The organism is Pseudescherichia sp. AS216 (assembly GCF_037152055.1).
In the GTDB taxonomy this organism is placed as follows: Bacteria; Pseudomonadota; Gammaproteobacteria; order Enterobacterales; family Enterobacteriaceae; genus Pseudescherichia.
Genome location: NZ_JBBCMV010000004.1, coordinates 56,980 through 284,865 on the forward strand (window position 1 = coordinate 56,980; position 227,886 = coordinate 284,865).

Sequence of the window (227,886 nt, forward strand, 5' to 3'; positions counted from 1 at the left end):
TGCTGTTACGGATCGACTGAAAGACCCCCATTTTATCCTGCACCATCATTACGGGCGCAAAGGCCAGCAGGATCGCAAGGATAACCCCTGGGACCACGATAAACATGATGCCGATCTGCACCATAAAGGTGGTCAGAAAGATTAGGATAAACAGCTTTGGCAGCACCGGAGCGCTGGCCCCAATGGCCCGCAGCGCGCTTACGCGCTGGCCCGCAGAAATCAGCTGGAGCAGCAGCAGCATCCCGCCCGCCAGGATGGCGTTGCCAAACAGCCCGGAGAAGGTGGAGGCGGCAGAGGCACGCAGCAGCACCTGCTGCTGTCCAGGCGTCATGTTTTGCACCAGCTCAAACAGCCCGGCGCTGCCGGACAGGTTGTCACTCTCGCGCAGGATGGCGAGCTGCTCATCAGTGGGTGAAAAAACGTGGCCAAGCATGACCGTGATAAACGCACACAATAGGGCGATCAGCAAAATAGTGACGAACTGATTGCGAACAAAATTTCCCGTGTCACGGTAAACGGACTTCGCCGTGATAGACATGCACTCTCCTTGAGTAAACCGGTATTAATTTGCTGACGATTGTAACCTGGTTAGCGTCGCAGTGGCAGCACTCTCCCGTGTATGGAAAAGCATAGCTTTGTAAAACAGTCTCACCCTGAAAATTGAGCTACACCCAAACATATAGTTTCCTGATGATTAAGGAAAATTAATCCAGATCAATGAATGTTACTTTATAGGGTTAAATGTGATCTGCGCTAGATCACTTTGTACTTCAATGTAGGTATATTCACCGCGCCAGAAAAATAACCCTATCGATGGAGCGGAAAAGAATGAAAAAATTAGCGGTGGTAGCGTTGGTGTTAAGTGCATTTTCAGCTGGGACATATGCTCATGACGCGGGCGAGTTTTTTGTGCGTGCCGGTTCGGCGACGGTAAGACCTACCGAAGGGTCTGATAATGTGTTAGGCAGTCTGGGCGGGTTTAACGTCAGCAACAACACCCAGCTGGGTTTGACCTTCACCTATATGGCAACGGAGAACGTCGGCATTGAGCTGTTGGCCGCTACGCCGTTCCGCCATCATGTTGGCACCGGCCCAACGGGCAACATTGCCACCGTTGAGCATCTGCCGCCAACCCTGGTTGCCGAGTGGTATTTCGGTGACAGCAGCAGCAAAGTCCGCCCCTATATTGGCGCAGGCGTGAACTACACCACGTTCTTTGATGAGAAGTTTAACGATACCGGTAAAGCGGCGGGCCTCTCCGACCTGAGCCTGAGCGACTCCTGGGGCGCAGCGGGCGTGGTGGGGCTGGACTACCTGATCAACCGCGACTGGCTGATTAACGCCTCGGTGTGGTACATGGATATCGATACCGACGTGAAATTTAAGGCGGGTGGGGTGCAGCAGACCGTTGATACGCGTCTGGATCCGTGGGTGTTTATGTTCTCTGCGGGCTACCGCTTCTGATCCATAAGTTAAGGTGAGAAACTGACCAATGAAGCCTGTTTCTCACCTTAACGAATCAGCTTACTCGCGTCGCCGCTTTTAGACCCTGAACAAACTCCCTCAGCTCGGTCAGCATCTTAACGGGCTTATCAAGGTTATTCTCAATAATCTTAACGATGGCGGAGCCGGAAATTGCCCCTGCTGCGCCTGCCTCCAGCGAGGTCTTCACCTGCTCCGGCGTCGAGATACCAAAGCCCTGCAGCGGCGGGGCAGCATTGTACTCAGCCAGCTTCGCAACCAGATGCTGTAGCGGCAGGGCCACGCTGTTCTCTGCGCCAGTTACCCCGGCGCGTGAGAGCAGGTAGGTGTAGCCGCGTCCATAGGATGCAATCTGACGCAGCAGATCGTCATCGGCGTTCGGCGGGCAGATAAAGATCGGCGCAACGTTATGGCGCATCGCCGCCTGACGGAACGGGGCTGACTCTTCCACCGGCACGTCCGCCACCAGCACCGAATCAACGCCCGCTTTTTCGCACTTAGCGTAGAACTCATCAATACCCTGGCTGAATACCAGGTTGGCGTACATCAGCAGGCCGATAGGGATAGTCGGGTGCTTCTGGCGCACGGCAGCCAGCATCTCAAAGCACTGGGCGGGGGTAGTACCTGCGGCAAAAGCACGCAGAGTGGCATTCTGGATAGTAGGGCCGTCGGCCAGCGGATCGGAGAAGGGGATCCCTAACTCCAGCGCATCGGCACCGCCCTCAATCAGCGCATCGATAATCTTTAGCGACTGTTCGGGAGAGGGATCGCCCAGGGTAACAAAGGGAACAAACGCTCCCTCCTTGCGCTCCTGCAGGCGCGTAAACAGCTGCTCATAACGTTCCATCACATCTCCCCTCGTGCTTTTAAAATATCGTGAACCGTAAAGATGTCTTTATCGCCGCGGCCAGAGAGGTTAACCACCAGCAGCTGCTCTTTTTCCGGGTTTTCGCGCATCATCTTCAGCGCATGGGCCAGCGCATGCGAGGACTCCAGCGCCGGAATGATCCCTTCGCTACGGCACAGCAGTTTGAACGCCGCCAGGGCTTCATCATCGGTAATCGAGACGTAATCTGCACGTCCGATGCTGTTCAGATGCGCGTGCTGCGGCCCCACGGACGGGAAATCGAGCCCGGCAGAGATTGAGTAGGACTCCTCAATCTGACCGTCATCGGTTTGCATCATCGGCGACTTCATGCCGAAGTAGATACCTACCCGACCATGCTTCAGCGGCGCGCCATGCTCGCCGGTCTCAATCCCGTGGCCCGCCGGCTCGACGCCGATCAGCCCCACGCTGCTCTCTTCGATAAAATCAGCAAACATGCCGATGGCGTTAGAGCCGCCGCCGACGCAGGCGATCACCGCATCCGGTAGACGACCCTCTTTTTCGAGGATCTGCGCTTTCGTCTCTTCGCCAATCATGCGCTGGAACTCACGCACAATAGTCGGGAACGGATGCGGGCCTGCCGCCGTACCGAGCATATAGTGGGCAGTATCGTAGCTGCCAGACCAGTCACGCAGCGCTTCGTTGCAGGCATCCTTCAGGGTAGCCGAGCCGCTATAGACCGGGATCACCTCTGCACCCATCAGGCGCATGCGGAACACGTTCGGCGACTGACGCTCCACGTCCTTGGCACCCATGTAGATACGGCATTTCAGGCCGAGCAGGGCGCTGGCGAGCGCGGAGGCGACGCCGTGCTGACCCGCGCCGGTCTCGGCAATGATCTCGGTTTTACCCATGCGCTTGGCAAGCAGCGCCTGGCCCAGCACCTGGTTAGTTTTGTGCGCGCCGCCGTGAAGCAGATCTTCACGCTTAAGATAGAGCGTGGTTTTGGTTCCGGCGGTCAGGTTCTGGCATTTCGTGAGCGCGGTCGGACGCCCGGCATAGTTTTTCAGCAGATCGCTAAACTGGGCCTGAAACGCCGGATCCTTCTGAGCGCTGACAAAGGCCTCTTCCAGCTGGCGCAGGGCGGGCATTAAAATTTGCGGAACGTACATGCCGCCGAATTCACCGAAGTAGGGATTGAGCAAAGTTGTCATTACAGATTCCTTAATAGGCACGCAGGGTACGGAAAACCGAGGCCAGCTTGCTGGCATCTTTAATACCCGGTTCAGATTCCACACCTGAATTAAAATCGAGTCCGGCACAGCCCGCCTGCGCCGCCGTAACGCAGTTATCTGCGCCGAGGCCTCCGGCCAGCATCACGTTGTCCAGCGTCTCTCCGGCCAGCAGGGACCAGTCAAAATGCTGGCCGGTGCCGCCCTGGCCGTTATCAAACAGATAGCGGTCAACGTGGTTGAGATTACGGGCCGGGAGCGTATCGCTGACGCTCAGCGCTTTCCAGATGGCGACGCTGGCCGGCAGCGCGGTGCGTAACGCATCAATATAGGCCTGATCCTCTGCTCCGTGCAGCTGGACGGCAGCAAGCTGAAACCGTTCTGCCTTCTCTACCACCGTCTCGACGGTTGCGTTACGGAAGACACCCACGTAGCGCAGGGGCGCTGCGGCAATCACCGCATCGGCCTGGGCATCACTCACGCAGCGCGGAGATTCAGGAACGAAGATCAGGCCGCCGAAGAGCGCTCCGGCTTCAAACGCGGCCTGCGCATCCTCGGGACGCGTCAGCCCGCAGACTTTATTCTCGCCCAGCAGCACGCGCTTGATGGCGGCGGCAAGATCGTCCTGCTCCATTAGCGCCGATCCGATTAAAAAGCCGTTGGCGAAACGGCTCAGATCGCGCACTTGGGCATAGGTGTTAATCCCCGACTCGCTGATCACCGTAACGCCCGCGCCAAGGCGAGGTGCCAGCTGGCGGGTGCGGTTGAGATCGATAGAGAGATCGCGCAGGTCGCGGTTGTTGATACCCACCACCTTAGCCCCGAGGGCGATAGCGCGCTCCAGCTCCTCTTCATTACTCACTTCGGTCAGCACGCCCATCTTCAGGCTGTGGGCCACGGCGGCGAGCTGGCGGTACTGCTCGTCATCGAGCACCGAGAGCATCAGCAGGCAGGCGTCCGCCTGGTAGTAGCGCGCCAGGTAAATCTGGTAGGCCTCGATAATAAAATCCTTACACAGGATCGGCTGCGGCGCGGCAGCGCTCACCAGCGGTAGAAAATCGAAGCTGCCCTGGAAATATTTCTCATCCGTCAGCACAGAGATGGCCGATGCATGGTGCTTATAGATGTTGGCAATCCGCACCGGATCGAAATCGTCGCGGATCACGCCTTTTGACGGCGAAGCCTTTTTACATTCGAGAATAAATGCCGTGCGCGCGCCCTGCAAAGCGTCGTAAAAGCTGCGCGTGGCGGGCACAATATCGCCTTGAAAACTGGCCAGCGGCTGCTGCTGTTTTCGGGCGGCGACCCAAATCGCCTTATCCGCGACGATTTTCGCTAAAACGGTTTCCATTACTTATCCTCTTGCCGCAAGCGCGGTGACTTTGTCATAGGCAGCACCGCTGCGTAGTACGTCCAGAACCTTTTGCGCGTTGGCCTGCAAATTCTCTTCTCCATGCAGGCGCATCAGCATCGCCACGTTTGCCGCGACGGCGGCCTCGTGGGCGGCCTCACCTTTACCTTGTAGTAAGCGCGTCAGAATGTCACGGTTTTCTTCCGGGGTGCCGCCCGCCAGCGCCTCCTGGCGATACGGCGTGAGGCCAAAGTCAGCGGCCTCCAGCTGATAGCTGCTGATATCACCGTTGTTCAGCTCGGCAACCAGCGTCGGGGCGTGCAGAGAGACTTCGTCCATGCCGCCGCTGTGCACCACCGCCGCCCGCCGGTAGCCCAGTACGCGCAGCGTTTCGGCAATCGGCAGCACCAGCTCCGGGCTGTAGACGCCAATCAGCGCCAGCGGTGGGTGGGCCGGGTTAATCAGCGGCCCGAGCACGTTGAACAGGGTGCGAGTCTTGAGCTGCTGGCGTACGGGCATCGCATGGCGGAACCCGGTGTGGTATTTCGGCGCAAAGAGGAAGCAGACCCCCAGCTCGTCCAGCGCGGTACGGGATTTATCCGCGTTCATATCGAGGTTGATGCCAAACGCCGCCAGCAGATCCGACGAGCCGGAGCGGCTTGAAACGCTGCGGTTGCCGTGCTTCGCCACCTTCAGGCCGCAGGCTGCGGCGACAAAGGCGCTGGCGGTGGAGATATTGATGCTGTTGCTGCCGTCGCCGCCGGTGCCAACGATATCGGCAAAGGCATAGTCCGGGCGCGGGAAGGGCGCTGCGTTCTCCAGCAGCGCGGTGGCCGCCCCGGCGATCTCATTCGGATGTTCGCCGCGGATCTTCATACTTACCAGCGCCGCCGCCAGCTGCTCTGGCTTCAGCTCGCCGCGCACCACCGCCGAGAAGAGCTGGTGGCTCTCCTGCTGGCTCAGGGTCTGAGCCTGATAGAGTTTCTCCAGGATCGGTTGCAGGGTATTGCTCTGCTCCAGCTTCTGCTGTGCCCAGGCCAGGGTCTGCTCCAGCAGGCGAGCGCCCTGGGTGGTCAGAATGGACTCCGGGTGAAACTGAAAGCCGCAGACGCGATCGACATCGTGGCGCACCGCCATCACCATACCGTTGAAGTGCGCATTGATGGTCAGCCCGGCGGGCACGTTGCTGCCCACCAGCGAATGATAGCGCGCCACCGGCAGCGGGTTGCTCAGCCCGGCGAACATCCCCTGGCCGTCGTGTTCAATGTTTGAGGCTTTACCATGCAGGATCTCTCCGGCCTGGCCAACGTACCCGCCGTAGGCTTCAACAATCGCCTGATGGCCGAGACAGATACCAACGATCGGCAGCTTGCCGCGCATACGGGTTAACAGCTCAGGCATACAGCCCGCCTCGGAGGGGGCGCCAGGGCCTGGAGAGAGCATCAGAACCGGGTTCTCCATGGTCGCCAGGCGGTCAATCAGCGTCTGGGCAGGAACATGGTTGCGGTAGATCACCACGTTGTGACCGCTGGCGCGCAGCTGATCGGCAAGGTTATAGGTAAACGAGTCGATATTATCGAGCAGCAGAATGTCAGCCATCAGAACGTCTCCTGAGCGTGGTGTGCGGTGGCAATGGCGCGCAGGACCGCGCGAGCTTTGTTGCGGGTTTCATCGGCTTCAGACTGCGGAACAGAGTCCAGCACCACCCCCGCACCAGCCTGAACGGTGGCGACACCGTTTTCAACGTAGGCGGAGCGGATCACAATGCAGGTATCCAGATCGCCGTGGGCAGTGAAGTAGCCCACTGCGCCGCCGTAGCTGCCGCGACGGGTGCCTTCCGCCTGAGCGATAAGCTGCATGGCGCGGACCTTTGGCGCACCGCTCAGCGTGCCCATATTCATGCACGCCCGGTAGGCGTGGAGGACATCGAGATCGTTGCGCAGCTCACCCACCACGCGGGAGACCAGATGCATCACAAATGAGTAGCGATCGACCTTGGTCAGGTCGGCAACGTAGCGGCTGCCCGGCGTGCAGATGCGGGCCAGATCGTTGCGGGCGAGGTCAACCAGCATCAGGTGTTCGGAGAGCTCTTTATGGTCGGTACGCATCTCCAGCTCGATGCGGCTGTCGAGATCGCGATCCAGCGAACCGTCGGCCCGGCGGCCGCGCGGACGCGTTCCGGCAATCGGGTAGATCTCAATCTGGCGAGACTGCGCATCATACTTCAGCGAACTCTCAGGCGACGCGCCAAACAGGGTAAAGTCGTTATCCTGCATAAAGAACATGTAGGGGCTGGGGTTGCTCTTCTTCAGCACGTCGTAGGCTGCCAGCGGTGACGGGCAGGGCAGTGAGAAGCGGCGTGACGGCACAACCTGGAAGATCTCTCCGGCGCGGATGGCTTTTTGCATCTCACGTACTACCGCCCCAAACTCCTCGTCGCTCTGGTTGCATTCGCAGCGCATCGACGCCACCGTCTCTACCGGCAGCGGCGCGGGGGGCAGGCTGAGCTGCTGACGCAGTTCGGCAATGCGCTGGGTCAGGCGCTGCTGTTCGGCGTCGGAAGGGGTGAAAAGGCTTGCCTGGATGCGGGTTTGCTGCTGCTGGTGATCGATAACCAGCAGCGTTTCGGCCAGGTAGAAGCAGAAGTCCGGGCAGCCATTCTCCTGTGCAAGCGCAGGGAGATCCTCAAAACCGGCTACCAGGTCATAGGCGAAGAGGCCGCCAAAGAACATCGCCTCGCGCTCTTCGGCCGGAACGGTAACCAGCTCCTGGAGCAGGCGAAAGGCATCAAAAACGGACAGAGAGCAGAGGCGGGCGTCTTCGTCCAGCAGGTTGCTTACCGGCGGAAAGTGCAGAACGCGACCATCCGGACGGGCAATGTTCTCTACGCCAGCGGGCAGGGCGGCATCCAGCAGCGGCAGGAGCGATGCGCCGTTAGTCGTCAATGCCTGAATAGTGACAGTGTCACCTAACGCGATAATGCGTAGCGCGCTGTCGACCAGCAGCAGGCTCTTGAGATCGTCCTTGCTGTCGATATCGGCGGATTCCAGCAGCAGCGTTGCCGGACGATCCGCGCACAGCTGATGAAACAGCGCGGTCGGGTTCTCCCGGTACGCGGCGTGGTCTGTGAGAAGCTGTAGTGCAGGTTTTGGCATTGGCATAGTCATTCTCATCCGATCGTTATTCTGTTCAAAAAAAAGCCCGCTCAGTTGGCGGGCCGGGGTATCTGTCTGCTTGAGGCAAACGCTCGCTCACCGCCCGTTTTCAGGAGGAGTGCCACCAGCGGATAAGCGTAGAATGTTTGAACATTTTCAGATACCTCGTTGTGTGAACTTGCGTACTAGTTAACTGGTTCAGGAGAATAAAGTCAACCCCTGATTTCAGAATTCGCGCCTTAACCGTTATGATAGAGTCCTAAATGAGATATACCCTACTGGAGCCGCTTTGAGCGACACGAATTACGCCATTATTTACGACCTTCACTCTCACACTCAGGCCTCAGACGGTTTGCTCTCCCCGGAAGAATTAGTTCATCGCGCAGTTGAGATGCGTGTGGGTACGCTGGCTATCACCGATCATGATACGACCTCGGCTATTCCCGCAGCCCGGGCGGAGATTGCGCGCGCAGGGCTGAACCTGAGCCTGATTAACGGCGTGGAGATCTCTACCCTCTGGGAAAACCACGAGATCCATATTGTCGGTCTTAACATCGACATTGAGCATCCGGCAATGGTGACGCTGCTTGAAGAGCAGAAAGCTCGTCGTCAGGCACGCGCCATGCAGATTGGTGAGCGCCTCGAAAAAGCGCATATTCCCGGTGCGTGGGAGGGGGCGCTGCGCCTGGCTAACGGCGGGGCGGTGACCCGTGGCCACTTTGCTCGTTTCCTCATTGAGAGCGGCAAAGCCAGTGACGTGGCGGGCGTGTTTAAAAAGTATCTTGCGCGTGGTAAAACCGGATACGTTCCGCCCCAGTGGTGTACAATAAAACAAGCTATTGATGTGATTCATCATTCTGGCGGCAAAGCGGTAGTGGCCCATCCTGGGCGCTACGATCTTAGCGCTAAATGGCTGAAAAGACTGCTGGCACACTTTGCCGAACAGGGCGGTGATGCGATGGAAGTCGCGCAATGCCAGCAGGCGCCCAACGAGCGCACCCAGCTTGCTGCGTATGCGCAACAGTTTGGTCTTATGGCGTCGCAGGGATCGGATTTTCACCAGCCCTGCCCGTGGATCGAACTGGGTCGCAAACTGTGGCTGCCCGCAGGCGTAGAAGCGGTATGGCAGCTCTGGGAACAGCCTCAACATAATAATGAGAGGGAAGTATGAGTCAGTTTTTTTATATTCATCCGGATAATCCCCAGCCGCGCCTGATTAACCAGGCAGTGGAGATTGTGCGTAAGGGCGGGGTGATCGTCTATCCCACCGACTCCGGCTACGCGCTGGGCTGTAAAATCGAAGATAAAGGGGCGATGGAGCGTATATCGCGCATTCGCCAGCTGCCGGATGGCCACAACTTTACGCTGATGTGCCGGGATCTCTCCGAGCTGTCGACCTATGCTTTTGTGGATAACGTGGCATTCCGCCTGATCAAGAACAATACGCCGGGCAACTACACCTTTATTCTCAAAGGCACGAAAGAGGTCCCGCGCCGTCTGCTGCAGGAAAAACGCAAAACCATCGGCCTGCGCGTGCCGTCTAACCCTATTGCACTGGCGCTGCTGGAAACGCTCGGCGAGCCGATGCTCTCTACCTCGCTGATGCTCCCCGGCAGCGAATTCACCGAGTCCGATCCCGAAGAGATCAAAGATCGCCTTGAGAAACATGTAGAGCTTGTCATTCATGGCGGCTATCTCGGACAGCAGCCTACCACGGTGGTCGATCTCACCGATGACGCGCCGGAAGTGATCCGCGAAGGCGTCGGCGATGTGAAGCCATTCCTGTAGGAGCCAGCACGATGTTAAAAGGGACCGGCAGGCTTGTCCTGCCCGCAGGAGTGTTGCTTGCACTGTTTATGCTGATCGGCTGTAGCGTGAGCTCGCCGCAGCTGCCGGAAACAGAGAAAATCGTCTACTTCAAGGCCGGGGATAACTTTCTGCTGGCCCGAGGAGATGAGCACACCTACGACTTCAGCGGGGCTGAAACTCGCCGCCTCTATGATCGCTGGTTAGTGCTAAAGCGTGACTATGGTGATGCGGTGCGCGGCATGACGGTGAATTTTGACGTCAATAATCGTGATGTACAGGCCCAGTACAACACCTTTATTCGTACCGATCGGTTACAGCCTGGACAAAAAGAGGCGCTGGTGCGCGACTACGGCGCGAAAGCTACCTCAGATCCGCAGACGATGGTGGTCTCGTTCCGTGCCAGCGGGAGCTATGGCCTGTCACGTAACTACGTCATGGATGATAAGTTTATCAAGCTTGACCCGCCGGTCACGGTGAGCATTAACGACAAAACCCGGGGCGTAAACCCGCTCTGGATCCCGCTGATGATCCCCGCCTTTCCCTTTATCATGGCCTACGGCTGCGCCACCGGGCGCTGCATCTGACAACCACACCCCAGTGATTAAAAATTAACCTGGGGTGCTACAGTATTTCATTTGATTTTCGTGTAGTATGTGCGCCCAAGAAATAGAGTGTGCTTTGCACCTATCCAGACGCCTGTGAAGGCGACACCTGAAGGAACCGCCATGAGCGAGAAATTACAAAAAGTGCTGGCCCGCGCTGGCCACGGCTCCCGCCGTGAAATCGAAGCGATCATTGCCGCCGGGCGCGTCAGCGTTGACGGAAAAATCGCTACGCTGGGCGACCGCGTTGAGGTTATCCCCGGCCTGAAAATCCGTATTGACGGCCATCTTATCTCAGTTAAAGAGTCCGTTGAGCAGATCTGCCGCGTGCTGGCCTACTATAAACCAGAAGGTGAACTCTGCACCCGTAACGATCCGGAAGGGCGTCCGACGGTGTTTGACCGCCTGCCGAAACTGCGCGGCGCACGTTGGATCGCCGTTGGCCGTCTGGACGTGAACACCTGCGGCCTGCTGCTGTTTACTACCGACGGTGAGCTGGCTAACCGCCTGATGCATCCAAGCCGTGAAGTCGAGCGCGAATACGCCGTGCGCGTGTTTGGTCAGGTCGAAGAGAACAAGATCCGCGATCTCTCCCGTGGCGTGCAGCTGGAAGATGGTCCGGCAGCGTTTAAAACCATTAAGTTCAGCGGCGGCGAGGGCATCAACCAGTGGTATAACGTCACCCTGACCGAAGGGCGTAACCGCGAGGTTCGTCGCCTGTGGGAAGCCGTTGGCGTGCAGGTGAGCCGTCTTATCCGCGTCCGCTACGGTGATATTCTGCTGCCGAAAGGGCTGCCGCGCGGAGGCTATACCGAACTGGATCTGGCTCAGACTAACTATCTGCGCGAGCTGGTAGAGCTAACGCCGGAAACCGAATCTAAGGTGGCGGTAGAGAAAGATCGTCGTCGCCTGAAAGCGAATCAGATCCGCCGGGCGGTCAAGCGTCACAACCAGACCGGCAGCGCGCGTCCGGCCAGCGGACGCCCTGCAAGTAGCAATCGCCGTTCCAGCACGCGTAACAGCAAAGCATAAAGAAAGGGGCCTCGGCCCCTTTCTTATTTAATAGTCAATGCCGATCTGCGCCTTCACGCCCGCGTCGAAGGCGTGCTTCACCGGACGCAGCTCGCTCACCGTATCCGCCAGCTCCAGAATATCCCGATGGCAGCCGCGGCCGGTGATAATCACCGTCTGCTGGGCAGGGCGCGCTTGCAGGGCGCTCAGCACCGCCTCCAGCGGCAGATAGTCATAGGCCACCATATAGGTCAGTTCGTCCAGAAGCACCATATCCAGCGTCTCGTCGGCCAGCATCCGCTGGGCATGCTCCCACACCGCCAGACATGCGGCGGTATCGGCCTCGCGGTTCTGCGTGTCCCAGGTAAAGCCCGTCGCCATCACCTGAAACTCCACGCCGTGCGGCTCCAGCAGGTTGCGCTCGCCGTTAGGCCAGGTGCCCTTAATAAACTGGATCACGCCCACTTTTTTGCCATGGCCCACCGCGCGGGTTACGGTGCCAAAGGCGGCGGTGGTTTTGCCTTTGCCGTTGCCGGTAAAGACGATAATAATCCCGCGCTCGTCCTGGGCGACGGCCACGCGTGCATCCACGTGATCCTTCACCCGCTGCTGTCGTTGTTGGTAACGCTCTTCATTCATAGTGCTATCCCCGGTTTGCGTCCAGGCTGAGCATCAAAGCTCATGCCGGTTTTGCGACGGCTGTCATCACCCATCAGCCATAGGTAGAGCGGCATGATATCAGCAGGGGTCTTTAATTTTTGTGGATCTTCCGACGGAAACGCGCTGGCACGCATTTTTGTTCGCGTGCCGCCGGGGTTGATACAGTTAACCCGCAGGTGCCTGCTCTGATACTCCTCCGCCAGCACCTGCATCATGCCTTCGGTGGCAAATTTGGACACCGCGTAGGCCCCCCAGCTGGCGCGGCCCTGGCGGCCTACGCTTGAGGAGGTGAACACCAGTGAGCCAGCCTCTGACTTGAGTAATAAAGGAAGAAGCGCCTGGGTCAAATAGAAGGTCGCGTTGACGTTAATCTGCATCACCTGTTCCCAAACTTCAGGTTTCTGCTCATCCATAGGGCAGATATCCCCCAGCATGCCCGCGTTATGCAGGACGCCATCGAGGCGGGGAACGGCGGCCTCAATCTGTGCCGCCAGCTGCTGGCACTGCTCCGGCGTGCAGGTGGCGAGATCAAGGGTATACCAGCGGGCGGTTTTGCCGCCCAGCTGCTCAATGCGCTGGGCCACGTGGCGCAGCTTCTCTTCATTTCTGCCGAGCAGGATCACTTTTGCGCCGTAGCGGGCATAGGTCAGGGCGGCCTCCTGGCCAATCCCGTCGCTGGCACCGGTCACCAGAATAATGCGGTTCTCTAATAAATCTCGTTTTGGCTGGTAGTGCACGGTTTCTCCTTTGCGCTCTCGTTCATCCAGGCGTCGTTTCACAGGATCGGGTCTTGTGGGCTTTATGCCTTAATCCGCCGCGTAATTCAATCGTCAAGCTCCTGCATTGATGCTTTGAACCTTTTCAACTTCTTACAGAGCAAAAAAATCAGCAAGATGGCGTCTAACTTAGCACGACGGCAGAAGACGATGCGGGCGGGGTCATGTACACTGGCCTTTACGTTGAGTGATGTAACCAAGGTGGGACGCGTGGAATTACTATCTGAATACGGGTTGTTTTTAGCCAAGATTGTGACGGTGGTGATTGCCATCGCCGTCGTGGCGATGCTTATCGTTAACCTGACGCAGCGCAAACGCCAGCGCGGGGAGCTTCGCGTCACAAACCTGAGCGAGCAGTATAAAGAGATGCAGGAGGAGCTCTCGGTCTCCTTGCTCGATACGCACCGGCAGAAGCTGTGGCACAAGGCGCAGAAGAAGCGTCTGAAGCAGGAGGCCAAAGAGGCAAAGTCTACTGCGAAGCTGGGCGTACCCGCTGCCGCCACTAAAGCGCGTGCCTGGGTGCTGGATTTCAAAGGCAGTATGGATGCGCATGAGGTCAGCAGCCTGCGGGAAGAGATCACCGCCGTGCTCACCGTGGCTAAGCCTGAGGATCGGGTCGTGCTGCGTCTTGAAAGCCCCGGTGGCGTGGTTCACGGCTATGGTCTCGCATCGTCCCAGCTACAGCGTCTGCGCGATAAAAACATTCCGCTCACCGTTGCCGTGGACAAAGTGGCTGCCAGCGGCGGGTATATGATGGCCTGCGTGGCGGACAAGATCGTTGCCGCACCCTTTGCCATTGTCGGGTCGATTGGCGTCGTGGCGCAGATCCCTAACCTTAACCGTTTCCTGAAAAGCAAAGATATCGATATTGAATTGCATACAGCTGGTCAATATAAACGGACGCTGACCCTGCTTGGGGAGAATACCGAAGAGGGGCGGCAGAAGTTCCGCGAAAGCCTGAACGAGACCCACGATCTCTTCAAATCCTTTGTTAAGCAGATGCGTCCTTCATTAGATATTGAGTCCGTGGCCACCGGTGAACACTGGTATGGCGTGCAGGCCCAGGAGAAGGGGCTGGTTGATGAGGTGGGCACCAGCGACGAGCTGCTGCTTGGCCTGCTCAACGAGTTCGAGGTGATCGGGATTCGCTACACCCGCCGCAAGAAATTAATGGATCGCTTTACCAGCAGCGCGGCGGAGAGTGCCGACCGGCTGCTGCTGCGCTGGTGGCAGCGCGGTGAAAAGCCGCTGCTGTAAACGGTGATAATAGAGAAGCGAGGCGCAATGCCTCGCTCTGTTTACTCCGCCAGGGTGTATTTCTCTGACAGTACGTGGGCAAGATGTTTAAACATGTTAAACACCGCCGTACTCTTCGCCGTAGGCAGGCCCTGCTCATCAAGAAAATAGTCGCCGCTGAAAATCAAAATGCCGTTACGTTCGGTGACGTTGGTGGCTTCGATGCCCTGCACATAATCCTCGTGCTCGCGGATGATCTCATTCGCTTTCGCCAGCAGTGACTGACGATCGATCGGTAGAACTGACTCTTGCATAGTTACCTCCTTAAACGTTGCCGATATTCTACGTCCAGGGGGACAAATGGGGCAAATTTTCCCTGTTATCAAGAGGGCTTTTACCCCATTCCGCCGTTGGCGCGATCCGTTTTTGCATGCTAATAAAGTTGCGTAACAAATTTTATCAGGTAGAGTGTGCGCTTTCGTCAATCTGGCAACAGATTTGCTTGACATTCGACCTTAAGTTCGTCGTTCTCATCCCACCAGACGCGGAAAAACCTGTTAACTCAGTCACCTGGAAGTCTTAATTTCAGCGTCTGGTTATGAAAAAGGGTTGATATCCCGTGACGTCGCCGCTATATCTGAGGCACGTCGCCAGGGGATGGTGAGTCAACGTGCGGCGTATTCCTGGAAGAATCAAATTAGGTAAAGGTGAATATGGGTAAAGCTCTCGTTATCGTTGAGTCCCCGGCAAAAGCCAAAACGATCAATAAGTATCTGGGTAGTGACTACGTGGTGAAATCCAGCGTCGGTCATATCCGCGATTTGCCGACCAGTGGCTCAGCCGCCAAAAAGAGCGCTGACTCTGCCTCCACCAAAACGGCTAAAAAGCCCAAAAAGGATGAACGTGGCGCGCTGGTCAATCGTATGGGCGTCGACCCATGGCACGACTGGGATGCGCGCTATGAAGTGCTCCCCGGCAAAGAGAAAGTGGTCTCTGAGCTAAAGTCGCTGGCCGAAAAAGCCGATCATATCTATCTCGCAACCGACCTTGACCGCGAAGGGGAAGCCATTGCCTGGCACCTGCGGGAAGTGATCGGGGGCGATGAGACGCGCTACAGCCGCGTCGTGTTTAACGAAATTACCAAAAATGCGATCCGCCAGGCGTTCGAAAAGCCGGGCGAGCTGAATATTGACCGTGTCAATGCCCAGCAGGCGCGTCGCTTTATGGACCGCGTCGTAGGCTACATGGTCTCGCCGCTGCTGTGGAAAAAGATCGCCCGTGGTCTCTCTGCGGGTCGCGTTCAGTCCGTTGCCGTGCGGCTGGTGGTCGAGCGCGAGCGTGAAATCAAAGCCTTCGTGCCGGAAGAGTACTGGGAAGTGGATGCCAACGTGGCGACGCCAGCCGGTGACTCGCTGGCGCTGCAGGTTACGCACCAGCAGGACAAGCCGTTCCGTCCGGTTAACCGCGAGCAGACCATGTCGGCAGTTAGCCTGCTGGAGAAAGCCCGCTATACCGTAACCGATCGGGAAGATAAGCCGACCAGCAGCAAGCCGGGTGCGCCGTTCATCACCTCGACGCTGCAGCAGGCAGCCAGCACCCGTCTCGGCTTCGGCGTGAAGAAAACCATGATGATGGCCCAGCGTCTGTACGAAGCGGGACACATTACCTATATGCGTACTGACTCAACCAACCTGAGCCAGGACGCGGTGAGCATGGCTCGCAGCTATATCACTGACAACTTCGGCAAAAAATACCTGCCGGAGAGCCCGATTCAGTACTCCAACAAAGAGAACTCGCAGGAAGCGCACGAAGCGATTCGTCCTTCTGACGTGGCGGTTGTAGCTGAGTCGCTGAAGGATATGGAAAACGACGCGCAGAAGCTCTATCAGCTGATCTGGCGTCAGTTCGTTGCCTGCCAGATGACGCCAGCCCAGTATGACTCCACGACGCTGACCGTAGAAGCGAGCGAGTTCCGCCTGAAGGCGCGCGGTCGCACGCTGCGTTTTGACGGCTGGACCAAAGTGATGCCCGCGCTGCGTAAAAACGATGAAGATCGTACCCTGCCGCCGGTGAACAAAGGCGACGTGGTGTCGCTGATCGAGCTGACTCCGGCCCAGCACTTTACCAAGCCGCCTGCGCGCTTCAGCGAAGCCTCGCTGGTCAAGGAGCTGGAAAAACGCGGCATTGGTCGCCCCTCTACCTATGCGTCGATCATTTCGACCATTCAGGATCGCGGCTACGTGCGGGTGGAAAACCGTCGCTTCTATGCTGAGAAGATGGGGGAGATCGTCACCGATCGTCTGGAAGAGAACTTCCGCGAGCTGATGAACTACGACTTCACTGCCCAGATGGAGAACAGCCTTGACCAGGTGGCGAACCACGAGACCGAATGGAAAGGCGTGCTGGATAACTTCTTCAGCGACTTTACCAAGCAGCTAGAGAAGGCCGAGCAGGATCCAGAGGAGGGCGGCATGCGCCCGAATCAGATGGTGCTGACCAGCATTGACTGCCCGACCTGCGGACGGAAAATGGGTATCCGCACGGCGAGCACTGGGGTTTTCCTCGGCTGCTCTGGCTACGCCCTGCCGCCGAAAGAGCGCTGCAAAACCACTATCAACCTGGTACCGGAGAACGAAGTTCTCAACGTGCTGGAGGGTGACGATGCTGAAACCAACGCTCTGCGTGCGAAACGCCGCTGCGTGAAGTGCGGTACGGCGATGGACAGCTACCTGATCGATCCGAAACGCAAGCTGCACGTGTGCGGTAACAACCCCACCTGCGACGGCTACGAGATCGAAGAGGGCGAGTTCCGCATTAAAGGTTACGATGGCCCAATCGTAGAGTGCGAGAAGTGTGGTTCTGAAATGCACCTGAAAATGGGGCGCTTCGGTAAATACATGGCCTGCACCAACGACGACTGTAAAAACACGCGTAAGATCCTGCGTAGTGGGGAAGTTGCACCGCCGAAGGAAGATCCGGTTCCGCTGCCTGAGCTGCAGTGTGAGAAGTCGGATGCCTACTTCGTGCTGCGCGATGGGGCAGCGGGCGTCTTCCTGGCGGCCAATACCTTCCCGAAATCGCGCGAAACCCGTGCGCCGCTGGTGGAAGAGCTGTACCGCTTCCGCGATCGCCTGCCGGAGAAGCTGCGCTATCTGGCCGATGCGCCGCAGCAGGATCCTGCAGGCAACAAGACCATGGTCCGTTTTAGCCGTAAGACCAAGCAGCAGTACGTTGCCTCAGAGAAAGAGGGGAAAGCCACCGGCTGGTCCGCCTTCTTTATTGATGGCAAGTGGGTAGAAGCGAAGAAATAAGCCTGCTGTTGTCTCCTGAAGGGCCGGTTATCCGGCCCTTTCTTATAACGACATTATTATTTTTTTTTCATATCTATACACTGTAGATATAAATGATATAGTGGTTATAGCTACTTCCTCTCTTATTATTAAATCGTCTTAGACGATGCCGTGTGCGCAAAATCGGATGGTCCGTCATGAAACTACAGCAGCTTCGCTATATTGTTGAGGTGGTCAACCATAACCTTAACGTCTCATCTACTGCCGAAGGGCTTTATACCTCGCAGCCCGGGATCAGTAAGCAGGTTCGTATGCTGGAGGACGAACTGGGGATCCAGATTTTTGCCCGCAGCGGTAAGCATCTTACTCAGGTCACGCCGGCTGGTCAGGAGATCATCCGCATCGCCCGCGAGGTGCTCTCCAAGGTAGAGGCGATAAAATCGGTTGCCGGCGAGCACACCTGGCCGGATAAGGGATCGCTGTACGTGGCGACCACCCATACCCAGGCCCGCTATGCGCTGCCTAACGTGATCAAAGGCTTTATTGAGCGCTACCCGCGCGTATCCCTGCATATGCATCAGGGATCGCCCACACAGATTGCTGAAGCGGTATCTAAGGGCAACGCGGACTTTGCCATTGCTACCGAAGCGCTGCATCTCTACGACGATCTGGTGATGCTCCCGTGCTACCACTGGAACCGCTCTATCGTGGTGACGCCAGATCACCCGCTGGCAGGCAAGCAGTCGGTGAGCATTGAAGAGCTGGCCCAGTATCCGCTGGTCACCTACACCTTTGGCTTTACCGGCCGCTCCGAACTGGACACCGCGTTTAACCGTGCTGGCCTGACGCCGCGCATTGTCTTTACCGCTACCGACGCTGACGTGATCAAAACCTACGTCCGTCTCGGACTGGGGGTGGGGGTGATTGCCAGCATGGCTGTCGATCCTATTTCCGACCCTGATCTGGTCAAGCTGGATGCGCAGGGCGTGTTCAGCCACAGCACCACCAAAATCGGTTTCCGTCGCAGTACCTTCTTACGCAGCTACATGTATGACTTTATCCAGCGCTTCGCTCCGCATCTTACCCGTGACGTTGTCGATACCGCCGTCGCCTTACGTTCGAACGAGGATATTGAAGCCATGTTCCACGATATAAAGCTGCCGGAAAAATAACAGAAGGGCGACAAAAGTAGACGCTAACGCGGCGCAGCGCAAATTACCTTCTACAATATTCTCTTCGCGATCATAACATCGAATATTTCACTCGAAATGATTCGTAAATTCGCTGGATTTTAGGCTAAAGTTTCTTTAGGATTTGTCCTATGTGATGATTACTTAAACCTATTGTTCGGTGTCAATATGATAAGCGATGTCGATTGTGTGAGGTTAGCAATGCCAGCAGGAAGTGAAGAACCGCAAAGGGATCTCGCGCTTAAGCGTAAAGCGTGGCTCGCGGTATTTCTCGGTTCGGCTTTCTTCTGGGCGGTTGTGGCGCTGGTTATCTGGAAATTTTGGGGTTAGGCCTATGGCAATTACCGAGCGGTTAAATCCGGTTCAGGACCGCTGCCGGTCCCCTAAACATCCTCACGTAAGCGAGAGCCAGACGACGGTGCAGATCCCGGCGGGCTGGCAGCTTACGGCGGCGCAGAAAGCGTTTATTGACTCTTTTGCTGACGATAAACCCAAAAAATAGCGGTCATCTTCTCTACCCGAAACCTCGCCCCGGCGAGGTTTTTTACGTTCAGACCCCCGGAAAAGCACCCAATTTAGCGATTTGGGTTGTTATCAAAACGTTACGGCATGTTTGTGTTATCTTTAATACAGACCCTGATACCAGTCAGGGTATCGATACTCTGTATTAGGAGGAGCTTATGTCGTCTACCCTACGCGAAGCCAGTAAGGATACATTGCAGGCAGAGAACAAAACCTGGCACTATTACAGCCTGCCGCTGGCCGCAAAGGCACTTGGGGATATTTCCCGCTTACCCAAGTCACTAAAAGTACTGCTGGAAAACCTCCTGCGCTGGCAGGATGAGGATTCCGTCACCGAAGAGGATATTCGTGCGTTAGCCGGGTGGCTCCAGTCTGCCCACGCTGACCGGGAGATCGCCTATCGCCCGGCAAGGGTGCTGATGCAGGACTTCACCGGCGTGCCTGCCGTGGTTGACCTGGCCGCCATGCGCGAAGCGGTTAAACGTCTCGGCGGCGATACCGCAAAAGTCAATCCGCTCTCTCCGGTCGATCTGGTGATCGACCACTCTGTTACCGTGGACCACTTCGGCGACGATGACGCCTTTGAAGAGAACGTCCGTCTGGAGATGGAGCGCAACCATGAGCGCTACCAGTTTCTGCGCTGGGGCCAGCAGGCCTTTAGCCGCTTCAGCGTCGTGCCGCCGGGAACCGGGATCTGCCATCAGGTAAACCTCGAATACCTCGGCAAAGCGGTCTGGAGCGAACTGCAGGATAAAGAGTGGGTCGCCTATCCGGACACGCTGGTGGGCACCGACTCGCACACCACCATGATCAACGGCCTGGGGGTGCTGGGCTGGGGCGTCGGCGGTATCGAGGCCGAGGCCGCGATGCTGGGGCAGCCGGTATCCATGCTGATCCCCGATGTGGTTGGCTTCAAGCTGACCGGCAAGCTTAACGAAGGCATTACCGCTACCGACCTGGTACTGACCGTGACCCAGATGCTGCGTAAACACGGTGTGGTAGGTAAATTCGTCGAATTTTACGGCGACGGTCTCGATCATCTCCCGCTGGCGGATCGTGCGACTATCGCTAACATGGCCCCGGAATATGGCGCAACCTGCGGCTTTTTCCCTATCGACGACGTTACGCTCAACTATATGCGCCTCAGCGGCCGCAGCGAAGAGCAGGTGGCGCTGGTGGAGGCCTACACGAAAGCGCAGGGGATGTGGCGTAATACTGGCGATGAGCCGGTCTTTACCAGCACTCTCGAACTCAATATGGCTGAGGTAGAGGCCAGCGTTGCCGGGCCAAAGCGTCCTCAGGACCGCGTTGTGCTTAGCGAAGTACCCCAGGCATTTGCCGCCAGTTCAGAGCTTGAGCTGAACCACTCTCAGAAAGATCGCCAGGCGGTGGAGTATACGCTGAACGGGCATCAATATCAGCTGCCGGACGGAGCGGTAGTTATCGCGGCAATCACCTCCTGCACCAACACCTCAAACCCGAGCGTGCTGATGGCGGCGGGGCTGCTGGCGAAAAAAGCCGTAGAGCTAGGGCTGAAGCGCCAGCCGTGGGTGAAAGCGTCGCTGGCACCTGGCTCGAAGGTGGTCTCTGACTATCTCGCTCAGGCCAGACTGACTCCCTGGCTGGATGAGCTAGGCTTCAACCTGGTGGGTTATGGCTGCACCACCTGTATCGGTAACTCCGGGCCGCTACCCGATCCTATCGAGCAGGCAATCAAAAAAGGCGATTTGACCGTTGGGGCGGTGCTCTCGGGTAACCGCAACTTTGAGGGTCGAATTCATCCCCTGGTGAAGACCAACTGGCTGGCGTCGCCGCCGCTGGTAGTGGCCTATGCCCTGGCGGGGAATATGAATATCAACCTGGCCACCGATCCGCTTGGCCACGACAGAAAAGGCGATCCGGTCTACCTGAAGGATATCTGGCCGTCGGGCGATGAAATTGCCCGCGCCGTTGAGCATGTTTCAACCGACATGTTCCGCAAAGAGTATGCCGAAGTGTTTGAGGGTACCGACGAGTGGAAGTCGATTGAGGTAGAGCACTCCGACACCTATAGCTGGCAGAATGACTCGACCTACATCCGCCTGTCACCGTTCTTTGATGAGATGCTGGCGACACCGAAGCAGGTGGAAGATATTCATGGGGCACGGATCCTGGCGATGCTGGGCGACTCTGTGACGACCGACCATATCTCGCCAGCAGGCAGCATCAAACCGGACAGCCCGGCTGGGCGCTACCTGCAAAGCCACGGGGTGGAACGCGGGGATTTCAACTCCTACGGTTCACGTCGGGGTAACCATGAAGTGATGATGCGCGGCACCTTTGCCAACATCCGTATTCGTAACGAAATGGTTCCTGGCATCGAGGGCGGGATGACCCGGCATCTGCCGGGCAGCGAAGTCATCTCTATCTATGACGCGGCCATGCGTTACCAGAAAGAGGGGACGCCGCTGGCGGTCGTTGCCGGTAAAGAGTACGGGTCAGGATCCAGCCGTGACTGGGCCGCTAAGGGGCCACGTCTGCTGGGTATTCGCGTCGTTATTGCCGAGTCGTTCGAGCGTATTCACCGTTCGAACTTGATTGGTATGGGGATCCTGCCGCTGGAGTTTCCGCAGGGCGTGACGCGTAAAACGCTGGGGCTGACGGGGGAAGAGAAGATTGACGTCGATAATCTGACCCAGCTCAAGCCGGGCGCGACTATTCCAGTGCGGCTGACGCGGGTGGATGGCAGTCAGGAGACTATTGACTGCCGCTGTCGTATCGATACCGCTACTGAGCTAACCTATTACCAGAACGATGGGATCTTGCACTACGTGATCCGTAATATGCTGTAAGTCAGCAATGCCCGGCCTACAGAACCATGTAGGCCGGGTAAGGCGGATACCGCCACCCGGCGTTGTCTCGCCTCAATCAACCCAGCAGATGGCCCATCTTAGCTGCCTTGGTATCAAGGTAGTGCTCATTATTAGGGTTACGCCCAACGATCAGCGCCACGCGCTCAACGATGTTAATCCCGGCCTCGGTAAGGATCTCTACCTTGCGCGGGTTATTGGTTAGCAGCCGTACCTCATCCACGCCCAGCAGCTTGAACATGTCCGCGCACAGCGTAAAATCACGCTCGTCGGCGGCAAAGCCCAGCTGATGGTTAGCTTCTACGGTATCATAGCCCTGGTCCTGTAGTGCGTAAGCGCGGATTTTATTCAGCAGGCCAATGTTGCGACCCTCCTGACGATGATACAGCAGGATCCCGCGTCCCTCTTCAGCGATGTGGGAGAGGGCGGCTTCCAGTTGAAAACCGCAGTCGCAGCGCAGGCTGAACAGGGCGTCGCCGGTCAAACACTCTGAGTGGACGCGGGCGAGCACCGGCGTCTGACCGGAAATATCGCCATAGACCAGAGCAACGTGATCCTGTCCGGTTGCCAGTTCTTCAAATCCCACCATCAGGAAGTCGCCCCAGGGGGTTGGCAGTTTGGCTTCTGCCACACGTTTAAGCTGCATGTGATTCTCCAGATTAAGCTGGCACTTTCTGTGCCCGTAGCCTTGAGGCTTTCTGTCTGTCCCTATTTTGCCACAAGGCGCGCCACTTCACTAATCGCCACCGTGGCTTACAAAGATTAAACGCACAAATCCGTCAAATCCGCCGAACTTGTTATTTTTCAGTTATTATTGTGTCACTTAATTGAAAGGGAAAGAAAATGCTCTCAATCGCAAGACGGATTGCCGCCGGAACGGGACTTCTACTGATCATGCCACTGTTGGTATTGCTCTTCGGCTGGCATTGGCAGCCTGGGGGCCACAGCGGCTGGCTTAAAATGCTCTACTGGATCACGGAAACGGTCACCCAGCCCTGGGGCATCATTACCCACGTCGTCTTATGCGGCTGGTTTTTGTGGTGCTTACGCTTTCGCCTGAAGGCGGCGCTGATGCTGTTTGCCATTCTTGGGGCAGCAATCGTGATTGGCCAGGGGGTGAAATCCTGGGTTAAAACCCAGGCTCAGGAGCCGCGGCCGTTTGTCGTGTGGCTCGAAAAAACTCACCAAATTCCGGTAGATGAGTTCTACACTTTAAAACGTAAGGAGCGCGGTGCCCTGGTGCAGGCGCAGCTTACCGAGCAGGACAACGTGCCTGAGTTTTTGCGCAAGCACTGGCAGAAAGAGACCGGCTTTGCCTTCCCCTCCGGTCACACGATGTTTGCCGCCAGCTGGGCGCTGCTGGCCGTGGGCTTGCTGTGGCCTCGCCGCCGCACGGTTACTATCGTTGTGCTGATGGTTTGGGCGGTGCTGGTGATGGGCAGCCGACTGCTGTTGGGCATGCACTGGCCGCAGGATCTGGCGGTGGCGACGCTCATCTCCGGTATTCTGGTCACCCTGGCCACCTGGCTTGCGCAGCGTCTCTGTGGACCACTGACGCCGCCGGTGAAAGAAGACATCGAGATAGCCCAGCGTGAAGAGAAAAATGAGTAAGGCCGCTTAGCGTTGAATTTCTGCTTTTTGGCCTTACATCATCTGGATGTCACGGTTTTCCATTTCGTCCGCTGCGCGAAAATGGTAGTTTATAAGGCTGGATGCAGCAGGTTGAACAGAATTTATTCGCCCTAAGCCACATAACGGGAAGTAATGTGAAATATCTACTCATTTTCTTACTGGTGTTAGCAATCTTTGTCGTTTCCGTCACTCTGGGTGCGCAAAACGATCAGCAGGTGACCTTCAATTACCTGTTGGCGCAGGGGGAGTATCGTATCTCTACGCTGCTGGCGATTCTGTTCGCCGCTGGCTTTGCTATCGGCTGGCTGATCTGTGGTCTCTTCTGGCTGTGCGTGCGGGTCTCTCTGGCGCGGGCAGAGCGGAAGATTAAGCGTCTCGAACAGCAAATCGCCCCTGCAACGACTGCTCCTGCAACGGCTGTCCCTGCTGCGCCTGCAACAACTGCGCCTGCCACCCATAGCGTTCCGGTAACGACCGCAACGACGCCGGTCGTCAAGGAATAACAGGCTATGCTGGAGCTGTTGTTTCTGCTGTTACCCGTGGCAGCCGCCTACGGCTGGTACATGGGACGCAGAAGTGCGCAACAAACAAAGCAGGATGAGGCCAACCGGCTGTCGCGTGACTACGTGGCTGGCGTCAACTTCCTGCTGAGTAACCAACAGGATAAGGCGGTAGATCTGTTCCTCGACATGCTCAAAGAGGATACCGGCACCGTTGAGGCGCATCTCACCCTGGGGAACCTGTTTCGCTCCCGGGGCGAGGTGGATCGCGCTATCCGCATCCATCAGACCCTGATGGAGAGCGCCTCTCTCTCCTATGACCAGCGCCTTCTGGCGGTTCAGCAGCTGGGCCGCGACTATATGGCTGCGGGCATGTACGATCGCGCCGAAGATATGTTTAATCAGCTGGTGGACGAAACCGATTTTCGCATCGGGGCGCTACAGCAGCTTCTGCAGATCTATCAGGCCACCAGCGAGTGGCAGAAGGCGATCGACGTGGCCGAGCGTCTGGTTAAGCTGGGTAAAGATAAACAGCGCGGCGAAATTGCCCATTTTTACTGTGAGCTTGCATTGCAGCAGATGGGTAACGATGACATGGACCGCGCGATGGTGCTGCTGAAAAAAGGCGCTGCCGCCGATCGCACCAGCCCCCGGGTCTCTATCATGATTGGCCGCGTGCTGATTGCCAAAGGCGATTACGCCAAAGCGATGGAGAGCCTGCTGCGGGTAATCGATCAGGATAAAGAGCTGGTCAGCGAAACCCTGGAGATGTTGCAGACCTGCTACCTCCAGCTCGGGAAAAACGACGAGTGGGCAGAATTTCTTACCCGCTGCGTTGAGGAGAACGTGGGTGCGACCGCCGATCTGATGCTGGCTGAAATTATCGACCAGCGTGAAGGGCAGGATCAGGCGCAGGTCACCGTCACGCGTCAGCTCCAGCGTCACCCCACGATGCGCGTTTTCCATAAGCTGATGGATTACCACCTGCACGATGCCGAAGAGGGACGGGCGAAAGAGAGCCTGATGGCGCTGCGTGACATGGTCGGGGAGCAGATCCGCAGCAAGCCGCGCTACCGCTGTCAGAAGTGCGGTTTTACGGCCTACACTATGTACTGGCACTGTCCTTCCTGTCGGGCATGGTCAACGGTGAAGCCAATTCGCGGTCTCGACGGCCAGTAATTTAAAAAAAAGCCCACTTTAGTTACAACATCCTTTAATGGATTCATATTCCAGCTCGCACCGTGCCGAATCAGTCAGGCAGCAGAAAATACACCCTGTCAATTTCCTCCGCACGCAGTTAGAATGCTGCCCGTTTATCCTTTTGCGCCCGCGCGTGCTCATCAACAAGAAGGTCTGGTCATGACGTCTACTGCTTCATCTTCTTCCACATCTCTGTGCCACTCTCCCGTTGTGGTTGCTCTCGATTACGCCAGTCGCGATCGCGCTCTTGAGTTTGTCGATCGCATCGCTCCCAGCGACTGCCGCCTGAAGGTAGGCAAAGAGATGTTTACCCGTTTTGGGCCGCAGTTCGTGCGCGAGCTTCACCAGCGCGGCTTCGATGTGTTTCTCGATCTGAAGTTTCATGATATTCCCAATACCGCAGCCCATGCGGTGGCCGCGGCGGCCGATCTTGGTGTCTGGATGGTCAACGTTCACGCCTCCGGTGGTGCACGTATGATGAACGCCGCCCGCGAGGCGCTGGTGCCGTTTGGCAAGGACGCACCGCTGCTCATTGCCGTAACGGTTTTGACTAGCATGGAGGCCAGCGATCTGCTCGATCTGGGCATCAGCAGCACGCCTGCTGAGCACGCCGAGCGCCTGGCGCGCCTGACGAGGGAGTGCGGCCTGGATGGTGTTGTCTGCTCTGCGCAGGAGGCGGTGCGCTTCAAGAGCGAGCTGGGGCAGGCGTTTAAGCTGGTGACGCCAGGGATCCGTCCTCAAGGCAGCGAAGTGGGCGATCAGCGGCGGATTATGACGCCGCAGCAGGCGCTGGCGGCAGGCGTTGATTATATGGTAATTGGTCGTCCGGTTACCCAGTCTGCCGATCCAGCCCAGACCCTCAGCGAAATTAATGCCTCCCTGAAGCTGGAGGCATAATGAAGGACAGTAACAGCCGTTTAGTCTACTCCACCGAAACCGGGCGTATCGATGAACCTAAAGCTGCACCTGAGCGGCCAAAAGGCGATGGCATCGTGCGCATTCAAAAGCAAACCAGCGGGCGTAAAGGTAAGGGTGTCTGCCTGATTACCGGCGTAGAGGGCGACGATGAGGCGCTAAATAAGCTTGCTGCGGAGCTGAAGAAGAAGTGTGGCTGTGGCGGATCGGTGAAAGAGGGCGTCATTGAAATTCAGGGTGACAAGCGCGATCTGCTTAAAACGCTGCTGGAAGCCAAAGGCATGAAGGTCAAGCTGGCGGGCGGCTAACAGATAAATAAAAAGCCACGGCGATTGCTGTGGCTTTTTATTACGTTATTCAGATCTGCAAGAAAGTATTACGGCGTTATCAGAACGCGTTTTCAATCCTTGAAAGACCTGCTACGTCATATTATTAGTCCACCTGGTGACCAATAATACCACCCACCGCCGCGCCACCCAGGGTACCCAAGGTGCTGCCGTCGGTCAGGACAGAGCCACCGATCGCACCTGCGCCGGCACCGATAGCGGTGTTACGGTCGCGTTTAGACCAGTTGGAACAGGCGCTCAGAGACATTGCCAGTGTAACAGCCAGTACGACAGTTGCTGCTTTTTTGCTTGATAACATCATAATACTTTCTCCTGAAATTTCGATTCACGGAAAGAAATCTCTTTAAGTATAGTGTGGTTATGACACTCTAAAGTCTTTTTCCGTAAATTATGTTACACAGTTGTTACTGATAACCACGCTCAACTGAAGCGAGGCGGTAGTTACATCCTGTTATATCGCTGAACATAATTTTACTTCTTGCCTGTTGAACAGACAGGTAAAAAGTCTTAATTGAATCGTCAGAAAAGTCTCATAGATGAGGGAGATAGCCCACTTTCATGGGCTAAAAGCGTTAGCGCGTGCGGGGAGATTTAACAATATCGACATGCACGCCAGCCTGCTCCAGCTCGCGCTGCGTGGCTGCGTTAAGCTTGTCATCGGTGATCACCCTGTTAAAAGGGTGGTGCTGTCCAAGCGGGTAGGGATGAACTACACCAAATTTTGAGCTGTCGGTGAGAATAATGGCCTCACAGCCCTTTTCCAGCACGGCGTTCACGACGTCAGCGCGCATCATATCCCGGCCGGTAAAGCCGGTATCAGGCTGCCAGCCATCAATACCAATAAACGCCTTGCTGAAGTGTACCTGAGCAATATACTGGCGCGTCAGCGGCCCCACCATACTCTCGCTTTTCTTCTGATAGATGCCGCCGAGCAGGATCACTTCGCAGGAGGTCTCTTTAAGCAGATGAGCAATATAGCTGCTCACCGTGATTATAGTGATATCTTTCTGCTCAGCGAGGGTGCGTGCCAGTAGCGCATTGCTGCTGCCATTTTCAATAAATATCGTTTCACCGGGCTCCACCGTGGAGGCGGCAAATTCTGCCAGTTCGCGCTTCAGGGCAAAATTATTGAGCATGCGGGTTTCAACATCGTCGCTTTCCAGCGGGACCGCATAGCCATGGGTGCGGCGCAAATAGCTCTGCTTTTCCAGCGTATTCAAATCCTGACGGATGGTCACTTCCGATACGCCGGTTGTTTTAGCCAGATCGGTCACGCTGACCCGGCCTTTATCAATTACCATCTGCAAAATAATTTGTTGTCGGGAATTCATTGCGATTAAATTTCCCACGGCGTTTTAGGCAAATTTTGTCCTTGAGCCTGCTCGGCATCATTCTGCGCCAGCAGCTCTGCCTTAAGGATTTCAAGATTATGAATGGCAGAGTGGTAATCACCTGCAACCAGAATATCGAGCACGGTATCAATCCGTCCTGCCAGTTGCTTTGCGTCGATGTCAGCCATCATGTCACTCCTGATCAAAAAGGTAATAAATTTAATGATGCTAAAAATAGTGTAAAAAGAGAAGGAGAAAAAAATAAATCTCAAAAATGCATAAGCAAAGGATATTCGTCAATGGCTAACGCATTTTTCGCGTCTGGTAACGCTTGTACCAACGCTCAAAGGCGGCGGCAGGCATGGGCTTAGCAAACAGAAATCCCTGTCGTTCGTTGACGCCGTTTTTCGTCAGAAACGCATCCTCTTTGGCGCTCTCTACGCCCTCGGCAATGACCTGTAAATTTAGCGCCTGCGCCACGGCGACGATCGCCCGTACCAGCGACTGCGAAACCGGCTGCTTGTGCACGTCGCGCACAAACGACTGGTCAAGCTTGATGGCATCTATAGGGAAGCGTGCCAGCTGCGACAGCGACGAGTAGCCGGTACCAAAGTCGTCGAGATGCACCTGCGCGCCGAGGGCGCTAAACTGCTCAATCACCGACAGGGCTACCTCTTCGTTTTCAATCAGGCAGCTTTCGGTTAGCTCAACGTCAATCGGGCTATATTCAAAATGGAGATCGCTAAGCGCCTGTCTGAGATCGCTGAACAGGGTCTGGTCAGCTAACTGGCGTGCGGAGAGGTTCACCGCAACGCGTATGTTTAGCCCCTTGTCGCGCCATTTGGCAATCTGCTGCAGCACGTCCAGCATCACCCATCGCCCCAGCGGGACAATCAGGCCCGACTCCTCGGCATAGGAGATAAACTCCGTCGGGGCGATAAGGCCGCGCTCCGGCGATTGCCAGCGTACCAGCGCCTCCAGGCTGCGGATCTCGCCGCGCCAGGTTACCTTGGGCTGGTAGTAGATCACCAGCTGATTATCATCCAGCGCCTTGCGCAGGTTAGTATCGAGCCACAGATACTCAAAGACGCGCTGGTTCATCTCTGGTGTAAAGACACAAAACTTACCCCGGCCGTTCTCTTTGGCGGTATACATGGCGGTATCGGCGTTGCGGATGACAGTCTCCCGATCCTTGCCGTGCTGGGGGGCCAGCGAAATGCCCAGCGAGCAACCCGAGTAGACCTCGATAAGCCCGATGCGGAAGGGCTGGCGCAGCCGGTTTAAGATGCGGGATGCCATCGCCTCCAGTGCGCTCTGCGAGGTTTTAGTCGCCAGCACGATAAACTCGTCGCCGCCCAGCCTTGCCAGCACCTGGCCTTCGTCCAGGCAGCTTAAAATAGCCAGCGCCACCGCCTGCAACAGCTGGTCGCCAAACATATGGCCGTAGGCGTCGTTGACCTTTTTAAAATTATCGAGATCGAGATAGACGATACCCACCTGGCTATCGCCCCGTTTCGCAATGGCGTCGCTCGTCAGCTCGTTGATGGCATTGCGGTTAGGCAGGCCGGTGACAATGTCGGTATTGGCCAGCACGCGCAGACGCTCCTGGGCGCGGCGCTCTTCGGTAATATCGGTGCCGGAGCAGATAAGATATATTTCGTTTTTACCGCTGCCGCTGTGGACAAATTTATTGCGGAAGAGAAACAGCCGCTGTCCTTTACGGGTTTTAATCCAGCGTTCAACTTCGTACGAACTACCGCTCTGAAAAAAATTAGCGATGTTACGCCGCGCCGCGACGGCTTCTCTGGCGCTCATAAATAATTTAAAAACGTTCTGGCCAATAACCTCTGTTTCGCGCAGCCCGGTATATTCCTCACATAGCCGATTAAAGCGCTGAATATTGCCGTGGCGATCGAGAATAACAATTGCCGAGTGGGCTTCCGACACCACCTGTTCAGCAAAGGAGAGGCCCTGGACTAAATCCTGCGCTATGGGAGAGGTATCACTCCAGGAGGAGGCGGTACCTGTCCACTCAGTTTTACCGGTTTTTCTGCCAACCAGATGCAGGGTCACCTCGCGGTCTAACAGCGGCAAGGTGGTCGTTACGCTGGAGGTAATTACCGTCATCGCCCGGATCTGCTCGGCTTGCTCATCGTTAAGCGTTATTGTCTGGCTGGCTTCGGCATTTTCACTGGTGGCAAGATGTAGCGTATTGCTGTCAGCAGAGAGTCGCCAAAAGGGGCTATTTAAGCCCAGATAGCGGAACAGCCCCTTTTGATCCAAATCCTCTTTCATGTTTCCTCCTGTCCCACCCGACGCGCTACGTTCACCCATTTTAAAATCGACAACGTTAAGATCGACAAAGCCGCAAGCTTAATAACGGAACACACTGTTTTTACAGGCGATATTATAATATTTCTTCGTCAGCTAAAAAGCAGAATTAGTGAATATTTATTACAGGCAGGGAAGGGTAAAATGCTGTCGGCCGCGTATATTACGAGGCCGACAGGGCAGGGAGATAATTAGGCCAGCGGGCGGGCAATAACGCTGCGCGTCTCCATGCGTACTTCAGCGATAGTGACATCAATCACATCGCTAACTTTATACACGGTTTCGCCTTTAATCGTTACCGTGCCGCTCTCCTGACTACACACCATCTCATCGCGCACGGCATGCAGGAACGGAGCTGGAATAAACGCGACCGCGCCGTTATCCACCAGACGCACGCGCATACCGCCGCGGCTGATATCGATAATTTCTGCGGCAAAGCGGGTATCGGTGCCGGCTTTGTCTTTCAGGAAGCGCGCATACAGCCAGTCGCCAACGTCACGCTCCGCCATACGGTTGAGACGGCGACGTTCAGCCATTTGCACCGTGGCGTCATCCTGCGGACGAGCAATGGTTTCGTTCTTGATAATCGCCTTCAGCAGGCGATGGTTGATCATATCGCCATACTTACGGATAGGTGAGGTCCAGGTCGCGTAGGCATCCAGACCCAGACCGAAGTGAGGACCCGGCTCGGTGCTGATTTCAGCAAAGGACTGGAAGCGGCGGATACGGCTATCAAGGAAACCTGACGGCTGAGCGTCAAGCTCCCGGCGAAGCTTGCAGAAGCCTTCGAGGGTCAGCACCTCTTCGGCGTCGACGTGCATGCCGTGCGTTTTCAGCAGCGCGGCCAGCGCTTCGCCATTCGCCGGATCGATCCCGAGGTGAATGTTGTAGATCCCGAAGCCCAGCTTAGCGCGCAGCACGCGTGCCGCACAGATGTTGGCGGAGATCATTGACTCCTCCACAATGCGGTTAGCAATGCGGCGCGGCTCGGCCACGATATTCAGCACCTCGCCTTTTTCACCCAGCACAAAGCGGTAGTCCGGACGATCCTTAAACACCAGCGCGTGCTGGGTACGCCACTCGCTGCGGCTCAGGCAGACGCGGTGCAGGAGGCGGATCTGGTTGGCAATCGCCTCTGACGGCGGCTGCCAGCCCGCGTTGCCTTCCAGCCAGTCTGAGACCTCGTCATAGACCAGCTTAGCTTTGGATTCGATAGTTGCCGCGAAGAAGGTAATATCCTCTTCAATGGTGCCGTCGGCGGCAATGATCATGCGGCAGGCCAGCACGGGACGGACCTCCTGCGGACGCAGAGAGCAGAGGTCGTCTGACAGCTCGCGCGGCAGCATCGGGATGTTGAAGCCCGGCAGGTAGTTGGTGAAGGCGCGTACTTTGGCGATATCGTCCAGCTTGCTGCCCTCAGCGATCCACGCGGTGGGATCGGCAATGGCGACGGTCAGCTGCAGCTTATCGTCAGCCAGCGTTTCAACAAACAGGGCATCGTCCATATCTTCGGTGCTGGCGCTGTCGATGGTGACAAAGTCCAGGGCTGTCAGATCGACACGCTCCAGGCCTTCATCCAGCATATCGGTCGCCACACCGTTCGGTGCCTCTTTCTCCAGATTATGGCGGGCAAGGGTCACCCACCACGGAACGAAGTGGTCATCACCGAAGGTAATAAACTGCGTCAGCTCGGCGTAAAAGCCGCGATCGCCCTTCAGCGGATGGCGACGCATCTCGGCTACCGCCCAGTCGCCCTCTTTAAAATCATGCTCCACGCCGCGCATGGCCCGGCAGGGAATCGCCTCTTTCAGCAACGGATGATCCGGCACGATAGACAGACGATCGTCTTTTCTATGTACTTTACCGACAAAGCGCGACAGGAACTGCTCGACAAGCTCTTCCGGCTCGGCGGATTCACGATCTTTGTCACTGTGGATCACAGCGATCACGCGGTCACCATGCATTACCTTTTTCATTTGCGGCGGCGGAATGAAATAGCTTTTCTGGCCGTCAACTTCAAGGAAGCCAAAACCTTTTTCGGTGCCTTTAACGACGCCTTCCGCACGCGGCGTTTGGGAATGCAGTTGCTGTTTAAGCTGCGCTAGCAGCGGGTTGTCCTGGAACATAATTTTATATTTTCGTGGCCATAAGAGCGGCTGACAGTTTTACGCGATTCTGGGTGGCGCTTCAAGCGCTGTTTCGCGCTAATGCGTGTCGCCCAGCGCGATTTTAAGACGATTCAACCAGCCGCACAGGCCGCTCCACGCCAGCAGATTCACCGCCTGCTGCGGGGAAAGCCCCTGTTCAACGAGGGGAGTAAACTGGGCAGCGCTAAATCGGTCTGCCGCCCGGGTCAAAAGTTGTACCGACTGGATAACGGCCCGCGCCTGGGGATCGGCCTTGCTCCAGCTGTTTAACGCCCGTTCGCCGCTGCGCAACGCCGCGAGCGGCGCGTCGGGTAGGGCAGACGTCGCCAGAGTGTTAAAGCAGTCCAGGCTACCGTTAATCCGTGCCGTCAGCAGGGCCACCAGATCCACCAGTGCGGCATCGAGCGTGGCGCACAGCTCGCTCTGTACGATCTCCCCCAGCGCATTGAGCAAAGGGGGCTCGTGGGCCAGCACCGGAGCCAGCACCCTCAGGGCCGGCAGCGGCTGCCACTGGGCCAGCGCTTTCAGCTGGGCGGGGCTGGCAAAGTGTGGCTCGACGCTCGCAAGGCCTGGCGTCCAGCGGCTCTCAGAACGACTAAAAGGCTCTGCGGCAGCGTCCTGCTGCACATCCATGCCAGGCAGCCAGCGTACGGGCTGGCAGAGCAGGGCCTGAAACGCCGCAATGACCCGCGCCTGGAAACCAATGAAGCCGATAATCTGATCCATCAGCACGATATCCCATGTCGTTAACCCGACCTCTTCAAGCTGCTCCCGCGCCCGGGCGTCGATCACCTCGGGGGAGCTGGCGAGCTGTCTGGCGTACTGGGTGATCTGCGCCAGGCGATAGTTACTTTCCCGGGATGAGTCGGGGCCGGGCAGCGGCGCGAGGCGGGCGGCGTAGTGATTGCACAGACGCTGAACGCCGTAAACCTGGGCTACCGTGAGGGCCGTGCTCAGGCGATCGTAGGCGCTGAAGGTGCGTTGGCGGCTAACGGTGACGCTGCGGGGAAAAAGCCGGTCGTAGAGGGCGCGGGCAGGCTCCAGCCAGCCTTGACAGGGGGCGATGACATCGTCAGGCAGCACCAGATCCAGCAGAAAACGATCGGTGACGGTGGCGGCTTCGGGAACTAACGGTAGCGCTTGTGCCTGGCCGGTACTCGACTGGGTCTCATGATACCAGTGGCCTTTACCGGAAAAACGGCGTTGTTCCATGGGCTTTCCTTGATCTCAAAATGGCGATCAATATCCTGGCGTAACGCTAACGAGGGGAAAAATATTGTTAGGTGATAATAAATAGCGGAAAAGCATAAACAGCGGGGGAGACCCCTCCCAAACGGGAGGGGAAGGGAACGCTTACTTGAGTTCCAGTTCGTTCATTGCAGCGATGCTGAAACCGCCGTCAACGTGAACGACTTCACCGGAGATACCGCCGGAGAGGTTAGAGCAGAGGAAGGCCGCGGTGTTACCCACGTCTTCAATGGTAACGGTGCGACGGATCGGGGTGACCGCTTCGCAGTGCGCCAGCATTTTACGGAAGTCTTTGATCCCGGACGCGGCCAGAGTACGGATCGGACCAGCGGAGATGCCGTTCACGCGCACGCCTTCCGGACCCATCGCGTTCGCCATATAGCGCACGTTGGCTTCCAGAGAGGCTTTCGCCAGGCCCATCACGTTGTAGTTCGGAATAGCGCGCTCGGCACCCAGGTAGGAGAGGGTCAGCAGAGCAGAGTCCGGGTTCAGCATAGAGCGGCACGCTTTGGCCAGCGCAACGAAGCTGTAGGAGCTGATGTCGTGGGCAATTTTAAAGCCTTCACGGGTTACGGCGTTTACATAGTCGCCGTCCAGCTGGTCGCCCGGTGCAAAACCGATAGAGTGCACGAAGCCGTCAAACTTCGGCCAGCTTTTTGCCAGCTCAGCGAACAGGCCATCAATGCTTTCGTCTTTAGCAACGTCACATTCCAGAACGATGCTTGAACCCAGCTGCGCGGCAAACTCTTCAACACGGCCTTTCAGCTTGTCGTTCTGGTAGGTGAATGCCAGCTCAGCGCCTTCGCGATGCATAGCCTGTGCGATGCCGTATGCGATGGAGAGTTTGCTGGCAACGCCAGTCACCAGAATGCGCTTACCGGAAAGAAAACCCATAGCTCTAATCCTTATATTCATTGCTTGTTTTTTGCCTTGCAAATCATAGCTTTGCAGAAGGCATTTCAAAATCATTCGAAATTAGCTCGAAATTATATCCCACTCACTGCCCTTTGTGTCACGATATTTCTCAGACGTCTCCCTGGACTCACTTCCCAGAAGGTGTTGAGCAGACTCATTATTGCGCAATCGGGCGTGCAAACGTGCCGATAAAGTGCGCAACGCGTGAAAGGGCGGTGGGTCATTTTCCCTGATCAGTCCAGAAGGAATCCTGCCTTCGTCAAGTATATCACCCTGCACCATGTTCGCCTCATCCAACCAGAGACATAACGGCATCGCCATCATGGCACCCGTCTGAGTTTGTTCTACAAAAAGATGTGCTCTGTCTGTGCAATAATGGACATAAATCATTAGATGGAATGAAAGGTGATGGGCTTCCAATTTTGGTTCGTAGTATGTTCAATTTTCCTGACGGGCCCGCTTGCGTTTGTTCAATCGATCATCTTTTTGCGTCGAGGAATCTATACCAAAAGATTCAAGGGGAGCGATCGCAAGGAGTATATTCACAAGGAAACTAAACCTATTGAGTACTGGTTCAGCGTGATTGCTCAAATGATGGCAAGCCTTATGATGATCGGATTAGGTTTTTGCTTCCTGGATGAAATTCCCATCGTTAACCATTGGTACACTGAAATCCGCGCATCTGTTGCGGCGCTGGCTCTGTAGAAGCAGAGCCAACGGCAGCTATGAGCGAAAAGCGGATAAACTTATCAAAGCCAGCCTGTTTCATCGCATCATCACCCGTATCCTGAAGCATTAACTGTGCCCCCTCCAGGACCGTTGACTTTTCTCCTCTGCACCAGATAAACCCGAATCCAGCTTGATACTGATCAAAAAATACAGTTTTAAGCCAATGAAAAAAATAGTAATTCTTGAATGCTGACAAAACATTGGGAGAGTAGTGTTGATTATTAGACGATCGGTCAATATTATTTATTAACGACTTAATGACTGAACGGTAAATGACCAGACAGATGAGGTGAAAGTGTTTAAATCTTTACTAATCAACAAAACAGATGAACGCTACAGTGCGCAACTTGCTGAAATCGCTGAAAGTGAGCTGCCGCAGGGGGATGTGGAGGTCAATGTTGACTATTCATCCGTCAATTACAAAGACGCACTGGCTATTACCGGCCGGGGGCCTATTGTCCGTCACTTTCCAATGGTGCCTGGAATTGATTTTGCCGGTACGGTGACCGCCAGTTCTCATCCAGAATATCAGGTCGGAGATAAGGTTCTCCTGACCGGCTGGGGTGTAGGGGAAAAACACTGGGGTGGGCTGTCCGAAAAAGCACGGGTAAAAGGAGACTGGCTGACGCCGCTCCCGACTGGCGCAAACAGCAAACACGTGATGGCAATCGGAACAGCTGGCTTTACCGCGATGCTGTGTGTCGACGCGCTCCTGAATCATGGCGTTAAGCCTGAAGATGGACCGGTACTTGTTACCGGTGCCAGCGGAGGTGTCGGGAGTATTGCGGCCATGATCCTTGCGTCGATGGGTTACCGCGTAACCGCCTCTACTGGTCGCCCGGATGAAGCCGCCTGGCTCTATAAAACAGTCGGTGTAGACGAAATTATTAATCGTTCCGAGCTTTCCTGCCCCGGAAAACCGTTACAGAAAGAACGCTGGGCTGCCGCCATTGATACAGTCGGTAGCCACACGCTCTGCAATGCCTGTGCCGGGGTGCGGTACGGCAGTATTGTTGCAGCCTGCGGCATGGCACAGGGTATGGAGCTGATGGGTAATGTGGCTCCGTTTATCCTGCGTGGCATCACGCTTAAAGGGATTGACAGTGTCATGTTTGCGAAAGAAAAAAGAGCAGCGATCTGGCAGCAGGCGGTTCAGTATTTACCAGAGTCCAGACTGGATAGTCTGACCACCGTTTACCCGCTCAGTGATGCCATTAATGTGGCCGAAAAACTTCTGAGTGGCGGAATTCGCGGCCGGGCAGTAATCCAGTGTAGCTAATGAGATGGAAGCCAGGCTCAGTCTGGGTTTGATACTTGTTATTAAGGGGCCGCGGCCCCTCTTTTTACTTTTCAGCCGTCACTTCCTGCGACGGCTGATAGCGTACTGAAGTTTTGAAGTAGCTCCAGAAGTCGTACACAGGCTGGGTTGAACAATAAAGTTTGGCGCGCATTACGGCGCCTTCCCAGCCACTCCAGAAAATGGACGCCAGTTGTGTATTATTCATATCTGAGCAGATTTCGCCCGAAGATAACGCGTCGGACAGACAGGTCGCCACAAGTGCCTGCCAGCGCTCAAGTATATCCTGTAGCTGTTTAATAAAGGATAGTGGAAGCCCCGGACTCTCCTGCATCATATTGCCAACCAGACAGCCCCGGGTGAAATTGTACTTTTTAATGCCGTAGCAGGCATCGTCGATAAAATTTTCCAGGCGCATCAGTGGTGTACAGGATGAATCATGCAGATGTTTTTTGAGTTTATGCACAAAGAAACTGTCATAAGCATTCAGAACGGTCTGAGCATACTCTTCTTTGCTTTTGAAATAGTAATAAAATGAGCCTTTAGGGACACTGGCATTTTTGACAATGGCATCAACTCCCGTCGAAAGAAAACCATTCTGCGTAAGCAGTTCAAGTCCGCTACGGATCAGGTCTTTACGGGTATCTGCGTAGGTACTCTCTGTCTTTCGTGGCCTTCCCCGCCCGCGACTTTCGCCAGTCATGACTCATCTCCTGCATTTTATTAACGGAAAAGAATAAGTGATTTTGTGCGGGAGCTTCAATCAGTTTATCCATGCGGTGACGAGGTGGTCGCATATGCCGACTGGACAGTGGCATTGCCTGTTGCCAAAACGCCATCGCAGGCCGTTCAAGTAAACCTACTAATCCAGTGCAATGGCGAATTCGCTATATCTGCTTCTGGAACAAAGCGGAAATACTAACTGCGTTTAAGGTCCGCTGTGAGCGAAGAGCGGACATAAGTCACTCAACAGAAGGAATGGGATTTATCAGGATATGAGGTTTCATTGCGGTCATGAGCTCTGAGAATATCTTCTCTGAGGCTTTCTCTGAAGCGCCGCTTTGGGAGGACTGCAGGCAGGCGAAACCCGAGCGGATAATTGCGTTAACAGTCTGTCTGTTGAATGTCGTGTCAACGTTGCACTCTTCCAGATATAACTCAGTGGTTTCTTCAAGCAGTATCTCAATGATTTCAAGCTGTCGCGCCAGTAACGCGGGGGTTTTACGAATAAAGGCCTGTACCTCTCCGCCTCCGGGTTCAGCACAGTTCACCGCAAATTCATTAAGCGCGTATTTGAGGGCTTCCCAGATGTCCTCTGAAGCCAAAAGCTCTCTGAACCGGTTCAAAAAGCGGCTTTTAAAAAGATGAACAGAATCCAAAAGAACATCTTCTTTAGTAGGGAAGTATCTAAAGTAGGAACGCTTTGACATCCCCACGGCATGAGCAATCATTTCTACCGTGGTTTTTTCGTAGCCGTATTGCTGAAAAAGCTCAAATGCAGAAGCAGCAATCTGTTCTTTTATGGCCTTTCGGGCCAAAGCGCGTGTATTCATATTTTTAAATTATCTGGATTAAGGTTAGCTCAGTTCGGTACAGGTTAAGGAAAGAGTCCACCTGAACTGTCCGGTGGACTTCAGGATATCACAGGGTAAGAAGGCTCAGGTAAATTACAGCCGTTTAACCCAGATTCTGGCGAACCCATTCATCCATTTTTGTGCCCGGCCGCCCCAGTACTTTCTGAACATCATCTTTGACCACAGCCTGATAGGCCAGTCGTCCTTCGGCGGCCAGTTCCATCGTAATGGCAGCACTCTGCATGTAGTAACGGGACCCTGTATCCTCAATTGAAGAAAGATAAGACCGCTGGCCTGCCGGCTCAATTGGCTCGTATTTTATTGCCTTTCCAAGATGTCTGGACAAAATATCTGCCACTTCTGTTCCACGGAGAACTTCAACGCTCAGGTGGTAATCCTGCCCGCCATGCTTTTGCGGTCCTTCACGCAAGACCGCCGCGGCTACGGCGGCAATATCGGCAGTACAAACCCAGCCGACAGGAACGTCACCAGGATAGCCCATAAACGACCCCGTTTCTTTAACTGATGGAGTTCGGGCCAGTATCGCATCTGTGATAATGTTCGGGTGAAGGTGAGTCCAGGCTATGCCGCTTGCCTGAATGTAGGTTTCGATTAAGTCATGCCATACGAAGTGTGGCTGAATATCCCGACGGGATGTGAAAACACCCAGATGGACGATGTGTTTTACGTCCGCATCAACTGCGGCATCAACAAGTTTTTTGCTCTGATAGAGCATATCCGCCGTATATCCTGTTAGCAGAAATACCCTGTCGACGTTCGCTAAAGCTGGAGCAAACGTCTCAGGATCGTTAAGGTCCAGTGTTATTGCATTCCGCCCTTCGTTCTGCCATTTCCTGGTTGTTTCCGGTCGACTGGATGACAGTATGACCTCAACGCCATCGCTGTTTTTGTCGAATTCTGCCACTACCTTTGAACCCACAGAGCCGGTAGCTCCTAAAACTAAAACCCTCTTACCCATATTCGTGTCTCCATTAGCGTAATGTAGTTCGGCACATACATTACAGCACGTATAGTCACCAAATGCACATTATGACACCAAGTGACATTTTTAGAGATTTTACACTTTTATTGCTTAGGGGGGCCTAATGCTGTACTCCGCTAAGCAACGTCCGCTTCTGGCACTAAGCGGACATTGACAAACTGATGGCCCTCACGAGCAAACTAAACAGACCTGGAAAGGAAGCGCTGTGTTTTACCGGGCAGGGGAGTCAGAAGGTCAGGCAAATGAAGCGCGAAATGTTTTCGCCGCAGTACACCATGCGGTGGGCAGTTCAGCCGAACGTGCGGGCCAAATAAAGCCTGTTCCGCCGTGATTGCCCATCTGAAATGGGCAAATAGCACGTGTCGCCATATGTGTTAATCCGACCACCCTAAAGCGTGGCGCTAGCGGTCTTTTCGCCAGGCATCCGCCGTCAGCGCCTCGCCAAAATGGCCGGCAATCAGGCGTCGGGTCAGCTCGTGCAGCGGGGCGGCCAGCACGTCAGCAGTACTGCCACGCTCAACCACTTCGCCCTGGTGCATCACGATGACCTGGTCGCTGATGTGTTTCATCATACCGATATGCTGAGTCACGTAGATATAAGAGATACCCTGTTTCTCCTGCAATTCCAGCATCAGGTTAATTAATTGCGAACGCATCGACATATCCAGCGACGCCAGGGCTTCATCCGCGACGATCACCTTCGGACGCAGGATCAGGGCGCGGGCCAGCCCCAAACGCTGTTTCTGGCCGGGGGCAAGCATATGGGGGTAGTAGCTGACGTGATCCGGCAGCAGCCCGACCATGCGCAGGGTCTCAATCACCCGCTGACGTCGTGCCTCAGGCGGCAGATCGGTATTCAGGCGCAGCGGGAAGTCGAGGATCTGCGAGATGCGCTGGCGCGGGTTCAGCGAGGTCGAGGGATCCTGAAAAATCATGCGGATGCGCTGGCTGCGAAACGAGTAGTCGCCATAGTGCAGGGGGCTATCGTCAATCAGCAGCTCGCCGGTGGTCGGCTCGATCATGCCCGCCAGCATCTTCGCCAGCGTCGATTTACCAGAGCCATTCTCACCAATGATCGCCAGAGTCTGCTTCTCTCGCAGGGTAAAGCTCAGCGGCTTAACCGCCTCTACCGTCTGGCGGTGGAACCAGCCGGTGCGGTAGCGGAAGGTTTTACTCAGGTTGCGTACTTCCAGCAGGGTGTCGACCATCTCACTCCTTCTCCATATTCAGCGGGAAATGACAGGCAAAGAGGTGATTTTTGGGTCCGGCCAGCAGGGGACGCTCAATGCATTTACGCTGGGCGTAGGGGCAGCGCGGCCCAAGACGGCAGCCAATCGGCAGATGCTCCAGCAGCGGGATCGCTCCCGGCAGCGTGTTCAGGCGGCTTTTATGCGGCATGGCGCTGCCAAAGTCAGGAATAGCGCGGATCAGCGCCTGAGTATAGGGGTGATGCGGCGTGGCGATCAGCTCCTCGCTCGGCGCGGTCTCTACGGTCTGGCCGCAATACATCACGTTGACCTTGTCTGCCCACTGGCTCAGCATCTGCAGATCGTGGCTGATCAGGATAATGGTGGTGTTGTTGTTTTGGTTGAGCCGGGTCAGCAGACGGAAAATCTGCGCCTGGGTGGTGGGCTCCATGGCGTTGGTCGGCTCATCGGCGATCAGCAGGCGCGGCTGGTTCGCCAGCGCAATGGCGATCATCACCTTCTGACACTCGCCGTCCGTCAGCTCGTAAGGGAAGCTGCGCATTGCATCTTTATGATCGCGAATGCCGACGCGGTGCAGGAGCTCAATGGCGCGCCGTTTCCGCCAGCCCATGCGTTGCCACCAGCGGCCTTTATAGGTCCAGGCCGGAATGTTCTGCATCAGCTGTTTACCGATGCGCTCCGACGGATCGAGACAGGACTGCGGCTCCTGAAAAATCATCGATACGTTATGACCGAGGATTTTCCGCCGCTCGCGCGCCGAGAGGCGCATCAGATCGACGTCGTCAAAGCGCATTCGGTCTGCGGTGACCCGCCAGTTATCTTTGGTCACGCCGCAGATCGCTTTGGCTATCAGGCTTTTGCCCGAGCCGGATTCGCCCACCAGACCGCGGATTTCGCCTTCGGCAAGGGTCAGCGTGACGCGATCGACGGCCCTGACCCAGCCTTCGCTGGTCTTGACCTCAATGGTCAGATTACGAATATCAAGTAGCGGCACTATTCCACCCCCGCATTGACCGCACGGCGGATCCCGTCGCCCAGCAGGTTAACCAGTAACACGCTTACCATGATCGACACCCCCGGCAGCATCACTGTCCAGGGCGCGACGTAGATCAGCTCCAGCGCGTCGCCCAGCATCGCTCCCCACTCCGGAGAGGGCAGCTGCGCGCCGAGATCGAGAAAGCCCAGCGCGGCAATGTCGAGGATCGCCATCGAGAGCGCGCGGGTGATCTCGGTCACCAGGCCTGCGGTCATGTTCGGCAGTACCGCAAACCACAAAATATTGAGCGTCGTCGCGCCGTCCAGCCGCGCGGCAACCACGTACTCTTTCTCCAGCTCGTCGTGCACCATGCTATAGACCGAGCGTACCATCCTCGGCAGCAGCGCCAGCCAGACGGCGAACATAGCATGAGAGAGGTGTGGCCCGGCAAAGGCCACCACGATAATGGCCAGCAGCAGAGAGGGAATGGAGAGCAGCGTATCGAGCACATGGTTCAGCACCGCTGAACGCAGGCCGTGCGTTGCCCCGGCCACGACGCCCAGCACCAGGCCGCAGATCGTTGCCGCCAGGGTAACGACAAACGCACCGCCTACCGTTGGCGCCGCGCCGCTGAGCAGGCGGCTAAGCACGTCCCGGCCAAGGTCATCCGTGCCGAGGAAGAAAGAGACATCCCCATAGCGCGACCACGAGGGCGGCAGCAGCTGGTAGCCGAGGAACTGCTGATCGATGCCGTAGGGCGCAAACCAGCGGCCAAAAATACAGAGCAGCACCAGCCCGGCGCAGCCGTACAGACCAATCATGGCAGTGGTATCGCCATAGAACTTGCGCCAGACCGTGCGCAGCGCGCCGGGGGTCTGCTTCTCGTTATAGACGTTATCGGAGGGCATACCACTCCTTATGTTTCAAAGGGTTCGCCAGCGCGCCCAGGATGTCAGAGAGAACGTTAACAATAATCACCAGTGCGCCAATCACCATCACCCCGGCAGAGATAGCCGCATAGTCCTGCTGGCGGATGGCATTGATCACCCAGCGCCCCAGCCCAGGCCAGCTAAACACCATCTCGGTGATCATCGCCAGTGTTAGCATCGTGGAAAACTGTAGCCCCAGACGGGGGATCACCGGCGGCAAGGCGTTGTGCAGCACGTGGCGGCGCAGAATGCTCAGACGCGATAGCCCACGCGTAGCGGCGGCCTTGATGTAGTTCTGCTCAAACACCTCGATGGTGCTGAGGCGCATCAGGCGGATCACCTCGGTGGTCGGCGCGACCGCCAGGGTCAGCACCGGCAGCACCATATGCCGCAGCGCGCTGATGATCATCTCCTCGCGCCATATCGACTCTGACAGCCAGGCGTCAATCAACGCAAAGCCGGTGACCGTTTTGACCTCATACAGCAGATCGAAGCGGCCCGATACCGGCAGCCAGCCCAGCGTCAATGAGAAAAAGAGGGTCAGCAGCAGCGCCAGCCAGAATATAGGGATCGAGAAACCAATCAGGGCCAGGGCGCTGATGAACTTGTCCTGCCATTTGCCGCGCATAATACCGGCCATCATGCCCACAGGAATACCCACGACCAGCGCGAAGCCAAAGGCGAGAATACAGAGCTCCATGGTGGCCGGGAAGACCTCCTTAAGCTGCTCAGAGATCAGCTGGCCGTTAATGCTGGAGACACCGAAATCCCAGTGCAGTACCCCTTTGAACCAGAAGAACCAGGCGTTCCACAGGGATGCTCCCTGCAGTGGCGCGTGAGGGGTAAAGTAGCTCAGGCTAAAGCCTACAAAGGTCAGCAGAAAGAGCGTGACCAGCAGCAGCAGCAGGCGGCGCAGGGTAAAGATGATCATGGTTGCTTCACCTCTTCTTTTTGCGGTTCGCGCGAGACGCCGGCAAACGAGGCGTTGCCAAACGGGCTCAGAACAAGACCTTTAATATCGTAGCGGTAGGCCTGCAGGCGCAGGGAAGAGGCCAGCGGCAGCACCGGCAACTCGCGAGCGAGGATCGTCTGCGCCTCATCGTAGGCTTCAATGCGCGATGCCAACTGCTGGGAGGTCAGCGCTTTCTGCAATATGGTATCAAACTCCCGGTGGCACCAGTGGGCAAAGTTCGTTTGCGACTCAATGGCGGCGCAGCTAAGCAGCGGACGGAAGAAGCTGTCCGGATCGTTGCTGTCCGTCGACCAGCCGGAGAGGGTCAGGTCATGATTCATATCCATCAGCCTCGCTTCCTGGAAACGCCCCTCGACGGGAACGATCATCACCTTAACGCCGACCTGAGCCATATCGGCCTGGATAAGTTCGGCGGTTTTCAGCGGGCTGGGGTTCCACGCCTGGGAGCTGGTCGGCACCCATAGCTGCAGGGTCATGTTCTCCAGCCCCAGCGCGGCCAGCTGCTGTTTGGCTTTTTCCGGGTTGTATTCAGTGATCTTCGCCTCGCTGTCATAGGCCCAGGAGGCTCGAGGCAGGATCGAGGCGGCGGTCTCTGCCGTGCCGTAATAGATCGACTGCATCAGACGCTGGTTGTTGATCGCCAGCGCCAGCGCGTGACGGACGGCTGGGTTATTCAGCGGCGCTTTGTCGGTATTAAACGCCAGATAAGCGATGTTCATCCCCGGGCGCAGGGTCAGACGCAGGCGCGGATCGTCGCGTAAAATCGTCAGCTGGCTGGCGGCAGGCCACGCCAGCACATCACACTCGCCGGTCAGCAGCTTTGATAGCCGCCCGGTTCCCCCGGAGCCGAGATCGACCACCACCTGCGGCATCAGCGGCTGGCCGCGCCAGAACTGCGGGTGGCGCTGGAGACGGATATACTGGCCGGTGCGGTACTCGGCAAGCTGGAACGGACCGGTGCCTACCGGCTGGCGATCCAGTAGCTCCTGACGATCGCGCTTAGCCAACTGGTCTGCGTACTCAGCCGACATCACTGAGGCGTAGTGCGTTGCCAGATGCCACAGGAACGAGGCGTCCGGCTTTTTCAGGCGAAACTCCACCGTGCGACTGTCCAGCTTGCGTACGCTTTCTACCGAGTCAGCAAACTGTAAGCTATCAAAATAGGGGAAGCTGCTGCCGTTGACGTTATGCCAGGGGTGGCGGCGATCGAAAATGCGCTGGAAGCTAAAAACGACGTCGTCGGCGTTGAGCGCCCGGCCCGGGGTAAACCACGGCGTTTTTTGAAAAGCAACGTTGCTCCGCAGGCGGAAACGGTAGGTCGCGCCGTTATCCAGCACCTCCCAGCTCTCTGCCAGCTCGGGTACCAGACGATAGGTGTAAGGATCCACATCCAGCAGGCGATCGTAAAGCTGGGCTGCCAGGGTATCCACAATCAGACCGCTGCTCGCTTTTTGCGGATTGAAGGTATTAACCTGGCCATTGACACAGTAGACAAAACCGCTTTCACGAATATCCGCCGCAGCGGGATCCACAGGCGCAGCCTGGACGTGTCCGCTTAATAGGCCGACTGCCATGAGCAGGGAAGATATAATCAGGCGCATAATTTCTTTAACTGTAAGACCGATTTACAAAGTGTATCGCACTTAACAGGCTCACGTAAAAATGTCTGCGGGTAAGCGGCGTAAAAGTCGTCAATCAGGCTGTTTTCGTATGCGGCTTAGGCTAAACAGGAGGGCCAGCACGGTCGCCAGCACCGCAATCCACAGGCTCAGGCGAACCGCGCCTGCCGCCTGAGCGCCAGCGGGTGCCAAGACCGCCAGGATGACGCCCACCAACGCCCCGCCCAGACACTGCCCGAAAGTACGCATAATGGCCAGTACGCCTGAGGCATAGCCGCTGTTCTCCCGCGAGGCGTTTGCCAGCATCTCACGATTGTTGGGACTTTGAAAAAAGCCGAAGCCGAGTCCGCAAACCAGGCTGCGGATGCCAATATCCCATGCCTGGGCCTGGTCAGGAAGCAGCGCCAGCAGCGTTAACCCCAGCGTAAAAATCCCTAAACCAAGCGTAGAGATCAGCGCGGCGGGGTAGCGATCGGCAAGACGTCCTGCATGGGGCGCGGCCAGCATAATACCCAGCGGCCAGGGGGTGAACAGCAGCGCCGAGGTAAAGACGCTGTAGCCGTACACGCTTTGAAACAGGAAGGGCAGAGCAATAAACGTCATCCCCTGGCTCACGAATGAGGCCAGCGAGGTGAGCGCCGCCAGTGAAAAGCGCGCCGAGGCAAAGAGTTCCAGCGGCATGAGCGGCTGTGGCGCACGACGCTGACGCCCGATAAACAGCAGCCCGGCGGCCATCGCCACGCCACCATAGCCTGCTGCGATCCACAGCTGTGTTTGCGGCGAGCCGGGCCGGGAGAAGGCGTTTGCCGCCATAATGAATCCGCCCAGCATCAGCGCTGACAGCGCCGCCCCGGCGATATCAAAGGGGCCGCGTCCGGGCGTGCTGTTATTGGGGATCGCCTGCAGCGTCAGCGTTAGCGCGATTGCTCCCAGCGGGATATTAATGGCAAACAGCCACTGCCAGCTCAGCGCTTCCAACAGCGTACCGCCCAGCACCGGCGCGATAGCCGTGCTGGTGGCGATGAGCAGGGCGTGCAGACCCAGAATACGCCCCAGCAGGCGAGTAGGGAAAACAGAACGCAGGATCGCTGGAGCAATACTTAAGGTCGCTGCGCCGCCAATCCCCTGCACGATGCGCCAGCCTGTCAGCGTCGAGAGCGAAGAGGAGAGGGCGCAGCCCAGCGAGGCCAGCGTAAACAGGCTCAGTCCAAAGGCAAACAGGGTGCGAAAGCCAACGCGGCGGGCAAGCGCGGCAAAAATTGCCAGCGTCATCGCGGCCGATAGCAGATAGCCATTGGCGACCCACACAGCGGACTGAGCAGGTACCGCCAGCGCATGGGCGATGGGCGGCAGCGCAACGTTGACGATGGCCCCGTCAAACACGGCCATGGTGGTGCTGGTCATCACCGCAGCCATCGTCAGGGCCCGTTCGCGCCCGGCTAAACCTTCATCCCCGGGTCTTGTAGAGAAAAGCTCCACGCTGTTCACCTCTTTTATATTTCTGCCTTCGATCTGTAAAGCGTAATCAGAGTTGAGGTCTGGCGGAAGACGCAGCGTTTGCACTAATAACCTGCACCAGACGCCTTCCCTCAAACCAAATCAGCAGAGTAAGATACATGTATGAACGTACCCGATCTGAACCTGCTTATCGCTCTCGACGCGCTGCTGGCTGAAGCCAGCGTAGCGGGGGCTGCGCGTCGTTTAGGGCTGAGCGCATCGGCGATGAGCCGTACGCTCAGCCGCCTGCGCGCGACCACCGGCGATCCGTTGCTGGTGCGCGCTGGCCGCCACATGGTGTTAACGCCGCATGCAGAAGCCATTCGCGAACGCACGCAGCACACGCTGTTTGACACCCTGACGCTGCTGAGACCCTCTCCGGCCGAACTGGCGTTGTCGACGCTGGAGCGCACGTTCGTGCTGCGCACTAACGAGGGTTTCATTGAGGCCTTTGGTCCAACGCTGATTGTGGCGGCGGCGACGTGCGCACCGCACGTGCGTCTGCGCTTTGTTGCCCGCGCCGAAAAGAGCGCAAAGGCGCTGCGTGAAGGGCTGGTCGATCTCGAGGTAGGCGTGCTCGGTGAGATGGGCCCCGAGATCCGCATTCAGACGCTGTTTCGCGATCGTTTTGTCGGCGTGGTGCGCCCCGGACATCCGCTGGCGATGCTGCCGGAGGTGGGCATCAGTGACTATCTTGCACATGGCCACGTGGTCGCCTCCCGTAGGGGGCACACCGCTGGGCCGGTGGATATGGCGCTGGCTGAGCGGGGGCTTGAGCGGACTATCGCTGCTGTTGTACCCGGCTTTCCCGCTGCGCTGGCGGTGGTTCAGGCCTCCGAACTGGTGGGGCTGATCCCCGCCTCGTTTCTTATCCATCAGCCTGCCGCAGCGTATAGCATGTTTGAACTGCCGGTAAAGGTGCCTGGCATTACGCTCTCCCAGATGTGGCATCCGCGCGCTGAGGCCGATCCGGCGCACCGCTGGCTGCGGCAGTTTGTGCTGGAAGTCTGCCGTAAGCACGCCCCGGCTCCCCATCAGTGATTGGCGAGCGTCGTGCATTGGCATACTATAGTGGCATACTTTCGTTATCGTAAGGATTGCCCGTCATGGCTATCATTCCTAAAAACTACGCCCGTCTGGAGTCAGACTACCGGGAAAGGGCGCTGAAGATTTATCCGTGGGTATGCGGGCGCTGCTCGCGTGAATTCGTTTACTCGAACCTGCGCGAGCTAACGGTGCATCATATCGACCACGATCACACCAATAACCCACCGGACGGCAGTAACTGGGAGTTGCTGTGCCTCTACTGCCACGATCACGAGCACTCGAAATATACCGAGGCCGATCAGTACGGTACAACCGTGGTTGCGGGAGAAGACGCACAGAAGGATGTGGGCGCGGCAACCTATAATCCGTTCGCTGACTTGAAAGCGATGCTTAACAAGAAGTAATGCCATGAAGACAGATCGCCGTGGGGCGGCTGTCTTCAACTTCCCTATCTCCTGACCTCCTCCGATTAGGACTTTGGCTTAATCTGCTGCCTTATATCATTGTTCCACTATACTGAACTGACCATTGCAGTTGTAATTAAATAAGAAACTGCGCACGGTTAATTACCTCGTATAACCCTACCCATGGTCATCAGGAGAACAATATGCAGAAGAGCACAACCTTGAAAGGGCTACTCGCCGTATCAGCAGTCGTCGCTATGTTCAGCACTGCTGGCGTGCAAGCCCAGACGCAGCCCAGCGTGGCGCAGAAAGATGCCGCAGGCCAGACCGGCTCGAATGCTAAACTCAGCGCCGGTGATGAAAAAGCGGTGAAGGACATGGCGCAGGCCAATATCAATGAAATTGCCGCCGCCAAGATCGCACTAAACAAGGCCAAAAGTAGCGACGTCAAAGCCTTCGCTCAGAAGATGGTTGACGATCACGGTGCTGCCTTGACTAAGGTACAGACCGTGGCTGAGCAAAAAGGCGTGACGCTGCCGACTGAGCCGGACGCCATGCACAAGGCCATGGCCGCCAAGCTGGAAAAGCAGAGCGGCGACGCATTTGACAAAATGTATATGGAAAACGCCGGCACCAAAGATCACCAGATGGTGCTGTCGAAGCTGCAGAGTGATGCCAAAATGATCAAGGATCCGGATGTGAAGGCGCTGGCCGACGCGCATACGCCGGTGGTTGAGCAGCATCTAAAATCCGCCCAGCAGATGTCTGAAGATAAGTAACTGGGTAGTAGCCATCTACCAGTACGTTATGCGGCGTGCGCCGCAACAGGTTGAAAACAGATAGAGTAGAATAGCCGTGGCGCTTGAGGCTTTTTGCCTCATAACGTAGAAGCGGTAAAGATGTGCTGAGGCAGAAAGAAGAAAGCCCCGAAGGTCATTTTTCAATTAACCAACGAGGCCGACTCTATGTCTAGACAACATCAGAGTAGCCGTTTACCCGCCGCAAGGCAAGGAGAAGAAGGCTATGAAGCTGCCATGGAACGCTCTCATCTGGTGCGTATTAATAGTGTGCTTAACGCTGCTGGTATTCACCTGGCTGACGCGAAAATCACTGTGTGAAATTCGCTACAGAGATGGGAGCAGGGAGGTGGCTGCTTCGATGGCTTACGAATCCGGTAAGTAGCAACTTGGGGCGGGGGCAACCCCGCCTTTTCATCACTGATGGTGCCGGGCATTGCAAGCGCCTTTATAAGAGGCTGTCAGCTTAGGCTGGCAGTCTCTTTTTTGTTCTATCTATCCCGCGTGCTACAGCCCATGCTTTTTCAACAGCGCTCTCAGCTGGTGGTAGGTCAGACTAAGCAACTCTGCGGCGCGCTTCTGGTTAAATTTAGCCTGCTGTAGCGCTGCCTCCAGCAGGGTCTTCTCCTGCTCAGTCTGGAACTGGCGCAGATCAAGCGGCAGCCCTGGTGCGGGGGAGAGCGCTTCTGCAACCGGCTCGGGAGAGGCGGTGCGCTGGAAAGGATCGATAATAATCTCATCCAGCGCCACCTCGCTGGTGCCGTGGCGGTAGACCGAGCGCTCTACTACGTTCTTCAGCTCGCGAATATTACCCGGCCAGCGGTAGTCCAGCAGCGTCTCCCTGGCGCGTTCGGTAAAGCCGGGAAACAGCGACAGCCGCAGCTCGCGGCACATCTGGATCGCGAAGTGCTCTGCCATCAGCATAATATCGCTCTGGCGCTCGCGCAGGGGCGGGAGCTGCACCACGTCAAAGGCTAACCGATCAAGCAGATCGGCCCGGAACGTGCCGTCGCGTACCATTTCAGGCAGATCGGCATTGGTAGCGCATACCAGCCGAACGTTGACCTGCAGCGGCTGGCTGCCGCCGACGCGCTCCAGCTCGCCGTACTCAATCACCCGCAGCAGCTTCTCCTGGACCAGCATCGGGGCCGTAGCCAGCTCGTCGAGAAACAGTGTGCCACCGTCGGCGCGCTCGAATCGGCCAGGATGACGACGCTGCGCCCCGGTAAAGGCCCCGGCTTCATGACCAAACAGCTCGGTGTCCAGCAGGTTTTCATTAAGCGCAGCGCAGTTCAGCGAGATAAACGGCCCGTCCCAGCGTCCGGAGAGAAAGTGCAGACGGTTGGCGATCAGCTCCTTGCCCGTTCCGCGCTCGCCAATAATCAGCACCGGTTTATCCAGCGGGGCGAGGCGTGAAACCTGCTCCAGCACTTCCAGAAAGCTGTTGGCCTCGCCGAGAAGATTATCCTTGTATTCCGCCATGATGAAATTCGCTATTAGTTAGTGTTATTCACCACTGTAGTCCAAAATGCCGCAGCGGTAAAATTAATCAACTCTTTTACAATCAATAAGATGAAAAGTTGGCACGGGTCTTGTATTAACTAATCAGCAGGGCTTAGCCCGATTACATAAAATATGAGGATTACATTATGGGTATTTTTTCTCGTTTTGCCGACATCGTGAACGCCAACATCAACTCTCTGCTGGAGAAGGCGGAAGATCCACAGAAACTGGTGCGCCTGATGATTCAGGAGATGGAAGACACTCTGGTTGAAGTGCGCTCTACCTCTGCACGTGCGCTGGCTGAAAAGAAACAGCTGTCGCGTCGTATTGAGCAGGCCACCGCCCAGCAGGCGGAATGGCAGGAGAAAGCTGAACTGGCGCTGCGTAAAGAGAAAGAGGACCTGGCCCGCGCTGCTCTGATTGAAAAACAGAAGCTGACCGACATCATCACCACCCTTGAACAGGAAGTGATTCTGGTTGATGAAACGTTGGCCCGCATGAAAAAAGAGATTGGTGAGCTGGAGAACAAACTCAGCGAGACCCGTGCGCGTCAGCAGGCACTGACCCTGCGTCACCAGGCCGCCAGCTCTTCCCGCGACGTACGCCGTCAGCTGGACAGCGGTAAGCTGGACGAAGCCATGGCACGTTTTGAATCCTTCGAGCGTCGTATCGACCAGATGGAAGCCGAAGCGGAGAGCCACGGTTTTGGCAAGCAGAAGTCGTTGGACCAGGAGTTTGCCGAGCTGAAAGCGAGCGATGAAATCAGCGAGCAGCTGGCGCAGCTGAAAGCCAAAATGAAACAAGATATTCAATAATAACAAACGATGAACACTACCGGGCGGCGTCCATTTATGCCGCCCCTCATCTGTAAGGAGTACACATGAGCGCGCTATTTTTGGCTATTCCCCTGACCCTGTTTGTATTGTTTGTCCTGCCGGTCTGGCTCTGGCTGCACTACAACAACCGCAGCGGTCGCGATGCGCTCTCGCAAAGCGAGCAGCAGCGCCTGGCCCAGCTCAACGACGAAGCAAAACGGATGCGCGAGCGGATAGCCTCTCTGGAAGCTATTCTTGATGCAGAGCACCCGAACTGGAGGGATCGCTAATGAATGAATTTTTTAACAAAAAACTGTGGCGAATTCCCCAGCAGGGAATGGTGAAAGGCGTCTGCGCCGGCATTGCCCATTATCTTGACGTACCTGTGAAGCTGGTACGTTTGATTACGGTGCTGGCGATGCTTTTTGGCCTGTTCCTCTTTGTGGTGCTCGCCTACATCATTCTTACCTTTGTGCTCGATCCGATGCCGGAGGGGGGAATGGATGGCGAAGCGGCACCCACCAGCAGCGAACTGCTGAATGCGGTGGACGCGGAGCTGGCCTCGGGCGAGAAGCGTTTACGCGAGATGGAGCGCTACGTCACCTCCGACACCTTCTCGCTGCGCAGCCGCTTCCGTCAGCTCTGATTTAATGACCTAACGAGGTAAATGATGAATAGCAAATGGCAACAGACCGGCAAGAAAGCCAAACCGGCACTGAAAATTGCAGGCAAGCTGGTGCTGCTGACCGCGCTGCGCTACGGCCCGGCGGGCGTAGCGGGCTGGGCCATCAAATCCGTGGCGCGCCGTCCGGTGAAAATGCTGCTGGCGCTGGCGCTGGAGCCGATGCTTAAACGCCTCGCGACGCGCGTATCGCGCAACATGAAATAATTCCCTGGCGGCGCAACCTTTGCGCCGCTTGCTTTTGTTGGGCGTGGATCCACTGCACCTGCCGCTTTATACTCCTTCTCTTATTGATACATTCACTTCAGGGCAAAACAGGATGGCTATGAAGCGATTTAAATCTGAGCTTAACGCCCTCGTTAATCGCGGCGTCGACAGGCATCTGCGCCTGGCCGTCACCGGTCTGAGCCGCAGCGGCAAAACGGCGTTTATCACCGCGATGGTCCACCAGCTTTTGAATATTCATAACGGCGCGCGCCTGCCGCTTTTCAGCGCGGTTCGTGAGGAGCGCCTGCTGGGCGTAAAGCGGGTGCCGCAGCGCGATTTCGGTACTCCGCGCTTTACCTGGGATGAGGGCATTGCCCAGCTCTATGGTACGCCACCGACGTGGCCAACGCCGACGCGCGGCGTCAGCGAGATGCGTCTGGCTCTGCGCTACCGCTCAAACGACTCCCTGCTGCGCCATTTCACCGACAGCGCCACCCTTTACTTAGAGATTGTTGACTATCCCGGCGAGTGGCTGCTGGATCTGCCTATGCTGGCGCAGGACTACACCAGCTGGTCACGACAGATGACCGGTATGTTACAGGGTCACCGAAAGGAGTGGTCCGCTCGCTGGCGTCAGCTTTGTGCAGGGCTGGATCCGCTGGCTCCGGCCGATGAAAACCGACTGGCAGAGATTGCCGATGCCTGGACGGCGTACCTGCACCAGTGCAAGGCCGAGGGGCTGCACTTTATCCAGCCGGGGCGCTTTATATTGCCGGGCGAGATGGCCGGTGCGCCTGCGCTTCAGTTCTTCCCCTGGCCGGACGTTGACGATACGGGCGAGGCGAAGCTGGCCCAGGCGGATAAGAGCAGCAACGCCGGGATGCTGCGCGAGCGCTTCAACTACTACTGTGAAAACGTGGTTAAAGGGTTCTATAAAAACTACTTCCTGCGCTTCGATCGGCAGATTGTGCTGGTGGACTGTCTGCAACCGCTCAACAGCGGGCCGCAGGCGTTTAACGACATGCGTCTCGCGCTCACCCAGCTGATGCAGAGCTTTCACTACGGGCAGCGGACGCTGTTTCGTCGCCTGTTCTCACCGGTTATCGACAAACTGCTGTTTGCCGCCACCAAAGCCGATCACGTTACTGTCGATCAGCATGCCAATATGGTCTCTCTGCTCCAGCAGCTCGTCACCGACGCCTGGCAAAACGCCGCCTTTGAGGGGATCGATATCGACTGCCTGGGTCTGGCGGCGGTACAGGCCACGGAGAGCGGCCTGGTGGACGTCAACGGTGACAAAATCCCGGCGCTGCGTGGGGATCGCCTCAGCGATGGCAAACCGCTAACGGTCTATCCAGGCGATGTTCCCGCCCGGCTGCCGGGGCAGGCGTTCTGGGAGAAGCAGGGCTTTCAGTTTGAAGCCTTTCGTCCGCGGGTGATGGATGTGGATACCCCGATGCCGCACATTCGTCTTGATGCGGCGCTGGAATTTTTACTGGGAGATAAGCTGCGATGAACGAGCCCATCAAACCACGCGTCGATTTTACCGAACAGCCTGCAATGCCGGTGCGTGAAGAGTTCAAGGCCGCGCAGGCGTTTAGCGATGCCGAGGCGGGAGAGTTTACGCCGCTGCAGGCTGAAGAGATACTGACCGATACGCCACAGCCGGAAGCGAGCGTTGAGGCGGCGCTGCGGCCCCGGCGCAGCCTCTGGCGCACAATGGTGCTGGCCGGGCTGGCGCTGTTTGGCATCAGCGTGGTTGGGCAGGGAGTGCAGTGGGCGATGGACGCCTGGCAAACCCACGACTGGGTGGCGCTGGGTGGCTGTGCTGCGGGGGCGCTTATCGTCGGCGCGGGGGTAGGATCCGTGGCCGGTGAGTGGCGGCGGCTGTGGCGGCTGCGTCAGCGGGCAGAGGCTCGCGACGAGGCCAGCCTGCTGTTGCACAGCCATGGCACGGGCAAAGGACGCGATTTCTGCGAGAGGCTGGCCCGCCAGGCGGGTATCGACCAGGCGCATCCTGCTCTGCAACGCTGGTACGCCGCCATTCACGAGACGCAAAGCGACCGGGAGATCGTCACGCTCTATGCGCGGCTGGTGCAGCCGGTGGTGGATGCGCAAGCCCGGCGCGAAATCAGCCTTTCGGCAGCGGGTTCAACGCTGATGATTGCCGTCAGTCCGCTGGCGTTGGTTGACATGGCGTTTATTGCCTGGCGCAACCTGCGGCTGATTAACCGCATTGCCAGACTCTACGGCATCGAGCTGGGCTACTTCAGCCGATTGCGGCTGTTTCGCCTGGTGCTGCTCAACATTGCCTTTGCCGGAGCCAGCGAAGTGGTGCGCGAGGTGGGAATGGACTGGCTGTCGCAGGATCTCGCCGCCCGGCTTTCCGCTCGCGCCGCGCAGGGGATTGGTGCCGGGCTGCTCACCGCCCGTCTCGGTATCAAGGCGATGGAGCTATGCCGTCCGCTGCCCTGGCTGGAGGATGATAAACCCCGGCTGGCCGATTTCCGCCGTCAGCTTATCGGTGAGCTTAAGGCCAATATGCAGCGCAGCGGCGCGCAAAAGCGTGATTGAACGCTTATCTTTACGCCATGGCGGTGGGTTTTCCACCGCTCTGTCAATAATTGTTGACAGATAGCTTCCTGACTGCCGATAAGTGTCTTATCATTCTTAGATATATTGACTGTTTAAGGGTGGCAACTCCCATGCGTCTTGAAGTCTTTTGTGAAGACCGACTTGGTCTGACCCGCGAGCTGCTGGATCTGCTGGTGCTCAGGGGAATCGATTTACGCGGCATTGAGATCGACCCCATCGGCCGGATCTACCTCAATTTTGCTGAACTGGAATTTAATGACTTCAGCAGCCTGATGGCTGAAATTCGCCGCATCTCCGGCGTGACCGACGTGCGCACCGTCTTATGGATGCCCTCCGAGCGCGAGCATCGCGCTATGGGTGCTCTGCTGGAGGCGCTGCCCGAGCCGGTGCTCTCCGTGGATATGAAAAGCAAGGTTGAGCTGGCGAACCAGGCCAGCTGTCAGCTTTTTGGTCAGAGCCAGGCCCGGCTGCGCAACCACACCGCCCCTCAGCTGATTAACGGCTTTAACTTCCAGCGCTGGCTGGAGGGCAATCCGCAGGCGTCGCACCATGAGCACGTGGTCATCAACGGGCAGAACTTCTTAATGGAGATCACCCCGGTACATCTCGAAGGCGAGGCCGGCGATCTGCTGCTCACCGGCGCGGTGGTGATGCTGCGATCGACTATCCGCATGGGTCGCCAGCTACAGGATCTGGTCAGCCAGGATGCCAGCGCCTTCAATCAGATTGTGGCCGCCAGCCCGAAGATGCGTCACGTCATCGACCAGGCTCGCAAGCTGGCCATGCTCAGCGCGCCGCTGTTAATCGTTGGCGATACCGGCACCGGCAAAGATCTGCTGGCCCATGCCTGCCACCTTGCCAGCCCGCGCGCGGCGAAGCCCTACCTGGCCCTGAACTGCGCCTCTATCCCTGAGGATGCGGTAGAGAGTGAGCTGTTTGGCCATGCGCCGGAAGGCAAAAAAGGGTTCTTCGAGCAGGCCAACGGCGGCTCGGTGCTGCTGGATGAGATCGGCGAGATGTCGCCGCGCATGCAGGTGAAGCTGCTGCGCTTCCTGAATGATGGTACTTTCCGCCGCGTCGGAGAGGATCACGAGGTTCACGTTGACGTGCGGGTGATCTGCGCAACCCAGCGGAATCTGGTGGAGCTGGTGCAGAAGGGGATTTTCCGGGAAGATCTCTACTACCGTCTGAACGTGCTGACGCTGGATCTGCCTCCGCTGCGCGATCGTCCTCAGGACATCATGCCGTTGACCGAGCTGTTCGTGGCCCGCTTTGCCGACGAACAGGGCGTCCCACGTCCCAAGCTCGCTGCCGATCTCAGTAACGTCCTGACCCGCTACAGCTGGCCGGGCAACGTGCGTCAGTTGAAAAACGCGGTCTACCGTGCGCTGACGCAGCTGGAAGGGTACGAGCTGCGCCCGCAGGACATTCTGCTGCCGGACTACGATGCGGGAACCGTGGCGGTAGGGGAAGAGGCGATGGAGGGATCGCTGGACGATATTACCAGCCGCTTTGAACGGTCGGTCTTGATTCAGCTCTATCGCAGCTACCCCAGCACGCGCAAGCTGGCGAAACGGTTGGGGGTGTCACACACTGCTATCGCCAATAAGTTGCGGGAATATGGTTTAAGCCAGAAGAAGGGCGAGGAGTAAAACAAGAGAGCCTTCAGCGATGAAGGCTCTTTTTTAATGCGGCTACGCTTACTGGGCCAGCGCTTGCAGGGCAGCCTCGTAGTCCGGCTCGTTGGTGATCTCGTTCACCAGCTCGCTGAACACAACGGTGTCGTTTTCGTCGATAACCACGACCGCACGTGCGGCCAGGCCTTTCAGCGCGCCATCGGCAATGCCTACGCCGTAGTTTTCGAGGAAGTCGGCGTTACGCAGGGTCGACAGGGTGATCACGTTGCTCAGGCCTTCCGCGCCGCAGAAGCGGGACTGGGCGAACGGCAGATCGGCGGAGATGCACAGCACCACGGTGTCTTTCATTTCGGTGGCGAGCTGGTTGAATTTACGCACGGAGGCGGCGCAAACACCGGTGTCGATGCTCGGGAACACGTTGAGAACTTTACGCTTACCTGCGAACTGCGCCAGCGTAACGTCGGTCAGATCTTTCGCGACCAGAGTGAAAGGGTGTGCTTTGCTACCCACTGCCGGAATAGCACCAGCAACAGCAACCGGGTTGCCCTGGAAATGAACGGTTTGTGACATGAATATCTTCCTGTTTACATATAGTTAACGTCGCCGCTAGTGTACGTGATCGGCCTTAATCACGGCAAACCTATTTTTGTCCCGCTTTTCAACACTATACTTTTAACATTCCGTTAAAGGAGCAAGGAATGAGAACAGTTAAGGTCTATGAAGAGAGCTGGCCGCTGCATTCGCCGTTCGTGATCTCGCGGGGCAGCCGTAGCGAGGCTCGGGTTGTGGTCGTTGAGCTGGAAGAAGAGGGGATAAAGGCGAGCGGAGAGTGCACGCCTTATCCACGCTATGGTGAGAGCGATGCGTCGGTGATTGCCCAGATCATGACCATCGTGCCGCAGCTGGAGAATGGCCTTAGCCGCCAGCAGCTGCAGTCCCTGCTGCCGCCGGGAGCCGCGCGCAACGCCGTTGACAGCGCCCTGTGGGATCTTGAGTCTCGTCGGCTGGGCGTCAGCCTCAAGGAGCATCTGGGCGTAGCGCTGCCGCCGGATTTGACCACGGCGCAGACGGTTGTGATTGGCACGCCGGAGCAGATGGCGGCCAGCGCGGCCGCGCTGTGGGAGAAGGGGGCGCGGCTGCTGAAGATCAAGCTCGATGACCGTTTAATCAGCGAGCGGCTGGTGGCTATACGTACCGCCGTGCCGGAGGCAACGCTCATTGTGGATGCCAACGAATCCTGGCACAGCGAAGGGCTGGCGGCGCGCTGTCAGCTGCTGGCGGATCTCGGCGTGGCGATGCTCGAGCAGCCGCTTCCTGCAAACAATGACGCCGCGCTGGAGAACTTTATCCACCCGCTGCCGATCTGTGCCGATGAGAGCTGCCACGCTCGCAGCAGTCTGAAAACCCTTGCCGGACGCTATGAGATGATCAACATCAAGCTGGATAAAACCGGCGGGCTGACCGAGGCGCTGGCGCTGGCCAGCGAGGCGCAGGCCCAGGGGTTTACGCTGATGCTGGGCTGCATGCTCTGCACCTCCCGGGCGATTGCGGCGGCGTTGCCGCTGGCCTCCCTGGTGCGCTTTGCCGATCTTGACGGACCAACCTGGCTGGCGGTGGATGTTGAACCGGCGCTGCGCTTCAGCACCGGCCAGCTTCATCTCTGATCCGTCCAGCGCAGCAGGCGCGTCATCGCCTGCAAATAGCGCTCGCTGGCCTCATCGTTTGAGATCGGCGGCAACTCGGCGGTGATGCAGGGCAGGCCAATATCGGCGCACCAGCTGCCGAACGAGCCGGGCGTTTCGTAGCCGACGCTGCGCACCAGCGGCAAGGCAAACGCCGCGGCGAGCCAGTTTCCCAGCGGGCTTTGGGTGGGATCCTCAATGCAGGCCAGCGGATCGTGAAACGACACTACCCAGGCCGGGTGCAGGCGGTGAATAAGCTGGCACAGGCTTTGGGTTTCCGGTTCTGAGCCCGGCGCATCACCCGCCAACAGCACCACGTCCCGGGCGCTGGCGGCGCTGTTCCAGCGATAGACGGTCTCCCCGGCCCGCCAGTTGGCGGAGGGGAAGTTGCGGTTGAGATCGACCCCCTGGGCATTGGCCCGCAGGCCAAGCTGGCAGCCGTCGGGATTCACCGCCAGCACGACGTGATGATGGCGCAGGGCAGGTTCAAGCGTACGCAACGCACAGGAGAGGGTGACGACAGCCGCGCTCTCATCCCCGTGAGTGCCGGCGAGGATCAGCCCGCTCTCTCTGGAGGGAACGGGGGCGGGGAACCAGACAAGCGGCGCGCCGAGTCGCGAACGACCATAGTGCTCCATTACCGTAGCAAAAGCGCCCCGTTCGGCGCGTGGGCGTGAGGCGGTCATAGCAATCCTTTCAGACAGGGGATAAACAAAGTGTTAGGCAAAGCGCAGCGCTTTTCAAATTGTTTCATTCAGGATGCGAGCGAAGCAGTAAATATCACCTTATCTTGCTAAGCCGTTTGCATTTCTCCATGCGAAAACAAATAATTATCCCATCTTTTCTCTGGGCATTTGCTATAGGGCCATCTCATGAAATATCCCGTCTCCCTTCTTTGCGCTGCGCTGTGGCTATCCGGTCTCTCTTCAACCTCCTTTGCCGCTGACGTGCCTGCCGGAACCAGGCTGGCGTCGGAGCAGACGCTGGTGCGTCATATTAAAGATGAGCCTGCCACCCTCGATCCTGCTAAAGCCGTTGGGCTGCCGGAGATTCAGGTGATCCGCGATCTCTATGAGGGGCTGGTAAACCAGAATGAAAAGGGCGAGATTGTCCCCGGCGTGGCGACCAAATGGAGCACCAGCGATAACCGCAGCTGGACCTTTACCCTGCGCAAAGACGCCCGCTGGTCAGACGGCTCGCCGGTTACCGCCCAGGACTTTGTCTACAGCTGGCAGCGGCTGGTCGATCCTAAAACCACATCGCCTTTTGCCTGGTTTGCCGCGCTGGCAGGTATCGGCAATGCACAGAATATTATTGATGGCAAAGCTACGCCGGACACGCTGGCGGTGACGGCGGTTGACCCGCATACCCTGCGCGTACAGCTCGATAACCCGCTGCCATGGTTTGCTAACCTGGCCGCCAGCTTTGCCTTCTACCCGGTGCAAAAGGCCAATGTCGAGAGCGACAAAGCGTGGACCCAGCCGGGCAAGCTGGTGGGTAACGGGGCCTACGTACTCAAGGATCGGGTGGTCAACGAGAAGCTGGTGCTGGAGCCTAACGCTCACTACTGGGATAACGGCAAAACGGTGATCAAATCCGTCACCTTTATTCCCATTAACCAGGAGTCGGCGGCAACCAAGCGCTATCTGGCAGGGGATATCGATATCACCGAGTCCTTCCCGAAAAACCTCTATCAGAAGCTGCTCAAGGATATCCCCGGTCAGGTCTATACCCCGCCGCAGCTAGGCACCTACTACTATGCCTTTAACACCCAGAAGGGCCCGACGGCCGATGCCCGCGTGCGCCTGGCGCTGAGCATGACTATCGATCGCCGCCTGATGGCAGAGAAGGTGCTGGGAACGGGCGAGAAGCCCGCCTGGCGCTTTACCCCCGATGTGACCGCAGGCTTTACGCCCGATCCTTCAGAATTAGAGCAGCTGAGCCAGGCCGAGCTGAACGTGCAGGCTAAAACGCTGCTACAGGCGGCGGGCTATGGGCCGAGCCGTCCGCTGAAGCTGACCCTGCTGTATAACACCTCTGAGAACCATCAAAAGATCGCTATTGCCGTGGCCTCGATGTGGCGCAAAAACCTTGGAATAGACGTGAAGCTGCAAAACCAGGAGTGGAAGACCTATATCGACAGTCGCAACACCGGCAACTTCGATGTGATCCGCGCCTCGTGGGTAGGGGACTACAACGAGCCGTCCACCTTCCTGTCGCTGCTGACGTCCACCCACACCGGTAACATCTCCCGTTTCAACGATCCGGCCTATGACAAGGTGATGAAGCAGGCGGCGATGGAGCCGACCGCCAAAGCGCGCAACGTGGATTACAACGCGGCAGAGAAGATTCTGGCGCGGGAGGCACCTATTGCGCCAATCTACCAGTACACCAACGGGCGACTGATCAAGCCGTGGTTGAAGGGCTATCCAATCAATAACCCTGAGGACGTAGCCTACACCCGGACGATGTATATCGTGGCGCACTAGCCGTTGCTGACTCCTGTCTGTAGATAGAGTCGATTAAATACACTCCTCAAGCCAGGATGCAATATCCTGGGTTGGGAAGTTGTTGAGCGTTAGTCAAGAGGTACTCAACCGCATCGCCAGCGGGCTACGCTTGACGGGGCCTGAACGCGAACATCTGTTCATTCTGGCGTTTGGCCATCCGCCAGAGACCTATTTCACGCTCTCTACGGATATCACGCCGCGCCTGCAACGGGTGCTGGAGGCGTTTCGCTCTGACGTAGCGCGAGCGGGTGAATCGGCGGAAACGGCCAGCCTGATTGGCGAGCTTTCCCGTCAGAGCCATGAATTTGATGCGCTGTGGCGCAGCAACGATGTCGCCAGCCATGGGGAGGGTGTGAAGCGAATTAATCACCCGCAGGCGAGGACGATAGAGCTGGAGTTTTCAACGTTTATGGTAGAAGGGCGGCCCGATCTCGCGATGCTGGTTTTTAACCCGGCCAATGAAGAGAGCCGTAGTAAAGTTGACGAGCAGGTAAGACAATCCTTGTCTTACGGCGGCGCTTCAGACCGCCATTACGCCGCCATCCACGAATAGCTCATCCCCTGCAACGAATCGGCTCTCGTCAGAAGCCAGGAACAGTACGGCGCTGGCGACTTCATCTACCTCACCCAGCCGGCCGAACGGTGCCATATTTTGGAAAACCTCTTCCATGCCGTCATTGGCTTGCAAGTAGCTCTGCATCGCCGGAGTAAGGATCATTCCCGGCGAAACCACGTTCACCCGGATGCCCCGCGCTTTCAGATCGGTGGTCCAGGTGCGGGCAAATGAGCGGATGGCGGCTTTTGTCGCGCTGTATACCGACAGGCTGCCGATGCCCTTGCTGCCCGCCACCGAACCGGCAAGGATCACCGTACCGCCGGTAGTCATTAGCGGAAGCGCTTTCTGCACCGTATAGAGCGTACCTTTGACATTGACGCTGAACACCCGGTCAACGTGGGCGTCGTCTATCTCATCAAGCGCTGCAGATTCAGAGATACCGGCATTGGCGAAAACGACATCGATCCGGCCACGCTCGTGTGCAATGCGCTCATAAAGTCGATCGAGGCTGGCAGGATCGGCGACGTCTCCCTGTATGCCAACCGCCCCGTGACCAATCTCCTTCACTGCGATATCCAGCGGCTCCTGACGTCGCGCCGTCACGTACACCTGCGCACCCTCTGCGGCAAAGCGTTTTGCTGTCGCCAGACCGATCCCGTCGCTGCCCCCGGTAATTACCACGACTTTATTGGCAAATTTTTGGCTCATTTCATCACCTTTTCATTAAGTGGAGGATTGTTCCACTTAATAAAGGGTAGTAGCCTCCGCTTAGCGTACAACCACGAGGGCACAAAATGGATAACGAAACGGGATTACGTGCCGATGCACAGCGCAACCGCGAGCGCATTGTTGCTGCCGCCGAAACGGTATTTCTTGAGCAAGGCGCAGGCGCGTCGCTGGAAGAGGTGGCCCGGCGTGCAGGGGTTGGCATTGGTACGCTCTATCGGCGCTTTCCGTCCCGCGAGGTGCTGCTGGCGGCTGCCTGGAATGTACGTCTTCTTAATTTTGCACAAGTGAGCCGCGCAGGAGATGACGCGCGCGATCCGTTCAGCACGATGTGCGCTTTTTTGGAAGGACTGGTGCGGAACACGCAAATCTGGCGGGGGCTGGCGTCATCCCTTGGCACGGTTCTCCAGAGCGGTACGCCCGGCTGTATGGCGGTAACTGAGGAGGGGCGCAGACTGCTGATCCGCGGGCAAGAGGCCGGTTCCTTCCGGAGCGATATCACTTTTGACGATATTGTTTACATCGTCATCGCCGTTTCCCTGGCAGCTGAACAGGAGAATGCCTCAACAACGCGCATTGCCCATCTGGTCGATCTGTTCCTGAATGGGATCCAGGCGCAATAAATGCTTTGTCATGGAACGACCCTATACATAATCTGGCCCTAAAAGCGCCTGCCTGCAGGCAAAAAATCAGGCAGCGTTAACCATTTTAACTATTAAAATCAAATGTTTGTAACTCTTTGGCATCATGGCTGCAAAAGAAGGTGATCTCTTGCTTATAGCGACCAAACAGCTCCCGTAACTGCTGTTGCGTACGGTGTCTCGTGCCGTTATCCATCGCCATCATCCACTGATAAAAACGCAGGCCGGGCGTGCAGTGCGGTTTTTGCAGGTCCATTTCGCCGCGGTAGAACCAGGCGTCACCCCCATGCAGTAGCCACCCGTTTGGCTGGCTTACGGCAATGCCCGCATGCCCGGTGGTATGGCCTGCCAGGGGAACGAGCAGGATCTCCGGAGGCAACCCTTGCAGGGCCGTAACCGCCTCGAAGCCGTACCATGTTTCCCCCTGCGGTTTGTAGCCTGTCCAGCCAGATATCCCGCTCCACTGGCCGGGCCGATAGCGCTCGCGTGCCAGCCAGCTGTGCCGCTGCTGTGCGGTATCGATCTCTGTTTGCAGCAGGTGTATCCGTGCGTGAGGAAAATCCGTCAGCCCACCCGCATGGTCAAAATCAAGATGCGTAAGGATGATATGCCGGACATCGTCTGCTCTGAACCCCAGCGCTTCTATACGCGAGCGGGCCGTCAACATTTCCCGTCTTTGAATATTATTCATTACCCGGAAAAAGCCTGAGAGCCGTTTTTCCGGCTGACGGACATCGTCCCGGCCAAACCCTGTATCAACCAGCACTAATCCGTCCCGGTCAGTTTCAATAAGCAGACAGTGGCATACCAAATGGGCAAACACGCCTTTACTAAAACCATCAAATAGTGCGCCGCCTACCGGACACATACACCCGCAGTTAAGATGATGAACTTTCATATTTTCCTCTCGGTTATGTGTGATGGCCTACTTAATCATGTTAGGACATACCTCTCTTTCTGCGCGAAGTATCGGTAGGGGCGATATCTGTTTGCGCCCCAGATGACAATATTGTCATCCTCCTGTCAGGTAGTCAGGACAACCGGACGGGTATAACAGCAGGGTGATTAACTCAGGAGAATTAAAGATGAAAAAGCCTATCGCTGCCCTGTCCCTCGCCATGCTGCTTGCTGCTCCGGGCGTGGCGCTCTCAGCCCAGCCAGCGGCGGTCTATGACATGACGCAGGAGCTTGGCAGCAAGCTGGTTACAGAGGCACTGTCTGTCTGTCATGGTATGAACCGTCAGGGGGTAGCGGCCGTCGTGGATCGTGGCGGAAACCTGGTTGCGCTGATGAGGGATGATAACGTGGGGCCGCATAATACGCAGGCTGCGTGGCGAAAGGCTTTCACGGCATTGTCGACGAAAACACCGACTAAACAGCTCGCTGTTAAGGCGCAATCCTCCCCGGACTCCGTTAACCTTAATACCGTTAATGAATTACTGCTGCTGGGCGGCGGCGTACCGGTTAAGTATCGCGGTCAGGTCATTGGTGCCGTTGGCATGGCGGGAACCGGGGGCGCAGAGTCTGACGACCAGTGTGGTGCCGACGCCATTAAAAAGGTATTGGACGAAAACCACCAGGAGTAACACCAGCAGAAGAGGAGACCGGCGGGCGAAGGGTTAGCTCGCCGGTGGGTGTTCCAAACGGGATTTTTATGACGAAGGCAGTTCCAGAACTTCTCCGCCTTCCTGCGCCAGGCGTGCCAGATAGCGCGATGCATCCAGGATCTGCCACGGGAAATAGAGGCCAGACGCGACTGGCGGCATGCCATCCAGGCCGATAAGCCGCTCAAGGAGCAAGGCTATCCCCATTCCCGTCAGCGGTGCCGCGCCGCCCGGATGCACGACCGCGTGTCGGGTGTGAAGGGCCTGCCCAGCGTGATCCAAACCAGAAATATCCAGCAGGATCTCCGTTGATAATGCGCCGCCTTTACGTCGGCTTGAGCTGACCCCCTGACCCAAGTCGAACTGAACGCTGCGCGCGCCGGTCGCGGCGGCCAGACCCGTCACGTCGATTGAGGAGAAGCCGGCGGCATGAATTTCAGTGCCGTCCAGCGCGGAGAAAACGGTTTTGGCATCATCGCCCTCGCGCCAGAGCCAGATACCCTCCCGGAGCGTGAGTGCCGCAGGCAGAAGGTGATTCAGATGTTCGAAATCTGCGGCCACCGCCGGACCGCCGGTATCCTCTTCATCAACCAAAGCACCAATGCGGATCTCCTCTACCTGGCTGAATGATTTCGCCAGATGGAGCGCAGGCACCGTGGTTGCGCCTACCAGCCACTCGTAGCCAAGCACGATCGCCGAGGCCGTTGGGGCATGCATAAAGCTGGCGATTTCCGGGGCTATCTCGAATATTCCCGACGAGATACTCAGATGCGGTACGCCGCGTTTCTGGGCGAAGCGGAGGCTGGCAAGGGTGTGATCCTTATAGAGAACGACCACCGCGCTGACGTTTTGCTCACCCAGGCCCAGATCGTCAGAGGCCGTGTCGATTACAACACCTTGCGCATGACCCATTTCTGCCGCTGCGCGCTGAGCCTTGCTAAGATCGCGTCCCCCTATGAGCAGAGGAACATCAGGATAAATGGCCTGTATTGCCCGAGCGGTCTGGTGACCAATAGCGCCGGAACCGCCCATTAACAGGATAGGATCGAATGACATAAGCGTTTCTCCTCGTTTACGTGACAAGCTACGAACGGCCAGGGATGCGGGCAATTACCTTGATTTCGAAATCAAATCCTGCGAGCCAGGTAACGCCAACGGCTGTCCAGTTTGGATAGGGAGGTTGTGGGAAAATAGCCTGTTTGACCTGCATGATCGTGGGAAACTGATTTTGTGGGTCAGTATGGAAGGTGGTGACATCGATAAGATCGTCAAAGGTGCAGCCCGCAGCCGCCAGCGTGGCCTTCAGGTTATCAAATGCCAGCTGCACCTGAGCAGCAAAATCCGGCTCCGGCGTGCCATCGGCGCGGCTTCCCACCTGGCCAGAGACAAACAGCAAATCGCCGGAACGGATCGCGGCAGAGTAGCCGTGCTCTTCATAGAGCGCATGGCGGCTGGCGGGGAAAATCGGTTCGCGCTGAATCATAGGGTATCCTTTACTTTTGTTCAGGGTGAAAAAACGTAAAGCGCAGCACGGATATATGGTTTAATATACGCGGCGTATGTGAAATTAAGCACACATACGCCGCGTATGTCAAATAGATATGGAGAGGGTATGGTTGCCAAGCGACGCAGCGAAACGATGGAAGAGAACCGCGAAAAACTGATCGCGGCAGCGCGGAAAGCCTTTGCTGAAAAGGGGTTTGCCGCTGCTTCAATGGATGAGTTAACCGCCAGCGTTGGGCTAACACGTGGCGCGCTCTATCACAATTTTGGCGATAAAAAGGGGCTGCTTGCCGCCGTGGTAGCTCAGATTGATGGTGAGATGGCAGAACGTGCCAGGGCTGATGCCTCTCATGCCAGCGACGACTGGGAAAGGTTGTTGGCCGAGGGCGTTGCCTACATCAAGATGGCGCTGGATCCAGAGGTGCGGCGCATCGTGCTGCTTGATGGCCCGGCGTTTCTGGGCGATCCTGCCCAGTGGCCTGGGCAGATTAGCTGCCTTGACGCCACCCGCCAGACGGTTAAAAAAATGCTTGAGGACGGCGTGCTTAAGGCCGTAGATGCCGATGCCGCAGCGCATATGTTAAACAGTGCTGCGATGAACGCGGCGATCTGGATCGCGGCCAGCAACGAGCCGGAGAGGGCGCTGCCGAAAATTATTGACGTGTTTACGCAACTGGCAAGTGGCTTACGCAATGACGAGGGATCGGCGAAAATTTAAGTAGCGGCTAAGTCCTGATTTTGAGGAGTCTGGTCACGGCGGACTCCTTCGCTGGTGCATTAACGATTCAAAATGTGCTCAAAAATTGATTCATCTCATCGCGACTGGAGAGCCTGACGCGTTTTGCCGGACTGGCTTTTGCAAACTTCTCGGCAATCCAGCCATAGACGCCCTCTATAATCCAGCGCGATTCACGCGCGATCGCCAGCGCGTCCTGCAAAACAGCTTCTTTTGCTCGAGCCTTACCGTAGCCGCCTGGTTCCCAGTTAAGTGTGTCTAAATCCGTGACAGGCAGTGCGATCTTTTCTGCCAGTCGCATAGCCAACCAGCTTTTCCCCGATCCGCTATTGCCTATGATGAGCACACGTTGTATGTCACCAGGCATCGATCAGCCTTCAACCAGCGTAGTGTTAAATTCCAGGCCGGGCATCATCTGCGTAAGGCCGTCGGTGAGCATGTTGCCTGCAGCGTGCAGCGCATCAAGGGGCATCTCCGGCAGGCTTTCCAGAATAAACCACATCTCTCGATCGGCTGCGCTCAGACGGGTGCGAACGCCCTGACGCCAGTTCCAGCGGCGACAGGTTACGCCGATATCGTCACGCCAGATAACTTCCCCCGGCTCCGGCGACTCGGCGGCGGGCAAGCCCTCCTTGAAGGTATCGAACGTTTCTGTACCGTCGGCAATGACCAACCTCGGCAGGCCGCTGTAGGCAGCGAAATTTTCTCCGCCCACCGGCACAGCATAGCGCAGGCTAACTGCATTATAGAGATCGACAACCGGATCCAGCGCCGCCATGGTGCCGTCCCGCAGCACCCGCTTACGCAGCGCTTCAGCAGAGCAGGGTGTACGTTTGGGCTTGGCGCCAAAGGCTTTGAACACCTCACTCCAGGCGTTCAGATGACTTTCCGCCCACGCGGGTTGACCGTCAAGCACGGCCTGACAGGCCTCTTTCAACGCTCGCTCCCCAAGCTGAATATCACCCAGCGGCGCGGCTTTCACATAGATACTTAACGCACGAAAGCCGGGAGCGATACGTGCCAGCTCCGGGCTGATTGACGGTAACGGTATGGACATCGCATAATCCTTTAATGACTGATTTATTCCATGATATCGACCGATGACCAAAAAAGTCAATATAGCGACCACAAGCGGTGCCGACGTTAGCACCATCAATCAAGCGGTTTCCCAGCGCATCAAGCTCTACCGCAGCCAAAAAAAGCTGTCGCTCGACGAGCTTTCGCGCCTGGCTGGCGTCAGCAAGGGGATGCTGGTGGATATTGAAGGCTGTAAGGCTAATCCCAGCATTGCGTTGCTGTGCAAAATTGCAGCGGCAATGAACGTCTCCGTTGCCGACATTGTGAACGTTGCCAGTGAACCGACGGTACATCTTATCGACCGGAGTGATATTCCCGTGCTGTGGCAGGGAGATAAGGGCGGAAGCGCGAAGCTGCTGGCGGGTACACGCGGGCCGGATATGCTGGAGCTGTGGCAGTGGGTGATGCAACCCGGCGAAGCGTTTGCCTCATCGGGCCATCCTGCCGACACCTGCGAGCTGCTGTTTGTCAACCGGGGCCAGCTCACGCTTCAGGTTGATGGACGTGATTATGTTATTAACGAAGGGTGCTCGGCGGTGGCCAGCACCGACCGGCCCCATGCCTATAAAAATAACACCCGCGACGCGATTGAATTCACCATGACGGTGTATGAAAAAAGCCGCTGATAGTGGCCCGTCAATAACTTGCTCGTAGGCCAGGTAAGCGCAGCGCCACCGGGCATTTATCTGTTCATCCTGCCATGTTGCAGGCTACACCGTATAGATTTGGATATCGTGCCCGCGGAAAGCATCGGCGTAGGCTTTGCTGATATTCTCTTCAACGACCATGACGTCGATCTCGCTACAGGCGGCGACCACGTAGCGGGCTACGGCGGGGATCTTATTGGCGGTAAGCGCGACGATGGTCTCATTGCACTGGGCGATCACCGCTTTTTTGAACTCGCAGTCGGCGTAATCGAACCCTGTCAGGCCCGACTCCGGGGCCATTGCACAGCCGCCGATAAACCCCTGGTCAAAGAGCATGCCCTGGATCTGGGCAATGGCTGGCATCCCCACGCAGCCGCCGGAGGCGCGCTGAACCTGGCCACCAAGAACGATCACCTCATACAGTGGCTTTTTCAGCAGCGCCACCGCAATCTCCGGCGAGTTGGTGACAACGGTGAGCGCCAGCTCGGCGGGAAGCGCCTCAGCCATTGCCAGGTTGGTCGTTCCTGTATCCATAAAAATAGCGCTGCCGGACTTCACCAGCCGGGCGCAGCGCTGCGCGATTTTGCTCTTTTTGACCTGATTTTTCTCTTTTCGCACGGCGTAGTCCCCGGACTCCGGCAGCATCATGATGGCTCCGCCGTAAACCTTTTTACAGACACCCTCATTGCTAAGCTCATGTAAGTCACGGCGAACAGTATGTTCTGATACCCCCAGCCGCACGGCCAGTTCGCTACAGAGCACGCGACCATTCTCTTCAAGGATCTGCCTGATGAGCACTTGTCGCTGCTCGGGTAAAGCTGCATAATCGAGCATGTTAACTCCTAAAAATCCCGAATCGAGCAATACGGAGCATAATCGTGCATTACCATTGTCTCGTCAAACGAATTTGCCCTTAACCAAAAAGAGATCCTGCATGAATGAGAAGCTAGCGACTCGAATTATTTTCTTCGTTGCCGGACTGGCAACCGCAGCATGGGCGGTAATGGTCCCCTTCGCCAAACTCAATACAGGGGCCAATGATGCCCTGCTCGGCATTCTGCTGCTCTGTCTGGGGGGCGGGGCGATTATCTCGATGCCGCTGGCCGGGCCGCTGTCATCCCGCTTCGGCTGCCGCAAGATTATTGGCTGCGCCGTGCTGATTATCCTTCTGTCGATGCCTTTCCTGACGCTGGCCGAGAGCCCGCTAAGCCTGGGCCTGCTGCTGCTGATCTTTGGTACCGGGATAGGGATGACGGACTGTGCCATGAATATTCAGGCTATCCTCGTGGAGAAAAACCAGAACGTGCCGCTGATGTCCGGTTTTCACGGGATGTATAGCGTGGGCGGCATTGCCGGGGCAGGAGTAATGACCGGCCTGCTCAGCATAGGCCTGACCATTCTGAGCGCAACGCTGGTGATTGTGTTGCTGGTGGCTTTACTGGTAGCCGTCAGCTTCCGCCACTTTTTGCCCTATGCTAACCCGACCGAAGGTCCGGCTTTTGCCATCCCTAAAGGTGAGGTGCTACTGCTGGGGATCATCTGCTTTATTGTCTTTCTGGCTGAAGGAACCGTCCTCGACTGGAGCGCGGTCTACCTCGTCGAGGTGAGAAACGTGGCGGATTCGCTGGGCGGGCTGGGCTTTACCTGCTTTGCCGTGGCGATGACCATCGGACGTCTCAGCGGTGATGCGATCATTGCCCGCGTGGGCCAGCTGCGGGTAGTCGTGTGTGGGGCCATCATGGCCTTCGCGGGTTTCTGCCTGATTTTTACCGCCGGCTCGCTCATGCTGCTGCTGGTAGGCTACCTGCTTATCGGTGCCGGATGCGCTAACATCGTCCCGGTCATGTTTAGCCAGATTGGTAAACAAACGAGCATGCCGCAGATGGTCGCCGTTCCCGCCGTAACTACGCTGGGCTATATCGGTGTGCTGTCTGGCCCGGCGATGATCGGCTTTATTGCCCATCACAGTTCATTACCCCATGCCTTTATCGTTGTTGCCGCCCTCATGATCGTCGTCCTGTTGCTCAGCGCCGTGCTCAACAAAACTATGAAGCTGCGGGAAGAGATGTAATACGTAGCAGGGCGGCTATTGACGCCCTGCTTTTTTATTTTTTCTGCTGTGAATACAATTAACGCTATAAATAAAATATTAAAAAGTTATTTTTTCAAGGGGTTGTCATATTGAATCTGCCCTGGGTTGATTCTTTGTCGCTTACATGGTTGATATATCCCTCCGACTACTAATTTAAGCTTGGCTAAACTCTATTTTAGGCTTGTGACTGCTTTTTATTATTAAGAAATCTTAAGGTTGCTCTGTATGATATATTTTGCTGAAAAATGAAGCAGCTGGAACATCTAAATAACAGATGATCCTGATTTTATAGTATCGGACGGTGTAAAATGCTACCTTGGTACAAATTGATATCACTTAACGGCAAACACATTATCGGTTAAAAATAGAGATGAAAAAGCGTATTTCCGATGATATAAAGCTGTTATCTCCTGCTGATGTACTAGGGTGCTTTTTATGTTCCGAAATATGAGTGTGCGCACGTTCATAATGATATACTTGTTTGCTTCATTAGGGCTAATGAATATATTAGTGATAGCTCTCACAAAAAATAATACCCTGATGCTGCTAATTTGCGCGGTATCCGTTTTAACCCTTTCTTTTATGTGGCTATATCTTACAACCTATCTTGTCTCGCCTATTAATACGGTGAAAAAAAGTATCGATGAGGTCACGGCGGGAAACCTGTCTGTGACGATCCCTGAGTTTGGCAACAACTGTGCGGGGCGCCTCATCCCCGGTATTAACAGTCTTGCCAGCAACATCGCCACCCTGGTGCGTGAAATCCGTGCCTCCTCCCAATCTGCTATGGATCTCTCCGAACAGCTCGCTGCTCGCAGTACCGAACTGTCGGTGAAAACCGAGGAGCAGTCTGCGGCGCTTATCCAGACGGCGTCCAGCATGGAGCAGATGGCTGCCAGCACCAAAAATAACGCGGGTAATACCCAGCTTGCCAGCCAGCAGGCAGATGAGGCGACCCGCTGCGCACGTCAGGGGGGCGAGCTGATGACGCAGGTGGCGGCCAATATGCAATCCATTACCGACTGCGCGCGCCAGATGACGGAAATTATCTCTCTGATTGATGGCATAGCCTTCCAGACAAATATTCTGGCGCTCAATGCGGCGGTAGAGGCAGCGCGGGCAGGGGAGCACGGTAAAGGCTTCTCGGTGGTAGCCGGTGAGGTACGCCATCTTGCTCACCGCAGCGCTGAAGCGGCAAAAAGCATCAAATCACTGATTGACGTTACTGCGCAGAACGTCTCCCAGGGCGTCACCATCGTTGATGAGGCGGAGAAGAACATGCTTGAGATCGTCTCCGGCTCCGGACTATTGAGTAAGCTAATGGATGAGGTTTCCGTGGCGACGCTACAGCAGGAGAAGGGTATCGCACAGATCACCCAGGCACTCTCGGAGCTGGAACGCGTCACGCAAAGCAACGCCACGATGGTTGACGAGCTGGCTGGATCCTCCGACGTGCTTAAGCGTCAGGTTATTGAACTGCAAGGCAGAACGCGTAACTTCCGCCTGGCGGGTTCTGCGCCTGCGGGAAATTCACCTTTTCCCCTGCAAATTCAGTGTAATGGCTAATTTTCAGATTACTTACTGACGCCGCCCAGCTAGACTGTCACTATTAGCATGCTAAATGTGGAGGAGCCGTGGAGGCGATTAAGGGATCGGACGTTAACGTGCCGGATGCGGTTTATGCATGGCTGCTGGACGGCAAAGGGGGCGTAAAGCCGCTGGGCGATGATGACGTTATTGACGGTGACCATCCTTGCTGGTTGCATCTCAACTATACCCAGCCGGAGAGCGCCCAATGGCTGGCCTCTACGCCGCTGCTGCCTAATAACATCCGCGATGCACTGGCTGGCGAAAGCCTGCGCCCGCGCGTTACCCGTATGGGCGAGGGAACGCTAATCACGCTGCGCTGCATCAACGGCAGCACCGACGAGCGTCCCGATCAACTGGTCGCCATGCGTCTCTATATGGATGAGCGGCTGATTGTCTCTACCCGCCAGCGGAAAGTGCTGGCGCTGGACGACGTGGTCAAGGATCTGGAGGAGGGAACCGGGCCGGTGGACTGCGGTGGCTGGCTGGTGGACGTCTGCGATGCGCTAACCGATCACGCCAGCGAATTTATCGAAGAGCTGCACGATAAGATTATTGACCTGGAAGATAATCTACTCGACCAGCAGATCCCGCCCCGTGGTTTTCTTGCTCTGCTGCGCAAGCAGCTGATTGTGATGCGCCGCTATATGGCTCCCCAGCGTGACGTCTATGCCCGGCTGGCCAGCGAGCGTTTTCCGTGGATGAATGACGATCAGCGTCGTCGGATGCAGGATATCGCCGACAGGCTGGGTCGCGGCCTTGATGAAATTGATGCCTGTATTGCCCGTACCGCTGTTATGACCGATGAGATCACCCAGGTCATGCAGGAGTCGCTGACGCGCAGAAGCTATACCATGTCACTGATGGCGATGGTCTTTTTACCCAGTACGTTCTTAACTGGCCTGTTTGGCGTGAACCTGGGCGGGATCCCCGGCGGTGAGTGGCATATGGGCTTTCCGCTGTTCTGCCTGATGCTGGTGGTGCTGATCGGTGGAGTCACGTGGTGGCTGCATCGCAGTAAATGGCTGTAAAATTTCACATTTTTAACAAAATATGAACATGGAAACGCCGTTTTATTTGCGCGAAATCAATAAACAAAAAGGCCAATCAGGGCAATATCTATCTCGCAGGTGAATGCAACGTCAAGCGATGGGCGTTGCGCTCCATATTGTCTTACTTCCTTTTTTGAATTACTGCATAGCACAATTGATTCGTACGACGCCGACTTATAATAGTCGGCTTTTTTTTGCCTCTTGTGCATCAGCTTCTACCCTTAAAGAGAGCGATGCCATCACCCGGAGGTAAAACATGTCCAGCCTTACCTTATTGAATCCCACTGACTCTCTGCCCGCCGATCCCGTGCCGACCGATCCGGTCCCGGTTCCTGAGCCTATTCCCCGGCCACAGCCGTTGCCCGATCCGCCGCCGAACGAGGAGCCGATTAAAATGTCGCGTTAAAGAGGCAGATCTGAGAGGATACGCGCCTGCTGACGTAGCCTTTTACCGCGAGAAAATATTGTGACCGCTTTTTCAACACTGAACACCCTGCCCACAGCCCAGCTCGATAATCTTAACGAGCTGGGTTACCACACCATGACGCCCGTGCAGGCTGCGGCGCTGCCCGCGATCCTTGCCGGTCAGGATGTGCGCGTGCAGGCAAAAACCGGCAGCGGTAAAACGGCGGCGTTTGGCCTGGGCCTGCTGCAGCACATCGATGCCAGCCGCTTTCAGACTCAGTCTCTGATCCTTTGTCCTACCCGTGAGCTGGCCGATCAGGTAGCGAACGAGATGCGTCGACTGGCGCGCTATATGCCAAATATCAAAATTCTGACCCTCTGCGGCGGCCAACCCTTTGGCGCGCAGCGCGACTCGTTGCAGCACGCGCCGCATATTATCGTTGCCACGCCGGGTCGCCTGCTGGATCACCTGCAGAAGGGCACCGTCAACCTCGACGCTCTGCAAACGCTGGTGATGGATGAAGCGGACCGGATGCTGGATATGGGCTTCAGCGACGCCATTGACGAGGTGATCCGCTTCGCGCCTGCATCACGCCAGACGCTACTCTTCTCTGCTACCTGGCCTGAAGCCATCGCGGCGATCAGCGGCCGCGTACAGCGTTCGCCGCAGACTATTGAGATCGACACCGTTGATGCGCTGCCTGCCGTTGAGCAGCAGTTCTTTGAGGTTTCGCGCCAGGGCAAAATCGGCCTGCTGCAGAAGCTGCTCAGCCAGCACCTGCCTGCCTCCTGCGTGGTCTTCTGCAATACCAAAAAGGACTGTCAGGAAGTCTGTGACGCGCTGAACGACGCAGGCCAGGAGGCGCTGGCCCTGCATGGCGATCTTGAGCAGCGCGATCGCGACCGGACCCTGGTACGCTTTGCTAACGGTAGCGCCCGCGTGCTGGTTGCAACCGACGTCGCCGCCCGTGGCCTGGACATTAAAGCCCTTGAGCTGGTAGTGAACTACGAGCTGGCATGGGATCCGGAAGTGCACGTGCACCGCATTGGACGTACCGCCCGTGCTGGTAACAGCGGCCTGGCTATCAGCTTCTGTGCCCCGGAAGAGGCGCAGCGCGCCAACATTCTTGCTGAGATGCTCCAGATCAAGCTGAACTGGCTAAACGCGCCCGCCAACGTCAAGATCGTGCCGTTGGAAGCGGAGATGGCCACGCTGGTCATCGACGGCGGTAAAAAAGCCAAGATGCGTCCGGGTGACGTGCTGGGCGCGATGACCGGTGATATGGGATTAAACGGGGCGGATATCGGCAAGATCACCGTGCATCCGGCGCATGTCTACGTTGCGGTGCGGCAGAGCGTTGCTCGCCAGGCGTGGAAGCAGTTACAGAGCGGTAAGATCAAAGGCAAGAGCTGCCGGGTAATGCTGCTGAAGTAGGGCAGAGAAGGGCAGGAATAGGGCTCTCCGGCGTTTGTCCACCGGAGAGCCAGCGCGTTATTTCACTTCCACTACGTTGAGGCGCAGGGCATCCAGCGGCGTCTCGTCCTCTTCCGGCTGCCAGCCCGCAGGCTGCAACGGCATAGGTTCACGATCGAACGCCAGATCGCCGCCGTCTACCACTTCCGAACCGTGGGTAATGCCTTTAAAGTCAAACAGCGAGATATCGTTCAGGTGCGACGGCACCACGTTCTGCATGGCGCTGAACATGGTTTCGATGCGGCCCGGGTAGCGCTTGTCCCAGTCGCGGAGCATGTCGGCAATCACCTGGCGCTGAAGGTTTGGCTGGGAGCCGCACAGGTTGCAAGGGATGATCGGGTAGCCTTTAGCCTGGGCAAAACGCTCGATGTCTTTTTCCCGGCAGTAGGCCAGGGGACGGATGACAATATGCTTGCCGTCATCGCTCATCAGCTTCGGCGGCATGCCCTTCATTTTTCCGCCGTAGAACATATTCAGGAACAGCGTCTGCAAGATGTCGTCACGATGGTGGCCAAGGGCGATTTTGGTCGCGCCCAGCTCCGTTGCGGTGCGGTAGAGAATGCCGCGACGCAGGCGTGAGCAGAGTGAGCAGGTGGTTTTCCCCTCGGGGATCTTCTCTTTCACGATACCGTAGGTATTCTCTTCGACAATCTTATACTCAACGCCTAACTGCTCGAGATAGGCAGGCAGAATATGCTCCGGAAAGCCCGGCTGCTTCTGGTCAAGGTTTACCGCCACCAGCGAGAAGTTAACCGGCGCGCTCTGCTGCAGGTTACGCAGGATCTCCAGCATGGTGTAGCTGTCCTTACCGCCGGAGAGGCACACCATGATGCGATCGCCCTCCTCAATCATATTGAAGTCAGCAATGGCTTCGCCCACGTTACGACGCAGGCGTTTCTGCAATTTGTTTAAGTTGTACTGCTCTTTCTTGTTAACGTCTTGATGCTCTTGCATGGTGTGCTGTCTCGGTTGACCGGGTCGTCATTCATTCTATGTCGCGTATGGTACGGATTACGGCGACGAATGCCAGCATGTTTTACACTGGGGTCCCACTAAATCACGACGTTGCTCAGGCTCGCGGCTTTATGGCTCAAGGCGGTATTTAGCCTTGCGGAGCCTGTAACAGGGCAGGCTCATCCTTCGAGATTGAACCGTATTTGATCTCTCTGGCGATAAAAGGCTGAGGTTTACTAAACAGATATCCTTGTGCGAAATCGCAGCCCAGTGCCTTAAGGTGTTCCAGTTGTTCTTGTGTTTCAATACCCTCTGCGACAGTCTTCATATTGAGGGATTTCGCCATGCCGGTGATGAGTTTTATGATATTAAGAGCATCCTCCTTTTTAGCTATCGAATGCACAAAGGATTTGTCTATTTTAATTTTATCAAAGGCAAGCTGGCTTAGCCGGGAAAGAGAAGAGTATCCCGTACCAAAATCGTCGATGGAGATTTTTACGCCGAGAGCTCTAAGCTTATTAAGGGTATTCATCGGCATATTGCTCTCAGTAAAGAGAGACGATTCAGTAACCTCCAGTTCAAGTCGGTCAGCGGGCAGCCCTGTTTCTTTCAGTATAGACAGCACTATTCCTGCAAAGGCTTTGCTGCTTAGCTGAACAGGTGAGACATTTACTGAGATTTTAACCGGAACGGCCCAGCAAGCAGCTTCTCGACAGGCCATTTCAAGTATGGATTTCCCCATCTCGTTAATCATTCCTGTTTTTTCAGCAACCGGAATAAAACTATCTGGCGATAAAAGACCCTTTAGCGGATGTACCCAACGAATAAGGGCTTCATAGCTGTAAACTTCCCGACTGTACGAATCCACAATCGGTTGATAATACACTACGAATTCTTTATTGACTAACGCCAATGCCATATCATGCTCAAGGGTTCTCCTCTCCTGCAGCTTATCTAACATTCGCTGACGGAAAACTTTAATCTTGCCTTTGCCTTCATTTTTGGCTTCATAAAGGGCCAGGTCGGCAAATTTATAGAGATAGTCGGAACGGCGCTCAGTTTCTGAGTTAACAATGCCTACACAGGTGGTTATGTTGATAATTGTGCTATAAATAGTGTAGGGCTGGTTAATGCAATCACATATTCTTTGGGCGAGTGTAACAGCATGATTCTCTGTCAGATCGCTCGAGAGGATTGCAAACTCATCCCCACCTAAGCGATACAGCAACTCCGCTGGAAGACTCATCGAAAGCAGACGCTGAGATATTAGGCGTAATAACATATCACCAGCATCATGACCATACGTATCATTTACCTCTTTGAACCTGTCTAAATCAAACAACATCACGGTCACAGAGCTTTTATTTCTTTCAGCTATCTCGATGGTTTTATTTAAATTATCCCAGAAAAACAGTCTGTTACTCAGCTCTGTAAGAGGATCGTGGTAAGCGTCATACTCCAGCTTTGTATTCTGGATTTGCAGTTTTTCTTTAGATTCCTGCAGCTCTCCAGCAAGACTCTTGACCTGAAGATGTGCCTTTAGAATATTTCTGTTTTGATAAAAAATCAGCACGCCCAGTATCGCACTCAGTATTATTAACAGTACAGAAATTGCGGAATAAATAGAGTATAAGATTTGAATTTTACTGTTGGCGCTATTAATAAGGTTAATATCTTTGTTTAAAGCGTCGGATGAAAGGCGGCTCAAAGGGGCGTCAATCGAATACATTACCTTCAAATACCCCTGGATTTCTGCGCGAGTCATTTTCTCAATGTTCGCATCCAGATAATTAAGAATATTTTCGAGTTTTACAGCCAGGTCATTAAGTGCTTTATTGCTATGTATAAATTGCCCCAGATCTCCTTCCTTCAATAAATCACTTTGGCTGAGCATGATGTCAAGATGAAGGCGAACATCATCCACCGTCATCGTCTCATCGATAGTATAAAGCCCAAGCCATGATTCGAAACGGTAATACCCCGAGACAAGCTGTCCAGCAGACCATGAACTGGCGTAGTGCGTCAGTTTCTGCAACTCTTGCTGTCTTTCATGTACAAGGAAAGATATATACCCGGTAGATATAAAAAGGGCAAATATTATACCAGCCAATATTCTGTTCATGTTATTCGTCTGAGACCTTACTCAATGCTCATTTTGCTGACCTGCCATGCTGACCTTGAATAAAAGACCTGGTTATTCAGTTCAGGCTCACTGTCATAGGGGTACACGATGAATAGCGGACCTTTGTCGCGGACGCGCATGTATTGCCCATTGATTTTTAAAGCAAGGATCACATTATATTTTTGGAAATCACTAAGAGGGATAACGGTAGTGTAGTCATTGAGTGCAGAGACCTTAACGACAGAGCCTTTCGCCCCTACGTACGCCATAAGCGTTTTCATCGGAATACCCGTAAAGGTTGTGCGCCCATTGTACCAGGGGGAGGCAGTCTGGAAACTAACCATACCCAGCTTCTCAAGGCTGGCGATATCGAAAACGGCTTTACCCTCTTCGTTTGTATTTTCTATATTACCGGACAGTGTCAGAAGGGGTTTCCCGGCGGGTTTGGGGAGTTCCCCAGCTAAAGCCTGCATGGAGATCGCAAAGCTTAACAACATGACAATTAACTTCATTCTAACCTACCTATCAAACGAATATAAAACAATTATAATTGAGTTATTATGCTATTTATACATGCCGCCTGGCGAATAACAATCCGTTGAGGAGATTTATAAATTAACAAGTAAAAATCAATGGGTTAGGTTGCGTGCTGTACCAGGGTGTTGATCGTCTAAGGTCGGTGCTATTATCTTTTAGGTGCGTTAAAAACATCATGCCTGTACGAAGAATAATCTATGTGTTTGATTAGTGCAAATAAACTCACACGAATGTTAAGGTTTAAAGGTTTATCCAGGCTCAGAGCATGATTGTTTGCAAGGCCATCATTAACGGTAGTTTTGGTACTCGCTGGCTGAACGACAGGGCCATTCAGCCCCCCTTGGCACTAAGGTATATCATACACATAACGCCAGATGTTAGCAGGAGAGGGGAGAAAACTGGCACTTGCTGTCTACCACCAGACAATAGCGGAAATTCTACTAAAGGAGTAAAAATGAAACAGGTAACGCCAAGCTATACGGCTGTTGATTTATCTCGTTGGGCAAGAAAGGAGCATTTTGAGGTATTTCAAGGCTTTGCTCAATCTACAATTAACCAAACCGTTCTGTTAGACATTACCGCGCTGCTAAAAAATATCAAAGAGGTGGGTTGGAAATTTTACCCTACTATGATTTTTCTGGTTTCCAAGATTGTAAACCGGCATACGGAGTTCCGTATGGCCATAAAGAACAATGAGCTGGTTATATGGGATGAAATTCATCCAAGCTATACAATTTTCCATAAGGAAACGGAGACCTTCTCATCATTATGGAGCCACTACGATGGTAATATTCATCACTTCCAGAGCGTTTATGCAGAAGACGCTGCACGCTATGGTAATAACCTTGCTTATTGGCCGAAGGGGGAGTCACGGGAGAACGTCTTTTTCATATCAGCTATTCCGTGGGTAACTTTTACCAGTTTTAATGTTAATGTTGCTAACATGAAGAATTTTTTTGCCCCCATGTTCACTCTGGGAAAGTACTACAACCAGGATGGAAAAGTATTGTTGCCTTTCGCCGTTCAGGTACATCATTCCGTGTGCGATGGTTACCATGTGGCAAGACTGGCCAATGAGTTACAAGAAATGTGTAATGACGTAATGCGCCATTCTGCAGAGCACGCAGAGTAGACATTACGTCCAGGTAATTTATGCGACTGTTCTGCCGCGTGGATCCATACATCGTATGAGCCCCCTCTACGTAACAACATACCAGGAGCAATGCGAGTCACGGGGTTTGGGATTTATCATTTGTCACTATACGAATGGCTTCGGCATGGAGTTTTTTCATGCCATCTATAGATTCTCTCTCTCCCAGCCTGAGCTGGGCCAGGATGTTTTCAGTTTCTATTGGCTTTCCCAGTGCTATCAGACACGAAATGGCATAACCTATTACTGCATAGATATCATGCATTTTTTCTGATTTATCGATGTCCATATAAATATCCTGTTTAACGCTCATGCAAGATACCCCTCCTAAAATCATACTAAAAAAGAAAAGCATACACAGAATAACGCCATAACGTTAATGGTTTTTTCCATTGAGTTGGCGCCGCGTCAGCACGATATTGAATAATAAACATGAAGGTTTGTGCTTACCCCTTGCTGGCAGGTGACGCTTTATCGGTCATCTTCGTAGCGGCCGACAGATAACCACCATAGCGACGGCACTACACAGCGGGAAAATCGCCAGTTCCAGCCATGGAATAACGGCCTGTGGGCCGGGGGAGAGAGCGGCATCAAGACGGGTACCAAAAACCAGATTTCCCACCAGTACCGCGCATCCACCCGCTGAGGCTAGCGCCCCGTAATGCGCACCCAGCGTGGACTCATGCGAGAACCAGGGAATAAGATCCTTCACGGCAGGCACCAGTAGCATTTGGCCCAGCGTCAGCAACGTCACAAAACATATTGACGGCAGCAGACGCAGCCAACCGTCTGGCGGCGCTGACGCGGCAAACAGCGCTACGCTGGCAAACGCAGCGGCGAGGAGCAAAAACCCAATAGGCAAGATTAGCGCCGCGCCGGCCCGCCTCGCCACGCGTGCCAGTGGAAGCTGGCACAGAATAATCAGCAGTGAAGCCAGTATAAACAGCGGGCCAAGATCTTTCTCACTCCCCCCGGCGCGCTGGGGATCTCTACCGGCAAGGCAAGATAGAGCTGGTTATAGCTCAACAACCACGAGCTGTAGGCAATGATAAAGGCGACAAACCGCGGTTGCCGAAACGTCGTCCACCAGGGAACTATCTTCAGCGTTTGAGCGCTGGGTGGGGCAGAAGGCAGTGAGAAAAATAGCGTTATCAGCGCGATAACAAAAATCCCGGCCCCCGCAAGTGCGATTTGGCGAAAGCCGAACCCGGTCAGTAGCGCACCCGCAGCCGGACCGAGCACCGCCCCGAGCTCGCCGCATACGGCGAACAGGGCAAACCACTCTGCGCGGCTGCGCTTACCCTGGGCCTCGCTTTGCGTGCCTGCTTTTGCCAGCAGTGCTTCAATAGAGGGCGAGAAAAACGCGCCGCCGATGCCGGTCAGGCAGGCCCCCAGGATAACGGGCCACAGGGTGTGGCTGAAGGCCAGCATCAAATAGCCAGCAATCCGTAGAAGGCAGCCACACAGAATAACGATTTTTGCCCCAAAGCGGTCAGAGAGTGCGCCGCCAACGATGAACATCCCTTGCTGCGAGAAGGTTCGCAGTCCCAGAATCAATCCAATCAGGCCGCCGGAGAGCATCATGTCATCGCGCAGAAAAATCGCCAAAAACGGGACAACGGCGTAGAAGCCAATATTAAAAACAAACTGGCTACCCAACAAAATGGGCGGCCAAAGTGTGCCTGCTGGGCGAAGAGGGTTTTGTGACATTTACACGCGCTTATATTATGAAATGAATATGCTTTTTGCCATGGAAGGGGGAAATTTCAATACGGGTTTTGACGTTGAACACCTCCCGAAGCAGATCCTCACTGAGGATCGCTTCCGGCGTACCGGTGGCGACAATTTGCCCCTGTCGCATGACAATAAGACTATCGCAAAACATTGCGGCATGATTGAGATCGTGAATGGCCACTATGCTGGTTACCGGCAGCGTGCTGATGAGATGCATCAGCTGCATTTGATGGTGGATATCGAGATGGTTGGTCGGCTCATCCAGCAGGATTTCAGTCGGCGACTGTGCAAGCGCCCGGGCAATATGCACCCGCTGGCGTTCACCGCCGGAGAGGCTCAACCATCCCTGATCGTTGCGATCCAGCATATCGACCCGCTGTAAGGCGGCATCGACGATCTCGTCATCTTTGGCGCTCCAGCTGGAGAAGGGCGAGTGGTGCGGAATGCGTCCCAGCTTGACCACATCGCGTACGCGCATATTGGCCTCGGTCATGCCATGCTGCTCAACAAATGCAACCCGGCGGGCAAGCGTCTTTCTGGCGATGCGGGTGATATCCTGCTCGTCGAGCAGTACGCGACCTGCATCCGGACGGCGTAATCCGGCAAGAATGCGTAGCAGTGAGGATTTACCGCAGCCGTTGGATCCTAACAGGCCAACGGTTGCCCCCCGATCAATGCGCAGCGAGACGTTGTTGACGATGATCTTTTTACCCGCCTTCCAGGTAATATTTTCAGCGGTAATACTCATCAGGTACTCCTTGAGCGGAAGATAATCACGGCGAAGAAAGGCACGCCTACCATGGCGGTGACGACGCCGACCGGTAAGCTTTGCGGCGCGATAAGCACCCGTGAGGCGATATCAGCCAGCACCATCAGGATCGCACCCGCCAGCGCGCTGGCGACCAGTAGCGTTCGATGCAGTGGGCCAAACATAAACCGCATAATATGAGGAACCACGAGGCCCACAAAGCCGATGGAGCCAGCCATGCTGACGATAGTAGCGGTCATGAGCGCGGTGAGGGTAAAGAGAATCAGCCGCACCACAGGAACGGCGATACCCAGCGAGGCGGCAGCATCGTCACCGAAGGTAAAGGCATCCAGCGCCCTGGCGTAGAAAAGACAGACCGCAAGCCCGATCAGCACCACCACCAGCGCAAGCTGAAACTCCGGCCAGCGTACGCCGCTAAAGCTACCCAGCAACCAGAACAGCACGTCACGCGCCTGCTGGGCACTGGCCGATGTGCTAATGGTATAGGCCGTAATGGCATTAAACAGCTGCGAAGCGGCAACCCCAGCCAGAATGGTCTGCTGATTGCCGCCGCGTGCACCGTTGGTCAGAAAAGCGACGAATGTAAAGGCTGCAAACGCACCGATAAAAGCCCCGGCGGAGAGCGACAAAGCCCCCGTGCCGATGCCGAGCACCACCACCATGACCGCGCCTGTAGATGCGCCAGCAGAAACGCCGAGCACGTAAGGCTCGGCTAGCGCGTTTTTCAGCAGGCTTTGTAGCACTGCACCACAGATGGCGAGTCCTGCCCCGCAGCAAGCCGCGACCAGCGCACGGCTCAAGCGAAAATCCCAGATGACGCTTTCATAGATGCGGTTAAGCGGAACGGCGGTCAGCCCCATCTTATTGCTGATGGCGTAAAAAACGTCCCGCAGCGGGATTGACAGCTCTCCCACGCTGACGCCCAGGGCAATCGCCATACATAACAGAATGACAGACAGCAAGCATGAGACGGTTAAAAACGTGCCCTGTTGCGCGTGCACCATCGGTAAGGCCATCAGTTCAGCCCCAGCTTTCTGAGTTGTTCGCCGACTTGCTCAGCCCCATAGAGGGTACGAACCGTGGGATTCATGGCCTGGCCATCCATCACCACGATATGACCCTTTTTCACCGCATCCAGCTGGCTGATCGCTGGATCGCTTTGCAAAAATTTAATCTTCTCCTGCGCGTTGTCCAGCGTCCAGCGGTTACGATCCAGGCTGGAGACCACAATGACATCCGGGTTGGCAGCAATGATGCTTTCCCAGCCTACCGTCGGCCACTCAGCCTCGGAGGTGATTGCGTTATGACCGCCCAGCACGTCAGCGATAAATCCGGACGCGCTGTTTTTACCTCCAACGTAGGCATCAGCCGACGGAGACGCGCTGGAAAACCAGAAGACAAAGGAGAGATCTCTCTTATTCTTACTGAACTCGTTGCGTAGATCGCTTTCGCGTTTTTTAAAGTCGGCAACCAGCGCGTCGCCACGCGGCTGTACGTCAAAAATCATGGCAAAATCTTCAATCTCTTTATACAGATAGGCCATGTTCCACAGCGTATGGCGACTGCCATACATATCTCCCGCCGCTTTTTTTGTCGCGCACATACCAGGAGAGAGGTAGCTGTTAACGCCAACGGTGGCGAGATCCTCGCGCTTCGCAACCTTACTCTCAGGCCCCAGCAGCAGAGGCAGCTGCGCGGGCACAAAATCAGGGTTTTGTGAAAGCACGGACTCCAGCGTCGGGATCTCCACGGTCAGCAGCTTGATCTGCGCATTCTGTTCGGCCAGCTGCGGCATCACTTTCGTTGGCCAGAAGGCACTGGCAGTGATTTTATCCTGCAATCCCAACAGCAGCAGGATCTCCACGGTATTTTGTCCAAGGGCGACCACGTGCTCGGGGCTTTTGTTGAACGTCTCTTTATAGCCACAGTTGTCAATGGTGAGTGGGTAGGTAGTTGCCGATGCGGCGCTAAGCGTGGAAAACAGTATGGCTGCTGCGCAGATAACCTTTTTCATTAAATCCTGATCCTGAGGGGATATATCTTGATATTTAAACAGGAATGATAATGAAAATTATTTTTAATGCGATAAAAAATTGGTGGTGTGGGTCACATCAGTTGCTTTCGTAACATAAAAACAAACCTGCCATTGAGCAGGTTTTTTCTGTTTGTAAGAGGCGTACCAGCACGTTTTAACGTAACAGTACTTTACCAATCAGATAGGTTATTGCCTGACCACCAATGTGGATCCGGTCGCCCACGCGCTGGCAGCGCAAATCTCCTCCACGCTCTGAGCACTGGTGCGCCAGCATTTCTGTCTTATCTAATTTTTCAGCCCAGTAAGGGATGAGCATGCTGTGCGCAGAGCCTGTGACCGGGTCTTCCGCGACGGCTTCTCCCGGACAGAAGAAACGGCTGACAAAGTCGACCTCTCCTTCGCCCGGCGCGGTGATGCAGACCATTTTCCCGAGAGGAAGCATGGCGTTGATGTCTGGACGTACCGCTTCCACCTGACGCTGATTTTCCAGGACAACAAGGTAATCACGCGCCACGCGTACCTCTTTGCACTCGGCGATGCCCAACGTTTCCAGAAGTAGAGGCAGCGGCATCACGGGCTCTGTTTCCCAGGCAGGAAAATCCAGCGTCAGCCAGTCGTCACTCCGCGTTACCGTCAGAGGACCCACAAAGCGGGTATCGAAACGGATAGTCGTATCAAGGTAATCAAGATGTTCGAAAATGACGTGTGCCGCAGCAAGGGTGGCATGCCCACAGAGATTAATCTCTCCCTGAGTGGTAAACCAGCGTAGCTCAAAGCCATTATCATTTGCGATAAAAAATGCCGTTTCTGACTGGTTGTGCTGCTTAGACATTTTCAATAATGTCTCATCGGGCAACCATTCCGTGAGCGGGCATACTGCGGCGGCGTTACCGGTAAATGTGGTGGCCGCGAAGGCGTCTACCATATAAAAATCAATTTCTTGCATCACGAAAATCTCTCGTCGATCCCAGGGTAAATTCTACTCTATCAGAAACGATTGCATGAAATCACTTAGTGACCGTGAACCGTTAAGCCTACCAGCCGGATAACAATCGGACGCACAACGAGGATGCAAACCTGGAAATTTAGCGTCAAGGGGCAATCTATAAGCGCGAAACTCAACCCAGGTTCATTAGCGACGATATCGATATCATAACTAACATCGCTGTAAACGGAGGGAGGGGAACGACTTTATATCGTCACCTATGAATATTTATGCCTGCGTTAATGAGCGTCAGCGCTTAATTCAAAGGTCACGGCATTTATTACATTTTTAGAAACGGCGTTGGCCAGCAAAGGGGATGCACATCTCAAAATGTCTGCTTTGACTTCACAGGCTAACTGAGATTCTGCGCATAAAACGTCAACGCTTTGGCATAACGCTGAATGCTCAACGTTGGCGGATAGTTTGACACCAGTTCAAGCATCACCGTCATCGCGCGATCGTGTTCACCGAGGTTATGCAGACAGAGGGCATAGAAGGGGATAGCTTCGCTGGCGTCGGGATAGTCGCGGATAATCTCCTCGAGAATCTGTTTCGCGAGCGCGTACTTCCCCAGACAGCGCCAGGTGCAGGCGAGGCCGAGCCGGGCTTCAAACAGATTATCGCCTTCCAGTCCTTCGTTCAGTGCCGCAAGATAATATTCAGCGGCAGTCTCTTCCAGCCCCTGATTGTCGTATGACCATGCGATATTAAGCAGCGCTTCCGCTTTCAGCGTGGGAAGTATTGTCAGCGTCCTCAGCAGGTCGCGGCTCTGTTCATACTCGCCTGCGGCGCGCAGGGAAATTGCCTGTTCAATTCTTGGATCCACAGTCATAAACCTTGTTGCGTCAATAGGTTGATTATTGACCCAATATATCTCATTTGAGAGGCAGCGTGCGGTTTTTATGGTGGGGGTGAAAAGATATCGGTGCCGGGTGGTATCACCCACCCGGCAGGGGACTACGCTATCGCTACGTCTTCCTTAATTTGCTCAAGATAACGATCGTAACGTTGCAGGAACAACACTTTACAATCGTTATCCATATTTCCTGTTATTGCCTCCGTGCAGAGATGTCGCCCTTGCGAACGCATCTGGGCAAAACTGAAGGCCAGGAAATCAAAATCCCCAGAAGACACTGCATACTTTTGACTCACTACCTGCATGAATTCCTCCTCTATTGTGGGTAAAGCAAAAAGGAAATATGCATATTTAACTTAAGTATGGTTCAAAAATCGCGGTTCGGTGAGAAGTGTGGAACGATTGCTGTAACCTATCAATATGGGAGCGCCAGTGCGCTCCCATTGATTCACTACTTATAACGACTGCAGGAACGCCAGCAGGTCGTTGTTCAGCTGATCCTGATGCGTGACGGCAAAGCCGTGCGGTGCGTTATCGTACACCTTCAACTGCGCGCCGGGGATGCTTTCCGCTGCAACTTTACCGGTGGTTTCAAACGGCACCACCTGATCGTTGCTGCCGTGGATCACCAGCGTCGGCACATCTACTTTCGCCACGTCAGGACGGAAATCCGTTTCGGCAAAGGCGGTCACGCAGTCGATAGTCCCTTTCAGCGAGGCGAGCAGGGCAATGTTCAGCGTCTGGGTCAGCACACCCTCAGAGACATTCTGCCCGGCGTTAGTGCCGTAGAACGGGGTAGAGAAGTCGCTGATAAACTGCGCCCGGTCTTTACGTAGCCCGTCGCGGATACCTTCAAATACGCTCTGATCGACGCCCTGCGGGTAGTCGGCGGCTTTGCCGAAAATAGGCGTCACCGCGCCCAACAGCACCAGCGCTTTCACACGTTCACTACCGTAACGGCCGATATAGCGGGTCACGTCGCCGCCGCCCATTGAGAAACCGACCAGCGTAACGTCACGCAGATCGAGGCTGGTAATCAGGTCGTTGATGTCAGAGGCGAAGGTATCGTAGTTGTAGCCTTCCCACGGCTGATCCGAGCGGCCAAAGCCACGGCGATCGAAGGCGATGACACGATAGCCACGCTCGGCCAGGAAGTTCAGCTGGCTGTCCCACATGTCGGCATCCAGCGGCCAACCGTGGCTGAACAGAACCGGCTTACCTGAACCCCAGTCTTTGTAATAAATCTGCGTGCCATCCTGCGTCTTGATTGTGCTCATGTCAGATCCTCAGTAGTAATAACGGGTTTTGGGTTGTGCTGCTTACGTAACGGGTGCTATCAGGTAGCGAGCCGCTGGGCGTTCGCTCCCCCGATGAAAAGCATAGACTTTGCTTTGGATCAGCAGATCGTTGGCCGTGTGGCGCTCCTGCTGACGCAGGTGCTCGATCCAGGTGCCGATAACAAAGGTTTCAAGAAAAATCCCTGGCCGTTGAATATCTTCATACACCGACCAGCTTAGCGCGCCGCCGCGCTGGCGCACCCGGCGCATCTCCTGAATGCTCACAACAAAGTCATACACGTCATCGGCGTCAATTTGATACTCATAACTCACCATGATCGGGCCGCGCTCGTGAGAGACATCCAGCGTCCGGGCGAGGTTGTCCACTTCACGCAGATCCAGGTTGAGATCGGGATTCTCATCCAGCCGCCAGCGGAGTACGGTCAGGCTGGCCAGCATCATGCCCACCGTTGCCACGCAGAGCGAGACGGGGAGGGTGAAATGCGATGCCAGCTGGCCCCAGATGGCGCTGCCTACGGTCATTGAACCGAAAAATACCGTGAGATAGACCGCCAGCGCCCGCGCTTTAACCCATTTTGCCGCGCTGCGCTGCGCGCCCATGTTGAGCGTCGAGAGCACCGCTATCCAGGCGAAACCGGTGATGAACAGAAACGCGTTCAGCAGCCAGAAGTGGCGAACAAAGGCCAGGGCCAGCATTGCGGCGGCATAAAACAGGCTGGTCATCACCATCAGGCGGTCCGGGTTGAGCCGCTTGCGCAGGCCAGGCAGCAGCACCGCGCCAAAAATCGCCCCGATACCAATACAGGCCAGCATAATGCCGTAGCCACCGGGGCCGAGCCCCAGCTCGCGTCGCGCGACCAGCGGCAGTAGAGCCCAGGCGGCGCTGCCGAAGAGGAAAAACGCCACCGTGCGCACCAGCACGTTGCGCAAGACTGGAGCGGCATGCACATAGCGTAATCCTGCCCGAACGGCGGGGAAGAAGTGCTCCGGCGGCAGGCGCTGAATAGAGGGCTCCGCTTTCCAGCGATAGAGCACCCATGCCACGCCCAGCACCGACAGCGCATTCAGCATGAACACCACCCACGGACCGGCAAACGACAGCACCAGCCCGCCCAGCGCCGGGCCAATCGCGCGGCTGATGTTGATCCCCAGCGAGTTCAGGGCGATAGCCGGGGCCAGCTCATTTTTCTCTACCAGATCCGGCACGATAGCCTGAAAAGGCGGCGAGCTCATTGCCGCGCCTGTGCTCAACAGGAAAGCAGCGATAAGCAGCACCGTCGGCGTTACGTAACCGGCCAGCGACAGCAGGGTCAGGCCCGCCGCAGCGATAAAGACCCACACCTGGGAGAAGAGCAGGTACTTCCGCCGGTCGACGATATCCGCCATCACCCCGGAGGGCAGGGCGAAGAGAAACATCGGCAGGCTGCTTGCCGCCTGCACCATCGCGACGGAGAGCGGATCCGCGCTCAGCGTCAGCATGGTCCAGTTGACCCCGACATCGTTCATCCATGAACCAATGTTGGACACCACCGTCGCTATCCACAGCATGCGAAAAATGGGGTTACGCAGCGGCTGCCAGGAGGATACGGCGGCGGGCTGCGTCGTCACCGCATGGATATCATTTACCTGCGCCATAGCGAAACTCCTGTACCCGACTCGTGAAGGGCCGCCAGCTGCCGGGCCCGGTGATAGCCAGCGTGGTGAAGATAATCAGCAGCAGCCAGCCAAACTGGCCCTCCGCTACGCTCCAGCCAGGGTGCACCACCAGCATCGCCACCAGCAGCACGCCGATAATCGGCAGGCAGGCCAGCCGTGTACCGACGCCGACGATGATGAAGAGCGGGCAAACTACCTCGGCGAAGATAGCCGGTAAAAGGCTGGCCCACGGCCCCAGTCCAAACGGATCTTCGATCCGCGTCAGCTCTTCACTAAAGTGCATCATCTTCGGCAAACCGTGCACATAGAGCAGCAGCAGAGAGCCGGTGAGGCGCAGGAAGAACAGCCCCGCATCAATACGGGGCGCAAAAGCGAATGTGCTTTTCATTGTTATCAGAAGGCGAAGCAGCTGCAGCCGAGCGCGCCCCAGAAGGCGCTGTCGTCTGAAACTGGAACCGAGGAGTGGCGCGCCACGTCGTGCTGGTGGCTGTGTACGCCGCACGGACCGCTGCAGTGGTGCACGGCAGGCATCAGCCCGACGCGGTTTTGCTGCGGTGGGGCGCTGCGGTAGTGGCCCGGCACGTTGACCACCGGCGACCACTCTGGCAGCACAGGAATCGACGGCGGAGCTTCCGAGGTAAAGGCCCCTGCGGCGTAGACGATGTTGCCATCCACCACGGTCAGCACGGATTCGATACCTTTGATCTCCTCTTCCGGCACGCGGAAATAGTCTTTGCTCAGCACGGCGAGATCCGCCAGCTGGCCAACTTTGATCTGGCCCTTTTTGCCCTGCTCGCTGGAGAACCAGGCGCTGCCCTGGGTCCAGAGCATCAGGGCGGTGTCGCGGTCGAGGCGCGCGTTGACGTCATACATCTGCATGCCGCCCACGGTGCGGCCAGAGACCAGCCAGTAGAGCGCAGTCCACGGGTTGTAGCTGGCGACGCGGGTAGCGTCGGTACCCAATCCCACCGGGACGCCGGTCTCCAGCATCTTCGCTACCGGCGGGGTGTGGCGCACCGCCTCCATGCCATAGCGCTCGGCGAAATATTCGCCCTGGAAGGCCATCCGGTGCTGTACCGCAATGCCGCCGCCCAGCGCTTTGATGCGGTCGATGTTGTGTTGGGTGACCGTTTCGGCATGGTCAAAGAACCAGTGCAGGCCGTTGAAGGGAATGTCGCGGTTCACTCTCTCGAACACATCCAGCATACGGCTGATGGATTCGTTATAGGTGGCGTGCAGGCGGAACGGCCAGCGGTGCTCTACCAGATGACGGACGACGCGCTCCAGCTCGTCTTCCATACCCGGCGCGAGATCCGGGCGCGGTTCAAGGAAATCTTCGAAGTCCGCGGCGGAGAAGACCAGCATCTCGCCTGCACCGTTGTGGCGGAAGAAGTCGCTGCCCTGGCCCGGCGTCAGCATATCGGTCCACTTCTCAAAATCTTCCAGCTCATGGCCGGGACGCTGGGTAAACAGGTTATAGGCGATGCGGATGGTCATCTGCTCTTTGGCATGCAGCTCGGCGATCACCTCATAATCTTCCGGGTAGTTCTGGAAGCCGCCGCCGGCGTCGATGGCGCTGGTCAGGCCCAGGCGGTTCAGCTCGCGCATAAACTGGCGGGTAGAGTTGACCTGCTGCTCCAGCGGCAGCTTCGGCCCTTTTGCCAGGGTAGCGTAGAGGATCATGGCGTTCGGGCGGGCAATTAGCATCCCGGTGGGGTTGCCGTTGCCGTCGCGCTGGATCTCGCCGCCGGGCGGGTTCGGGGTATCTTTGGTGTAGCCCACCACCTTCAGCGCGGCGCGGTTGAGCAGGGCGCGATCGTAGAGATGCAGAATAAACACCGGCGTATCCGGCGCGGCCTCGTTGATCTCATCCAGGGTGGGCATCCGGCGCTCGGCAAACTGAAACTCTGACCAGCCGCCGACCACGCGCACCCACTGCGGAGAAGGGGTGCGCAGCGCCTGCTCTTTCAGCATACGCAGCGCGTCTGCCAGCGACGGCACGCCTTCCCAGCGCAGTTCAAGATTGTAGTTCAGACCGCCGCGGATCAGGTGCAGGTGGGAGTCGTTGAGGCCTGGGATCGCGGTGCTGCCTTTGAGATCGATGACGCGCGTGCCTTCCGCCTGGTGCTGCATCACCTCTGCCGCCGTGCCAACCTCCAGAAACTTGCCGTCGCGAATAGCCACCGCATCGGCGACCGGGTTTTCCCTGTCTACCGTATGAAATTTACCGTTGAGTAAAATGAGTTCTGCCTTGCCGAGCGAGACCATTGGGTTCTCCTGCTGAAGCGTCCGAAGCCTGATGCGCCGGACTATAAAGTGATGGGATTATCTTCAGCAGGGGGATCGGGCGTCTAGTTATACGAAGGTATACCTATACGAAGGTATAGTTATACACAGAGATAATAGTTATGCCGGTTCAGGGGTTTTACTATCCGTGTCGATAACAATCTGTTTTAACTTACACGACAATGGAAACTCACATGACCAACTCTAAGCTTGAAGTACTGACCCCAGAAAATTGCCAGATGATCTTTATCGATCAGCAGCCGCAGATGGCCTTCGGCGTGCAATCTATCGACCGTCAGGTACTGAAGAACAACGTGGTTGGCCTGGCAAAAGCGGCTAAGGTCTTCAACATTCCCACCACTATCACCACCGTTGAAACCGAAAGCTTCTCGGGTAACACCTTCCCGGAGCTGCTGGACGTCTTCCCTGAGCACGACATTCTTGAGCGTACCTCCATGAACTCCTGGGATGACCAGAAAGTGCGTGACGCGCTGGCGAAGAACGGCAAGAAGAAGGTAGTGGTGTCGGGTCTGTGGACCGAAGTGTGTAACAACACCTTCGCCCTCTGCGCCATGCTGGAAGGGGGATACGAAATTTATATGGTGGCTGACGCCTCCGGCGGCACCTCTAAAGAGGCGCATGACTTCGCGATGCAGCGCATGATTCAGGCGGGCGTGATCCCGGTGACCTGGCAGCAGGTTCTGCTGGAGTGGCAGCGCGACTGGGCGCACAAAGAGACCTACAACGCCGTGATGGATATCGTGAAAGAGCACTCCGGTGCTTACGGTATGGGCGTTGATTATGCTTACACCATGGTCCACAAAGCACCGTCGCGTGCCAAGGGCGCACATCGTACCCTGGCTCCGGTTCCGGCCAACAAATAACGTCGATGCGGGCCGGACCTCTGTCCCGGCCCGTTTTTTTACTGAGTGACGATTGAATAACGGGAGACTGCCATGAGCGCAGAGCTTATTTCCCTTGGCGCTGGGGTCTTGATTGGTCTGGTTTACGCCCTGCTGAAGGTGCGCTCGCCCGCGCCGCCTGCCATCGCGCTGGTGGGTTTGCTGGGGATGCTGGCAGGCGAGCAGCTTGTCAATCTCTTTACCTGGGCAGGCTAAATATGTTGAAATCATACGTTGTTTCGCTGGCGACCGGCCTTTTGGCAGGGGCTATCTATGGCGCATTACAGGTTCATTCGCCTGCACCACCGGTCATTGCCCTGCTGGGGCTGTTCGGTATGCTGGTGGGGGAACAGCTTATTCCGGTATGTCGGCGTCTTCTACGCCGTCAGCCGGTCACCCTGGCATGGTTTCGTCATGAATGCGTGCCCAAAATCAGCGGCACTCCTCCCCCCGAAGGCAAAAACCTACCGTAGGGAGCGCCACTCACGTTCGCGTGAGCTCAGTCAGAGGATCACGGCATGGCGTTCTCTCCGCGCATTGTCATTGTTGACGATGAACGTTCCGTTCGCAGCGGGCTAAGCAATTTACTGCTGTCGGAGGGCTACGATACCTGCACCTTCGAATCCGCAGAAGCGTTTCTCAGTGACGACTCGGCGTTGGCCAGCGCCGATCTGTTGATCCTCGACGTCAAGCTAAAGGGGATGAGCGGCCTGGAACTCTATACTTCAGTGGTATCGCAACCCAATCCGCCGCCGGTTATTTTTATCTCCGGACACGAAGAGAAAAACAGCCAGTGGACGATCACGGGCGCGGAGGCCGTTTCGCTTTTACGCAAGCCGATCAATATTGATACGCTGCTGGAACATATCCGCCGTGAACTCTCTTTACGCGAGGAGCGCTGATGAGCGAAAAACTCTCTGCCGCCGGCAACCTGATGAATGGCGACGTATTTACCTTAACCGACGACATTATCTTCACGCCGCTGGCTCAGGAAGGCTGCATCGCCTGGACCCTGTGTCATCCGCTCCATTCGGGCGAGAGCTTTATTCTGGCCAGCGCCGCCAGCGATGAGGCAGAGTTTCAGGCAACCCGGCTGCTCAAAAACGAATTTGCCCTGCGTAGGCAGCTTTCTGGCGTCTGGGCAGTACGCCCCATCAGCTCCACCAGCCATCACGGCCGCTATGCCCTGGTCTATGCCCCGTTTCCCTTCCGCACCCTGGCGCAATCCACCCGCCTGCGGGTAGGCAATATCGCCGACTTTCTGGCGATGGCGCTAGGGCTTTGCACGCCGCTGCGGCAGATGCATGCTCAGGGGCTGGTACACAGCGATATCAAACCCGGCAACTTTTTTATCGATCCCGGCGGCGCGTACCGGCTGGCCGGATTCGGCTTGACCACCGGTTCGCCAGAGATCGCCAGCCAGACAAGCCTGACGGTGCCCGGCGGGACCCTGGCCTATATGTCGCCGGAGCACACCGCGCGCACCCGCGACAGCGTCGACAGCCGCAGCGATCTCTACAGCCTGGGCATCGTGCTGTATGAACTCCTGACCGGCACGCTGCCCTTTGAGCCCAGCGAGGGCGGGCAGGCGGAGTGGGCGCATCACCATATTGCCTCTGTTCCCCGGCCGCTGCACGAGGTGCGGCCCTCGGTGCCCGGCATGCTCTCAGCGATCGTTCTGCGCCTGCTGGAAAAATCCCCGGCGAACCGATACCAGACGGTGGAGGGGCTGATCGCCGACCTGCGCCGCTGTCAGGCGAACCTGGCAGAAAACGGGGATATCACGCCGTTTACGCCAGGCTTGCAGGATCGTCTGCCCGCCCGCTTTTTGCCGGACAATCTCTATCTGGCTCACCCTCAGCAGCAGCAGCTGCTGGCGGCGTTTGACCGGGTCATGGAGAGCGGCACGCATTCGCTGGTGGTGATTAGCGGCCCGCTCGGCAGCGGCAAGTCGTCGCTCATCGCGTCGGCGCTGAAAACGCTTCAGCATCGGCGTGTGCTGCTGGCGGTCAGCAAGGCCGACCAGTATTCGGGCGTGGTGCCCTATACCGTTATCGCCTCGGCCTTTCGCTCGTTAACGCTCTATCTGCTGGGGCTGGGGGCAGAGGACGTCGCGCGCTGGAAGCGGCGGCTTACCCGGGCGCTCGGCAGCTATGCCGTCCTGGCTGTCAAGCTGGTGCCGGAGCTGGGCCTGCTGCTGGACAATTGCTCTCTCACCGCGGGCGATCCCGACTCCACCGACGCCCGGGCGCGTTTCAACCAGATGGCATCCCGGCTGGTGGAGGCCTTCGCCACGCCGGACTGCCCGCTGGTATTATTAATTGATGATATTCACTGGATAGATCAGGCCAGCCTGCAGCTTCTGGAATACCTGACCCACGCCAGCGGCGCGCTGCCGCTGCTGATGGTGGTTGCCCACTCTGATACCGACGCGTTTCCCGACGGTAGCGCGCAAACGCTGCTGAAAAACCTGCGCGCCGACGCCCATCATCTTGTCGATATCCGACCAGAGCCGCTTAGCGTCAAAGCCGTGTCGCGCTGGCTGGCGGACATTTTTCAGGCCCGGGCGTCTGGCTTACACGAGTTGGCGACGCTTATTCATGAAAAAACCGGCGGCAATCCGCTGTTTACCCATGAGTTTTTTCAGCGCATCGTCAAAGACGGGCTGATCACCCATAACAAAAAACAGGGCAAATGGTATTACGATCTGCCCGCTATCCGCGCGCGAAACTACACCGAAAACGTGGCAAGCCTGGTGCTGCTGCAGCTGGCGGATATGCCTCTGCAAGTGCGCAGGCTGCTTGGCTGCCTCGCCTGCGTTGGCGGAACAGGCAAACCCGCGCTGCTGAGCCAGATGCAGGCGATCGCGCCCGAGCAGCTTCACGAGCAGCTGCTACCGGCGGTTTCCGCCCGGCTGATTAGCCTTGCCGGGGATGAATATACCTTTACGCACGATCGCGTACACAGGGCGGCGCGGGCGCTGCTTAACGCTGACGAGATCGGCCAGCTTAATCTCTCTGCCGCACGCCTGTTCACCGAGGCGGCGCGGCAGAGCGACGACAGCGATCGGCTGTTTTTGGCGGTTCACCATATCACTTCAGCGCTTAACGACATTCGCTTTTCGCCGGAGCGCGACAGCTACCGTGCAGTCTGTCATCTTGCCGCCCAGCGGGCGAAAAGTACCGGTGATTACGCCTCTGCCGTGCGCTATCTGCGTACCGCAAAGCTGCTGCATGAGGATGCGCTCCACGCCGAGCCGGATGAAGCTTTCCAGCTTGATTTTGACGAGGCGGAGTGTGAGTTTCTGCAAGGTAATCTCCCCTCTGCGTTGGCGCTGTGCCAGCGGCTGATGCATGCGCCGCGCCCGCATCAAAAAGCGGTAGCCGCCTGCATGATGGCGGAAATTTATATGCGCCAGTCCAATATGCCGCTGGCGCTGGAGACGGCCCTGTCCGGCCTGGTCGCCTTTGGTGTTGACCTTAGCCGCCACCCCACTGCGCACGACTGCGACGAGGCGTGGCGATCGGTAGAGTCCCGAATTAGCGGCGATCCGGTTGCGGCTTTCCAGACCCTGGCCGTAACGCAAGACGGGGAGGCGGAAGCGATCATGAGCCTGATGCTCAGCGCCAGCATGTTCGCTGCCTTTGCCTGTCCGCGCCTGCACTTTTTGCTGCTCTGCAAAATCATTCATATGACGCTGGACCGGGGATTATGCGGCGCTTCAACGGCGGCGTTTGCCTGGTATGGCGTGCTGATTGGCCGCCGCTACAACGAATATCAGGCCGGATTTATCTGGAGCCAGCTCGCGCATGAGCTGGTGATGCAGCACGCTTTTAACAATTTCAAAGGGCGAACGTTGCTGGCGGTAGATCTGGCTACCTCGTGGGTGAAGCCGATCGGATCGGCCATCGAGAGCGCGAAAGTCTGCTTTACGGCCTCGGTTGACCACGGCGATCTCACCGCCGCCTGTTTTATCATTCGCCATCAGACCATGAATTTTCTTACCCGCGGCGATCACCTGGACGGCGTGCTGACCACTATCGAGCGCGGCCTGGGCTTTATTCGCAAACTGCGCTTCCCGGACGTGGAGATCCTGCTTCTGCTCCAGCGGCTGTATGTGAATCACCTGCGTAATGCCTCAGGGAATTTTACCGGCGCGGACGTTTTCCCCGCGTCGCTGATTGCCGATGAGGCAGCGCGCGGCCATCAGCACATCCCTCTGACGCTGTTCTGGTTCTGGCTCTATCGCGGTATGGCGCATTTTATGGCGGGGGAGTACGCCGAGGCATCCCATTGCCTGGAGAACGCCGCGCCGATGGTCGACAGCGTGCCGGGGTATATCCATCTGCTTGATTACCATTTTTACAGCGCGCTTTCCCTGACCCTTGCCCTGACGCCGGAGACCGCAACCGCCGCGCAGCGGGAGACGGTAAAAGGCCATCACGATCGGATCGCGCTGTGGGCGCGGCATAATCCGGCGACCTTTGCCGATAAAGAGGCGCTGGTCGGCGCAGAGCTGGCGCGCCTGGAGCAGAAGAGTGATATCGCCATCGCCCAGTATGAGAGGGCGATTAAGCTCTCGGGTGATGCGGAGTTTCATCACATCCACGGCCTGGCCTGTGAGCTGGCCGGAGGCTTTGCTAAAGCAGCGGGCTTCCAGGTGGCCTCCGAGGCCTATTTCCGCGGTGCGTTTTCTGCATGGCGGCGGTGGGGCGCGATGGCGAAACTGCGCCAGCTGGAGCGCCACTATCCGCATCTCTCGCCATCCGTACAGAGCACGCCCTACGACACCATTGCCTTTGCGCAGAATGAGGTTGTACACGATCTGGAGAGCATGCTCAGAGCGGTGCGCGCCATGACGGAGGAGATCGACCTCGACCGGCTGATGCAGACGCTGATGACCCTGCTGCTTGAGCGGGCAGGTGCTCAGCGCGGCCTGCTTATTCGCATTCTTGATAACAACGTGCTGGAAACCCAGGCCTGCGCGGAGACCTCCTCGGACGGCGTGAAGGTGCGGCGGGTTAAGGAGCGGCCTTCTGCGACCGATATGCCGCTGTCGATTCTCTCGGCGGTGATGCGCACCGGCCAGGAGATCCGCACCGGCAAGCCGGGAAGCTTTAGCCCCTTCAGCCAGGATGCCTATCTGGTGACCTCCGGCGCGGCGGTGATGTGCGTCCCGATGTACAAGCAAGCCAAAATGGTCGGCGTGCTCTATCTGGAAAACCGCGTCATGCCGGAGATCTTTACCGCCGAGCATTCACGCATCGTCAGGATGCTGGCGTCGCAGGCGGCGGTATCGCTGGAAACGGCGCGTCTGTACGCCGAGCTGCTGGAGGAGAACGTCCAGCGGCGGCGGGTTGAGAAAGAGCTGCGCGCCAGCCAGACCTCCCTGATGCTCGGGGAGCGCATCAGTAACACAGGCACCTGGCGCTGGGATATCGATCAGGATCTGATGTTTGTCTCCGATGAATACGCCCGCATCCTTGGCCTGCCGGACCGGCAGCGCACGATCTCGATGGCGGATTTCCTGATGCTGGTGCATCCGGAGGATTATCAGCGCATCAGCCGGCTGGTCACCGATAGCGTGCGCAACGGCGTCTCAATGCGCGCCGAGTTTCGGGTGTTTCGTCCGGACGGAGAGTGCCGCTACATTCTGGGGGTAGGTAATCCGGTGGGGGATGAACCCAGCGTCGCAGAGTATTTCGGCGTCATCACCGATATCACCGCCCGCCGCCAGTCGGAGGACGCCGTGCGCGTGGCGCAGGCCGATCTCGCCCGCGTCGCCCGCGCCACTACGGTCGGGCAGCTAACGGCCTCTATCGCCCATGAGATCAACCAGCCGCTGATGTCGATTGTGGCTAACGCGGGTGCGAGCCTGCGCTGGCTCAGCCGGGAGCCGGCCATGCTCAGCCATGCGCGCACCAGCCTGGAGGAGATCATCAGCGAAGGCGAACGCGCCGGGAATATCATTCGCGGATTACAGGCGCTGACGCGCAACCAGACGGCAAGCCGCTCGCGGGTGAACCTGCACCATCTGGTCTACCACATTGTGGCGCTCTCACGCAGCGAGCTGGAGCGGCAGCAGATTGCGCTCCAGTACCAGCTTAAGGCGCAGGATGCCTTTATCTACGGCGACAGCGTGCAAATTCAGCAGGTGCTGCTGAACCTTATCGTCAATGCAATTGATGCCATGGCGGGCATACATGACCGTCCGCTCACCCTCACCGTGAGCTCGCTGAACCCGGAGCCGGGCAGGATCCGTCTGGACATTACCGATACCGGGATTGGTCTGAGCCCCGAGGTGCAGGAGCGGCTGTTTGATTCGTTCTACACCACCAAAGAGCAGGGGATGGGGATGGGGCTGAGCATCAGCCACTCTATCATTGAACGTCATGCGGGTCGGTTGCAGGCTGCCCCAGGCGAGCGCCACGGCAGCCGATTCTGGTTTACCCTGCCGGTGCATGACGAGCAGGGTGAGCAGGGCGAGTAGCGCTTAGGACGCGGGCGCGATCTGCGTTAAACGGTTACGCAGTTCGCCATGCGCCATCGCCACCTCGGTGGACTCCTGCAGCGCATCGAGGTATTTCTGGCGAAACTCACCGCTGTTCTCCGCGCTCAGCAGGCTGGCGAGCGTTTTACGTACGCTCTCTACCGCCGCGCTATCTACCGGCTGCTCTTTGTCGTCCAGTCGCTCGTCAATGTCTACCAGCACCTCAGAGATCTGGCGCAGCCAGGCAAACTGCGGGTGGCTGGTCAGCAGCTGTAAATGCTCAAACGCGTTGCCGGGATCGCCAAAACGCGTGGTTTCGAGATCGACCAGCGTTTTATGCAGTTTTCTCAGCGTGGATGAAAGGGACTTAAGCTGCGAGCGGGGCTCAGTAGCGGGTTGGCTGGTCATCGGTTTCTCCGGGGGCTTCAACGTTAACAACAGGCCGCAGCATGAGCACTAACGGCTTTGTGATTTCACTATATTAAGACGCTCCGCACAGCGAACCAGATCCGCCAGCGAACGCACTTCCATCTTTTCCATGACCCGCTTCTTATGCACCTTGGCGGTAATTTCACTCACGCCCATGGCGGTGGCGATCTGCTTGTTCAGCAGGCCGCCGATGGCCAGTTGAAACACCTCTTTCTCGCGCGGGGTCAGCGACTCGTAGCGGCTGGTGAGCGTCTGTATCTCCTGCGACGCACCCATATTTTTCTCCGCCAGCGACAGCGCATCTGCCACAGCCTTGAGCAGCAGCCCCGGCACGGCGGGCTTGGTCATAAACTCATAGGCCCCGGCCTTCATCGCCTTAACCGACAGCGGGATGGTGCCAAAGCCGGTGAGAAAGATCACGGGAATGAGATAGCCGAGTTTGGTTAGCGATTCGGCTACGTCAAAACCATCGGCATCCGGCATGTTCATATCGAGGATAAGACAGCCGGGCTCTGGCCTGAACGCATGAGCGAGAAAGGCCTGCGCTGAAGGAAAGTCAGCAACCCGATAATCCTCTGCCATTAACAACCTGACCAGAGATTGCCTTACCGAATTATCATCATCTACTACATAAACAATAGGATCCATGAGTAGTCCTTGCCATCAACGGGTATGTATGCGTCTGAATCGGTTATTAAAAAAGCATATAACCATTTTGTTGTCTTATATAACAGAGACATACACCACGTGTTTACCAAATAATAACCGGATAGTAACACAATAATTCTCATTATCATCTTGAAAATACGAAGATCGGGTGGAGTTAGGTAAGATATTGACAAGTAAAGGATAATAATTGAGCACTGGTAAAAAAAGAGGCGTAATTATCAGGTTACAGTGGCTGACAGCGGCCAGGCAAATTATGATACAAAGTACCAACACTCTTCTGAACCCTGACGCTACGCATGGCTTATACGATTGATATTATCTCCTGCATTACCGATCGCTTTATGGAGCTGACCGCCACTGAAAAGCGCATTGCCCAGTTCATTCTTGATGATGTCGCTACGGCGGCGGACCTGCCGATTGCCGAGCTGGCGCGCCTGACCGAAACCAGCCAGGCCTCTGTTACCCGTTTTGCGCGCGCGTTGGGCTGTAAAGACGTACGCGAATTAAAAATGAAGCTGGCGCAGTCCCTGGCGGTAGGGCAGCGTTTTATCCTCGACGTGCCGGATCTCGAAGGGGTGCAGGGGATTTACGAGTCGATTATCAGCGTGCTGGAGACCAACCGCCGGGCGCTCAACGGTGAGGCGCTGAACAAGGCGGTTAGCTGGCTCAGCCAGGCGCGGCAAATTCTCGCCGTTGGCATGGGCGGCGGATCCACCATCTGCGCTCAGGAGCTGCAATACCGCTTTTTCCGCCTTGGCCTGCCGGTGGTCAGTCAGAGCGACGGCCTGCTGGTGCGGATGATGTGTTCCGCCGTGGCTCCGCAGGACGTGGTGCTGGTGCTGTCGCTGGGCGGCTATACCCCGGAGATGATTGAGAGTGCAGCGATTGCCAGGCAGTACGGGGCGAAAGTGATCGCCATTACGCCGCTGGAGACGCCGCTGGCGGAGCAGGCCGATCTGGTGCTGCCCCTGCTGGTGCGGGAAAACGACTACATCTTTAAGCCCAGCACCTCCCGCTACGCCATGCTGGCGATGGTGGACGTGCTGGCGACCGAACTGGCGATGGCGAACAAGGCGCAGACCAAAGATCGGCTGCGCCGTATCAAGCTGGCGCTGGACAGCCACCGCGGCGGCGTGGACCGTCAGCCGCTGGGAGACTGATCCACGCCAGCATGCTTCGCTAGCCCTCTGTCGGTTTACGTTTGCCGATCGGCAGCGGCGGCGCTTCCGGCTGGCTCTCGCGTTCACGGGTAATCAGCGCCAGCGCCTCTTCCCGGCTGAGTGCGCTGGCAGGCGTGACCAGCGTCACCACCACCGCACAACCCAGGCTGGTCAGCACCGACGGCACGCAGGGGTTGCCCCAGAAGGCGAGCCAGTCGCTGTCCATCAATACGGCGACTGAGGCACCTGCGCCACCCGCCAGCGCGGCCAGCGCTCCCTGCCAGTTAAAGCGGCTCCAGAAGCGGCCCAGAATCGAGCAGATAAACATGCCGGACATAATCATCGAGATCATTTTGGTGATATAGCTGATGATGTCGTTAGAGGTGAGGGCGAACAGTAGGGCAAGGGCGATCACCAGCACCAGGAAGATGCGCGACAGACGAATGGCTTTCTCCGGCGCAGGCATATGCCCGGTCACCAGGGTGTAGAGATCGCGCAGGATGATCGATACCCCGGCGATAGCATCCGAACTGCCGGAGGACATATTGGCAGACATGCCCGCAATCAGCACCGCCATCGCCAGCACCGGCGGCAGAACCTGGGTTGCGAACAGGAAGGCGAAGCCACTGTTGTCCAGCTGCGAGTTCATCGTCCAGACCGCCATGCCGATAATCGCCGGCAGGAAGGAGAAGAGCAGGTAAAGCAGGCCGGTGATGGTAAATGACTGGCGCACCGACGACACCGTTTTTGCCGAATAGATACGCTGACGGTAAGAGGGGGTCGCCAGTACGCCAACGCCGATCACCATCGCCAGCGAGAAGGCGGGCAGGACGCCAAGCTTATCCACCGCAAACAGGCTCTGGGCGGCTGGATCGACGGCATGCTTAATATTCTCCCAGCCGCCGACGTGATTCACCGCCAGCACGGCCATTAAAATAAAGCCGACAAACAGGATGATAGATTGAACGGTATCGATCCACACTACGGCGGAATAGCCCCCGATACCGACATATACTACAAACGCCAGAGCAATAATAATTTTGGCGACGTTAATATCTATTCCACTGGCCCAGGCGAGATACAAACCGCCACCCAAAATATGCGCGCCCAGCCAGCCAATAGAGGCAATAAATATCAGTACGGCAACCACGTTTTTAACAATCTTACTGCCGCCGGTGTAATAGGAGATCTCTTCGCTCATGGTCATAAAGCGTAATTTACGCACCGGGGCAAATAGCCAGGCGACCAGTAAGATCCCGACCGCGCCCCCGAGGCCATACAGCATCCCGGCCCAGCCGTTGGTATAGCCAAAGCCCACTGCGCCCACGCTTGAGCCGGTGCCAACCATGGTGCCCACCGTCGATCCCAGGGTTAATATCATCGGCAACGAGCGGCCGCCCAGCAGAAAATCATCGCCATTTTTTTGATGCCGCGAAACGTACCAGCCGAGCGTAATCATGGCGCAGGCATACAGGGTGAACCAGACCAGGAAAGAGATATTATTCATTGCTCACGTCCAGATATCGTTAATCTATTTCGTCTGCGCGAAACGGATGTGTTAACAGGACCGGTCACCTGAAAAAAGGCGCAGGGGATCCGAGAGTACAGGCAAAATAAGTGTTGCCGGGGTACCGCAATAGCTTTTTTATAAATGTGCGATCTCCCTTGCGCGCAAGGGAGAGGGGATTATTTGATGCGAGCAGCGTTGTAGCAGGTCACATCGACTTCAACTTTGCAATCCACGACCAGGTCTGCGACGCAGCAGATGCGGGCAGGGGGATGATCGCCAAAAAACTCCCGGAAAACCTTGTTGAACGACTGGAAGTAGCGGGCATCGGTCAGGATCACCTTCACGTGAACCACATCCGCCAGGGTATAGCCCGCCTCGGTCATGATATCCACGCAGTTCTGGATCGCCAGCCGGGACTGATCGACAATGCCGCCTTCCACCACTTCGCCATTTTTCATTGGGGTCTGGCCGGAGACATAGAGCCAGCCGCCTGCCTCCACCGCCCTGGCAAACGGCAGGTGCTGTCCGCCAGTGCCGGTTCCGCCTTCGGTGCCATAACGTTTAATGCTCATCGTTGCTCCTTATTCTGTGGTCTGCCGACGCAGGAAACGTCCTGCGCGTCCTGTAATGTGTTTATGGTGGTCGTAGCTCATCACGCCATTCACCATCACGGCGTCGATGCCGTCCGCGGGCCGTTTAGGATCCGAGAAACTGGCGACGTCGCGCACCGTATGCGGATCAAAAAGGACCAGGTCCGCATAGTAGCCGGTTTTGATCAGGCCCCTCTGCGGCAGCTGGAAGCGCGCCGCCGACATGCCCGTCATCTTATGCACCGCCATCGTCAGCGGGAAAAGCTTCTCGTCGCGGCAGTAATGGCCCAGCACGCGCGGGAAAGCGCCCCACAGGCGCGGGTGCGGCATCGGGTCGTTTGGCAGCCCGTCGGAACCGATCATCGTGACCGGATAGCGCAGCACCCGGCGCACGTCCTGCTCGTCCATGTTGTAGTAAATGGCCCCGGCGGGCATCAGCTGCTCCGCTGCGCTGTGCAGGCTCACCTGCCAGCCGTCCGCTATCTGCTGTAGCGTTTTACCCGCCTGCTCCGGGTGCGCCTCAGACCAGGTAATGACGATGTCGAACTCGTCGGTCACCTGCTTGAGATCCAGCGTCGAGGAGCTGGCGGAGTAGGGGTAGCAATCGCAGGCGATCTCCTGGTGTTGGCGCATCTTGTCGAAAAATGCCAGCGTCTCCCGCGTGCGTCCCCAGTTTTTTGCCCCGGCGCACTTATGGTGTGACACCACCACCGGCACCTTGCCGTGGCGGCCAATCCGGAACGCTTCGTCGAGCGCCTCCAGAATCGGTTCAAACTCAGAGCGCAGGTGCGTGGTGTAGATACTTTTTTCCGCCGCCAGCTCTTCCGCCAGGGCCATCACTTCGTCGGTGGATGACTGAAACGCCGTGGCGTAGGCCAGCCCGGAGCTCATGCCCAGCGCCCCCTGCTGTAGCGCCGCACGCAGCTGCTGGCGCATGGCGGCGATTTCGTCCGCGGTTGCCGCCCGGAACAGATCGTCCATGTGGTTATTGCGCAGGGTCGTATGACCAATCAGCGTCCCGACGTTGATGGCGGGCCGCGCGGCTTCCAGCGCGTGGGCGTAAGCGTCTACCGTCGGATAGATAAAGTGCTCTTTCTCGCCCAGCAGGTTCATCGGGTCTGGTACGTCGCTGCGGATCGTGGCGGTAGCGGCGCTGATGCCGCAGTTGCCGACAATCACAGTGGTGATCCCCTGGCTGATTTTCGGCAGGTAATCGGGCATGCGGATGACGTTGGTATCGTCATGGGTATGCACGTCGATAAAACCGGGCGACAGCACGTTGCCCTTGGCATCGATAACGTGCCCGGCCTGAGCGTGGATCGCAGGCGCGATCTCCACGATACGGTCGCCGCTGACCGCTACATCGGCGCGGTATTCAGGTCCGCCGCTGCCGTCGATAACGGTGGCGTTTTTGAAAAGCCAGTCATGCTTCATAACACCTCACTCTCTTTTTGTTCTGCAGCCAAGTTAATCATTTACAAGCTAAAAAAACAGTGGAAAACTACGCAAAATCCAGATCGTTTTGTGATACTTTTATTCAAAAACAATAACAATATTATATTTACTCTTTTATTTTCATATAGATAGATATGTTATTTTAATGTTAAAACACGATATCCCGATAAGGATTATGTTATGAAATATCATTCCGATACGTTAGTGACCCATAAGTCCGCGATAATGCATACCCCGGCAAACGTGCTGGCAGAAGAGGTTTGCCTGCCCGCGGCGGTGCTTAAAAAGTCGGCGCTGCGCAATAACATCGACTGGATGCAACGCTATGCTGACGCCCGCGGCGTCTCGCTGGCGCCGCACGGGAAAACCACCATGACGCCGTGGATCTTTCAGGCGCAGCAGCAGGCGGGCGCATGGGCGATTGGCGTTGGCAGCGCCTGGCAGGCCGGAGCGGCCATGGCGAGCGGTATCAAGCGCGTGCTGATGGTGAACCAGCTGGTGGGGAAGGCCAACATGCAGCTGATCGCTCAACTTAAGCAGCATTACCGTGAGGTGGATTTTGCCTGCTGTGTGGACAGCGTTGAAAATGCCGCTGCGCTTGCAGACTTCTTTGCCGGGCAAAACCAGACGCTGGATGTGCTGGTAGAGCTGGGCGTGCCCGGTGGGCGCTGCGGCTGTCGCAGCACCGACGCCGCGCTGGCGCTGGCACAGAAAATCCATGCGCTGCCTGGTCTGCGGCTGCGCGGGCTGGAGCTGTATGAGGGTGTGCTGCACGGCGACGATCCGCAGCCGCAGGTCGAAGCCCTGCTGCGTGATGCCGCCGAGCTGGCCTGTGGCATGGAGCATCTGGTGGACGGCGAGTTTATTCTCACCGGCGCCGGTACGGTCTGGTATGACGTGGTATGTGATATCTGGCTTGCCGCCCGCAAACCGGCGCAGTGTCGAATTGTGATCCGTCCGGGCTGTTATATCACCCACGACCGGGGGATTTATGCCGATGCGCAGCAGACGCTGATTGCGCGCGACCGCGTCGCCTGCGATCTGGGTGGCGATCTCGCCTCTGCCCTGGAGCTGGTAGCGATGGTGCAGTCGGTGCCGGAAGCCGACCGCGCGGTGGTGAACTTCGGCAAGCGCGACTGCGCCTTTGACGCCGGGCTGCCGCAGCCGATTGCCCACTATCGCCACGGCCAGGCCCTGCCGTTCCGGCCGCAGGCCATCGTCAGCGTTGGAATTATGGATCAGCACTGTATGGTGAAGCTGGCCCCGGAAAGCGACGTCCGCGTCGGTGACATTCTGGTGTTTGGCACCTCACATCCATGCCTGACCTTCGATAAATACAAAACGCTGCTGCTGATTGATGACGACTACCGCGTCGTCGACGAGCTCGACACGCTGTTCTAATCTACCGTCTGCGGCGATGCACGGCCTCGGCCTCCCAGAAGAGGAGTCGCCGCTGCAGCCAGCGCACCAGCTCTGCGCCGCACAGCCCAATCAGGGCCAGCAAAAACACGCCTGCGAACATGGTCGCCATACTCATGCTGACCGAGCTTGCCGCGATCAGATAGCCAAGCCCGCTCTGCGCCGAGAGAAACTCCGCTACCACCGCGCCAATCAGCGCCAGCGCAACGCCAATCTGCAATCCGGCGAAAATGTCGCTCGCCGCCGAGGGGAGTTTGACATGGAAGAGTAAATACCCGCGTGAGGCGGAAAAGGCGCGGCAGGCGTCCAGCAGCTCTGGATCGGCGCGGCGAATACCGTTGACGGTATTCACAAACAGCGGGAAAAAGCAGACCAGAGTGACCAGCACCACCTTTGACAGGGTGCCAAAACCAAACCACACCAGAATGATCGGCCCCAGCGCCACCTTAGGCGTGGCCTGCAGTGCCACCAGCAGCGGATAGACGAACCGCTCAAAGGTGCGTGACTCCGCCAGCGCCACACCCAGCGTAATCGCCAGCACGCTGCCGACGGCAAAGCCGCTGAGCGTCTCGCCCAGCGTAACCGCAATATGCGGCCACAGGCTGTTATCCTGAAAGCCGCTGGCCAGCGCGCCGAATACCGCGCCGGGCGAGGGCAGCAGATAGTCGGGAATAGCAAACAGACGCACGGCCATGTCCCAGATAAATACCAGCACCGCCAGGCTAATCAGCGGGTAGATCAGCGGTTGAAGTCTACGCATGAGTAAAATATCTCCGTAAATGCTGGCACAGGGCCATAAACCTCTCGTCCCCTAGCGTCTCCAGCGTGCGCGGGCGCGGCAGGGAAATCGCTAGCTCTTCGACAATTCGGCCCGGCCTCGGCGACATCACCAATACCCGGTCGGCCAGAAATACCGCTTCCTGAATCGAGTGGGTAATAAACAGCACCGACTTGCGCTGCTGCTCCCAGATGCGCTGTAGCTCCAGCATCAGCGTCTCCCGCGACAGCGCGTCCAGCGCCGCGAACGGCTCATCCATCAGCAGCAGCTGCGGATCGTGCAGCAGCATCCTGGCGATGCCGACGCGCTGCTGCATTCCACCGGAAAGCTCGAACGGATAGTCGTTGGCAAAGGGCGCAAGACCCACCAGCGCAAGCAGTTCGAGAGCGCGCTGCCGGGCCGGGCCTTTGGGCAACCCCAGCGTACGGGCCGGCAGCAGGACGTTATTGAGAACGCTTTTCCACGGCAGCAGGTTGGGTTTCTGAAACACCACGCCCGCATGGCGGCCCGGTCCGTTAACTGCTTCAGACGCCAGCAGAACCTGGCCCGATGAGGGCGGCATCAACCCGGCGGCGAGCTTAAGAATGGTCGATTTACCGCAGCCGGATGGCCCCAGCAGCGCCACAAACTCACCGTCTGCCACCCGCAGGTCAACGCTGCCCAGCGCCTGGATCTCTCCCCGGCGCGTGGTATAGGTCAGGCTCGCCCCGCGCAGCTCCAGCGCAGCGCTCATGTTTGTGCCTCGTGCTCTGCCCGCGCGGCGGCAAGAAACGCCAGCACCCGCTCCCAGCTTCTACGGTTGGCCCGGGCGTTTGCAACCGGCGTTCCACCGCCGTCGATGGCGACCCCCGCCACCGGATGCACTTTAGCGATGTCAGTGGTCGGGACAAACGGAAAGCCGATGGCATGCCCGGCCCCGGCGTTATGCACATGCTCAACCGGCCAGGGGTGTTCCCGTGCCACCAGATCGGCCTTAATGCGATCGCAATACGCTTCCGACGGCCAGAAGCCATCATCAGAGCCGGAGATCACCAGCACGGGCCCGGCAATGCGCTCCACCGGAATACGCGCCGCCGCGGTGAATTCCGCGTTGCGCTCTACCGTTAAAAATGCCGGGGCCTGACGGAGGGGGACGTCCGGGGCGGAAGGGTGGTCAAACGCATGCCAGTCCGCATCAGGATTATTGTGCCAGATATTGCGCAGCGGCTCGCCGCGCCATATCCAGGCGGTGGCGTCGCGCGGCTCGTCCGGACGGCCAGCGCGCAGCGTGCCGTGGATCACCGCGCTTGGCACATAGCCAATTACGGCGCTGATACGTTCGGGGAAGGTCGAGGCCAGCAGCAGGGCCAGTTCGCCGCCGCGAGAGTGTCCGGCGACCGCGATAAACCCGGCGCGCGGCTGAAGCTCACGGGCGGCCCACGCCAGCGCTTGCTCAAAATACTCCAGCGGGGTAGCGGAAATGTACTCCGGGCGGCCAGGCGCTTTGAAATAAGCCAGGGCAAACGCCGCGTAGCCGTGGGAGGCAAACAGGGCGGCACGCGACTCAGGCGTCCCACCGCCGGAGCCGTTCAGCAGCACAATCAGCGGATGCGGGCCCTCTCCCGGCGGGGTGAAGAGGGTGCCGGAAAGATCGCCCTCGCGTACCTCGCGGCGCGTAACGCCGGGGGCAACAAGATGCTGCACAATAGTGGTCTGCGCCTCTTTGCCTGCGGCATCCACAAGATGCAGTGCGATCCGTCGCGGTTCGGTGCTGTCGGACAGCTTAGGGTCAACAGGCGCGGAAACCTGGCGCAGCGCCCAGACAGGAGCCATAGGCTCTGTGTCCTGCCAGCTACCCTCCAGCGGTACAGCGGTGGCAACGTCCAGCGCACCGTCTTCAGCGATGGCAAACGCGGCACGGCTTTGCCAGATGCTGCCGTCCGGATGGGTAAACGACGCTGTGAGCCGGGCAACGCCACGCGCCAGTCCGCTGGCAGTGATGCTTCGCGGCCGATCGATCGGCCCGTCAGCCATATCAATATGCAGTGTCATACTCATTTTGCCGCCTCCGCCCGCTTGCGCAGGGCATCTTTATCAAAATCGTCAAACGCCGTAACGAACTCGTTAGAGAAGATCTTTGCCACCGGCACGTTTGCGCTGGGGAACTCCCCCTGTTTCGCCATCGCGCCAATGGCCTGCTGGATCACCGCGAGGTCATACTCGCCTGGCTGGCGGCGCGTGCCGTCCGGTCGGTAAAGCGTGCGCTGCAGGCGGCGGGTAAGCAGCGTCGTCGCCTCGGTCAGGACCTTGCCATCGGCGTTCGCGGGCTTGCTCTCCGGATGCTGTCGCCAGAAGGCCTGTACGCAGAAAGTCGGGTTGATTTCACAGACGTACTGCGCCTCGGTATAGGCGCGGCCAAAGCGGCGGATTAAATCTGGATCCTCTTTGAAGGTATCCTGATGAGCGATAAAACCGTTGCCGGGGTTCTCCTGAAATACCGCCGGGTAGGCGATACGGCGGATTTTGGTGCCGGTAAACTCAAAAATATCGCCCCAGCTGCTGTTGTAGTTGAGCGCATCCACCTTACCGCTGCGCAGCGCCTGGAAGCCGGAGCCCAGCGCGCCGACCGCCACGAACTCAACGTTCTTGCCCGGCTCCAGCCCGGCAACCCTAAGCGCGGCCCGGCTGTTTGGCAGGGTGCCCCATGTCAGCGCGCCGACGCCGATCTTTTTATCTTTGAGATCGGCGAGGGTTTTAATGGGTGAGTCCGCCAGCACCGTATACTCCAGCGTCTGGTTTGGCGTGCCGTTATAGAAGTAGCGCAGCGGCAGCGGATTTTTGCCGCTGAAATAGCTGGAAATTACCGGCTCCGAGACTGGATAGCCGAAGGTTACACGCTTGCTGGCGACCTGGGGCAGCAGCGCGCCCGCCCCCTGAAACACCAGCAGCTTAACGTCGAGATTTTGTTCTTTGAACAACCCCAGCTCTTGTGCGGCCGCATAGGGGGCCCCGTCGTGGACGGCGGGAGGAATGGCCAGAGCCACGGTCACTTCATCAAGGGCCTGCGCCTGAGCGACGCCGGCAAACGTGAGTGACAACAGCAGATACTTTACTCGCATAGGGCTTCCTGATGATGACGAAACAGAGGCGCTCAAGGTAGAGCAGGCCACCCTCATGCAAAACGAACATATTGCGCTAACGGTATGCAAGAGAGAGCTAATCTGGGCAGCCCAGCGGCAGCGGCGCTCGCCGTTCAGGTCACTGGCTGCTGATACGCCCTTATCCGCGCACTGAGCAGCTCAGTTGATGCTTTTTTCAGTTTTACATTGCTGTTTTAATTATTAGAACCCGACGCAAACCTGCCCCAGAATGGCCTCACTAAGAGCGTCAAGGCGACGCTGTGAGAAGCTCACTGTGGTGAGATAAGCGGCTAAGGGGAGTGCTGTGACGGAATCTTTATCTTTAGGCGAACGTGCTTACCATGCGATCCGCCGCGACATTCTGACCTGTCGCATGATGCCGGGATCGCTGGTGACTGAATCCGAGCTGATGGAGCGCTACCAGCTGGGTAAAAGCACCTGCCGACTGGCGCTGGCGCGGCTCAGCCATGAATACCTTATCGAATCCCGCCCGCGTAAAGGCTACCGCATCGCGCCCATCACCCTCCAGGATGTAGAGGAGATCTTCACCCTGCGCGTGCAGCTTGAGCCGCTGGCGGCGCGTCTTGCCGTCGGCAAAGTGGATATCGACCTGCTTAAGCGGCTAGAGGCGGACTGCCGGGTAGAGGTCGCCGCGCCGCTCCCTACGCGCATTGATGTGTTTATGAATGCCAACAAGCGTTTTCATCTGGCTATTGCCGAGGCGGCGGGCAATCAGCATCTGCTGCGCACGCTCTCTACCCTGATGGATGAGATGGCGCGGCTGGTGGCGCTGGGGTTCAACGTTCAGCGTACCAAGCCGGAAATTCGCCACGACCATAACGCCATGATCGACGCCTTTATCGAGGGCGACCGCAAACGGGTGGAGTTTATCGCCCGCCGGCATATTGAGACCTTCCAGGCGATGACGCTGGAAAAAATCTACGCCACGTTAACGTCGGACGGTACGCTGCTGCCCGTTCAGGAGAGGAGAGTTTTCTCATGAGCGCCCTTCTTGAAGAGCTGCCTGCCGCCGCTGCGCCAGCGATCGCGCTCCGGCAGGTCGGCAAACATTTCGGCACGCAAGAGGTGTTGAAAGCGATTTCACTTAGCGTTTATCCAGGGGAGATCGTCGCGCTGCTCGGCGCTTCCGGCTGCGGAAAAAGCACGTTGCTGAATATCATCTCCGGCCTGCTGCCGGCTGACAACGGCGACATCGTCCTGCAGGGTGAGGCGGTGGCGCAGTTCAGCCAGTGGCGGCAGGTGGCCTATCTCTTTCAGGAGGACCGACTGCTGCCGTGGCGCACGGTGCGCCAGAACGTCAACTTCGCGCTGGAGAACAGCGCCCTGTCGCGCGCAGAGCGTCAGCGTCGCGTGGAGGCCGCTCTGCAACTGGTGGGCATGGCGCAGGTAGGGGATAAGTGGCCGCACCAGCTCTCGGGCGGGATGCGCAGCCGCATCGCCCTGGCGCGCAGCCTGGTGGCAGAGCCGCAGATTTTGCTGATGGATGAGCCGTTCTCCAAACTTGATCCGCAGACCCGCAGCGCCATGCATGACGAGCTGCTGCGTATTCGCCAGCTTAAGAATATGACGGTGGTGATGGTCACCCATGACGTCGAAGAGGCGGTGATCCTCGCCGACCGCATTGTCATTCTGCAGCCCAATCCGGGACGCATTAAGCAGTTTGTGACCGTGACTCTCCCGCGTCCCCGTTTGCCCACCAGCCGCGACGTGGCCGAGAAGGTCCGTCTGCTGCGGATGGAGGTCTAGATGCATAAGTCCAGGAGAGTGCTCTCCCTTATTGTCCAGCGCCTGATCCTGCTGGCGGCCTTTTTCTTACTGTGGCTGCTGGCGGCACGCAATATGCCCGCTTTTGTCCTCCCAGGGCCGGAGAAGACCTTTAACGCGCTGCTGATGCTGTGGCGCAACGATACGCTGCTACACGACATTGGCGTGACCTTCTCACGGGTATTCAGCGGCTTTTTACTGGCTACGGTGGTAGGAACGCTGGCCGGGCTGGCGCTCGGGGCAAGCCGCAGGCTAGCGCAGTTTTTCGAGCCGCTGCTGGCGGTGTTTAACACCGTCTCGTCGGCCATCTGGGCAATATTCGCCATTATCTGGTTTGGCATCTCTAACGCGACCACCGTCTTCGTGGTGTTTATGACCTCAATGCCGCTGATCCTGACCAACGTCTGGCAGGGGGCGCAAACGGTCGAACGACAGTACGTGGAGCTGGCGCGCAGTTTCCGTATGAACCGCGTGCAGACGCTGCTCAAAATCTATTTACCCACCATTCTGCCTTACTTTTTTTCGGGCGCGCGGCTGGCGTTTGGTTTTGGCTGGCGCGTATCGCTGGTGGCGGAAACGCTGGGCGCATCGGACGGAATTGGCTACCGACTGCGCCAGGCGGGCGATCTGGTGCAGACAGATCAGGTCTTCGCCTGGACGCTGCTGCTGGTCTCGCTGATGCTGTTGCTGGAAGGCGGTTTGCTTAAGCCGCTGGAGCGCCACCTCTTTCGCTGGAAATCACACACACAGGAATAACAGATGAAAAACTGGTTAAAGGTGGCCACCCTGGCTGCCGGGGCTCTCTTCGCCCTGAATTCTGCGGCGGCTGAAAAGGTCCGCATTGGCTACTGGAGCAGCGGCGTCAGCCTGGGCTACGGCACCGTACTGGAAAATAAGGACTTTTTGGCTAAGCGCGGCATTGATGCTGAGTTCGTTCACTTCCCGGACGTCAATGCACCCATCAAAGCGCTGGCGTCAGGATCCATAGATTTAGCGTTCGGCGCGCCGCTGGCAGGGGTCTTCAGCAGCGCGGCCGAAGGGGTACCGATCAAAATCTTTGCCGCCACGCAACCTGCCGACGTGCAGTTTGTTGTGCCGCAGGGCTCACCTATTACCTCGCTGAACCAGCTCAAGGGTAAAAAAATCGGCATGTCGCCTGCCGGGTCGTCGGTGGCGGTGATCGCCGCCACGCTGTTACAGGGTAACAACCAGATCGCCCCCAATGATTTCCAGCTGATTGGCGGCAATGAATCGCGCCTTGCCCAGTATCTGGTGCAAAAGCAGGTCGATGCCGCCGCGCTACGTTCGCTGACTATTGAGCAACTGGACGAGCTGAAAGTGACGCCGCTTGGTAGCTTTGCCGATGAGTGGAAAAAGCTGACCCATAGCGACGCCGTACCCTATATCGGCGTCGGCGCGGTGCGCAGTGAGTTGATTGAACAGCACCCGGAAACGGTAGCGCGGGTTATCGCCGCGCTGCGTGACACCCTGGCGTGGGGTAAGGCTCATCAGCAGGAGGTGGTTTCGCTGCTGCAGAAAAACGCCAACCTGCCGCAGCGTGAGGCTGAAGTCTATTTCAGCCGCTGGGACAGCATGAACCGCGTCACCTTTGAACCGGCGGATATCGCGACCCTTAAGCGTCAACACCAGGTCTTTGTCGCCAGCGGCACCGTGAAAGGCGACGTGCCGGAGAGTCTCTACGACGACGCGGCGTACAAGGCATCGGCATCAATAAAATAACAGGAGATAACCGTGAGTCAGACCATGAAAGCGCTGGTGCTTAACCAGCACGGCAGCCTGGACAATCTGTCCGTTGTAGCCGACAAACCGCGCCCGACGTTGCAGCCAGGCCACGCCATCGTGCGGGTGAAAGCCTCCGCGTTTAACTATCACGACGTCTTTACCGTTAACGGCATGCCGGGCATTAAGGTGCCGCTGCCGGTGGTGCCGGGCCTCGATCTTGCTGGCGTCATCGATGAGATAGCTGACGACGTGACGGGCTGGAAGGTGGGCGACCGCGTGCTGATCAATCCGCTGAAGCCCGGCGTGGGGCTGATGGGCGAAATGACCGACGGCGGCATGGCGGAATATGCTCTGGTGGACGCCATGCAGCTTATCGCGCTGCCGGAAGCGGTCACCTTCGCCCAGGCGGCGGCGCTGCCGGTGGCCTACGGCACGGCGCACCGCATGCTGGTCACCCATGACACTATCAAACAGGGCGACCGGGTGTTGATCCTCGGTGCCAGCGGCGGTGTGGGCACCGCCTGCGTGGTGCTGGCGAAAAAGCTCGGCGCGGAAGTTATCGCCTGCGTCGGCAGCGCGGAGAAGGGCGAGGCGCTGCTCGCGCTGGGTGCCGATCACGTCGTTAACTATCGCGAAGAAGATTTCTCCCGCTGGGCAATTGGCCGCTACGGCAAACCCCAGCGCCGTAACTATGAGGGCGGCGTGGACGTGGTGATTAACTTCACCGGCGGCGATACCTGGCGTCCCTCGCTCAAATGCTTAAAACGCGGCGGCACGCTGCTGGTCTGCGGTGCGACGGCGGGCTACGACCCAGCGGAAGATCTGCGCTACGTCTGGAGCTTTGAGCTCAACATCAAAGGCTCCAACAGCTTCTACACCGAGGATCTGGAAGCGCTGCTGACGCTGGTGGCGCAGGGCGACATTAAACCGCTCATCGACCGTGAGCTGCCGCTGGAGCAGGCGGCGGAAGGGCTGCGGTTGATCCGCGACCGTGAAGTCTTAGGCAAAGTGATTGTGACACCATAAGGATAAGCAGATGAGCGAGATTGTTGCATTAAGCGCGCAGGACGTGCAGGAAAAACTGCTGAAGGGTCCCTATCACCAGTGGCTGGGGCTTGAGGTGCAGGCGGTGGCAAAAGGCGAAATCACCCTGACGGCGCGTTTTCGCGACGAGTGGGTGGTCAACCCTGCGGGAGGGTATATCCACGGCGGCATTCTGGCGGCGCTGGTCGATCTGACCGCCGACTGGGCGCTGGTAGCCTATACCGGGAAAGGCGTGCCAACGCTGGATATTCGAGTCGACTATCACCGTCCAGCGCGCGGCGACCTGCGAATAACAGGTAAGGTCATCAAAGTGGGCAAGCAGGTCTCCAGCGCGGAGGCATGGGTCTATGACAGCGAAGATCGGCTGGTGGCGAGCGGCCGTGGCCTGTACGCCATGCCTGCCGCCTGAGGAGCCGCCCATGCCACTGGTCTTCGATCACCTGGTGATTAATAACCATTTTGCGCTGGAAGCCACGCGGGATCTTTTTGCCGCGCTGGGCTTCACCCTGACGCCGGAGAGCCATCACTCGCTCGGATCGATGAACCAGCTGGTGATGTTCAACGGCCACTATTTAGAGCTTATCGGACTCCCGCGTCACGGGGAGCGGATCCGTCAGGAGCTGCTGGACAGCCCGCGCGGTATCGACGGCGTGGTGTTTCGCAGTACGGATGCCGCCGCAACCGCGCGGCAGCTGCGCGAGCAGGGATTCACGGTGCAGCCGGTCCAGCACTTTTCCCGCGAGGTGGCAGCCGACGACGAGCGGGGCGAGGCGCGTTTCAGCACGGTACGTCTCGCAGCCGGCAGCTTTGCGGCGGGAAGGGTCTATTTTTGCCAGCATCATACCCCGGAGTGGGTGTGGCGCGCCCCCTGGCTCTCCCACGCCAATGGCGTTGCGGGGATCGAGGCGTTAACCGTTGTGAGCCAGAACGTCGAGCAGGAGGCGCAGGCGTGGCAGCAGCTCGGCGCACCCGATCCGGCTTTTCAGCTGCAATTGCTGACGCCCTCCGCCTGGCGTGATGATTCCGCCGGTCTGGTCAGCGTGGACGAGAGCCGCCCCAGCCAGTTTACGGCTATCCACTTTCGCGGCGGCAATGCGTCGATGCTGATTCAGGCGGCGCGTAACGCCGGGCTGCCGCTGCATCAACGACCGGGACGGCTGCTGATCGCCATGCCCGCCATACACACCCTACTTGAGTTCAGGCTATGACTATCACTAATCTGGGGGCGCTGCCCCTGGCGGCTCGGCACAACCCGCTGCCCGCCTTTATCATGCCGCAGGGGGAAGGGGAGAACACCATCACCTTTGGTGAACTTGACGCTCAGGCCAACGCGGTAGGCGCGGCGCTGCGGGCCCGTGGCTATGTGCCGGGCGAACGTATCGCGCTGCTCGGGCGTAACTCCATTGCGTTTATTACCGCTTTTTTAGGCATCCTGCGAGCGGGGCTGGTCGCCGTGCCGATTAGCATCAAATTTCCGCCAGCGACGCTGGAGAGCATTCTCGACGACTGCGACGCGCGTCTGGTGATGGGCGATGATACGCTGCTGGCCAGCCTCGCCGCCACGCGCAGCCGGTGGGGCTTCAGCGAGCTGGTGACGCTTGCGTCGGTTACCGACTACGATGTTTTTACGCCGCAGGCAGACTCGCTGGCGATGCTGCTCTATACCTCCGGCTCCACCGGGATGCCGAAAGGGGTTCGTCTCACCCATGCCAGCCACCGCTGGGTGGTGGAGACGCGGCTGGCGGCCAACGAGTTGGTGGACCAGCGGGTGCTGATCGCCGCCCCCTTTTACCATATGAACGCCCTGGCGTTGGCGCTGCTGACGCTTGCCAGCGGTGTCACCACTATCCTGCTGCCGCAGTTCCGGGTGCGAGAGTACATTGCCGCTATTGCCCGCTACCGCTGCACCTGGATCACCGCCGTGCCGCCGATGATCGCGATGATGATGAAAGAGCAGGCGCTGCTTGCTGCGAGCGATCTCTCATCGGTGCGGGTTGTGCGTATGGGATCTGCGCCGGTTAACGAAGGGTTATTCAATCAAATTCGTCAGATCTGGCCCAATGCGCGGGTCATCAACGCCTACGGCACCACGGAAGGCGGCCCGATTGTCTTTGGTCCCCACCCGCAGGGACGCACCGCGCCATTGCAGTCCAACGGCTATGCCCATCCGGCGGTCTCGCTGCGGCTTCGCGACGAGCAGGGGCAGCTTAGCGACCACGGCGTACTGGAGATGAAAAGCCCGGCGCTGATGCAGGGGTATCATCAGCGCCCGGACGTCTCCGCGCCGTTCACCGACGATGGCTATTACATCTCTGGCGACGTATTCATGCGCGATGACCATGGCTTCTACACCTTTATCGGGCGACGCGACGACATGTTCGTCTGCGGCGGTGAGAATATCTATCCCGGCGAAGTGGAAAAGCTGCTGGAGCAGCATCCTGCCGTCCAGCAGGCGTGCGTCGTGGCGGTAAACGATGAGATTAAAGGCAGCAAGCCGGTAGCCTGGATTATTCCTCGGGAGGACAGCGTCGCCAGGCCGGAGGAGATCAAGGCCTGGACGCTAACCCACGGTCCTGCCTATTTGCATCCACGCCATATCTGGCTTACCGACAGCTTTCCGTTAGCGGGCACGAACAAAGTAGATAAACAGGCGCTGCGCGCAGAGGCGGAGCGCTATCTGGCGACGGCAAGCGACAAGGAGATGCGAGCATGAAATTTAACTGGCACAACCCCTACCTGACCACGCGCACGCCGCTGTTCGCGCGTAACGCGGTGGCGACATCGCACCCGTTGGCGGCTCACGCTGGCAATCAGGCTCTGTTAAGCGGCGGTAATGCGGTAGATGCGGCCATCGCGGCAGCGGCGACGCTGACCATCGTCGAGCCGGTCTCCAACGGGCTGGGCAGCGACGCGTTCGCCATGGTCTGGGACGGTGAGCAGCTACACGGCCTGAACGCCTCCGGCACCGCGCCCTCGCACTGGGATACCAACTGGTTTGCCCGGCGCTACGGCGTGGATGCGCAAGGCCATGCTAAACGACCCGTGCGCGGCTGGGACAGCGTGACTATTCCAGGGGCCGTCGCCGCATGGGAGGCGCTACATCAGCGCTTCGGCAAGCTGCCGTTTTCCCAGCTGTTGGAAACAGCTATCGATCTTGCCGAGCGAGGTGTGACCATTGCGCCGATGGTGGCGCGTAAGTGGCACGCCGCCGTGCCGCTGCTTCAGGATCAGCCGGGCTTTGCCGCCACCTTTATGCCCAACGGCCGCGCACCGGAGATTGGCGAGAAGTTTGTCATGCCCGCCGCCGCCCGCACGCTGCGTCTGCTCGCCGACCAGGGCGCGCGTGCATTCTATGAAGGTGAGGCGGCAGAGGCGATTGTCCGCTTTGCTGCCCAAAGCGACGTGCCGCTAACGCTTGCCGATCTTGCCGGATATCGCCCCGAATGGGTCACGCCGGTGAGCCGTCGCTATCGCGGTTACGACGTTCACGAGCTGCCGCCTAACGGTCAGGGCATTGCCGCCCTGATCGCGCTGGGGATCCTTGAGCATTTCGACCTTGCCAGCCTGCCGCTGGACAGCGTCGCGTCGCAGCATCTGCAGGTTGAGGCGATGAAGCTGGCCTTTGCCGATATCTATAAATACGTCGGCGATCCGCGCTCTATGGATATCACTCCTGAGCAGATGCTGGATGACAGCTATCTGGCCGAACGCGCCAGGCTGATCGACCCGGCGCGGGCCAGCCAGCCGCTATCGGGTATGCCCGCCAGCGGCGGCACCGTCTATCTCACCACTGCCGACGAAAGCGGCATGATGGTGTCATTTATTCAGTCGAACTATATGGGCTTTGGCTCGGGCGTGGTGGTGCCGGAGTACGGCATTAGTTTGCAAAATCGAGGGGCGGGGTTCTCCAGCGATCCACGCTCCGCCAACGTGGTCGCACCGGGCAGGCGGCCATTCCATACCATCATTCCTGGCTTTCTCACTAAAGACGGTCAGCCGCAGATGAGCTTTGGCGTCATGGGCGGGGATATGCAGCCGCAGGGGCACGTTCAGACGCTGGTACGGATGCTGGACTACCAGCAGCAGCCGCAGGCCGCCTGCGATGCGCCGCGCTGGAAGGTAAACCGCGATTTCTCGCTCGACCTGGAGGTCGGTTTTCATCAGGGCGTGGCGGAGCAGCTGGGTCAGCGCGGGCATCGTTTTACCTCGCTTAACGACCCGTATATGGACTTTGGTTCAGGCCAGTTTATCTGGAAACTGACGACGGAGGGCAGCGATGGCTATGTTATTGCCAGCGACAGCCGCCGCGACGGCCAGGCGGTAGGTTTTTAAATACGGTGCGCGACGCTCTCCAGGCGGCGCCAGGAGCGCCACCGTGAGTCAGATTACTGCGGACCACCAGACCTGGCATCGTCACTCTCTACTCGCGGCTGTGCCAGCCGGGCAAAGTCGGATCCTGCCGGGTGCTGGTAAATCTGCAGCTCAAAGTGGCGGGCCATCGCATAGATATATTCAAAAATCGCCGCCTGGGTATTTTCATAATCGCTCCAGAAAATAGATGAGGTGAAGCAGTAGATCTCCACCGGCAAGCCATCCGGTGACGGCTTCAGCGGACGCACCACGATATACATCTCTTTTTTAATATCCTCACGCTGGGCCAGCCAGGCGGTCAGAAACTTACGGAACACCATAAGGTTGGTAATGCCGTTCTCCATAAACCAGCGGTCGCCGACCGCGCTGATATCACGTCCATCCAGCAGCTCAGTGATAGATTCGCCTGCGATGCGGATCTGGCTTATCGCCTGCAACATCTCCTGATTCACAAAGGTGATAGACTTCTGATCAAGATAAAAGCTGCGCATGATACGACGCGCGCCCGAAGAGAACATCGCCTGCCAGTTGGTGTAGGTCTCGGTGAGGAAATTCTTGGTCGGGATACGTGAAATGGTGTTATCCCAGTTGCGGATAGTGATGGTATGCAACGCAATATCGATCACCTCGCCGCTGATATTTCTATCCGGCATCTCAATCCAGTCGCCCAGCTGCAGCACATCGTTGGACGAGAGCTGAATATTAGCCACCAGCGACAGCAGGGTATGCTGGAAGATCAGCATTAACACCGCAGCGACCGCACCCAGCGAAGAGATAATAATCGCCGGTGACTTGTTGGACATAATCGCCAGAATCATTATCGCGGCGATAATATGCACCAAAATTTTACCAATCTGGATATAGCCTTTTATCGAGTGATTCTTGCGCTTAGATTTGCGCGAATAGGAGTTGTTAACAATCTCCAGCACTTCATTGAAGAAGATCGACAGATAGACAAAAAACAGAATGCCGCAAATGGTCTGAATTGCAACTTTCAGATTTTCAGGCAGGCCTGGCATAAACTGCAGGAAATTGTAGACCACAATCACAGGCACAAAATTCGACAGCTTCTGAGAGAGGCGTACATCTTTATCCAGAGGAACGTCCTGTTTATGGCTGCTGAAAAAGACCTTTCTGATCACTTTGACGATGAAAAATTTGCAGATCAGGTGAGTGACCATCCCGGCCATAATCAGCAACAGCAGACTGACGCTGACCGACAGCACCCTGTTTCCCTCAATAAAACTCATCAAACTCTGAATAAAATGCATGATAACTACCGACCTGGCCCCATTGTTAATGACAACACTCAGTTTATAGAGTGATTACTGCTCCATGATAGTCTTTATCATGGGCGTGGTCAGTGTAGTGCCAAAAGCGGACATTTAATGCGCAAGCCGAATACGGGAGCCGCCTCGGTATGATGAGTAAGCTTTACCCGGAACTTAGCTATCAACAGTCATCGCCAGCACCCGCCGCCGTGACCGCCAGAGGGGAGGTTTTAAATGCAGTACGCATATAAAACAAGCGATTGAATACAAAAATCAAAAATTTACATATCTTTTAACCTTTTGATAAGTAATAATTTTTATTATTAATAATTAGACACGTGGCGACAGGCATTTACTTAAGCCACTTGATCACGGCATCATATAAAACTACTGTATAAATACACAGTAGATATTATAATAAGGTGACGTCCGTGAGTTTAACATTTTATAAGCCCGCTGAGCTGCGCGAAGTTCTCGCGTTTCCTCTCTTTGGCGATGTCGTGCCGTGCGGTTTTCCCTCGCCGGCGCAGGACTATGTGGAGCAGAGTCTCGACTTAAACGAACTGATGATCCACCACCCCAATGCGACCTATTTCGTCAAGGCGGCGGGGGACTCGATGATCGACGGCGGCATCAACGAGGGCGATCTGCTGGTCGTCGATAGCGCCCGAACCGCCGCACATGGCGATATTGTTATCGCCGCCGTCGACGGTGAATTTACCGTTAAAGAGCTTCAGCTTCGCCCCACCGTCCAGCTTAACCCCCGCAACCCCCGCTATATGCCCATCCGCATCGGCAGTGAAGAGGCGCTCGAAATCTTCGGCGTCGTGACGCACATAATCAAATTCACGTGCTGAATCATGTTCGCCCTGGTGGATGTGAACTCATTCTATGCCAGCTGTGAAACGGTCTTCCGGCCCGATCTGCAAGGCAAGCCGGTGGTGGTGCTCAGCAATAACGACGGCTGCGTGATCGCCCTCAGCGCGGAAGCGAAAAAGCTGGGCATCACCATGGGCGCGCCGTTCTTCAAGCAGCGGGATCTGTTTCGTGCCCACCGTGTCACCTGCTTTAGCAGCAACTATGAGCTTTACGCTGACATGAGCCGCCGGGTTATGGGCACGCTGGAGAGGCTCTGCCCGCGCGTGGACGTCTACTCCATTGACGAAGCGTTCTGCGATCTCTCCGGGGTGCGTAACTGCCGGGTGCTGGAGGAGTTTGGCCAGGAGATCCGCAACACGCTGTGGCGTGAGACCCACCTGAGAGTCGGAGTGGGGATTGCGCAGACCAAAACCCTGGCCAAGCTGGCTAACTATGCCGCCAAGCGCTGGCCGCAGCTGGGCGGCGTGGTGGATCTCTCTAACGTCGATCGCCAGCGGCGGCTGATGGAGCGGCTGCCGGTGGATGAGGTATGGGGCATTGGGCGACGCCTTGCGAAAGCGCTAAATGCGCACGGGATCAAAACCGTACTGCAGCTTGCCGACAGCGATATCCGTTTTATCCGCAAGCAGTTCAGTGTGGTGATGGAGCGTACGGTGCGCGAGCTGCGGGGCGAGTCCTGCCTGGCGTTCGATGAGTTTGTCCCTGCCAGGCAGGAGATTCTGTGCAGCCGCAGCTTTGGCGAGCGTACAGCGGACTATGAATCGGTCAGGCAGGCCATTTGCACCTACGCCTCGCGGGCAGCGGCCAGGCTGCGCGGCCAGCATCAATACTGCCGCGTCATCTCGGCCTTTGTGAAAACCTCTCCTTTTGCCGCTGGGGAGCCTTACTACGGCAACAGCGCGATGGTGAAGCTGCTGACGCCCACCCAGGACAGCCGGGATATTATCCACGCCGCGACATGCTGTCTGGACACCATCTGGCGCGAGGGCCACCGCTATCAGAAGGCGGGCGTCATGCTCGGGGATTTCTACAGCCAGGGCGTGGCGCAGCTCGATCTTTTTGACGCTAACGCGCCGCGTCCGGGCAGCGATGCGCTGATGGCGGTGCTGGACGAGCTGAACAAAAAACGCGGGCAGGGGACGCTCTATTTTGCCGGGCAGGGGATCCAGCAGGCGTGGCAGATGAAGCGCGAGATGCTCTCGCCGCGCTACACGACCCGATGGTCAGATCTGCCGATTATTAAAGGTAAGTGACCAGGCGTAAAGGTGGCCTGACATAGCCCCTGTTTCAGCAGGATCCGGATTAGCGATGAAACAGCGCGCATATGGGCACATTTTGCATATGGGCAAGCTTTAATACCGGGTAATGCGTTAAGATTGGCGAAAGATAGAAAAGCTAAGGTGTGGAGCAGGTATGGAAGGTAAGAAACTCACTCTGAATGATATTGCAAAACTGAGTGGCGTAAGTAAATCCACGGTTTCACTTGTCATCAATAACAGCCCTAAAGTCAAAAAATCCACGCTTGACCACGTCCAGTCCGTTATCCAACAGTATGGTTTCACGCCTTCAAAAGCCGCGCAGTCTCTCCGCGGTCAGCGTGAAAAAATCATCGGTATCATTGTGACACGCCTCGATTCGGCTTCAGAGAACCAGGCCGTCCAGACCATTTTGCCTCACGTTTATCAGCACGGATATGATGCGCTGATTATGGAAACGTTGCTACAACCGGAACGGCTTGAAGAACACCTGAAGGTACTGGAAAACCGGCAGGTTGAAGGCGTCATTGTTTTTGGTTTCACCGGGATCGCGAGCCCCATGCTCAGACAGTGGAAAGGCAGAGTGGTACTTATCGAAAGCGAACTCTCTGGATTTCCCCGAGTTCGTTATGATGGCGCTGGCGCGGTGCGAATGCTGATGCAGCGTATGGTGCACAACGGCGCTGAGAACATGAGTTTTATTGGCGTCGCGGAGAAAGATAAAACCACAGGTAGCGAACGTTACCAGGCGTATCTACAGGGATGTGAACAGTTCGGTTTTACCCCCCGCGCAGCCCTGGGAAATTTAACCTATCAGAGCGGCTATCAACTGGCGGCGGAGATCGTGAATGCAGACACTCGCGCACTGATCTGCGCGACGGATACCATCGCCCTCGGCGCGATCAAATTTATACGTGAAAAGCGTTTTAATCTTGAGATAGGCAGTATCGGGAGCATTCCGCTGCTGAGCTTTTTATTTCCAGAGGTCATGTCAGTCAGGCTGGGCTATCCGGATGCGGGTCGCGAGGCCATACAGCTGCTGATCGCTCTGTTAAACGGGAATGTCGAAAAGAAAAAAATTGTCATTCCCTGTCAGTTTGTTGTCTAGTGAACGTAGTGATTACCGACGTGTATCATTAAATAGACGTCGGCATTACTCTTTGTGAAAGCGGGTTATTTTATCCACCACATGCATTCATAAGGACGCAGTGAATCTACGCTATTCTGAGTGCTATCATAATTACCGTACAGCAGACGCCAGCGCTCTTCCTCGCCAAAATAGTCATCAATTGCGACTGTATCAGGTGTGAGATTAGCCAGCACCAATAAGCTATTATCTTTATCCTCTCGTTTATAGCACCAGATGCGCTCACTCAGCGGATCCATATCGGTATAATCGCCAAGCGTCAATACAGGCAGGCTTTTTCGCAGCGCAATTAAACGGCGATAGGTATTCAGAACGGATTGTTCATTCAACCGTTCCTGCTCAACGTTAATGACATCATAGTTGCCTGCTACGTCAATCCAGCTTTTACCGCTGGTGAAGCCTGCGTTAACGCTATTGTCCCATTGCACGGGCGTTCTGCTGTTATCACGTGACTTCTTCTCCAGGATTGCCAGAACGTGCTCCTCAGAGATACCCCCTGCAATAAGGGTTTGATAAATATTAAGGCTTTCTACATCGCGATAGTGATCGATATGCTTAAAATGCGGATCGGTCATCCCGATCTCTTCACCCTGAAAAATATAAGGCGTGCCCTGCATACCATGTAATACCATCGCCAGCATTTTTGCAGAAACCTCACGCAGGGGGCCGTCGTCACCCAGGCGGGAGACGATACGTGGCTGATCGTGATTACACCAGAAGAGCGCATTCCATGCCAGGCCATGCATGCCGCGCTGCCACTCTGCAAATATCTTTTTCAGATGAACGCGATCTGGCGTACCGCGGTTCCACTTTTTGCCCTCATCATAATCTATTTTAAGATGGTGAAAATTAAAGGTCATCGACAGCTCTTTGCCATCCAGCCGAGCGTAACGCTGGCAGTGAGCCAGCTGTGTGGATGACATTTCGCCGACCGTCATTAGCCCGCGGGGTTGAAAAACATCCCGGCTCATCTCTTCCAGAAAATCATGAATGGCGGGGCCGTCGGTGTAGAAGCGACGGCCGTCTCCTTCGTGATCGTCCGGAAGATCGGGATGCTTCGACACCAGGTTAATGACATCCAGCCGCAGTCCGTCGATCCCTTTATCCGCCCAGAAGTGACATACCGCTTTTAACGCGTTACGCACGTCCGGATTCTCCCAGTTGAGATCGGCCTGCTCAGGGGAAAAAGAGTGCAGATAGTATTGCTGGCTCTCTTCATGCCACTGCCACGCGCTTCCACCAAATTTTGAGTGCCAGTTATTAGGTGGCAGGGCTCCTTTTCCGTCGCGCCAGATATAAAAATCGCGCCATGGGCTCAGGCGATCGCCGGCGGCCGATTTGAACCAGGCATGCTGCGTGGAGGTATGGTTAAACACCATATCCATAACCACTTTTATCTGCCGTTCATGGGCGGCCGCAATCAGATTGTCGAAATCTTCCATGGTGCCGAACAGAGGATCGATATCGTAATAGTCCGCAACGTCATAGCCATTGTCTATCTGGGGCGAAGAGTAGATTGGCGTCAGCCAGATGGCGCTGACGCCCAGCCACTGCAGGTAATCCAGGCGACGGGTGATACCATTGATATCACCGATGCCGTTTCCTGTACTGTCCTGAAAACTGCGTGGGTAGATCTGGTAGATAACGCCGTTTTGCCACCAGTGGATATCATTTTTCATGTGTCCATTGTTCCTCTATTAAACAACCAGAAGCTTGCCTGAAGCCTGTTTTCTCTTATAGATAGCGATGGTCAGCACCAGTGGGATCACAATGGCAACCATCATTGCCGCGCCGAAGACAGACCAGTAACGCGTTTGTATTGAGAGGATCGCCGGTAAACCACCGACGCCGATGCCACTGGCGGTTACGCCGAAGAGACCACAGACCAGACCGGCGCAGCTGGAACCCACCATGCCGCACAGCATCGGAAAGCGATACTTCATGTTGATGCCATACATTGCGGGCTCGGTGACGCCGAGGTAAGCAGAGACGGCGGCGGGAACGGAAATTTCACGCTCGTTTGTTTTTTTACTGATTAATATGATGCCGAGGACGGCGGAGGCCTGCGCCATATTAGAGAGGGCAATGATCGGCCAGACCGGTGTGCCACCCATGTTCTGGATAAGCTGAAGGTCGATTGCCAGCGTGGTCTGATGTACACCGGTGATCACGAGCGGCGCATACAGGAAACCAAACAGCGCTGAACCGATAGGTGCGAAAGGACCCGTCATCAGATGGCTGACGCCCCACGCGATGCCATCACCGATGATTCGGCCAAAGGGACCGATAAGGGTATGGGCCAGAAAAACAGCAATAATCAGCGACACGACCGGCACAATCACCAGTGAAAGATAGTCGGGCACAATACGCTTAAGATTGATTTCCAACCACGCCAGGGCCATTGCTGCCAGTACAGAGGGGATCACCTGTGCCTGATAGCCTACTTTTTCAATGGTAAACAGGCCAAAATCCCATATTTCTGGCACCTGCTGTCCCAGCATGTAAGCATTCATCAACTGCGGCGATACCAGGGTGATGCCGAGTACAATACCCAGTATCGGTGTACCCCCCATTTTTCGCATCACCGACCAGCAAATACCTACCGGGATGTAAAAGAATATCGCCTCACCAATCAACCAGAGGAAATCGTAGATATTTTTCCACACCGCTGACGCGTTAATCAGGGGTTCATTGTTGTGTAATGGCAGATCGCCGATGACATTGCGAAAACCTAAAATCAAACCACCACTGATAAGGGCTGGCAGCAGAGGAAAGAATATTTCAGCCAGATGAGAGATCAGGCTTTCGTGCCATTTCATGTTTTGACGGGCAACGCGTTTAGCGCTTTCTTTATCCATGCCGGTCATTTGCGTTTGTTTCAGCAGGACCTGGTACCAGTCATCGACATCGGTACCAATGACAACCTGAAACTGCCCGGCATTAGTGAAGCAGCCCTTAACCATTGGCAGCTCTTCAATTTCTTTCGGCTGCGCTTTGGATGCATCGTTCAGAACGAAGCGAAGCCGGGTAATGCAGTGGGTTACCGCTGCAATATTGTCAACGCCGCCAACCAGAAGTATAAGCTTATCAATATCTTGAATATTTGCTTTCTTAGCCATAGTCAATGTCCAACACATTAGTAAGACGGTTTTAAGTGTTGGTCATCTTAGTGACGAGTCCTTTTTTACGTAAGTAGGAACGTTCCAATTGTCGAGCGAGATCACACTATATTTATTGTTCCTTAAAGTGCTCTTAGGCAAAAACCCCAGGCTAACGAACTGCACTATTTAATTGCTGTATCTCATTAAGAGCTGATAGGTAACGCCATTGGTCCATGCAAAACCATCCTGTAAAGGATATTCACCCCCTCCGCCGGGAAGGCTTTCTTTATTAGTTATGTCATATTTTTCAACCAGTTTATGGTGTTTTTGATAAAACTGGTCAACCGTGTGTATCCAGTTAGTCGCTATTTCCTGGGCCAGCTCTTTCTCGCCATAATTTTCAAAGCCAATCACTGCCATCCACTGTAGAGGAGCCCAGGCATTGGGTTTATCCCACTGCTCCCCGGTATCTAAAGCGGTGCTAAGAATGCCTCCAGGGGTGAGCAGCGTGTTTCTTACAGCCTGGGCTGAGGAGTGTGCTTTTTTATCCGAGCTCATTTTTACAAAAAAGGGCGTCAGAGACGCGGCCGAGAACGCGCCAAAACATTTATTCTCCCAGTCATAGTCGCGATATACCCCGGAAGCGCTATCCCACAGATGCTTATTGATAGCTTTTTTACGCCTGAGATAGATTGATCTAAACTCTTTGGACTGATTGGTTTTTCCCGTTCTCAATAAAATTTCAGAAATTTTTCTTTCAAGATTAAACAGAAATGCGTTTAAATCTATAGGTATAAAGGCGGTGGTTCTTATGCTACTGAGCAAGTTGGTTTCATCCAGCCAGCGTGATGAAAAATCCCAGCCTGAGGCTGCGGCCGAGCGCAGTTCGCGATAAACCTCCCTGTGTTCACGCCCGCTTAGGTTAGCCGTTTCAATATCTTCTGCCCATGATTCATCCCGTGGGCTATCCCTTTCATCCCAATAGCGATTAAGTATCGACCCATCGTCCAGGGCTACAACATGTCGCAAAGCCTGGCCGGGCTCTATTTTATTACTGCCTTCCATCCAAAAACTGTACTCTCTTAGCAACTGCTCAATATAATCATCCGCATTTGCGAGTCCCTTTTCCTCTATCAGCTCTAACATCAGCGAAAAGACAGGCGGGTGAGAGCGGCTAAGGAAATAGGTCCTGTTGCCGTTGGGGATATGACCGTACTGATCTATTAACCATGCAAAGTTATCGGTCATATCTTTCAATAGATCAGGGCGGCCACTGTCGACGAAGCCAAGCATGGCGAAGTATGAATCCCAGTAAAAAGTCTCACCAAAACGGCCCCCCGGCACGATATACGGGTAAGGGAGGTCCAGCAGCGAGGAGTACTCATTTTTTACCGAAACCTTGGTCAGTATGGGCCAGAGATCTTCAATATGTTTTTGTAAAGACTTCGGGCTATCGGAAACATAATTGCTTTCGTTCACATAGGGAGTGTAAAAGTGCTCATGAACGAACAGTGCCAGGTTGAAATCAGGAAGGGAAGACCTTGCCCGATATTGCTCTAAAATAAGCTCGGGTGCTATTTTAGCCGTGCAGTCAGCAAATGTTTTGCCATCAGGAAACACTCTGGCCAGTTGTACGGTATGGAATAACTCTTGGTAAAGATCCGCTGGGGTCAATACGGGGTTTTGATAGTCCAGGGCAGAGAAATGGTAATATAAATTCAACCAGTTCTCTCTGTGGTTGTCATTTAAAAACTTTTGGATGGTTTTACTGTATCTCTCTTTCGTATCCGTGTTTACAGTGATCATATGAGCCTTTTTTCAATAAATATCATGCGATAAGCATGATGGAATAAAAACCCTGACATCATTTTGTTTAAACTCTAGCACCTAAAATGCAAAATTGGAACGTTCTGATTGATGGCAGGGCGCGCTGACGATCGTTCTGGATACGTTGTAAAGAGCGGGAGTAGGGGGAGGCCGCAGGCATTGCAGCTAAGGTATGAGAGGCGCTCGCCACCCCCTATAAATAGGGGGTGGCTGCTTACGCCTGTTGCAGTCTGTTCAAGTCTCTGAGCATCCGCTTAAGACATTTGAGCTTGTTTTTATCGCGTATGACCCCTGAAAGCTTGCTGAGCTGAAAAAGCGTTTTGTCACCGAACCCATCAATAACCTTGAAACGATATTCCTGGCGCACGCTGTCCCAGGCGTAGACGATGTTTTTACAGTGCAGGGAGTTAATAATGACGCCGGTAGTGACAAACCATGCTAAAAACGCGTTCAGCTTTTGCAGCTTACCGGCATCAAGCTCTTTGTTCAGCGCAAGCTGATAAAGCGTTGGCGCGATATCGCTATGCTCATCGCACTCCTTCACAATGACTTGTCCTACGCCCCTGTTTGTTTCAACAAGGCCTTCAATCTTTTGGATATAAAGCGAGTCCGTTTGGTTATTCGGCTTGCACTCTTTGACATCCCGATAGACTTCACGCACTTTACTTTTGTATTTCACAATACCGGGAATAACCACTTTAATCAGCAGCTGACTATCGTGTGGATGCTGGAAGACGTAGCGATCGTTACCTTTTGCCAGTAAATCTTCATCGGTCAATACAAGCTTTTGCTTCATGATAGTTTTTGACTCTTACCCTAGGGGAAATGAAATGCCTAACGATCATGTGTTGACAATTTCTATACGTTTACAAAACTATAGATTCCCTAATATCAACAATTGATATACGAACTTCACTTTTGCTCAATAAGTAATCGCTTTAGCCAGGTTTGAACGAAGAGTGTAAACAGGAGAAGGACAATGATTTCAAAAGAGAACGCGGAGCATTATATCTGGGGTGAGAATTGCGACGGGTGGTATCTGTTAAACCGGCAGGATATGCTTATTATTCATGAAAAAATGCCTCCAGATACGCACGAAAAGCGGCACTTTCACTCGGTGTCCAGACAGTTTTTTTACGTTCTTGAGGGGAATCTGACCATGGAGCTGGAAGGGGTTAAACATGAAATCAAGGCCCGGCAGGGAGTTGAAATTCCGCCGGGAGCAAAACATCAGGCCAGGAACGACAGTGCATTACCGGTGGAGTTTATTGTCATCTCTCATCCGACAACGCGAGGCGATCGTTCCGATCTCCCTACAGCTTAAATTAACAAGGACTGATAATGGCAAAGCTCGAAGAATTAAAAAGCATTTATCCTGGTGCACTTGCATGGCACTTTGGCGACAGCCCGGAACTTGCTGATGAACTCGTTCAACTGGTTCTGAGTGGGGTTAAAACAGCAACATGCTGTTCGAGAGCGTCTTTTCAGCAAGAATATGAGCGAGGCGAAGCGCCCAGCGTTGGAAGCTACAATATCATTCTTGACGGTACCGGGCAGCCGATGTGTGTAATCCAAACTGTCAGGATGCAACTCATCCGCTTTTGCGACGTGCCGAGTGAACTCGCCAGCAAAGAAGGGGAAGGTGATTTAAGTTTGGCGTACTGGAGAGAGGGTCATAAACGTTATTTTGAACGCGAAGGCACCTATTCCGAAGAGATGGAACTTATCTTTGAAGAGTTTGATCTTATCGAGGTTTTGTAAACGTCCGCTTCTGGCACAAAGCGGACATTCAGCTATTGAATTTACTTACACCGCTTTTTTAACGCTGTGCTGACTCTTAACGGCACAGTTTAAGATCGCCATACGCTTATTCTGTCGGTGATTTTTTAACCGAGAAGAATATTATGGCACTTCCTGATCTGATCTTACCTCAGGCAACGGATAACGTGATTCAATCTGCAGATATTGCGCTAGTGGGCGGCGTAGCGGTATCTGTTCCTGGCTATATGGATGCGCAACTGGGCGATCTTATCTGTGCAGTCTGGGGAGATATACGTAGAGCGGCAAGCGTAATTACCGATGTTAATGAGGCTTTTCCTGTGGTGTTCCTCATTCCAGATGACCTGACAGCAATTGGTCAGCACACGGTATCGTACTACATGATTGATAATGCCTGGAACGTGGCATCAAGCGACATTGTTACGGTAACGATTGAGTAATAGTGACCAGGCCAGAAGGCTGGCCTGGCTTAACGGATCACTCTCCGCTCGGTAAATTTCCCCTTTACGACGCCATCATAAAAGCGGCCTTTCGACACTACGGTTAAAAACAGGGTGAATATGCGCAGCGGTACGCCGTGATACTGATAGCAGCTTCGGTCATGGAATAAAATCTCCAGCGTGCAGGAGGCTTCATCATAGCCTACGGAGGCGATGCGGGATGAGGCGACGGGGTGATGGCGCATGGCAGAACTCCTGGTCAGGCTGGCACAGGAGAGATTATTACACGTTTAGCCCGGCAATGCCGGGCTAAAACAGGGTGTTAATCCGCAGCGTTTTTCTCTGCTTTTCCTGCCAGCTGCGCCAGGAAGTCATAGCGTTTTTGCAGATCGGCAGTGGCGTCCTTCCATAGCTGCTCTACCACCTCCGGCTGCTGGGCATTGAGGCGACGGAAGCGCTGCTCTTTCAGCAGCGTATCAGCCAGCGCATCTGACGGCGGACGGGAGTCCAGCGCCAGCGGCAGCTTGCCTTCGTCGGCACGACGCGGATCGAAACGGTAGAGCGGCCAGAAGCCGGTCGCCGTTAGCTGGCGCATCTGATCGTGGCTAAGGGCCAGATCGTAGCCGTGCTCTTCGCAAGGGCTGTAGGCAATAATCAACGACGGCCCCGGATAGGCCTCCGCCTCCTGAATCGCCTTCACCGTCTGGTTAAGCTGCGCGCCAAGCGAAATCTGCGCCACGTAAACATGGCCGTACATCATCATGCTGACGCCCAGATCCTTACGCGCCTTGCGCTTGCCATGCTCGCCAAATTTGGTCACTGCCCCCAGCGGCGTTGCTTTTGAGGCCTGACCGCCAGTGTTGGAGTAACACTGGGTATCCAGCACCAGAATGTTGACGTTCTCCGTCAGGCTCAGGACGTGATCCAGGCCGCCAAAGCCAATGTCGTAGGCCCAGCCGTCGCCGCCAATCAGCCAGATGGATTTCTCCACCAGCGCGTCGGCATCCGTCAGCAGCTCTTCGGCTCCCGCCACGCCGCTCAGGTGCTGGCGCAGGGCGGCAACCTGCTCCCGACGGACTTCCGGCGTCGCCTCGGCGTGCAGCGCCGCGTTAAGCTCCGCCGGGATCGCCTCGGAGAAGCTCTCCAGCAGGCGCATCACCCGCTGACGGTGCTGATCAACGGTAAGGCGGAAGCCCAACCCGAACTCGGCGTTGTCTTCAAACAGCGAGTTAGCCCACGCTGGACCGCGCCCGTTGGCATCGGTGGTGTAGGGCGTAGAGGGCAGGTTGCCGCCGTAGATCGAGGAGCAGCCGGTGGCGTTGGCGATCAGCATCCGGTCACCGTAAAGCTGGGTCAGCAGCTTGATATATGGCGTTTCACCGCAGCCGGAGCAGGCCCCGGAGTACTCAAACAGTGGGGTAAGCAGCTGCGAAGTACGAATGTCGATACGCTCCAGCGTGCTGCGGTCCATCTCTGGCAGGTCAAGGAAGACGTCATAGTTAACTTTTTCCTCCTCCACGTGCTCAAGGCGCGACATCATATTGATGGCCTTGATCTCCGGGTTCTGGCGATCTTTGGCCGGGCACACTTCGACGCAGAGGTTACAGCCGGTGCAATCTTCCGGCGCGACCTGAAGAACATATTTCTGACCACGCATGTCGCGGGATTTGACGTCCAGCGACTGTAAAGAGGCAGGGGCATTTTCCAGCGCCTCTGGGGCGACCACTTTTGCGCGGATTGCCGAGTGCGGGCAGGCGGCCACGCAGTGGTTGCACTGGGTGCAGATCTCCGGCTTCCAGATAGGGATCGCTTCGGCAATATTGCGTTTTTCCCAGCGGGTGGTACCCAGCGGCCAGGTGCCGTCCGGCGGCAGGGCGGAGACCGGTAGCGCATCGCCCAGCCCGGCCAGCATTGCGGCGGTAACGGTTTTCACAAAGTCCGGCGCGGCGTCGCTGACCACCGGCGGGCGGTACGGGCTGGCAGCGTTAACCTGCTCCAGCGGAACCTCGAACAGCGATTCGCGGGCCAGCGCCAGCGCCTGCCAGTTGCGCTCAACCAGCTCCTGGCCTTTGCTGCTGTAGCTTTTGGCAATGGCCCCCTGCAGGGCGGCCAGCGCGCTGTCGCCAGGTAAAAGCTGCGTCAGATGGAAAAATGCCATCTGCATAACGGTGTTGATGCGCGCGGCCAGACCGCACTCGCGCGCAATCTTCGCCGCATTGATAATATAGAAGCGGGCCCGCTTCTGGTTCAGTACCGCCTGTACCTCCTGCGGCAGCCGCGCCCACACCTCGTCGGCGCTGTAGGGGGTATTGAGCAGGAATATCCCGCCAGGCTTCAGGCGCTCGGCCATCTGGTACTTATCGATAAACTGCAGCTGGTGGCAGCCAACAAAATCCGCCTGGGAGATCAGATAGGCAGAGCGAATCGGCTGCTCGCTGACGCGCAGATGGGACACCGTCAGGCCGCCTGCTTTTTTCGAGTCGTAGACGAAGTAGCCCTGGGCATACCACGGCGTGGCGTTGCCGATAATTTTGATGTTGTTTTTAGTGGCCGAGACGCTGCCGTCGCTGCCCAGGCCGTAGAAGAGCGCCTCCAGCTTCGCAGCTGAGGGCAGGGTGTTCTCCGGCAGCGGCAGAGAGAGGTTGGTCACGTCATCGTAGATGCCAACGGTAAAGCGCGGCATGGGCTTCTCTGCCTGCAGCGCGTTAAAGATAGCCAGCACGCACTCCGGGCCAAACTCTTTTGAAGAGAGGCCGTAGCGTCCGCCGATGACGCGCGGCAGGGTATCGCGCTCGCCCTGGTTAAAGGCTTCTGCCAGCGCGGTCATGATATCAAGATAGAGCGGCTCCGCCTGCGCGCCTGGCTCTTTAGTGCGATCCAGTACGGCAATGCGCTGAGCGCTCTGAGGCAGCACCGCCAGCAGATGCTGGGCCGAGAAGGGACGATAGAGGCGCACCTTCAGCACGCCGACCTTCTCATGGCGGGTTAGCAGCTCATCAACCACCTCTTCGCAGGTGCCGATCGCGGAACCCATAATCACAATGACCCGCTCCGCCTGCGGATGGCCGTAGTACTCAAACGGCTGATAGCGGCGGCCAGTGGCCTCGGCGAAGTCATCCATTGCCTGTTCAACGTGCGCATACACCGCGTTGTACCACGGGTTGGTCGCCTCGCGAGACTGGAAATAGGTATCCGGGTTCGCAGAAGTACCGCGGATCACCGGGTGGTCCGGGTTTAAGGCGCGAGCGCGATGGGCGGCGATCTCATCGACAGGCAGCAAGCTACGGATCGTCTCATCAGCCAGCGGGACGATTTTGTTGATCTCATGGGAGGTGCGAAAACCGTCAAAGAAATGAATAAAGGGCACCCGGCTTTTCAGGGTCGCAATGTGGGCGATCAGGGCAAAATCCTGCGCCTCCTGGACGCTGCCAGCGCAGAGCATGGCGCAGCCGGTCTGGCGCACGGCCATGACGTCGGAGTGATCGCCAAAGATTGAGAGCGCATGAGTGGCCACGGTGCGGGCCGCAACGTGCAACACAAACGGCGTCAGCTGACCCGCCAGCTTGTAGAGGGTGGGGATCATCAGCAGCAGACCCTGCGACGAGGTAAAGGAGGTCGAGAGCGCCCCCGTCTGTAACGCGCCGTGCACGGCGGCAATCGCCCCGGCTTCGGACTGCATCTCGACTACCCGAGGCGTATCGCCCCACACGTTTTTCAGCCCGTTGCCGGCCCAGGCATCTGCCTGCTCGGCCATCGTTGAGCTGGGGGTAATCGGGTATATGGCGATAACTTCGCTGGTTCGGAACGCCACCGAGGCGACCGCGCCATTACCATCAACTGTGATCATAGGTTTGCTCTCATTGCGTAAATGTTCACTTCTCACTCCAGTATAGACAGCCAGTCCGGAGCGGTTTTTGATCTAAAAGTGAAGATATCGCAAAATCTAGCCCGGCATTTTTCCGTACGTAGCACTGGGAAACTATTTTCATTTTCCCCTTGCACTGTGCGGTTAATCATGCGTTAATAGTCCAATAATGCAGCACTGAAATTATCTTGAAATCCGCGAAACTCTCCCACAGTTAGTATCTTCCGAAATTTCCCTGTAACTTCCCTGCAAATACCACAACGACCGCTATACTTCTTATTGGGAACAGCGGGTTAAGGCAGGCCTGAACGGCGGCCCTCGTTGAAAATAATTATTTAAAAAAGGATATTATTATTTCTAGTCACATTCATTTCCGATGCCCACACTGTCATGGGTCGCAATACAGAACTTCACATTTTGACGTGAGCGAAGCCAATCCCTTCGGCGCAAAGTGCATTTTTTGTAAGTCTTCCATGATTATGCTGAATAACGTTTCAGCCCCGCTCTCCGCTGCCCACGTAGCGCTGGATTTACGCACCTAGCGTAAACAAGGCCATCAGGCCTGTGGCATAGCGTAGAGTACAAAAAACGCTATGCCGGATAGAAAACCCGCATCCTCCTCTCGACGTCAGGCGCAACGCTGCCTATTATGCATAGGTTTTGCTAACTCAGAGGGGAGAAAAAATGCGTACAGCGTTATGGGTAGGGTGTGCTGTCTGGTTACTTTCGGCATGTAGCAGCGAGCCTGTACAGCAGGCCACGGCGGCGCACGTTGCGCCGGGTCTGAAGGCCGCCATGTCCAGTACGGGTGCAGCCAACTGCGCGATGATTGGCGGTTCGCTCTCAATTGCCCGCCAGCTAGATGGCTCTGCCACGGGCATGTGTGCACTGCCTAACGGTAAACGCTGTAGCGAACAATCTCTTGCCACAGGCACCTGCGGCAGCTACTGATCACTGTCCTGCGTCAGCCAGCTTATAGATCAGCGTCTTGTCCGCGGTGGTTAGCGTCAGCTGGCTGTCGGTAAGATCAACCTGCGCGCCGTCTTTAAGCACGGTGGCAATCACGCTATCCAGCTCGTTACGCTGCGGATCGGCACAGGCCATGCGGGTCATCACCAGCGCTTTCGCCGTCAGCTCGCCGCTGGAGAGTTTCCCCTGACCCGAGAAACGGTTACACATGCTGCCGGAGATCGCCAGCTTCTCACCGAAGCGTAGCTCGGGTGGATTCTCTCCAGGGGTTATGGCCTTGCCGTTAACGTTCTCCAGCACAAAGCGATGGCCGATTAGCTGCTCGCTGGTCACGGAGACCTTTCCATCCCGCACACAGCCGGCCAGCAGAACACACAGCCCAGTTAATACAATGACTCTTTTCATAACGACTCCCTGAAGATCCTCCGTGGTAAATTCTATTTTATCAGTACGGTAAGGGAAGTCTTGCGGGATAGTCTGAAACTCCCTCCGCTGAAGGGAGGGAGAGAGGCATGTTTTATTAACGCTTACACCAGCGCGTTAGGGCACGAATCGCCGTTTTCCAGCTGACGCAGGTTTTCCAGCGTGGTTTCCGAGATGCTGGTCAGTGCTTCGGCTGTCAAAAACGCCTGGTGGCCGGTAAACAGCACGTTATGACAGGCAGAGAGGCGACGGAAGACATCGTCCTGGATCACGTCGTTCGACTTATCTTCAAAGAAGAGATCGCGCTCGTTCTCATACACGTCCATGCCCAGCGCACCAATTTTCTGCGTCTTCAGCGCTTCAATGGCCGACTGGGAGTCAACCAGACCGCCACGGCTGGTGTTGATGATCATCACTCCATCCTTCATCTGTGCGAAAGAGTCGCGGTTGAGAAGATGGTAGTTTTCCGGTGTCAGCGGACAGTGCAGGGTGATAACGTCAGAATTGGCAAACAGCGTCGGTAGATCGACATACTCGACCCCTAACTCCAGCGCGGCCGCGCTCGGGTAGGGATCGGACGCCAGCAGGCGCATGCCAAAGCCTTTTAGAATACGCAGGGTGGCAATACCGATTTTACCCGTGCCGATCACCCCGGCGGTTTTACCGTGCATGGTAAAGCCGGTCAGCCCCTCCAGCGAGAAGTTAGCGTCGCGGGTACGCTGATAGGCGCGATGGATGCGACGGTTAAGGGTCATCATCATGCCAACGGTGTGCTCGGCCACCGCTTCAGGCGAGTAGGCCGGAACGCGAACCACGCGCAGCCCCAGCTCTTTTGCCGCATCGAGATCAACGTTATTAAAACCAGCGCAGCGCAGGGCGATAAATTTTACCCCGTGCTTCTTTAACTCTTCCAGTACCGGACGGCTACCGTCATCGTTAACAAAAATGCATACGCCGTCGCAGTCGTGGGCGGTTTTCGCCGTTTTTTCCGTTAACAGAAAGTCAAAGAATTCAAGATTGTATTGATAGCTCTCGTTAACCTGCTGCAGGTACTTTTTATCGTACTGCTTGGTGCTGTATACCGCGAGTTTCATAAGCTTTTCTCCAGTGATTTAGGAGTAATTATAGCCAGTTACGCGAGGTCTTAACATAAGAATTGATGCTGATTATGTTATAATATAACATTACTTATCTTAACATGGATTGAGGGTAACATTTTGGCTAACCATTTTGGTAAATTTGCAGTAGCTCTGGGAACGTTATTGCTGGCGGGGCAGGCGTTGGCGCACGGCCACCACTCGCACGGTAAACCGCTGACGGCAATGGAGCAAAAAGCCGCCGAGGGCGAGTTCAATGACAACGATGTCAAAGGGCGCAACCTGAGCGACTGGGACGGTATGTGGCAATCTATCTATCCCTATCTGCTCAGCGGCGATCTCGATCCGGTTTTCAAAAAGAAGGCTGAGAAAGAGAAGGGTAAAACCGCCGAGCAGATCAAAGAGTACTACCGCAAGGGATATCTTACGGACGTTGACACATTGGGCATCGAGAACGGCGTGATGGAATTTCATACCGGCGATAAGGTAAGCAGCTGTAAGTATGAGTCAGCGGGCTATAAGATCCTCACCTACGCCTCAGGTAAAAAAGGCGTGCGCTATCTTTTTGAGTGTAAGGATGCCACCAGCAACGCGCCGAAATTCGTCCAGTTCAGCGACCACACTATCGCCCCGCGCAAGTCAGCGCACTTCCATATCTTTATGGGTAACACCTCTCAGGAGGCGCTGCTGAAGGAGATGGATAACTGGCCGACCTATTATCCGTATCAGCTCAGCAAAGAGCAGGTGGTTGACGAGATGCTCCATCACTAAAAGTAAGAGGCGGCAGTAGTATGTAATCAACAGCTTAACGTGGCACAATGGCGTCAGTATGGATTACTTTCCGGGACGCTGACCTGCCCATGAGGGGTAAATACAAAGCTGCCATTGCGCTTCTCCTGCTGTTGATACTGCTGCCGCTGACGCTGCTGCTTACGCTCGCCCAGTGGCTGCCGGGGCTGGCGGGTATCTGGCTGCCGGCCGGCACCCGTATTATGCTGGAGGCCAGCCCGCGGCTAACCCGTCATGCGCTGTACATCCCTGACCTGCGTTATCTGGTGGGGGATTGCCCTCTCGCCTGGATCCAGAATGCAGAGATCACCCATCCCAGCCGCTGGCAGTTGAAGATTAACGCGGTAGACCTCAATCAAACCTGCTTGCAAAAACTTCCCCAAACCGCGCCGTCCACCGCCGCACCGCGTACTTTAGCCGAGTGGCAAGCCATGCTGCCCTATGCATGGGTAAAGGTAGATCGGGTGACAGTGTCACCTTTTCAGGCGTGGGAGGGGTCGCTATCGCTTTCATTAACGCCTCAGCTTCAGCAGGTACGCTATCACGGCGACCGGCTTACGCTTAATGCCACCCTGCGCGGGCAGGCGTTAACCGTCAACGAACTGGCACTCTCCCTGCTTGATAATCAGCCACCCATTGCGCTCTCGGGTGAGTTTACGCTGCCTCGCCTGCCTGCTGGTGCACCGGTGGACGGGCGCGCCACCGCGACGCTCAACCTGCCGCAGGTGCCGTCTGGTGTCGATGCTGAGCTGGAGTGGCGGGGCAACACCGGACAGCTGATCGTCATGGCCCGCGATAACACCGATCCGCTTCTCGATCTGCCGTGGCAGGTGACCCAACAGCAGCTAACAATCAGCGATGGCCGCTGGCAGTGGCCTTATCAGAACGGCATCCCGCTGAGCGGGCGCGTTGCCCTGAAAGTGAAGGAGTGGCAGCAGGGTCTGGAGAAAGCAGAGGTCAGCGGTCGTTTAAATGTGTTAACTCAGGGGCAGGCCGGCAAGGGCAACGCGGTGCTGAGCTTCGGGCCAGGGCGATTGAGCACCACAGAGAGCGCCATGCCGCTGCAGCTCACCGGCGAGGCGAAGCAGGGCGATCTCATTTTCTACGCGGTGCTGCCTGCCCAGCTAACCGGCTCGCTCGCCGAGCCGCAGCTGCGTTTCTCCCCCGGCGCGCTGCTGCGCTCCCGGGGACGCGTTATTGACTCCCTGAATATTGATGAAATTCGTTGGCCGCTGGCGGGCGTCACGCTGACCCGCCAGGGCGTGGGCGGGCGTCTGCAAGCTATTCTGCGAGCGCATGAGGCGCAGCTGGGGGATTTTGTCCTCCATCTCGATGGGCGAGCGCAGAATTTCCTGCCGGACAACGGGCTGTGGCAGTGGGCCTACTGGGGAGACGGCAACTTTACCCCGATGCAGGCGCGCTGGGACGTCAGGGGCCGCGGCGAGTGGCGCGACAGCGATATCATCCTGACGGATCTCTCTACCGGTTTTGACCAACTGGCCTATGGCAGCCTGCAGGTACGCCAGCCCAGAGTGGTGCTTGACGCGCCGATCCGCTGGTCACGGGATCCGCAGCATCCGCACTTTAGCGGCGCGCTGGCGCTGGACGCGCAGGAGACTGCTCTCAACGGCGGCGGGGCGTTGCCTCCCTCCACGCTTAAGTTTAGCGTCGAGGGGCGCGATCCGACTCGGTTCCAGTTTAAAGGTGACCTCCATGCGGCAGCGATTGGCCCGGTGCAGGTTAACGGACGCTGGGACGGCGAGCGCCTGCGCGGCCTGGCCTGGTGGCCACGCCAGCCGTTAAGCGTTTTTCAGCCCTTGCTGCCGCCTGACTGGAAAATGGATCTGCGCGAAGGCGAGCTGTATGCGCAGATTGCCTTCTCGGCGGCGGCGGGCCAGGGGTTTGAAGCCGGTGGCCACGGCGCGATCCGTCAGGGCAGCGTCTGGCTCCCCGATAATAAATTCAACGGCGTCGATTTTATTTTACCCTTCCGCTTTAGTGAGGCGGGGTGGCAGTTTGGCACGCGGGGGCCGGTATCGCTGCGCATTGCTGAGATCGTCAATCAGGTTACCGCCCGCAACTTCACCGCCGATCTGCAGGGCGCATACCCGTGGCGCGAGGATAATCCGCTACTGCTTAGCGACGTCAGCGTCGATCTGCTGGGGGGCAAAGTGACCATGCAGCAGCTGCGCATGCCCCAGCACGATGCAGCCCTGCTGCGCCTGCAACATATCTCCTCAAGCGAGCTGATTACCGCCCTGCATCCGAAGCAGATTGCGCTCTCGGGGCCGATCAACGGCGCGCTGCCCCTGTGGCTGGAGCATGATAAATGGCTTATTAAAGACGGCTGGCTTAACAGTCCCGCCGCGCTGACGCTGCGTCTTGATAACGACACCGCCGACGCGCTGGCGAAGAAGAATATCGCGGCGGGGGCGGCCATTAACTGGCTACGTTACATGGAGATCTCGCGCTCCTGGACCACGCTCAACCTCGACAACCAGGGCGCGCTGACGCTTCAGGCCACGCTGCACGGCACCAGCTACGTCGAGGGGAAACGCAACACCGTGAATCTCAACTACCATCATGAAGAAAACGTATTCACCCTGTGGCGCAGCCTGCGCTACGGCGACAACGTAGAGACATGGCTTGAACAGCATGCGGCACTGCCGGGCTGCTCACCCGAACGGGGATGTAAGGACAAAGAATGAGAACCCTAAACGCCGCTTTTGGCCTGCTGCTTTTGCTGACGCTGACCGGCTGCACGCCGCGTATCGAGGTGGCCGCCCCAAAAGAGCCGATCACCATCAATATGAACGTGAAGATCGAGCATGATATCAACATCAAGGCGGATAAAGAGGTTGAGGCTTTGCTTAAGGAACGGCAGTAAAAAGGGTGCATTGAGGTCAAACCCGGTATGGCTGTTGCGGGGATTGCTCCCCGCATGAAAGCTACTTCTTCGATTCGTAAGCGAGAACAGCTTTAAACTCCATACTACGCTGCTTAAAACTCAGTTCACAAAGTGAGCCGCGCACCATCAGCGTAAATCCCAGTGCCGTACCGCATAGCACTATGATTGCCACAAGGGCATATTTCGTCGGCATGTTATTGCCTCCATGCAAAGAAGGGGCTAACATCCAAACTGTCGGGTTTGGTCGTTAGCCTCAGGTTGATAGAAATATCGCCTGGGGCTTTCAACTTTCTGGACTCCCGACATGCCTGAAGCCGCAAAAAGCCTCAAGCACCCAACGGCATTCTAACGGCGGGTGGCGGGGTGGATATAACAGGGTAAAGGATTTGCGGTGCGGCTCGGAATAAACAGTGCGGGAAGGGTAAATACCCCCTCTGCCGTAGCAGAAGGGGAAAATGCTTAGGCGGTAACGATGCTGTCGATAGCAGCTTTCGCGTCGGCCTGGGCTTTGGTCGCCACTTCCGGGCCGTAGGCGATGCCTTCGGCGAACACGAAGTTCACGTCGGTGATACCGATGAAGCCGAGGAACAGCTTCAGGTACGGGGCGATCAGGTCAGACGGGGTATCTTTATGGATGCCGCCACGGCTGGAGAGCACAACCGCACGTTTGCCGGTCACCAGGCCTTCCGGACCGTTTTCGGTGTAGCGGAAGGTCACGCCTGCACGGGCAACCAGGTCAAAGTAGTTCTTCAGCTGGGTCGGGATGTTGAAGTTATACATCGGGGCCGCCAGCACAATCACGTCATGCGCTTTCAGCTCGGCAATCAGCTCATCGGAGAGGGCCAGCGCTTCCTGCTGACGCGGGGTCAGCGGCGCATCGCTTGGGCGCAGCGCGCCAACCAACTCACCGTCCAGTACCGGAATCGGGTTAGCCGCCAGGTCACGCACGGTGATCTCATCCGCGCTGTTCTTCTCGCGCCACTGATCAACCAGATAATCAGCCAGCTGACCAGACTGCGAGTACCCTGCCAGAATACTGGATTTAAGAACTAATACTTTGCTCATGGGTGTTTCCTTTGTTGTATTTGATGAGGTTCGCCCCCAAATAATTGCTTGTCACTTTATTCACAAATCAGCGTCTTGAATAGCGCAATATATCGAAGCCTACATTCGAATTTTTTGAATAAGTCAAAGCGAGAACGGATGTGGTACTCTACACTCAACGTAAAAGCGAGATTCTTCCGGCAGCCTATTGCCCGATAACACTATGACAGAACAACAGAAATTGTCCTTCGCCGACCTCAACACTCACCTCGATAACCTCATGCTCCGCGACCGGCAGCGCTTCGCCCGTCGTCTGCACGGCGTGAAGAAGGTTAAAAATCCTGAAGCTCAGCAGGCCATCCTGCGCGAGATGACCCAGGAGATCGCTCAGGCTGCGGCCGTCGTTGAGCGGCGCGCGACATCGCGTCCGGAAATTAGCTATCCAGAGAATCTGCCGGTCAGCCAGAAGAAGCAGGACATTCTGGAGGCCATCCGCGACAACCAGGTGACGATTGTTGCGGGTGAGACCGGGTCGGGCAAAACTACCCAGCTGCCAAAAATCTGCATGGAGCTGGGGCGAGGCGTTAAGGGCCTGATCGGCCATACTCAGCCGCGACGTCTGGCGGCGCGAACCGTGGCAAACCGTATTGCCGAAGAGCTGAAAAGCGAGCCGGGCGGTGCGATTGGCTATAAGGTGCGCTTTAGCGATCACGTCAGTGAGAACACCATGGTCAAGCTAATGACCGACGGTATTCTGCTGGCTGAGATCCAGCAGGATCGCCTGCTGATGCAGTACGACACCATCATCATCGATGAGGCCCACGAGCGCAGCCTGAATATCGATTTTCTGCTGGGCTACTTTAAAGAGCTGCTGCCCAAGCGCCCGGATCTGAAGATCATCATCACCTCGGCGACCATCGATCCGGAACGCTTCTCGCGTCACTTTAACAACGCGCCGATTATCGAAGTTTCAGGCCGTACGTTCCCGGTGGAGGTGCGCTATCGTCCTATCGTCGAAGAGGCGGATGATACCGAGCGCGATCAGCTCCAGGCTATTTTTGATGCGGTTGACGAGCTGGGACGCGAAAGTCCCGGGGATATCCTGATCTTTATGAGCGGCGAGCGGGAGATCCGCGACACTGCCGACGCGTTAAACAAACTCAACCTGCGCCATACCGAGGTGCTGCCGCTCTATGCGCGTCTGTCGAACAGCGAGCAAAACCGCGTCTTCCAGCCCCACGGCGGACGGCGCATTGTGCTGGCTACCAACGTAGCGGAAACCTCGCTTACCGTGCCGGGCATTAAGTATGTGATCGATCCGGGTACGGCGCGTATCAGCCGCTACAGCTACCGTACCAAGGTGCAGCGTCTGCCGATTGAGCCGGTTTCACAGGCGTCGGCCAACCAGCGTAAAGGGCGCTGCGGCCGCGTGTCCGAGGGGATCTGTATTCGTCTCTACTCCGAGGACGACTTCCTCTCGCGGCCGGAGTTTACCGACCCAGAGATCCTGCGCACCAACCTCGCGTCGGTGATTTTGCAGATGACCGCCCTCGGGCTGGGCGACATCGCTGCCTTCCCGTTTGTTGAAGCACCGGATAAGCGCAACATTCAGGACGGCGTGCGCCTGCTGGAGGAGCTGGGGGCCATCACTACCGATGAGAGCCAGACCGCCTACAAGCTTACCGCCCAGGGACGCCAGCTGTCACAGCTTCCGGTGGATCCGCGTCTGGCCCGTATGGTGCTGGAGGCGCAGAAGCTGGGCTGCGTGCGCGAGGCAATGATCATCACCTCTGCGCTCTCTATTCAGGATCCGCGCGAGCGGCCAATGGACAAGCAGCAGGCGTCCGATGAAAAACATCGCCGCTTCCATGACAAAGAGTCTGACTTCCTCGCCTTTGTGAACCTGTGGAACTACCTTGGCGAACAGCAGAAAGCGCTGTCGTCGAACCAGTTCCGCCGTCTGTGCCGCACCGACTACCTCAACTACCTGCGGGTACGCGAGTGGCAGGATATCTATACCCAGCTGCGCCAGGTAGTAAAAGAGCTGGGTATTGCGGTTAACAGCGAGCCGGCAGAGTACCGCGAAATTCATATCGCGCTGCTTACCGGCCTGCTGTCGCATATCGGCATGAAGGATGCCGACAAACAGGAGTTTACCGGCGCGCGCAACGCCCGGTTCTCTATCTTCCCCGGCTCTGGGCTGTTTAAGAAGCCGCCAAAGTGGACGATGGTTGCCGAGCTGGTAGAGACCAGCCGCCTGTGGGGGCGTATCGCCGCACGTATCGATCCCGAGTGGGTCGAGCCGGTGGCTCAGCATCTGCTCAAGCGCTCGTACAGCGAGCCGCACTGGGAGCGGGCCCAGGGCGCGGTGATGGCAACGGAAAAAGTCACCGTCTACGGCCTGCCGGTGGTCGCCGCGCGCAAGGTCAACTACAGCCAGATCGACCCGGCGCTCAGCCGCGAACTGTTTATCCGCCATGCGTTAGTGGAGGGCGACTGGCAGACCCGGCACGCCTTCTTCCGCGAGAACCTGAAGCTGCGCACCGAGATCGAAGAGCTGGAGCATAAGTCGCGCCGCCGAGACATTCTGGTGGATGACGACACGCTGTTTGAGTTTTACGACCAGCGCATTAGCGTCGACGCCGTTTCTGCCCGCCACTTTGACAGCTGGTGGAAAAAGGCCAGCCGCGAAACGCCGGATCTGCTCAACTTTGAAAAGAGCATGCTGATTAAAGAGGGCGCGGAGCAGGTCAGCAAGCTGGACTACCCCAACTTCTGGCATCAGGGCAACCTGAAGCTGCGTCTGAGCTACCAGTTTGAGCCGGGCGCGGACGCCGACGGCGTGACGGTGCACATTCCGCTGCCGCTGCTCAACCAGGTGGAGGAGAGCGGTTTCGAGTGGCAGATCCCCGGTCTGCGCCGGGAGTTGATTATCGCCCTGATCAAGTCGCTGCCGAAACCGATCCGACGTAACTTTGTACCCGCGCCTAACTATGCCGAGGCGTTTCTGGGCCGCGTCACGCCGCTTGAGCTGCCGCTGCTGGATGCCCTGGAGCGCGAGCTGCGCCGCATGACCGGCGTTACCGTCGATCGCGACGCGTGGCAGTGGGAGCAGGTGCCTGACCATCTGAAGATCAGCTTCCGCGTAGTGGATGACAAAAACCGCAAGCTGCAAGAGGGGCGTGACCTGACGGCGCTGAAGGAGAGCCTGAAGGGCAAAGTGCAGGAGACGCTGTCGGCGGTGGCTGATGACGGCATCGAGCAGAGCGGGCTGCATATCTGGAGCTTCGGCACCCTCGCCCAGAGCTATGAGCAGAAGCGCGGTAATTATAAGGTGAAGGCGTGGCCAGCGCTGGTGGACGAGCGCGACAGCGTGGCGATCAAATTATTTGATAACCCGCTTGAGCAGGAGCAGGCCATGTGGCGCGGCCTGCGTCGGCTGCTGCTGCTTAATATCCCGTCGCCGATTAAGTATCTGCACGAGAAGCTGCCTAACAAAGCCAAGCTGGGGCTCTACTTTAACCCCTACGGCAAAGTGCTGGATCTGATCGACGACTGTATCGCCTGTGGCGTCGATAAGCTGATTCACGAGGCAGGTGGCCCGGTATGGACAGAAGAGGGCTTCGCGGCGCTGCATGAGAAGGTACGCGCCGAGCTGAACGAGACGGTAGTGGAGATTGCCAAGCAGGTTGAGCAGATCCTGACCGCGGTGTTCAATATCAACAAGCGTCTGAAAGGTCGCGTGGATATGACCATGGCGCTGGGGCTGTCGGACGTAAAAGCGCAGATGTCGGGGCTGGTCTATCGCGGCTTTGTCACCGGCAACGGTTTTAGCCGCCTGGGCGATACCCTGCGTTATCTGCAGGCCATCGAAAAACGGCTGGAGAAGCTGGCGGTAGATCCGCATCGCGATCGCGCGCAGATGCTGAAGGTGGAGCAGGTGCAGCAGGCGTGGCAGCAGTGGTTGAACAAGCTGCCGCCCGCCCGCCGCAACGATGATGACGTACAGGCGATCCGCTGGATGATCGAGGAGCTGCGGGTGAGCTTCTTTGCTCAGCAGCTGGGGACCCCGTATCCGATTTCAGATAAGCGTATCCTGCAGGCGATGGAACAGATCTCCGGCTAACGGCAGGCCCGGTGGCGCTTTGCTAACCGGGCCTGCGATTTAGGATTGACCCGCCCAACCACCCCCTAATGCCCGATAAAGGTCGATCTGTGCCAGCAGCACGCTGTTCTTCACCTGGACCACGTTGAGCTGGGCCGAGAAGAGCGTGCGCTGGGCATCCAGCACGTCCAGATAGGAGGAGTAGCCGTTCTGGTAGCGATTCTGCGCGATGCGCAGCGTTTCGTCTGCCACCTCCACCTGCCCCTGCAGCTCGACCAGCTGCTCCTGTAAGCGAGCAATGGCGTCCAGGCTGTCGTTTACCTCTTTAAAGGCGTTACGCACCGTGCGCTCATAGCCATAGAGCGCCTGGTTGCGCTGGGATTGAGAGACATCCACCTGCGCATTCAACGCTTGACGGTTGAGTAGCGGGGCAAGAATGCTCCCGCCGACGCTCCACAGCCGCAGCGGATTATCGAGTAACCCCGCCAGAGTATCATCCTGCACCGAACCGCCCGCCGTCAGGTTCAGAGAGGGCAGCAGGTTCGCCTGCGAGACCGCCAGGCTGGCGTCGGCAGCGATCAGCTCCCGCTGCGCCTGAACGATATCTGGCCGGCGGTTGAGCAGCGAGGAGGGGAGCTGGCCGGGGATGCGCAGCGGGGTTAATTTATCAAACTCGTCGCTGCGCCGGATGCCGCCTGGGTTGTCGCCAATCAGCACGCTCAGGGCGTTCTCCTGCTCGTTAATCTGATGCTGGAGCTGCGGGATCTGCGCCCGGGTAGCACGCAGCTCGGAGTCCGACTGCATCAGCTCCAGTCGCGAGCTATAGCCCGCCTCGTATTGGCGCTGGGCGAGGGTAAACGCCTCTTCTCGCGCCTTCAGCGTTGACTGGGTGACGCGCAGCTGCTCATCGAGCGAAAGCAGCGTTACGTACCCCGTTGCTACCGACGACGCCACGGTCAGATTTGCTGCTGCCGCCGCAGCCTGCTGGGCTTCCAGTGAGGCCTGGGCGGCTCTGGCGGTGCTGCGGTTGGCCCCCCACAGATCCACATCGTAGCTGGCAGAGAGATTGCCCCGATAGAGCGTGCTGTAAACTGGACGCCCGGTGGCTGCGGACTGCGTTTGTGCGCGCGTGCCGCTAAGACCTGCATCCAGGGTCGGGAACAGGCTACCCTCAGCGCCATACACCCGCGCCTGATACTCATTGACCCGCTCGCGGGCGATCAGGATATCGCTGTTATAGCGCAGGGCCTGGTCTACATAGTGGTTGAGCTGGCTGTCATGGAAATTTCGCCACCAGACCGCCTCGGCCTGGCTGGCTGGCCCTACGGTGCTGCGCCACTGGGCGGGGATCTTCAGGCTGGGCTTCGCGGGCTGGACGTCAACCGACTGACAGGCTGCCAGCGCAACGCAGAGCGCCAGCAGCGCGGGGCGAAACGGTCTCATTTCGCCTCCCGGGTATCAATATGCACCTGTACCGACATGCCGGGACGCAGGCGTGCGATCTGCTCTGCATTCCCCTCGACCGCAATGCGGACCGGAATACGTTGGGCAATCTTCACAAAGTTGCCGGTGGCGTTATCCGGTGAGATCGCGCTGAACTCGACCCCGGTGGCCGGGGAGATAGATTCCACACGACCAGAGAAAGCTTGGTTGTTCAGCGCATCGACGGTAAAGCGTACGGGCAAGCCGGTGTGAACATTAGCGAGCTGCGTCTCTTTCAGGTTAGCGATAACCCAGCGCTGGGAGGGAACCAGTGAGGTCAGGTGCGTGCCCGCCGTCACATAGGCACCGAGCCGTACTGCCATCTGCCCCAGCTGACCGTCGCGCGGGGCGACGATGCGGGTGTTTTGCAGATCGATTTGCGCCAGCTCCAGCGCCGCCTGAGCATTTTCCACGTCGGCCTGCAGTGCCGCACGGTTGACGATAACCGTTTGCAGATCCTGGCGGGATGTCTCAAGCGTGGCCCGGGCCTGCGCAATATCGGCGTTGCCCTGCGCTGCGCTGGCCAGCGCCGCATCGCGCTCACGAATCGACAGAGAACCATCTGCCGTGAGGTTTTTCACCCGGCGTAGATCTGCCTGCGACTTCTGGTTTTGCGCCTGGGCATTTTGCAGTGCCGCCTCGTTACGCTTGATCACCGCCTCGGCGCTTTTGCGCTGCTGGAGGTTATTGTTAAGTGCCGCCACCTTCATCGCTAGCTGGGCCTCGGCCTGGTGTACCCGCTGCTTGTAGATGCGATCGTCAATCTGCACCAGCAGATCGCCGCGCTTTACTATGGCAAAGTCCTGCACCTTCACCTCGGTGATATAGCCGTTAACCTGCGGGCTGATAAAGGTGGTCTGGCCGCGCACGTAGGCGTTATCGGTAAACTGGGTATGGCGAGTAAACGGCGGTAGCTGCCAGGCGTAGAGGATCACCAGTACGCCCACGATGCCAATAGCGGCGGCGGCAAAAATCGAAACCACCCGCAGATTGCTGCGGGTATGTGCCTGCTCTTTAGCGGCATCCTGCTGACTCATAACCACTCCTGTTGTAACACTGCTCTCATTAATGCGCTTCCAATTCTATTTTGGGGTGTTCACTGCTTTTTTTAGGGCCAAACGGGCGGTAATACGCAGCCGCAGCAGTCGCCATAGGATCCACAGCAGGGTGGCGGCGGCAACGGTAGCGGTCAGCATATACGTATCGTTATAAGCAAGAATATTTGCTTCGATAGCGCTGACGTTTTGTAGCTGGGCGATAGCCTGGGCGCTGAGCAGGGTGCTGTCGCCAATCACATTTTGGTACTGCTGGGTATAGAGCTGAATGCGCTCGGTTACCAGTGGGTCGAGCGTGGTAAGCTGATCCGCCAGCAGGCTGGAGTGATACTTCTCCCGCCAGACCTGGAAGGTGCCCAGCACCGCCGAGCCAAGCAGGCCGCCGAGGTTCTGGCTCATGCCAAACAGCACCGAGAAGCTTACCAGGTTACGCGGCTCGGTAACCACGCTGCCGATACCCGCCAGCATCGCCGGGGCAAGGAAGAACGCGCTGCCAAAGCCCAGCAGGAACTGGCTCACCATAAACTGGTTGGCGCGGGTCAGGCTGGTGGAGTGGCTGTCGAGCAGGGAGGCGACGATCATCACCGCCAGCGAGGTCACAATCGGCCAGGCCAGCCGCTGGGGCTTGATGGTCAGGCAGCTGGCGACGATGCCGCAGACGATGCCGGCAAAAATCGCCCAGGCCAGGTTGGTCATCTGCTCGTTTTGCAGGCCGATATACTGTAGCCAGCCGATGGCACCGCTGTTCTGCTCCGCCAGCACGATGCGGATCAAGATCATAATCAGCCCCAGCCGCACGATGCTGCCGCTGGAGAGCCAGCGCGTATTAAGCAGCGGGTTGCTGCGGTTGTGCTCAAAGACGATGGCGCTAACGATCAACACCAGCGCCCCCGCCAGCGCCCAGCCGAGCCACGGTGTTTCGAACCACCACTCCAGCCGCCCCAGCGACAGCACCGCACAGAGCAGGGCCATGCCGGGGGCAAACAGCATGAAGGTGATAAAGTCCTTTTTCTCAAACACTTTTTTGCGATCGCCCGGCGGCAGCTTAAGCATGATCACGCAGGCAAGGGAGACCAGCGCCAGCCCCAGCTCAAACAGGTACAGCCCGCGCCACTCGTCGGTTTGCAGCAGCTCGGTAGAGAAGAGCCTTGCCATGGGGATCGCCAGCGATGAGCCGGTGATACCAATGGTTAACGCCTTAAGACGGTGGCGGGCAGGCCAGGCCTGAATCTGATAATAGATCCCCAGCGAGCTGAGGGCCGCCGCCACCATGCCGTGCGCCGCCCGCACCATGATCGCCGAGCTAAGATCGTTGACGAAAAGGTGGAAAAAGGTCACCAGCACGTAGAGCACCAGGAACCCTTCGGTAAAGGCGCGCAGGCCATACTGCTGGCGAAATTTGACCAGCAGCAGGTTGATCGAGACGTTGGTCATGACGTAAACCGCCGGTAGCCAGGCGATCTCGGTGGACCAGGCGGCAAAGGTGCCCTGTAAATTTTGCAGGTTGGCAGATACCATCGCATTGCCCAGCGCGCCGGTCAGGCACACCAGCAGTCCTACAATACCGTAGGCAATACGTTTCGGAACGGGGTGAAGCGGCGTTGAGGGGGACCCCAGCAGCATCGGTTTTTCATGCGGAGCCCATTCACGCGGTGCATAGGGATCGCGTTTCGTTGGCTGTTGGTCATCCATAGCGTGTTGACATCAAGCGGTCTGCATTAGGTTAGTGTACTTATGATAGTGAATATTTAGCAGATTAATGAATAAAGGGAAATCAGCGATTAGGAGAGATCGCCTTTTCTTTGCCTCGGGCTTTGTTACCCTGTAACGATATATCCTACAGGAGGTGACGATGTTTATGACCCGCTTTCCGGCTCTGCCAGAAAAGACGCTGGCAGCAGTGAACGCCCTGGGGCGCTGGCTGGCGCAAAATGAGTTCGACGGTAAACCGCTCCCTGCTCAGGCCGACTGCATCATTCTGGCAGGCAATGCGGTAATGCCCACGATTGACGCTGCCTGTGAGCTGGCTGCAGCCCATAAGTTACCGCTGGTCATCAGCGGCGGCATCGGCCACTCCACGTCCTTCCTCTATTCGGCGATTGCCCGCCACCCGCGCTATAACAAGGTGCGCACCACCGGACGTACTGAGGCGGCCATTATTGGTGATATCGCCCGTCAGTTCTGGAAAATTCCGCCCGAGAAACTGATCCTGGAGGAGCGGTCAACCAACTGCGGAGAAAACGCCCGTTTCTCTCTGGCACTGCTTCGCGAGCGCGGTATTCCGCTAAATACGCTGGTGATCGTACAGGACCCCACCATGCAGCGTCGAACGATGGCTACCTTCGCCCGCGTGCTGGCGGACAACCACAGCGACACCTTCTGTGTCAGCTACCCTGGCTTTACGCCGATACTCGAGAACGGTAGCCATGGCCTGCGCTTCCAGCCCAAGAGCGACGGGCTCTGGCCTATCGATCGCTATTTGTCGCTGATCCCCGGCGAGCTGGCTCGGCTGCGCGATGACAGCCAGGGCTATGGCCCGAACGGACGCGATTTTATAGTTCACGTTGATATACCTGATGAGATTGCGCACGCGGGAGAAATGATCCTGGCGGATGAGACGCTCATTCCCACCCTGCAAGCGCGTTCGCTAATATAAAGGGTTGATGTACGGTGCTGTTTATTATGAGTTCACTCACAAATTCCGCCTGTAGCTATGGGAATTATTCAGTACGCCTGTAGATTTTAACAACATATTTACTTGTTAAAAACAATACCATTACAGGAGCAGCGCATGACAGCACCCGTACAGCACCCGATGTATATCGATGGACAGTTTGTCACCTGGCAGGGCGAGGCCTGGATTGACGTTGTCAACCCGGCGACCGAAGCGCTCATCTCACGCATCCCTGACGGTACGGCGGACGATGCGCGTAAAGCCATCGATGCCGCCGCCCGCGCCCAGCCAGCATGGGAGGCGCTGCCAGCCATTGAGCGTGCCGGGTGGCTGCGGAAAATCGCGGCGGGCATTCGTGAGCAGGCCAGGGAAATCAGCGCCCTGATTGTAGAGGAGGGTGGTAAAATCCAGCAGCTGGCCGAGGTCGAGGTCGCCTTTACCGCTGATTATATTGAGTATATGGCCGAGTGGGCGCGCCGTTACGAAGGTGAGATCCTACAGAGCGACCGCCCCGGCGAGAACATTCTGGTCTTTAAACGCGCGTTAGGCGTCACCACCGGCATCCTGCCGTGGAACTTCCCCTTCTTCCTGATTGCCCGCAAGCTGGCTCCGGCCCTGATAACGGGCAATACCATCGTCATTAAGCCGAGCGAGTTTACGCCTAACAACGCCATCGCCTTTGCCAAAATTGTCGACAGCATTGGCCTGCCGCGCGGCGTGTTTAACCTGGTGCTTGGCCGCGGAGAAACCGTCGGCCAGGAGCTGGCGGGTAACCCGAAAGTGGCGATGGTCAGCATGACCGGCAGCGTCGGGGCCGGGGAGAAGATCATGGCGGCGGCGGCGAAAAATATCACCAAGGTGTGCCTGGAGCTGGGTGGTAAAGCGCCTGCCATCGTGATGGACGATGCCGATCTGGAGCTGGCGGTGAAAGCTATCGTTGACTCACGGGTGATCAATACCGGGCAGGTCTGTAACTGCGCCGAACGCGTCTACGTCCAGAAGGGCATCTACGATCGCTTCGTTAACCGCCTGGGCGAGGCGATGAATGCCGTTGAGTATGGCGATCCTGCTACCCGCAACGACATTGCGATGGGGCCGCTGATCAACGCCGCCGCGCTGGCCCGCGTTGAGCAGAAGGTAGCCGGTGCCGTAGAGCAGGGAGCGAAGATTGCGCTCGGTGGTAAAGCGGTAGAGGGCAGTGGCTATTTCTATCCGCCGACGCTGCTGCTGGACGTGCGTCAGGATATGACCATTATGCATGAGGAGACCTTCGGCCCGGTGCTGCCGGTGGTGGTCTTTGATACCCTGGAAGAGGCGCTGGAGATGGCTAATGACAGCGAGTATGGGTTGACCTCCTCGATCTATACGCAAAACCTCAATACCGCCATGAAAGCGATCAAGGGGCTGAAGTTTGGCGAGACCTACGTTAACCGCGAGAACTTTGAGGCGATACAGGGGTTCCATGCTGGCTGGCGTAAATCCGGTATCGGTGGTGCCGACGGACGGCATGGCCTGAACGAGTATCTGCAAACGCAGGTGGTCTATCTGCAATCCTGAATGACTCGGTCAGGGAAAAATTAATGCACTTTTAATCAAAGCCCGGTATGTTTGCTTTTTTATTGTTTTAGATAAGGAAAATCTGATGCGCAGCAAATATTCCGGGTTACAAATAACCATTCACTGGCTGGTATTTTTGCTGGTGGTAGTAGCCTACTGCGCGATGGAGTTTCGCGGGTTTTTCCCCCGTAGCGACCGTCCGCTGATCAATATGGTGCACGTCTCCTGTGGGATCTCCATTCTGGTGCTGATGGTGGCGCGTCTGCTGGTACGCCTGAAATATCCCGCGCCGCTGATTACCCCAAAACCGAAGGCGATGATGACCGGGCTGGCGCATCTCGGACATTTGATTATCACTCTTCTGTTTATCGCCCTGCCGATTATCGGCCTGCTGATGATGTGGAATCGCGGTAATAACTGGTTTGCCTTCGGCATCACGATGCCCCACGCCAGCGAAGCAAACTTCGATCTGGTGGATACCCTGAAAAGCTGGCACGTTACCCTGGCGACGCTGGGCTACTACGCGATCGGCCTGCACGCCGCCGCCGCGCTGGTGCATCACTACGTCTGGAAAGACGATACGCTGCTGCGCATGATGCCTGGCAAGCGGCGCTAGCAAGGGGGCCGGGGTGAGTCATTACTCTACAGGCTCGATCATCTCCGGCCCCTGATTTTTAATGTTTCCCACCGCCCGGGTGACCGGGTGCCAGATGAACATCTCCGCCGGAACCGCGCCATCTTTGGCGATGTCTTCCGCCTCTTTACCGCTGACCTCCTGCCGCATCCACTCCCGGGCGGCCTCCGGCGTCAGCACCAGCGGCCGCCGAGCGTGGATATCAACCAGACCTTTATCTGCCGCGGCAGTGACAATCAGAAAGCCTTCGTTTTCATCACCGCGTTCAAACGGCGCGCTGCCGATGGCCGCCATCAGAATCGGCTGCCCGTCGCTGCGGTGGATAAAGTAAGGCTGTTTTTTGTCGCCCTCTTTTTTCCACTCAAACCAGCCATCGGCAAAGCAGACGGCGCGACCGTGCTGCCATAGCGGCTTGAACATTCTGCTGGTGGCGGCAGTCTCGACGCGAGCGTTAATCAGCGCCGGTTTGTTCCACCAGCCCGGCGCATAGCCCCAGTGAACCGGATCCAGCCCCAGCTTGTCGTCACGCTCGCTCAGTAAAAGCACCTTTGTTCCAGGCGCAACGTTATATCGCCCGATGGGTTCGGGATCGAACGGGATATCGCGTTCTGCGTGATCGGCAAAAAGCGTTAAATACTCTTCGCGTGCCTGCGCCTGAGCAAATCGTCCGCACATATAAGCCTCCAGTTTCAATACAGAGAGTATAGAGGGGGATGCGAGATGACAGCGCCTGGTATATAAATAGCGATTAATACCTACGCCTTTTGTCCATAGCCATTGAGGATCGCCTTATGCTGGAGCTAAGACCCAACTGCGAGTGCTGCAATAGCGATCTGCTTCCGGACGCTACCGGGGCGCTGATCTGTTCGTTTGAGTGTACGTTTTGCGCAAGCTGCGCAGAAAAGATGGCGATGCGCTGCCCGAACTGCGGCGGCGAGCTGGTGAGGAGACCGCGCAGGGCGGCAGAGAAGCTCATCAATAACCCTGCCGCCACGGCACGCATTTTTAAACCTGAAGGCTGCGCGTAAGATGATGGGTTTAAAAACAGCAGGCCGGAACCGCGCCTGCTGGTAGAGATACATGCTTAATTTAAAGAGGGGATAGTTAAAGATTCTAACTTGATAACAAAGTGATTATTAGATCGCTTTATCTCTGCACCCTTACTTCCATACTCGTCGGCAATCTGGAAAAAAGCATCGGTATCAATGTCGAAATCCAGCTCAACCTCCCGGTGTTTACCGGAGTTGAGTAGCTGGTATGCCTGATCAAGATCGTACGCTTTAGCTGTGGCCATCAGACGTCTCCTCTTATTGGTTGCATAACGACCTTAAGTGTACCGGAGTTGTCTACTTTTGCAGCGGAAACCAGAAAATTCTAACGCTGTCGAAGGTATATCGCATCTATTCGCGGGCACTGTTCAGTGTTGCTTCACCAAACAGGCGATGACCGGGTTCGGAACTCGCATGAAAGCATGATAGCCGCCTCAAGGCGGCTTTTTTATTATCAATGCCGACGTTCGCAGTAGCACATTACGTTGAGGTCATTTCTTGTAAACATGGGACTGCTAACAAATGAAAACAATGCTTGTAGTGGCAGTGATTATTGGTCTGGTGGGCTGTACGCCCAAATCTGGGTCTGATCAACAGGCGAAGCTCGCGCCGGAGAAACAAATTCTTGCTCCACAGCTTCTGGTGAAAAAGAGGGACAGCGGCGCGGTGGTGATCAAGCGCGACGGGAGCTTTACAGGTAATTCGTGCTTAAGCCGTGTCTATATTAATGGCAAACCGGTAGCCGATTTAGATACCTCACAGGAAGTCATTGTCTATCCAACGCCGGGGGAGTATGTCATCAGTACCTTGCCGAAAGACTTCTGTGCGGGGAGCATGAGCGAGCAGTCTGCGGAGGTGGATGCAGGCAGTACACTGACGTTTCGTATCGGATATGCGACAGACGGTGACTTTGGTATCTATCCATCGACCCATTAATTGTAAATGATTAATCAACCCACACTCGTGTGGGTTGATTGTATCAGTCCTATATGTAATTCAATAACTATTTAATTACGATGAGAGATGTTTTTTGATCTCATACGGACATTGTTTAAACTGGCATGAGGAACTATTTAAGCAGGGGCCATTAAAGTCGGGTGAATTTCCAGGGCAATGCGTCGTTTTGATAAACCTGGTCCACAATTCAGTATTAAAAGGGAACGCATGTATAATATTGATTTTTTTGAGCCGACCATTGATTGCAAAACCGATATTACTTGTTGAAATAGAGTGTCCAGATCGTAAGAAGAAATCACTTCTGTACCACAATATCAATTTTAAGCTCCGGGATGAGGATACCGCGGCAAAGAAGGTCCCAGTGCCCGGACTGGCTAGCGAGTCGATGATTTTCCATTCCATGTTTTCTCCTTTTGACAACACTGAATCGCAATAATAAAAACGCTTACAGCTGCAAAAACAATAGTCACTGCATGTGACTAAAAATGTAGCAGTTTGAGTTAAGGTGTCAATGATTTTTGTTATACCTTAAATTTCTTTGAAAAAATATCTTTAATTTATAGTGGTTTACAAAGTTACACATTTCTTTTTGATATAGGACAATTTATGCTGGAAATATAAGGCGGAGCAAACGTTGATGTATGCTGCGTTTCTCTCTACGGGCATCATCTTAGTCTGTTCGTGTGGAACGATCGCGCTACGGGTAGATGTTTCAGAGCAGATAAGAAATGGATTAAAAACTCCGCAAGCTGGGCGGTTGTTTGCCTATATAGCCAATATTTCCGCATAACTCACGTAACAATCACATATGGAAATAGTGTAGTAGAGGAATTATCTTTTTGATGTGGGTTGAAAGATGCCGGGCTTCCTGCGTGATGGTTTATGAAATGCAAATAGGCAGTAAAAATTAACAAAAAAATGAGAGCCGGATCCGTGTGCTAATGTAACGAGAAGACATGTGAACTGGCTTACATTTTTGACCTCCGTCACACTCTATAGTTACTGCACGTGAAATTGAGAAACAGTAACGGCTTATGGCATCCCTGAAAGACGTAGCAAAAAAAGCTGGCGTATCTACCGCTACCGTATCACGCGTGCTAAACAATCATCCGGGCGTGATCCCGGAAACGCGCCAGGCGGTACGGGACGCCATGGATTTTCTCTGCTATGTGCCAATGAAAAGCGCCGTACAGCTCAACGGAAAATGTTCTGGTCTGATCGGCGTGGTCTTGCCCAATCTGGTAAATCCGCATTTCTGCGAATTGCTGGCCACCTTTGAAGAGGAGGCCAGATATATTGGCAAATCGGTGATTGTTAAAACGCATCAGAATCAGCCGCAGCAGGATAAACACACTATTCATAGCCTTATCGGAATGGGTATCGATAGCCTGCTGTGGGTGCCCACCGACGCAGAGGCAGAGCTGTCTGAATGGCTCAGCGCCACGAAAATACCCGTCGCCGTGGTGACGCAGGTGTCGCGGTTTTTTCATTCGGTATCTATTAACCAGACCAAAGGGGCAGAGAGTATCGCAGCGCATTTTATCCATACCGGACATACCGCCTTTGGGTTTATCGCTCAGGAGGGGGTAGATAATCGTAAAGTCTCGGCCTACAGCAAGAAAATTACCGGCCATGGACTGCAGCTGGCGCTGGCGCATCAATTCTGGATCGGTAAAGGGGAAGGGGAGAAAACCTCCGGGCATATCCATAACCTGGATGTGATTATCGATAAGCTGAAAAACGATCCGTCTCGCTGTACCTGCCTGCTGGTCTATAACGACGTTGCCGCCTGCTATATTATTGACGGCCTGAAAGCGCAGGGCATAACGGTTCCGGATGATATTGCCATCGCCAGCTTTGATAATACGGTTCTGGCGCAAACTCAAAAAATAACCAGCGTTGCGCAGCCAATAAATGAAATTGCGCACCTGGCGTTTCAGATAGTAAAGAATAAAAACCAACAGGAAAGTATCGATATGGTCGAGATTGTTTCTCGGCTCATTATTCGTGAGAGCAGCGTCAGGCTTACTATCACTACGCTGTGATGAGGTTATTCGCTTTCGCCTGACAAAATTTATTCCTGACATTATACCCGCACGGTACAGGTCTGATGACCTATGCCCGGCGTTTACGACTGCGCAAAAAAGAGGTAGGCCACGCTATGTCTGCAACTATATCGGTAACGACAACACAAAAGCACAGCGTTTATGAGAAGCTGAGCGTGAAAGAAAAGGTGGGATACGGTATGGGAGATGCCGGCTCCTGTATGATCTGGAGCGTGCTGGCTCTCTATTTGACCTGGTTTTATACCGATGTCTATGGGCTGGATGCCGGGGTGGTAGGCACCTTATTTCTGGTGATCCGTATATTCGATGCTTTTAGCGATCCGGTGATGGGGGCCATATGCGATCGTACGGCCTCTCGTTGGGGTAAATTTCGCCCATGGCTATTATGGATGGCAGTGCCCTTTGGATTGGGCGCGGTTGTGATGTTTACCACGCCCGATCTCAGCATGAGCGGCAAAATTATTTATGCCTGGGTGACCTATCTGGTGATGTCGCTTATTTATACCGCGATAAATATCCCGTACTGCTCCGTAGCCGGCGTAATCACCCTCAATCAGAAAGAGCGGCTGGGCTGCCTGTCGTGGCGATTCTTTCTTAACGGGTTGGCGACGCTGATTGTTTCTTCGTCCATTCTGCCGCTGACGGAATGGCTGGGAAAGGGCGATCGCGCCTCGGGTTTTCAGCTGACCATGATGATTATGGGCGGGGCGGCGACCTTGATGTTCCTGTTCTGCTTCGCCAGCATTAAAGAGCGCGTGGTGTCGGTTAAAGCCAATGACTCATTGATGCGGGATTTAAAAGATATCATCAAAAATGACCAGTGGTTACTGATGATCTCCATTACGTTCCTTAACGTTTTTCCGGCATTTATTCGCGGGGCGGTGACCATCTACTACGCTACCTATGTGATGCACGCTTCGGTGGGATTTGTCACCTTTTTTATGGCGCTGGGCGTTGCCTGTAATATGCTCGGCAGCGTGATTGCCAAGCCGCTCACCGACCGCTTTGATAAAATAAAGCTGTTTCGCATTATCAATATTATTCTCGGGGTTCTGTCGTTCGCGCTGTGGTTTGTTGATCCGCAATCGCTGACGCCGCTGTTATCCCTGTTTATCGTCATTAATATTCTGCATTTGATCCAGTCTGGCCCTATTTTGTGGGCCATGATGTCCGACGTAGATGATTACGGTGACTGGAAATACGGCAAGCGGCTGACCGGCATCTCATTTGCAGGCAATCTGTTTATGCTAAAAATGGGCCTGGCCGTTGCTGGCGCCATCGTCGCCTGGATCCTCTCATTTACCGGCTATGTCGCTAACCAGCCGCAGCAAAACCCGCAAACCCTTCAGGGCATAATTATCATGTTCTCGTTACTACCGATGGTGAGCTATTTCATCAGCGCCTGGATGGTACGTTATTTCAAACTCGATAATCAGCTGCTCGAAAAAATCAAAGTCGACCTGGCAAAGCGTGAACTTTCTGTTATTTAAAGGAGGATGTACCGATGACGAGTCCCAACCATTACGATGTAACCCAGTGGCATACCGGCAATCCCTATAGCGATATTGGTGAGGTAATTAACAGCATCATCAGCGATATTAAACGTCGGCAAACGCAAAATGACAGTAACGGCGGCGGTAAGCCTGGCGCGGTGATCTCTATTCCGCCCGGCGACTACCACCTCACCACCCAGGTAGTGATTGATATCAGCTATCTGAAAATCATGGGCGCGGGGCATGGCTTCACCTCGTCCAGCATCCGCTTTAACGCGCCGGAAAATGAGTGGCCAAACTGGCATGAGATCTGGCCAGGCGGCAGCCGGATCCTGGTCGATATCGCCGCAGGCGTCGGCGAAGAGGAGCATGCTGGGGCAGCTTTCTACGTTGAACGCAGCGGTGAGCCACGCGTTAGCTCAGTGGAGTTTTCCGGCTTCTGCATTGATGGTCTGCACTTTGTCGATGACGGACTGGGGCATAACGATCCGGAAAATAGCTATGTGAACGGCAAAACGGGTATCTATATCGCCAGCGCCCAGGATTCGTTCCGTATCACCGGCATGGGCTTTGTTTACCTTGAGCACGGCATCACCATCTACAACGCTGACGCGCTCTCGGTGCACGATAATTTTATTGCTGAATGCGGTAACTGCGTAGAGCTACGCGGCGCGGGTCAGGCTTCCAAAATTACCGATAACCTGATGGGGGCTGGCTACAAAGGCTTCACCATCTCCGCCGAGAATTTTGGCGGACTGCTGATTGCTGCAAACAACATCTTTCCCCGCGGGAAAAGCAGCGTGCACTTTGCAGGGGTAGCGCGGTCAAGCGTCACCGGCAATCGCTTCCACTCCTTCTATCCAGGCATGATTATCCTGGAGGGTAGCTGTACGGAAAACCTGATTTCAGCCAACCATCTCTTGCGCGACCGGGAGCCATGGCCGCCTATGCAGGGCTATGATAATGGCCTCGATGACACCTTTGGTATTGTGCATATCAATGGCGATAACAACTCGGTGATCGGTAATCATATTTCAGCATCCCTGGAAACGCTGCACATCACACCGCCCGGCGCAACGCCGGTGATCGTTCATATCGTTACGGGCCGGGGGAATTACATTTCGGGTAATCACATCGTTGCAACCCGTGAACCCACTAATGTGCAGAGTACTGAGGCAGGATCGTGCTTTACCACGCAGGTGGGGGCGTTACTGGCAACGGAGCGGCGAGTGGCACATGAAATTACTGCCGTGCTGATTGCGCCTGCCGCGACGCATAATACTGTGCTTGATTCGGGCTGCGAGTCGCAGGTAAGCCTGGATAAAAGCCTCAATGCGTTCAGGGCTACGCCAGAACCAGTACACCCTCTTTAATAGCTGAAACGATAAAGCTAAACCTTCTTAACCCCGCATCTTTCACGCAACGATGCGGGTTTTTTGCATATTTTATGCGATCTCGTCCGCAGAGTTTCCCTTGAAAATGTGACCTTTCTCATCAGGTGAACCTCGTCACATTTCTTTAACCTGCAAATCAGTAGATTTTCCCGCGACACGTAATAATCGATTCAGCAAAAAGGAAAAACAATGAAAATCAAACTGGCGTTAACGGTGCTTGCTCTGCTGGTCTCTGGTCAAGCGGCGGCTAAAACCTGGGTGCTGACCAGCGCTGAACAGGGCATGGATAAAGGAAACTGGAAGATTTCAAGTAGTGAGCTGAACATTAAAGAGAAGCCGTTCAGCATTGAGCAGAAAGTGCTGCATGGCGGTAAGCAGGAGGGGAGTAAAATTCTCGTCATCACCAGTCAGAACGGGCTTACCATTACGCTGAGCCCGACGCGCGGTATGAACCTGCTGCGTATAGAAGGTTTTGGCGCAAAAATGGGCTGGGATTCACCGGTGAAAGAGGTGGTCAATCCGGCGTTTATCAATCTGGAGAGCCGCAACGGACTGGGCTGGCTGGAAGGTTTCAATGAAATGATGGTGCGCTGCGGCTATGAGTGGACAGGGCACCCGGTCACTGCGGATGGACAGATCTATACCCTGCACGGAAAAGCAGGCAATACCCCCGCCTCGCAGGTGGAGGTCGAGGTAGCTGATGCGGCACCGCATGAGATCCGTATTCGTGGCCTGGTTAAAGAGAGCACCTTCAAAAAGGCCGATTTGCAGACCATGACCGAGCTGCGCTATGTACCCGGCAGCAACAGCTTTAGCCTGCATGATGTGCTGACTAACCACGCTGACTATCCGCATGATTACCAGATTATCTACCACAGTAACTTTGGGATGCCGATCCTCGAAGAGGGGGCACGATTCCTTGCACCGATGTCCAGCATCAGTCCGTTTAACGACTATGCCAAAGCGGGCCTGAAGACATGGCAGACCTACGCCGGCCCAACCAAGGGCTTCGATGAGATGGTGTTTAACATCCAGCCGCTCTCCGGAGAGGATCATCAGACCGTGGCGGCAGTGGTGAATAAGGCGAGTGACAAGGGAGCCTCTATCCAGTTCGACACTCGCCAGCTGCCGGTGCTGACGCTATGGAAAAATACCGATACCGTTAAACAGGGCTACGTCACCGGGATTGAGCCGGGTACTAGCTATGCCTATCCGGTCACTATTGAACGCGAGCAGAAACGCGTCAAGCAACTGCAGCCGGGTGCCAGCACGCAATTTGATTTGACCTATACCTTGCTGCATAGCAGCGAGCAGGTGGCGGACGTCGAGAAGAAGATTGCCGCTATCCAGGGTGAGACAAAAATCGAAGAGAACGCTACGCCGATAGCGAAAGAGTAATCTGCCCGTCGCGCTCCCGGACGGTGCTTCCGGGAGCGTAGTGCTACAGCGATTCGCGCAGCAGCAGCGGGCTTTCGACGCGAATGGTATCGCTGTGCGTTTCCTGATTGATGATATGCAGCGCGCTCAGGCGGCCAATATCGTAGTGCGGTAGCTGTACCGTCGACAGCGACGGAAAAAACAGATCGCCAATGCCCACCATATTGTCGTAGCCCATTACCGCGACGTCCTGTGGGATACGTAGCCCCTGGCTAAGCAGCGTCTGGTAAACCATAAACGCAATGCGATCGTTACCGCAGATCACAGCGTCAAACAGCGGCTTGCCGTGACGAATATGCGCCAGCAGCTGGGCGGGCATATCGCGGTAGTGCTCATCGCCGAACTGCATATAGACATGGTCAAGCGTATCGGGATCGACGTTGGCTTCGCGGCAGGCGCGCTCCAGTCCCTGGCGGCGGCGAATGGTCGCCAGATGCCTCTCGGGTAGGTGCAGGCAGAGCGGGCGACGATAGCCTGCGGCCAGCAGCGCCTTTACCGCGGTGTATTGACCCTGTTCATCATCCGGAATATAGCTCGCCACCGGCTCGTGCAGGCTTTCACAGTTTGCCAACACACAGGGCAGGGTGAGCAGCTTGGCGGGCAGCGGTACCTGCCGTAGCCCCATGGTGGTAAAGATAATGCCGTCCGGACGGTGAGAGAGCAGCAGATCCACCATGGTCTCCGGGCTATCGTCGGAAAACATGTTGACCACAAAACTGTTCCAGCCGTGGGCGCGGGCGGTCTCTTCGATAGAGAGCGTGATCTCGACCGAAAACGGGGTCGTCACGGTATCCAGCGCCAGCACGCCAATGGTGCTCGGCGAAGCATGGGCGCCACGGATCTTTTTGGCTGACAAATCCGGCACGTAGTTGGTCTGCGCAATGGCCAGCTGCACCCGAGCCAGGGTTTCAGGTTTCAGCCGCTCCGGGCTGTTCAGCGCCCGGGAGACGGTCATCAGCGATACGTTTGCCAGTTTTGCCACATCTTTCAGGGACGCCATGTGTCTTACTCCATCATTGCCATGTTGCGTGAGGCAGTATAACTAAGTTGCTGATGTAAAAGGATCATACGCTATTGTTTCTCTTTGATGTTGCAGGTTGTACAACTGAAATGTTGATCGCGATCTCATCTTCATTATGTTAACGTTAACTTTTGTGATTAACATCATGAATCTTAGCAAAATGGCGTGAGGATATTCTTTTGTTAACGTTACCATCGAGGCATGACTCCAACATGAGATCGCCATGATGAAAACCCATCATTCTCACAGTTACCCGTTACTCAGTGCCTTGCTGTTCTTCTTTTTTGTTACCTGGTCCTCCTCAGGCTCGTTACTTTCTATTTGGCTGCATCAGGAAGTCGGGCTAAAAGCAGGGGATACGGGGATTATTTTTGCAGTGCTGTCGGTCTCGGCGCTGTTTGCCCAGATCTGTTACGGCTTTATTCAGGACAAACTCGGCCTGCGCAAGCATCTGCTGTGGTATCTCACCACGATGCTGATCCTCTCTGGCCCGGCCTATCTGCTGTTTGGGCATCTGCTGAAGATCAACATCCTGCTCGGCAGCGTGTTTGGCGGCATTTTTATTGGTCTGACCTTTAACGGCGGGATCGGCGTGCTGGAGTCCTATACCGAGCGCGTGGCGCGTCAGAGCCAGTTTGAATTCGGCAAAGCGCGAATGTGGGGCTCGCTGGGCTGGGCGGTGGCAACGTTTTTCGCCGGGCTGCTGTTTAACATTGATCCAAAGTTGAACTTTGCGGTGGCCAGCTGCTCCGGACTGGTGTTTCTGCTGCTGCTGGCCCGGCTGCGGGTCTCCTCTGCGCCCCATGCCATGCAGGAAGCGGTGGCGGGGGGCAAAGTCACGCTGCAGGATGCGCTGCGTCTGCTGACTCTGCCGCGCTTCTGGGCGCTGGTGTTCTTCGTCGTCGGCACCTGTGTTTACGGCGTGTACGATCAGCAATTTCCAGTCTATTTCTCGTCCCAGTTTGCCACGCCGCAGGAAGGCAATGCGATGTATGGCTATCTCAATTCGTTTCAGGTGTTTCTCGAGGCCGCCGGAATGTTTTGTGCTCCATGGCTGGTGAATCGCGTTGGCGCTAAAAATGGCCTGATATTCGCGGGCATGGTGATGGCAATGCGCATGATTGCCTCCGGGCTGGTAGAGGGGCCGCTGCTGATCTCCATTACTAAACTGCTGCACGCCGTCGAGCTGCCGGTGCTGCTGGTGGCGATCTTCAAATACAACAGCCTGAATTTCGATAAGCGCCTCTCATCAACGCTCTATCTGGTGGGCTTCGCCTGCACCAGCTCGGTGATCGCCTCGGTGCTGTCGCCGCTGGCAGGCTACAGCTACGAAAAATATGGCTTCGCCGAATCCTATCTCTTTATGGGACTGCTGGTGTTCGGCATCACTTTTATCTCCATGTTTTTACTGCGATCCAACAATGCTTCGGCGGATCCGCAGGTACCACAACTTTCCGCTATCTGACTGACAAGAGTGAAGACTATGACCTACTCAATTGCTGACGCTGAACAGGAACTCTTGGTAAAGCGCGATGCGCTTAACCTGCGCTGGTACCCACGCTACCATCTGGCCGCCAGGGCGGGGTGGATGAACGATCCCAACGGCCTGGTGTGGTTTGACGGCTGGTATCACGCTTTCTACCAGCATCATCCGTACTCCACCCAGTGGGGACCGATGCACTGGGGTCATGCGCGCAGTCAGGATCTGGTTCACTGGGAACATCTGCCGGTGGCGATCGCCCCGGAAGGGCCGGAGGACAAAGACGGCTGCTTTTCCGGCTCGGCGGTAGTGGACGGCGACACGCTGGCGCTGATCTACACCGGGCATAAATTCCACGGTGATGCCGATAACGAAGATAACCTTTACCAGGTGCAGTGCCTGGCAACCAGCCAGGACGGCATACACTTTACGCGACAGGGCATTGTGGTCGATACACCGCCGGGCGTACATCACTTCCGCGATCCGAAGGTTTGGCGCGAAGGAGAGAGCTGGTACATGATCGTCGGTGCCCGTGCGGGCGAGACCGGGCAGGTGCGGCTGTATCGTTCAGCGGATCTGCGCCAGTGGCAGGAAGAGGGAGTTCTTGATGAAGCCGAGGCCGGGATGGGCTTTATGTGGGAGTGCCCGGACTTCTTCACCCTCGGCGACAAGCGCGTGCTGATGTTCTCCCCGCAGGGGATAGCCGCCCACGGCTTCAAAAACCGCAATCTTTTTCAGAGCGGCTATCTGCTGGGTGACTGGCAGCCTGGGCAGCCGTTTGTCCGCGCCGGTGAGTTTGTCGAAATGGATCACGGCCACGACTTTTATGCCCCGCAGAGCTTCCTGACCCCGGACGGGCGACGCATTGTCATTGGCTGGCTGGATATGTGGGAGTCGCCGCTGCCGGAGCAGCAGGATGGCTGGGCCGGGATGCTGTCCCTGCCGCGCGAGCTGAACCTTAGCGCTGACAACCGGGTACAGATGCGTCCGGCAAAAGAGGTGAAAAGCCTGCGCCAGGGCTGGTATCCGTGGCCGGTCAGCACGCTTAACAATCAGCAAATTAGCGTGGCGGAGAACGCCGGGGCGATGGAAGTGGTGCTGAACTGGAAAGGCGCGGAGAGTGATGCCGAACAGTACGGCCTGAGCCTGGGAGACGGCCTGCGCATCTATGTCGATGCGCAGATGCAGCGCCTGGTGCTGGAGCGTCGCTATCCGCAGCACGGCCTATGCGGGACGCGCAGCGTGCCGTTAACCCTCGACCACGATCTCCACCTGCGCGTGTTTATAGACAGCTCGTCCGTTGAAGTCTTTGTCAATGATGGCGAGGCGTGTCTCAGCAGCCGTATATATCCGGATGCCAACCAACGGGATTTATGCCTATTCGCCTGGAGCGGTAGCGCGTCACTGTCCGATGGCGGAGCCTGGCAGCTTGAATAAATAAGATAAGCGTCTGGAATAACCCGTCTCTGGCGATGGACGGGTTAGGGTTGCCTTTGTCGCCAAACTGTACCTCTACGTAATGAATAACTGATTATCGCAATAATAAAAAAGGTTTCCCGATGAAAATAATCTGGGTCGGTTGTATGTTGACGTCTGTATTTAGCGGCGTGGTGTGTGCGCAGGATAGCCTTTCTCTGGAAGCACGGCTGGCGCAAATGGAAAATCGACTGAAAGCTACCGAGGCGCGCGCCGCCAGTGCAGAAGCCGAGATTCGTGCCTTAAAGCAGCAGGAAACTCGCCAAACGGTTGCCCGCACCGCACCGGCAAAACCCACGTTACAGGTAAATGATACCGATGATTTAAAATTCTATGGCGACGTTGAATTTAATATGGACGGAGCCAGCCGCACCGGTGGACTGACATCGCTCAGAACCAGCGCTAATAAAAGCTGGACGCCAGGGGAAAAAGAGCGCTGGGATATTAACGGGCGTATTCTTCTCGGTTTTGATGGTATGCGAAAAGGGGCTGACGGCAAATATGCTGGCTTTACCGTCCAACCGTTGGCGGACATGAACGGTAAAATGAATCTCGACGATGCGGCTTTTTTCTTCGGTCAGCAGGATGACTGGAAAATTAAAATTGGTCGCTTCGAAGCCTGGGATATGTTCCCCCTGAATCAGGATACCTTTATTCAATACTCCGGTAATACCGCTAACGATCTCTACAGTGACGGGTACGGCTATATCTATATGATGAAAGAGGGACGAGGACGCAGCAACAGCGGCGGCAATTTCCTGCTCAGCAAAAACCTGGATAACTGGTATTTCGAGGTCAATACGCTGGTCGAGGACGGCAGCTCCCTGTTTGTCGATCAGAACTACCATGGCAACGCGCTGGATAACCGTAAAAACGTCGTGTATGTGCGCCCGGTGGCGGCATGGCAGTCCGGCCCGTGGTCGGTGGCCGCCGCGCTGGAGAGCAATCTGGTCAATAACGCCTACGGCTATCAGCAGGAAAATGGCCGCTTCCGGGATCAGTCCAGCCGTACCGGTTACGGCATGACCATGAGCTGGAATACGCTGAAGACCGACCCTGAAAACGGCGCGGTGGTGAATCTGAGCACCGCCTACCTTGACGCGGCAGACGAGAAAGACTTTAGCGCCGGTATCAATGCGCTATGGCACCGCGTCGAGCTGGGCTACATCTATGCCCACAACAAAATTGACCAGTTCAATATGGCAGGCGTCAACGCGGACTGCGATAGCGACTGCGCGATCCTTGCTCCGGGTCGCTACGACATTCACACCATCCATACCTCATGGCAGCTGCCAGACATTATGGATATGCCAAATTTCAACATCTACCTCGGGGCTTACGCCTCCTGGCTGGACTCGGCGGCTGCGCCAACCGGTAACGATGATGAACGCTACGGCGCACGGGTTCGCTTTAAGTATCTGTTCTGATAATAATTTCGGTAAGGGGAGTTTATGAAAATCTGGGCATTAGGCGACGCGGTAGTGGATCTCCTGCCGCAGGGAGAGATGCAGTACACCGCCTGTGCAGGCGGCGCGCCGGTTAACGTTGTCGTCGGAGCCGCGCGTTTGGGTTGCGAGAGCGGCTTTATCGGCAGAGTGGGCGACGATCCGTTTGGTCATTTTCTACGTAACACGCTGACAGAGGAGGGCGTTGATACCCAGCCTATGCAGTTTGATACGCAGCACCGTACCAGCACGGTGCTGGTCTCGCTCGGGGATGAGGGCGATCGCAGCTTTACCTTTCTGGTCGATCCTTCTGCCGACCAGTTTTTGACCGCTGATACGCTTCCGGCGTTTGGAAACGATATTCTGCATTTTTGTTCCCTGGCGCTGGTGGCAACGCCATGTCGTGACACGCTGGTGCGGGCTATCAGCTACATCAAGCAGCGTGATGGCCTGTTGAGCTTTGATATTAATCTTCGGGCGCAGATGTGGCCCGATGCGCAGGAGATGTTGGATACCGTGCGTCATTTTGCCCAACAGGCCGATATTCTCAAGCTGTCGCAGGAGGAGCTGTACTGGTTGGCTGGCACCACGCAGCATGAAAAGGCGTTAGACATTCTACGAAGCTATCCGTCACGTCTGAAGGTGGTGACCTGCGGGTCTGACGGGGCGATGGTGTTATGGCAGGATCGGCGGGTTCAGGCCAGCGCGTTCCAGGTTAAAAGTCTGGACACCACCGGCGCGGGCGATGCGTTTATCGCGGGGCTGCTGGCGAGTGTGGCACAGGGCAATACGTTAGACGATCTGGCCCAGCTCAAACAGGCGATGACGCAGGCCAGCGCCTGTGGCGCGCTGGCAACCACGGCGAAAGGGGCGTTAGCCGCGCTGCCTGATGCCCAGGGTGTGGCGGCATTCAGGACATCAGCGCCTGAGCTCGTGTTTAATTCTGGGGAGATCGGTTAACCTGAAGCACCCTGGGTGAGCGGCGCTTATCCAGGGCTCTTTATCGAGGTGGTGAGCAGGCGCATACAGTATGAGTCGTTACTTGAAATATTTGTCCAGCGGATCGTGGTGTCTAAATTTCCTGAAGAAAAAGAGCCAGTAGACAAAACCAAGGGCCGCACCGAGTCCAGCAAAATATAAGAACAGAGTTTTACGAAAGCGAATAAGATCTGCAAATGAGTATTTATCTTTCCATATATCAATAATGCTTCCGTTTATCACCAGATCCAGGAACAGAGCAAGTGTGGGTAGCGCAAGAGCATAGGCCGCCATAAGATAGATAAGTGCCCAAATCCTGTGCCTGGTATCGATGTGCATGTTCCACCTCCATGCCTGAATGATAAATTCGCTGCCGGCCCTTGGGTTAACAGCGCTTCGCTGGTGACATGACTTGTTTCACATAATGTTCAATAACGATGTGGTTTTCACGGCCCACTTGCGAAATAAACGTTTGCAGACGCTCTGACGGAGAGTGAAGTGTATTCGCAATAAGGGTATCGAAGTCGTTCTGGGTGAAGCGATCGTTACCTTTCGCCGTCGACCGCTGAAGCAAGGTGTGGGCAATGACGTAGAGAACGGCTCGCCTGTAATTATCCGAAAGTAGGATGTCCAGATCGAGCTGGTCAATGTCAAACGTGAAGCTGAAGCTCACTACGCCTGAGTCAACAGGCAGCGAGTAGGTCAGCCTGTCGCCTAACCGATCGACATGAGGTTCATATCCGTCGCCCATAAGCCGTACTGGCTGCATAGCATTTTTCTCCTCAGGCAGAGTAGGAGTAACAAATAAGTTAAACTATCTCTTTCGTTGTAACTATTTTCGCAAATCCAGCCTCAAGTAGACCAAGCGTCACATCAAGAATGGTTTTAGCTTCAAGATTTGACTCCTGGAGTGCAAAACTGATTACCGCATCCTTTACCACCGTTATGTTTAAACCTAAATCTGCGCCAGCCCTGACGGTAGAATTCACACAAAAACCCGCTACGGCACCAATAACAACGCACTCGTCAATGTGGTTAGTTTTCAGGTGAGAAAAGAGCTCGGTTGAGCTGAAGGCTGAAGAGGTGTTTTTTATCATTACGGTTTCACCTTGCTCCGCCTCAAATTCTTCCATGACGTGAGCGAGCAGGGAATGTTGGTGTAGTGGCGAACCCTCTCCAGGCGTCTGATGACGAATATGAATAACAGGATCACCAGCGTCCCTGAATTTTTTTAATATGCTTTCCATATTATGCACGGCATTATCAGGATACATTCCAATGCCATTATTGATTCTGTCTACAATAAACTTTTGCATGTCGATGATAATCAGGGCCGCAGTCATCACTATTCCTTTTGATTTAGTCACGCGTCGAATAAAGATAAACCATCCTAGTCGATCGCCTTAAATCTGTCAGCCCCTAAGATTAATGGATAAGTGCTAACGCTCTGTCCAGCTCATCACGTTCATGACCACGCCTTGTTTTGGATAACCCCTACCAATTTCGGTTGGTTATTGAAAAAGTATCTAAAGGTACTATGCACCCTGTCGTCGTTTAAGGATGTCGAGAGTTTATAAAGGAATTGCTGATGAATACGCTTTTGCTGAGTTCTTTATGATCGCCTCGTCTATAAGCATTGTTAGCCCCCTTACAGGGGAGGATCGCTGTTTGTAAGACCCTAAAATGGACATTCGGTCGATCAATCTCAGAGGAAAGAAGATGAAGAAGTACCTATTTGCTTTACCTGCCGTACTGTATATGGCTTTGCCATGTTTAATCTCTCCTGCCTATGCCGCACCGGCGGTTCGCTCGGTTGATGTAAAATCCTTTGATGTCGCTGGCGTGAAGACCGGCATGAGCGTTGAAGAGGCGCGAGCTGCAATGCAGAAAAACTTTGGCGTATCCGCAGACGCAATAAGAACCTCTACGTTCCGGAAAGATCAGATAGCTTATCTGGTCACCGGGAATATAGAAGTTTCAAACCTTATCTATGAAAAGGATGGCACCCGCATGCAGGTGAGCTTTGAACCTCGTGTGCCATACGATAAGAATAATCCCATGGCCGTATCGTTAATCAACTACGAAATTCCATGGACCAAAGAGAATGAAACGGCCATGAAGGAAGCTGCGATCGCAAAATATGGACCGATTTCAACCGGCGGAATGGCCCCGGAGTGGTGTGACAAACCCCTGCCGACCTCAGGCATGGGATGCGAGCCAGACTCTGCCACACTCAAGGTGGGAAGCACACATTTAAGTCTGTTTGATCCCGCATGGAAAAATGCGGTGAGCAAGTTTATGGACCAAAAACGCGCCACAAAACCTCAATTTTAATCAGGTTAAAAAGCTATTAGCTTCTTATTATTAAGGTCAGTGGGAAGGTGAAGGCTGTATAAAAATTGCCCTTCTGAAATAAAATCCAATACTTCAGAAGGGTGACCAAAGGGTCATCGTTACAAAGAACATGCACAGCATAGAGCAAATCAAGCGAATAGATACTGTAATTACAAAAAAGAGAGAAACTGTATCTTTACTTCTGTCATAAAGCCTCGTTTTACGTCTTAAAGAAGGGTTTATAAATACAATTTATAGATACAGTTGAGAGAGGTGATGACAGGCGACATGCACATTATGAAGGGGAGTTGTGTCGTCCTTGACATTTTCTCCAGCCGGTAACGCCTGAGCGTAACCGTAAGGTTATCTTCATCGTTTTCCGGCCGGAGCCGGTCTACGTCTAAGTGTATCCGTTCTACTCGTCGTTCAGGCCGGTAAGGGTCTTAATATACGGCACGGACTCAACATCTTTCCCAGTAAGGTCAACATTCACCAGCCAATTTCTGGCTTCAAAGATAGCATAAATCCGCTCATCGCTTACGCTGGACTCAGCCATACGGGAGAGTTCCTTGATAAGCGATTTGACTTCAATATCCTGCTCTTTGAGGGCGAGAGAGAGTGCCGCTTCTCCGATTATGACGTAGCCTTTCTCGTCGTGTTGAATAGACAATAAAAATCCTCCACTTTTATTGATGATAACCTCATATTTAAGGCTAGCTTAAGTCTTGATAACTGCATTCAGATTTTTTGAAGATCTGTTTTAACTGCCCTGGTTTGACGCATTCTACACTGTAAGCGCAGCAACAATGACGGGTTCCAGTTTCTCCGGCGTGGTGAATGGCGCAAACCGCTTGAGTGGTTTGCCGTCGCGTCCGATGAGGAACTTAGTGAAGTTCCACTTGATTCGTCCACCCAATACACCGGGCAATTCCTCTTTTAAGTAACGAAACACCGGGTGCGTAGCGGCACCGTTGACCTCTACTTTCTCGAATATCGGGAAGCTCACACCGTAGTTGATGTGGCAGGTCTGGGTAATTTCATCGACGCCGCCGGGTTCCTGAGAACCAAACTGGTTGCAGGGAAAACCCAGCACCACCAGACCCTGGGCAGCATACTTTTTGTAGAGCGCTTCAAGGCCAGCATACTGCGGCGTGAAGCCACACTGGCTGGCGGTATTCACCACCAGCACCAGCTTGCCTGCGAAATCGGCCATCGATACAGGCTGGCCATGCAGGCTGGTGGCAGTAAGTTGATAAAAGGGAGCCATGTTGAGTTCCTCACAGCAGAATCAGGTAGTTTGACAGAAGCAGTCCAGTGGCTAATATCTCATTTGTGAGAATTATTTCTCTAATTAGAGATGCTAACATGGATAATCAAGATTACAGACAAAAATTAGCGGCACGCCTTGCTGCACTCCGCGTGCAGCACAACCGAACCCTGGAAGAGCTTTCATCTTTATCGGGTATTAGCCGAGCCACCTTATCACGGATTGAACGAGGTGAGGTCAGCCCTACGGCTGAAGTACTGAATCAACTCTGTATCGTATACCGAATGACGATGTCCCGGCTTCTGGCTGAGGTTGAACAAACTGCTGATAATCTTTTCAGGGTGGAGCAACAAACCCTGTGGCAGGATGAGCGCAATGGATTTGAACGGCGAATGCTGTTACCGCCTTCTAATCAGTTTAGATGTGAGCTTATTGAGGGAAAATTGCGTCCAGGTGCTTATATCGAATATCTAAACCCGCCGGTGCAGGGGCTTGAGCAATACCTATGGTTATGTGCAGGAGGTTTAACTATCAAGGTAGATACTGAAATATGGACGTTAAAAAAAGGCGACAGTTTGCGCTTTCATTTGGCAGGCATCTCATCATTCAGCGCTCATGAGAGCCTGGGTGCACATTATCTCTTAGTGGTATGTAAATCATGATCAACTATGAATTTCTGAGCGCTACCGAAGCACATCAAAAATTAACGGAATTAGGTGACGTACTGCAGGCGTGTGTAAAAGACGGTGCAAGCGTAGGTTTTACTCAGCCAGACGATCGTCTGGCTATCAATCGCTTTTGGGAAGATAAAGTCAACAGCCTTGCCAGCCAGGATTGTGAATTATTGACAGCCCGTGATAACAACAGCGTGGTCGGCACAGTGATAATCAACTATTGTGCCATGCCCAATGGCAGTCATCGTGCTGAAATTTCCAAATTACTTGTTCACCCACATGCGCGTCGTCAGGGTATTGCCAGACAATTAATGAATCAGGCAGAGCAAAGAGCGTGGGAAAAAGGACTCTCTCTACTCGTCCTGGATACACGTAGCGGTGATGTAGCCAGCAAATTATATCTTTCACTAGGCTGGCAGATAGCCGGGTCGATTCCCTGTTATGCAAGGTCTATTGAAAACACCCTGGATGCGACGACCTATATGTATAAAGTCAGCGTTACTATCAGCTAAATCCGCTGGCAGAAGCCTTTCATCTATACTGACTCTTACCGTGGTCATTTGCGTACAAGACCACACAACGTTTATCACCTTCCACCTTAATAATGCTTAAAGAGTTAAAAACCTTTACTTATCCCGGAGATAACTAATGAAAATAACCGATTTCGTCTACTCCGCCTTAATAGGTCTTGTCGCCAGCTGCCGTTCCATGACGCCGATGGCGGCCATCGCAGCAGCACGTATCACCGGCCGCGATACATCAGGCCGTCTTTTGCTATTGGACCGTCCGCTATTCAAATATGGCGCATTAGCGATGGGAGTAGGGGAACTCTTTGGCGACAAGATGAAGTCAGCACCAGACCGCACTGTGTTTTTGGGCTTGTCAGCTCGCGTGGCCAGTGCAGGGATTGCGGGGGCCGCGTTGGCACCCAGCGGAAAAGAAAAGGCCGGGGCAGCGATTGCTGTCTCTGCCGCTGTGCCACTTGCCTATGTAACGCTTGCGGCACGCAAAAAGGCCATAGCAGAGATTGGGCAGACCAGAAGTGGCCTAATTGAAGATACGCTCATCGTCGCTATGGGAGCCGCAGTGGTCTTCCTGGCAACGCGCCCAAATCGTCTTTAAACGCACTTAGTCTTCTGAGGGCGATCCCGACAATCATGAAGGCGTCAGGGAGTGCTTCAGGCACAGGGCTGCTGTTGCAGCCCTCACACGTTAGACGTCAATTAACGCTGATATCTCCAGGGCACCTATCTCAATAAAATCTGAATCAGCTGGATAAAGATATACCCTGTCACTAGCACTTGTATTACCCGGAACCCACGTCTGAGATAGCGCCATTCATGACGTTCTCTGGCATCAGCTTCTTCAATGGCGGGATCTAAACGTTTTTTTTTCTTTGTCCTGAATTCACTTATTACCCACAGGACGAGCAAAAAGATAATGATGACTTTCTGAAGTATGGGATTATCCACAAAGCGTGCCTCCGGTCTACTCGCTAATGAAGGCAGAATAGATAAAAAACTTTTAAATAACCACTACTAAATGTAGGGTTAAAGTCGATTTTCGTTCATGCTGGGCATTGAGGTGATTCTGTCCAATGCAGGTTGAACTGCTGATCACACAGTTGGCTATACGCATTATCTAAACGGCAGCTATGAGCGAAAAGGGTACTTCCGGTTTTCTGCCATGGCAGAGCAAGCGTGAAAGTGATGAATTGCGCTAGCTTGCAGTGCTATTTTGGCGAGATACGCGAAACGTCATCGCTACCGCCCCAAAAAGTAATAAACCACTTAAGCCAAAAGCACTTTGCCATCCCAGACTGTCGAATACCAGACCGCCTGTTGTTGAACCTAGCGCAATCGAAAGCTGGATGACAGCAACCATGAGGCCACCACCTGTCTCTGCATTTTCGGGCAGCGTCCGCGCTATCCATGTCCACCATCCCGTTGGCGCAGCCGTCGCGAGCATTCCCCACAGGCTTAGCAAAATATCGATCCGACCGAATTCAGGTGCAGTCGGGGTAGGGGATATTCAGCATTACATCAGGCAGGTTCAAGCCACCCGTGTATTGCAGGTGGCCTGATCATTATCTCTTATTCAGAGGCTATTTTAAGTTGGTCTTGAAAAACTGTTCAAATTTAGCGAACGGAATCTTACCAGCAACGTTGTCGTACAGGTCCACATGGTTTGCCCCCGGGATAATCACCAACTCTTTCTCTTTGCTGCCGATCGCTTTAAAGGCGTCTTCAGCAAAATAACGTGAATGGGCTTTTTCGCCGGTCACAATAAGCGTAGGGATAGTGACTTCATTTGCATAGCTCAGCAGCGGCATATTCATAAACGACAAGGGCATTGTCGCATTCCATGCGCCGGTTGAATTGACCGAACGCGCATGGAAACCACGTGGCATACGGTAATAATCAAAGAACTCTTTTAAAACCGGGTTCGGATTGGCAGGTAACGTTTCCGGTAGAATACGCTCGGAAGTGGTGGCTTTTCCCTTCTCATCCACATAAATATCATGCCCACCTGGTGCGAACGTGCCGTTTTCAGCATCCTTCCAGCGTTGCGCGTTCAGATACTGCAACACGGTACGACGATCGGCAGTAGTGTAGCGATCTTTGCCATCGCCTACGCCATGACCCATAGCCCGACTCATGTCATACATAACGCTGGTCGCCACCGCTTTAATGCGGGTATCCATTGCGGCATCGTTTAAAGCCATGCCGCCCCAGCCGCAGATACCGAGCACCCCGATACGGTTCCGATCAACCTCTTTTTGCAGTCCTAAGAAATCAACCGCCGCGCTGAAATCCTCGGTGTTGATATCCGGAGAAGCGACATTACGTGGGTAGCCGCCACTTTCACCCGTGTATGAAGGGTCGAACGCCAGGGTAATAAACCCTTTTTCAGCTAGCGTTTGCGAATAGAGGCCGCTGGATTGTTCTTTGACCGCACCGAAAGGGCCGCTTATGGCAATGGCCGCCAACTTGCGCTCGCCGCGATCCTTCGGAATGTAGAGATCCCCGACTAAGGTGATCCCGTAACGGTTCTTAAAGGTCACTTTTCGATGATCAACTTTCGTACTTTCAGCAAAAGTTTTATCCCATGTTTTGACCAGCGAAACGGGTGCGTTCGGATTGGTTGTATCAGCATAACTCATCGTTGTGACTCCACTTAATGATGCGCATAGCAGCATGACGGGTATCGCGGCTGTCAGTTTTTTGGTGAAAACAGGCATCAAAATCCTCCTGAAAACGTTATAGAGACAGGTTTCATGCGGACAACGCTGCTGTGCTTTATCGGTATGCGCACATTATAGTTAGCAGCAGGAGTGCTGATTAGAGGCTAAAAAATGCTAAGATTGATATCATATTGTTCTAAATAGCGATGCAGTCATTAGGCCGGGAAGATGGCAAAACGAGAAAACTATAACGATCTCTACCTTTTCATGCTGGTTGTGCGGGAGGGGAGTTTTACCGCCGCGGCGCAACGCCTCGGCCTTGCACAATCAGGAATCAGCCGTTCTGTACGCGAACTGGAAGAAAGACTGGGTGTTCAACTTCTGGTACGCACCACGCGCAGATTATCGCTCACTCATGCCGGCGAGCAGCTCTATGCGAGCGTTGAGTCAGGATTCGATGCTTTAGATATGGGACTCGCCACGCTGGCTCATTATCGCCAAACCCCATCCGGTACGGTACGCATTAATGCCAGTCAGCACGCTATTGATAAAGTTCTCATGCCGAAGCTTGCGGTGTTCAAGCAACACTACCCCGATATCAGACTGGAACTCATCAGCGAAAGCCGGTTTGTCGATATTATTGCCGAGAGATTCGATGCTGGTGTACGTCTGGGGCTGGAAGTTGGCAGTGGCATGATTGCTGTTCGCATTTCGCCCGACATGGAGATGGCCGTTGTCGGTACGCCAGAACACTTTCGTCGCTATGGCTTTCCGCAAGTCCCCGCCGATTTAGCGGTTCATCCCTGCATCGCTTATCAGTTTGGCGATGGCAGCCTCTACGCATGGGAACTCCATCAGGATGGTGAAAAAATAACCCATCGACCGCAGGGACAGTGGGTTTTTTCTGACAGCTATATGGAAGCCAAAGCCGCCAGTCTGGGTCTGGGGTTGGCTTATGTCCCGGAAGAGTTGGTTTCCGATGAGTTAGAACGAGGGAAGCTTATTAGGGTTCTGCAGCGTTACAGCCAGCGTCTGGAAGGTTCCTTTCTTTATTATCCGCATCGCAATGTGTCACCCGCTCTGCGGGCAGTTATTGATACATTGAGAATGTAAGAGTAAGGCTGATATTGACCACTTAAACATATATATCGCAGTTTTATTAACTTTCACGGTAACGTAGCGCGGCGATAACTTCAGCAAGCGCCGGCGCTAACTGACGCCGGCTGGCATAATAAAGATGATATCCCGGAAAACGCGGCCACCACTGTTCCAGTGCCGGGACTAGCTTTCCCGCAGTAATATACGGTTGCGCCAGCTCCAGCGGAATGTAAGCAAATCCCAGTCCGTCCAGCGCGGCATGTAACATAAGATAAGTATTATTAAAAACAGTTTGTCCTTGTACACGCACCGATAACATTTTCCCTTGATGTTCAAATTCCCAGGCGTAAAGTCCCCCGCGCGTCGGAAGCCGCAGGTTTATGCACTGATGCGTTGTCAAATCTGCAGGTGTTATGGGCTTGCTTTTTCCTTTCAAATATTCCGGTGAACACACCACAGCCATATGAAAGTCAGGGCTGATTCTCACGGCTATCATGTCTTTATCAACGATGCTACCAACCCGGACGCCGGCATCAAACTGCTGCGCCACGATATCGGTGAGCGCATAGTCAACGCTCAGCTCAATCTGTATGTCGGGATATTGTTTCAGTAAAGCCTGAAGCCGGGGCCAGAGTACGGATTCAATGGCGTGATCGTGGGCGGTAATGCGTACAGTGCCTGCTGGCTTCTCGCTCAGGGCTCGCAGAGAAGCCAGCTCGCTATCAAGTGTGTTCAGCATGGGCTGCAGAGTACTGTACAGGCGCATCCCGGCTTCTGTGAGCGCAACGCTGCGTGTTGTGCGTGTCAACAGCCTGACGCCCAACCGCGCTTCCAGCGCTGTAATAGCATGACTCAGCCCGGAACGTGACATAGCAAGCTGAGCCGCTGCCCGTGTAAAGTTTTTTTCTCGTGCCACGATCGTGAAAGCACGAAGGTCATTCAAATTTTCAGATGTCATTGTTGCATCCTGTGCACATACCCGTTCATATTTGCCTATCTTATCAACTAATCGTGCCCGGCTTACACTGATACTGTTCCGGTCGCCGAAATCGGCGCCTGGCGCACCCTGAACTGATAAGCGGAGCAGATATGAAGATACTTGCCATTATTGCTGTGTCCCTGACGCTATTAGTTTCAACTGCTTACTCTAAGGAGAACTCACCTATGATTACCGTTATGCAAAGTGGAACTACACCCTCGGCGAAGGGCCCGTCAGATTATTTTACTGGAACGGCCCGCATCGATTCGCCTTTCCAGGGCACAGAGCCTGCACGCGTAGGTGGCGCTACCGTGACGTTTGAACCCTCTGCCCGCACCGCCTGGCATACCCATCCGCTCGGGCAGACGTTGATCGTGACCGCCGGCTTGGGTCTGGTACAGGAATGGGAAGGCCCGGTGCGTGAAATTCGGCCTGGCGATGTAGTGTGCATACCTGCCGGTGTCAAGCACTGGCACGGTGCCGCACCTGAATCCGCCATGTCGCATATCGCTATTGCCGAGGCTCAGGACGGTAAGGTTGTTGACTGGATGGAGCAGGTAACCGACGAGCAGTATGCCTCGGCTAACAAGTCATGAGGATAGCGTCATGAAACGAGACATAAATAGCGCACTCTTACTGTGTGCGGCACTGGCTTCCCCCTTCAGCTCCGCCGGAGAAGCCCTGTCTCTCTCATCGAAAAGGAGTGAAACAATGCTCACAAAGCAGGAACATCCCCTTACCGCGCAGCAAAAATATATGGCCGTTATCGCGGCCTATGCTGCAACGGGCAATTTGCCCGGGCTGAACAGCGCCTTACAGCAGGGGCTGGATGCCGGCCTGACAGTGAGCGACTGCCGTGAAATTCTGGTTCAGCTTTATGCCTATGCCGGTTTTCCCCGCAGCCTGAACGCACTGGGTGAGCTGATGAAGATTATCGATGCGCGCAAAGCGCAGGGCATTCAGGATGCCCAGGGTCAGCTGCCTGGCCCACTGCCTAATCCTGATGAGATGCTGGCAGCCGGAACGCAGAATCAGACCGCGCTCGCTGGAAAGCCCGTAGAAGGTCCCCTGTTTAGGTTTGCGACGGCTGCTGATGAGTATCTGAAGACGCACCTGTTTGGCGATATTTTCAGCCGGGATAACCTTGACTGGAAAAGCCGCGAGCTGGCTACGGTAGGTGCACTGGCCGCTATGACTGGCGTAGAGCCGCAGCTGAAAGCGCATCTGAGCATGAGCATGAATGTGGGATTAACGCCGCTTCAGCTCGCTGAGCTCATACCTGTATTTGAGGAGAAAGGGGAGAACATTATCGCCAACCGGCTGCGGAGCGCACTTGATTCTGTCGGTGCCGAATAACAAGCTGGTTTGTTCCGGACTTTGTGCTGCGGATATAGGTCAGTTCTGCTGACCGTTCGGGCTCATTAGCTGAAATTTTGGCGACCTCAAATTTTGGCGACTTCAAATTTTGGCGACATAGTGGGGACATATATGGTTTGTCAAAAAAGCTGTATATGTCTCCATGTGTTTTTAAGCGCTATTTCATAACTCACTGATTATCATTGCTTAATAAATTTTACAGCAAGATAGCGATCCTGCTACTATACCCCCCTACAGTATAGGAGGGCGTATGCCACACTCACCCGAAGATAAAAAGCGCATCCTTACCCGTGTTCGCCGCATTCGTGGCCAGGTCGACGCCCTTGAGCGGGCGCTGGAGTCGGGCGAACCCTGCATCGCAATACTACAACAGATCGCCGCCGTGCGCGGGGCTGCTAACGGCTTGATGGGCGAGATGGTCGAAATTCACCTCAAAGATGAACTGGTCAGCGGCGAGACGACGCCTGACCAGCGCGCGGTAAGAATGGCAGAAGTCGGCCATCTTCTGCGCTCTTATCTAAAATAATTACTACTGTTCACATAAGGGAAGAGAGTCTATGAAATCACGTGCGGCTGTTGCCTTTGGGCCAGGTCAACCACTGAAAATTGTTGAAATCGACGTAGCACCACCGAAGAGAGGTGAGGTGCTGGTCAAGATCACCCACACCGGGGTCTGCCACACCGATGCGTTCACCCTCTCCGGGGACGATCCGGAAGGTGTCTTCCCGGCGGTGCTCGGCCATGAAGGCGGCGGCGTGGTGGTGGAAGTGGGCGAGGGCGTGACCAGCCTGCAGCCCGGCGACCACGTTATTCCTCTCTATACCGCCGAGTGCGGCGAGTGTAAGTTCTGTAAATCTGGCAAGACCAACCTCTGCCAGGCCGTACGTGCTACCCAGGGCAAAGGCCTGATGCCGGACGGCACCACCCGTTTCTCCTACAACGGTGAGCCGATCTATCACTACATGGGCACCAGCACCTTTAGCGAATACACCGTTTGCGCGGAGATCTCGCTGGCGAAGGTCAACCCACAGGCCCCGCTGGATAAAGTGTGTCTGCTGGGCTGCGGCGTCACCACCGGTATCGGCGCGGTGCACAACACGGCGAAGGTAAAAGAGGGCGATAACGTGGCGGTCTTCGGCCTCGGCGGCATCGGTCTGGCGGTGATCCAGGGTGCAGTGCAGGCGAAAGCGGGCCGCATCATTGCCGTCGATACCAACCCAGAGAAGTTCAAGCTGGCAGGCGAGATGGGCGCAACCGACTTTATCAACCCCAACGACTACGATAAGCCGGTTCAGGACGTGATCGTTGAGCTGACCGACGGCGGCGTGGAGTTCAGCTTCGAGTGTATCGGCAACGTTAACGTCATGCGTGCGGCGCTGGAGTGCTGCCACAAGGGCTGGGGCGAGAGCGTAATCATCGGCGTTGCTGGCGCAGGCCAGGAGATCCGTACCCGTCCGTTCCAGCTGGTTACCGGGCGCGTCTGGCGCGGCTCCGCCTTCGGCGGCGTGAAGGGCCGTACCCAGCTGCCGGGCATGGTTGAAGATGCGATGGTTGGCAAAATCGACCTCGACCCGTTCATTACCCACCGTCTGCCGCTGGATCAGATCAACGAAGCCTTTGACCTGATGCACGAAGGTAAATCTATCCGTACCGTTATCCATTTCGGCGATAACTGATCCCACTGCCAGCGGTTTAGCCGCTGGCAGCTTCTTTAATGTGCGAATCTGTGACCGAGTTGGCGCTTTTAGACATAAGATAAATCTTATGGCTGCCGATGACTATCTTACAGGCGTGTAATTACGCATCTAACAATAAGAGAGTCGATAGCCATGGATAAAACAGCAGCGATGCACAAACCGCAGACAGTTGGCTTTTTACATCATATCCGCTTAGTACCCCTTTTCTCCGCCATCCTCGGCGGTATTCTTCTGCTTTTCGCCCTGAGTTCAGGGCTGGCAGGCTACTTCCTGATGCAGGCCGATAGCGACCAGCAGGATGTCACCGCCGAAATTCAGATCCGTATGGGGCTGTCGAATAGCTCTAACCACCTGCGTACTGCGCGTATCAACATGATCCATGCCGGGGCGGCCAGCCGCATCGCGGAGATGGATGATATGAAACTCAACATTGCTGAGGCAGAGAAGCGTATTGGCCAGTCGCAGGAGGGCTTCAATGCCTACATGAACCGCGGCGTGAAAACGCCAGCCGATGAGGCGCTGGATGGCGATCTCAAGGCGCGGTTCGATGCCTATATCGCCGGGCTACAGCCGATGCTGAAATACGCTAAAAACGGCATGTTCGAGGCGATCATCAATCATGAAAACGAGCAGGCGCGTGGGCTGGATACGGCCTATAACGAGGTGCTGCTGAAAGCGATTCAGATCCGCACCGAGCGGGCGAACAAGCTCAGCGAGCTGGCGCATGAGCGTGCGCAGCTTGGCCTGATGTTTATGGCTGGCGCATTTGTGCTGGCGCTGCTGCTGACCCTTATTACCTTCGTGGTTCTGCGCCGCATCGTGATCAATCCTCTCCAGCGTGCGGCACATCGCATCGAGCTGATTGCCTCCGGCGATCTGACCCATGCCGACGAGGCTACGGGACGCAGTGAAATTGGTATCCTGAGCCGCGACCTGCAAAAAATGCAGCGCTCGCTGGTGAAAACCGTGGGCACGGTGCGCCAGGGGGCAGAAGAGATTTATCGCGGTACCAGCGAAATCTCGGCGGGCAATACCGATCTCTCATCGCGTACTGAACAGCAGGCGGCGGCTATCGAAGAGACCGCGGCCAGCATGGAGCAGCTGACCGCCACCGTGAAGCAGAACGCCGATAACGCCCACCACGCCAGCAAGCTGGCCGGGGACGCGTCCGGTAAGGCCACCAAAGGCGGGCAGATTGTCTCCGGCGTTGTGCAGACCATGGGCAACATCTCTGCCAGCTCGAAGAAGATCTCGGAAATTACCGCTGTCATCAACAGCATCGCTTTCCAGACCAATATTCTGGCGCTGAACGCGGCGGTAGAGGCGGCGCGCGCGGGCGAGCAGGGCCGAGGCTTTGCAGTAGTAGCCAGCGAGGTGCGTACCCTGGCTAGCCGCAGCGCCCAGGCGGCAAAAGAGATTGAGGGGCTGATCAGCGAGTCGGTGACCCTGATTGAGCGTGGTTCCGGCGAGGTGGTTGCCGCAGGAGATACGATGGGTGATATCGTGGCGGCGGTAAAACGCGTTACCGATATCATGCAGGAAATTGCCGCCGCGTCCGACGAGCAGAGTCGCGGCATTGAACAGGTTAGCCAGGCTATCACCGAGATGGACAACGTTACCCAGCAGAACGCCTCGCTGGTAGAGGAAGCATCAGCCGCAGCGGCGTCGCTGGAAGAGCAGGCGGCGCGCCTGACCGAGGCGGTAGGCACCTTCCGGCTCCAGCAGGGCAGCCAGGCGCGGGAAGAGAAACCCGCAGCGACAAAACCCTTTACGCCATCGCGTCCGGCGCTGGCCAGCGGCGATAACTGGGAAACGTTCTGATTTCACCAACCTTTGGGGGCCGCGAGGCCCCCTTTTTTTATCGCTTATTTACTGTCAGGCAGCGCGTAGGCAATGATGTAATCCCCGCGATCCGGAGACTGACGTGCGCCCCCCGCGTTAATCACAATGTACTGCTTGCCGGTTTTCGGTGACACGTAGGTCATCGGGCCGGACTGGCTGCCAACCGGCAGACGCGCCTTCCAGATCTCGCTCCCCGTCGCGGTATCAAACGCGCGCAGATAGAAATCCTGCGTACCGGCAAAGAAGAGCAGGCCGGACTGGGTAGAGAGGGATGCACCCAGGGTTGGCATACCGATCGGGATTGGCATATGCATGCGGATCCCCAGCGGGCCGGTATCCTGCACCGTACCAACCGGAACCTGCCACACCAGCTTGCCAGACTTCAGATCGACAGCGGACATAGTGCCAAACGGTGGTTTCTGGCACGGAATGCCCAGCGGAGAGAGGAAGCGTTCGCGCATTGCACCGTACGGCGTCCCCTCCATTGGCACAATCCCCATCTCAATGCCGCTGGCGTTTTTCGCTACGTTGGCACGCGGCACCATGTAGTTTGCCAGTCCCAGACGCATGTCGTTAACAAACATCAGGCCGTTATTAGGATCGACAGAGACACTGCCCCAGTTCATGCCGCCAAGCGAACCCGGGAACTGCAGGGAGCGGTCGAGGCCCGGCGGGGTGAAGACGCCTTCATGACGCATCGCTTTAAATTCGATACGGCAGATCAGCAGATCGATAGGGGTGGCACCCCACATATCCGATTCAGTCAGCGTCTGGTTGCCAATCATCGGCATCCCAACGGAGTAAGGCTGGGTCGGAGAGTAACGCTCGCCCTCGACGTTGCCAGCTGGAACCGGGCGCTCTTCCACCTTCGCCACCGGCTCGCCGGTTTCGCGGTTGAGCATGAAGATCATGCCCTGCTTGCTGGTCTGCACCAGCACCGGCGTCGTGCCGCCTTTGCCGTCAGGCAGATCGTAGAGCAGCGGCTGTGCAGGCAGGTCAAAGTCCCACAGATCGTGATGAGTGGTCTGGTAGTGCCAGCGCACCTGACCGGTGGTGGCGTCAACGGCGACAATGGACGAACTGTACTTGTCATCCAGCGCGGTACGCTCCCCGGCGAAGAAGTCTGGGGTGGCGTTGCCGGTCGGGAGGTAGACCAGGTTCAGTTTGGCATCGTAGGACATTGCCGACCAGACGTTAGGTGTCCCGCGAGTGTAGGTCTGACCTTCCGGCGGCAGGCCGGTGATTGCCGGGTTACCCGGATCCCACGCCCACGCCAGCTTGCCAGTGTGCACGTCATAAGCACGTACCACGCCTGGCGGTTCGCCCGTGGAGTAGTTATCGGCTACGCGTCCGCCAACTACCACCACGTTACCTGCCACCAGCGGGGTGGAGGTCTGCTGATAGTAGCCCGGCTTCACGTCACCCATGCCGACGCTGAGATCGACCGTGCCGTTGCTGCCAAAGTCCGCGCACGGCTGGCCGTTATCGGCGTTGATCGCAATCAGGCGGGCATCGGTGGTTGGCAGGAACAGACGACGGGCACAGGCTGCGGGCTGTGCCGCGGGAACGGTTGCAGCCTGTGCATCTTCGTAATAGCCGAGGCCACGGCAGCGCTGCCAGTTTGGCGCGGTAGCTTTGCTGTCATAGCGCCACTTCTCTTTCCCGGAGTCGACGTCCAGCGCCAGCACCTTGCTGTACGGCGTACAGACGAACAGCGTGTCACCAATTTGCAAAGGCGTGTTCTGATCTTCCGCGCCGGAGCCGTTGCTCTGCGGGATATCGCCGGTGTGGGCTATCCACGCCACTTTCAGCTGGTTCACGTTCTGCTTGTTGATCTGATCCAGCGCGGCAAAGCGGTCGCCGTGGGTGGTATTCCCCCAGTGCTTCCAGTCCGTCTGCTGGCTACCTTCTGCCACTGGCTTCACCGGCACGGCTTCATTGGCCGCGACCAGCGTCTGCGGTTTGAACATCCAACCCGCGCTAACCAGCAGCACCAGGGCAATCACGCCCGCAAGGCCAAAGGCCGGTTTTTTGCTGGCGGAGGCGGTCAGGAAAGGCCAGAGCAGGGCGGCGAGGAAGGCCAGTACGCCAAAGGTAAAGAGCCGTGAGAACAGCGGCCAGAACTCCCAGCCCGCGTCGCTGACGGCCCAGATCGCCGAGGCGATAAACGCCAGGGCATAGAGTACGATGCCGCTGGTGCGGTTTTTAACGATCAATAGTGCAGAGATCAGCATCGCGACGCCCATGATCAGGAAGTAGGCGCTACCTCCCAACGAGACGAGTTTGATACCGGGAATACCAATAGCCAGGCCGATAATTATCAGAAGCCCGGCCAGAAGCCACTTCAGGATCCGGCCGATCCCGTGCGGCGTGCTGCCAGTTGCCATGTCACTCTCCTAAAACCTTTTTGATTACGCGAGCGAACCAAAAAGGTAATTTAAAAAGGTCTTACCGTGTAAAATAGGGTTTTAAATCCACCATGCCGTAATTTTACGAACCATATGGTGAATTCCGCAACATGATAGATCTGTTAAATTGTTTTACGCAATTGTTAAAAAATAATTTGGCACATTTTGTGAGCGGCAAACAAAACGCCCGTCACAAAGACGGGCGTAAGGAGAGGGATATTAAGGATTAAGCGATACGCAAGGTGGACTGGGCCTGAGCTTTGGTCACGCGCACCGGAATCGATTTTGACGTCGGGGTGCCGGTACCGTCTCCAATGCGGGAGAGAGGAACCAGCGGGTTCGTCTCAGGGTAGTAGGCCGCCAGGTTACCACGCGGGATGGCGTAGGCTACCAGTTTGAAATCCTGTACCTGGCGCACAATGCCGTCATCCGTCTCGGTAGTGATATCCACCCGATCGCCATCCTGTAAGCCCAGCGCTGCGATATCATCCGCATGCATAAACAGCACCTCGCGCTGGCCGTAAACGCCACGGTAGCGGTCGTCCAGCCCGTAGATGGTGGTGTTGTACTGATCGTGGGAGCGCAGGGTTTGCAGAATAAACGGCGCATCCTCGCGCACGGAGAACGGCAGCGGCGCGGCGCTGAATTCGGCCTTGCCCGACGGCGTGTTAAATGTCAGCCCGGCGGCGGCGTTGCCCAGCCAGAAGCCGCCCGGTAGATCGCAGCGGGCGTTGAAGTCGGCGAAGCCGGGGAGGGTGGCGGCAATATGGTCGCGGATCAGACTGTAATCATCCGCCAGCGCCAGCCAGTTCACGGCGGCATCGCCAAGCGTGGCGTGGGCGATATTGGCGATAATCGCCGTCTCTGAACGCTGGGTTGTCGCCAGCGGTTTGCCGATCCCTTCAGAAGCGTGAACCATGCTGAAGGAGTCCTCCACAGTGATGAACTGTCGGCCGCTGGCCTGGATATCTTCCTCCGTGCGCCCCAACGTCGGCAGGATCAGCGAGGCCTTACCGGGCATCAGGTGGCTGCGGTTGAGCTTGGTGCTGATATAGACCGTCAGCCCGCAGCGGCGCAGGGCGTCGCAGGTGCGCGGCGTATCCGGCGCGGCGGCGGCGAGGTTGCCCCCGAGGGCGATCAGCACCTTAACTTCATCTCGCAGCATGGCGTTGATTGCATCCACGGTGTGGTGCCCAGGCCTGCGCGGTGGTTCAAAGTTAAAGTGACGGGCGAGGCTGTCCAGCAGCACGGCAGGGGGCTTCTCATCAATGCCCACCGTGCGGTTGCCCTGCACGTTACTGTGGCCGCGAACCGGGCAGAGGCCCGCGCCGGGTTTACCGAGATGGCCGCCGAGCAGTTGCAGGTTGGTGATCTCCCGTACGGTGTCGAGAGAGTGTTTGTGCTGGGTAATGCCCATCGCCCAGGTACAGATCACCCGTTCGGCGCGCTGCCAGATGCCTGCCGCCTCGCGAAGCTGCTGCTCCGTCAGGCCGGACTGCTCCACCAGCGTTGCCCAGGAGGTGGCATCAATTTGCGCAAACCATGCCTCAATGCCCTGGGTGTAACGGGTGATAAACGTCTCGTCAAAGATGCCGGGCTGGCCGTCGGCCTGCCGCTGGCGCTGGGTCTCCAGCAGCGCCTTCGCCATGCCGCGCACCGCCGCCATATCGCCGCCAAGGTTAGGCTGATAGTAGGAGGAGCTGATGGTGCCTGCCTTCGGGGTGATCACCTCCAGCGGCTTCTGCGGATCGGCGAATCGCTCCAGCCCGCGCTCGCGCAGGGTATTAAAGGTGACGATGCTGGCCCCGCGATCGGCGGCGTGGCGCAGGCTGTGCAGCATACGCGGATGGTTGGTGCCCGGGTTCTGGCCAAAGACAAAGATCGCGTCGGCCTGGTCAAAATCCTTCAGGTGTACCGTGCCTTTCCCGACGCCGATGCTGCGCTTCAGCCCGGCACCGCTCGCCTCATGACACATGTTGGAGCAGTCGGGGAAATTATTGGTCCCGACCATGCGACCAAACAGCTGATAAATATAGGCCGCTTCGTTGCTGGCGCGCCCGGAGGTGTACAGCTCCATCTGATCCGGGTGATCCATCGCCTGGATATGTTGCGCAATCAGCGCCCAGACGGCGTCCCAGCTAATAGGCTCATAGCGGTCGGTGGTAGGGTTATAGCTCAGCGGCTCGGTGAGGCGTCCCTGATACTCAAGGAAGTAGTCAGACTGCTGGTTAAGGGCGCTCACGGTATGTTTGGCAAAGAAGTCGGCGTCAACCTGGCGACGGGTGGCCTCCCAGGTCACGGCCTTAGCGCCGTTTTCACAGAAGCTGAAGGTGCTTTTATTGTCGTCGCCCCAGGCGCAGCCGGGGCAGTCAAAGCCGCGAGCCTTGTTCATGCGCAACAGATTGCGCATATTCTTGAGGGCGTTTTTGCTGTCGATGACGAAGCGGGTCGTTGCTTCCAGAGAGCCAAGCCCGCCGGCAGCGGCGCGGTATGGCTTAATAGCGGATTTAAATTTCATGAATACTTCCAGACGGCGGGTTGCTGGACCCATAATCAATAACGCGGTTTTATCACACAATTAACGTTATGTTTACCCTTTGCGCAACGATATGCGCAACAATTTGTGTAACAACAGCCGCTGGAAGAGCGCTAAAGCGCACGCTGTGTTAAACCGGCATCGATTTTCGGATCGCGCTAAGCAGCGTTTGCGCCGCCGCCGAAAGCGGGGCGTCGATACGGGTAATAATGCCAATCGGCTCGCCCGCGCCCTGGGCCGGGATCGGCAGCGCCGTTAGCGCCCCCTGTTTGAGATCGTCCTTTACCGCGCCGGAAGGCACAAACCAGACGTAGTTATACTCAACGGTAAGCTGGCGGGAGAGCGAGGCCGACAGCGTTTCGATGCAGCCGGAGGGCAGGGTGCACCCCTGGGCCGCGAGCAGCGCCTCGGTATGCTGGCGCGGGGCGGTGCCCTGCGGGGCAACCACTACCGGCCACTCCATCACCCGGCTGAGCGTCACCGTATCTTTTAATAGAGGGTGATGGGGATGCACCACCAGCTTCAGGGATTCTAAAAACAGCAGCTCGTAGTTCAGGCCGCTCATCATCTCTGGATCTGACATGCGGCCAATACCGATATCCAGCTCGCCGGTTTTCAGACCGGCCAGCAGCATCGGGTTATTCATCGTGGCAACCTGAAGCGTGATGTGCGGCAGGTGGCGATGAAATTCGCCAATCGCCGGCGGCATAATGCCCAGCGCGGCGGTGGGCAGCGCGCCAACGCGCACCACGTCATGGTTCACGCCCTCTTTGTGGTACAGCGCCTGTCCGGCGGTATTCAGCGCGTCCAGCACCCGTACCGCATGGGTCAGGAACTGTTCGCCGACCACGGTGAGGTGCGCCCCCATCCGGCCGCGATCGAAGAGCCGCGTGCCGGTTAGCTGCTCCAGCTCGTTAAGGGTTTTCGATAGCGCAGGCTGGCTAAGGTTGAGCGTTTCTGCCGCGCGCCCCAGCGTTCCCTGTTGAGCGACGGCGACAAAGGTATGTAAGTGGCGCAAGCGGATGCGCTGACTGAAGAGACCATTTTTTTCCATAACCAATGTTAAAAACAGAGCGCAACCGCTGACAAGAAAAGTTATCTAAATTTGATAACCTGCTAGCAAAATATTATTAACATTTAACCGCTTTGCTCAACCGCCCGGCGTTTGCCCAGCGTGGTGGTATAATTTTTTGTTATGTAACTTACGCTTACACTTTTTGCCCCGATCACACTTTGTAATTTTTTCCCGCGCCGGATGAGGACCTTCTCTACACTCCAGGTAGATAAAGGGGAGAAATGAGATTATGGCGTATACGATCACGGCTGATGAGATCCGGGAAGCATTTTCACAGGCCATGTCGGCCATGTACCAGCAGGAAGTTCCCCAGTACGGCACGCTGCTGGAGCTGGTCGCCGATGTCAATCTGGCGGTACTTGAGAACAACCCTAAGCTGCATGAGCAGCTCGCCAATGCCGATGAGCTGGCGCGTCTCAACGTCGAGCGCCACGGGGCCATTCGCGTCGGTACGCCGCTGGAGCTCTCTACGCTGCGACGACTCTTTGCGGTCATGGGGATGCAGCCGGTAGGCTACTACGATCTCTCCGAGGCAGGGGTGCCGGTGCACTCCACCGCGTTTCGCCCGGTTGATGACGAGGCGCTGTGCCGCAATCCGTTTCGCGTCTTTACCTCGCTCCTGCGGCCCGAGCTGATTGAGAGCGAGTCGCTGCGCCAGCGCGCGAAAGCGGTTCTGGCTAAGCGTTCGATTTTCACCCCGCGCTGTCTGGAGTTGCTGGATTGCTTTGAGCAGCAGGGGGGATTCACGGCGGCTCAGGCCAGCGAGTTTGTTCAGCAGGCGCTGGAGACCTTTCGCTGGCATCAGCATGCCACCGTTGACTACGACACCTATCACGCGCTGCACAGCGAGCACCGGCTGATTGCTGACGTTGTCTGCTTTCCCGGCTGCCACATTAACCACCTGACTCCGCGCACGCTGGATATCGATCGGGTCCAGGCCCTGATGCCGGAGTACGGTATTGAACCGAAAGTGCTTATCGAAGGGCCGCCCCGGCGTGAGGTTCCGCTCCTGCTGCGGCAAACCAGCTTCAAGGCGCTGGAGGAGCCGGTGCTGTTTGCCGGCGAGCATCGGGGAACCCACAGCGCGCGCTTCGGTGAGATCGAGCAGCGCGGCGCGGCCCTGACGCCAAAAGGACGGGCGCTCTACGACAGGCTGCTGGCCGAGGCGGGCACCGGAAAAGATAACCTGATCCACCAGCATCACCTGCAGGAGAAGTTCAAAGCTTTTCCCGACAGCGAGCTAATGCTACGCCGTCAGGGGCTGGCCTACTTCCGCTACCGCCTGACACCCACAGGAGAGGGCCATCGTCACGCCTTTGGTCCAGGAGACGATCCACAGCCGCTGATCGAGCGCGGCTGGGTAGTAGCGCAGCCCATCACCTACGAAGATTTTCTGCCGGTCAGCGCGGCAGGGATTTTCCAGTCCAATCTTGGCAATGAAACTCAGCAGCGTCAGCATGGTAATGCCAGCCGTGAGGCGTTTGAGCAGGCGCTGGGCTGTTCGGTACTGGATGAGTTTGCGCTTTACCAGGCAGCGGAGGTGCGCAGCCTGCGGCGTTGTGGACTGGTGTAAAACTCTCATTGGATTCTGCGACAAAGTTGTCTAGAGTGGGCGTGCTTTTATTGCCGCTGTTTCGCTTGCGGGCGGAGCGCTTTCACACGACCAAAAGGACGTTTTCTCAGGCATGAACCGCAGACGTTTTTTAAAATCTTCTATGATACTGGCCGCTGCGAGCGGGACATCAGGACTCGCCTCGCTCTTTTCCCGCGCTGCCTTTGCAGCGGAACCCGGCATTGCCGATGGTCAAAGCCATCGTTTTGATTTCTCCAGCCTGCAGGCGACGGCGCACGATCTGGCCCAAACGCCGTGGGGAGGCGCGCCGCGTGCGCTGCCTGAGACGCTCGCCACCCTGACGCCGCAGGCTTACAACAGCATTCAGTACGATGCAAAGCAGTCGCTGTGGAACAACGTAGAGGGCCGCCAGCTTGACGTGCAGTTCTTCCACGTGGGGATGGGCTTCCGCCGCCGGGTGCGCATGTTCTCGTTGGATCCCGTCAGCCACCAGGCCCGTGAGATCCACTTCCGGCCAGAGCTGTTTAACTACCACGACGCAGGCGTCGATACCAAACAGCTGGAGGGGCAGAGCGATCTCGGCTTCGCCGGTTTCCGCGTGTTCAAGGCCCCGGAGCTGGCCCGTCGGGATATCGTCTCCTTCCTGGGGGCAAGCTACTTCCGCGCGGTTGACAGTACCTACCAGTACGGTCTCTCCGCCCGCGGCGTGGCGATCGATACCTTCACCGACACCCCCGAAGAGTTTCCGGACTTCACCTCGTTCTGGTTCGAAACGGCGAAACCCACGGACACCACCTTTACCGTCTATGCCCTGCTGGACAGCCCGAGCCTGACCGGCGCGTATAAATTCGTGATCCACTGTGAGCAGAACCAGGTGATCATGGAGGTAGATAACCATCTCTACGCTCGCAAGGATATCAAACAGCTGGGGATCTCACCGATGACCAGCATGTTCAGCTGCGGCAACAACGAGCGGCGCATGTGCGACACCATCCACCCGCAGATCCACGACTCTGACCGTCTGGCGATGTGGCGGGGTAACGGAGAGTGGATTTGCCGCCCGCTCAATAACCCGCAGAAGTTACAGTTTAACGCCTTTGACGATAACAACCCGAAAGGCTTCGGGCTGCTGCAGTTGGATCGCGACTTCTCTCACTATCAGGACGTGATGGGCTGGTACAACAAGCGCCCAAGCCTGTGGGTCGAGCCGCGTAATAGCTGGGGCAAGGGGAGTGTTAACCTGATGGAGATCCCCACCACCGGTGAGACGCTGGATAACATCGTCTGCTTCTGGCAGCCGGAAAAACCGGTCAAAGCCGGGGACAGTCTCGCCTTCCAGTACCGCCTCTACTGGAGCGCGCAGCCGCCAGTGCATACGCCGCTGGCCCGCGTGCTGGCCACCCGCACCGGCATGGGTGGCTTCCCGGAAGGATGGGCACCAGGCGAGCACTATCCGCAGGTGTGGGCCCGCCGTTTCGCCATCGACTTTGCCGGAGGCAACATCAAAGAGGCCGCCCCGAGGGGCATTGAGCCCGTGATCACCCTCTCTAACGGTGAGGCGAAGCAGGTGGAGATCCTCTACGTGGAGCCGTTTGACGGCTATCGCATCCAGTTTGACTGGTATCCCACTAACGACGCCACCGATCCGGTTGAGATGCGCATGTTCCTGCGCTGCCAGGGTGAGGCGGTCAGCGAAACCTGGCTCTATCAGTACTTCCCGCCGGCACCGGACAAGCGGACCTACGTTGATGACCGCGTGATGCGCTAGGTTAAGGAGAGAAGATGCAGACCAGTACGGATGAGCTGATCCCCGTTAGCGACACCCTGACGCTGTGCGCCATTGATGAGCGTTTCGTCAGCGAGCTGTATCAGCTGGTGGTGAAGAACCGGGCGTGGCTCCAGCAGTCGCTAAACTGGCCGCAGTACGTCGCCAGTGAAGAGGACTCGCTCAAAAACGCCCAGAGTAACATCATGTTGCACCAGCGCGGCTACGCCAAAATGTTCCTGATTGTGCAGCAGGAGACCCTCGTCGGCGTGCTGTCGTTTAACGCCATCGAGCCGCTGAACAAAACCGCTTATATTGGTTACTGGCTGGATGAAGGGCATCAGGGGCAGGGCATTCTCTCCCAGTCGCTGGAGGCGTTTATTCAACACTATGCCCAGAGCGGCGAGATCCGGCGCTTTGTGATCAAGTGCCGGGTGGATAACGCTGCCAGCAATCGGGTGGCCCAGCGCGCGGGTTTCGTGCTGGAGGGCTGCCTGAAAGAGGCCGAGTTCCTCAACGGCCGCTATGACGATCAAAACCTCTACGCGCGGATTATCGACGCCTAGAGTGCCCCCAGCAGCGGCGTGCGGGTAATACGCTCCGCGCCGCTCATCACCTTCGGACCGCGCAGGTGAATAGACTCTTCCTCCAGGGCGGTCACCGCCGCATCGCCGCTAATCTCAATATGTCCCTCGATCAGTAGATTGCCCCTGAGCTGCGCCCGGCCTTGAACGAGAACATAGTCGTCCAGCACCAGCGGTCCGCCGCTGAGCCGCGCTTCACCCCCGACGCGCACGTGGTGCTTCAGCACGCAGTTGCCCTCTACCACCGCATTCTCTGCTACCTGAGCGCTGTAGCGTAGGGTGGGAATGGCATCTTCCCCGCGTCCGGCGACCAGACGGGCGCGATCGTATACCCTGGCGCAGTCGCAGACCCAGACGTCGTTCTCCTCATTGCCCTCCAGCAGGGCGAAGTCGAAGACCTCTGCGCGATGCTCAACGAAGGCGTAATTGACGATGGCGTCGCCGTAAATCTGTGCCTGGTGCAGGATGCGGGAGTGGTTCACCGTGGCTCGGTCGTAGATGCGCAGGGTGGCGTCGTGATCGAGGGTGAGACCACGGGCGGCAATAATCTCGCTGCCGTTGAGGATCCGGGCATCGTCGCCGAGCAGACACTCGCCGCTCACCCGCGACCGCTGCACCAGCACGTTGCCGCTCAGACGCGCCCCTCGACAGATTTCCGACCCATCAACCCAGGCATGGCCGCTAATCTCTACCCCGTCGTAAATGGTGCAGGACTGGCTAATGCGGGCGCAGTCGCGTATCCGGCTGCCGCCGAACACCATGCTGTTCTCATCGTAGATCCAGCAGCTGTCCTGCTGGCTTAGCACCTGCTCATCCTCTACCCAGCCGCCCAGCGTGCCGGCCTGGACATCATGAAAATCCCGCAGGGCGACGATCTGGCGCAGGGTAACGTGCCGCTTTTCACCGTTATCCTGATAGCTAAATGAGCGGCTGGCATCGCTCAGGCGATACTTATTCATTGTTGGTTTTCCACTAATGGCCTTAGATAAACGTAGCAAACTTTGCCGCTCTGGCTATTGCCAAGGAATTTCAATAAAATGTATTTAAAATATCATTTTAAATTTCCCGCCCACGTAAGGATGGATCATGGCTAAGGTTGATGAGAATTACTTCACTGAAAAATATGGTTTAACCCGCACCCATTCTGAGGTGCTGGCTGCGGCGGGGCGGGTTCCACCGGGCAAAACGCTCGATCTCGGCTGCGGCAATGGTCGTAACAGCCTCTACCTTGCCGCTAACGGTTACAGTGTCACGGCATGGGACAAGAATCCCATGAGCATCGCCAATATCGAACGTATTAAGGCGGCGGAGGGGCTAACTAATCTTGAGATCGCCACCGTCGACCTCAACGCGCTGAGCTTTGAGGGAGAGTATGACTTTATTCTCTCCACCGTGGTGATGATGTTCCTTGAGCCGCAAACCATCCCTGGCCTGATTGCCAATATGCAGCGTACTACCGTACCGGGAGGCTATAACCTGATTGTCGCCGCGATGGACACGGACGATTTTCCCTGCACGGTCGGCTTCCCGTTTGCCTTTAAAACCGGAGAGCTGGCGGAGTACTACACCGGCTGGGAAGTCGTGAAATACAATGAAGACGTCGGTGAGCTACACCGCACCGACGCCAATGGCAACCGCATCAGGCTGCGCTTTGCCACGCTGCTGGCCCGTAAACCCGCTTAGCGGGCCGCCAGCAGACAGAGCTGAAGCGCGACGTTGTAGGACGCCTCAAAGGATTTCAGCGGCAGGAACTCAAAGCGCGAGTGGAAGTTGTGCGCACCGGTGAAGAAGTTCGGGGTCAGCAGCCCCTTCGCCGAGAGCGCTGCGCCGTCGGTTCCGCCGCGCATCGGGGTTGGCTTCGGCGTAATGCCCAGGCTCTCCATTGCCTCAAACATCAGATCGATGGCGCGGCGATCCTCGCCCACGGCGTTGCTGATGTTGCTGTAGACGTCCTCGATCTCATACTCCACCTTCGCGGTGGGGTGCTGCGCGGCAATACGCTGCGCCACCTCGCCAATCTGCCGCTTGCGCTCCTCAAAGCGTTCTTTATCGAAATCGCGGATGCTGGCGCTGAGCACGGCGTGGCCCTGTACTGCTTCCATACCGTTGAACCAGGTATAGCCCTCGCGGCCTGCGGTATGCTCCGGCGTCTGCTGGCGATCGAAATAGCTGATGTAGTCCGTGGCCATCAGCAGGGGGTTGACCAGTACCCCCTTGGCTGACATCGGGTGCGCCGTGACGCCGGTAAAGCGGATCTTCGCCTGGGCGGCGTTAAAGTTCTCGTAAACAATCTCCCCCAGCTCGCAGCAGTCGATGGTCCAGGCAAACTCGACGTCGAAACGCTTAAGATCCAGCGCCTTGGCCCCGCGCAGGCCTACCTCCTCATCAGGCACAAAAGCCACTACGATATCGCCATGCTGATGCTCTGCGGTCAGATTCTCCAGCAGGGTCATGACTACCGTTACCGCCGCCTTGTTATCTGCGCCCAGCACGCTGGTGCCGTCGCTAAAGATAATCTCTTCCCCTGGGTAGGCTAAAATTTCCGGGTGCTCGGCGGTGCGCAGCCAGATATCCTGCTGGGCATTCAGACAGAGATCTGTGCCGGTAAACTGCAGGATCTGTGGATGAATATCCGGCGACAGTCCGACGTCTACGGTATCGATATGGGTAATAAAACCGATGCGCGGCGCGCCTGCCACATTGCCCTTTTTAACCGCCGTCACGGTGGCGTAGTCGTCGATCACAATCTCTTCTAATCCCAGCGTTTTTAGCTCGTCGGCCAGCACGCGGGCCATCTCATACTGGCCTGCTGTGGTAGGCAGGGTGGTAGCAGACGCATCGCTCTGGCTGGTGATAGCAAGGTAGCTAAAAAAGCGTTGGGTTAATTGTCTGGCGAGTGGCGATGACATAGTGGATCCTTCTTTATTTGTTTTATCAGGTGCTTACGGTGTGACTTTAATGTTATGTATTAACGGGCAAACAACAAGCACTTATTGATAGCACGCTAAGATAGCCGGATAAACGACAGGATAAAGATGATAAGCAAACCCACAACACTTGCACTGGCGTTGGCCGCGCTCACGGTCAGTTCTACCGTGGCAGCGAAGACGCTGGTTTACTGTTCGGAAGGATCGCCTGAAAACTTTAACCCTCAACTTTACACCTCGGGAACCAGCGTCGATGCCAGCGCCGTGCCGGTCTACAACCGGCTGGTTGAGTTTAAGGTCGGTACCACGGAGTTAGAGCCTGGCCTCGCCGAACGCTGGGACGTCAGCGAAGATGGTAAAACCTACACCTTCCATCTGCGCAAAGGAGTGAAGTTCCAGAGCAATAAATACTTTACCCCGACGCGAGACTTCAACGCCGACGACGTGATCTTCTCGTTCATGCGGCAGAAGGATCCGAATCATCCCTATCACAACGTCTCTAACGGTAACTACTCCAACTTTGAGAGCCTGGAGTTTGGCAAGCTGATTACCAGCATCGATAAAGTCGACGACCATACCGTGCGCTTTACGCTTGCGCATCCGGAGGCACCGTTCGTGGCGGATCTGGCGTGGTATTTTGCCTCGATCCTGTCGGCCGAGTATGCCGACGCCATGCTGAAGGCGGGCACCCCGACGCGCGTCGATATGGACCCCATCGGCACCGGCCCGTTCAGGCTGGCGCAGTATCAGAAGGACTCCCGCATCCTGTTTACCGCTTTCCCGGAGTACTGGCAGGGCAAGGCCAAACTGGACCGGCTGGTGTTCAGCATCACCCCGGACGCCTCGGTGCGCTACGCCAAGCTGGAGAAGAACGAGTGTCAGGTGATGGCCTTCCCGAACCCGGCGGATCTGCCGCGAATGCGCGAAAACCCCAATATCAACCTGATGAGCAAGGCCGGGTTAAATACGGGCTTCCTCGCCCTCAACACGCAGAAAGCGCCACTGGATAACGTCAAGGTACGCCAGGCGCTGGCGATGGCGATCAACAAGCCGGCGATTATCGATGCGGTGTTCCAGGGCACCGGCACGGCGGCGAAAAACCTGCTGCCGCCGGGGGTCTGGAGCGCCGACAGCGACCTTAAGGATTACGACTATAACCCGGAGCAGGCCAAAGCCCTGCTGGCCGAGGCGGGCTTTAGCAAGGGCTTAAGCATTGACCTGTGGGCGATGCCGGTTCAGCGTCCCTACAACCCGAACGCCAAGCGTATGGCGGAGATGATCCAGGCCGACTGGGCGAAGATTGGCGTGCAGGCGAAAATCGTCACCTTTGAGTGGGGCGAGTACCTCAAGCGCGTGAAGGGTGGTGAGCACCAGGCGGCGCTGATGGGCTGGACCACGGCCACTGGCGATCCGGATAACTTCTTCGGCCCGCTGTTTACCTGCCAGTCGGCGGACGGCGGATCCAACTCGGCGAAGTGGTGCTATCAGCCGTTTGATAAGCTGATTGCCGAAGCGAAAGGCATCACCGATCGGTCTCAGCGTACTGCCCTCTACAAGCAGGCCCAGCAGATGATGCATGACCAGATGCCCGCCGTGATGATTGCCCACTCGACGATTTTCGAACCGATGCGCAAAGAGGTGCAGGGGTATGAGATCGATCCCTTTGGCAAACACATTTTTTATCAGGTCGATTTAAAAAAATAATCAACCCATGCCTGCGGTCATGCGCAGGCATGATTTTTGGTAAAAGGGTGAGCCAGCGCTCTTTTAGTCACAACGACCCTAATCAAGTTTTGCTATAACTCCGTATGCATCGTCATAATTCCAGGAATAAATACATGCGTACTCACTCATTGATTCAGGTCGCAGTACTGTCGGGGCTGCTGGCTCTGACAGGGTGCTCGTCGAAAGTTACACAGCCCGAAAAGTATTCCGGTTTCTTAAAAGATTATTCAAATCTGAAAGAGGCGACCTCCGCCTCGGGGAAACCGGTCCTGCGCTGGGTTGATCCGTCGTTTGATGACAGCAAATACGATAGCATCGTCTACAACCCCATTACCTACTATCCGCAACCTAAACCCACCACGCAGATTGGTCAGGATACCCTCAACGGCCTGCTGACCTACACCAATACCAAGCTGAAAGCTGCCGCTGCCCAACGCAAGCCGCTGGTGGCTAAGCCCGGTCCGCGCAGCCTGATTTTCCGTGGCGCGATCACCGGCGTCGACTCCAGTAAAGAGGGGTTGCAGTTCTATGAGGTAATCCCAATTGCGATGGTGGTAGCAGGCACCCAGGCCGCCACCGGTCACCGTACCATGGATACCGCGCTCTATTTTGAGGGCGAGCTGATTGACGCCGCTACCAACAAACCGGTGATCAAAGTGGTGCGTAAAGGCGAGGGTAAAGATCTCAATAACCAGAATACACCGCTTACCGTCGATACCCTCAAACAGGTGGTGGACGATCTGGCCAGCGATGCGGCGCTGTTCCAGGTTAAAAAACCGTAGTCAGCGAAGCGCCATCCCGGTGATGGCGCTTCTCTTTTCCCTCACGCCGAGCGCGGCCGCCCGTGCCAGACGCGCAGCAGACTCTCTGGCCGGGTAAACATCACCAGATTACCCACCAGGATCAGCGCCAGCCCCACCACGGCATTGCTCTCCCAGCGGTACCCTTCAAACAGGGTAGAGAGCGTTAACGCCACCAGCGGAAAGAGCAGCGTGCTGTAGGCGGCTTTGCTCGCCCCGATGCGACCCACCAGCGTAAAATAGACCCCAAAGCCAACGACCGAGCCGAACAGCGCCAGGTAAACCAGCGCGCCGAGGTAGCTCACCGTCCACTCGGGCGTGAAGCTGTCGCCCCGTACCAGGGCAATAAAACCCATAATCAGCGTGCCGTAGAACATGGCCCAGCCGTTGGTGGTCATGGTCTCGAGCCCTTTACGCTGGTGACGCAGGCTGATCATATTGCCCAGCGAGAAGCCCAGGGTGCCCAGCGCAGACAGGCCAATGCCCAGCAGCAGGTTAACGTTCAGCTCTTTCGCCAGCAGATCCTGCCAGAAGAGGGCGACGATGCCGGTCAGACCCAGCGCGGCGGCCAGAAAGAAGCGAGCGGGCGGGCGCTGACCAAAGAAGATAAAGCTGTTTATCGCGTTGAACAGTACCGCCATAGAGAAGATGACCGACTCCAGGCCGGTGTTGATCCACGCCGCAGCGGTGTAAAAGCACCAGAAGTTGAAGCCGAACACGCAGCCGCCCTGCACCATACACATCAGGTGATCCCGGAGCGTCAGGGCGCGCAGCCGCTTAAGCACCAGCAGGGTCAGCATCATGATGGCCGAGGCCAGCGCGAAGCGCCAGAAAATGGAGACCGGCGCAGCGACCGACCCCTGCTGCAAATGGATAGCAATCCACGTCGTTCCCCAAATCACCACCACCAGGCCATACATTAATGCGTTCATCGTGCGCTGCTCTCCATCGTAAAAAACCCTATTGTTGAGCGTGGCGGGCGGTGACGCTTGCAGGGGATTGCGGGAGACTTGCAAATTCTTGCGGTTTTTTGGCGGCCAGAGGACGGCAACGCTTTCATCCGTGCCGCACTCTTCATACACTAAGGATCTGGTTAATCACTTGTTAATGTGGCGATGGCAGAAACCTACGGTGCTTTTGAAAACCTGCGCAGGCACAGCGCGGTGCTGAAAAATTCAGTGGCCCTGAATAATGGCATGCAGCTGGCCGCATGGTCCAACAAGCGCGATCGCATTACCCAATATTGCGATCACCACACGTTGAGCCTCTACGTTGCCGACGGCTATGAGAGCTACCATAAAACCCGCAGCGGCTGGCAAAACGGCGGCGGGCCGGATCGGTTCTGCCTTCTGCCGAAAGAGAGTGAATCGACCTGGGATATTCGCGACGATCTCTCCTTCGTGCACCTCTACTGCACCGATGCGCATCTGCGCAGCGTGGGGGAGCAGATCTGGGATCGCAGCCCGGCCACGCTGACGCTGGATGAGAAGACCTTTGGTCAGGATGCGCAGATCACTGCTCTCTATCGCCAGTTTTTGCTCGACTGCGACTGGCAGCAGCAGGCCAACCAGCTTACCCTGAGCACAGCATCGACGCTGCTGCTGACCCATATTATTCAGCGCTACAGCAGCGTGCAGTGGCGCATGCCGAACGTCACCGGCGGGCTGGCCCCGTCGGTGCTGCGTAACGTACTGGAGTATATCGACGCCCATCTTGCCGAGCCGCTGACCCTTGCCGATCTCGCTAGCCAGGCGTCCTTAAGCGAATACCATTTTGCCCGCATGTTTCGTCACTCCTCCGGGCTTGCGCCACACCAGTACGTCATGCAACGGCGGATGCACCAGGCCCGGGATAGGGTATGCCACACGGCGCTGCCGCTAACCGATATCGCCCTCGGGTGCGGGTTCAGTTCGGCCAGCCACTTCAGTAACCGTTTCAAAAGCGTGTTTGGCGTGACGCCGTCACAAATGCGCGCGGCGTACGCCTGACAGGACGGCAAAGCAGATCCCGCCCACCAGTAGACCCCAGAATGCCGACCCGATGCCCAGCAGCGTCACGCCGCTGGCGGTTACGAGAAAGGTGACTACCGCGGCATCGCGTTCGCGTTCGTTTACCAGCGCCTGATGCAGGCTGCCGCCGATCGTACCCAGCAGCGCCAGCCCTGCCAGGGTCTGGATCCAGCCCAGCGGAAGGGCAGCCATTAGTCCGCTTATCGAGCCGCCAAACAGGCCCGCCAGCAGATAGAAGACGCCTGCGGCAGCGGCAGCCTGCCAGCGTTTATCCGCATCCGGGTGCGCATCCGGGCTTTGACAGATGGCGGCGGTGATGGCGGCGATACAGACGGAGTAGACTCCAAATACGCTGCCCAGCAGCGCCAGTCCGCCGGTAAAGACCATCAGCGGCGAGGCGGGAACATGATAGCCAGCAGCCTGCATAGTGGCGAAACCGGGCGCGTTTTGCGAGGCCATCGTCGCCAGGAAAAAGGGCAGGCCCACGCTGATTAAGGTGGTCAGAGTAAAGCGAGGGGCAATTATCTCGGGCATCACCACCGAAAAGTGCAGCGCAGACGTGACAACGTCACCGTGTAGCCAGGCCACGAATGCGCCTGTAATCAGAGTGGCAATAATGGCGTAGCGCGGCGCTAGCGCTTTGCAGATCAGCCATGCCAGCAACATGCTGACACTTAAACTGAAATCGCTCTGTAAATTAGTAAAGGCCTGCAATCCAAAACGCAGTAAGATACCGGCCAGCATCGCCGCTGCCAGCGAGTGCGGGACAATCTTCATCAGCCTGGCAAACAGGCCGGTAAGGCCGCAGAGCAGGATCAGGGCATTAGCAAAGATAAATACCCCGACGGCCTCGTTGAGGGTGGCCCCGTCAAGGCTGGTAGCGAGCAGCGCCGCGCCGGGGGTTGACCAGGCGGTGAGCACCGGAACGCGGTAGCGCAGGGTCAGCACAAGGGTGCTAATGCCCATTGCCAGCCCCAGCGCCGTCATCCAGCCGGCGATTTGCACCGGGCTGGCACCGGCGACGCTGGCGGCCTGCCAGATAATGGCCGCCGAGCTGGCGTAGCCCACCAGCACCGCCACAAAGCCAGCCAGCAGGGTGGAAAAGGGAAAAGGACGCAGGGGCATAAGGACTCCATGTACGCTATCACGGTAGATAAAAATAGCACTGTGCGTTATAACGTACAACAGGCCATTCACGCACGAGGGAGGGAGAGTATGGATCTGCCACAGTATCTGTCTGCGACACTGAAAACGCTGCGCCAGAGCCGGGGCTGGAGCCTTTCGCGCCTCGCCACGGAAACCGGCGTCTCGAAAGCGATGCTCGGCCAGATCGAGCGTAATGAATCCAGTCCTACGGTGGCTACGCTATGGAAAATCGCTACCGGGCTAAACGTACCGCTCTCCACGTTTATCACCGCAGCGGACGCCAGCGCGCCGCAGGCCTACGATCCTGACCAGCAGGCGATGACCATTACGCCGATTTTCCCGTGGGATAGCGAGCTGCGCTTTGACCACTTTTCGGTAACCCTTGCCCCCGGCGCGTTCAGCGAGTCCACGCCGCACGAGCAGGGTGTCATTGAACATGTGGTGGTGATTTCCGGCACGCTGGAGATGCGGATCGACGGCGAGTGGCAGACGCTACAGGCGGGGAGCGGGGTCAGGTTTGCCGGGGATAAAACCCATGCCTACCGCAACAGCAGCGGACAGACCACCCAGTTTCACTCTCTGATCCACTATCCAAAAGAGCGAGTGGCGCGAAAAATAACGACCCATAGCCCTGACGCACCCTAACAAGACGGCGTCAGCATAGCGAAAATGTTTTCGTCCGGGCCAGCTTCTCACTACAATAGCGGCCATTTTGTTGATCACGGATAATAACGACCCTATGCGCCTGCCCACTCATCATCTTGAACTGTTAAGCCCGGCCCGCGACACCGCCATCGCCCGCGAGGCTATCCTGCACGGGGCCGATGCGGTCTATATCGGCGGTCCCGGCTTTGGTGCACGCCATAATGCCAGCAACAGCCTGCGCGATATCGCCGAGCTGGTGCCTTTTGCCCATCGCTACGGGGCAAAAATCTTTATTACCCTGAATACCATTCTGCATGATGATGAGCTGGAGCCAGCCCGACGCCTGATTACCGACCTCTATGAGACCGGCGTCGATGCGCTGATCGTGCAGGATATGGGCGTGCTGGAGCTGGATATTCCGCCCATCGAGCTGCACGCCAGCACCCAGTGCGATATCCGCAGCGTGGAGAAGGCGAAGTTTCTCTCCGACGTTGGCTTCTCGCAGATCGTTCTGGCCCGTGAGCTGAACCTGGAGCAGATCCGTGCTATCCACGAGAGCACCGACGCCACCATCGAGTTCTTTATCCACGGTGCCCTGTGCGTAGCCTATTCCGGGCAGTGCAACATCTCTCATGCCCAGACCGGGCGCAGCGCGAACCGGGGCGACTGCTCGCAGGCCTGCCGTCTTCCCTACACCCTGAAAGACGATCAGGGCCGGGTGGTGTCGTTTGAAAAGCATCTCCTGTCGATGAAGGACAATGACCAGACCGCCAATCTTGGGGCGCTGATCGACGCCGGAGTGCGCTCCTTTAAGATTGAGGGGCGCTACAAAGATATGAGCTACGTGAAAAACATCACCGCTCACTACCGGCAGATGCTGGACGCCATCATTGAGGAGCGGGGCGACCTGGCGCGTTCCTCAGCGGGGCGCACCGAGCACTTCTTTATCCCGTCGACGGACAAAACGTTCCATCGCGGCAGCACCGACTATTTCGTTAACGCCCGTAAGATCGACATCGGCGCATTTGATTCGCCGAAGTTTATCGGTCTGCCGGTGGGTGAAGTGCTGAAGGTAGGCAAAGATTATCTCGACGTTGACGCCAGCGAGACGTTAGCGAATGGCGATGGGTTAAACGTGCTGATTAAGCGTGATATTGTCGGCTTTCGCGCCAATACGGTAGAGAAAACCGGCGAAAACCGCTATCGCGTGTGGCCGAACGAGATGCCCGCCGATCTCTACAAGGTGCGGCCGAATCATCCCCTTAACCGTAACCTCGATCACAACTGGCAGCAGGCGCTGACCAAGACTTCCAGCGAGCGCCGCGTTGGCGTGGATATCGAGCTGGGCGGCTGGCAGGAGCAGCTGATCCTCACCCTGACCAGCGAAGAGGGAGTGAGCATTACCCATACGCTGGAGGGCGAATTTGCCGACGCCACCAACGCTGAAAAGGCGCTCAGCCAGCTGCACGATGGCCTGGCTAAGCTGGGGCAGACCATCTACTACGCCCGCGATATTCGCGTCAACCTGCCGGGCGCGCTGTTTGTCCCTGCCAGCCAGCTGAACCAGCTGCGCCGTGAGGCCGTAGAGCTGCTTGATAGCGCCCGTCTGGCAAACTACCCGCGAGGCAGCCGCAAAGCCGTGGCGACACCAGCCCCCGTCTACCCGGATACCCATCTCTCGTTCCTGGCGAACGTCTACAACGAGAAGGCGCGCACTTTCTATCACCGTTACGGCGTGCAGCTGATTGATGCCGCCTACGAGGCGCATGAAGAGAAGGGCGACGTGCCGGTGATGATCACCAAGCACTGCCTGCGCTTTGCCTTTAACCTCTGTCCAAAGCAGGCGAAGGGATCGATTAAGAGCTGGAAAGCGACGCCGATGCAGCTGGTACACGGCGATGAAGTGTTGACCCTGAAGTTTGACTGCCGTCCATGTGAGATGCACGTGATTGGCAAAATGAAAAACCATATCCTCAAGATGCCCCAGCCGGGCAGCGTTGTGGCCTCCATCAGCCCGGATGAGCTGATGAAGACCATGCCAAAACGCAAAGGGTAAGACCCAGAGTAGGCCCGGCAAGCATTAGCGCCGCCGGGCACTTCACTTAGTGCGATTTAAACCCCGCCGCCGACATCAGCAGGCGAAACGCCATGCTGACCGCAGTAAGCGCCAGCACGCTGGCGACCCAGATAGCAATCAGCCAGAACAGCCGTTTCACAAAACGCGGTGCTGCCATCAGTGGTATCCCTCCCCAGGCTGAACTTTGCCCCGGAACACGTAGTAGCTCCACGCGGTATACACCAGGATCAGCGGAATAATCAGCAGCGCGCCCACCAGCATAAAGCCCTGGCTTTGCGGCGGCGAGGCGGCATCCCACAGGGAGATACTGGGCGGGATGATATTCGGCCAGATGCTGATCCCCAGGCCGCTAAAGCCGAGGAATACCAGCCCCAGGGTCAGCACGAACGGTAAGGTGTGATGGGCGTGGTTACTCAGGCTGCGCCACTGCCAGAAGCTGAGCAGGAGCACCAGCAGCGGCACCGGCAGGAAGAAGAACAGGTTCGGCACGCTGAACCAGCGGTCGGCGATGCCCTGGTGGGTCAGCGGCGTCCAGAGGCTGATCGCGCCAATGGTCACCAGCAGCGCCAGCAGCAGCTGTTTCGCCCTGTGTCGCATCGTCTCCTGCAATGCGCCACCGCTCTTCATGACCATCCAGGTGGCACCGAGCAGAGCGTAGGCGATGGTTAACCCCAGGCCGCAGAAGAGGTTAAACGCCGTTAGCCAGTCCAGCGCGCCGCCGCTAAAGCGCCGTCCGGTCACCTCAAAGCCGTTCAGTACTGCGCCAACCACCACGCCCTGGGCGAAGGTGGCGACGATCGAACCGAAAATAAACGACTTATCCCAGAACGGACGGTGGGCAGGCGTGGCCTTGAAGCGAAACTCGAACGCCACGCCGCGGAAGATCAGTCCCGCCAGCATGATGGTCAGCGGAATGGTCAGCGCGTCGGCGATCACCGCGTAGGCCAGCGGGAACGCGCCAAACAGGCCCGCGCCCCCCATGACTAACCAGGTTTCGTTGCCATCCCAGACCGGCGCGACGCTGTTGACCATCACGTCACGATCTTCACCGTTGCGAATGAGGGGAAACAGAATACCGATCCCGAGATCGAAGCCGTCCATCACGATATACATCAGCGTGGCGAAGACGATTATCACAAACCAGATAACTGACAGATCGATACCCATTATTTGTTCTCCTCTGTCTCTAACGACTCACCGGCCGCAGAGAGCGGACGCGCCGGGCGGCCCTCTGTCGGGTGACGATCTTCAGGCTGCGGACCGGCCTTGATCAGCCTGCCGATATAGACATACCCCACGCCAAAGACGGCGGAGTAGACCACAAAGAATCCCAGCAGGGTCAGGCTCATCTGCAAGGTGCTGTGTTGCGAGACGGCATCAATGGTGCGCAGCTGGCCGTAGACCACCCACGGCTGGCGTCCCACCTCGGTGGTCACCCAGCCCGCCAGCAGGGCGATCAGCCCGGCAGGCCCCATCCACAGGGCGAAGTGATGAAACGGTCGGGAGGTGTAGAGACGGCCCTTGTAGCGCAGCCACAGCCCCACCACGCCCAGCAGCAGCATCAGCAGACCCATCGCCACCATCAGGCGGAACGACCAGAAGACAATGGTAGAGTTAGGGCGATCCTCTTTCGGGAATGACTTGAGCGCCGGAACCTGCTTATCCAGACTGTGGGTCAGGATCAGGCTGCCGAGGGCAGGAATTTCCAGCCCGTAGCGGGTGCGCTCCTGCTCCATATCCGGCCAGCCAAACAGCAGCAGCGGAGTGGGTTCACCGGGCGGGTTTTCCCAGTGCCCCTCAATGGCAGCGATCTTCGCTGGCTGATGCTCCAGGGTGTTCAGACCATGCATATCGCCCACCACGGCCTGGATCGGGGCCACTACCAGCGCCATCCACAGCGCCATAGAGAACATCTTGCGGATAGCGGGCGTATTGTTGCCTTTGAGAAGATGCCAGGCACCCGAGGCACCCACAAACAGCGCGCTGCTCAGGAAGGCCGCGATAGACATATGCAGCAGGCGGTAGGGGAACGACGGGTTAAAGATGACCTTGAACCAGTCAACCGGGATCACCTGGCCGTTGACAATCTCATAGCCCTGCGGGGTATGCATCCAGCTGTTGGAAGCGAGGATCCAGAAGGTCGACATCAGCGTGCCGAGGGCCACCATGCAGGTCGAGAAAAAGTGCAGGCCGGGGCCGACCTTGTTCCAGCCGAAGAGCATCACGCCAAGGAAGCCAGCCTCAAGGAAGAAGGCCGTCAGCACCTCATAGGTGAGCAGCGGCCCGGTAATGCTCCCGGCAAACTGCGAGAAGCCACTCCAGTTGGTACCAAACTGGTAGGCCATCACCAGACCTGAAACGACGCCCATCCCAAAGTTGACGGCGAAAATTTTCACCCAGAAGAGATACAGCGTTCGCCAGACCTGATTTTGCGTCTTGAGCCACAGGGCCTCAAGCACCGCCAAATAGCTGGCCAGCCCGATAGTAATAGCGGGAAATAAAATATGGAATGAGACGGTAAAGGCGAATTGAATTCGCGCCAGATGGAACGCGTCTAGATCAAGCATGCAGGACTCCGCGCACAATTTACGTTATGTCAGCGAAAGTATAGGTGATGTCAATGAATGCGGGCAGAAACAGCACCCGAACTTAAAAGCATAACAGTTGCCCCTTGGCTAAACCTTTAACCGTAGAAAGCGCTTTCTGTTATACAATGGGCAGAGAGGAATTCACAGGACCGAGCAATGAAAAAGTATCAGCAGCTGGCGCAGCAGATTATTGAGCAGATCAATCTTGGCGTCTGGCAGCCCGGCGATCGGCTGCCGTCGCTGCGCGAGCAGGTCACCATCAGCCACGTCAGCTTTATGACCGTCAGCCACGCCTACCAGATGCTGGAGAGCCAGGGACGGATCGTTGCCAGGCCGCAGTCCGGCTACTACGTTGCGTCACCTCCCTCCCGTAAGCCGCCCATGCCGCCCGCCCAGGTGATGCAGGATGAGGCCGTGGACATCAACACCTATATTTTTGAGGTGCTGCAGGCCAGCTGCGACGCCTCGGTGCTGCCCTTTGGCTCGGCGTTTCCCGATCCGCGTCTGTTTCCACTCCAGCAGCTTAACCGCTCCCTGGCTAACGTCAGCAAAACCGCCAACGCCATGAGCGTGATCGAGAACCTGCCGCCGGGTAATGCCGAGCTGCGCCATGCCATTGCCCGCCGCTATGCTCAGCAGGGGATGAACATCTCTCCCGATGAGGTGGTGATCACCGCAGGCGCGCTGGAGGCGCTCAACCTCAGCCTGCAGGCGGTCACCGAGCCGGGTGACTGGGTGATTGTCGAGAACCCCTGTTTTTACGGGGCGTTACAGGCGCTGGAGCGGCTTAAGCTCAAGGCCCTGGCGGTCGCCACCGACGTTGAGGAGGGGATCGATCTCGATGCGCTGGCCCAGGCGCTGAACGACTATCCGGTGAAGGCCTGCTGGCTAATGACCAACAGCCAGAATCCGCTCGGCTTCACCCTGAGCAATGAGAAAAAGGCGCGGCTGGTGGCCCTGCTGGCAGAGCACAACGTCACTCTGATTGAGGATGACGTCTACAGCGAGCTCTACTTTGGCCGTGAGAAGCCGCTTCCTGCTAAAGCGTGGGATACGCAGGAGATGACCCTGCACTGCGCGTCGTTCTCGAAGTGTCTGGTCGCCGGGTTCCGTATCGGCTGGGTGGCAGCGGGGAAACACGCCAGGCGTATCCAGCAGCTGCAGCTGATGAGCACCCTCTCGACCAGCTCGCCGATGCAGCTGGCGCTGGTGGACTATCTCTCCACCAAACGCTACGACGCCCACCTGCGTCGACTGCGCCGCACCCTGGCGGAGCGCAAGCAGCAGGCCAGGCAGGCGCTGCTACGCCATCTTCCTGACGAGGTGAAGATCCATCCCAGCGACAGCGGCTACTTTCTCTGGCTTGAGCTGCCTGCCCCCCTGGATGCCGGGCAGCTAAGCGAGCGGGCGCTGGCGCACCGCATCAGCATCGCGCCAGGCAAAATGTTCTCTACCTCGGACACCTGGGCTCCCTTTTTCCGCTTCAACACCTCCTGGGCATGGGGCGATCGTGAAGAGCAGGCGGCCAAAACGCTGGGGATGCTGATCCGCGAGGCCATGGCGTAACGCACCGGTATTAACCCGTTGTCTCTGCTCCAGAAGATGGCGGAGTGCGTCATCTGTCACAACCTAAGCAAATTTCTTTTGCGCCTTATGTGGGGCCGCAGCGCGCCGTCTACCTTTACTGAGGGAGATATTTTTACGGCACGGCTGCCGCACATTTGATTGCGACAGGAGTAATGGCTTATGAGTAAGACATTTGCCCGCAGCACGCTGTACGCGCTCGGTATGACTATCGTCACCGCGCAGGCAGCCGAGCCAACGGAAGTCGGTAAAGGGGAAGGGCGTCTCGATATCATCGCCTGGCCGGGATACATCGAGCGCGGTCAGACCGATAAGCAGTATGACTGGGTCAGCGAGTTTGAAAAAGCCTCCGGCTGCCAGGTGAACGTGAAGACCGCCGCCACCTCGGACGAGATGGTGAGCCTGATGGCGAAGGGTGGCTACGACCTGGTCACCGCCTCCGGCGATGCTTCCCTGCGCCTGATTATGGGCAAGCGCGTTCAGCCCATCAATACCGCCCTGATCCCCAACTGGAAAAACGTCGACCCGCGCGTGGCGAAGGGCGACTGGTTTAACGTTGGCGGCAACGTCTACGGTACGCCCTATCAGTGGGGGCCCAATCTGCTGATGTATAACAGCAAAACCTTCCCGACGCCGCCGGACAGCTGGGCGGTCATCTTCGTTAAGCAGAACCTGCCGGACGGCAAGAGCAACCAGGGGCGGGTTCAGGCGTACGACGGTCCCATCTACATTGCCGATGCCGCCCTGTTTGTGAAAGCCACCCAGCCGCAGCTGGGCATTAGCGATCCCTATCAGCTCAGCGAAGAGCAGTATCAGGCGGTGCTGAAGGTGCTCCGCGACCAGCATGGACTGATCCACCGCTACTGGCACGACACCACCGTGCAGATGAGCGATTTCAAAAACGAAGGCGTGGTGGCCTCCAGCGCCTGGCCCTATCAGGCCAACGCTTTGAAAGCCGAAGGCCAGCCCATCGCCACGGTCTTCCCGAAGGAGGGGGTGACCGGCTGGGCGGATACCACCATGCTGCACACCGATGCGAAACACCCCAACTGCGCTTACAAATGGATGGACTGGTCACTGACGCCGAAGGTGCAGGGCGACGTGGCCGCCTGGTTTGGCTCGCTGCCGGTGGTGGCGGAGGGCTGCAAGGCCAGTTCCCTGCTGGGCGAGAAGGGCTGCGAAACCAATGGCTATGGGTTCTTTGACAAGATCGCCTTCTGGAAAACGCCGGTTGCCGAAGGGGGTAAGTTCGTGCCCTACAGCCGCTGGACTCAGGATTACATCGCCATCATGGGCGGCCGCTGATCGTCAGGAGTGACGCATGACCTATGCCGTTGAGTTTGATAATGTCTCGCGGATCTACGGTGACGTTCGGGCGGTGGACGGGGTTAGCCTGGCCGTTGACGACGGAGAGTTTTTCTCTATGCTGGGGCCGTCCGGCTCCGGCAAAACCACCTGCCTGCGGCTGATCGCCGGGTTTGAACAGCTCTCCGGTGGCGCGGTGCGCATTTTTGGCAAACAGGCCAGCGAGCTACCGCCGTGGGAGCGCGACGTCAATACCGTGTTTCAGGATTACGCCCTCTTTCCGCACATGTCGATTCTGGATAACGTCGCCTACGGGCTGATGGTTAAAGGCATCGGCAAAAAAGCCCGCCATGCTCAAGCCCACGAGGCGCTGGAGCGGGTGGCGCTGGGGTTTGCCCACGCGCGGAAACCGTTCCAGCTCTCCGGGGGGCAGCGGCAGCGGGTGGCCATTGCCCGGGCGCTGGTTAACCAGCCGCGCGTGCTGCTGCTGGACGAGCCGCTTGGCGCGCTGGATCTTAAGCTGCGGGAGCAGATGCAGTTCGAGCTAAAGAAGCTTCAGCAGGATCTGGGCATCACCTTTATTTTTGTCACCCACGACCAGGGCGAGGCGCTGTCGATGTCCGACCGCGTCGCGGTGTTCAATAACGGTAAGATCGAGCAGATTGCTGCCCCGCGCGATCTCTACCTGCGGCCGCGCACCCCCTTCGTGGCGGGCTTTGTAGGCACCTCCAACGTGTTTAGCGCCGCCAGGGCGCAGGCGCTGTGCGGCATGGCCGGAAGCTACTCTCTGCGTCCAGAGCATATCCGGCTGGACTGGACGAATGAAGTGCAAACCGAGGGCGTGGTGCAGACGGTACAGTATCAGGGAGCCGCGACGCGCATTGAGCTAAAGCTTGCGGATGGCGAGAGGCTGCTGGTCAGCGAGGCCAATCTTCTTGATGCCCGTCAGCCTGCTTCACTCCAGCCAGGGCAGACCGTGCCGCTCTCCTGGTCCCGTGCGGCAATGGTTCCGCTGCAGGAGGCGTAGATGGCGATGAGCGCTATGCCAGCCCCGCGCCCGTCGGCGCATGGTCGCCTGAGCGGGCTGTTCTGGCGGAGGCCGACGCTGGGCCTTCTCCTGCTGCTGATCGCCCCGCTGATCTGGTTTGGTATTGTCTATCTCGGGTCGCTGCTAACGCTGCTGTGGCAGGGGCTTTACACCTTCGACGACTTCACCATGTCGGTGACGCCGGATTTAACCCTGGCGAATTTGCAGGCGCTGTTTCAGCCCGCCAACTACGACATTATTTTGCGCACGCTGACCATGGCGATTGCGGTGACCATTGCCAGCGCGATCCTCGCTTTTCCGCTGGCGTGGTTTATGGCTCGCTATACCCAGGGCAAGATGAAGGCCTTTTTCTATATTGCGGTAATGCTCCCGATGTGGGCGAGCTATATCGTTAAGGCCTACGCCTGGACCTTGCTGCTGGCGCGGGACGGCGTGGCCCAGTGGTTTTTACAGCATCTGGGTTTGCAGCCGCTGCTGGAGAGCGTGCTGACCCTGCCTGCGGTGGGCGGCAGCACGCTCTCGACTTCCGGCCTCGGGCGCTTCCTGGTCTTCGTCTACATCTGGCTTCCGTTCATGATCCTGCCGGTGCAGGCGGCGCTGGAACGCTTACCGCCATCGCTGCTGCAGGCGTCGGCGGATCTCGGCGCGCGACCGGCCCAGACGTTCCGGCACGTGGTGCTGCCCCTGGCAATCCCCGGCGTCGCGGCAGGGTCAATCTTTACCTTCTCCCTGACGCTGGGAGACTTCATTGTTCCCCAACTGGTGGGCCCGCCGGGCTTCTTCATTGGCAACATGGTCTATGCCCAGCAGGGCGCAATTGGCAATATGCCGATGGCAGCGGCGTTTACGCTGGTTCCTATCATCTTAATTGCCCTCTATCTGGCGTTCGTGAAGCGCCTGGGAGCGTTCGATGCACTCTGATCGCGCACCGCTGCTGTTAAAACTGGCTGCCTGGGGCGGGGTGATTTTTCTGCACTTCCCGCTGCTGATTATCGCCATCTATGCCTTTAATACCGAAGACGCCGCCTTTAGCTTCCCTCCCCAGGGCCTGACGCTGCGCTGGTTCAGCGTAGCCGCATCGCGGGGCGACATCCTCGAGGCTGTGACACTGTCACTTAAGGTGGCGGCACTGGCGACGCTGGTGGCGCTGATACTTGGCACGCTTGCTGCTTGTGCTCTCTGGCGCAGCCAGTTTTTTGGCAAGAGTGCTGTCTCGCTGCTGCTGCTGTTGCCCATTGCCCTGCCGGGTATCGTAACCGGTCTGGCGCTGCTGACGGCGTTTAAAACGGTAGGGCTGGAGCCGGGGTTTCTGACTATCGTGATTGGCCACGCCACCTTCTGCGTGGTGGTGGTCTTTAACAACGTCATCGCCCGCTTCAGGCGCACCGCCTGGAGCATGGTGGAGGCGTCGATGGATCTGGGGGCCAACGGCTGGCAGACCTTTCGCTACGTGGTGCTGCCCAATCTTGGCTCGGCGCTGCTGGCGGGCGGCATGCTGGCGTTTGCCCTGTCGTTTGATGAAATCATCGTCACCACCTTTACCGCCGGACACGAACGTACCCTGCCACTGTGGCTGCTAAATCAGCTGGGCAGACCGCGCGAGGTGCCGATCACCAACGTGGTGGCGCTGCTGGTAATGCTGGTGACCACGCTGCCGATTTTAGGCGCATGGTGGCTGACCCGCAGGGGCGAGAACGCCTTTGGCAACGAGAAATAACTGACCCTCAACCAGGATATGACTATGCAAGATCAACTGTTAATTAATGGCCAACTGGTCAGCGGCGAAGGGGAAAAGCAGGCGGTTTATAATCCCGCAACCGGTGAGGTGCTGCTGGAGATCGCCGAAGCCTCTGCCGCCCAGGTAGACGCCGCCGTGCAGGCCGCCGATCGCGCCTTTAGCGTGTGGGGCTATGCTACTCCGAAAGTTCGTGCCCAGGCGCTGCTCGATCTCGCCCAGGCCATTGAAGATAATGCCGAGGCGCTGGCCCAGCTGGAGTCCCTTAACTGCGGCAAGCCGCTGCACTGCGTGACAGGCGATGAGATCCCCGCCGTGGTTGACGTCTTTCGCTTCTTCGCCGGGGCGGCACGCACCCTGAACGGACTGGCGGCGGGCGAGTATCTGGAGGGGCATACCTCCATGATTCGCCGCGATCCGGTGGGCGTGGTGGCATCGATTGCACCCTGGAACTACCCGCTGATGATGGCGGCCTGGAAGCTGGCTCCAGCTTTGGCGGCCGGTAACTGCGTAGTGATCAAGCCGTCAGAGATCACGCCGCTCACCGCTCTGAAGCTGGCGGAGCTGGCGAAGGATATTTTCCCGGCCGGGGTGCTTAACGTGCTGTTTGGCCGGGGCAAGACCGTGGGCGATCCGCTCACCGGGCACGAGAAGGTGCGAATGGTTTCCCTGACCGGCTCCATTGCCACCGGGGAGCATATCATCGGCCACACCGCCTCTTCAGTGAAACGCACCCACATGGAGCTGGGGGGCAAAGCGCCGGTTATCGTCTTTGACGATGCCGACCTCGACGCGGTGGTGGAGGGGGTACGGACCTTTGGCTACTACAACGCGGGTCAGGACTGTACCGCCGCCTGCCGTATCTATGCCCAGAAAGGTATTTACGATGCGCTGGTTGAGAAGCTGGGCGCAGCGGTGGCGAGCCTGAAGATGGGTGCGCCAGACGACGAAAGCACCGAGCTGGGGCCGCTCAGCTCCGCAGCGCACCTGGAGCGGGTAACGCAGGCGGTAGAGGCCGCGAAAGCGCTGGGGCATATCAGCGTAGTGACCGGGGGCGAGAAGCGCGACGGCGCAGGCTACTATTTCCAGCCGACGCTGCTGGCCGGGGCGAAGCAGGAGGATGACATTGTCCAGAACGAGGTATTTGGCCCGGTCGTGAGCGTGACTGCGTTTGACGATGAAGATCAGGTCCTGAGCTGGGCCAACGACTCCCGCTACGGGCTGGCCTCATCGGTGTGGACCCGGGACGTGGGCCGGGCGCACCGGCTAAGCGCCCGCCTGCAGTACGGCTGCACCTGGGTCAACACCCACTTTATGCTGGTGAGCGAGATGCCGCACGGCGGGCAGAAGATGTCCGGCTACGGCAAGGATATGTCGGTCTACGGCATCGAAGACTACACCGTGATTCGCCACGTAATGATTAAACACTAGAGTATACGCCCGGTGGCGCTTCGCTTACCGGGCCTACGGTGTAGCTAGCAACTGGTGATGCAAAACCGTTCTGTTACCTCCTTTTTGCTCTTCTCTTTATTTCGCCCGCTGCAGATAATCCACTGAGCTTTTCCCTCGCTTTCGCAGGGATAAAGCTTGATTTACATCAATAAAAAATGCATATTGCGCGCGTTTTATTCTATTTGAGCAAATGTCGGCTATGACCCTATACCAAAAAATGCTGGTCTTCTACGCTGTGATGGCAACGATCTGTGCCCTTATCACCTGGTTCCTGTCAAAGGATCGCAAGCGGATCCGCTTCCTGTGTGCATTTCTGATCGGCTCCACCTGGCCAATGAGCTTTCCGGTAGCGCTGCTGATCTCGCTGTTCTAAGAGCGCGCCGGTAAGAGGTTCCCCGGCGCGCGCTGCGTCACCGGGGGAGGCGATTAGGGCAGGAGCGTGAGCAACCTTTTGCGCTGGGCATCCGTCACGTCTGATGGGTGCCGATAGCCAATATTCTCCGTGCTGCGGGTATAAAGCGCCACCAGCCAGTCATAAACGTAGCGCGTAGCGGCATGCACCGGCTGATCGCCGAGTCGCGTTAGCCTGCCTTCGGTGTGGGCTGGTGCGTCGGTGCTGAAGATCGCGCTGCCTTTCTGGATGCGGCTAGCCGGACGCTGTTCTACCGCAACATCGGCGTAACCCAGCCAGGCAATCAGATTGCCTATCGCCGCATGCAGCTGCGCCGCACAGGCGTTATCCCGCTGCATCAGGGTTTGCAGCTGGCTGGCGAGATCCAGCCGGTGGCTGGTGGTGATAATGGTGTCCGCCACCTGGCGCAGCGTAGCCGGGGTAATGTCCAGCCGGGCTGCGCTCTCCGCGCTACGGCTCCACTGGCGAAGATGATTCACCCACATGGCGTGTGCCTGTTGGCCAGCATCCCGTGCGGCGCTGGCGCGCTCCGGCACCTCCTGCGCATCGGCAAAGAGATCGATCGCCTCATTAAACAAGCCGCTCACCTTCTCCTCACGCGGAAGCTGCACCTTCCACAGGGCATCAAACTGCTTCATCTCTGGCAGCAGACCTTCCAACAGTTCACCGTGGCGTCCGGCCTGGCCCTGCAGCTCGCGAATCGCTGATTCAGCACGGGTGCGGCGGGTATCCGCATCCTCGGTTAGCGGCGAAAGCAGAGGCTGCATCAGATCGCGCAGCGTCTGATAGTGGCGCTCGCGCAGGGCAGTCAGCCGACTCGTACGCAGCGATGGCGTGGTAGCCTGAGAGAGCCACTCAATCAGCCGCTGCAGGCTGCTGGCATCGAGCGCCTGCAAGGTTCCCCAGCGCTGGCCAGGTTTGCCCAGCAGCTGCTGCACGGTTTCATCAAGATTCAGCGAGGTGGTAAAGCGGGCATCCTGAGGCGTAATCGCCCATACCAGGCCCGGCAGCGCCGTCTCCTGGCCCGACTGCGTCTCCTGCACCCAGTTCAGCAAGGCCCTGGCCGTGACGGCGGTGGCGCTGCGCTGCGGCGTGGCGTTGCAGATCATTAGCACGTCCGGCTGGAGCTGCTGGCGATAGCGCTCCAGCAGCCAGCGGCACTTGCTGTGCCAGAGCGGGCGTTGAGGCTGTGCCGCCGGGCAGGGAATATCGACAATATCTACCCCGTCCAGCACGGTGTCTTCGACGCACAGGACCAGCTCGTAGGTCAGCAGCGACAGGGTGGCGAGGGGAATGCTCACCGCGTTTTGCAGCTCCTCTTTTGACAGAGGATGAACCACGACTTCCGCCTGCGCCTCGATGCTCTCTGCCGCCAGCGGGTTCAGGAATCCCTCCGTTGGCAGAGCAAAGTTATCTACCAGCAGGCTCAGCGGCGCAGCCAGCTCGGCGGCGTTGCCGGTCTGATGCAGAACGTGCGCCAGGGCTAGCCACTGCTGGGTCAGCTCCTGCTGCTCTCCCCACAGTAGCGACCAGGCGCTGGCCCGGGCGCGCAGATCCAGGGCGGGGATCAGGGTAGCGAGCTGGTACCACAGGCCGTCGTCAATCTGCTGCTGTGCGGCAGGCACGGTAGTGCGCCAGAACGCGGCAATAGCGCCGACCTCCTCAGCGGTAATGCCCGCCACCGGATGCGGCTGACGCAGCCCGCGCCAGCGGTTAAGGCGATCTTCAATCACCGCCCGGTCGACAAGGTGGCGTTCCTGCTGTCCGGCGGCATGAGCGATAAACACCTGCACCAGTTCCGCCTCGCTAATCAGACGTAGACGCAGAGGAAACGCATCGTCAACGTTCTGGACCTGGGTCGTGAAGCGCAGCGCCATGCCGGTCAGGGCATGGCCTGGATTGATATGGCTCAGATAATCGAAACTCTTCTCGCCAGCCCTGACGTTTACCCGACCACTGGTGCTGCACAGGGCGGTAAGCAGATGGGCTTTTGCCGCCTGGGCATGACCGTAGAGGCCCACCGTGCGGGGCTGGCTTGCGGCATGGGCCAGCACGCTCTCGTGCGCGGCGGCGGCGGTCAGACGCAGCAGCAGGGCGTCGGCGTCATCGTCAAGCAGCGGGGCGTGCTGGCGGGTCTCATCTATCCATGCCATTAATGCCTGGGAGGTTTTGCTCAGATCTCTCATTTTAGGTACACGCTCCCGCTGTCAATCCAGTAGTGGCTGCCGCTGTGGCGGCGATCGGCCAGGGTGTTCAGTTTAAACGTCAACGCATCGGCGGCGACCGGGGTGCCGTCCTGCAGCCAGGCCTCGCTCAGGGTGAACGCTTCCGGCCCCAGCGCTTTGCTGCCGCCGGTGAGGGCCAGCCGCACGTTAAGCACGCCGTCTCCGGCGATGGCTTTTGCCAACTCCGGCGAGTTAATGCTCAGGGTATAGAGCGGCGTTGCAGGCCAGCGGGCGTTGGCGAGCTGGCGGAAGCCCAGCGTGACGTTGCCACGCAGCGGAAAGTGCAGGCGGGCATCCAGTTTGGCACCCGACTTATCCAGGTCAATATCTTCGTACCAGACGTTCTCTTCGCGCAGGGTATTCACCACGTTATCCAGCACGCCAAGGTAGCGTACGGTAGAGTAAGCCCCAATATCCGCCGCCTTAAAGTTAAAGCGCGGCAGGCGCAGATCCAGCGCCAGGCTGCACAGCATTGCCCCAACGGCGGCGGTGGATTTCGGATTGCCAATCCGCCCCTGCTGGCTAAACGGATACCACTCGTGCACTCGGTACTTATCCAGCCAGACCATACGGTTAACCGGAACCGGCTGCAGATGGCGGATCAGCGCCTGCACGCCCGGCAGGCAGCCCGGACGCCCGGTGACCAGCAGTACGTCACAGCCGTAGTGGGAGATGGCTTCACACACCGCATGGATAGGCGCTGTCAGGGTGAACTGTCCGCCCAGCATCGCCGCCTGCAGATCGCTAAAGTTAACCTGCAACGGCACGGCGAAGAGATCGAACGCCGGAGCGCTGGCTGGCAGGGCGTGATCGATGGCCTGCTTCAGGTAGTTCATGACGTTACGCGTGGGCTGCTGAGTCAGCAGTTCGCCAAAGGTCGCGTGCAGCCCTGCCAGCGGATCGTTGATATCGCTCTGCTCCCAGGCCGAAAGGATGGCGTGGCCGATCGGCATAAAGAGTTGCAGCGTGGTCTGCTGGCGCAGCACCGCCTGGGTGTCGATGCGGCCGGAGTCGCCAAACAGCGTTGCCATTAGCGCGGCGGCATCGGTAATCCCCGACTTTTGCAGCTGGGTTTGCAGGGCAGGCAGCACGCAGCGCTGAATAATATCCAGCAGAATGTCGTCACCCGCCACCTTAAACCCCTCGCGGAACAGCAGGTGTGGCGTGATCTTGACGTTGCTCCCGGTGCCGTCATCCAGCTGATAGTGGACGATGGCCATATCAGTGGTGCCGCCGCCGATATCGATCGACGCCACCCGCAGGGCGCGGCCCGGCATTTCGTCCGGCGCGCCGATACGGTCCGGGCGGGCAAGAGAGGCAAAAAAGGTCTCTGTCTGTCCGGCGTAGTGCGAAATAGCTTCGTTATAGAGCCAGACCAGCTGACCGCAGCTGGCTTCATCCCACTCCATCTGGATCTGCGGGACGGGTACCACGCTCTTATCGCGCTGCTTGCTGTTAGAGAAATCGTCATCCTGCGGGTGCCAACCCATCGCTTTCCATACCAGAGCGATGGCTTCAAACATGCGGCGGCGGAAGATCTCGCGCTCCTGCTTCGGCATCGCCGAAGGCAGGGTCAGAATAATGGTGCGCAGCTGGCGGGGCGAAGCCGGGAAGCCCAGACGCAGGCGCGTCGCCACGCTGTTGATCTGTCCCAGCGCCTGAGCCAGCAGCTCACACAGCATGTGGGTCATCAGCGTGCTGCGGCTGTACTGGGGCGAGAACACCGGCAGACGCTCATCCAGCGGCAGGGTGTAGAGCGGCTGACCATCGTCGTTCATCAGGTTCATCAGCGGGAAAGCGGTCGCTAGCGGCTCGCGCTGGGACTTGCTGTTCATCTGGCTAAAGCGCCAGTCCTGTAGCACCGGGGTTTCATCCCACAGGTAACGACGCGGGCTGGAGATACCGCTGTTGCCTTCCGTCCCCAGACGCTGCATCGCCAGCTTGCGGGCCTCGTCGCCTACGCGAACAATCGACGGCCAGACGAAGGCATCTTCGCGCCCGCTCTCCACGGAGAAGTGCTGCTTGCCGAAGCGGGCTTCAGAGAACTCCAGCCGGCTGGTAAACAGCGGCTCGTTTAAAAACTGCGGCTCGCTCAGGGAGCGCACCTGCAGCTCTGCTGTCTGGCGCAGGCCGTCGTTGGCATCGCCCTGATCTTCAATGATTACGCCGCAGGTGTGGGTGTTGCCGACGTCGAGGATCAGATCCACCGGAATAGCCGGGGTGCTGAGGGTATGGGTAACGATTTTAACTTCTGGAACGGTCAGCTGCTCGCCCAGCAGAGTGAGCAGGTTGAGCCAGTGGGCCTGATACTCAAAGCCGCGCAGGGCCTGGGCAATCTCCCGCTCGCTGCGGTTCTCGACGCTGGTGGCGTAGTGCAGAAACGCCTCGCGCAGCCAACCGTCAATCCAGGTCTGATCGAGAAAATCAAACACCTCGTCGTCGCGCCACGCCAGCGCAAAGCGGGTCCCGTTCAGGATGTCATTGGTAGTCGGAGCCAGCGCAAGAGGCGAGAGATCGTTGATCTGGCTGTCCAGCGCCAGGGTCACGCGGTGGGTGTTGCCTGCGCTGTCCGGCTCGGCCAGCTTGCGGATCTGCACGCGAGCCCAGTTATCCGGGCCTTCCACGAAGGTACGCGGCGGGTTAAAGCGCAAAAAAGGGATGGGCAGCCACACGCCGTCCAGCACCGCCAGCGACTCAAGCAGCGGCAGGGTGCTCTCCGGCTTCACTACCTCGGGCTGGCCGCCGTCGCGCCCAGGCAGCGTATAGCGGCTGTTGATCAGATCGTAATCGAGGCGCAGCAGCGGCCCGTTAGCGGTTTTTCGTACAAAGCGTCCGCTCTGTAAGGAAGCCTGCGGCGTCAGGCCAAAGTCAAGAAACTGCACGCCGCTGTTGGCAATCAGCGTGACGCTCTGTTTGTAATCGCAAAGATTAACCAGCATAAAATCAGGAACCTGTTTTTCTGAACGTCAACGGGACAATGGTTTTGGCATCATACCGGGCGCTGCACTGGGCAACGTCGCTGGTGCCTGCGGTGCAGGAGATCTCCGGCATCGGGTAGCGAGTGCCGTCGCTGCAGCGCGCGTGACCGCGGCTTTTGATCATCAGTACGCCGGTGTCGTGCAGGCCAGAGAAGATCTCGGACCGGCAGACAATATTATTACCCTGCACCAGGCGGGCGGTACCTTTATTGTTCTGGATCTGGAAGCGCAGCGTAGGCGGTTTGCCGGTCACTTCGTCTTTGATATCCAGCATCACGCGCCAGCTGCCGTTGAGAAAACGGGTGCTGCCCGCTTTAACCTGGTTGGCATCCATCACCAGCGCATCTTTCGGAATGGCGGTGATAGTCGGCTCGCTGGTTTTTTCCACCACCGGGGCAGGCGCTGCTTTGGCTGCCACCACTTCTGCCTGATGCAACGGCAGCGAGGCCGTAAGCACCGGCGCAGGCTCAGCCTCGAGCGGAGCAGGCGCAATGGTCTGCGGAGCAGCGGGCGCGGCAGCTGTTTTGAGGGCGGGCGTTGAGGCATGCTCTGCGGGCTGATGCGGCCACAGCAGCGGGGCAGCAACGGCGGCGACCACCACGGCGGCCACCGGCAGGGCCCACAGGCCATAGCGGCGCTTAGTGGTAGGTGCAGGCGCAGGCGCAGCGGCAACGGCGGCAGGTGGCACAACCGGCGCGGGCTGGGGTTCAGGCTGCGGAGGTTCGGGAGGCTGCTGGGGGGTAATCTCCGGCACGGCGGCCAGCAGCGGCTCATCGGCTTTGCTGAAGGTCGCCACGGCAGGGACGTCCTCTTCAACGTCGCGCTCTTCCGGCATCTCGATGATCGGGGCAGGCGGCTCCTCTTCCCGCAGGCAGGCGAGCACATCCTCGCGGGCGCTCTCGTTAAGGTCAACAAAGCCCCAGAAGGTAATAACCGGTTTGCCATCCACCAGGAATACGTGGTTCACGCCGGGAAACTGCAGCGCTTTCGCCAGCAGCGAGCCAAAGAGCTGCTGAGCGGTTTTCGGCGACTGTAGGCTTTTCCGGCTCAGGGCAGCGGCGCTGTCGAGCGTGCTTTCCAGAAAACGCAGGGCGCGGAAGCGGGACTCGTCGTCTGCTGCCTTCCAGCTTACCGCCCGGCCTTCGATCGGTGAGTACCAGTCCACGCGATCGCCGTCGTCGTTAATCTGCGGTATGGCGAGGCAGTCCACCATCGCCTGCTGCTTACGCAGACGTAACGCTTCACGAATTTGCAATGCCGAATCAAAGACGGCCTGGCCGCCGCCGCCAACGGCCTGAAAATCATCCAGATCGCCGCTGCGCAAGAGAGTTTTTGCCACGTTTTCATCCCATAGACTTCTTCACGCCTCTACTTTACGAGATGTAATAGCAAGCAAACGGTGGAAGAGAGGCTAAAAGCGGTGAATTCTCGTGGCATTGCGCCGGCGCTTTTCGCTTGACGTTTCCGGAATAACTTAAGGCAAACTAAATGGTGGGGAAAGGCGAAGAAATCAGCAAAATCAGCTGCTTTGGCATAACCTGATAGTGATTCGTTATTTGCCAGACTTTCACTGCTATGCTGAGATCACGTTTTAATAAAATAATAAGGTTTTAATTATGTTTTCAGGAAAACTGTCTACAGGCAAAACGCTGCTCGCACTGGCGCTCAGCACGCTTCTGCCGGCAAGCGCGGCATGGGCGGCGGCCAACGATACCCTTATTTACTGCTCTGAAGCCTCTCCGGAATCCTTTAACCCGCAGATCGCCAGCTCTGGCCCAAGCTTTGTCGCCAGCTCCCAGACGCTGTATAACCGCCTGATCAACTTCGACCCGGTGAAAAATATCCCGGTGCCGTCGCTGGCGACCAGCTGGACTATATCCCCGGACGGTAAGACCTACACCTTTACTCTGCGGCAGGGCGTGAAATTTAACAGCAATAAATACTTCAAGCCGACCCGCGACTTTAATGCCGATGATGTGATCTTCTCAGTGATGCGTCAGAAAGATGCTAACCACCCGTATCACAACGTCTCTCAGGGTAACTACGAATACTTCAACGACGTCGGCCTCGACAAGCTGATTAAAGAGGTCAAAAAGGTCGATGATTATCACGTGCAGTTCGTCCTGAACGAGCCGAACGCTGCGTTCCTCGCCGACTGGGGCATGGATTTTGCCTCTATCCTCTCGGCGGAGTACGCGGATGCCATGCTGAAAAAGGGCACGCCGGAGAATGTCGATACCTGGCCAATCGGTACCGGGCCGTATGCGCTGCAGCAGTATAAGCGTGACGCGCTGATCCGTTATATTGCTAACCCGAACTACTGGGACGGTGAGGTGCCGACTAAACACCTGATCTTCTCTATCACCCCGAACGTTGAGACGCGGCTGGCGAAGCTGCAAACCAACGAGTGCCAGATTATCCCTGCGCCGTCTCCGGTGCAGTTCGACGTGATCAAAAAGAACAAAGATCTGGCTCTGCACTCGGTAGATGCGCTGAACGTCGGCTATCTCGCGTTCAATACCGAGAAGAAACCGTTTGATAACGTGCTGGTGCGCCAGGCGCTGAACTATGCCACGGATAAAAAAGCCATTGTTAACGCCGTCTTCCTGGGATCCGGTACGGTAGCTAAATCACCGCTGCCACCGAACATGCTCGGCTTTAATAAAGACCTCAAGGATTACGCTTACGATCCGGAAAAAGCGAAGGCGCTGCTGAAGCAGGCCGGTCTGGAGAACGGCGCTGAAGTTACACTGTGGTCAATGCCGGTACAGCGTCCTTATAACCCGAATTCTAAGCGTATTGCCGAGATGATCCAGAGCGACTGGGCGAAGGTGGGCGTGAAGGCGAAGATTGTCTCCTATGAGTGGGGCGAATACCTCTCTGGCATGCGCAAAGGCGAGCATGACAGCGCGCTGTTTGGCTGGATGTCCGACAACGGCGATCCAGACAACTTTGCCGACGTGCTGCTGGGCTGTGATAGCATTGAAACCGGCTCCAACGCCGCCCGCTGGTGTGATAAAACCTATAACGGGCTGGTGAAAAAGGCGAAGCTGACCTCCGTACCGGAAGATCGCGCTAAGCTCTACGCCCAGGCGCAGGAGGTGTTCTACCAGCAGGCCCCGTGGATTGCGCTGGCGAACGGTAAAACCTTCTATGCCACCCGCAGCAACGTAACCGGGTATAGCGTTAGCCTGATGGGCAGTGATTTCTCAAAAGCTAAACTGAATTAACAGACACAGGAGAGGATATGTCGCATTTGGAAGAGGTGGTCACGCGCGTGGATGCCGCTATCAACGAGAGCGTGATTGCGCATATGAATGAGTTGCTGGTCGAGCTCAGCAATGATGCAGAGCTGAGCCGGGAAGATCGTTATACCCAACAGCAGCGCCTGCGTAACGCCATCGCCCATAATGGACGGCACCATCAGGAAGAGATGGAGGCGCGCCGCGAACAGCTCACCAAAAACGGGACTATCCTCTAAATCATTGTGAACGCCGGGCGGCGCTAACGCTTGCCCGGCCTACGTAAGCACGGTGTAATTTGTAGGCCCGGTAAGCGTAGCGGTCCGGACTGCCGGGCAATTCACCTACCACTGACGTCTGGCAACCAGCCACGCACCAATCACCAGCAATACCGCCCCGCATACCGGGCCCACCAGCGCCCGCCATGGCACGCCGTGGCTTTTGACCAGGTCCATCACCAGTCCACCGATCAGCTGGCTCGCTACCAGCACCGCGATAGTGGTGGCCGCGCCAACGTATTGATATCCGCTAATGCTGGCAAAGACAAAAAATGACCCAAGCAGGCCGGGGATCAGCGTCCACCAGCGCACCGTTGCCGCCAGTTCGCTAAAGCCGGACAGGCCATACTTCATCAGCAGAATCGAAACAAACAGCACAATACCCACCAGCGAGTTGAGCAGCATGGCGATCAACACGGTGGAGGAGGACTGGGTGATCCGCACCATCAGCGTATTTTGTACCACCAGCCCGATACCCGCCGCCGCCAGGAACAGCAGGGTCAGCGACTGGTTCATGCGATAGCGTCCGGTTCGCTGCGGTTATCCAGCTGTAGCTGCATAAAGGTGAGATCCAGCCAGCGGCCAAACTTGGTACCCACCTGCGGCATCTGCGCGGTGGTGATAAAACCCAGCTTCTCATGCAGGTGAATAGAGGCCGCATTCTGCGACTCAATTCCGGCGATCATCACGTGCTTGCCGATGCGTTTTGCCTCCTCAATCAGCCTGACCATCAGCGCCTGGCCCAGACCTTTACCCTGATGATCCGGGTGAACGTACACCGAGTGCTCTACCGTATGGCGGAAACCGTCGAAAGCGCGCCAGTCGCCGAAAGCCGCATAGCCGGCGATCTCGCCGTTCTCTTCGCTGACCAGCACCGGGTAGCCCATCAGGGTGCGCGCCTCAAACCAGGCGATGCGGTTGTCGGCATCAACGGTCTGATCGTTCCAGATAGCGGCGGTATGCAGTACGGCGTGATTGTAGATCGTGGCAATGGCGGCGCAGTCGTCTTTGCCCGCGTAGCGGATAGTCATGCTTAAAACCTCAGAGAATATGCACGGGATAGTCTGTTATGAATACTATTACAGCCGCGATAAATCAACGCTTTGCCACTGCTGTTTCGCTTCAGGAGCGGATGACGCAGATTGCGAAGCAAAGAGAGGCGTAAGGCGCTACGCTGAAAGGATGTTTAACCGTCGAAGGAGACTATTGTGAGTCAAGAACAACAGCGTAACCGCCAGTGGCTGCTGGCTTCCCGCCCGAAAGGCGCGCCCGTTGCTGAAAACTTTCGTCTCGAAGAGAGCGAGATCCCTACGCCAACATCCGGCCAGCTGCTGCTGCGCACCGTCTATCTCTCTCTCGACCCGTATATGCGCGGTCGAATGAGCGATGAACCCTCCTATGCCGATCCGGTGAATATCGGCGACGTCATGTGCGGCGGTACGGTGAGCCAGGTGGTCACCTCACAGCATCCAGACTATGCCGAAGGCGACTGGGTGCTGGGCTACGACGGCTGGCAGACGTATGCCATCTCTAACGGTGAGGGGCTGGTTAAGCTCGACAAGAGCCTCGAGCACCCGTCCTGGGCGCTGGGCGTGCTGGGGATGCCGGGCTTTACCGCTTATATGGGGCTACTGGACATTGGTCAGCCCAAAGAGGGGGAGACGCTGGTGGTCGCGGCGGCAACGGGCCCGGTTGGGGCAACGGTCGGCCAGATTGGCAAGCTGAAAGGCCTGCGGGTGGTAGGCGTCGCCGGTGGGGCAGAGAAGTGCCGTCACGCCGTGGAGAAGCTGGGCTTTGACGCCTGTATCGATCATCATGCCGATGACTTTGCTGAACAGCTAAAAAACGCCTGTCCACAGGGGATTGATGTCTATTATGAAAACGTTGGTGGCAAGGTATTTGATGCGGTGCTGCCGCTGCTGAATACCGGTGCCCGCGTGCCGGTGTGTGGCCTGATCAGCGGCTACAACGCCACCGATCTGCCGCCGGGGCCAGATCGCCTGCCGCTGCTGATGGGCACAATTTTGAAAAAGCGTATTCGGATGCAGGGCTTTATCATTACTCAGGACTACGGCCACCGCATCGACGAGTTCCAGCAGGAGATGGGGAGATGGGTTCAGGAAGGGAAAATTCACTATCGCGAGCAGATTGTTGATGGCCTCGAAAATGCCCCTGAAGCCTTTATTGGTCTATTGGAAGGCAAGAACTTTGGCAAACTGGTTATTCGCGTAGCCGCGGACCAGTAAAGGTAAGTGCCAATAAAAAATTGCATAAAAAATCATGCAATTTTACAAAATGTTGTCTTTAATTAAGCATAGCTACACCAGCGGAGCGGTATGTTCCGTTGGTGTATATTAATCTGCATAATAAATAACTTTTAGTTCTAACGATTTGCGTTAATCCAATACCAGGCAACTCTCTACCTACTATATCTTATGGTTCGTGTGCGAATAGTCACACGAATAGGTGAAAAGTAATAAGTATTCGACAGGACATGAATATGCTTGATTTGGAAAAGGCGCAGCGTCTGAGCCTCACTCAGCAGGTTGAAGTAAGTTTAAAAAACGCGTTAATCGTCGGGGCGCTAAAGCCCGGCGCACGCCTGATTACCAAGGAGATTGCCGACCAGCTCGGAACCAGCATTACACCGGTGCGCGAAGCACTTTTGCGTTTAGTCTCTGCGGGTGCGTTACATGCCACTCCCGCCCAGGCCTTTCTGGTTCCAGACGTGAGTCAGCAAACCCACCGCGAAATAACTGAAATTCGTAAGCGGCTGGAATCGATGGCCGTCAGTGCCGCCTGTAGCAAAATGACCGATGAAAAACTTCGCCAGCTGCGGCTGCTGGCTAAAACATTTAATGAAGCCCGGCTGGGCGCGAACGTGGAGCAGGCCTTGCAGGCTAACCGTAGCTTTCGCTTCCGCCTGTACGAATATGCTGAGATGCCCACGCTGCTCTCGCTGATCGAGCAGCTGTGGGTGCGCATCGGCCCGTGCTTTAACCATCTTTATCCTGTCTCTGCGGAGCTGGCCAACGGGCACCATGACTATGCCGATCTGTTAGACGCCCTGGAGCGGGGTGATAGCGAGGCCAGCCAGCAGTCAATTATTAGTGTCATTGATATGGGCGTAAACATTGTTCAGCATCAGTATAAAGAGGCACTGTAGCCCGTCTCTCAATTGCGCCTTATAACGGCTTCCCTGGTGAATTTGCCTCAGGGAAGCACCTCCATCACACTTTTACCATTCTTCCTGCCAAACCTGTTAATTACCTTTCTCCAGTGACGATAACCCTTTTATACGCAGTTGGGCGCTAACATTTTGCTTGGGCAAGGAGAGGGTATGTTTTTAAACCGACGATTACGCGATATCACCATCAGTAAGAAACTGTCGGTGGGGTTTGGTCTGGTTCTGCTGCTGGTGGCGGTTGCCACCATTCTCAGCGTGATGCGTTTTAAAGAGATCCGCAGCGTTTATGAAAAAACCAACCTGATCTACAACATCAATATTGAAGTCTTCCAGGCCAAGATTAATCGCCTGAAATATTTTTACAGCGGCGATGAAAAATCAGGTCAGGCGCTGGCAAACTATGTCAACCATGCCGCAGAGCTTACCGCCTCGGCGAAAAATCTCGACTGGACGGATGGCGAGACGACGCTGCTTCACACCCTTGAAACTCATCTTGCCGACTTTCAGCGCAGCGTAAGCGGCATGCAGAGCGCCAACGCCGCGCTCGCTCCGCTACGCGCCGCCGGCACCCAGGCAGGCAGCGCAGAGATGCAGCAGCTTCAGGCCGCCGAGGATGGGGTTAAGGTCGCTGGCGACAACAGCAGCGCCGACATCAAACTTATTATCGCCTCGGTAAAAGCCCATAACGATGAGCTGGCCTATAGCTCCAGCACCGTGACCGCGGTGATTGGCGGCGTTGCCATACTCATTGGCATTCTTGTCTCGTGGTGGGTTATCCGCCAGATTACCCGGCCGGTGCAGCATAACCTGACCCTGGCGGAGCGCATCGCCAGCGGCGATCTTAGCTCGGTGATTGAGGTGCAGGGCGGCGATGAGTTAGGTAAGCTCACCGGGGCGATGGCAAAGATGAACCTGCGTCTGCGGGAGATGATCCGCGAGGTGCGCAGCAGCGTGGCCCAGGTCTCCCACGCCGCCAGCGAAATTGCCGACGGCAACACCGATCTCTCTTCCCGTACCGAGCAGCAGGCGGCCGCCGTGGTGCAGACCGCGGCCAGTATGGAGGAGCTCACCGCGACGGTGAGAAATAACGCCGATAACGCCCGTCATGCCAGCAAACTGGCTGCCGAGGCCTCCAGCACCGCCAGCCAGGGCGGCAGCGTGATGCGCGACGTGGTCAATACCATGGGCGATATCCACGCCAGCTCGCAAAAAATTGCCGATATCACGGCGGTGATCAATAGCATTGCTTTCCAGACCAACATTCTGGCGCTGAACGCGGCGGTCGAAGCCGCGCGTGCTGGTGAACAGGGCCGTGGCTTTGCGGTGGTTGCCAGCGAGGTGCGCAGCCTCTCCCAGCGCAGCTCCCAGGCGGCGAAAGACATCGAGCAGCTGATCGGCGAGTCGGTATCACGTATCAGCACCGGCAGCGAGCTGGTGGCCAGAGCGGGACAGACCATGGAGCAGGTGGTGGATGCGGTGACTCGGGTCAACGATATCATGGGTGAGATCTCTTCCGCGTCGGAGGAGCAGAGCCGGGGTATTGAGCAGATAGCCCGCGCGGTAGGCGAGCTGGACAGTACCACCCAGCAGAACGCCACGCTGGTCAGCGCCTCATCGCTGGCGGCGGGATCGCTGGAGGAGCAGGCGCAGCTGCTGTCTCAGCTTGTCGCGGCGTTCCGTCTGGAGCAGCCAGCAACGGCGTAAAATAAAAATGCCCGGCAGCGTTTGGCTACCGGGCATCAGCAGAGACGCTAAGGCGTTACTCGAAGCGGTACGCTACCGAGAGGCCTACGCCGTAGTTACGACCCGGAGCCGGTTCGTAGTAGCGGCCGTTAGATTCGTTAACGATGACCGATCCGACATACTCTTTGTCGAACAGGTTATCGACGCGGCCAAAGACGTCCAGCATCCAGTTGTTGTAGTTGAACTTATACCCGGTGTTCAGTCCCACGGTGGTATAGGACGGCGCTTTAGCCGTGTTCTCATCGTTCGCTTCAATGTCGCTCATGTAGCGCATATCAGCTCCCGCGTACCAGCCGTTCTCCGGCACGTAGCCGAGGGAGGCGAAGCCCATATTACGCGCAATGCCCGGCATCCGGTTACCGTTGCAGTTGTCATCCCCGCAGACGTTGGTGCGGTAGGTGGCATCCAGATAGGTCCACGCCATTTTCACCCGCCAGTCGCCAGCAAACTGCTGGTCCAGGGAGAGCTCAGCGCCCTGACGACGGGTTTTTCCGGCGTTTTTGTAGGTCGTGCGCCCACCGCTGCTGGTATCCGTCACGATCTCATCATGGGTCATCGTCTGGAACAGCGCTGCGGTAAACAGGCCGTTGCCGACGCGGGTCTTGCTGCCAATCTCATAGGTGTCGTTGGTAGACGGTTTAAGATTGAAGTTCAGGCCGCTCTGATTATTGGCCCGGTAGGAGAGCTCATTGATGGTCGGCGTCTCGAAGCCACGGCCTGCGGCGGCGTAGACATTCCATGCATCGGTCACGGCATACTTCAGCGCACCGGCCGGGAGCCACTCGTGGTAGCTGGCTTCACCGCTGTCGTCGCCGTTAGCGGCAGTAATGTAGTGGTCATTGGAGTCAAACCACACCGAGCTGTAGCGCACGCCGGCGTCCAGCGAGAGCTTATCGGTCAGTTGCCAGCGGGACTGCATATAGGGATCCGCGTTCCACATCAGGTTACGCTCGTTACGGCGCAGGTTACCTTTCTGGCCGTAATCCGGCGTGCCGTTATTCATTACGAAGTTCTCGAAACCCTTCCGATCTTCGCTCATGTTTTCATAGTTCAAACCGGTGGTAATGGTCACCGGCACCAGCAGCTCGCCACGGTGCGTCCA

General features: G+C 56.7%; 213 protein-coding genes, 6 pseudogenes and 1 other annotated feature (2 of these 220 cut by a window edge). Of the genes and pseudogenes, 117 read left to right on the forward strand and 102 right to left on the reverse strand.

The features are described from left to right. Positions 1–538: the 5' portion of a YciC family protein gene (locus WFN61_RS13135; protein WP_337038768.1), read on the reverse strand. The gene continues 206 nt to the left of window position 1, outside the view; 538 of the gene's 744 nt are visible here — the first part of the coding sequence; the start codon lies at positions 536–538; its stop codon lies off the left edge, out of view. Positions 539–828: 290 nt separating this feature from the next. Between WFN61_RS13135 and ompW the strand changes: the two genes are divergently transcribed. Further along, complete coding sequence (gene ompW / locus WFN61_RS13140) at positions 829–1,464, forward strand: outer membrane protein OmpW (RefSeq protein ID WP_144814832.1); 636 nt, start codon at positions 829–831, stop codon at positions 1,462–1,464. Between the two features lie 55 nt (positions 1,465–1,519). Here the strand turns inward: ompW and trpA are convergent, their stop codons facing one another. From trpA to WFN61_RS13165, 5 genes are read right to left on the reverse strand one after another with little or no spacing between them, the layout of a single operon-like run. Then, a complete protein-coding gene (gene trpA, locus WFN61_RS13145) occupies positions 1,520–2,329 on the reverse strand; it encodes a tryptophan synthase subunit alpha (protein WP_144814834.1) in 810 nt (269 codons plus the stop codon). Next, a complete protein-coding gene (gene trpB / locus WFN61_RS13150; protein WP_144814836.1) occupies positions 2,329–3,522 on the reverse strand; it encodes a tryptophan synthase subunit beta in 1,194 nt (397 codons plus the stop codon). Before trpB ends, trpA begins: the two co-directional genes overlap by 1 nt. Before the next feature lie 10 nt (positions 3,523–3,532). After that, complete coding sequence (trpCF, locus tag WFN61_RS13155; RefSeq protein WP_337038769.1) at positions 3,533–4,891, reverse strand: bifunctional indole-3-glycerol-phosphate synthase TrpC/phosphoribosylanthranilate isomerase TrpF; 1,359 nt, start codon at positions 4,889–4,891, stop codon at positions 3,533–3,535. A 3-nt stretch (positions 4,892–4,894) separates the two neighbouring features. After that, entirely contained in the window at positions 4,895–6,490 is a 1,596-nt protein-coding gene (gene trpD, locus WFN61_RS13160; protein WP_144814843.1) for a bifunctional anthranilate synthase glutamate amidotransferase component TrpG/anthranilate phosphoribosyltransferase TrpD, read from the reverse strand. Then, positions 6,490–8,052 (reverse strand): anthranilate synthase component 1, encoded by a 1,563-nt coding sequence (locus WFN61_RS13165; RefSeq protein ID WP_144814846.1) that lies wholly within the window; start codon positions 8,050–8,052, stop codon positions 6,490–6,492. Before WFN61_RS13165 ends, trpD begins: the two co-directional genes overlap by 1 nt. A gap of 30 nt (positions 8,053–8,082) precedes the next feature. Then, positions 8,083–8,179, reverse strand: a sequence feature (Trp leader region). 135 nt (positions 8,180–8,314) lie between these two features. On the opposite strand from WFN61_RS13165, the gene rnm reads away from it, so the two are divergent. The 4 genes from rnm to rluB all read left to right on the forward strand — a co-directional run bounded on the left by rnm (position 8,315) and on the right by rluB (position 11,489). Then, positions 8,315–9,217: an RNase RNM gene (gene rnm / locus WFN61_RS13170; RefSeq protein WP_409455617.1), complete on the forward strand. Its 903-nt coding sequence runs from the start codon at positions 8,315–8,317 to the stop codon at positions 9,215–9,217. Beyond that, complete coding sequence (locus tag WFN61_RS13175; RefSeq protein WP_144814851.1) at positions 9,214–9,834, forward strand: L-threonylcarbamoyladenylate synthase; 621 nt, start codon at positions 9,214–9,216, stop codon at positions 9,832–9,834. Before rnm ends, WFN61_RS13175 begins: the two co-directional genes overlap by 4 nt. Positions 9,835–9,845: 11 nt before the next feature. Then, on the forward strand, positions 9,846–10,439 hold the full coding sequence (locus WFN61_RS13180; RefSeq protein ID WP_144814862.1) for a hypothetical protein: 594 nt from the start codon (positions 9,846–9,848) through the stop codon (positions 10,437–10,439). A 141-nt stretch (positions 10,440–10,580) separates the two neighbouring features. Next, positions 10,581–11,489 carry a 23S rRNA pseudouridine(2605) synthase RluB gene (gene rluB, locus WFN61_RS13185; RefSeq protein ID WP_144814865.1) on the forward strand — a complete coding sequence of 303 codons (909 nt, stop codon included), beginning with the start codon at positions 10,581–10,583 and terminating at the stop codon, positions 11,487–11,489. Positions 11,490–11,516: 27 nt separating this feature from the next. Here rluB and cobO read toward each other — a convergent pair whose 3' ends face one another. Together cobO and WFN61_RS13195 are read right to left on the reverse strand one after the other, a co-directional pair. Beyond that, entirely contained in the window at positions 11,517–12,107 is a 591-nt protein-coding gene (gene cobO / locus WFN61_RS13190; RefSeq protein ID WP_337038770.1) for a cob(I)yrinic acid a,c-diamide adenosyltransferase, read from the reverse strand. Then, positions 12,104–12,865, reverse strand: coding sequence for a YciK family oxidoreductase (locus WFN61_RS13195; RefSeq protein ID WP_144814870.1), 762 nt, complete (start codon positions 12,863–12,865; stop codon positions 12,104–12,106). The genes cobO and WFN61_RS13195 overlap by 4 nt, the downstream gene beginning before the upstream one ends. A 249-nt stretch (positions 12,866–13,114) precedes the next feature. Here WFN61_RS13195 and sohB point away from each other — a divergent pair, with 249 nt between their 5' ends. Then, the gene (sohB, locus tag WFN61_RS13200; RefSeq protein WP_222887974.1) at positions 13,115–14,161 is read left to right on the forward strand and encodes a protease SohB; all 1,047 of its coding nucleotides are present in this window, start codon (positions 13,115–13,117) and stop codon (positions 14,159–14,161) included. Between the two features lie 41 nt (positions 14,162–14,202). Here sohB and WFN61_RS13205 read toward each other — a convergent pair whose 3' ends face one another. Next, on the reverse strand, positions 14,203–14,454 hold the full coding sequence (locus WFN61_RS13205) for a YciN family protein (RefSeq protein ID WP_042394314.1): 252 nt from the start codon (positions 14,452–14,454) through the stop codon (positions 14,203–14,205). A gap of 399 nt (positions 14,455–14,853) precedes the next feature. On the opposite strand from WFN61_RS13205, the gene topA reads away from it, so the two are divergent. The 5 genes from topA to acnA all read left to right on the forward strand — a co-directional run bounded on the left by topA (position 14,854) and on the right by acnA (position 21,973). Beyond that, entirely contained in the window at positions 14,854–17,451 is a 2,598-nt protein-coding gene (gene topA, locus WFN61_RS13210) for a type I DNA topoisomerase (RefSeq protein WP_144814877.1), read from the forward strand. 176 nt (positions 17,452–17,627) lie between these two features. Then, positions 17,628–18,602: an HTH-type transcriptional regulator CysB gene (cysB, locus tag WFN61_RS13215; protein WP_042394307.1), complete on the forward strand. Its 975-nt coding sequence runs from the start codon at positions 17,628–17,630 to the stop codon at positions 18,600–18,602. Positions 18,603–18,809: 207 nt separating this feature from the next. After that, positions 18,810–18,950 (forward strand): YmiA family putative membrane protein, encoded by a 141-nt coding sequence (locus tag WFN61_RS13220; RefSeq protein WP_217996440.1) that lies wholly within the window; start codon positions 18,810–18,812, stop codon positions 18,948–18,950. Between the two features lie 4 nt (positions 18,951–18,954). Next, positions 18,955–19,122, forward strand: coding sequence for a hypothetical protein (locus WFN61_RS13225; protein WP_186370541.1), 168 nt, complete (start codon positions 18,955–18,957; stop codon positions 19,120–19,122). Between the two features lie 178 nt (positions 19,123–19,300). Further along, on the forward strand, positions 19,301–21,973 hold the full coding sequence (gene acnA, locus WFN61_RS13230) for an aconitate hydratase AcnA (RefSeq protein WP_238084914.1): 2,673 nt from the start codon (positions 19,301–19,303) through the stop codon (positions 21,971–21,973). Between the two features lie 76 nt (positions 21,974–22,049). Here the strand turns inward: acnA and ribA are convergent, their stop codons facing one another. Further along, positions 22,050–22,637, reverse strand: coding sequence for a GTP cyclohydrolase II (gene ribA / locus WFN61_RS13235; protein ID WP_042394301.1), 588 nt, complete (start codon positions 22,635–22,637; stop codon positions 22,050–22,052). Positions 22,638–22,834: 197 nt separating this feature from the next. Between ribA and pgpB the strand changes: the two genes are divergently transcribed. From pgpB to yciH, 5 genes and pseudogenes are all read left to right on the forward strand, one after another. Then, the gene (gene pgpB / locus WFN61_RS13240; RefSeq protein ID WP_222887971.1) at positions 22,835–23,602 is read left to right on the forward strand and encodes a phosphatidylglycerophosphatase B; all 768 of its coding nucleotides are present in this window, start codon (positions 22,835–22,837) and stop codon (positions 23,600–23,602) included. Positions 23,603–23,757: 155 nt separating this feature from the next. Continuing rightward, positions 23,758–24,024: pseudogene (locus WFN61_RS13245) on the forward strand (LapA family protein); the annotation flags it as partial. Positions 24,025–24,132: 108 nt separating this feature from the next. Beyond that, positions 24,133–25,302, forward strand: a complete 1,170-nt coding sequence (lapB, locus tag WFN61_RS13250) for a lipopolysaccharide assembly protein LapB (protein WP_257757821.1) — start codon at positions 24,133–24,135, stop codon at positions 25,300–25,302. 180 nt (positions 25,303–25,482) lie between these two features. Then, positions 25,483–26,220: an orotidine-5'-phosphate decarboxylase gene (gene pyrF / locus WFN61_RS13255; RefSeq protein WP_144814895.1), complete on the forward strand. Its 738-nt coding sequence runs from the start codon at positions 25,483–25,485 to the stop codon at positions 26,218–26,220. Continuing rightward, positions 26,220–26,546, forward strand: coding sequence for a stress response translation initiation inhibitor YciH (gene yciH, locus WFN61_RS13260; protein ID WP_042394290.1), 327 nt, complete (start codon positions 26,220–26,222; stop codon positions 26,544–26,546). The genes pyrF and yciH overlap by 1 nt, the downstream gene beginning before the upstream one ends. A gap of 124 nt (positions 26,547–26,670) precedes the next feature. On the opposite strand, the gene osmB is transcribed toward yciH, so the two are convergent. The 7 genes from osmB to fabI form a co-directional block, all read right to left on the reverse strand. After that, complete coding sequence (gene osmB / locus WFN61_RS13265) at positions 26,671–26,886, reverse strand: osmotically-inducible lipoprotein OsmB (protein ID WP_042394288.1); 216 nt, start codon at positions 26,884–26,886, stop codon at positions 26,671–26,673. A gap of 271 nt (positions 26,887–27,157) precedes the next feature. Continuing rightward, on the reverse strand, positions 27,158–27,916 hold the full coding sequence (gene yciT, locus WFN61_RS13270; RefSeq protein WP_257757819.1) for a DNA-binding transcriptional regulator YciT: 759 nt from the start codon (positions 27,914–27,916) through the stop codon (positions 27,158–27,160). A gap of 5 nt (positions 27,917–27,921) precedes the next feature. Then, a complete protein-coding gene (locus tag WFN61_RS13275) occupies positions 27,922–28,104 on the reverse strand; it encodes a YciZ family protein (RefSeq protein ID WP_144814902.1) in 183 nt (60 codons plus the stop codon). A 115-nt stretch (positions 28,105–28,219) separates the two neighbouring features. Continuing rightward, complete coding sequence (gene pdeR, locus WFN61_RS13280) at positions 28,220–30,211, reverse strand: cyclic di-GMP phosphodiesterase (RefSeq protein WP_337038771.1); 1,992 nt, start codon at positions 30,209–30,211, stop codon at positions 28,220–28,222. 227 nt (positions 30,212–30,438) lie between these two features. Beyond that, complete coding sequence (locus tag WFN61_RS13285; RefSeq protein ID WP_337038772.1) at positions 30,439–32,373, reverse strand: exoribonuclease II; 1,935 nt, start codon at positions 32,371–32,373, stop codon at positions 30,439–30,441. Positions 32,374–32,451: 78 nt separating this feature from the next. Next, positions 32,452–33,606, reverse strand: coding sequence for a CMD domain-containing protein (locus WFN61_RS13290; RefSeq protein ID WP_337038773.1), 1,155 nt, complete (start codon positions 33,604–33,606; stop codon positions 32,452–32,454). A gap of 141 nt (positions 33,607–33,747) precedes the next feature. Continuing rightward, a complete protein-coding gene (gene fabI, locus WFN61_RS13295) occupies positions 33,748–34,536 on the reverse strand; it encodes an enoyl-ACP reductase FabI (protein ID WP_103820043.1) in 789 nt (262 codons plus the stop codon). A gap of 429 nt (positions 34,537–34,965) precedes the next feature. Here fabI and WFN61_RS13300 point away from each other — a divergent pair, with 429 nt between their 5' ends. Both WFN61_RS13300 and acuI read left to right on the forward strand, forming a co-directional pair. Then, entirely contained in the window at positions 34,966–35,262 is a 297-nt protein-coding gene (locus WFN61_RS13300) for a hypothetical protein (RefSeq protein WP_312282412.1), read from the forward strand. Between the two features lie 319 nt (positions 35,263–35,581). After that, positions 35,582–36,565: an acrylyl-CoA reductase (NADPH) gene (gene acuI, locus WFN61_RS13305; protein WP_144814912.1), complete on the forward strand. Its 984-nt coding sequence runs from the start codon at positions 35,582–35,584 to the stop codon at positions 36,563–36,565. Between the two features lie 64 nt (positions 36,566–36,629). Here the strand turns inward: acuI and acuR are convergent, their stop codons facing one another. The 3 genes from acuR to WFN61_RS13320 form a co-directional block, all read right to left on the reverse strand. Continuing rightward, a complete protein-coding gene (gene acuR / locus WFN61_RS13310; protein WP_337038774.1) occupies positions 36,630–37,286 on the reverse strand; it encodes an acrylate utilization transcriptional regulator AcuR in 657 nt (218 codons plus the stop codon). 259 nt (positions 37,287–37,545) lie between these two features. Next, complete coding sequence (locus tag WFN61_RS13315; RefSeq protein WP_144819292.1) at positions 37,546–38,136, reverse strand: TetR/AcrR family transcriptional regulator; 591 nt, start codon at positions 38,134–38,136, stop codon at positions 37,546–37,548. Positions 38,137–38,260: 124 nt separating this feature from the next. After that, on the reverse strand, positions 38,261–39,136 hold the full coding sequence (locus WFN61_RS13320; RefSeq protein WP_312282390.1) for an NmrA family NAD(P)-binding protein: 876 nt from the start codon (positions 39,134–39,136) through the stop codon (positions 38,261–38,263). Positions 39,137–39,321: 185 nt separating this feature from the next. Between WFN61_RS13320 and WFN61_RS20980 the strand changes: the two genes are divergently transcribed. Beyond that, positions 39,322–39,474 (forward strand): DUF4113 domain-containing protein, encoded by a 153-nt coding sequence (locus WFN61_RS20980; protein ID WP_409455615.1) that lies wholly within the window; start codon positions 39,322–39,324, stop codon positions 39,472–39,474. An 87-nt stretch (positions 39,475–39,561) separates the two neighbouring features. Here the strand turns inward: WFN61_RS20980 and sapF are convergent, their stop codons facing one another. From sapF to WFN61_RS13350, 6 genes are all read right to left on the reverse strand, one after another. Next, positions 39,562–40,368, reverse strand: coding sequence for a peptide ABC transporter ATP-binding protein SapF (gene sapF / locus WFN61_RS13325; protein ID WP_144814920.1), 807 nt, complete (start codon positions 40,366–40,368; stop codon positions 39,562–39,564). 1 nt (position 40,369) lies between these two features. Continuing rightward, positions 40,370–41,362, reverse strand: a complete 993-nt coding sequence (sapD, locus tag WFN61_RS13330; protein WP_337038775.1) for a putrescine export ABC transporter ATP-binding protein SapD — start codon at positions 41,360–41,362, stop codon at positions 40,370–40,372. After that, the gene (gene sapC, locus WFN61_RS13335; RefSeq protein ID WP_144814925.1) at positions 41,362–42,252 is read right to left on the reverse strand and encodes a putrescine export ABC transporter permease SapC; all 891 of its coding nucleotides are present in this window, start codon (positions 42,250–42,252) and stop codon (positions 41,362–41,364) included. Before sapC ends, sapD begins: the two co-directional genes overlap by 1 nt. Next, positions 42,239–43,204 carry a putrescine export ABC transporter permease SapB gene (sapB, locus tag WFN61_RS13340; RefSeq protein ID WP_144814927.1) on the reverse strand — a complete coding sequence of 322 codons (966 nt, stop codon included), beginning with the start codon at positions 43,202–43,204 and terminating at the stop codon, positions 42,239–42,241. Before sapB ends, sapC begins: the two co-directional genes overlap by 14 nt. After that, positions 43,201–44,847, reverse strand: coding sequence for an ABC transporter substrate-binding protein SapA (gene sapA, locus WFN61_RS13345; RefSeq protein WP_312178204.1), 1,647 nt, complete (start codon positions 44,845–44,847; stop codon positions 43,201–43,203). Before sapA ends, sapB begins: the two co-directional genes overlap by 4 nt. 90 nt (positions 44,848–44,937) lie before the next feature. Next, positions 44,938–46,344, reverse strand: a complete 1,407-nt coding sequence (locus tag WFN61_RS13350) for an MFS transporter (RefSeq protein WP_337038776.1) — start codon at positions 46,342–46,344, stop codon at positions 44,938–44,940. 141 nt (positions 46,345–46,485) lie between these two features. Between WFN61_RS13350 and WFN61_RS13355 the strand changes: the two genes are divergently transcribed. From WFN61_RS13355 to WFN61_RS13375, 5 genes are all read left to right on the forward strand, one after another. Continuing rightward, positions 46,486–47,403 (forward strand): LysR family transcriptional regulator, encoded by a 918-nt coding sequence (locus WFN61_RS13355; protein WP_144814933.1) that lies wholly within the window; start codon positions 46,486–46,488, stop codon positions 47,401–47,403. A gap of 65 nt (positions 47,404–47,468) precedes the next feature. Further along, positions 47,469–47,813 carry an HNH nuclease YajD gene (gene yajD / locus WFN61_RS13360; RefSeq protein WP_103820051.1) on the forward strand — a complete coding sequence of 115 codons (345 nt, stop codon included), beginning with the start codon at positions 47,469–47,471 and terminating at the stop codon, positions 47,811–47,813. Between the two features lie 203 nt (positions 47,814–48,016). Continuing rightward, complete coding sequence (locus tag WFN61_RS13365) at positions 48,017–48,592, forward strand: DUF4142 domain-containing protein (RefSeq protein WP_313574118.1); 576 nt, start codon at positions 48,017–48,019, stop codon at positions 48,590–48,592. Between the two features lie 186 nt (positions 48,593–48,778). Continuing rightward, positions 48,779–48,931: a DUF5431 family protein gene (locus WFN61_RS13370; RefSeq protein WP_238084897.1), complete on the forward strand. Its 153-nt coding sequence runs from the start codon at positions 48,779–48,781 to the stop codon at positions 48,929–48,931. Continuing rightward, positions 48,876–48,995: a type I toxin-antitoxin system Hok family toxin gene (locus WFN61_RS13375; protein WP_308219179.1), complete on the forward strand. Its 120-nt coding sequence runs from the start codon at positions 48,876–48,878 to the stop codon at positions 48,993–48,995. Before WFN61_RS13370 ends, WFN61_RS13375 begins: the two co-directional genes overlap by 56 nt. 122 nt (positions 48,996–49,117) lie before the next feature. Here WFN61_RS13375 and pspF read toward each other — a convergent pair whose 3' ends face one another. After that, positions 49,118–50,092 (reverse strand): phage shock protein operon transcriptional activator, encoded by a 975-nt coding sequence (gene pspF, locus WFN61_RS13380; RefSeq protein ID WP_144814941.1) that lies wholly within the window; start codon positions 50,090–50,092, stop codon positions 49,118–49,120. Between the two features lie 167 nt (positions 50,093–50,259). On the opposite strand from pspF, the gene pspA reads away from it, so the two are divergent. From pspA to tyrR, 7 genes are all read left to right on the forward strand, one after another. Continuing rightward, positions 50,260–50,928, forward strand: coding sequence for a phage shock protein PspA (gene pspA / locus WFN61_RS13385; RefSeq protein ID WP_144814944.1), 669 nt, complete (start codon positions 50,260–50,262; stop codon positions 50,926–50,928). A gap of 65 nt (positions 50,929–50,993) precedes the next feature. Beyond that, entirely contained in the window at positions 50,994–51,218 is a 225-nt protein-coding gene (gene pspB, locus WFN61_RS13390) for an envelope stress response membrane protein PspB (RefSeq protein WP_042394252.1), read from the forward strand. Beyond that, a complete protein-coding gene (pspC, locus tag WFN61_RS13395) occupies positions 51,218–51,574 on the forward strand; it encodes an envelope stress response membrane protein PspC (RefSeq protein ID WP_144814948.1) in 357 nt (118 codons plus the stop codon). The genes pspB and pspC overlap by 1 nt, the downstream gene beginning before the upstream one ends. Positions 51,575–51,598: 24 nt before the next feature. Then, the gene (gene pspD, locus WFN61_RS13400; protein WP_103820060.1) at positions 51,599–51,817 is read left to right on the forward strand and encodes a phage shock protein PspD; all 219 of its coding nucleotides are present in this window, start codon (positions 51,599–51,601) and stop codon (positions 51,815–51,817) included. A 118-nt stretch (positions 51,818–51,935) separates the two neighbouring features. After that, entirely contained in the window at positions 51,936–53,333 is a 1,398-nt protein-coding gene (locus WFN61_RS13405; RefSeq protein ID WP_144814951.1) for a YcjX family protein, read from the forward strand. Then, a complete protein-coding gene (locus WFN61_RS13410; RefSeq protein ID WP_257757799.1) occupies positions 53,330–54,391 on the forward strand; it encodes a YcjF family protein in 1,062 nt (353 codons plus the stop codon). Before WFN61_RS13405 ends, WFN61_RS13410 begins: the two co-directional genes overlap by 4 nt. Before the next feature lie 131 nt (positions 54,392–54,522). Continuing rightward, positions 54,523–56,064, forward strand: a complete 1,542-nt coding sequence (gene tyrR, locus WFN61_RS13415) for a transcriptional regulator TyrR (RefSeq protein WP_257757798.1) — start codon at positions 54,523–54,525, stop codon at positions 56,062–56,064. Between the two features lie 48 nt (positions 56,065–56,112). Here tyrR and tpx read toward each other — a convergent pair whose 3' ends face one another. Beyond that, positions 56,113–56,619 carry a thiol peroxidase gene (gene tpx, locus WFN61_RS13420; RefSeq protein WP_144814957.1) on the reverse strand — a complete coding sequence of 169 codons (507 nt, stop codon included), beginning with the start codon at positions 56,617–56,619 and terminating at the stop codon, positions 56,113–56,115. A 128-nt stretch (positions 56,620–56,747) separates the two neighbouring features. Here tpx and ycjG point away from each other — a divergent pair, with 128 nt between their 5' ends. After that, positions 56,748–57,713: an L-Ala-D/L-Glu epimerase gene (gene ycjG, locus WFN61_RS13425; RefSeq protein WP_337038777.1), complete on the forward strand. Its 966-nt coding sequence runs from the start codon at positions 56,748–56,750 to the stop codon at positions 57,711–57,713. Here the strand turns inward: ycjG and mpaA are convergent. Next, positions 57,704–58,417: a murein tripeptide amidase MpaA gene (gene mpaA / locus WFN61_RS13430; RefSeq protein WP_337038778.1), complete on the reverse strand. Its 714-nt coding sequence runs from the start codon at positions 58,415–58,417 to the stop codon at positions 57,704–57,706. The two genes, ycjG and mpaA, sit on opposite strands and share 10 nt — an antisense overlap. 186 nt (positions 58,418–58,603) lie before the next feature. Here mpaA and WFN61_RS13435 point away from each other — a divergent pair, with 186 nt between their 5' ends. Together WFN61_RS13435 and WFN61_RS13440 are read left to right on the forward strand one after the other, a co-directional pair. Next, positions 58,604–60,220, forward strand: coding sequence for a peptide ABC transporter substrate-binding protein (locus WFN61_RS13435; protein ID WP_337038779.1), 1,617 nt, complete (start codon positions 58,604–58,606; stop codon positions 60,218–60,220). Positions 60,221–60,311: 91 nt separating this feature from the next. Beyond that, a pseudogene (locus tag WFN61_RS13440) lies at positions 60,312–60,794 on the forward strand (MmyB family transcriptional regulator); the annotation flags it as partial. Here the strand turns inward: WFN61_RS13440 and WFN61_RS13445 are convergent. Continuing rightward, positions 60,762–61,505, reverse strand: a complete 744-nt coding sequence (locus WFN61_RS13445; RefSeq protein WP_144814970.1) for an SDR family NAD(P)-dependent oxidoreductase — start codon at positions 61,503–61,505, stop codon at positions 60,762–60,764. The pseudogene WFN61_RS13440 and the gene WFN61_RS13445 overlap by 33 nt on opposite strands. An 86-nt stretch (positions 61,506–61,591) precedes the next feature. Here WFN61_RS13445 and WFN61_RS13450 point away from each other — a divergent pair, with 86 nt between their 5' ends. Continuing rightward, positions 61,592–62,146, forward strand: a complete 555-nt coding sequence (locus WFN61_RS13450) for a TetR/AcrR family transcriptional regulator (protein WP_257757795.1) — start codon at positions 61,592–61,594, stop codon at positions 62,144–62,146. Positions 62,147–62,231: 85 nt separating this feature from the next. Here the strand turns inward: WFN61_RS13450 and WFN61_RS13455 are convergent, their stop codons facing one another. After that, positions 62,232–63,062 (reverse strand): MBL fold metallo-hydrolase, encoded by an 831-nt coding sequence (locus WFN61_RS13455; protein ID WP_337038780.1) that lies wholly within the window; start codon positions 63,060–63,062, stop codon positions 62,232–62,234. A gap of 187 nt (positions 63,063–63,249) precedes the next feature. On the opposite strand from WFN61_RS13455, the gene WFN61_RS13460 reads away from it, so the two are divergent. Next, positions 63,250–63,750 carry a GlcG/HbpS family heme-binding protein gene (locus WFN61_RS13460; RefSeq protein ID WP_257757792.1) on the forward strand — a complete coding sequence of 167 codons (501 nt, stop codon included), beginning with the start codon at positions 63,250–63,252 and terminating at the stop codon, positions 63,748–63,750. A 66-nt stretch (positions 63,751–63,816) separates the two neighbouring features. Here WFN61_RS13460 and WFN61_RS13465 read toward each other — a convergent pair whose 3' ends face one another. After that, entirely contained in the window at positions 63,817–64,824 is a 1,008-nt protein-coding gene (locus WFN61_RS13465) for an NAD(P)-dependent oxidoreductase (protein WP_257757791.1), read from the reverse strand. Between the two features lie 28 nt (positions 64,825–64,852). Then, positions 64,853–65,251: a RidA family protein gene (locus WFN61_RS13470; protein WP_144814984.1), complete on the reverse strand. Its 399-nt coding sequence runs from the start codon at positions 65,249–65,251 to the stop codon at positions 64,853–64,855. Between the two features lie 129 nt (positions 65,252–65,380). Here WFN61_RS13470 and WFN61_RS13475 point away from each other — a divergent pair, with 129 nt between their 5' ends. After that, positions 65,381–65,989, forward strand: coding sequence for a TetR/AcrR family transcriptional regulator (locus WFN61_RS13475; RefSeq protein WP_312272734.1), 609 nt, complete (start codon positions 65,381–65,383; stop codon positions 65,987–65,989). A gap of 67 nt (positions 65,990–66,056) precedes the next feature. Here the strand turns inward: WFN61_RS13475 and WFN61_RS13480 are convergent, their stop codons facing one another. Together WFN61_RS13480 and WFN61_RS13485 are read right to left on the reverse strand one after the other, a co-directional pair. Next, complete coding sequence (locus tag WFN61_RS13480; protein WP_312282386.1) at positions 66,057–66,308, reverse strand: hypothetical protein; 252 nt, start codon at positions 66,306–66,308, stop codon at positions 66,057–66,059. 69 nt (positions 66,309–66,377) lie between these two features. Next, positions 66,378–67,064, reverse strand: a complete 687-nt coding sequence (locus WFN61_RS13485; RefSeq protein ID WP_312282385.1) for a B3/B4 domain-containing protein — start codon at positions 67,062–67,064, stop codon at positions 66,378–66,380. Between the two features lie 43 nt (positions 67,065–67,107). Here WFN61_RS13485 and WFN61_RS13490 point away from each other — a divergent pair, with 43 nt between their 5' ends. Then, positions 67,108–67,710 (forward strand): helix-turn-helix domain-containing protein, encoded by a 603-nt coding sequence (locus tag WFN61_RS13490; protein WP_257757786.1) that lies wholly within the window; start codon positions 67,108–67,110, stop codon positions 67,708–67,710. Between the two features lie 84 nt (positions 67,711–67,794). Here the strand turns inward: WFN61_RS13490 and WFN61_RS13495 are convergent, their stop codons facing one another. Further along, on the reverse strand, positions 67,795–68,565 hold the full coding sequence (locus WFN61_RS13495) for a DeoR/GlpR family DNA-binding transcription regulator (RefSeq protein WP_312282384.1): 771 nt from the start codon (positions 68,563–68,565) through the stop codon (positions 67,795–67,797). A 100-nt stretch (positions 68,566–68,665) separates the two neighbouring features. Between WFN61_RS13495 and WFN61_RS13500 the strand changes: the two genes are divergently transcribed. The 5 genes from WFN61_RS13500 to dbpA all read left to right on the forward strand — a co-directional run bounded on the left by WFN61_RS13500 (position 68,666) and on the right by dbpA (position 74,302). Beyond that, positions 68,666–69,802 (forward strand): MFS transporter, encoded by a 1,137-nt coding sequence (locus WFN61_RS13500; RefSeq protein ID WP_337038781.1) that lies wholly within the window; start codon positions 68,666–68,668, stop codon positions 69,800–69,802. Between the two features lie 456 nt (positions 69,803–70,258). After that, positions 70,259–71,389 carry a methyl-accepting chemotaxis protein gene (locus WFN61_RS13505; RefSeq protein ID WP_144815002.1) on the forward strand — a complete coding sequence of 377 codons (1,131 nt, stop codon included), beginning with the start codon at positions 70,259–70,261 and terminating at the stop codon, positions 71,387–71,389. A gap of 68 nt (positions 71,390–71,457) precedes the next feature. Next, a complete protein-coding gene (gene zntB, locus WFN61_RS13510; protein WP_144815005.1) occupies positions 71,458–72,441 on the forward strand; it encodes a zinc transporter ZntB in 984 nt (327 codons plus the stop codon). A gap of 277 nt (positions 72,442–72,718) precedes the next feature. Then, positions 72,719–72,868 carry a proline-rich small protein YnaL gene (gene ynaL, locus WFN61_RS13515; protein WP_186370524.1) on the forward strand — a complete coding sequence of 50 codons (150 nt, stop codon included), beginning with the start codon at positions 72,719–72,721 and terminating at the stop codon, positions 72,866–72,868. A gap of 60 nt (positions 72,869–72,928) precedes the next feature. Continuing rightward, entirely contained in the window at positions 72,929–74,302 is a 1,374-nt protein-coding gene (dbpA, locus tag WFN61_RS13520) for an ATP-dependent RNA helicase DbpA (RefSeq protein ID WP_144815010.1), read from the forward strand. Between the two features lie 57 nt (positions 74,303–74,359). Here dbpA and ttcA read toward each other — a convergent pair whose 3' ends face one another. From ttcA to WFN61_RS13535, 3 genes are all read right to left on the reverse strand, one after another. Further along, positions 74,360–75,295, reverse strand: a complete 936-nt coding sequence (ttcA, locus tag WFN61_RS13525) for a tRNA 2-thiocytidine(32) synthetase TtcA (protein ID WP_312282382.1) — start codon at positions 75,293–75,295, stop codon at positions 74,360–74,362. Positions 75,296–75,443: 148 nt separating this feature from the next. Beyond that, entirely contained in the window at positions 75,444–77,417 is a 1,974-nt protein-coding gene (locus WFN61_RS13530) for a putative bifunctional diguanylate cyclase/phosphodiesterase (protein ID WP_337038782.1), read from the reverse strand. A 17-nt stretch (positions 77,418–77,434) separates the two neighbouring features. Next, positions 77,435–77,929 (reverse strand): molybdopterin-dependent oxidoreductase, encoded by a 495-nt coding sequence (locus WFN61_RS13535; protein ID WP_144815214.1) that lies wholly within the window; start codon positions 77,927–77,929, stop codon positions 77,435–77,437. 479 nt (positions 77,930–78,408) lie between these two features. Between WFN61_RS13535 and catA the strand changes: the two genes are divergently transcribed. Beyond that, positions 78,409–79,086, forward strand: a complete 678-nt coding sequence (gene catA, locus WFN61_RS13540) for a type A chloramphenicol O-acetyltransferase (protein ID WP_312282380.1) — start codon at positions 78,409–78,411, stop codon at positions 79,084–79,086. 97 nt (positions 79,087–79,183) lie between these two features. On the opposite strand, the gene WFN61_RS13545 is transcribed toward catA, so the two are convergent. From WFN61_RS13545 to WFN61_RS13600, 12 genes and pseudogenes are all read right to left on the reverse strand, one after another. Further along, on the reverse strand, positions 79,184–79,417 hold the full coding sequence (locus WFN61_RS13545) for a hypothetical protein (protein WP_257757716.1): 234 nt from the start codon (positions 79,415–79,417) through the stop codon (positions 79,184–79,186). A gap of 165 nt (positions 79,418–79,582) precedes the next feature. Beyond that, positions 79,583–80,814, reverse strand: a pseudogene (locus WFN61_RS13550) (MDR family MFS transporter). Between the two features lie 10 nt (positions 80,815–80,824). Further along, positions 80,825–81,586 (reverse strand): ABC transporter ATP-binding protein, encoded by a 762-nt coding sequence (locus WFN61_RS13555; RefSeq protein WP_257757714.1) that lies wholly within the window; start codon positions 81,584–81,586, stop codon positions 80,825–80,827. Beyond that, a complete protein-coding gene (locus WFN61_RS13560) occupies positions 81,586–82,611 on the reverse strand; it encodes a FecCD family ABC transporter permease (RefSeq protein WP_436880900.1) in 1,026 nt (341 codons plus the stop codon). The genes WFN61_RS13555 and WFN61_RS13560 overlap by 1 nt, the downstream gene beginning before the upstream one ends. An 11-nt stretch (positions 82,612–82,622) precedes the next feature. After that, positions 82,623–83,621 carry an ABC transporter substrate-binding protein gene (locus WFN61_RS13565; RefSeq protein ID WP_144815232.1) on the reverse strand — a complete coding sequence of 333 codons (999 nt, stop codon included), beginning with the start codon at positions 83,619–83,621 and terminating at the stop codon, positions 82,623–82,625. Positions 83,622–83,796: 175 nt separating this feature from the next. After that, on the reverse strand, positions 83,797–84,588 hold the full coding sequence (locus WFN61_RS13570; protein WP_337038887.1) for a PhzF family phenazine biosynthesis protein: 792 nt from the start codon (positions 84,586–84,588) through the stop codon (positions 83,797–83,799). Between the two features lie 391 nt (positions 84,589–84,979). After that, positions 84,980–85,453 carry a tetratricopeptide repeat protein gene (locus WFN61_RS13575; protein WP_337038784.1) on the reverse strand — a complete coding sequence of 158 codons (474 nt, stop codon included), beginning with the start codon at positions 85,451–85,453 and terminating at the stop codon, positions 84,980–84,982. A 131-nt stretch (positions 85,454–85,584) separates the two neighbouring features. Further along, on the reverse strand, positions 85,585–85,788 hold the full coding sequence (locus WFN61_RS13580; RefSeq protein WP_144815247.1) for a hypothetical protein: 204 nt from the start codon (positions 85,786–85,788) through the stop codon (positions 85,585–85,587). Between the two features lie 150 nt (positions 85,789–85,938). Beyond that, positions 85,939–86,760 (reverse strand): alpha/beta fold hydrolase, encoded by an 822-nt coding sequence (locus WFN61_RS13585; protein ID WP_222887859.1) that lies wholly within the window; start codon positions 86,758–86,760, stop codon positions 85,939–85,941. 42 nt (positions 86,761–86,802) lie between these two features. Then, positions 86,803–88,416, reverse strand: coding sequence for an MFS transporter (locus WFN61_RS13590; protein WP_337038785.1), 1,614 nt, complete (start codon positions 88,414–88,416; stop codon positions 86,803–86,805). Further along, on the reverse strand, positions 88,400–88,825 hold the full coding sequence (locus WFN61_RS13595; protein ID WP_312274380.1) for a DoxX family protein: 426 nt from the start codon (positions 88,823–88,825) through the stop codon (positions 88,400–88,402). The genes WFN61_RS13590 and WFN61_RS13595 overlap by 17 nt, the downstream gene beginning before the upstream one ends. A gap of 5 nt (positions 88,826–88,830) precedes the next feature. Continuing rightward, the gene (locus WFN61_RS13600; RefSeq protein ID WP_144815260.1) at positions 88,831–90,705 is read right to left on the reverse strand and encodes an amidohydrolase; all 1,875 of its coding nucleotides are present in this window, start codon (positions 90,703–90,705) and stop codon (positions 88,831–88,833) included. Positions 90,706–90,917: 212 nt separating this feature from the next. Here WFN61_RS13600 and WFN61_RS13605 point away from each other — a divergent pair, with 212 nt between their 5' ends. The 5 genes and pseudogenes from WFN61_RS13605 (at position 90,918) to WFN61_RS13625 (ending at position 98,115) form a co-directional block, all read left to right on the forward strand. Beyond that, positions 90,918–91,607 carry a hydrolase gene (locus tag WFN61_RS13605; RefSeq protein WP_257757706.1) on the forward strand — a complete coding sequence of 230 codons (690 nt, stop codon included), beginning with the start codon at positions 90,918–90,920 and terminating at the stop codon, positions 91,605–91,607. Between the two features lie 72 nt (positions 91,608–91,679). Beyond that, positions 91,680–91,814: pseudogene (locus tag WFN61_RS13610) on the forward strand (DUF1427 family protein); the annotation flags it as partial. A gap of 29 nt (positions 91,815–91,843) precedes the next feature. Further along, positions 91,844–92,098: a XapX domain-containing protein gene (locus WFN61_RS13615; protein WP_181016623.1), complete on the forward strand. Its 255-nt coding sequence runs from the start codon at positions 91,844–91,846 to the stop codon at positions 92,096–92,098. 45 nt (positions 92,099–92,143) lie between these two features. Continuing rightward, a complete protein-coding gene (locus WFN61_RS13620; protein ID WP_042390765.1) occupies positions 92,144–92,527 on the forward strand; it encodes a response regulator transcription factor in 384 nt (127 codons plus the stop codon). Beyond that, a complete protein-coding gene (locus WFN61_RS13625) occupies positions 92,527–98,115 on the forward strand; it encodes a trifunctional serine/threonine-protein kinase/ATP-binding protein/sensor histidine kinase (RefSeq protein WP_337038786.1) in 5,589 nt (1,862 codons plus the stop codon). Before WFN61_RS13620 ends, WFN61_RS13625 begins: the two co-directional genes overlap by 1 nt. A gap of 3 nt (positions 98,116–98,118) precedes the next feature. Here the strand turns inward: WFN61_RS13625 and WFN61_RS13630 are convergent, their stop codons facing one another. After that, positions 98,119–98,523, reverse strand: coding sequence for a hypothetical protein (locus WFN61_RS13630; protein ID WP_144815273.1), 405 nt, complete (start codon positions 98,521–98,523; stop codon positions 98,119–98,121). Between the two features lie 48 nt (positions 98,524–98,571). Then, complete coding sequence (locus tag WFN61_RS13635) at positions 98,572–99,192, reverse strand: response regulator transcription factor (RefSeq protein ID WP_257757704.1); 621 nt, start codon at positions 99,190–99,192, stop codon at positions 98,572–98,574. Positions 99,193–99,509: 317 nt separating this feature from the next. Here WFN61_RS13635 and WFN61_RS13640 point away from each other — a divergent pair, with 317 nt between their 5' ends. Beyond that, the gene (locus tag WFN61_RS13640; RefSeq protein ID WP_222887842.1) at positions 99,510–100,373 is read left to right on the forward strand and encodes a MurR/RpiR family transcriptional regulator; all 864 of its coding nucleotides are present in this window, start codon (positions 99,510–99,512) and stop codon (positions 100,371–100,373) included. Between the two features lie 19 nt (positions 100,374–100,392). Here the strand turns inward: WFN61_RS13640 and WFN61_RS13645 are convergent, their stop codons facing one another. The 3 genes from WFN61_RS13645 to WFN61_RS13655 form a co-directional block, all read right to left on the reverse strand. Beyond that, positions 100,393–101,880, reverse strand: a complete 1,488-nt coding sequence (locus tag WFN61_RS13645; RefSeq protein ID WP_312176097.1) for a sodium:solute symporter family protein — start codon at positions 101,878–101,880, stop codon at positions 100,393–100,395. Positions 101,881–102,059: 179 nt separating this feature from the next. Continuing rightward, positions 102,060–102,455 (reverse strand): RidA family protein, encoded by a 396-nt coding sequence (locus tag WFN61_RS13650; RefSeq protein WP_042390775.1) that lies wholly within the window; start codon positions 102,453–102,455, stop codon positions 102,060–102,062. 9 nt (positions 102,456–102,464) lie between these two features. Beyond that, entirely contained in the window at positions 102,465–103,907 is a 1,443-nt protein-coding gene (locus WFN61_RS13655; protein ID WP_257757702.1) for an N-acyl-D-amino-acid deacylase family protein, read from the reverse strand. Between the two features lie 201 nt (positions 103,908–104,108). Here WFN61_RS13655 and WFN61_RS13665 point away from each other — a divergent pair, with 201 nt between their 5' ends. Beyond that, complete coding sequence (locus tag WFN61_RS13665) at positions 104,109–105,329, forward strand: amino acid deaminase (RefSeq protein WP_144815291.1); 1,221 nt, start codon at positions 104,109–104,111, stop codon at positions 105,327–105,329. A gap of 1 nt (position 105,330) precedes the next feature. Here WFN61_RS13665 and WFN61_RS13670 read toward each other — a convergent pair whose 3' ends face one another. Genes WFN61_RS13670 through WFN61_RS13685 form a run of 4 tightly spaced genes read right to left on the reverse strand, consistent with a single transcriptional unit; the run spans position 105,331 to position 109,223 of the window. Further along, positions 105,331–106,107 (reverse strand): ABC transporter permease, encoded by a 777-nt coding sequence (locus WFN61_RS13670; RefSeq protein WP_312176090.1) that lies wholly within the window; start codon positions 106,105–106,107, stop codon positions 105,331–105,333. Further along, entirely contained in the window at positions 106,100–106,858 is a 759-nt protein-coding gene (locus WFN61_RS13675) for an ABC transporter ATP-binding protein (protein WP_337038787.1), read from the reverse strand. The genes WFN61_RS13670 and WFN61_RS13675 overlap by 8 nt, the downstream gene beginning before the upstream one ends. After that, complete coding sequence (locus WFN61_RS13680; RefSeq protein WP_337038788.1) at positions 106,855–108,162, reverse strand: acyl-CoA thioesterase/bile acid-CoA:amino acid N-acyltransferase family protein; 1,308 nt, start codon at positions 108,160–108,162, stop codon at positions 106,855–106,857. The genes WFN61_RS13675 and WFN61_RS13680 overlap by 4 nt, the downstream gene beginning before the upstream one ends. Then, a complete protein-coding gene (locus WFN61_RS13685; protein ID WP_144815305.1) occupies positions 108,159–109,223 on the reverse strand; it encodes an ABC transporter substrate-binding protein in 1,065 nt (354 codons plus the stop codon). Before WFN61_RS13685 ends, WFN61_RS13680 begins: the two co-directional genes overlap by 4 nt. Before the next feature lie 325 nt (positions 109,224–109,548). On the opposite strand from WFN61_RS13685, the gene WFN61_RS13690 reads away from it, so the two are divergent. The 9 genes from WFN61_RS13690 to WFN61_RS13730 are packed head-to-tail and all read left to right on the forward strand — an operon-like array spanning position 109,549 to position 118,148. Beyond that, positions 109,549–110,247: a GntR family transcriptional regulator gene (locus tag WFN61_RS13690; protein ID WP_312274202.1), complete on the forward strand. Its 699-nt coding sequence runs from the start codon at positions 109,549–109,551 to the stop codon at positions 110,245–110,247. Beyond that, the gene (locus WFN61_RS13695) at positions 110,244–111,011 is read left to right on the forward strand and encodes an ABC transporter ATP-binding protein (RefSeq protein ID WP_312235315.1); all 768 of its coding nucleotides are present in this window, start codon (positions 110,244–110,246) and stop codon (positions 111,009–111,011) included. The genes WFN61_RS13690 and WFN61_RS13695 overlap by 4 nt, the downstream gene beginning before the upstream one ends. Further along, entirely contained in the window at positions 111,012–111,785 is a 774-nt protein-coding gene (locus WFN61_RS13700) for an ABC transporter permease (RefSeq protein WP_257757694.1), read from the forward strand. It abuts the gene before it with no gap. Between the two features lie 3 nt (positions 111,786–111,788). Then, positions 111,789–112,769 (forward strand): ABC transporter substrate-binding protein, encoded by a 981-nt coding sequence (locus tag WFN61_RS13705; RefSeq protein ID WP_257757693.1) that lies wholly within the window; start codon positions 111,789–111,791, stop codon positions 112,767–112,769. A 12-nt stretch (positions 112,770–112,781) separates the two neighbouring features. Then, complete coding sequence (locus WFN61_RS13710; protein ID WP_144815318.1) at positions 112,782–113,798, forward strand: zinc-binding dehydrogenase; 1,017 nt, start codon at positions 112,782–112,784, stop codon at positions 113,796–113,798. Positions 113,799–113,808: 10 nt separating this feature from the next. Beyond that, a complete protein-coding gene (locus WFN61_RS13715) occupies positions 113,809–114,225 on the forward strand; it encodes a PaaI family thioesterase (RefSeq protein ID WP_144815321.1) in 417 nt (138 codons plus the stop codon). Continuing rightward, entirely contained in the window at positions 114,164–115,024 is an 861-nt protein-coding gene (locus WFN61_RS13720; RefSeq protein ID WP_337038789.1) for a VOC family protein, read from the forward strand. The genes WFN61_RS13715 and WFN61_RS13720 overlap by 62 nt, the downstream gene beginning before the upstream one ends. Then, entirely contained in the window at positions 115,021–116,529 is a 1,509-nt protein-coding gene (locus WFN61_RS13725) for a class I adenylate-forming enzyme family protein (RefSeq protein WP_337038790.1), read from the forward strand. Before WFN61_RS13720 ends, WFN61_RS13725 begins: the two co-directional genes overlap by 4 nt. Next, on the forward strand, positions 116,526–118,148 hold the full coding sequence (locus WFN61_RS13730) for a gamma-glutamyltransferase family protein (protein ID WP_337038791.1): 1,623 nt from the start codon (positions 116,526–116,528) through the stop codon (positions 118,146–118,148). Before WFN61_RS13725 ends, WFN61_RS13730 begins: the two co-directional genes overlap by 4 nt. A gap of 53 nt (positions 118,149–118,201) precedes the next feature. On the opposite strand, the gene WFN61_RS13735 is transcribed toward WFN61_RS13730, so the two are convergent. Next, positions 118,202–119,458, reverse strand: a complete 1,257-nt coding sequence (locus WFN61_RS13735) for a mechanosensitive ion channel family protein (RefSeq protein WP_144815332.1) — start codon at positions 119,456–119,458, stop codon at positions 118,202–118,204. Positions 119,459–119,565: 107 nt separating this feature from the next. Between WFN61_RS13735 and WFN61_RS13740 the strand changes: the two are divergent. From WFN61_RS13740 to treR, 4 genes and pseudogenes are all read left to right on the forward strand, one after another. Further along, positions 119,566–119,646, forward strand: a pseudogene (locus WFN61_RS13740) (TA system antitoxin ParD family protein); the annotation flags it as partial. A 243-nt stretch (positions 119,647–119,889) separates the two neighbouring features. After that, complete coding sequence (locus WFN61_RS13745; RefSeq protein WP_222887835.1) at positions 119,890–120,315, forward strand: translesion error-prone DNA polymerase V autoproteolytic subunit; 426 nt, start codon at positions 119,890–119,892, stop codon at positions 120,313–120,315. Positions 120,316–120,318: 3 nt separating this feature from the next. Next, entirely contained in the window at positions 120,319–121,590 is a 1,272-nt protein-coding gene (locus WFN61_RS13750; RefSeq protein WP_257757687.1) for a Y-family DNA polymerase, read from the forward strand. Positions 121,591–121,750: 160 nt separating this feature from the next. Beyond that, positions 121,751–122,701 (forward strand): trehalose operon repressor TreR, encoded by a 951-nt coding sequence (treR, locus tag WFN61_RS13755; protein WP_312633649.1) that lies wholly within the window; start codon positions 121,751–121,753, stop codon positions 122,699–122,701. 65 nt (positions 122,702–122,766) lie between these two features. On the opposite strand, the gene treC is transcribed toward treR, so the two are convergent. The 4 genes from treC to WFN61_RS13775 form a co-directional block, all read right to left on the reverse strand. Beyond that, the gene (treC, locus tag WFN61_RS13760; protein WP_257757686.1) at positions 122,767–124,419 is read right to left on the reverse strand and encodes an alpha,alpha-phosphotrehalase; all 1,653 of its coding nucleotides are present in this window, start codon (positions 124,417–124,419) and stop codon (positions 122,767–122,769) included. A gap of 18 nt (positions 124,420–124,437) precedes the next feature. Further along, the gene (gene treB / locus WFN61_RS13765; protein WP_312282365.1) at positions 124,438–125,859 is read right to left on the reverse strand and encodes a PTS trehalose transporter subunit IIBC; all 1,422 of its coding nucleotides are present in this window, start codon (positions 125,857–125,859) and stop codon (positions 124,438–124,440) included. A 168-nt stretch (positions 125,860–126,027) separates the two neighbouring features. Next, entirely contained in the window at positions 126,028–127,647 is a 1,620-nt protein-coding gene (treF, locus tag WFN61_RS13770) for an alpha,alpha-trehalase TreF (RefSeq protein ID WP_312282364.1), read from the reverse strand. A 235-nt stretch (positions 127,648–127,882) separates the two neighbouring features. Then, a complete protein-coding gene (locus tag WFN61_RS13775) occupies positions 127,883–128,464 on the reverse strand; it encodes a YrbL family protein (protein ID WP_337038792.1) in 582 nt (193 codons plus the stop codon). Between the two features lie 183 nt (positions 128,465–128,647). On the opposite strand from WFN61_RS13775, the gene WFN61_RS13780 reads away from it, so the two are divergent. The 3 genes from WFN61_RS13780 (at position 128,648) to WFN61_RS13790 (ending at position 129,887) form a co-directional block, all read left to right on the forward strand. Then, entirely contained in the window at positions 128,648–128,992 is a 345-nt protein-coding gene (locus WFN61_RS13780) for a cupin domain-containing protein (RefSeq protein WP_337038793.1), read from the forward strand. 17 nt (positions 128,993–129,009) lie between these two features. Further along, the gene (locus tag WFN61_RS13785) at positions 129,010–129,429 is read left to right on the forward strand and encodes an ASCH domain-containing protein (protein ID WP_312634111.1); all 420 of its coding nucleotides are present in this window, start codon (positions 129,010–129,012) and stop codon (positions 129,427–129,429) included. Positions 129,430–129,572: 143 nt separating this feature from the next. Then, positions 129,573–129,887: a hypothetical protein gene (locus WFN61_RS13790; protein WP_337038794.1), complete on the forward strand. Its 315-nt coding sequence runs from the start codon at positions 129,573–129,575 to the stop codon at positions 129,885–129,887. Positions 129,888–129,916: 29 nt separating this feature from the next. On the opposite strand, the gene WFN61_RS13795 is transcribed toward WFN61_RS13790, so the two are convergent. Both WFN61_RS13795 and nifJ read right to left on the reverse strand, forming a co-directional pair. Next, positions 129,917–130,132 carry a KTSC domain-containing protein gene (locus tag WFN61_RS13795; RefSeq protein WP_222887826.1) on the reverse strand — a complete coding sequence of 72 codons (216 nt, stop codon included), beginning with the start codon at positions 130,130–130,132 and terminating at the stop codon, positions 129,917–129,919. A 77-nt stretch (positions 130,133–130,209) separates the two neighbouring features. Then, positions 130,210–133,734 (reverse strand): pyruvate:ferredoxin (flavodoxin) oxidoreductase, encoded by a 3,525-nt coding sequence (gene nifJ / locus WFN61_RS13800; RefSeq protein ID WP_337038795.1) that lies wholly within the window; start codon positions 133,732–133,734, stop codon positions 130,210–130,212. A 371-nt stretch (positions 133,735–134,105) separates the two neighbouring features. On the opposite strand from nifJ, the gene ymcF reads away from it, so the two are divergent. Together ymcF and WFN61_RS13810 are read left to right on the forward strand one after the other, a co-directional pair. Further along, on the forward strand, positions 134,106–134,294 hold the full coding sequence (gene ymcF / locus WFN61_RS13805) for a cold shock small protein YmcF (RefSeq protein WP_144816007.1): 189 nt from the start codon (positions 134,106–134,108) through the stop codon (positions 134,292–134,294). Positions 134,295–134,436: 142 nt separating this feature from the next. Then, positions 134,437–134,703, forward strand: coding sequence for a putative hemolysin (locus WFN61_RS13810; protein WP_042390811.1), 267 nt, complete (start codon positions 134,437–134,439; stop codon positions 134,701–134,703). Here the strand turns inward: WFN61_RS13810 and hslJ are convergent, their stop codons facing one another. Beyond that, on the reverse strand, positions 134,704–135,126 hold the full coding sequence (gene hslJ / locus WFN61_RS13815) for a heat shock protein HslJ (protein WP_337038796.1): 423 nt from the start codon (positions 135,124–135,126) through the stop codon (positions 134,704–134,706). 122 nt (positions 135,127–135,248) lie between these two features. After that, positions 135,249–136,238: a 2-hydroxyacid dehydrogenase gene (locus WFN61_RS13820; protein WP_144815378.1), complete on the reverse strand. Its 990-nt coding sequence runs from the start codon at positions 136,236–136,238 to the stop codon at positions 135,249–135,251. Between the two features lie 123 nt (positions 136,239–136,361). Between WFN61_RS13820 and zinT the strand changes: the two genes are divergently transcribed. The 3 genes from zinT to WFN61_RS13835 all read left to right on the forward strand — a co-directional run bounded on the left by zinT (position 136,362) and on the right by WFN61_RS13835 (position 139,917). Then, entirely contained in the window at positions 136,362–137,012 is a 651-nt protein-coding gene (gene zinT / locus WFN61_RS13825; RefSeq protein ID WP_312926907.1) for a metal-binding protein ZinT, read from the forward strand. 89 nt (positions 137,013–137,101) lie between these two features. Continuing rightward, positions 137,102–139,738: a YdbH family protein gene (locus tag WFN61_RS13830; protein ID WP_337038797.1), complete on the forward strand. Its 2,637-nt coding sequence runs from the start codon at positions 137,102–137,104 to the stop codon at positions 139,736–139,738. Next, complete coding sequence (locus WFN61_RS13835; RefSeq protein ID WP_144815387.1) at positions 139,735–139,917, forward strand: YnbE family lipoprotein; 183 nt, start codon at positions 139,735–139,737, stop codon at positions 139,915–139,917. The genes WFN61_RS13830 and WFN61_RS13835 overlap by 4 nt, the downstream gene beginning before the upstream one ends. Positions 139,918–139,978: 61 nt before the next feature. Here the strand turns inward: WFN61_RS13835 and WFN61_RS13840 are convergent, their stop codons facing one another. Both WFN61_RS13840 and azoR read right to left on the reverse strand, forming a co-directional pair. Then, on the reverse strand, positions 139,979–140,131 hold the full coding sequence (locus WFN61_RS13840) for a Hok/Gef family protein (RefSeq protein WP_072015212.1): 153 nt from the start codon (positions 140,129–140,131) through the stop codon (positions 139,979–139,981). A gap of 266 nt (positions 140,132–140,397) precedes the next feature. After that, positions 140,398–141,003: an FMN-dependent NADH-azoreductase gene (gene azoR, locus WFN61_RS13845; RefSeq protein ID WP_144815390.1), complete on the reverse strand. Its 606-nt coding sequence runs from the start codon at positions 141,001–141,003 to the stop codon at positions 140,398–140,400. Between the two features lie 202 nt (positions 141,004–141,205). On the opposite strand from azoR, the gene hrpA reads away from it, so the two are divergent. Then, positions 141,206–145,108 carry an ATP-dependent RNA helicase HrpA gene (hrpA, locus tag WFN61_RS13850; RefSeq protein WP_257757669.1) on the forward strand — a complete coding sequence of 1,301 codons (3,903 nt, stop codon included), beginning with the start codon at positions 141,206–141,208 and terminating at the stop codon, positions 145,106–145,108. 39 nt (positions 145,109–145,147) lie between these two features. Here the strand turns inward: hrpA and WFN61_RS13855 are convergent, their stop codons facing one another. Genes WFN61_RS13855 through WFN61_RS13865 form a run of 3 tightly spaced genes read right to left on the reverse strand, consistent with a single transcriptional unit; the run spans position 145,148 to position 149,316 of the window. Continuing rightward, positions 145,148–146,530 carry an efflux transporter outer membrane subunit gene (locus tag WFN61_RS13855; protein ID WP_337038798.1) on the reverse strand — a complete coding sequence of 461 codons (1,383 nt, stop codon included), beginning with the start codon at positions 146,528–146,530 and terminating at the stop codon, positions 145,148–145,150. Then, the gene (locus tag WFN61_RS13860) at positions 146,527–147,606 is read right to left on the reverse strand and encodes an HlyD family secretion protein (RefSeq protein ID WP_312282357.1); all 1,080 of its coding nucleotides are present in this window, start codon (positions 147,604–147,606) and stop codon (positions 146,527–146,529) included. The genes WFN61_RS13855 and WFN61_RS13860 overlap by 4 nt, the downstream gene beginning before the upstream one ends. A gap of 45 nt (positions 147,607–147,651) precedes the next feature. Continuing rightward, positions 147,652–149,316, reverse strand: a complete 1,665-nt coding sequence (locus tag WFN61_RS13865; RefSeq protein ID WP_144815402.1) for an MFS transporter — start codon at positions 149,314–149,316, stop codon at positions 147,652–147,654. Positions 149,317–149,476: 160 nt separating this feature from the next. Between WFN61_RS13865 and WFN61_RS13870 the strand changes: the two genes are divergently transcribed. The 3 genes from WFN61_RS13870 to cybB all read left to right on the forward strand — a co-directional run bounded on the left by WFN61_RS13870 (position 149,477) and on the right by cybB (position 152,471). Beyond that, on the forward strand, positions 149,477–150,280 hold the full coding sequence (locus tag WFN61_RS13870) for a YdcF family protein (RefSeq protein ID WP_312175806.1): 804 nt from the start codon (positions 149,477–149,479) through the stop codon (positions 150,278–150,280). A gap of 135 nt (positions 150,281–150,415) precedes the next feature. Then, a complete protein-coding gene (gene aldA / locus WFN61_RS13875) occupies positions 150,416–151,855 on the forward strand; it encodes an aldehyde dehydrogenase (protein WP_337038799.1) in 1,440 nt (479 codons plus the stop codon). An 85-nt stretch (positions 151,856–151,940) separates the two neighbouring features. Further along, the gene (gene cybB, locus WFN61_RS13880) at positions 151,941–152,471 is read left to right on the forward strand and encodes a cytochrome b561 (protein ID WP_257757664.1); all 531 of its coding nucleotides are present in this window, start codon (positions 151,941–151,943) and stop codon (positions 152,469–152,471) included. 21 nt (positions 152,472–152,492) lie between these two features. Here cybB and WFN61_RS13885 read toward each other — a convergent pair whose 3' ends face one another. Then, positions 152,493–153,164 (reverse strand): SOS response-associated peptidase, encoded by a 672-nt coding sequence (locus tag WFN61_RS13885; RefSeq protein WP_337038800.1) that lies wholly within the window; start codon positions 153,162–153,164, stop codon positions 152,493–152,495. 116 nt (positions 153,165–153,280) lie between these two features. On the opposite strand from WFN61_RS13885, the gene WFN61_RS13890 reads away from it, so the two are divergent. Further along, complete coding sequence (locus tag WFN61_RS13890) at positions 153,281–153,517, forward strand: DUF1272 domain-containing protein (protein WP_222887797.1); 237 nt, start codon at positions 153,281–153,283, stop codon at positions 153,515–153,517. 56 nt (positions 153,518–153,573) lie between these two features. Here WFN61_RS13890 and WFN61_RS13895 read toward each other — a convergent pair whose 3' ends face one another. Beyond that, positions 153,574–153,783: a hypothetical protein gene (locus WFN61_RS13895; protein WP_312634127.1), complete on the reverse strand. Its 210-nt coding sequence runs from the start codon at positions 153,781–153,783 to the stop codon at positions 153,574–153,576. A gap of 277 nt (positions 153,784–154,060) precedes the next feature. Between WFN61_RS13895 and WFN61_RS13900 the strand changes: the two genes are divergently transcribed. The 5 genes from WFN61_RS13900 (at position 154,061) to WFN61_RS13920 (ending at position 160,846) form a co-directional block, all read left to right on the forward strand. Continuing rightward, positions 154,061–154,474: a hypothetical protein gene (locus tag WFN61_RS13900; RefSeq protein WP_337038801.1), complete on the forward strand. Its 414-nt coding sequence runs from the start codon at positions 154,061–154,063 to the stop codon at positions 154,472–154,474. 1,055 nt (positions 154,475–155,529) lie between these two features. After that, on the forward strand, positions 155,530–156,540 hold the full coding sequence (locus WFN61_RS13905) for a LacI family DNA-binding transcriptional regulator (protein ID WP_144815427.1): 1,011 nt from the start codon (positions 155,530–155,532) through the stop codon (positions 156,538–156,540). 116 nt (positions 156,541–156,656) lie between these two features. Continuing rightward, positions 156,657–158,051, forward strand: a complete 1,395-nt coding sequence (locus WFN61_RS13910; protein ID WP_374543922.1) for a glycoside-pentoside-hexuronide (GPH):cation symporter — start codon at positions 156,657–156,659, stop codon at positions 158,049–158,051. A gap of 14 nt (positions 158,052–158,065) precedes the next feature. After that, complete coding sequence (locus WFN61_RS13915; RefSeq protein WP_337038802.1) at positions 158,066–159,427, forward strand: NosD domain-containing protein; 1,362 nt, start codon at positions 158,066–158,068, stop codon at positions 159,425–159,427. A 210-nt stretch (positions 159,428–159,637) separates the two neighbouring features. After that, positions 159,638–160,846, forward strand: coding sequence for an aldose 1-epimerase family protein (locus WFN61_RS13920; RefSeq protein ID WP_337038803.1), 1,209 nt, complete (start codon positions 159,638–159,640; stop codon positions 160,844–160,846). 43 nt (positions 160,847–160,889) lie between these two features. Here the strand turns inward: WFN61_RS13920 and WFN61_RS13925 are convergent, their stop codons facing one another. Beyond that, positions 160,890–161,885, reverse strand: a complete 996-nt coding sequence (locus WFN61_RS13925) for a LacI family DNA-binding transcriptional regulator (RefSeq protein ID WP_337038804.1) — start codon at positions 161,883–161,885, stop codon at positions 160,890–160,892. A gap of 244 nt (positions 161,886–162,129) precedes the next feature. On the opposite strand from WFN61_RS13925, the gene WFN61_RS13930 reads away from it, so the two are divergent. From WFN61_RS13930 to WFN61_RS13945, 4 genes are all read left to right on the forward strand, one after another. Beyond that, positions 162,130–163,371, forward strand: a complete 1,242-nt coding sequence (locus tag WFN61_RS13930) for an MFS transporter (protein WP_144815437.1) — start codon at positions 162,130–162,132, stop codon at positions 163,369–163,371. An 18-nt stretch (positions 163,372–163,389) separates the two neighbouring features. Beyond that, complete coding sequence (locus WFN61_RS13935; protein ID WP_337038805.1) at positions 163,390–164,823, forward strand: glycoside hydrolase family 32 protein; 1,434 nt, start codon at positions 163,390–163,392, stop codon at positions 164,821–164,823. Between the two features lie 122 nt (positions 164,824–164,945). After that, positions 164,946–166,289 carry a carbohydrate porin gene (locus WFN61_RS13940; RefSeq protein ID WP_144815443.1) on the forward strand — a complete coding sequence of 448 codons (1,344 nt, stop codon included), beginning with the start codon at positions 164,946–164,948 and terminating at the stop codon, positions 166,287–166,289. A 24-nt stretch (positions 166,290–166,313) separates the two neighbouring features. Then, positions 166,314–167,267, forward strand: a complete 954-nt coding sequence (locus WFN61_RS13945) for an aminoimidazole riboside kinase (RefSeq protein ID WP_257757656.1) — start codon at positions 166,314–166,316, stop codon at positions 167,265–167,267. A gap of 78 nt (positions 167,268–167,345) precedes the next feature. Here the strand turns inward: WFN61_RS13945 and WFN61_RS13950 are convergent, their stop codons facing one another. Genes WFN61_RS13950 through WFN61_RS13960 form a run of 3 tightly spaced genes read right to left on the reverse strand, consistent with a single transcriptional unit; the run spans position 167,346 to position 168,628 of the window. Continuing rightward, complete coding sequence (locus WFN61_RS13950) at positions 167,346–167,624, reverse strand: hypothetical protein (RefSeq protein ID WP_238084804.1); 279 nt, start codon at positions 167,622–167,624, stop codon at positions 167,346–167,348. Between the two features lie 46 nt (positions 167,625–167,670). Beyond that, on the reverse strand, positions 167,671–168,054 hold the full coding sequence (locus tag WFN61_RS13955; RefSeq protein WP_144815456.1) for a hypothetical protein: 384 nt from the start codon (positions 168,052–168,054) through the stop codon (positions 167,671–167,673). Positions 168,055–168,094: 40 nt separating this feature from the next. Further along, positions 168,095–168,628, reverse strand: a complete 534-nt coding sequence (locus WFN61_RS13960) for an isochorismatase family protein (RefSeq protein ID WP_337038806.1) — start codon at positions 168,626–168,628, stop codon at positions 168,095–168,097. A 376-nt stretch (positions 168,629–169,004) separates the two neighbouring features. On the opposite strand from WFN61_RS13960, the gene WFN61_RS13965 reads away from it, so the two are divergent. Further along, positions 169,005–169,619, forward strand: coding sequence for a hypothetical protein (locus WFN61_RS13965; RefSeq protein WP_257757652.1), 615 nt, complete (start codon positions 169,005–169,007; stop codon positions 169,617–169,619). Positions 169,620–170,034: 415 nt separating this feature from the next. Here the strand turns inward: WFN61_RS13965 and WFN61_RS13970 are convergent, their stop codons facing one another. Then, positions 170,035–170,289, reverse strand: coding sequence for a hypothetical protein (locus WFN61_RS13970; protein WP_144815465.1), 255 nt, complete (start codon positions 170,287–170,289; stop codon positions 170,035–170,037). Between the two features lie 114 nt (positions 170,290–170,403). Then, positions 170,404–170,886: a glutathione peroxidase gene (locus WFN61_RS13975; protein WP_144815467.1), complete on the reverse strand. Its 483-nt coding sequence runs from the start codon at positions 170,884–170,886 to the stop codon at positions 170,404–170,406. A gap of 98 nt (positions 170,887–170,984) precedes the next feature. Between WFN61_RS13975 and WFN61_RS13980 the strand changes: the two genes are divergently transcribed. From WFN61_RS13980 to WFN61_RS13990, 3 genes are all read left to right on the forward strand, one after another. Continuing rightward, entirely contained in the window at positions 170,985–171,548 is a 564-nt protein-coding gene (locus WFN61_RS13980; RefSeq protein WP_144815470.1) for a helix-turn-helix domain-containing protein, read from the forward strand. Next, positions 171,545–172,072 carry a GNAT family N-acetyltransferase gene (locus WFN61_RS13985; RefSeq protein WP_337038807.1) on the forward strand — a complete coding sequence of 176 codons (528 nt, stop codon included), beginning with the start codon at positions 171,545–171,547 and terminating at the stop codon, positions 172,070–172,072. The genes WFN61_RS13980 and WFN61_RS13985 overlap by 4 nt, the downstream gene beginning before the upstream one ends. Before the next feature lie 136 nt (positions 172,073–172,208). After that, on the forward strand, positions 172,209–172,682 hold the full coding sequence (locus WFN61_RS13990; RefSeq protein WP_144815475.1) for a hypothetical protein: 474 nt from the start codon (positions 172,209–172,211) through the stop codon (positions 172,680–172,682). A 125-nt stretch (positions 172,683–172,807) separates the two neighbouring features. Here WFN61_RS13990 and WFN61_RS13995 read toward each other — a convergent pair whose 3' ends face one another. The 3 genes and pseudogenes from WFN61_RS13995 to WFN61_RS14005 form a co-directional block, all read right to left on the reverse strand. Next, positions 172,808–173,032: a hypothetical protein gene (locus WFN61_RS13995; RefSeq protein WP_144815477.1), complete on the reverse strand. Its 225-nt coding sequence runs from the start codon at positions 173,030–173,032 to the stop codon at positions 172,808–172,810. Positions 173,033–173,279: 247 nt separating this feature from the next. Further along, positions 173,280–173,561: pseudogene (locus WFN61_RS14000) on the reverse strand (MFS transporter); the annotation flags it as partial. Between the two features lie 103 nt (positions 173,562–173,664). Further along, on the reverse strand, positions 173,665–174,801 hold the full coding sequence (locus WFN61_RS14005) for an alpha/beta hydrolase (RefSeq protein WP_337038808.1): 1,137 nt from the start codon (positions 174,799–174,801) through the stop codon (positions 173,665–173,667). A gap of 171 nt (positions 174,802–174,972) precedes the next feature. On the opposite strand from WFN61_RS14005, the gene WFN61_RS14010 reads away from it, so the two are divergent. After that, entirely contained in the window at positions 174,973–175,857 is an 885-nt protein-coding gene (locus tag WFN61_RS14010; RefSeq protein ID WP_144815487.1) for a LysR family transcriptional regulator, read from the forward strand. A 46-nt stretch (positions 175,858–175,903) separates the two neighbouring features. Here the strand turns inward: WFN61_RS14010 and WFN61_RS14015 are convergent, their stop codons facing one another. Then, positions 175,904–176,800 (reverse strand): LysR family transcriptional regulator, encoded by an 897-nt coding sequence (locus WFN61_RS14015; protein ID WP_337038809.1) that lies wholly within the window; start codon positions 176,798–176,800, stop codon positions 175,904–175,906. Between the two features lie 131 nt (positions 176,801–176,931). On the opposite strand from WFN61_RS14015, the gene WFN61_RS14020 reads away from it, so the two are divergent. The 5 genes from WFN61_RS14020 to WFN61_RS14040 all read left to right on the forward strand — a co-directional run bounded on the left by WFN61_RS14020 (position 176,932) and on the right by WFN61_RS14040 (position 181,716). Further along, positions 176,932–177,417, forward strand: a complete 486-nt coding sequence (locus WFN61_RS14020; protein ID WP_337038810.1) for a (R)-mandelonitrile lyase — start codon at positions 176,932–176,934, stop codon at positions 177,415–177,417. A gap of 10 nt (positions 177,418–177,427) precedes the next feature. After that, a complete protein-coding gene (locus tag WFN61_RS14025) occupies positions 177,428–178,177 on the forward strand; it encodes a carboxymuconolactone decarboxylase family protein (protein ID WP_436880897.1) in 750 nt (249 codons plus the stop codon). A 271-nt stretch (positions 178,178–178,448) separates the two neighbouring features. Further along, positions 178,449–178,724 carry a metal/formaldehyde-sensitive transcriptional repressor gene (locus WFN61_RS14030; protein WP_072015216.1) on the forward strand — a complete coding sequence of 92 codons (276 nt, stop codon included), beginning with the start codon at positions 178,449–178,451 and terminating at the stop codon, positions 178,722–178,724. 31 nt (positions 178,725–178,755) lie between these two features. Next, positions 178,756–179,874: an S-(hydroxymethyl)glutathione dehydrogenase/class III alcohol dehydrogenase gene (locus WFN61_RS14035; RefSeq protein ID WP_144815499.1), complete on the forward strand. Its 1,119-nt coding sequence runs from the start codon at positions 178,756–178,758 to the stop codon at positions 179,872–179,874. Positions 179,875–180,027: 153 nt separating this feature from the next. After that, positions 180,028–181,716 (forward strand): methyl-accepting chemotaxis protein, encoded by a 1,689-nt coding sequence (locus WFN61_RS14040; protein ID WP_337038812.1) that lies wholly within the window; start codon positions 180,028–180,030, stop codon positions 181,714–181,716. Between the two features lie 44 nt (positions 181,717–181,760). Here WFN61_RS14040 and WFN61_RS14045 read toward each other — a convergent pair whose 3' ends face one another. The 3 genes from WFN61_RS14045 to WFN61_RS14055 form a co-directional block, all read right to left on the reverse strand. Beyond that, positions 181,761–184,124 carry a glucose/quinate/shikimate family membrane-bound PQQ-dependent dehydrogenase gene (locus WFN61_RS14045; protein ID WP_337038813.1) on the reverse strand — a complete coding sequence of 788 codons (2,364 nt, stop codon included), beginning with the start codon at positions 184,122–184,124 and terminating at the stop codon, positions 181,761–181,763. Between the two features lie 247 nt (positions 184,125–184,371). After that, positions 184,372–186,663: an FdhF/YdeP family oxidoreductase gene (locus WFN61_RS14050; protein WP_337038814.1), complete on the reverse strand. Its 2,292-nt coding sequence runs from the start codon at positions 186,661–186,663 to the stop codon at positions 184,372–184,374. Between the two features lie 148 nt (positions 186,664–186,811). Continuing rightward, entirely contained in the window at positions 186,812–187,735 is a 924-nt protein-coding gene (locus WFN61_RS14055; RefSeq protein ID WP_257757642.1) for a LysR substrate-binding domain-containing protein, read from the reverse strand. 250 nt (positions 187,736–187,985) lie between these two features. Here WFN61_RS14055 and hglS point away from each other — a divergent pair, with 250 nt between their 5' ends. The 3 genes from hglS to rimL all read left to right on the forward strand — a co-directional run bounded on the left by hglS (position 187,986) and on the right by rimL (position 191,660). Continuing rightward, complete coding sequence (gene hglS / locus WFN61_RS14060; protein WP_337038815.1) at positions 187,986–189,329, forward strand: 2-oxoadipate dioxygenase/decarboxylase HglS; 1,344 nt, start codon at positions 187,986–187,988, stop codon at positions 189,327–189,329. A gap of 112 nt (positions 189,330–189,441) precedes the next feature. Further along, positions 189,442–191,097, forward strand: coding sequence for a glucan biosynthesis protein D (locus WFN61_RS14065; protein WP_312632941.1), 1,656 nt, complete (start codon positions 189,442–189,444; stop codon positions 191,095–191,097). 14 nt (positions 191,098–191,111) lie between these two features. Then, a complete protein-coding gene (rimL, locus tag WFN61_RS14070) occupies positions 191,112–191,660 on the forward strand; it encodes a 50S ribosomal protein L7/L12-serine acetyltransferase (RefSeq protein ID WP_144815521.1) in 549 nt (182 codons plus the stop codon). Here rimL and ydcK read toward each other — a convergent pair. After that, the gene (ydcK, locus tag WFN61_RS14075) at positions 191,657–192,637 is read right to left on the reverse strand and encodes a YdcK family protein (RefSeq protein ID WP_337038816.1); all 981 of its coding nucleotides are present in this window, start codon (positions 192,635–192,637) and stop codon (positions 191,657–191,659) included. The two genes, rimL and ydcK, sit on opposite strands and share 4 nt — an antisense overlap. A gap of 127 nt (positions 192,638–192,764) precedes the next feature. Here ydcK and tehB point away from each other — a divergent pair, with 127 nt between their 5' ends. After that, on the forward strand, positions 192,765–193,361 hold the full coding sequence (tehB, locus tag WFN61_RS14080) for a tellurite resistance methyltransferase TehB (protein ID WP_337038817.1): 597 nt from the start codon (positions 192,765–192,767) through the stop codon (positions 193,359–193,361). Here tehB and pepT read toward each other — a convergent pair. Beyond that, on the reverse strand, positions 193,358–194,587 hold the full coding sequence (pepT, locus tag WFN61_RS14085) for a peptidase T (RefSeq protein ID WP_312282332.1): 1,230 nt from the start codon (positions 194,585–194,587) through the stop codon (positions 193,358–193,360). The genes tehB and pepT overlap by 4 nt on opposite strands. A gap of 126 nt (positions 194,588–194,713) precedes the next feature. On the opposite strand from pepT, the gene WFN61_RS14090 reads away from it, so the two are divergent. After that, complete coding sequence (locus WFN61_RS14090) at positions 194,714–196,309, forward strand: ABC transporter substrate-binding protein (RefSeq protein ID WP_337038818.1); 1,596 nt, start codon at positions 194,714–194,716, stop codon at positions 196,307–196,309. A gap of 134 nt (positions 196,310–196,443) precedes the next feature. Beyond that, on the forward strand, positions 196,444–197,112 hold the full coding sequence (locus WFN61_RS14095) for a DUF3313 domain-containing protein (RefSeq protein WP_144815539.1): 669 nt from the start codon (positions 196,444–196,446) through the stop codon (positions 197,110–197,112). Positions 197,113–197,153: 41 nt separating this feature from the next. On the opposite strand, the gene WFN61_RS14100 is transcribed toward WFN61_RS14095, so the two are convergent. Further along, positions 197,154–198,062, reverse strand: coding sequence for a DMT family transporter (locus WFN61_RS14100; RefSeq protein ID WP_337038819.1), 909 nt, complete (start codon positions 198,060–198,062; stop codon positions 197,154–197,156). 183 nt (positions 198,063–198,245) lie between these two features. On the opposite strand from WFN61_RS14100, the gene WFN61_RS14105 reads away from it, so the two are divergent. After that, positions 198,246–199,118 (forward strand): helix-turn-helix domain-containing protein, encoded by an 873-nt coding sequence (locus WFN61_RS14105; protein ID WP_222887725.1) that lies wholly within the window; start codon positions 198,246–198,248, stop codon positions 199,116–199,118. Here the strand turns inward: WFN61_RS14105 and WFN61_RS14110 are convergent. Next, positions 199,092–200,264 carry a benzoate/H(+) symporter BenE family transporter gene (locus tag WFN61_RS14110; protein ID WP_337038820.1) on the reverse strand — a complete coding sequence of 391 codons (1,173 nt, stop codon included), beginning with the start codon at positions 200,262–200,264 and terminating at the stop codon, positions 199,092–199,094. The genes WFN61_RS14105 and WFN61_RS14110 overlap by 27 nt on opposite strands. Positions 200,265–200,354: 90 nt before the next feature. Here WFN61_RS14110 and WFN61_RS14115 point away from each other — a divergent pair, with 90 nt between their 5' ends. Both WFN61_RS14115 and WFN61_RS14120 read left to right on the forward strand, forming a co-directional pair. After that, positions 200,355–200,930: a helix-turn-helix domain-containing protein gene (locus tag WFN61_RS14115; RefSeq protein ID WP_312272805.1), complete on the forward strand. Its 576-nt coding sequence runs from the start codon at positions 200,355–200,357 to the stop codon at positions 200,928–200,930. Positions 200,931–201,024: 94 nt separating this feature from the next. Beyond that, positions 201,025–202,986 (forward strand): peptidase U32 family protein, encoded by a 1,962-nt coding sequence (locus WFN61_RS14120; protein WP_337038821.1) that lies wholly within the window; start codon positions 201,025–201,027, stop codon positions 202,984–202,986. 46 nt (positions 202,987–203,032) lie between these two features. On the opposite strand, the gene WFN61_RS14125 is transcribed toward WFN61_RS14120, so the two are convergent. From WFN61_RS14125 to WFN61_RS14135, 3 genes are read right to left on the reverse strand one after another with little or no spacing between them, the layout of a single operon-like run. Continuing rightward, on the reverse strand, positions 203,033–203,164 hold the full coding sequence (locus WFN61_RS14125; protein WP_103820197.1) for a DUF2474 domain-containing protein: 132 nt from the start codon (positions 203,162–203,164) through the stop codon (positions 203,033–203,035). Beyond that, positions 203,164–204,174: a cytochrome d ubiquinol oxidase subunit II gene (gene cydB, locus WFN61_RS14130; protein ID WP_337038822.1), complete on the reverse strand. Its 1,011-nt coding sequence runs from the start codon at positions 204,172–204,174 to the stop codon at positions 203,164–203,166. The genes WFN61_RS14125 and cydB overlap by 1 nt, the downstream gene beginning before the upstream one ends. Next, positions 204,174–205,574 carry a cytochrome ubiquinol oxidase subunit I gene (locus tag WFN61_RS14135; RefSeq protein ID WP_144815562.1) on the reverse strand — a complete coding sequence of 467 codons (1,401 nt, stop codon included), beginning with the start codon at positions 205,572–205,574 and terminating at the stop codon, positions 204,174–204,176. The genes cydB and WFN61_RS14135 overlap by 1 nt, the downstream gene beginning before the upstream one ends. A gap of 177 nt (positions 205,575–205,751) precedes the next feature. Between WFN61_RS14135 and WFN61_RS14140 the strand changes: the two genes are divergently transcribed. The 7 genes from WFN61_RS14140 (at position 205,752) to WFN61_RS14170 (ending at position 213,092) form a co-directional block, all read left to right on the forward strand. Continuing rightward, on the forward strand, positions 205,752–207,161 hold the full coding sequence (locus tag WFN61_RS14140) for an aminotransferase-like domain-containing protein (RefSeq protein ID WP_222887718.1): 1,410 nt from the start codon (positions 205,752–205,754) through the stop codon (positions 207,159–207,161). Positions 207,162–207,341: 180 nt separating this feature from the next. After that, a complete protein-coding gene (gene ydcS / locus WFN61_RS14145) occupies positions 207,342–208,484 on the forward strand; it encodes a putative ABC transporter substrate-binding protein YdcS (RefSeq protein ID WP_312235822.1) in 1,143 nt (380 codons plus the stop codon). A gap of 16 nt (positions 208,485–208,500) precedes the next feature. After that, complete coding sequence (locus tag WFN61_RS14150; protein WP_337038823.1) at positions 208,501–209,511, forward strand: ABC transporter ATP-binding protein; 1,011 nt, start codon at positions 208,501–208,503, stop codon at positions 209,509–209,511. Further along, on the forward strand, positions 209,512–210,453 hold the full coding sequence (locus tag WFN61_RS14155) for an ABC transporter permease (protein WP_337038824.1): 942 nt from the start codon (positions 209,512–209,514) through the stop codon (positions 210,451–210,453). Further along, the gene (locus WFN61_RS14160) at positions 210,443–211,249 is read left to right on the forward strand and encodes an ABC transporter permease (protein ID WP_257757627.1); all 807 of its coding nucleotides are present in this window, start codon (positions 210,443–210,445) and stop codon (positions 211,247–211,249) included. The genes WFN61_RS14155 and WFN61_RS14160 overlap by 11 nt, the downstream gene beginning before the upstream one ends. Before the next feature lie 24 nt (positions 211,250–211,273). Then, positions 211,274–212,698: an aminobutyraldehyde dehydrogenase gene (patD, locus tag WFN61_RS14165; protein ID WP_337038825.1), complete on the forward strand. Its 1,425-nt coding sequence runs from the start codon at positions 211,274–211,276 to the stop codon at positions 212,696–212,698. Positions 212,699–212,918: 220 nt separating this feature from the next. Beyond that, complete coding sequence (locus tag WFN61_RS14170) at positions 212,919–213,092, forward strand: GhoT/OrtT family toxin (RefSeq protein ID WP_072015224.1); 174 nt, start codon at positions 212,919–212,921, stop codon at positions 213,090–213,092. Between the two features lie 53 nt (positions 213,093–213,145). Here WFN61_RS14170 and WFN61_RS14175 read toward each other — a convergent pair whose 3' ends face one another. The 3 genes from WFN61_RS14175 to WFN61_RS14185 are packed head-to-tail and all read right to left on the reverse strand — an operon-like array spanning position 213,146 to position 219,673. Next, entirely contained in the window at positions 213,146–215,317 is a 2,172-nt protein-coding gene (locus WFN61_RS14175) for a virulence factor SrfC family protein (protein WP_337038826.1), read from the reverse strand. Continuing rightward, positions 215,314–218,295: a virulence factor SrfB gene (locus WFN61_RS14180; RefSeq protein WP_312274059.1), complete on the reverse strand. Its 2,982-nt coding sequence runs from the start codon at positions 218,293–218,295 to the stop codon at positions 215,314–215,316. Before WFN61_RS14180 ends, WFN61_RS14175 begins: the two co-directional genes overlap by 4 nt. A gap of 4 nt (positions 218,296–218,299) precedes the next feature. Then, positions 218,300–219,673 carry an SrfA family protein gene (locus WFN61_RS14185; protein ID WP_337038827.1) on the reverse strand — a complete coding sequence of 458 codons (1,374 nt, stop codon included), beginning with the start codon at positions 219,671–219,673 and terminating at the stop codon, positions 218,300–218,302. Between the two features lie 292 nt (positions 219,674–219,965). Between WFN61_RS14185 and WFN61_RS14190 the strand changes: the two genes are divergently transcribed. Together WFN61_RS14190 and WFN61_RS14195 are read left to right on the forward strand one after the other, a co-directional pair. Further along, positions 219,966–221,564, forward strand: a complete 1,599-nt coding sequence (locus WFN61_RS14190; RefSeq protein WP_337038888.1) for an ABC transporter substrate-binding protein — start codon at positions 219,966–219,968, stop codon at positions 221,562–221,564. A 17-nt stretch (positions 221,565–221,581) separates the two neighbouring features. Continuing rightward, complete coding sequence (locus WFN61_RS14195) at positions 221,582–221,815, forward strand: DUF2526 family protein (protein WP_144815596.1); 234 nt, start codon at positions 221,582–221,584, stop codon at positions 221,813–221,815. A gap of 105 nt (positions 221,816–221,920) precedes the next feature. Here WFN61_RS14195 and WFN61_RS14200 read toward each other — a convergent pair whose 3' ends face one another. Continuing rightward, positions 221,921–222,370, reverse strand: coding sequence for a DMT family transporter (locus WFN61_RS14200; protein ID WP_337038828.1), 450 nt, complete (start codon positions 222,368–222,370; stop codon positions 221,921–221,923). Beyond that, the gene (locus WFN61_RS14205; RefSeq protein ID WP_312175920.1) at positions 222,367–222,885 is read right to left on the reverse strand and encodes a GNAT family N-acetyltransferase; all 519 of its coding nucleotides are present in this window, start codon (positions 222,883–222,885) and stop codon (positions 222,367–222,369) included. The genes WFN61_RS14200 and WFN61_RS14205 overlap by 4 nt, the downstream gene beginning before the upstream one ends. A 177-nt stretch (positions 222,886–223,062) precedes the next feature. Here WFN61_RS14205 and WFN61_RS14210 point away from each other — a divergent pair, with 177 nt between their 5' ends. The 3 genes from WFN61_RS14210 (at position 223,063) to WFN61_RS14220 (ending at position 226,745) form a co-directional block, all read left to right on the forward strand. Next, positions 223,063–224,100, forward strand: a complete 1,038-nt coding sequence (locus WFN61_RS14210; RefSeq protein WP_312282324.1) for an NADP-dependent oxidoreductase — start codon at positions 223,063–223,065, stop codon at positions 224,098–224,100. Positions 224,101–224,354: 254 nt separating this feature from the next. Beyond that, the gene (locus WFN61_RS14215; protein ID WP_144815608.1) at positions 224,355–225,020 is read left to right on the forward strand and encodes a GntR family transcriptional regulator; all 666 of its coding nucleotides are present in this window, start codon (positions 224,355–224,357) and stop codon (positions 225,018–225,020) included. Between the two features lie 174 nt (positions 225,021–225,194). Then, positions 225,195–226,745, forward strand: a complete 1,551-nt coding sequence (locus WFN61_RS14220; RefSeq protein ID WP_337038829.1) for a methyl-accepting chemotaxis protein — start codon at positions 225,195–225,197, stop codon at positions 226,743–226,745. A 55-nt stretch (positions 226,746–226,800) separates the two neighbouring features. Here the strand turns inward: WFN61_RS14220 and pqqU are convergent, their stop codons facing one another. After that, a protein-coding gene (gene pqqU / locus WFN61_RS14225; protein ID WP_337038830.1) for a TonB-dependent receptor PqqU crosses the window boundary here: on the reverse strand, positions 226,801–227,886 show its 3' portion. It continues 1,023 nt past the right edge of the window; only the last 1,086 of its 2,109 coding nucleotides appear in the window; its start codon lies off the right edge, out of view — the gene reads right to left on this strand; it ends in the stop codon at positions 226,801–226,803.

What these genes read in the sequence shown, in the direction of transcription:
- ompW (WP_144814832.1), top strand. Translation starts at nt 829, where the DNA reads ATGAAAAAATTAGCGGTGGTAGCGTTGGTGTTAAGTGCATTTTCAGCT.
- trpA (WP_144814834.1), bottom strand. Translation starts at nt 2,329, where the DNA reads ATGGAACGTTATGAGCAGCTGTTTACGCGCCTGCAGGAGCGCAAGGAG.
- trpB (WP_144814836.1), bottom strand. Translation starts at nt 3,522, where the DNA reads ATGACAACTTTGCTCAATCCCTACTTCGGTGAATTCGGCGGCATGTAC.
- trpCF (WP_337038769.1), bottom strand. Translation starts at nt 4,891, where the DNA reads ATGGAAACCGTTTTAGCGAAAATCGTCGCGGATAAGGCGATTTGGGTC.
- trpD (WP_144814843.1), bottom strand. Translation starts at nt 6,490, where the DNA reads ATGGCTGACATTCTGCTGCTCGATAATATCGACTCGTTTACCTATAAC.
- WFN61_RS13165 (WP_144814846.1), bottom strand. Translation starts at nt 8,052, where the DNA reads ATGCCAATGCCAAAACCTGCACTACAGCTTCTCACAGACCACGCCGCG.
- WFN61_RS13175 (WP_144814851.1), top strand. Translation starts at nt 9,214, where the DNA reads ATGAGTCAGTTTTTTTATATTCATCCGGATAATCCCCAGCCGCGCCTG.
- WFN61_RS13180 (WP_144814862.1), top strand. Translation starts at nt 9,846, where the DNA reads ATGTTAAAAGGGACCGGCAGGCTTGTCCTGCCCGCAGGAGTGTTGCTT.
- rluB (WP_144814865.1), top strand. Translation starts at nt 10,581, where the DNA reads ATGAGCGAGAAATTACAAAAAGTGCTGGCCCGCGCTGGCCACGGCTCC.
- cobO (WP_337038770.1), bottom strand. Translation starts at nt 12,107, where the DNA reads ATGAATGAAGAGCGTTACCAACAACGACAGCAGCGGGTGAAGGATCAC.
- WFN61_RS13205 (WP_042394314.1), bottom strand. Translation starts at nt 14,454, where the DNA reads ATGCAAGAGTCAGTTCTACCGATCGATCGTCAGTCACTGCTGGCGAAA.
- topA (WP_144814877.1), top strand. Translation starts at nt 14,854, where the DNA reads ATGGGTAAAGCTCTCGTTATCGTTGAGTCCCCGGCAAAAGCCAAAACG.
- cysB (WP_042394307.1), top strand. Translation starts at nt 17,628, where the DNA reads ATGAAACTACAGCAGCTTCGCTATATTGTTGAGGTGGTCAACCATAAC.
- WFN61_RS13225 (WP_186370541.1), top strand. Translation starts at nt 18,955, where the DNA reads ATGGCAATTACCGAGCGGTTAAATCCGGTTCAGGACCGCTGCCGGTCC.
- acnA (WP_238084914.1), top strand. Translation starts at nt 19,301, where the DNA reads ATGTCGTCTACCCTACGCGAAGCCAGTAAGGATACATTGCAGGCAGAG.
- ribA (WP_042394301.1), bottom strand. Translation starts at nt 22,637, where the DNA reads ATGCAGCTTAAACGTGTGGCAGAAGCCAAACTGCCAACCCCCTGGGGC.
- pgpB (WP_222887971.1), top strand. Translation starts at nt 22,835, where the DNA reads ATGCTCTCAATCGCAAGACGGATTGCCGCCGGAACGGGACTTCTACTG.
- lapB (WP_257757821.1), top strand. Translation starts at nt 24,133, where the DNA reads ATGCTGGAGCTGTTGTTTCTGCTGTTACCCGTGGCAGCCGCCTACGGC.
- pyrF (WP_144814895.1), top strand. Translation starts at nt 25,483, where the DNA reads ATGACGTCTACTGCTTCATCTTCTTCCACATCTCTGTGCCACTCTCCC.
- yciH (WP_042394290.1), top strand. Translation starts at nt 26,220, where the DNA reads ATGAAGGACAGTAACAGCCGTTTAGTCTACTCCACCGAAACCGGGCGT.
- osmB (WP_042394288.1), bottom strand. Translation starts at nt 26,886, where the DNA reads ATGATGTTATCAAGCAAAAAAGCAGCAACTGTCGTACTGGCTGTTACA.
- yciT (WP_257757819.1), bottom strand. Translation starts at nt 27,916, where the DNA reads ATGAATTCCCGACAACAAATTATTTTGCAGATGGTAATTGATAAAGGC.
- WFN61_RS13275 (WP_144814902.1), bottom strand. Translation starts at nt 28,104, where the DNA reads ATGGCTGACATCGACGCAAAGCAACTGGCAGGACGGATTGATACCGTG.
- pdeR (WP_337038771.1), bottom strand. Translation starts at nt 30,211, where the DNA reads ATGAAAGAGGATTTGGATCAAAAGGGGCTGTTCCGCTATCTGGGCTTA.
- WFN61_RS13285 (WP_337038772.1), bottom strand. Translation starts at nt 32,373, where the DNA reads ATGTTCCAGGACAACCCGCTGCTAGCGCAGCTTAAACAGCAACTGCAT.
- WFN61_RS13290 (WP_337038773.1), bottom strand. Translation starts at nt 33,606, where the DNA reads ATGGAACAACGCCGTTTTTCCGGTAAAGGCCACTGGTATCATGAGACC.
- fabI (WP_103820043.1), bottom strand. Translation starts at nt 34,536, where the DNA reads ATGGGTTTTCTTTCCGGTAAGCGCATTCTGGTGACTGGCGTTGCCAGC.
- WFN61_RS13300 (WP_312282412.1), top strand. Translation starts at nt 34,966, where the DNA reads ATGGGCTTCCAATTTTGGTTCGTAGTATGTTCAATTTTCCTGACGGGC.
- acuR (WP_337038774.1), bottom strand. Translation starts at nt 37,286, where the DNA reads ATGACTGGCGAAAGTCGCGGGCGGGGAAGGCCACGAAAGACAGAGAGT.
- WFN61_RS13315 (WP_144819292.1), bottom strand. Translation starts at nt 38,136, where the DNA reads ATGAATACACGCGCTTTGGCCCGAAAGGCCATAAAAGAACAGATTGCT.
- WFN61_RS13320 (WP_312282390.1), bottom strand. Translation starts at nt 39,136, where the DNA reads ATGGGTAAGAGGGTTTTAGTTTTAGGAGCTACCGGCTCTGTGGGTTCA.
- WFN61_RS20980 (WP_409455615.1), top strand. Translation starts at nt 39,322, where the DNA reads ATGGCCCTCACGAGCAAACTAAACAGACCTGGAAAGGAAGCGCTGTGT.
- sapF (WP_144814920.1), bottom strand. Translation starts at nt 40,368, where the DNA reads ATGGTCGACACCCTGCTGGAAGTACGCAACCTGAGTAAAACCTTCCGC.
- sapC (WP_144814925.1), bottom strand. Translation starts at nt 42,252, where the DNA reads ATGCCCTCCGATAACGTCTATAACGAGAAGCAGACCCCCGGCGCGCTG.
- sapB (WP_144814927.1), bottom strand. Translation starts at nt 43,204, where the DNA reads ATGATCATCTTTACCCTGCGCCGCCTGCTGCTGCTGCTGGTCACGCTC.
- sapA (WP_312178204.1), bottom strand. Translation starts at nt 44,847, where the DNA reads ATGCGCCTGATTATATCTTCCCTGCTCATGGCAGTCGGCCTATTAAGC.
- WFN61_RS13355 (WP_144814933.1), top strand. Translation starts at nt 46,486, where the DNA reads ATGAACGTACCCGATCTGAACCTGCTTATCGCTCTCGACGCGCTGCTG.
- yajD (WP_103820051.1), top strand. Translation starts at nt 47,469, where the DNA reads ATGGCTATCATTCCTAAAAACTACGCCCGTCTGGAGTCAGACTACCGG.
- WFN61_RS13365 (WP_313574118.1), top strand. Translation starts at nt 48,017, where the DNA reads ATGCAGAAGAGCACAACCTTGAAAGGGCTACTCGCCGTATCAGCAGTC.
- WFN61_RS13370 (WP_238084897.1), top strand. Translation starts at nt 48,779, where the DNA reads ATGTCTAGACAACATCAGAGTAGCCGTTTACCCGCCGCAAGGCAAGGA.
- pspF (WP_144814941.1), bottom strand. Translation starts at nt 50,092, where the DNA reads ATGGCGGAATACAAGGATAATCTTCTCGGCGAGGCCAACAGCTTTCTG.
- pspA (WP_144814944.1), top strand. Translation starts at nt 50,260, where the DNA reads ATGGGTATTTTTTCTCGTTTTGCCGACATCGTGAACGCCAACATCAAC.
- pspB (WP_042394252.1), top strand. Translation starts at nt 50,994, where the DNA reads ATGAGCGCGCTATTTTTGGCTATTCCCCTGACCCTGTTTGTATTGTTT.
- pspC (WP_144814948.1), top strand. Translation starts at nt 51,218, where the DNA reads ATGAATGAATTTTTTAACAAAAAACTGTGGCGAATTCCCCAGCAGGGA.
- pspD (WP_103820060.1), top strand. Translation starts at nt 51,599, where the DNA reads ATGAATAGCAAATGGCAACAGACCGGCAAGAAAGCCAAACCGGCACTG.
- WFN61_RS13405 (WP_144814951.1), top strand. Translation starts at nt 51,936, where the DNA reads ATGAAGCGATTTAAATCTGAGCTTAACGCCCTCGTTAATCGCGGCGTC.
- WFN61_RS13410 (WP_257757799.1), top strand. Translation starts at nt 53,330, where the DNA reads ATGAACGAGCCCATCAAACCACGCGTCGATTTTACCGAACAGCCTGCA.
- tyrR (WP_257757798.1), top strand. Translation starts at nt 54,523, where the DNA reads ATGCGTCTTGAAGTCTTTTGTGAAGACCGACTTGGTCTGACCCGCGAG.
- tpx (WP_144814957.1), bottom strand. Translation starts at nt 56,619, where the DNA reads ATGTCACAAACCGTTCATTTCCAGGGCAACCCGGTTGCTGTTGCTGGT.
- ycjG (WP_337038777.1), top strand. Translation starts at nt 56,748, where the DNA reads ATGAGAACAGTTAAGGTCTATGAAGAGAGCTGGCCGCTGCATTCGCCG.
- mpaA (WP_337038778.1), bottom strand. Translation starts at nt 58,417, where the DNA reads ATGACCGCCTCACGCCCACGCGCCGAACGGGGCGCTTTTGCTACGGTA.
- WFN61_RS13435 (WP_337038779.1), top strand. Translation starts at nt 58,604, where the DNA reads ATGAAATATCCCGTCTCCCTTCTTTGCGCTGCGCTGTGGCTATCCGGT.
- WFN61_RS13445 (WP_144814970.1), bottom strand. Translation starts at nt 61,505, where the DNA reads ATGAGCCAAAAATTTGCCAATAAAGTCGTGGTAATTACCGGGGGCAGC.
- WFN61_RS13450 (WP_257757795.1), top strand. Translation starts at nt 61,592, where the DNA reads ATGGATAACGAAACGGGATTACGTGCCGATGCACAGCGCAACCGCGAG.
- WFN61_RS13455 (WP_337038780.1), bottom strand. Translation starts at nt 63,062, where the DNA reads ATGAAAGTTCATCATCTTAACTGCGGGTGTATGTGTCCGGTAGGCGGC.
- WFN61_RS13460 (WP_257757792.1), top strand. Translation starts at nt 63,250, where the DNA reads ATGAAAAAGCCTATCGCTGCCCTGTCCCTCGCCATGCTGCTTGCTGCT.
- WFN61_RS13465 (WP_257757791.1), bottom strand. Translation starts at nt 64,824, where the DNA reads ATGTCATTCGATCCTATCCTGTTAATGGGCGGTTCCGGCGCTATTGGT.
- WFN61_RS13470 (WP_144814984.1), bottom strand. Translation starts at nt 65,251, where the DNA reads ATGATTCAGCGCGAACCGATTTTCCCCGCCAGCCGCCATGCGCTCTAT.
- WFN61_RS13475 (WP_312272734.1), top strand. Translation starts at nt 65,381, where the DNA reads ATGGTTGCCAAGCGACGCAGCGAAACGATGGAAGAGAACCGCGAAAAA.
- WFN61_RS13480 (WP_312282386.1), bottom strand. Translation starts at nt 66,308, where the DNA reads ATGCGACTGGCAGAAAAGATCGCACTGCCTGTCACGGATTTAGACACA.
- WFN61_RS13485 (WP_312282385.1), bottom strand. Translation starts at nt 67,064, where the DNA reads ATGTCCATACCGTTACCGTCAATCAGCCCGGAGCTGGCACGTATCGCT.
- WFN61_RS13490 (WP_257757786.1), top strand. Translation starts at nt 67,108, where the DNA reads ATGACCAAAAAAGTCAATATAGCGACCACAAGCGGTGCCGACGTTAGC.
- WFN61_RS13495 (WP_312282384.1), bottom strand. Translation starts at nt 68,565, where the DNA reads ATGCTCGATTATGCAGCTTTACCCGAGCAGCGACAAGTGCTCATCAGG.
- WFN61_RS13500 (WP_337038781.1), top strand. Translation starts at nt 68,666, where the DNA reads ATGAATGAGAAGCTAGCGACTCGAATTATTTTCTTCGTTGCCGGACTG.
- WFN61_RS13505 (WP_144815002.1), top strand. Translation starts at nt 70,259, where the DNA reads ATGTTCCGAAATATGAGTGTGCGCACGTTCATAATGATATACTTGTTT.
- ynaL (WP_186370524.1), top strand. Translation starts at nt 72,719, where the DNA reads ATGTCCAGCCTTACCTTATTGAATCCCACTGACTCTCTGCCCGCCGAT.
- ttcA (WP_312282382.1), bottom strand. Translation starts at nt 75,295, where the DNA reads ATGCAAGAGCATCAAGACGTTAACAAGAAAGAGCAGTACAACTTAAAC.
- WFN61_RS13530 (WP_337038782.1), bottom strand. Translation starts at nt 77,417, where the DNA reads ATGAACAGAATATTGGCTGGTATAATATTTGCCCTTTTTATATCTACC.
- WFN61_RS13535 (WP_144815214.1), bottom strand. Translation starts at nt 77,929, where the DNA reads ATGAAGTTAATTGTCATGTTGTTAAGCTTTGCGATCTCCATGCAGGCT.
- catA (WP_312282380.1), top strand. Translation starts at nt 78,409, where the DNA reads ATGAAACAGGTAACGCCAAGCTATACGGCTGTTGATTTATCTCGTTGG.
- WFN61_RS13545 (WP_257757716.1), bottom strand. Translation starts at nt 79,417, where the DNA reads ATGAGCGTTAAACAGGATATTTATATGGACATCGATAAATCAGAAAAA.
- WFN61_RS13555 (WP_257757714.1), bottom strand. Translation starts at nt 81,586, where the DNA reads ATGAGTATTACCGCTGAAAATATTACCTGGAAGGCGGGTAAAAAGATC.
- WFN61_RS13560 (WP_436880900.1), bottom strand. Translation starts at nt 82,611, where the DNA reads ATGGTGCACGCGCAACAGGGCACGTTTTTAACCGTCTCATGCTTGCTG.
- WFN61_RS13565 (WP_144815232.1), bottom strand. Translation starts at nt 83,621, where the DNA reads ATGAAAAAGGTTATCTGCGCAGCAGCCATACTGTTTTCCACGCTTAGC.
- WFN61_RS13570 (WP_337038887.1), bottom strand. Translation starts at nt 84,588, where the DNA reads ATGCAAGAAATTGATTTTTATATGGTAGACGCCTTCGCGGCCACCACA.
- WFN61_RS13580 (WP_144815247.1), bottom strand. Translation starts at nt 85,788, where the DNA reads ATGCAGGTAGTGAGTCAAAAGTATGCAGTGTCTTCTGGGGATTTTGAT.
- WFN61_RS13585 (WP_222887859.1), bottom strand. Translation starts at nt 86,760, where the DNA reads ATGAGCACAATCAAGACGCAGGATGGCACGCAGATTTATTACAAAGAC.
- WFN61_RS13590 (WP_337038785.1), bottom strand. Translation starts at nt 88,416, where the DNA reads ATGGCGCAGGTAAATGATATCCATGCGGTGACGACGCAGCCCGCCGCC.
- WFN61_RS13595 (WP_312274380.1), bottom strand. Translation starts at nt 88,825, where the DNA reads ATGAAAAGCACATTCGCTTTTGCGCCCCGTATTGATGCGGGGCTGTTC.
- WFN61_RS13600 (WP_144815260.1), bottom strand. Translation starts at nt 90,705, where the DNA reads ATGGTCTCGCTCGGCAAGGCAGAACTCATTTTACTCAACGGTAAATTT.
- WFN61_RS13605 (WP_257757706.1), top strand. Translation starts at nt 90,918, where the DNA reads ATGACCAACTCTAAGCTTGAAGTACTGACCCCAGAAAATTGCCAGATG.
- WFN61_RS13615 (WP_181016623.1), top strand. Translation starts at nt 91,844, where the DNA reads ATGTTGAAATCATACGTTGTTTCGCTGGCGACCGGCCTTTTGGCAGGG.
- WFN61_RS13620 (WP_042390765.1), top strand. Translation starts at nt 92,144, where the DNA reads ATGGCGTTCTCTCCGCGCATTGTCATTGTTGACGATGAACGTTCCGTT.
- WFN61_RS13625 (WP_337038786.1), top strand. Translation starts at nt 92,527, where the DNA reads ATGAGCGAAAAACTCTCTGCCGCCGGCAACCTGATGAATGGCGACGTA.
- WFN61_RS13630 (WP_144815273.1), bottom strand. Translation starts at nt 98,523, where the DNA reads ATGACCAGCCAACCCGCTACTGAGCCCCGCTCGCAGCTTAAGTCCCTT.
- WFN61_RS13635 (WP_257757704.1), bottom strand. Translation starts at nt 99,192, where the DNA reads ATGGATCCTATTGTTTATGTAGTAGATGATGATAATTCGGTAAGGCAA.
- WFN61_RS13640 (WP_222887842.1), top strand. Translation starts at nt 99,510, where the DNA reads ATGGCTTATACGATTGATATTATCTCCTGCATTACCGATCGCTTTATG.
- WFN61_RS13645 (WP_312176097.1), bottom strand. Translation starts at nt 101,880, where the DNA reads ATGAATAATATCTCTTTCCTGGTCTGGTTCACCCTGTATGCCTGCGCC.
- WFN61_RS13650 (WP_042390775.1), bottom strand. Translation starts at nt 102,455, where the DNA reads ATGAGCATTAAACGTTATGGCACCGAAGGCGGAACCGGCACTGGCGGA.
- WFN61_RS13655 (WP_257757702.1), bottom strand. Translation starts at nt 103,907, where the DNA reads ATGAAGCATGACTGGCTTTTCAAAAACGCCACCGTTATCGACGGCAGC.
- WFN61_RS13665 (WP_144815291.1), top strand. Translation starts at nt 104,109, where the DNA reads ATGAAATATCATTCCGATACGTTAGTGACCCATAAGTCCGCGATAATG.
- WFN61_RS13670 (WP_312176090.1), bottom strand. Translation starts at nt 106,107, where the DNA reads ATGCGTAGACTTCAACCGCTGATCTACCCGCTGATTAGCCTGGCGGTG.
- WFN61_RS13675 (WP_337038787.1), bottom strand. Translation starts at nt 106,858, where the DNA reads ATGAGCGCTGCGCTGGAGCTGCGCGGGGCGAGCCTGACCTATACCACG.
- WFN61_RS13680 (WP_337038788.1), bottom strand. Translation starts at nt 108,162, where the DNA reads ATGAGTATGACACTGCATATTGATATGGCTGACGGGCCGATCGATCGG.
- WFN61_RS13685 (WP_144815305.1), bottom strand. Translation starts at nt 109,223, where the DNA reads ATGCGAGTAAAGTATCTGCTGTTGTCACTCACGTTTGCCGGCGTCGCT.
- WFN61_RS13695 (WP_312235315.1), top strand. Translation starts at nt 110,244, where the DNA reads ATGAGCGCCCTTCTTGAAGAGCTGCCTGCCGCCGCTGCGCCAGCGATC.
- WFN61_RS13700 (WP_257757694.1), top strand. Translation starts at nt 111,012, where the DNA reads ATGCATAAGTCCAGGAGAGTGCTCTCCCTTATTGTCCAGCGCCTGATC.
- WFN61_RS13705 (WP_257757693.1), top strand. Translation starts at nt 111,789, where the DNA reads ATGAAAAACTGGTTAAAGGTGGCCACCCTGGCTGCCGGGGCTCTCTTC.
- WFN61_RS13715 (WP_144815321.1), top strand. Translation starts at nt 113,809, where the DNA reads ATGAGCGAGATTGTTGCATTAAGCGCGCAGGACGTGCAGGAAAAACTG.
- WFN61_RS13720 (WP_337038789.1), top strand. Translation starts at nt 114,164, where the DNA reads ATGACAGCGAAGATCGGCTGGTGGCGAGCGGCCGTGGCCTGTACGCCA.
- WFN61_RS13725 (WP_337038790.1), top strand. Translation starts at nt 115,021, where the DNA reads ATGACTATCACTAATCTGGGGGCGCTGCCCCTGGCGGCTCGGCACAAC.
- WFN61_RS13730 (WP_337038791.1), top strand. Translation starts at nt 116,526, where the DNA reads ATGAAATTTAACTGGCACAACCCCTACCTGACCACGCGCACGCCGCTG.
- WFN61_RS13735 (WP_144815332.1), bottom strand. Translation starts at nt 119,458, where the DNA reads ATGCATTTTATTCAGAGTTTGATGAGTTTTATTGAGGGAAACAGGGTG.
- WFN61_RS13750 (WP_257757687.1), top strand. Translation starts at nt 120,319, where the DNA reads ATGTTCGCCCTGGTGGATGTGAACTCATTCTATGCCAGCTGTGAAACG.
- treR (WP_312633649.1), top strand. Translation starts at nt 121,751, where the DNA reads ATGGAAGGTAAGAAACTCACTCTGAATGATATTGCAAAACTGAGTGGC.
- treC (WP_257757686.1), bottom strand. Translation starts at nt 124,419, where the DNA reads ATGAAAAATGATATCCACTGGTGGCAAAACGGCGTTATCTACCAGATC.
- treB (WP_312282365.1), bottom strand. Translation starts at nt 125,859, where the DNA reads ATGGCTAAGAAAGCAAATATTCAAGATATTGATAAGCTTATACTTCTG.
- treF (WP_312282364.1), bottom strand. Translation starts at nt 127,647, where the DNA reads ATGATCACTGTAAACACGGATACGAAAGAGAGATACAGTAAAACCATC.
- WFN61_RS13775 (WP_337038792.1), bottom strand. Translation starts at nt 128,464, where the DNA reads ATGAAGCAAAAGCTTGTATTGACCGATGAAGATTTACTGGCAAAAGGT.
- WFN61_RS13780 (WP_337038793.1), top strand. Translation starts at nt 128,648, where the DNA reads ATGATTTCAAAAGAGAACGCGGAGCATTATATCTGGGGTGAGAATTGC.
- WFN61_RS13785 (WP_312634111.1), top strand. Translation starts at nt 129,010, where the DNA reads ATGGCAAAGCTCGAAGAATTAAAAAGCATTTATCCTGGTGCACTTGCA.
- WFN61_RS13790 (WP_337038794.1), top strand. Translation starts at nt 129,573, where the DNA reads ATGGCACTTCCTGATCTGATCTTACCTCAGGCAACGGATAACGTGATT.
- WFN61_RS13795 (WP_222887826.1), bottom strand. Translation starts at nt 130,132, where the DNA reads ATGCGCCATCACCCCGTCGCCTCATCCCGCATCGCCTCCGTAGGCTAT.
- nifJ (WP_337038795.1), bottom strand. Translation starts at nt 133,734, where the DNA reads ATGATCACAGTTGATGGTAATGGCGCGGTCGCCTCGGTGGCGTTCCGA.
- WFN61_RS13810 (WP_042390811.1), top strand. Translation starts at nt 134,437, where the DNA reads ATGCGTACAGCGTTATGGGTAGGGTGTGCTGTCTGGTTACTTTCGGCA.
- hslJ (WP_337038796.1), bottom strand. Translation starts at nt 135,126, where the DNA reads ATGAAAAGAGTCATTGTATTAACTGGGCTGTGTGTTCTGCTGGCCGGC.
- WFN61_RS13820 (WP_144815378.1), bottom strand. Translation starts at nt 136,238, where the DNA reads ATGAAACTCGCGGTATACAGCACCAAGCAGTACGATAAAAAGTACCTG.
- WFN61_RS13830 (WP_337038797.1), top strand. Translation starts at nt 137,102, where the DNA reads ATGAGGGGTAAATACAAAGCTGCCATTGCGCTTCTCCTGCTGTTGATA.
- WFN61_RS13835 (WP_144815387.1), top strand. Translation starts at nt 139,735, where the DNA reads ATGAGAACCCTAAACGCCGCTTTTGGCCTGCTGCTTTTGCTGACGCTG.
- WFN61_RS13840 (WP_072015212.1), bottom strand. Translation starts at nt 140,131, where the DNA reads ATGCCGACGAAATATGCCCTTGTGGCAATCATAGTGCTATGCGGTACG.
- azoR (WP_144815390.1), bottom strand. Translation starts at nt 141,003, where the DNA reads ATGAGCAAAGTATTAGTTCTTAAATCCAGTATTCTGGCAGGGTACTCG.
- hrpA (WP_257757669.1), top strand. Translation starts at nt 141,206, where the DNA reads ATGACAGAACAACAGAAATTGTCCTTCGCCGACCTCAACACTCACCTC.
- WFN61_RS13855 (WP_337038798.1), bottom strand. Translation starts at nt 146,530, where the DNA reads ATGAGACCGTTTCGCCCCGCGCTGCTGGCGCTCTGCGTTGCGCTGGCA.
- WFN61_RS13860 (WP_312282357.1), bottom strand. Translation starts at nt 147,606, where the DNA reads ATGAGTCAGCAGGATGCCGCTAAAGAGCAGGCACATACCCGCAGCAAT.
- WFN61_RS13865 (WP_144815402.1), bottom strand. Translation starts at nt 149,316, where the DNA reads ATGGATGACCAACAGCCAACGAAACGCGATCCCTATGCACCGCGTGAA.
- WFN61_RS13870 (WP_312175806.1), top strand. Translation starts at nt 149,477, where the DNA reads ATGTTTATGACCCGCTTTCCGGCTCTGCCAGAAAAGACGCTGGCAGCA.
- aldA (WP_337038799.1), top strand. Translation starts at nt 150,416, where the DNA reads ATGACAGCACCCGTACAGCACCCGATGTATATCGATGGACAGTTTGTC.
- cybB (WP_257757664.1), top strand. Translation starts at nt 151,941, where the DNA reads ATGCGCAGCAAATATTCCGGGTTACAAATAACCATTCACTGGCTGGTA.
- WFN61_RS13885 (WP_337038800.1), bottom strand. Translation starts at nt 153,164, where the DNA reads ATGTGCGGACGATTTGCTCAGGCGCAGGCACGCGAAGAGTATTTAACG.
- WFN61_RS13890 (WP_222887797.1), top strand. Translation starts at nt 153,281, where the DNA reads ATGCTGGAGCTAAGACCCAACTGCGAGTGCTGCAATAGCGATCTGCTT.
- WFN61_RS13895 (WP_312634127.1), bottom strand. Translation starts at nt 153,783, where the DNA reads ATGGCCACAGCTAAAGCGTACGATCTTGATCAGGCATACCAGCTACTC.
- WFN61_RS13900 (WP_337038801.1), top strand. Translation starts at nt 154,061, where the DNA reads ATGAAAACAATGCTTGTAGTGGCAGTGATTATTGGTCTGGTGGGCTGT.
- WFN61_RS13905 (WP_144815427.1), top strand. Translation starts at nt 155,530, where the DNA reads ATGGCATCCCTGAAAGACGTAGCAAAAAAAGCTGGCGTATCTACCGCT.
- WFN61_RS13910 (WP_374543922.1), top strand. Translation starts at nt 156,657, where the DNA reads ATGTCTGCAACTATATCGGTAACGACAACACAAAAGCACAGCGTTTAT.
- WFN61_RS13915 (WP_337038802.1), top strand. Translation starts at nt 158,066, where the DNA reads ATGACGAGTCCCAACCATTACGATGTAACCCAGTGGCATACCGGCAAT.
- WFN61_RS13920 (WP_337038803.1), top strand. Translation starts at nt 159,638, where the DNA reads ATGAAAATCAAACTGGCGTTAACGGTGCTTGCTCTGCTGGTCTCTGGT.
- WFN61_RS13925 (WP_337038804.1), bottom strand. Translation starts at nt 161,885, where the DNA reads ATGGCGTCCCTGAAAGATGTGGCAAAACTGGCAAACGTATCGCTGATG.
- WFN61_RS13930 (WP_144815437.1), top strand. Translation starts at nt 162,130, where the DNA reads ATGATGAAAACCCATCATTCTCACAGTTACCCGTTACTCAGTGCCTTG.
- WFN61_RS13935 (WP_337038805.1), top strand. Translation starts at nt 163,390, where the DNA reads ATGACCTACTCAATTGCTGACGCTGAACAGGAACTCTTGGTAAAGCGC.
- WFN61_RS13940 (WP_144815443.1), top strand. Translation starts at nt 164,946, where the DNA reads ATGAAAATAATCTGGGTCGGTTGTATGTTGACGTCTGTATTTAGCGGC.
- WFN61_RS13945 (WP_257757656.1), top strand. Translation starts at nt 166,314, where the DNA reads ATGAAAATCTGGGCATTAGGCGACGCGGTAGTGGATCTCCTGCCGCAG.
- WFN61_RS13950 (WP_238084804.1), bottom strand. Translation starts at nt 167,624, where the DNA reads ATGCACATCGATACCAGGCACAGGATTTGGGCACTTATCTATCTTATG.
- WFN61_RS13955 (WP_144815456.1), bottom strand. Translation starts at nt 168,054, where the DNA reads ATGCAGCCAGTACGGCTTATGGGCGACGGATATGAACCTCATGTCGAT.
- WFN61_RS13960 (WP_337038806.1), bottom strand. Translation starts at nt 168,628, where the DNA reads ATGACTGCGGCCCTGATTATCATCGACATGCAAAAGTTTATTGTAGAC.
- WFN61_RS13965 (WP_257757652.1), top strand. Translation starts at nt 169,005, where the DNA reads ATGAAGAAGTACCTATTTGCTTTACCTGCCGTACTGTATATGGCTTTG.
- WFN61_RS13975 (WP_144815467.1), bottom strand. Translation starts at nt 170,886, where the DNA reads ATGGCTCCCTTTTATCAACTTACTGCCACCAGCCTGCATGGCCAGCCT.
- WFN61_RS13980 (WP_144815470.1), top strand. Translation starts at nt 170,985, where the DNA reads ATGGATAATCAAGATTACAGACAAAAATTAGCGGCACGCCTTGCTGCA.
- WFN61_RS13985 (WP_337038807.1), top strand. Translation starts at nt 171,545, where the DNA reads ATGATCAACTATGAATTTCTGAGCGCTACCGAAGCACATCAAAAATTA.
- WFN61_RS13990 (WP_144815475.1), top strand. Translation starts at nt 172,209, where the DNA reads ATGAAAATAACCGATTTCGTCTACTCCGCCTTAATAGGTCTTGTCGCC.
- WFN61_RS14005 (WP_337038808.1), bottom strand. Translation starts at nt 174,801, where the DNA reads ATGCCTGTTTTCACCAAAAAACTGACAGCCGCGATACCCGTCATGCTG.
- WFN61_RS14010 (WP_144815487.1), top strand. Translation starts at nt 174,973, where the DNA reads ATGGCAAAACGAGAAAACTATAACGATCTCTACCTTTTCATGCTGGTT.
- WFN61_RS14015 (WP_337038809.1), bottom strand. Translation starts at nt 176,800, where the DNA reads ATGACATCTGAAAATTTGAATGACCTTCGTGCTTTCACGATCGTGGCA.
- WFN61_RS14020 (WP_337038810.1), top strand. Translation starts at nt 176,932, where the DNA reads ATGAAGATACTTGCCATTATTGCTGTGTCCCTGACGCTATTAGTTTCA.
- WFN61_RS14025 (WP_436880897.1), top strand. Translation starts at nt 177,428, where the DNA reads ATGAAACGAGACATAAATAGCGCACTCTTACTGTGTGCGGCACTGGCT.
- WFN61_RS14030 (WP_072015216.1), top strand. Translation starts at nt 178,449, where the DNA reads ATGCCACACTCACCCGAAGATAAAAAGCGCATCCTTACCCGTGTTCGC.
- WFN61_RS14035 (WP_144815499.1), top strand. Translation starts at nt 178,756, where the DNA reads ATGAAATCACGTGCGGCTGTTGCCTTTGGGCCAGGTCAACCACTGAAA.
- WFN61_RS14040 (WP_337038812.1), top strand. Translation starts at nt 180,028, where the DNA reads ATGGATAAAACAGCAGCGATGCACAAACCGCAGACAGTTGGCTTTTTA.
- WFN61_RS14045 (WP_337038813.1), bottom strand. Translation starts at nt 184,124, where the DNA reads ATGGCAACTGGCAGCACGCCGCACGGGATCGGCCGGATCCTGAAGTGG.
- WFN61_RS14050 (WP_337038814.1), bottom strand. Translation starts at nt 186,663, where the DNA reads ATGAAATTTAAATCCGCTATTAAGCCATACCGCGCCGCTGCCGGCGGG.
- WFN61_RS14055 (WP_257757642.1), bottom strand. Translation starts at nt 187,735, where the DNA reads ATGGAAAAAAATGGTCTCTTCAGTCAGCGCATCCGCTTGCGCCACTTA.
- hglS (WP_337038815.1), top strand. Translation starts at nt 187,986, where the DNA reads ATGGCGTATACGATCACGGCTGATGAGATCCGGGAAGCATTTTCACAG.
- WFN61_RS14065 (WP_312632941.1), top strand. Translation starts at nt 189,442, where the DNA reads ATGAACCGCAGACGTTTTTTAAAATCTTCTATGATACTGGCCGCTGCG.
- rimL (WP_144815521.1), top strand. Translation starts at nt 191,112, where the DNA reads ATGCAGACCAGTACGGATGAGCTGATCCCCGTTAGCGACACCCTGACG.
- ydcK (WP_337038816.1), bottom strand. Translation starts at nt 192,637, where the DNA reads ATGAATAAGTATCGCCTGAGCGATGCCAGCCGCTCATTTAGCTATCAG.
- tehB (WP_337038817.1), top strand. Translation starts at nt 192,765, where the DNA reads ATGGCTAAGGTTGATGAGAATTACTTCACTGAAAAATATGGTTTAACC.
- pepT (WP_312282332.1), bottom strand. Translation starts at nt 194,587, where the DNA reads ATGTCATCGCCACTCGCCAGACAATTAACCCAACGCTTTTTTAGCTAC.
- WFN61_RS14090 (WP_337038818.1), top strand. Translation starts at nt 194,714, where the DNA reads ATGATAAGCAAACCCACAACACTTGCACTGGCGTTGGCCGCGCTCACG.
- WFN61_RS14095 (WP_144815539.1), top strand. Translation starts at nt 196,444, where the DNA reads ATGCGTACTCACTCATTGATTCAGGTCGCAGTACTGTCGGGGCTGCTG.
- WFN61_RS14100 (WP_337038819.1), bottom strand. Translation starts at nt 198,062, where the DNA reads ATGAACGCATTAATGTATGGCCTGGTGGTGGTGATTTGGGGAACGACG.
- WFN61_RS14105 (WP_222887725.1), top strand. Translation starts at nt 198,246, where the DNA reads ATGGCAGAAACCTACGGTGCTTTTGAAAACCTGCGCAGGCACAGCGCG.
- WFN61_RS14110 (WP_337038820.1), bottom strand. Translation starts at nt 200,264, where the DNA reads ATGCCCCTGCGTCCTTTTCCCTTTTCCACCCTGCTGGCTGGCTTTGTG.
- WFN61_RS14115 (WP_312272805.1), top strand. Translation starts at nt 200,355, where the DNA reads ATGGATCTGCCACAGTATCTGTCTGCGACACTGAAAACGCTGCGCCAG.
- WFN61_RS14120 (WP_337038821.1), top strand. Translation starts at nt 201,025, where the DNA reads ATGCGCCTGCCCACTCATCATCTTGAACTGTTAAGCCCGGCCCGCGAC.
- WFN61_RS14125 (WP_103820197.1), bottom strand. Translation starts at nt 203,164, where the DNA reads ATGGCAGCACCGCGTTTTGTGAAACGGCTGTTCTGGCTGATTGCTATC.
- cydB (WP_337038822.1), bottom strand. Translation starts at nt 204,174, where the DNA reads ATGGGTATCGATCTGTCAGTTATCTGGTTTGTGATAATCGTCTTCGCC.
- WFN61_RS14135 (WP_144815562.1), bottom strand. Translation starts at nt 205,574, where the DNA reads ATGCTTGATCTAGACGCGTTCCATCTGGCGCGAATTCAATTCGCCTTT.
- WFN61_RS14140 (WP_222887718.1), top strand. Translation starts at nt 205,752, where the DNA reads ATGAAAAAGTATCAGCAGCTGGCGCAGCAGATTATTGAGCAGATCAAT.
- ydcS (WP_312235822.1), top strand. Translation starts at nt 207,342, where the DNA reads ATGAGTAAGACATTTGCCCGCAGCACGCTGTACGCGCTCGGTATGACT.
- WFN61_RS14150 (WP_337038823.1), top strand. Translation starts at nt 208,501, where the DNA reads ATGACCTATGCCGTTGAGTTTGATAATGTCTCGCGGATCTACGGTGAC.
- WFN61_RS14155 (WP_337038824.1), top strand. Translation starts at nt 209,512, where the DNA reads ATGGCGATGAGCGCTATGCCAGCCCCGCGCCCGTCGGCGCATGGTCGC.
- WFN61_RS14160 (WP_257757627.1), top strand. Translation starts at nt 210,443, where the DNA reads ATGCACTCTGATCGCGCACCGCTGCTGTTAAAACTGGCTGCCTGGGGC.
- patD (WP_337038825.1), top strand. Translation starts at nt 211,274, where the DNA reads ATGCAAGATCAACTGTTAATTAATGGCCAACTGGTCAGCGGCGAAGGG.
- WFN61_RS14170 (WP_072015224.1), top strand. Translation starts at nt 212,919, where the DNA reads ATGACCCTATACCAAAAAATGCTGGTCTTCTACGCTGTGATGGCAACG.
- WFN61_RS14175 (WP_337038826.1), bottom strand. Translation starts at nt 215,317, where the DNA reads ATGAGAGATCTGAGCAAAACCTCCCAGGCATTAATGGCATGGATAGAT.
- WFN61_RS14180 (WP_312274059.1), bottom strand. Translation starts at nt 218,295, where the DNA reads ATGCTGGTTAATCTTTGCGATTACAAACAGAGCGTCACGCTGATTGCC.
- WFN61_RS14195 (WP_144815596.1), top strand. Translation starts at nt 221,582, where the DNA reads ATGTCGCATTTGGAAGAGGTGGTCACGCGCGTGGATGCCGCTATCAAC.
- WFN61_RS14200 (WP_337038828.1), bottom strand. Translation starts at nt 222,370, where the DNA reads ATGAACCAGTCGCTGACCCTGCTGTTCCTGGCGGCGGCGGGTATCGGG.
- WFN61_RS14205 (WP_312175920.1), bottom strand. Translation starts at nt 222,885, where the DNA reads ATGACTATCCGCTACGCGGGCAAAGACGACTGCGCCGCCATTGCCACG.
- WFN61_RS14215 (WP_144815608.1), top strand. Translation starts at nt 224,355, where the DNA reads ATGCTTGATTTGGAAAAGGCGCAGCGTCTGAGCCTCACTCAGCAGGTT.
- WFN61_RS14220 (WP_337038829.1), top strand. Translation starts at nt 225,195, where the DNA reads ATGTTTTTAAACCGACGATTACGCGATATCACCATCAGTAAGAAACTG.